We start from the raw sequence: 208,948 nt of genomic DNA on the forward strand, positions 1-208,948 counted from the left end.
GAAGCGGCTTTTCATGATGATACTGGGTATCGGCGGCTGTACAGCGCTTCTGGTCACGGGCTTCGGCTTAAAGGACTCCATCGCAGGCTTTGCCGAGACTCAGTACGGAGAGATAGAGGTTGCAGACGCCTCGGCTTCGCTGAAAAATATAGACGGGGAGCTGCCGGAGGCACTCAGCAGTCTCCTTGACGAGAATACCGCCGACTACAGGCTCATGTACACAGGCTCCTGGGATCTGCTCTACGGAAAAAAGGTCAAGAGCGTCACAGTGAACGCGGTTGACAGCTTTGACGGTCTGGACAAATATTATGTGCTCCGCGACATGGAGGGCAATGCCCTTGCTGCTCCCGCTGAGGGAGAAGCGGTGGTTAGCCACAGCATCGCCGAGAGATACAACGTGAAAAAAGGCGGCACCATAAGGCTCCGCGACGATAATATGCGTGAGCTTAACGTGAAGGTGTCGGGCATTTTTGAGAACCACGTCTACAACGTGGTGTTCATGGGCACCGGCACCATGGAGAAGCAGCTGGGCGAAAGGACGGACATAAACTTCGCACTCCTCAACTTCAATGATGGGGCAGATATATACAAGACATCTGCGGCACTTTCCAAAAACGGCAATATAACAGCGGTAGTGCTGTTCGGCGACCTGAAGGAGAGACTGAGCAAGATGATGAGCAGCCTGAATTATATCGTTCTCATCGTCATTATCTGCGCCGCAGGACTTGCATTCATAGTGCTCTACAATCTCACCAACATCAACATCACCGAGCGCGTCCGCGAGATTGCTACCATAAAGGTGCTGGGCTTCTTCCGACGGGAGACCTCCTCCTACGTGCTCAGGGAAAATCTGGCTCTCACCGCCTTCGGTACAGCTGTGGGACTTGGTCTGGGGATTCTGGTACACCGCTTTGTCATGGCTCAGATAAGAGTGGATCTGGTGGATTTCAGCGTGAAGGTGCTGCCAAAGAGCTTCCTGTACAGCATTCTCCTCACATTCCTTTTCAACTTTATTGTTGACCTGTTCATGGAGCTTAAACTTGAAAAAATTAATATGGCTGATTCCCTTAAATCAATTGAATGACAGACTTAAATTATGGTAAAATTTACTCCCTCTGCAAATCAGAGGGAGTATTTTTGTATAAATCTGATGAATATGCCTCGGAATATGCTCCTCAAGTTGACATTTTGTTGTTTTTGTGCTATGATATAAGTGAACCAAAGGGTTCAGGGGATATGGATCGATGTTTGTTTCGATAAGGAGAAAATTTAATGAATTACAAGATCAAAAGAGGTGTACTCAAAAGGTACAAGGACGAGAAAGGCGTTACCGAGATCTTTATTCCCGATAACGTCGGCATCATCGACGAGGGCGCTTTCTGCGACTGCACCAATCTTGTAAGGATACTCATGCCCGATACCGTTCAGGTGATCTCCGATACGGCGTTCAGCGGCTGTGAGAACCTTAAATGTATCGCACTCCCCGAAGGCACTTTAAGAGTGGGCTGGTATGCCTTCCGCGGCTGCCGCAGTCTCAGTGATCTGACTATTCCCTCAAGTCTTGAGGAGATAGGCAAGTTCGCATTTGCAGGCTGTGATCGTCTCTCATCCGTAAAGGTCACCTATAAGGATAAGGTGTATAAGTTCGGTCTCCGCGGAGAGCTGAACAACGAGAGATGGCAGAAGATAAGGACTACCCTCAGTACACTCGATAATAACATCGCTTCATAGCAGAGCTGTGTGCGGCATCTCCGCGCAGTTCAACAGAAAAAAGCCGAAGCAGCGCTTGCATTATTGCAGGCGCTGTTTTTTGCTTGCTTTTTTAGGCGCAGTGTGTTATAATATTCTCTATTCGACAGGAGGTATTTATGTCAGCACAGTTCAGAAAAAAATTCATCGGCACAAAGGGATTCTACAAGACCGTCATGGTCATGGTGGTACCAATGATACTGCAAATGATGGTCACCAATCTGGTGAGTCTCATTGATAATATAATGGTGGGCAGGCTGGGTACAGATCCCATGAGCGGAGTCTCAATAATCAACCAGTTCGTTTTCGTTTTCAACGTCACCGTATTCGGCGCAGTTGCGGGACCCAGTATCTTCGGCGCTCAGTTCTTCGGCAAGGGCGACAGCGAGGGACAGAAGCATACCTTCCGCTTCCGACTGCTGATATGTACGGGGATAATCGCCATAGCCGCCCTGATATGCAGCCTTTTCGGCTCGCCCCTCATATCGCTCTTCATCAGCAAGGACAGCTCTCCGGAGCAGAGGGACGCCATAATGAAGAGCGGCATGGACTATCTCAGGATAATCATGATAGGATTCGTGCCCTTCGGCATAGGTCAGGCGTACTCAAGCGTGGTAAGAGAGTGCGGCTACACCAAGGCTCCCATGGCAGCAGCCATGTCTGCGGTGGGGATAAACGTGCTGCTTGACTGGTGTCTCATATTCGGCAAGCTGGGAATGCCTGCCCTTGGAGTAAGAGGCGCTGCCTGGGCGACAGTCATCGCCAAGACCGTCGAAGCACTTGTGGTCATAGTCTGGGCGCATACTCACCCCGACAAGAACAAGTATATCAGGGGACTTTTCCGCGGCTTCCGCATACCCGGTTCGCTTATGGCAGACATCACAAAGAAGGGGATACCCATGCTGGCAAACGAGTTTCTCTGGTCCTTCGGAATGTCCGTGGTGATGCAGTGCTATTCCGTCAGGAGCACCGAAGTCGTTGCAGCGAGAAACATCTCCAGCACCATGACAAATCTTTTCAGCTCCGTATATCTCCAGATGGGAGCCTGTATCGCCATAATCGTCGGTGCAAGGCTGGGAGCCGGCAAGCTTGAAGAAGCCCGCGATACCGACAACAAGCTGCTTTTCTTCGCAGTTGCGGCAGCTGCGGCGGTTGGACTTGTTACCCTGCCATTCGCACCCATATTCCCACATATCTACAACACCGAGCCCTCGGTCAGGAGCCTTGCCGCCTACATGATAGTTATTCAGGCGCTGGCAATGCCGCTGTGGGGCTACACGAATGCCTGCTACTTCACACTGAGGAGCGGCGGCAAAACGGGTATCACCTTCCTGTTTGACTTCGGCTTCACATGGGTGATAATGATCCCCCTTGCCGCAGTCCTTGCCTACTTCACGAACCTTGATATACGCATCATCTTCGCAGTCGTCACCTTTTCCGAGATAATAAAGGTGGTCATCGGCTACTTCATGGTGAGGAGCGACATATGGGTAAACAACATCGTTGAGGATAAATAAAGCAAAATACCGCAGCTCCGCCGAAGGGGCTGCGGTATTTTGTTAAAGAGGAAAGAATGTGATGGTCATGCCTTGAATAATGTCCTTACGAAGTTGTAGAGGTGGGCGTGAATGGAATTGTCTCCGTGGTAGCCGCCGTTTACATAGTGCCAGATATGGGGCACGTTGTTTTTGGTGAAGCTGTCATTATATCCGCTGGGGATATTGTAGACTGTCTGATCGTTGCTGCCTGCGGTGATGAACAGGAGATGGGGCTCCTCGCCGCTCTTCCAGCTGAAGCTTCCTGTTACTCCCGGTGCAGGGCAGATAGCTCCTACATAGCCGAAGAGGTCGGGGCGCTGCATACCGATGAGGAGAGACTCACGTCCGCCCATTGAGAAGCCTGTGATAGCAGTGTTGTCCCTGCCTGTCTTTACGCTGTAATTCTTCTCGATATAGGGCATAAGGTCCTTGGTCAGGTCATTGATGAAGTTGTCATAGGCGGCGTTGTTGGCGTCGTCCATAGCTGAGCAGTCAGCCTGTGTGGCGCTGGAATAGATGTAGGGGAATACCACTATCATATCCTCAGCCTCGCCCTCAGCAATGGCATTTCCGATTATCTGACGGGTGTACATAGTGCCGTTGCCCTTGATTATCATTCTGTCCTGGTTCTCCCAGTAGCCGTGCATACAGTAGAGCACAGGGTACTTCTTGTTCTCATCGTAGTTTGCGGGGAGCAGGATATTAAAGGGCTTGTTGCGCTTACAGGTGGTGGAGTAGTAAGTGCCGCTCTTGACAGTGCCGTACTTTACTCCCGACTTCTCCTGGTGTGAGGAATCGGGCTCTCTGTTGACCACCTTTTCCTCCACCAGTTTTGTGTACTCAGCCATGGAGTAGTGGACTGAAGGTCCCTCGGTAACGATGTTCTCCTCAATGGGGAACTCGCTTATCCTGCCCAGCACGAACTGCTGAATGAGGAGCAGGTCCGCAACGTCGCATTTGCCGCTCCTGTTGACGTCGAAGGCCTTTTTCAGCCTTGCGTCATCGAACTTGTCTGCAAGGAGAGCCTTTCTTGCTGCTGTCATGTCGAAGCTGTCGATGACCAGATCGCCGTTTACATCACCGAGAATAACGGGAACTGCCTTTGGACCGTCAATGACAGTGCCTGCGGGAGCGCCGATGGCTTCGTCCACGCGGAAATCGTACTCGTCCTCAGCGGTCTCAACATAGAACTGGAGGTTTGAAGCCCCCTCGGGTATCTTGTAGCTGGTGTTGCTGAGCTGTATCCACTCGCCCTTGGGAACGTTGTCCACAATGGCTATCTTGTCATAGAAGGTATCATCGTCCTTGTCATACTGGAGAGTGAGATAGAAGGTCTGTGAATCGGGACCCTCGTCGTACTTCACAACAGTGCTGAAGCTGTATTCCTCGCCAGCCTTGAAGGTACCTGCTGCCAGCGAGCGCACAGCGCCGTTCCAGTTGGCTTCTCTGCCGCTGCAGAGGAGGGAAGCGCTGCCTGCGTAGCTGTCCTTGCTGTCGGAGGCAACGGAAGCGGAGCCTCTGCCGCTCCACTTTTCGGTGCTGCTCTCAAAGGTATTGTGGAAGAAGTAGCCGTCGGGATCGGGCTCCACGATATTGGGAGCATTCCACTCCTCCCGCTCATAGTCGAAGAAGTCGAAGTCTGCATAGCCGCCTGTGGTCTTGGTGGGGTAGCTGAAAATAGCGTTCCTGTAGCCTGTGAACAGCTTCAGGTCATAGGTCATGCCAATTTCCTTGCCTATCTTTGTCCAGCTGCTTCCGTCATATGAGTAATAGAAATTTACCTTGTCGATGTTGTTTGAGGAGCTTCCGTCGGAGGTGACATTGGCAAAGCGGTAGTCCGCTTTGAGGTATATCTCATTTCCGTTGAGCTTGGTCTCCTCCACTATATTGTTGCGGCTGTCGGTGACATTGGCATTATTGGAGTAGCCGCCGTTGTTAGCCATGTAAATGCGCTTCTCACCGTTGTCTGCAACGTAGACGCCCACGTTTCCGTAATTGAACTGGAAAGCGGAGAGACCTGCGTAGTCGCCCACCTTCATATTTGAGGCGTCAAGCTTGACAACTCCCGAGCAGGCAGGACCCTCGGTACGCATGGTGAGGGTATTTCTTGCCTTCAGGAGCTCAGAAGCGATGTTCTTGTTCTTGAGTCTCAGCCAGCCCTCACGCTCAGTGACCGACCATGCCGAGTTATCTGGATTGTGGTTCCACTGCCACTCAAGCTTCAGCTTGTTCTCGCTGTAGCTGAAATCATCGTCTTTGGCAAGCTGAGTCCCCGCAAAGCCGCCGTCTATCTCAAATGTTACGGGAGCCTTGCCGTTTACGCCCATCATAGGCCAGTCATTCTGCCATGTAACGGGGACAAGTACAGGTATTCTTCCAACTGCTCCGTGGTCCTGGAACAGCATTCCGTACCACTTGCCGTCGGGAGTATCAACGATACCGCCCTGTGCAGCGCCGCTTCCGTAGGAGCCTACGCCCGAGCTGAGCACAGCCTTGCTCTCATAAGTGCCGAGAAGGCTCTTTGAGCGGTAGCAGTACTCGGTACGGCCGCTGCCGCTGGGCCATGCAATGATGAATATGTAGTAATAATCGCCTATTTTCTGAATATGTGAGCCCTCGCCCGAAACATATCCCGATATATTGGTCTTGAACAGGGTCTTGTCCACGCCGCCCTGCTTGAAGCCTGTCATCTCGGAGTTGAGCTCCTTTATCTTTATCTCGCCGCCGCCGTAGACCAGGTAGTTCCTGCCGTCATCATCGAAGAGAATGGAGGCATCGTGGTACATACCGTTTATCTCGCTTCTTGTCCAGGTGCCGTTCTCGATGTCATTTGTCTTGAATATGTAGGATTTTCCCGTACCGTAGCTTCCGAAGAAGACATAGTACATACCGTCATGATAGCGGAGACTTGCCGCCCACTGTCCGTGGGAGTAGTCATGCTTGCCGTTTTTCAGGCTCTGAACGTCGCCGTCCGCAAGGGTGTCATAGACGTAGTTGCATATCTCCCAGGATACAAGGTCCTTGGACTTCATAATGGGAGCGCCGGGACTGAAGAACATGGTGGTGCTGACCATATAGTAGGTGTCGCCCACTCTGATGACGTCCTCATCGGGCACGTCCGCCCATATAACAGGGTTGGACACCGTGGACGTCTGTTCCGCGGCAGTGCTGTCAAAACGCAGGGAGGGCATTACCGCTCCCGCCGTCAGGGCAGCCGAAAGGAGCAGCGAAAGTGCTGCTCTTTTTGCATTTGTGTGTTTCATTTCCAATTCCTCCTTCTATAAATATCCCCTTTATTTCTATTTTATGTACCAAGGTTCGGAGCGTCAATTGTTTATCGTGCATGGTATATAACATTTCGACGAAATCTCTGCCCTTGTTGATTACTATTTTATCATAATGACGAACAAACTGCAACTGACATTTCGCAGATTTGGTGGACAAAATATATAAAAATACAGCTATTTGAACAAATTACTGCAATATTTTTCTATAAAATCGCTTATATTGACATCTCTATATAAATATGCTATAATAAATTATGAACATTTTGTGAAAGGAGCTTTGCTATGGCTCATTCCGAAAATATTATCCGCAGGGCAGCTGCTCTGCTCATATCCTTTATTATGATATTTACCTGCTGCTTTTTCCCCGACAGCGCACTCCGCGCAAAGGCGGCAGTTCTTAATAACCCCAACGGGGTATTTCTCAGCGAAGCATTCAATATTGCAGGAGGCAACCGCTACCATGAGCCCCGCTCTCAGTGGTTGAACTTCCTGGACAAATACTCAAAGACCGACTACTATCTGGGCACGCCTTTTGATTACTGGCTCTATTCCGCCTCTCCCAGGGGAGATGTGTGGCAGGCAGCCGAGGGCTACGGAAGCTACCTTGCCCAGGGCGGCGGCTCCTATGTGGACGGCGGTCTCAACAGCACCGGCTTCATCTGGCACGCTGCCGCAAAGAGCCTTGCAGAGGGCTCTGGACTTGATATGTCCGTAACGGGCAAATGGGTGCCCATGCTCAACGGCTTCAACACCAACGGCTTCTCCCGCCAGTGCTGGACAGGGGGCAACAACCGCTGGTATGACTTCATATCGAAGTACAGCGTCAAGTATTACGAATTCAGCACCAAGTCCGATATGCTCTCCAGCGGAGTACTCAACAAGGGCGATATAATCTGGTGCGTGGACGGCGCTGTGGGAACTCTCATGAACGGACTCAGTATCCCCGCCGACAATCATCACGTCGGCATATACATGGGGGACGGCTCCTCAGACCTCTGGTGGCAGACGGGTCCAACAACAGGGGACGGTGACTACTCCGCACAGTATAACAGCATAAATCCAATTTACGGCTGTGCAAGGAGCAATACCTACATCGTCCTGCCATGGGACGGCGTCAGCGGCTGGCAGCCTGCGGCGACTACAACCGTAACAACTACCACAACTGCTTCTGCACAGCCTGTGGCAACTACCTCAACATCTGCGGTATACCGCGAGCGAAGCACCAGGACAGTGACGGCGGGACTGAAAAATCCCGAGGGCGTCTACTTCAACGACGCCATAAAGGCAGCATCAGGCGGTCAGGCAAATATCTCACTCAGCCAGTGGCAGAGCTTCATAACCGAGTATGCCTCCAATGATTATTACATAGGCACTCCCTATTCCACATGGCTTTTCGCCACATCTCCCAGGGGAGACCTGTGGCAGTATTCCGAGGGCTGCCGTGACACCATAGTCAGCACGGGAGGCTCCGACACCGACGGCGGTCTTAACTGTATGGCATTCGTATGGCACGCTCTTGCCAAGGGCATCTCAGTTAAGACGGGCTGCACCATGAGCTACGCAGGAACACTGGTGCCCTTCAATGACACCTTCAATACCTTGTTTACAAGAAAGTCCTGGAACGGCGGAAGCGGCTGGCTCTCATACCTCAGCATTTACAATATAAGGTACTATGAGTTCTCCACAAAGGCGGAAATGCTGGGCAGCGGCGCACTCCGCAAGGGCGACATAATCTGGTGCGTGGACGGATACTACGGAACGGGTCTCAACGGACTCAGGCAGCTTTCCGACAACCACCACATAGGCATATACACAGGCAACGGCTACACCGACTGGTGGTGGCAGTCGGGTCCCACAAAGGGTGACGCAGTATTCACCGACCAGAAGAACAGCGTAAATCCCATTTACGGCTGCTCCGACAGGAATACCTATGTGGTAATTCCCTTCGGTGATGAGATAGTAAGGGATATTGTTGTGACAGCCCCGAAAACAACCACAACAACGACTACCACAACAACGACTACCACAACGACTACCACAACTACTACGACTACAACAACAACGACTACCACTACAACAACGACAACCACAACAACGACTACCACAACAACAACGACTACCACAACAACAACTACAACAACAACGACCACGACAACAACTACTTCCACAACCACCACAACAACGACCACTACGACAGCTCCTCAGAGCAGCACTACCATTGAGGAATGTCCCGTTGTGCTCAATTCCTCCGCTCATCAGGTTATAATGAGGAAGGGCATAGCACCCAGGGACATAGTCTCCTCCGCAGAGGTGGACGGAAAGGAGCTGGAGCCCGAGGAGCTCAGCTTCGGAAGTTCGGGAGAGCCCGAGCTGGAGTTCCGCAGAGTCGATGATACGCTGATATGCTTCGTCAGCCTCTATCTGGGCGACGAGCTTATAGCTTCGCCCACAGTGGCTTCCATTGTAAAGGGTGATGTGAATATGGACGGAGCTGTCAATGCGGTGGACGCAAGTATCGTTCTCAGCTGCTATGCACGGCAGTCCGTCGGTGAGAGCTTCACCTTCACAGGCGAGGAAAACAGCGACGGTGTAATGGAGCGCCTGGCGTTTATGTCTGCGGACATAGACACGGAATCGGTGAATATGTGCAGCGAGCCCGATTGCAGGATAGACAGCCTTGACGCTTCACGGATACTGGCATACTACGCCCAGAGATCCGTGGTCGGCGGAAAGCCGCAGTGGAACTGAGCTGCAAAACAAAAACAAAAGCCCCTGAGCAGTCATCTGACCGCTCAGGGGTTAGCTTTTTATGTATTCAGTCGCTCCAGAAGCCGTGGGAGTTTTTGCCGCCGCGGCTGCTTCCTTCAGGAGGCTCAGCAGGAGAGGTGCCGCCGAAATCGGGAACACCGTCATATTTCAGGACAGAGGGTGAGCTGTCAAAGCTCTGCACAGGAGCAGGTGAGGGAGAGCTTTGCTGCTGCGTACCTAAGAAAAGGTCGTCCATTCCTGTATTCCTGTTGCTGAAGTTGTAGTTGTTGCGCAGCTCCTGTTCTGTGCTGCTGCGCATAGCCTTTTCGTTTTCCATATCAGCGCGGAGCAGCTCCGCAAATTCAAGAGTCCTGTTTCCGCTGATGTCTCCGAGATAGGTATTGTTGCGCTGCATTTCGCCGCGCTTTTCACGTCTTTCATCGGCAATGTAGTCTGCGGCAGCCACAGCTCCCTCAAAGAGCAGATCCAGCAATCCATAACGTCTCATAGTTATACCCCTTTCGATATATTCCATATCATTAGGACCGTCCCCACGGTCTGTGCCCTTATTATAACATAAAAGCATTATAATTGCAAGGGGCGCGGAGAAAAACTGCCGTTTTATGATACTTTGCCGCGAAACAGCCTGCGGGGGCTCCCCGCTTATAACATAAAAGCATTATAATTGCAAGGGGCGCGGTGTAAAAGTTCATATGTGACAGTATTATAACGCGAAAAAGGGGGCGCAGGCTCTGCGCTTATAACATGAAAGTCTGAAAAAAGCAATAGGGAGAATAGTTATTAGTGAAGAGTGAATAGCGAAGGTATCGCCTTCGGCGATGGATAGAAGTAAAGCCGCCGCCATTGTAACCAAGCATTAAGCACTAACAGCTAACCACTCGATCCGACTGTTTTCGTCAGGGGACTGCATCTGCCACGGTTGACAATTTCTCCCGCATAGTGTATAATTTTATCCAGACAGGAGATGATATTATGCGCTCAAAAGGTACTAAAACTATTGCCGAGAACCGCAAGGCACGCCACGATTATTTCGTCCTCGAATCCTATGAAGCAGGCATAGAGCTTGTGGGTACCGAGGTAAAATCCATTCGTCAGGGCGGCGTAAATCTCAAGGACTCATGGTGCTCCATCGACAAGGGCGAGCTTTTCGTCCGCGGAATGCACATCTCCCCCTATGAAAAAGGCAATATCTTCAACCGCGATCCCATGAGGGTGAGAAAGCTCCTCATGCACAAGCGCGAGATAAATAAGCTCTACGGAACTCTCAAGCAGGAGGGACTTTCCCTCATACCCCTCAGCCTTTATTTCAAGGACTCAAGGGTGAAAATGCAGCTTGGGCTCTGCAAGGGCAAGAAGCTCTATGATAAGCGTGCGGACATCGCAAAGCGCGACGCAAACCGTGAAATAGACCGCAATCTCAAATCACGCAACAGATAAGGAAGATCTAAGGCATTATTTATATGAGAAAAATTTTCGCAGCTATATTTATCGCTGCCGCTGCATTATCGGTCGGATACGGACATGATATAAAGCCGTCCGGAAACAACAGCAGCAGTGATACAACATCTGAAATGATAGGGACAACTTCTGCGGAAAAACAGGATATTGTCTGCGAAATGCTTGATAATATCGTTCTTTACGGTGAGAAGATCCCGCTTTCATCTTCATTTGATGATCTGGATGATAATTATACCGCAGCTGATCCAATACCCTATGAAGGGCGTGATATATCAACATACACGCTGTACTATAAAGATAAGAATATCGGCTTTATTGATCTTTCAAAGGATAATGAGCTGCGCGGTCTGTTCATAGACGATGATGTTCCGGACAGCGATTTCAGTATCTGCGGTATTGGTTACGGATCAGGTAAAGATGACATTATTCAGGCTTTCGGTGAACCGAATGTTCAGACAGAAGGCTCATTTATTTACGGTGAAAGTGAAGATAAACAGGTCGTATTCGGATTTAACGGTGACAAAATTAGATCTATCAATATTTTCTGCTAATGGAGGTAATTCACTATGATCAGTCCTCAGCCGCTTCAAAAAGGCGACAAGGTCGCTGTGATATGTCTTTCCAGCGGCGTTATCGGCGAGCCGTACTGCGCTCACGAAAAGGAGCTGGGCGAGAAAAAGCTCCGTGAAATGGGACTTGAACCCGTTTTCACAAGACACGCTCTCAGGGGTGCTGACTTTATCCTCAGTCACCCCGAGGCACGTGCCGCTGACCTGAAGGAAGCCTTTCTCGATGACTCGGTAAAGGGGATAATCACTTCCATAGGCGGAATCGAGACCTTCCGCACCTTCCCGTATCTCATGGAGGACGAGGAGTTCATAAACGCTGTAAAGCAGCACCCAAAGCTCTTCCTGGGCTTTTCCGATACCACCAACAACCACCTCATGTTCCACAGACTGGGCTTGCAGACCTTCTACGGACAGGCTTTCATGTGCGACATTGCCGAGCTTTCGGGAGATATGCTCCCTTACTCAAAGGCACAGTTCGAGAGCTGCTTTGCCCCTTATCACGGCAGGAAGATAACTCCCTCTGATGTATGGTACGAGGAGAGAAAGGACTTCTCCGCCGCCGCTGTGGGAACTGCTCCCGTTTCGCACAAGGAGGAGCACGGCTATGAGCTGTTACAGGGCGCACCCGTGTTTGAGGGAGAGCTGCTGGGCGGCTGTATCGACAGTATGGGCGAAATGCTCATGGGAGGGAATGCAGAGAGGTACAGCGAGATCCTTGCTGACCTGTTCAGGGCTTGCCCACGGCTCAGAGAGGACTTCCTGAGACAGGCTGAGATAACAGAAAAGTATCACATTTTCCCAACTGCTGAGGAATGGAAGGAAAAGATACTCTTCGCCGAGACAAGCGAGGAAATGCCGTCTCCTCAGTTGTTGAGAGAATACCTGGAAGCCCTGAAGGCACAGGGAGTTTTCGCCAATATAAACGGTATCATCATAGGAAAGCCCATGAACGAGGTGAACTATGAGGAATACAAGAAAGTGTGGCTTGATGTGGTGAACGATCCGCAGCTGCCCATACTCTACAATGTGAATTTCGGCCATGCTGCTCCGAGAGCTGTACTTCCATACGGTGCGAAGGTGCGTGTGGACGCAGAGGGGCAGGAAATCATCCTTCTATGACAATTACCGACACTGTTTACAGCTGAAAAACGGCTGATAACAGGCGCCTGCGGGCTCGCTTTCCCAATATTCTCGTAACCGCTTTGGGGTTTATAACAATTTATGATCTCCGCAGAGTGTATCGCTGTGCGGAGATCTTTTACTATTGCTGCGGTATTTCAATAAACGTCAGATGTGCTGAACAACACTTGCAGTCTGAGCCGATATAGGGTATAATAAAAATGAGTATGAGGATCCGTATCCGGATCACTCACAAAAGCAGATAAATAAAATGTGTTACAGGCTGTATGAGGTATGATAATATGAAAGCATTGATCCTGAATTCAGGTCTCGGCTCCCGCATGGGTGTGCTCACCGATGAGCGCCCGAAGTGCATGACCGCCATAACATCAAAGGACACTATCCTCAGCAGACAGCTCAGGCTGCTTGCCGATGGGGGTATCAAAGAAGTCGTAATGACTACAGGTGCATTCAGCGGCTTACTTGTCAGCTATTGCAGGAGCCTTGATCTTCCCTTAAACATCACATTCGTGAAGAACCCTGTTTTCGACAAGACAAATTATATCTATTCGATCTACTGTGCAAGAGAGTATCTGAGAGATGAGGATATTATCCTGATGCACGGCGATCTTGTATTTGAAAATACAGTATTCGACGATGTCGCTGCTTCCGAGGCAAGCTGTATGACTGTCAGCTCTGCACTTGATCTGCCTGAAAAGGATTTCAAAGCGGTTGTTGCTGATGGCAGGGTGCAGAAGGTCGGTATTGAGTTTTTTAACGATGCAATGGCTGCACAGCCTCTCTACAAGCTGCTGAAGGACGACTGGAACAAGTGGCTTGATGCGATCATCGCTTACTGCGAGAGCGGCGATGAAGCAAAGAAAAAGTGCTATGCCGAGAACGCACTCAACGAGATAGCTGATAAGAATATCACTGTTCTTGATTTTGAAAAAAGACTGTGTGCGGAGATAGACACCCCTGAGGATCTGGCTGTTGTTTCCGCAAAGCTGAAGGAGATCGGGAACCGCACGGTCTATATGTGCTTCTCGACCGATATGATACACAGCGGTCATATTGCTATCATCAAAAAGGCAAAAAGGCTGGGCAGGCTCATCATCGGTGTACTGTCCGATGAAGCTGTTTGCAGCTATAAGCGCTTTCCGCTGCTTCCGTTTTCAGAGCGCAAGGCGATATTCGAGAATATTTCCGGTGTATGGAAGGTAGTTGAGCAGAAAGAGCTTTCCTATAAGGCAAATCTTGAGCAGTTCCGTCCGGATTATGTGGTCCATGGTGACGACTGGCGGGAAGGCTTCCAGAAGCCTATCCGTGATGAAGTATCATCTGTCCTTGCCTCTTACGGGGGACAGCTTGTTGAGTTCCCATATTCAAATGATGAGAAATACAGGGAGCTTGAAAACAGAGCCCGTTCGGATATGTCCATGCCTGATATGCGACGCGGAAGGCTCAGGAAGGCTATCGCCATGAAGGGTATCATTACTGCTATCGAAGCTCACAGCGGTCTTACGGGACTTATTGCCGAAAACACTGTTGTTTATCAGGACGGCGGTGCAAGACAGTTCGATGCCATGTGGGTGAGCTCACTCTGTGACTCAACTGCAAAGGGCAAGCCTGATATTGAGCTTGTTGATATGACGTCACGTTTCCGTACCATTGACGATATTATGGAAGTAACCACAAAGCCTGTCATCTTTGACGGTGACACAGGCGGACTTACTGAGCATTTCGTATACACTGTACGTACACTTGAGCGTATGGGCGTATCTATGGTGATCATCGAGGACAAGACAGGTCTGAAGAAGAATTCCCTCTTCGGTACAGAAGTTAAGCAGACACAGGCTTCGATCCCTGATTTCTGCGAGAAGATCAGGGCAGGCAAGAGGGCTCAGAAGACAGCTGACTTTATGATCTGTGCACGTATCGAGAGCCTTATCCTTGAGAAGGGCATGGACGATGCGCTTGAGAGAGCTTTTGCCTTTACTGACGCAGGCGCAGACGCTGTCATGATACACTCACGAAAGACGGATCCTGCTGAGATATTTGAATTCGTTGAAAAGTTCCGTGAAAAGGACAATGAAACACCTGTCGTTGTTGTTCCGTCCTCATTCAATACGGTCAGAGAGGAAGAGTTCAAAGAGCGAGGCGTGAACGTAGTTATCTATGCAAATCAGCTCACAAGAACAGGTTTCCCCGCAATGCAGAATGCTGCAAAGCTCATTCTTGAAAATCACAGGGCAAAAGAGTGTGATGATATATGTATGCCCTTCAGGGATATTATCCGTCTTATCCCCGAGGAGTAAGCCCTTCAGACTATTCTCGGCGCATGAGATGATCGCAGGAATATCTGTATGATCGATCGTCAATAGTAAAAGCATTGTTTCCGTATCCAAAGGGTCGAAGAGAGGATGAACCTATGAAAGTTGAAAGTTTAGTAAATATGATCGGTGCCGACTTCTATACCGGTGTCCCGGATAGTCAGCTCAAAGCCCTTTGTGATCATCTTATGGATACTTACGGGATAGACCGGAAGCATCATATAATTGCGGCAAACGAGGGCAACTGCACTGCCATTGCAGCAGGTTATCATCTTGCAACGGGAAAAGTTCCTGTAGTATATATGCAGAACAGCGGTGAGGGCAATATAATAAACCCTGCTGCATCGCTGCTTAACGACAAGGTATATGCGATACCGATGATCTTTATTGTGGGCTGGCGCGGTGAGCCCGGTGTTCACGATGAACCTCAGCATATCTTTCAGGGCGAAGTCACATTAAAGCTGCTGGAGGATATGGACATAAAAAACTTCATTCTCGGCAGGGAGACCACCGAGGAAGAGCTGGCTGCTGCTATGACTGATTTTCGCAGCGTTCTTGCAGAAGGAAAGCAGGTAGCGATCGTTGTCCGCAAGGGCGCACTGACCAATGCCCCCGAGGTGGGATACTGGAATGATAACAAAATGAGCCGTGAGGAGGTCATTCAGCATATAGTCAGGGCAGCAGGAGAGGATCCGATAGTTTCAACAACTGGTAAGGCAAGCCGTGAGCTTTTTGAGACGCGGACCGCAAACGGTCAGAGCCATAAGTATGACTTCCTTACCGTGGGTTCCATGGGACATACCTCCTCAATTGCACTCGGCATAGCGATCAATAAGCCGGAACGGAGGATCTGGTGCGTGGACGGTGACGGGGCGGTCCTCATGCATATGGGAAGTATGGCTGTTCTTGGCGCCAATAAACCGAAGAATGTTGTTCATGTAGTGATCAATAACGGTGCACACGAGACTGTGGGAGGTATGCCGACAGTTGCCGCACAGATGGATCTTGTGGGCATCGCAAGGGCTTGCGGTTATCCTAATGCAGTATGTGTTGACAGCTTTGATGAACTTGACAGGGAACTTGAAGCGGCAAAGGGCAGAAATGAGCTTTCGCTGATCGAAGTGAAATGCTCTGTCGGTTCAAGAGCTGATCTTGGAAGACCAACTGCTTCTGCTCTTGAAAACAAACAAAACTTCATGGACTATCTATCATCGCTGTAGTTATCCATTCGGTTTATAGCGATACATTCCCGACCTGACAAAGAGAGCAGAAAAAATCGGGACGGAAATGACTTGATGTGATAAAATATTTTTAGCGGAATGAGGTGACTGTTATTAAAGACTGGATCGAAGGATTTCAGGCTTCCGTCAACTATATCGAACAGAATTTGTCGGAGGAGCTCAATATCGGGGACATCGCTGAAAAGGCTGCATTATCCCCATTTTACTATCAGCGTATCTTCGGTGCTCTTTGCGGTATGACAGTGGGGGAGTATATCCGTGCCCGGCGTATGACCCTGGCGGCTCAGGAGATCAGCTGCTCCGATAACAGGGTGATCGACGTTGCTATGAAGTACGGCTATGATTCTCCCGACAGCTTTGCAAAGGCATTTCAGCGCTTTCACGGCATCACTCCGACACAGGCGAGGGAAGCAGGAGCAAACCTGCGGTCATTCGCTCCGCTGCATATCAAGGTAACATTGGAGGGCGGTAATATGCTGGATTACAAAATCGTGGAAAAGGCTCCGTTTACGGTGGTAGGTGTCAAAAAGAGGTTCAGTGCCGAAACGAGCTACAAGGAGATCCCGAAATTCTGGGAAGAGTGGATGTCAGACATGAAGGGCTTAAAAGGAATGTTCGGTGTATGTTCGGACATGGACGGAAAGAACTTTGACTACCGGATCGCTGATCTGTATCAGCCGTGGGAGGATATTCCTTCCGGCTGTGAGACCTATCAGATCCCGGGCGGACTGTGGGCACTGTTCCGCTGCAAAGGCACACTGCCTGACAGTATGCAGAAGGTCAATACACAGATATGGTCGGAATGGCTTCCGGCATTGCATGGCTATACTTTAGCAGGTAATTATTCGCTTGAGTTCTATCTGCCGCCTGCGGAGGAGCCTGCCGATACGGTGAGCTATATCTGTATTCCCTTAAAGAAACTGTAAGAGGTGATAAAATGAAGAAAGACCCGGGGTTCAGTCTGATGCAGCCTATGGGGACAGATGCCGAATATCACAGGCTGCCCGATAATGTGCTGCACGATCTTGGACTTGACGCTTTTTTCGGAGAAATATCAACAGATGCCAAGGAACGCCGTTTTATCACGAATGTGATCTCACAGGTAACGGACGATCCGAAAGTTGCCGCATACCGACAGCAGATCTTCGGGGATATACTTCGGCTGCCTGAGCTGCGGAATACCATGATGGAGCTTTTTGACAAGATACAGTTTATGCAGGATTTCTCCACCATGCACAAGACCTCCGATGAGGAGCTTGGATTGTGGCATCTCTTTCACCGTCTTGACGAGTTGAACGACTATATAAAAACCGTTGAGACTATGCGTGAATGCCTCTCCGATGACAGGATCAGGTCAGAGGGACTGACAGCGCTGCGGGATTACATTACCGAGCTTTACGAGGATGCTTGCTTTGCCGATATGAAGAAGGACATCGCTGCGCTGAAACTGAAGGCATCCGACGTGCAGAGCGTCACTCTCGGTATCAATGTAAACGAGCGCTTTGAAGCTGTCAGTATAGGACTGGTCTCGGTCAATAAAAAGCAGTTCAGGAAGTCGGGCATAGTCAGCAACTTCGCCGATGCCATTGCTTCTAAGGACAAGCTCCGCGACACAGCAGATTGGGACGGCGATATGCACTATCAGCTCATCGACAGGGAGGAAAAGCGCGGCGTCCTGGACTATATGAAGAATGAGGCAGGTGCCCTTGCGGTTCAGACTTCTTTTGCGACCAATGCCAGAGTCAAGTCCACCATCGCCAATGCAATAGCTGACGGTGCAGCTGCAAGCGCAACTTCCTATCTTGATACTGTGGTGAATAAAATGCTCAGCTCTCTTGTGAAGAAGCTGAGGGACACGCTTACCGTATACGCAAATGTGGCGATCGTGAATGTTTCTGCATTGGTATCAGAGTTTATATATTACATCAGATGTGCGGAGTTTATCGGCGGTCTGATGGAAAAGGGATGCGTGTTCAGCGAGGCTCAGCCGATAACTGAGGGCGGGACTTCTATGGAAGCAAAGGGCTTCTATAATCTGAAGCTGGCAATGAACATGGAGAATATCGGTGATATAGTAGTCAACGATCTTGCCTTCGATGAAAAGCATACCGTCTATATCCTCACAGGCGCCAACCGCGGAGGAAAGACCACGATCACACAGGCTTTGGGACAGCTTTTCGTTCTGGCGCAGGGAGGACTTTTCGTCCCTGCGGAGAGTTTCCGCTATATCCCATGCGACTGTATTTATACCCACTTCCCCGCAGATGAGGACAAGACAATGGATCTGGGAAGGCTGGGAGAGGAATGCGTCCGTTTCAAGGAGCTGTTCACTCAGTCCACAAGCAAAAGCCTTCTTCTGCTGAACGAGACATTCTCCACTACCTCCTTTGAGGAGGGCTACTACATCGCAAGAGACTCCGTAAAGGCTCTACTGGCAAAAGGAGTGCGGACTATCTACAATACCCATATGCACAAGCTGGGTGAGGACGCTGAGGAGCTTTCCCGTGACGGTGCGGGAGCTGCTTCCCTTATCATGCGGACAGAGGAGGGGAAGCGTTCCTTCAAGGTGGCTCTGTCACAGCCCGAGGGCTCGTCCTACGCAAAGGATATTGCCGAAAAGTACGGCGTGACCTTTGATATGCTTATCGGCGGCAGCGTATGATGAAATTGATCGGAGAATAATATCTTTCATTGCAGCGGGGTGCCGTTCAGATACGGCAGCTCGCTGTTATTATGTTCTCTTACAAGCAGACCGATAGCTTTCAGAATATGCAATGATCCCGCAAACTGTCTGACATAAACAGTTTGCGGGATTTTTCCTTATCATATCAGCAATGCGCCGCTAATAAAGCTCCGTCTTTGCCTCTTATAAGTATTCTGCATCTTCCACAGCTCTTTCCTCAGTATACACGGATATTGCAACATTTTTATAAGCAAAAAGACATAATAGGCAGGTTTGTGCAAAAGACTTGATACTCGGAGGATTTTTTGTGCTTATTGCCGAATATAGACTAAACCTATTGACAAACAAGGGAACAGGTGCTATAATACATACAGTTCCGATAGGAATACAAGGATTAATGAAAGGAGAGCTGAACATGAGACATTTTTCAATGTGTTGCTGCTGTTGCATGAATAGCAATTATATGTTCCGTATAGTGCGCACTTATGCTCAGCGATGTTGCTCTTTCTGAAACATTTAAGGCATATGTCGGACCCATGGGTCTGTAAATGCGCGGAATGCGGAATGCGTTCCGCGCTTTATTTTTGTTTGGAGGTCAATATGGTCGATGAAAGAGAGAGCGTGACCGCTAAGCTCTGTGCCTTTGCAAGAGCCTGGCACTCAAACAGGTCGCGCGAGAAGATATACGACGATTATCTTGCCTATGATCTTATGGGCAAGGAGGAGTACGACGCAGTCTATGACATGATAAGCCGCGGCTTTGGCGGAAACATACCGCAGCTTTCAAGGGAGGATACGGAGCAGGTCATCAATGAGTATATAGCTCCCATACCGCTTTCGAGGATACACTTTTCCGAGAGCAGGCTTGAGCGTTTCGCAGAGGAGAACGGCGAGATACAGTACGTTATCTGCGGTGCGGGCTCGGACACCTTTTCCTTCCGCAACGCCAATGAGAACATCACGGTTTTTGAGGTGGATCACCCCGATACTCAGCGCTACAAGCTTGAGAAGATAGGTGGGCTCCAGTGGAATATCCCACGGAATGTAAGGTTTGTCTCCGTTGACTTCGAGAAGGAGCGAATGTGCGACAAGCTTTTAGAAGCAGGCTTTGATCCTGAAAAAAAGGCATTTTTCAGCATACTTGGCGTGTCCTACTATCTGACACTGGACGTCTTCGCGGACACACTTTCCCAGATAGCCGAGCTCTCGGCACTGGGGAGCGCAGTTGCCTTTGATTACCCTATAAAAACAGGTACATTCCCGAGAAGAGTGCAGAGACTTGAACAGATAACCGAGTCCCTCGGCGAGGTCATGCGGGGCGGTTTTGATTACAATGAGGTCTCCCGTGCGCTGTACGCCCTGGGCTTCCAGATCGACACGTATATGCCTCCCGAGAAGGTACAGAAGGAGTACTTCGGCGGCAGACAGGACAATATGAGAGCCTTTGAAAACGTCAGCCTTATATCGGCTACATATACCTCGGGCTATAATTTTGAATAGGAGTGTTTACAATGAGCAGATTCAATAATACAGAAACAGCAGTTATACACGGAGGTATCTCCATTGACGAGCGCACAGGCGCTGTGAATATCCCCATATACCAGACCTCAACATACAAGCAGGACGGTCTGGGAAAAATGCGCGGATACGAGTATTCACGCACTGGAAATCCCACCAGAGAAGCTCTTGAAGCTCTCATCGCCGAGCTGGAGGGCGGCTATGCAGGCTTTGCCTTCGGCTCGGGAATGGCAGCTCTGACAGCGGTTCTCAGCCTGCTTCACAGCGGAGACAGAGTTCTTATCTCCAGCAACGTTTACGGCGGAACCTTCAGGCTCCTCAGCAAGGTATTCGACCACTTCGACATCACATACACCATTTCCGACACCACCGATCTTGCAAGCTTTGAGAGTGACATTGCCGAAGACGTAAAGGCAGTCATCATCGAGAGCCCTGCAAATCCTCTCATGACAGTCACCGATATAAGGGCAGTGGCAGAGGTCTCCCACAGACACGGTCTTCTCGTCATCGTGGACAATACCTTTATGACACCCTATCTCCAGAAGCCCCTTGAGCTTGGTGCGGACATAGTGGTTCACAGCGCGACCAAGTATCTTGGCGGTCACAGCGATGTGGTATCGGGACTTGCCGTAGTCAATTCCGCGGAGCTTGCCGAGAAGATAGCCTTCATACAGAATTCAACAGGCGGAGTTCTCGGACCTTTTGATTCCTTCCTGCTTATCAGGGGTATCAAGACCCTTGCAGTCCGCATGGACAGACACGTTTACAACGCGGAAAAGGTAGCGGAGTTCCTCTCGGAGCATGACGCCGTGAAGAATGTCTACTATCCCGGACTTCCCGGCAGTCAGGGCTATGAGGTGAACCGTCGTCAGGCAAAGAACGGCGGCGCAATGATCTCCTTTGAGCTCAAGGAAAACTACGATATAAACGTATTCTTCGAGAGCCTTCAGCTGGTGTCCCTGGCGGAGAGCCTGGGCGGAGTTGAGTCCCTTGTATGCCATCCCTCATCAATGACCCATGCCTCAATTCCTGCGGATATACGCAAAAAAGTGGGCATAACCGACGGACTTATCCGACTCTCTGTAGGTATTGAGCAGATCGACGATATTCTCGGAGATGTTGCTCAGGCTATTGCAAAATCTGAAAGAAAGTGAGATAATATATGAAGTACTATGATTCAATGCAGTCTCTCATCGGAAACACTCCTCTGGTGAGACTTGGAAATATCGTACAGGCAGAGGGCGTGAACGTCTTCGCAAAGCTGGAGCTCTATAATCCCTCGGGAAGCGTCAAGGACCGCACAGGTCTGTACATGATAAACGACGCCGAGAAGAAGGGACTCCTGGGTGAAGGCGGGACCATCGTTGAAGCTACCGCAGGCAATACGGGCCTTGGCATAGCCTTTGCCGCTCTGAACCGCGGTTACCGTATCATCTTTGTAGTTCCCACCAAGTTCTCGGCGGAGAAGCAGTCGCTGCTCCGCGCACTTGGAGCTGAGGTCATCAACACTCCCCGTGAGGAGGGAATGCTGGGAGCTGTAAAAAAGGCAGAGGAGATAAAGGCACAGATAAAGGGCTCTATCTCGCTGGAGCAGTTCAAGAATCAGAGCAACCCCCTCGCTCACTATGAGACCACGGGCAGGGAGATCTTCGAGGACCTTGACGGTAAGATCGACTATGTTGTGGCAGGCGCAGGAAGCGGCGGCACCTACACGGGCATACTCAGGTATATTAAGGAGAGAGTTCCCTCCGCACAGGGCGTTCTGGCGGACCCCGTAGGCTCCACCATGGGCGGCGGAGAGCACAGTGACTACAACATCGAGGGCATAGGCAATGACTTTATTGCCGACACCATGGATATGACACTGGTGGATAAGGTGATAAAGGTCAATGACAGCGAAGCCTTTGAGACAGCAAGACTTCTTGCTGCTAAGGAGGGCGTTATCGCAGGCTCCTCCTCGGGAGCGGCTATGGCGGCGGTGCTGAAGCTCATAGCCGGCGGCGCAAAGGGCAATATAGTCACGGTATTCCCAGACCGTGGAGACAGATACTTCAGTACGGGGTTATTTGACTAAAACCGAAGCATTTCAGCGATGACAATATAATTATACCGTCGGTCGAGCCGAGGGGGGAAAATGCGTTACAGCCGTGTGACATTGCTTCGCTTGTCACACTACTTCTCAGGAAGGGCTCTGCCCTTCCTCGCACACCTTCCCGCTCAAGGGAGAGCCTCCCTTGAGAATCCCGATGCTGCGGCTTCGCCGCCTTTATTATTATTTTTTAAGAGGTGTTATAATGACTTTACAGCAGCTTAAATACATTCTTGCCATATCCGAAACAGGCTCCATGAACAAGGCTTCCGAGCAGCTCTATGTGTCCCAGCCTTCACTGACATCATCGGTGCAGGAGCTTGAAAAGGAGATCGGCATAAAGATCTTCCACAGAAGCGGCAGGGGAGTTACTCTCACCAATGACGGCGCAGAGTTCATCCAGTACGCAAGACAGGTGGTTGGACAGTTCGATATTCTGGCGGAGAAGTATATCAGCAAGGGCAATGTCAAGAAGAAGTTCGGCGTGTCCACCCAGCACTATTCCTTTGCGGTAAAGGCGTTCGTGGAGATGGTAAAGCGCTTCGACACCTCTGAATACGAATTTGCTGTCCGCGAGACCAAGACCGCGGAGATAATCAGCGATGTGGCAACTCTCCGCAGCGAGATAGGCATAATATACCTCAATGACTTCAACCGCAAGTCCATGACAAAGCTGCTCAGCTCCAACGGTCTGGAGTTTCACTCTCTTACAAGGTGCAGCCCCTTCGTCTACCTCTGGAAGGGACACCCGCTGGCAGGAGAGAAGTCCATAACCTTTGAACAGCTTGCGGACTATCCGTGTCTCTCCTTTGAGCAGGGCGACAACAGTTCCTTCTATCTTGCTGAGGAGATACTGAGCACCAATGAGTATCAGCGCATAATCAAGGCAAATGACCGTGCCACCATGCTCAATCTCATGATAGGACTTGACGGCTATACTCTCTGTTCGGGCATTATCTGCGAGGAGCTCAACGGCAGCGACTATATCGCTGTCCCCTTCGACAGCGGCTCTGCGGACGAGGTAATGGAGATAGGCTATATCACGCTGAAAAACGTGATACTCAGCGAAATGGCTGAGATCTACATCAGCGAGATGCGGGACTACCTGAAGCTATAAATTTATCCTATAACACATCATAGCGTTTCGGTATTGGACAGGGAGGTGCTATGGGTGTATAATTAAAGCATACCAAAACGATAGGAGATTTTCCATGAAAGAGATAATCTGGCTGGGCAGAGGCGGACAGGGCGCATTCACCGCCGCAAAGCTCCTCGGAGCTGCATATACTGCCGAAAACAGCGATAAATATGCACTGGCATTTCCCTCCTTCGGTCCCGAAAGACGAGGAGCTCCCGTGAGAGCCTTCACCAAGCTTGATACCAAGCCCGTTACCGACAGGAGCCAGACCGAAAAGGCAGACTACATCGTTATACTTGACGATACCCTGTACAGTCCTCAGCTGAAACAGCTCCTCAAGGACGACGGCAGGATAATAGTCAACTCAAAGAATGTTATCGGCGGAGCCCTCACCTTTGACGGTGAGAAGATCTCCGCGGAGTTCAGACTTCCCACGGTGAATACGGTCATGTACGGGCTGCTGGTGGGACTTTCGGGAGTAGTCTCCGTGGAGGAGGCTGTAAGCTCCATAAAGGGCTATATGCCTGAAAAGATACAGGAGCGCAACATCGCTGCACTCCGCAGAGCTGTTGAGGAGGTGCTTGCATGAGACCGTATATCAGGGAAAAGACCGCCTTTGCCTTTGACGAGGTGCCTGTGAATACTTCATTTGAAGCAGGCTATCTTGTCACAGTCAACAGCGGCTGGAGAAGTATCCGCCCAGTGGTGGAAAGCGCAAAATGCGTGGGCTGCGAGCAGTGCTATCTGTACTGTCCCGACGGCGTTATCTCAATAAAGGACGGCAAGGCACAGATAGACTACGACTTCTGCAAGGGCTGCGGCATATGCGCAAAGATATGCAGGATAGGTGCCATAGGAATGGAGGCGGAGCGCTGATGAGCAGAAAATTTCTTTCGGGCAACGAGGCATTTGCCGAGGGTATAAGGCTTGCCCGCCCAGAGGTCATATCGGCATACCCCATAACTCCCCAGACCATAGTGGTGGAGCGCCTTTCCGAGATGGTTGAGGACGGCAGTCTCAAGGCTGAGTACGTCCATGTAGAGTCGGAGCATTCCGCTCTCTCATGTGCCATAGGAGCAAGCGCTGCAGGAGCAAGAGCCTTCACAGCCACATCATCACAGGGACTTCTCTACATGGCGGAATGTCTTTACTACGCCGCAGGAGGCAGGTTCCCCATCGTTATGATGAATGCGGACAGGTCAACGGCTCTCCCCTGGAACATTTACGGTGACCAGCGCGACAGCCTTTCACAGCTGGACAGCGGCTGGATACAGGCTTATGCCGAAAACGCACAGGAGGCTCTGGACCTTGCACTAATGAGCTACAAAATAGCTGAGAACAAGGCGGTCTCCACGCCATTCATGGCAAATCTTGACGGCTTCGTACTTACCCATACCTACGAGACTGTGGAGATCCCCGACAGGGAGCAGGCAGACAGGTTCCTGCCGCCTTATGAGACCGATAACCGCATCGACTTCGATGACCCGAAGAACATGGCGTTCTCCGCAGGTCCCGATACCAACTACATCTTCAAATACAGGGAGCATGAGGGCGTTCTGGCAGCCAAAGCCGTCATCGCCGAGACCGAGAAGGAGTTTGCGGAGATCTTCGGCAGACATTATACGGGACTCACAGAGAGCTACCTCACCGAGGACGCCGACTACATACTCATCACCCTCGGAAGTATCGCAGGACTCTGCCGCGAGACCGCAGATAAGCTCCGCAGCAGGGGAGTGAAGGCAGGAGTTCTCAGGATACGTTATATGCGTCCCTTCCCCAATGAGGAGATAGCCCGTGAGCTGAAAAACGCAAAGGGCTACGGAGTTCTTGAAAAGGACATCAGCTTCGGAAACGAGGGCGCGGTTTATACCAATGTTAATTCGGCTCTGAAAAAAGCAGGGCTCACTATAAAGGGCGGAAACTTCATCGGCGGTCTGGGCGGACGCAATATCTCTGCCGCAGACATCGAGGGTATCTTTGCACACATCGCCGACGGTAATGACGGCGTTCATTTCCTTGGCATAGGAGGTTCGGACAATGGCTAATAAAACGGCGGAAAGCATTTCCCGCGAGGAGTTTTTCTACGGGCATAAGGCGTGTGCAGGCTGCGGCGGAAGCCTTGCAGTCAGAGCTGCACTGAAGGTACTGGGCAAAAATGCAGTATCAGTGCTGCCTGCGGGCTGTATGTCAGCGGTAGGCTTTAATTTCCCACAGCTTTGCTTCTCCAACAACTCCATAATCTCCACCTTTGCAGGCACAGCCTCCATGCTCACAGGCGTTGAGGCGGGTCTCAGAGCCAAGGGCTGCAAGGACTTCACCGCAGTTGGCTTCGCAGGTGACGGCGGCACCGCAGACATCGGCATACAGGCTCTTTCCGGAGCTATCGACCGCAACGACAATATCATCTACATCTGCTATGACAACGAAGCCTACATGAATACGGGCATACAGAAAAGCGGTCTCACGCCCTTCGGAGCAAAAACCACAACCACTCCCGCAGGCAGGAATATCCACGGCAATATCCGTCCCAAGAAGAATATGTTCGAGATAGCAGCCGCCCACGATATTCCCTATGCAGCTACGGCAAGCGTAGGCTATCTGCCCGACTTCATCGCAAAGGTGAAGAAGGCATCGCAGATACAGGGCACCAAGTATATCCACGTTATTGCGCCATGTCCCACGGGCTGGGGAGTCGCTCCCGACGAGACCGTTGAGATAGCAAAAGAAGTGGTGGACAGCGGTCTGTGGTATCTTGCAGAGTATGAAAACGGCAGGTTCACTCTCAATCACAAGCCCAGGGAGTTCACCAGCGTTGAGGCTTATCTGAAAAAGCAGGGACGCTTCAGGCACCTTGACGATGAGGATATAAGAGTTATAACCGAGTCCCGCGACAAGAAGTGGGAGCACATAAACAGCAGCTTTGAATATTCGGGAAAATAGTTTCCGATGAAGGTATATATCAGTTATAGGCATCACCTATAACTGATGATAAGCCTTTGGTATTGGACAAAAACGTTTATAGGGTGTATAATAAAAGCATAGAAAACCGATAGGATATATCGAAATTGTAATAATAATTGAAATCGGAGGATAAAGACATGAGCAGAGATGTAAACAACAAATTCTGGGACGAGGAGCTGGAAACCCTCCCCCGCGAGGAACTGGAAAAGAGACAGCTTGAAGACCTGAAGGAGATCGTTAAGTTCGCATACGACAACGCTCCCTACTACAAGCGTTCATTCGATGAGGCAGGCGTAAAGCCCGAGGACATCAAGACCCTCAAGGACATCGAAAAGTTCCCCTTCATAAACAAGAAAACTCAGCGTGACACTCAGGGTGTCGGCTCATTCCTTGGTGAGCTGTGTGCAGTCCCCGAGGAGGACGTTGTATTCATATCCACATCGTCGGGCTCTACGGGAGTTCCCACAATGAGCCCCTTCACAAAGAAGGACTTCGACGAGTTCCAGGAGACAGAGAGCCGCTGGTTCTGGCAGGTTGGAATGAGACCCAATGACCGCTACGTTCACGCTCTCAACTTCTCACTTTACGTTGGCGGACCTGATGTTATCGGTGCCCAGAACTTAGGCGCACTGTGCATCTGGGGCGGTACACTGCCCAGCGAGAGACTTCTTTTTATACTCAAGACCTATCAGCCCACTGTAATATGGACCTCCCCTTCATACGCATGGCAGCTTGGTGAAAAGGCTCTCAAGGCAGGTATCGATCCCAAGAAGGATCTCAATATCAAGAAGATCATCGTAGCAGGCGAGCTTGGCGGATCCATCGATGCCACAAGAAAGGCTATCGAGGACCTCTGGGGCGCTGAGGTATATGACTTCTACGGACTGTCCGACATTTTCGGTGCCTGCGCCGCACAGTGCGAGTACCACGACGGACTTCATATCGCCGAGAACCACATTCTTGTGGAGACAGTTGACATCCACACAGGCGAGGTCCTCAAGCCGGGTGAGGTAGGCGAGCTTGTATTCACAACTCTCCGCAAGCACGCCCGTCCTCTCATCCGTTTCAAGACAGGCGACATCGGACGCATCGACACTACAAAGTGCAAGTGCGGACGTACACACGGAAGGATCAGTATCCTCGGCAGAAAGGACGATATGTTCATCGTTTCCGCAGTAAATGTATTCCCCAGCGACATCGAGGCGGTTATCCGTGAGCAGAGCGGTATCACAGGCGAGTACCTTATCCGTATCTTTGAGAAGGACTTCACAGCCAAGTATGCTGTTGAGATCGAGAAGAACGCAGACAATCCCAAGGACGATGATACAGTTGCAGCAGAGATAAGTGCAGCACTGAAGGCTCGTATCGGAGTTAAGCCTGCAAAGGTGGTAGTTCACCCCGACGGCGGACTTGATACACGTTCCGAGCACAAATCAAGAAGAGTTATCGACGAGAGAAATATTGACTACAACATCTGATAGTAGTATAATATAAAAGATGTATGCAGGGGCGGTGTGAGCATCGCCCCATGCGAATTGTTCTTGTAGGGGACGGCGTCCCCGACGTCCCATCGGTTGACTGAGTGGGCTGTCGAGGACGCCAGCCCCTACATTTTATATGATTCAGGAGGAAAAATATGCCAAAGCTTTCAAGCAGAACAGAGACATTTACAGATTCCGTCATAAGGCGTATGACGAGGATCTCAAATAAATACGGCGCAGTGAACCTGTCCCAGGGCTTCCCCGATTTTGAGCCTCCCCGCGAGATACTTGACCGCCTTGCACAGGTCACAAACGAGGATTTCCACCAGTACTCAATAACCTGGGGTGCTCAGAATTTCCGCGAAGCTCTTGCGGATAAGCAGTCTGCTCTCATGGGCAGGAAAATAGACCCCAACGGTGAGATAGTAGTTACCTGCGGAAGCACCGAGGCTATGATGGCGGCAATGATGACCGTCACAGACCCCGGGGACAAGGTCATAGTGTTCTCGCCCTTCTATGAGAATTACGGCGCAGATACCATTCTTTCGGGAGCCGAGCCCATTTACGTTCCCCTTATACCGCCTGAGTTCAGCTTTGACGCCGACGTTCTGGAGGCGGCTTTCAAGCAGTGTCCCAAGGCTATAATCCTCTGCAATCCCTCAAATCCCTGCGGAAAGGTATTCACCCTGGAGGAGCTTCAGATCATTGCCGACCTCGCAAAGAAGTACGACACCTTCGTCATCACCGACGAGGTCTATGAGCATATAGTTTATGCTCCCCACAAGCACATTTACTTTGCTTCTCTGCCCGGTATGTGGGAGAGGACTATCTCGTGCTCATCGCTGTCCAAGACCTATTCTATCACAGGTTGGAGACTGGGCTATGTTATAGCACCTCCCGAGATAATCGACACCGTCAAGAAGGTACACGACTTCCTCACCGTGGGAGCCGCAGCGCCACTCCAGGAGGCAGCAGTTACGGGACTTCGCTTCGGAGCTGACTATTATCAGTGGTTACAGGACAAGTACACCGAAAAGAGACAGCTCTTCCTTGACGGACTTGACCGCATAGGACTCAGCCATACAGTGCCTCAGGGCGCCTATTACATACTGCTGGACATCTCTGAATTCGGCTATGAGAGCGACCTTGATTTCTGCGAAAAGCTGGCTGAATATGTGGGAGTCGGTGCCGTTCCGGGCTCAAGCTTCTTCAAGGAGCCCGAAAACAGATATATCAGGTTCCATTTTGCAAAGAAGAATGAAACTCTGAACAGCGCACTTGAGCGCCTTTCAGACATCAGAAAGAAAATGCCGAAGGCATAAAAAACAAGCCATAGTACCACTGACATCAGGGTACTATGGCTTTTCTGTTTGAGCTTATCTGCCCACAACGATGTTCATTATCTCTCTGTAGAGTCCCGAGGACTGTGAAGCGAACTCGAAGCCGTGATCTGCGGGGTTCATGACCTGCATTACAATCACATAGGAGCCGTGTTCGCCGTAGCTGTCATAGTTTTCGTATACCGTGGAGCCGTCATCGGCATCATTCTTGGCGCAGCCCGTGATGTAGAGACAGTCGCCCTTCCAGCCCTCAGCGGTGCCTGTCTTGGCGTAGAAGCTGTAGCCTGCGGGGAGCTGCACTCCCAGACCCGAGCCAACGCCCGTCATTCCGTTAAGGAGGTTCTGGCGGTAATCCGCAGGTATTGATGCGATAACGTCAAGAGCCTTTGAGCCCTCGCCGATCTTCTGAGTACCGTCGGAGCTTACAATATCCTTGACCACGAAGGGAGTTACCATGTCGCCGAAAATAGCTTCTCTGCCGAGAGCGGCAAGGAAAATGGGACAGGTCAGCACATAGGACTGTCCGAAGGCGCTCCTGCGCAGATCGTCAAGGCAGTATATCTCGATATTGTTGCTGAGTGAGCCGAAATCGCACTTTATATCGTCATCTGCGCCGAAGTGGAAAATTGAGCTGAGGTCGGCGAGAACATCATCTGCGCCTACCTCCTCGAAAGCCTTAGCGAAGAAGATGTTGCTGGAGTTTATGAATGCCGAACTGAGTGAGCGGTCGGGGATAGGGTAGCCGCCCTTGTTGGTCTCGTGGTCCCAGTTGACGATCGGAACGCCGCCCACCTCCCAGGTGCCGTCATCGTAGAGGGAGTATACCCCGTGCTTGTCGGCGATGATCTCAGACATTATCTTGAAGCAGGAGCCGGGCTCATAGTTGCTGAAAGCCTTGTTGCCCACATCTCCCCAGGCAAGGTCCTCGTCGTACTTCTGGTCGGCAACGGCATTGGGGTCGTATGAGGGATAGTTCACCTGCGCCATGATAGAGCCGTCTGTGCGGAGACAAACCACGGAGCCCACGATATTGTTCTGCTCCATGTAGCTGTATATCTCGTTCTGCACATCTCCGTCAAGGGTAAGGCGTATGGACTGTCCTGCGCCCTCGCTGTCGGGAGTTGTGAGTATATCGTTGAAGGCGGTGTCATAGCCGTCGGACATGGTGGTGATTATGTTTGCAAAGGAAACAGCATAGGGCTCTGCGGAGACGCGGCGCTTGCCGTCCTCGCCTGTGGACAGGAGGAGTCTGCCCTTTGCGTCATAGAAGCTTCCCTTTTCAGCCGCAGCAGCGGTGGCAGGCTGTGTGGTGGGCTGCTCTGTGGTGACAGCCTCGGTGGAAGCCTCAGTTTCGGGAGCCGCAGTTGTATCGGTCTGAGCAGTGCCGCTGACGTCAGCCTGTCCCACAGATGATGAGGAGCAGGAGACAAATGAAGCTGACATTGCGATAGAAGCGGCAAGAGCCGCAAGTCTTCTTGTATACATTATAGTTACCTCTGAGTAAGATTTAGTTAGCATAATTATTATAGCGTAAACCGCTGGGTTAGTCAACCTTTAATGAAAAAACTTTGGAAAACACTTGACTATTTCCGAAGAATATGAGATAATAAAGTGTATGTGATTATAAATGAAAGCGAGTTTTGTTATGTTAAAGTATATTCTTACATTTCTTATATCAATGGTTCCCATCGTAGAGCTGAGAGGCGGTATCCCCATCGGCGTTGGCATGGGCGTAAAGTGGTATTACGCAGTACCGATCTGCATGATAGGAAACATGATACCCGTTCCCTTTATCTTCTTCTTTGCAAGAAAGATACTGGAGTGGGGCTCGGACAAGAAGTATATCGGCAAGTTCTTTTCGTGGTGCCTTAAAAAGGGACACAGCGGCGGCGAAAAGCTCCAGGCAAAGGCAGGAAAGGGAATGTTCTGGGCACTTCTTCTCTTCGTAGGAATACCCCTTCCGGGAACAGGCGCATGGACAGGCACACTGGCAGCAAGTCTGCTTGACCTTGACTTCAAGAAGAGCATTATCGCAGTATCTCTCGGAGTAGTTCTTGCAGCAGTCATCATAACGGTGCTCACACTTCTGGGCTTCAGCGCATTCACAGCTGTCAAGTAAATACAATTACAAGGGACTTCCTCGGAGGTCCCTTTTTATACCCTGATATAATTCACCAAAAGCTCTCCCGCAGCATATCATAAAACGTGCGGAGAGCTTTTTCGCACATGGTTCTCCGCGCAGGAAAGGAGGACTAAGGTATGAATCTTGATCTCTTTGACGATATGGAGGGCATCATTCTCCATGAGCGTGAAGCCTCTCTGGTACCGGAAATGAAGAATAATAACGGAAACGGCAGTATGACGAGGTTTCCGAAAAATACTCCCCTTGCAATGGCATATGTGCCGTTCCAGCAGTGGGGAGAGACCTACGGTGACGATGAGGCGCTCAGCAGGGGAACGCTCTTCCCCGAACTCGACCTGCCCTTCTCGAAGGGAGGCGCTGACAAATGAATGAAAAAAATATGCTTCTCAGCATGATAAAGAAGTATGACTTCACACTGAAGGAGCTGAACCTCTATCTTGATACTCATCCCAACTGTCGCCGCGCACTGTCAATGTTCAGAAAATACAGGGAGCTCCGCAGGGACGCAGTACAGGAGTATAACAAGCGCTTCGGACCTCTTACTCCCGAGCAGGTGACCGACACGCAGAGCTGGACCTGGGTAGAAGACCCCTGGCCCTGGGAAAGGAGATAAGCTATGTGGCAGTATGAGAAGAAATTACAGTATCCCGTAAAGATAAAGACTCCCAACGCAAAGCTTGCAAAGATCATCATATCACAGCTTGGCGGTCCCGACGGTGAGCTTGCTGCGTCACTGAGGTATCTCAACCAGCGCTATGCCATGCCCTACGGGGAGGTCAAGGGACTTCTTACGGACATCGGCACCGAGGAACTGGCACACTTTGAGATGATCTCGGCAATACTCTACCAGCTCACCAAGGACCTGTCAATGGAGGAGATAAAGGCAAGCGGCTTCGACACCTATTTCGTTGACCATACAACGGGCATATATCCCGTGGCAGCCTCTGGTACACCCTTTACCGCAGCATATTTCCAGTCCAAGGGAGATATACTCACGGATCTTCAGGAGGACCTTGCTGCGGAACAGAAGGCGCGTACCACCTATGACAATATCCTGAGACTTGCCGACGATCCCGATGTGCGGGACCCCATCCGCTTCCTGCGTGAGCGCGAGATAGTACACTACCAGCGTTTTGGTGAAGCGCTGCGGATAGCACAGGATAAGCTTGATTCAAGGAACTTCTATGCCTGCAATCCGTCATTTGACAAGAACTGCGGTAGAAAGTGAGCCTGAGGATACGCAGATATATTGACAATCGGCAGAGAATGATGTATAATATCTGATAACAAGGTTACCATGGCTGTATCAGGGTGCAGCCATGGTACCTGTTTATATCGCAGGCACAGGCGGCGGACAGGCTTTCGGGACTACTCAGGGGTAGGATATGATATTGTCCGAAGCGGTTTCCGCGGAGAAGTCCGGGTATAGCTGACGCCTGCAAAGCACGGCGGCAGCACCGCCGAATAATGATACAGGGGGAATGAATATGCCACATTCATCAGGAGGAGGCTCTCACGGAGGAGGCTCACACGGAGGTTCACACGGCGGCTCACATGGTGGAAGCAGAGGACCTGCTATAAGCAGAACACCGTTTGCAGGCTCAAGACGATATTCCTATTACAGGCATGGACGACAGCGCTTTTTCTATGCTTCCAAAGACTACAAGCCCGGATTTCATCCGGCGAGACTGCTGATAGGTATTATCTATCTGCCATTCATTTTTATAGGTATCATGATGTTGAAAGATGCTCTGCCTTTTGTTCCGAAGAATTATAACCACAACATAGTCCTGAAGGACGAAGCAGGAGTGATCGACAATGAGGACGAGCTTTACAAGGAGCTTGAGCGCTTCATGGACAAGACGGGCGTTACTCCGTCGGTAGTCACGATACATAACGAAGAGTGGGAAAACTACTATACTCTTGAGAATTATGCCTATGACAGGTATCTTCAGGAGTTTGATGACGAGATGCACTGGCTCATCGTGTATTCAGAGCCCACAGAGCCTGATCCGAGATTCAATGACTGGTACTGGGAGGGAATGCAGGGCGATGATACCGACCCTGTCATCACAGTTGACAAGGCAAACGAGTTCAACAGAAGGCTTCACGGGGAACTTGAGCACGGAACTGAATTCGGAACAGCTGTGAAGACATCTTTCTCGGAGTTTACCGATAATTATTCGCGCTCCTTCGATTTCGAGCAGCTGTTCCCGGGGCTTTTCATACTTGGTTTTGTTGCGTTCCACGCATACTTCGTGCTTGGCTTCAGTGAACTGAAGTACAGAAACGCAGTACCTGCTGACGGTTCCGATCCCGGAGGCAGAGCCGTCTATGATCCCACAGCGCAGTTTCAGAGCTATCAGGACTACAAGCGCAGCGCAGCCTATAAAAGTAATAAGCAGGCTCCGGCACAGTCCTACGACGATTACACGCCTCAGTCTGATATGGATGATCTTTACGGGGCACGCAACAGTGGAGCAGGAAGCGGAAAAAACACCGTATGCCAGTACTGCGGAAACACATTTGCGGCAAAGTACAAGAGATGCCCGAGCTGCAACGCAGAAAATCCCGACCATCTGAGATAAACATCATGCCGCACTCAAATTTTGTGGGTGCGGCACTTTTATTGCGCAGGCATAAATGATAAATTAAACTGCCGAAGATATAAATAACTGTTTACTCTTGACAAGTTTTTTTGATTATAGTATAATTAAACTATATTTTTTTCAGAGAGGGCAGCCCGTAAGCGGAATGTCTTCACGCTGCTGACAGAGTCATATTACAGACACGGCGCGGAAATCATTATAAAAGGAGAAATAGTATGAAGATCGGATGCGTAAAAGAGATCAAGAACAATGAATTCAGAGTGGGACTTACTCCCGACAATGTCAAGGCTTATATAGCCGCAGGACACCATGTGTACATCGAAAAGAGCGCAGGTACAGGCTCGGGCTTTGCAGATTCCGAGTATGTTGAGGCAGGCGCTTCAGTGCTTGACAACGCAGCGGACATCTGGAACATGGTGGACATGATGGTAAAGGTAAAGGAGCCTCTGGAATCGGAATATCCTCTTTTCCATGACGGTCTCATTCTCTATACATACCTCCACCTTGCAGCAGACAAGGAGCAGATGGACGCTCTTCTGGACGGCAAGGTAAAGGCAGTAGCCTATGAGACACTTCAGGAGACAGACCGTTCACTTCCTCTCCTTGCTCCCATGAGCCAGATAGCAGGACGTCTTTCCATTCAGGAGGGCGCAAAGTACCTGGAGAAGAAGTTCGGCGGCGCAGGCATACTCCTTGCAGGTGTTCCCGGTACACCCAAGGCTAACGTAGTTATCCTGGGCGGCGGTACAGTCGGAACCAATGCCTGCAAGATCGCAGTGGGCATGGGTGCAAACGTAACCATCCTTGACGTGAACCTCAAGAGACTTGAGCAGCTTGACAATATGTTCGGCGCTCATGTACAGACACTCTACTCCACAGACAGCAACGTGGAGAGAGCCGTAAAGGACGCAGATCTTGTCATCGGCTCGGTGCTCATACCCGGCGGTTCCACACCCAAGCTCTTCAAGGCGAAGTATCTCCCCGAGATGAAAGACGGAGCAGTATTCGTTGACGTTGCTATCGACCAGGGCGGCTGCGGAGAGACCTCTCACGTTACAACTCACGATGATCCCGTATATATCCTGGATGGCGTAGTACACTACTGTGTAGGCAATATGCCCGGAGCAGTTCCCCGTACAAGCACCATCGCTCTCACAAATGCAACTCTCAGATACGGACTCCAGATCGCAGAGAACGGACTTGAGGAAGCCTGCAAAAAGAGCGAGGTCATCGCCAGCGGCGTAAATACCTACGCAGGAAAGCTGACAAACAAGAACGTTGCCGCTGCACACGGCTATGACTACACAGAGCTTTCAAGCCTTATCGGCTGAGCCTGAACAGAATACGAAAGAATAAAGCCCGAGGACTGCTTTTGTGCAGCCTTCGGGCTTTTGTATTATTTCTTTTCGGAGTTCTCGCCTTTAAGAGGTATCTGATAGACCGTCTCATCGTTGAAGTGCCTGTGTCCGCCCAGCCTTCCCGATATGAACCAGTATATCAGCAGGAGTATCAGCACCGCAGAGATTATCACTGCATATACCGTCATTTCGTCAGCCATAACGGCGTCCGAGGGAACCTTTACATTATGCGGATAGACCGTATCTATCCTGTGCGCGCGGACCAGCATCCTGTGAGTATTTATTCCGTAGGGAGTACATGTCATAAGGGTGACATAGTCCTCATCGGGAACCGCATAGAGCTCGTTCCTCTCATAGGGGAGCACTGTAACGATCTGATCTACCTCATAAGTCAGTACCTCGTCGAGGATAGTTATGGTGAAGGTATCTTCTTCGATCAGCTGATCTATATCCGTAAAGAGACGTGCCGAGGGGAGACCCCTGTGTGCTGATATTACCGAATGGCAGCCCGTTCCGCCAACGGGGAGAGATGATCCCTGAAGGTGTCCCACAGCGACATTGAGCACCTCGGGACTTGTTCCGTGGTAGATAGGCAGGTAAACATCTATCTTCGGGATAGTGATATACCCCATGATACCTGTACCCGTGATGTCCAGAATATCCTCATAGCCGCTTATCTGCTCATAGTCCTCAAAGGGGGCGCCGAGACTGCCCAGCTCCTTGTTGTACTGCTCTGCCTTCTGGAGTATCCTCTCTTTTTCGTTGTTGCTGAGGTCTGCAACAGCCCGGTCGTATCTTGCGATGGCGCGGGACTGCATACGGGAGTTCCACCAGTTGCTGAAAGAGGGATACAGTGTCAGACAGATACCTGTGATGAACATGATAACAAAGATCATCGTAGTGATGACGCTGCTTTTCTTTTTCATCGTATCGCCTCCGCCGTCATTCGAGCCTGCCTGCGTCGCTGAGGGGGAGTATCCTGAAAGTCACCTTGCCGATGATGTTTTCCTCAGCCACACAGCCCACCGCCGTAGACCTGCTGTCCACAGAGACTGCCCTGTCATCGCCCATAACGAAGTATCTTCCCGAGGGAACGGTGAATGGGAAGGATATATCGCATTCGCCCTCAGCAGATACAGCGGCGTAGGGCTCGTCGAGACGGGAGCCGCTTACCGTGACATTGCCGTTCTCGTCAATGGATATAATATCCCCCGAAAGTCCGATGACACGCTTGACCAGTATCTTCTTATTATGATAGAAGGCGATGATGTCGCCGCGCTGTATGTGAGCGGGACGGCTGCAAAGTATGACCTGATCCTCCTTGAGTGCAGGCTCCATACTTGAACCCGTTACGCGCATGACAGGGAAGACCAGTACCGACAGCAGTACCGCAGCTGCGGCAGCAGCCAGAAGCGCACCGAAGGTCCCCGTGAGTGTTCTTATGTAGCTGCGCTTGTAACGGCGCCTGTCCATTTCTTTTTTCAGCTGCTCCGCCGTAGGGAGCTCAAGTTCCTTCTGTTTTTTCATGTCAGGACTCCGTTCCGCCGTCGGAAGGCGACTCATGGAGAGCCTCGCCCACCAGCCTGTCCAGTCTTTCCTTCAGCTGATCGTTTTCCTGCTGAAGCCTGTCGATCTCTTTTCTTGCGTAATAAAGCAGCTCTAAAAGCTCAGAGCGCTTGAGTTTTTTCACTTGCTTGTCAGTCATGGTGTTCCTCCAATATATACAATTAGTATTATTTGAACGATATATAAATAATTAATAGTCTTTGCCGAAAAACAGGTAATAGTGTCATCACCTTATTATATTATACTTCATACTTTCAGTTCAGTCAATGAAAATCAGTCATTTTTTATTGGTAAAAAATATATATTTTATGTATATCGCAATAGTTAGCTGACTTGTGCAAAGTACACATCAAAAAATGGGGAGAATGTTGAAATCGGCATAAAACAGACTTTTTTATTATGTTTTGTAGTATTCAAATTTAAATAAACATTTTGTACAAAGTGGAACTTTGTGGAACTATTTGCTGGTTGTAGCTGATATTTACAGCAAATGAGCAGGAGGTTTGTAAAAAGCGACGAAGTATTGAATAAAATGTTAAAAGTTGACAAATTTGATTGACAGTGCACTCAACAGATGGTATAATTAGTTTGTGAAAAAGATATGACGCTATTTGAAAAATAATATGGAGCATTAATATGACTGATAAAGAATTCAGAAAGCTTAAACGCGGCGATCTTATCGCAATAATATATGAATATCAGAAGAAACAGGAAGAACTCGTGAAAGAGATCAGCGAGCTTCGGGAACAACTCGAATCGAAAAATCTTAAAATTAATAAAGCGGGTTCGATCGCAGAGGCTGTTGTCGGACTCGATCTTCTTTTTGAGACCGCACAGAAGACTGCCGATGATTACATCGAGCAGGTAAGGCTTGCGAACGAGGAGGCAGAAAAGAAAGCTGCCGAGATCATAAAGCAGGCTGAGGATGAGGCTGCGGAAATTGTTTTAAAGGCAAAGATAAAAGCAGCAAACAGGAAAAAGTGAATCGCAGGTTCACTATTTAATATAAAGAAAGAAGCAGTTCAATGGCAGCTGATAAAAAGAAATCGGTCACGATGCCTTCAAAGGAACAGGTCGAGACCGAACTCGGCAAGATAAAATACAAGAAAAAATTCCTTAGCACTCTGCTGAGCACCGTTTCTGTATTGATAGTAGTAGCGGCGCTGGCAGTGCTGGCTTCAACTTTATTTTTCCCCGTTGTTCAGGTTTCGGGCACCAGCATGGAGCCCACACTGAAAAACGGAGATGTACTCGTGCTTGTCAAGTCCGATAAGGTGGGATACGGAGACCTCTGCTGTGTATCATGGCAGAACAAGACTCTCCTGAAACGCGTTATCGGCTTACCCGGGGACAAAATAGATATTGACGATCAGGGCAACGTCAGCGTTAATAACGAACCGTTGGAGGAACCCTACGTTACCGAGAAAAGCCTCGGTATATGTGAGATCGAATTTCCGTATCTGGTCCCTGACAATAAGATCTTTCTCCTGGGCGACAGACGTGAGTCTTCTGTGGACAGCAGAAGCGCGGCTATCGGCTGTGTGGGCAAGGATCAGATCATCGGAAAGGTCTTTTTCAAGGTCTGGCCGATAAAATGACTTAGAAAGGGGGACGGTGATATAGATGAAAAACTATATCGACGGTTTTTATGAACTTATCCATAAAAACAGTCTCAAGCGACGGCGCATGATCTCGCTTTTGCTTGTTCTTTCAATGTTTGTATCATCAGGCGTCCTCTGGGGGCTGCACGATACAGGCATTACAATGGTGAATGAGGAGCTCTGCGGCATCGCTGAGCATACCCACACGGATGAGTGCTATGAAGATGTCCTCATATGCGGACTCGAGGAAAATGAGGAGCATACCCATACAGCGGAATGCTACGAAAAACGCCTGGTCTGCGGCATGGAAGAGCATATACACAGTTTAGTATGCTCAGGTGCTGAGGAGGACATTGCCGCTGAAATGGAAGAAGCGGATTTTGCTGTAAGCAATGTACCGGAGGAATTCGACACAGAGTCGGAGGAGGAATTCTTCGTTACTGATATGCCGGAGCTTACGCTCGATAACGAGATAGAGCTGATGGCAGACGGCGATTTACCTCCGACGATCAGTACTATCGACAATATTGCCGAAGGTATCAAGTTTACGCTGTTTGATTACGGTGATTCTAATCTGGAGTCGCCGAATAACAATTATGGTTATCGCTGGGATGGTGATAATAATGTATGGACTCACCCTAATGCAAATACAACGGACGGAATAAATGCAGGCAAAAATGCTGAGCAGGATATCCTGTTCCTTGCTTATGGTACACCTGTAGACAGGTATTGTGGTGATCCAAATGTGCATAATACAAATGTACCTGTTTATGAGCTTGACGAAAATGGTAATCAAAAATTAGATAACGATGGTAATCCAATAGTGATCGGATACAGAGTTACTGATTATTTACCCGATAAAAACAGCTATTCGGGCGATTATAATTCAAATCCAATGTATTCAGGTAACAGACCTGTTTCGGGTATTGTAGACAATACGCTTTACAATAATACTGAAAATAAAAATGATCCGCTTAATGGCTATCCAACAGTCAATGCGTCGGAGCATCATAGCCTTGCATATCTGTTTGATGAGAGCGAATCTGATTATAAGACTGTTTATACAGATGTAAATCATCTGTTACAGAGAAGCGGGTCGCATCTCATATACAACAGTAATGATAATTACGCTTACTTCAATACGGATACAAAGGAATTTGATGTTTATAACAAAACCTACGAGATTATCAATGACGCTCATCATAGGGGAGGTCAAACAAATCCGAATAAATTCAATGATGACGGTACTCCTTATGTATATGCTGCTGATGATACCGTTGATCCAGGATTTATGATAGGTTTCTTCCCTTTTGATCAGTATGATGAAAGCAGAAAGGATCCTAACTACAACGGAAACGGATTCAATCATCACTTCGGTATGAAGATGGAAGCTAAGTTCGTTAATCCTTCTCCCGAGAATCTGGAGAGCGGAGAGCCTGTAGCTTTCAAGTACAGCGGTGATGATGATATGTGGGTCTTCGTTGACGGAAAACTGGTTCTCGATATTGGCGGTATCCATGAGCCTTGCGGCGGTATGATTGACTTTACAAACGGTCTTGTATGGATACAGGATAACGAGCTCGGTAAAACCATGAGCGAAGTTGAGCAGGATCTTATAAATCAGAACAATGGTATTAATACAAGTGCTGATTTTAATGCGCTTCCGATGCCTATCGGTACTGATACATCAAGTACAAGTCAGGGTTCAGGAAATAAGTGGATCGTAACACCGCTGACTCAGTATCTGGGCGTTGACTGGGACGCTCTTGTAGATGGCAAAAAACAGACTCACGAGATTAAGATGTTCTATCTTGAACGAGGCGGCTGTTATTCAAATCTGGCAATGGAAATGAACCTTCCTACACTCAAACCCCTTACAGTCAAGAAGGAAGTCAATTATCAGGATCATCTGGTAAAAGACACTCTGATAGACGATAAGGAATATGAGTTTCAGGTATGGGAGTGGAAGGACAATGAATGGGTTAAGCCGAATCTTCCCGGAACGAATCAGGGATATTTCAAGATCAAAGACGGAGATAGAATGACATTTGAAGATCTTGAGCAGCACAGAAAGTTCAAGATCACAGAAGTAAATGTTGATCCTAATATTTATGATGAGGTATCTGTAAATGGCGGACCCGCTACAAAGCTCAACCGCGGCGGAGGCCTGACTGAGGTAAGTTCAAGTAATGAAGCCGTAGATCTGGGCACTACTAATTCATACATATTCAACAATAAGGTTATCCAGGAAAAGACTTCTATCAGAGTCAAAAAGAACTGGATAGATCCCGATAACAAGAAACCTGCCGACTTCACTATGAAGTACAAGATAATGCGTACTGACTCCTTTGACGGAGAGGTTAAGCAGGTAGCACTGAAGTATGAGGTAGAAGATCCTGAAACTCATGTTATGAAGGTGAAGAAGAGAAGAACATTCCTGCTTCCACCCGGTAAACAGCTTGAAGGAGAACAGATCAACGATCTTCTTTCACGCTATGGCAATCATATCTACAGCTACAGGGTTGAAGAGCTGAATGTTCCTATGGGCTTCAAGGCTTCATACAGCGAAAGTACAGAAACTGTTGCTGGCAAAGAAGTTAAAGTGCTTCAGGTGACCAACACAGACACAACACAGACTGATATTTACGTCAAGAAAGAATGGGAGAACCAGCCGGATGTATTGCCGGACGTTAAACTCGTTCTCAGACGTGAAAAGGTAGGTTACCACCCGAGCGAAAAAACAAATCTCAAGGTCAAGCTCATTGATGAGGGCGGAAGCCTTATCAGAGAGACGACTTTCAACGATGTTTACGCTAACGGAAGTGCAGAGATAATTTGCAATCTTCCCGAAGGAGTAACATTGCACAAAGCAGATGAAGACTTCATACCTGCTATACAGAAGACTCCTGCTCAGCTCGGTGCAAAATACGAGTATGACGAAAACATTCTCGTTGTATCAAATCTTGCACCAAAGGGCAATGATCCTAATGCAATAGCCAATGAGGTCACATTGAAGATAGCAACGTATAAGGCAGAGGATGAACTGCTGCTGATACATCATTCATTCACACGAAGCGACGATGGCTGGGGCATTCAGAATGACATGAGCAAACAGACCGAAGCTGCTCGTATTTCGCCGAGTAATACGTACTCCTATGCTAAGAATGATTCATTGGTAGTATTAAACAGATCCAAGTCCTTCAACGGAGCGACTCTGACTCTTGATCCTGCAAAATTCAAGGCTAACAAGACATACACTTTCAGTACCTATGTTTATCACGAGGGCTCTGAAAATGTCCGGTTCAACTTCACGTTCAATGACGGATTGAACAAGGCTAATTATCAGAGCTTTCATACAATATCCAGTAAGAGTGTTCCGCCTAATGAGTGGACTCCGCTTACAGGAACAGTAACACTTCCTGATGATATTGACCCTTACAATATGTTTATCATTGTAGAAACAGCAAATCCTACTAATGACAGCACTGCTTCCAATTACGAAGCTCCATTGGTTTCTAGATTCTATATGGATGAGTTTACAGCCATTGAAGGAGATAGAAACGTATCTGTATCAAGACAAACTGACACCGATCCTGGAGGAATTGTAACTATTGAAGGTGACAAGACAAGCAGTACTACTACTGGTAACACCGTAGTATATACTTATAGTTTTGAAAATCCTGATTCAAATGGTTTAGGCGGTGGCTGGACTGCAAATGACAATGGTAACAACCACAATTTAAAAACAGCAGAACCTTATGACTGGGATTTAAGGGACGGTGATCATTACGTCAGGGTTTATGAGCGAGATCATACCGATGACGGCATTAAACGAGGAGTTTCGGATATTCTTCAAAAGGGACATTCTTATAAGTTCAAGCTTGTTGTTCAGCGCGAAGGAGTAGATTCTGCACCAGCTGAGGATATTCATTTGACGTTAAACGTTAATGGTTCAGGAATTAATTGGGATGGAAACGAGCATAATCATTACCCTTGGGTATGTAAAGCAAATGTATCTGGTAGTGATTATAAGGTTACAACTGTTACAAGCGATACTGTTACGATCCCGTCAGATGTTAATTTGAATCAAATGTCAATGTATATTGGAACAAGTGGAACAAATCCAAATGGTCCGTTCAGAGTTAGAGAGATAACGGTATATGATGTTACATCTGTTACAACACAGCAGACGGAATATATTGAGAATATCCCGGCTAACCGTAAGGACGGATACAAGATCGAGGACGGCAAGTACGTTTCCGATTACAGCAATTACACCGTAGAACTGGACGAAAACTCCGTTACTTCGCCGCTTAGGCTTGATAATAACGGCGAATACAGTGTTGATACTGATTTCTCAAGAGAGATCCTGATCCCTCAGGGTAACCTGTATGAAGATGAAGACGGAAAAAAATGGGGCTACCACTGGACCAAACAGGATCTTAATGAACAAAACGAGGTAATGTACAGATACTGGATAGAAGAGGTAAAGATCGGAGACGATGATATCTCGACTCAGGTAAAGGTAGCAGGAGACGATAAGATCGTTGAAAGCACCCATGAGGATTACCTCATATCCTATGACAGACAGTTCGTTGCGACGAACACAGAAAATGCACCGATACTTGTCAAGAACAAGTACATCTGGTACAAGCTGCCTGCAACAGGCGGCAGAGGAACCACAGGCATCTACGTGCTTGGCGGCTTTCTTACAGCAATGGGTATATTAAGCGGATGCGCTGCATACAAGCGCAAAAGGAGGCGTGACTGAAATGGCTTCCTGAAAGTTGCATACGCACATCCGCAAAAAACAAAAATATATTAAAATGGAGGAAAATATATGAAAACTAATAAACGCGCATTAGCGATAATGACAGCAGCCTTTATGGCAATGACACCTGTAGCGGCAACCGGTCTTACTTCTTTTGCAGAAGGAGAGACTACAAACTCAATATCAATTAATCCTGCAAAGGAAGGAACGCATGACTATAAAGCATATCAGATCTTCAAGGGAACACTGAGCGGAACAGGCGCAAAAGATAATCCTGCTACAACAGATGTTGATGAGTCGGATCCTTATGTGCTTTCTGACATACAGTGGGGCGATAATGCAGCTGATGATTTCCTTACAAAGCTGAAGGAAGACACAGCATTTAACCTCGTTGCTCCTGCTGAAGAAGGCGGGGCTAAAACAAGCATATTTGCTAATTCAAACAAAGCAGAAGATGTTGCAGAGGTACTTAAGACATATGCAGACAACAGTGATGTAGCGATCGCATTTGCTAAGTTTGCAGGCAAACATCTTAAAGGTGATGCTAAGGGTGGAGATAATACATCTCCTTATAAGATAGAGTCTCTTGAAGCAGGCTATTATCTTGTTGAGGATACAGCTCCCATAACAGATGGCGAGAACGCTAATCCTCGTACTCTCAATATGCTCAGAGTAGCTGGTGCTGTAACAATGGATACCAAGGAAGATCTTCCTACTCTCGAGAAGGAGATCGACGAGAAGGGCGGAGTTGCAGCTAACACAGCAAGTGTCGGCGATATAGTTCCTTACATCATCAAGACAAAAGTACCTGACATGACAGGCTACACCAAGTACTTCTTCGTACTTAACGATACTCTTTCCAAGGGTCTTACATATCAGAATGACCTTTCGATCACAGTTAACGGAGCTACTATCCCCGCAACTGACTTCACAGTAGAGACATCCGGAACTGACACTACCGCAATAAAGGTTGTTTTCAAGGATTTCTATAATAAGTATAAAGGCTTAAATGATGATAATCCTAATAACGATGACATTATCGTTAAGTATTCTGCAAAAGTAAATGAAAAAGCAGATATGACACAGACAGGTAATATCAATACCGCTCAGCTCACATATTCAAACAATCCTAATGAGGAAGCTACACCATTAAGTGAGGATAAGCCCGACGAGCCCGGTCCCGAAGCACCAACAGGTAATACACCTCAGGTCAAGACAGTAACATACGTTACACAGATCGAGCTGTTAAAGACAGACGGAACAAATCCTCTTGCAAACGCAACCTTCACTCTTGAAGGCTATATGAAGACAGTCGGCGCTGTAGAAGGTACATATTACATGGAAGATGCAAGCGGTACATACTATCGACTTGCTGACGGTACATACACAACTATAAAGCCTGACGCTGCAAATGCTTATGAGAGCACAAACAAGACGTATAAGCAGGTTACAGCTTCAGCTATTCCTGCAAATTCTAAGATCTCCAAGGAATTTACAACAAGTACTGACGGTAAGATCAGCTTTGCAGGACTTGGCGAAGGTACATACACCATCACTGAGACAGCTGCTCCCAGCGGCTTCAACAAGCTCGCTCAGCCTATAAAAGTTACTATCACAGCTTCAGGCGTTTCTATCACAGGCTGCACATGGGGCAAGACATTAGAGGATCATAATAATGCAACAACAGCAGGTGAATTCGTTCAGGGCAGTTCAACAGATCAGTCCAAGCTTCCTCTGACAGTTGTCAATAAGGAAGGTTCAACACTTCCTTCAACCGGTGGTATCGGTACAAAGCTGTTCTACCTCTTCGGCGGTATCCTGGTAGCAGGTTCAGGCATTCTCCTTATCACAAAGAAGAGAATGGCTAAGGAAAACTAATCATTACAACGATCTATCACAAAAAATCTGAATAACTGAGTGCAGTGGAGGGGCTCTCCCTCCGCTGCATGATCATAAATATTTCTCAAGGAGCTTTTGATGAAGCGCTTTATTCTGAAGTCGCTGCCATTTTTGGCACTGTTTATAGGTCTGGCGCTGCTGCTGTACCCCACGGTCAGCGAGCATATCAATACCATGCACCAGTCCCGCGCTATACAGAAGTATAACGATTTAGCAGAGTCAATGAGCAATGAGCAGCAGGAACAGCTTATCAGAGCTGCGAACGAATATAACAGGAAGATAGCTTCCACCCAGGGAGTACTTTTTCACCCCGAGCGCGTGGCGGGCTACGACGAAACACTTGACATTACAGGAACAGGAATTATGGGATATGTCACCATTGAGAAGATCAAGGTGGAGCTCCCTATCTACCACAGCGTTGACGAGAACGTTCTTCAGATAGCGGCAGGACATCTGCCGGGAACGAGCCTTCCCGTCGGCGGCAAAGGTACACACGCTGTATTGTCGGGACACAGAGGACTTCCCAGTGCGAGGCTTTTCACTGACCTTGACAAGATGGAGATAGGAGACGTATTCTACATAACGATCCTGTCCGATGTCCTCACATATCAGGTGGATCAGATAAAGACCGTCAAGCCCTATGAGGTAGAGGATCTTGCAATAGACCCGAATGAGGACTACTGCACACTGTTCACCTGCACTCCGTACGGTATCAATTCCCACAGGCTTCTCGTAAGGGGCAAAAGGATAGAGACCAGGGAGGAGATGAAGGTCTATGTTGCCAACGACGGCTTCATAGTATCACCTATCATCGTCGCACCTGTTATAGCAGCACCGATACTGCTGATACTGTTCATCATACTGATGTTCGGCGGCAGGAAAAAGAAAAAGAGTTCTTATGAAAGCAGCCGCAGGGCTGTAGAGGAATATTTCAGGGGACAGGGGGTCCCCGTAAATGAGACAAAAAATGAAAGGAGTGATGAGAATGCAGAAGGTCCGTAAAAGTGCTTTATGCTTGTTGATGAGTATGCTTTGTATGCTGTTTACATTCTATTGGGCAGTTCCCGTGGATCTTTCAGCTGCCTCTGACAAGAGCATCACTCTTGAATGTAAAAAAGATGACGTAATACTGAAGGGTATGCGGTGGAAGATCTACCGCGCAGGCGAAAGAGGCGGCGAAGGATTTGTGCTGACAGGCGATTTTGCGGATTGTCAGGCAGATCTGGGAGATATGTCCGTGGAGAACATAAGCCACGCGGCACAGACCCTCGAAAGCTTTGCGATAATGAAGCAGCTTGGGGCGCTGGCTGAAGGCTCCACAGCGAATAACGGAGCCGTTACATTCAGCGGACTTGATGACGGACTTTACCTTGCAGTGGGCTATCCCGTTGAGGACGGAGCTTACTACTATGAGCCCTCACCGCTGCTGATGGAAGTCAGAAGCGATGGCAGCAGCTTCTCATTTGACGCATATCCCAAGATAGTCAGAGTAACTCTCAGTGACAATGTTACAGCCTACACCGTAAAAAAAGTGTGGGTGGACGATGACAATGCTGCTCAGGCACGTCCCACATATGTAACTGTTGACATTTTCAAGGACGAGGCACTCTATGACACAGTCACTCTAAACGAGAGCAACGACTGGGAGTATCGCTGGATAGTAAATGACAATTCTTCACAGTGGAGAGTTGCCGAGCGCGTGGTACCCGTGGATTATGAGGTAAGGATCGAGCATAACGATACCCAGTACCTTATAAGGAACAGCTACAAGAACGTAACTACCACAACTACCACGACCACAACGACTACTACCACTACGACCACAACAACGACCAGCGGAAGCACTGAAAAGACTACTGCTCCGAAAACAACATCGGCTACTCCCGCAAGCACAACTACCACCGTGCCAAAGGAGAAGATCCCACAGACGGGACAGCTCTGGTGGCCTGTACTTCCCATGGGAGTAGGCGGAATAATGTTCATCATGCTCGGTGTAACGATGAAGCCGAGAAAGAAGAACGACTAATTGAATAGTTCAGCGGCAACGCTGAGATACCTCGGAAGGAAATGGAAGGGGTAAAGGCTGTCGGTACGAAAGTGCCGGCAGCTTTTTTATTGTGCGGAGCACACAGCCGTCGGGAAATATTTCGTCAGTTTCTGATAAAAGGCGTCAGGATTTTCTGTTTCAGCCTGTCGCAGTCTCAGTGAGAATGTGTTGTTTTCGCGGGAAAGCGCAGATCATGGCGAGAAAAATCCCTTTTCCCGAAAATCCTCGGGTGCTATACTTTCTTCATAGGAGGATCTTGCTATGAAGAAACTGATTTTACTCGCGGCAGCAGCTGTACTGACGGGCGGTACTGATACAGACTCCGCAGAGACCCTGCCGAGCAGCTACGATTACACCATAATCGACGGTGAGGCGACCATCGTGGGCTACACAGGGAAGCCCGTATACATAGACATTCCCGGATTTATTGAGGGCTGCCCCGTTACTGAGGTAAGGGACAACGCATTCTATAACTGCAACAGCCTGAAGTGGATAAAGCTTCCCGACACTGTCGAAAAGATAGGTCACCACAGCTTCTACGCCTGCTATGAGCTTGAGACCGCAGAGCTTCCCGAGGGACTTGAGGAGATAGGCATGGGCTGCTTCTGCGGCTGTGCGTCCCTGTCCGTTGTGGACTTGCCCGATTCATTGCGTGTGCTGCCTGATTCCTGCTTCCGCGCCTGCACCTCGCTGACCGATGCTGAGCTCCCCGCGGGACTTGAGACCGTGGACAAGTACTGCTTTTCGGGCTGCACGGCACTGAAAAACGTGAAAACGGGAGACTGCCTTGTGAGCATTGGAGAACGGGCGTTTTATCAGTGCCACAATATGGATACCGTGTATCTGCCGCCTACCGTAGAGACCATAGGCGATGAGGCACTGGGCTATGACTGCGACGGGAACCTTCTGATAAAGCAGACCGACCTTGTCATCACAGGGGAGCCGGGCAGCGCTGCTGAGCAATACGCCCATGAAAACGGTCTGACCTTCTGTGTCGGGGAGCCCTCTGCGGCAGCTTTTGCGGAGCTCCGCCCTCTTGAGGACGAGGTGCCATTTGCCGCCTGGCTGGGACTTTTTGTATTCGGCACTATCGCCGCATTGGTGCTGTGGCTGGTGTTCAGACGGGAAGATCACGACAGCTTAAATAAAGATGAAAATGACTGACCATTAATTGCGTTTTCCCGAAAACATACCATTTTTAGGAATGTTTCATAAAATCTCTTGCATTTTCACGGAAAATGTGCTATTATAGATTTGGAAGTATGCGTTAAGCTTATAGTTTAACTTAGGCACTTAAATTTTAAGCTTAACATTGAAAATTTAATAAACCGATCTGGAGGGATCAAATTGAAGAAAGATATTATAAAGCGGTCTGCCTGCACTGTGGCGGCTGCTTTCATCGCTGCGGCAGCGATGAGTTTTCCCTCTGCCATGAAAGACGGGAAGGGTGCAGCTGCTGCGGACACCGTGCTCAAGTACGAGTTTGAGGACGGCAAGACATCCGGCGGCAAGTTCTACACCGAGGGGATCAAAAGCAAGCCCGATGAGGAAGTGAAGTGGGAAATATCCGAATTCTCGGGCAGCGGCTTTGCGTACCTCGACCAGAAGGGCACAACCATAAGCGTTGATGTGGACGTACCTGCGGATGGGCTTTATGAGCTGACTATCTGTTACTGTGAGCCCAGCGACCCCAACAAGAAGGTGCAGTACCTCAACGTAAACGGCGTAAATCAGGGTGAGGTAAGCTTTCCATTCAACACAAAGTTCGAGGAGACCTCGGGCGGCGTAGTGAACCTGAAAAAGGGCAAAAACACCATCGAGCTCAAGGCTTACTGGGGCTATGCGTACTATGACTACCTCACATTGAAGCCTGCCCCTGAGAAGCTCACCAACCTGAGCCCTGACAGGAAGCTTTCAAACCCGAAGGCGTCCGACTCGGCAAAAAGGCTCTACAGCTACCTCTGTGACACCTACGGGAACCATATCATCGCAGGTCAGCAGGAGTACTGCGGCGAGCATAACTACAACATCAATGCCGACCCAACCACTAAGAACTATATAGTGGACAACGAGGCGGAATTCCAGTATATTGAAAAGACCACAGGCAAGCAGCCTGCTATTAGAGGCATCGACCTGCTGGCGTATAACTCCACCTCCGCATGGCGTGACCACGCTCCCGAGCGAGCTATACAGTGGGTCAACGAGTACAAGGGCATAGCCACTCTCACCTGGCACTGGAACGTGCCGCTGGAGAAGGGCAGCGAGGAAACTGCCTTCTATGTAAAGTCTGCGGCGGCTACATACACCACCTTCAGTATATCAAAAGCCCTTGAGGAGGGCACCTGGGAGCACGAGGTGCTTCTGGCGGACATAGATGTTCTGGCAACGGAGCTGAAAAAGCTGAAGGAAGCCGATGTTCCCGTGCTGTGGAGACCTCTCCACGAAGCCGAGGGCGGCTGGTTCTGGTGGGGAGCCGAGGGCCCCGAGCCCTGCAAGGAGCTTTACAGGTTACTCTATGACAAGCTCACCAACGAGTACGGTCTGGACAACCTTATCTGGGTCTGGACAGGCTATACCTTCCCCACATCTCCCGCCTGGTATCCGGGCGATGACGTGGTTGATATAGTGGGTTACGACAAGTACAACGCAGCAGACGGAATGCCAAATCTCAGCTCTATATCGTCCACCTTCTACAGCCTGGTGCAGAGCACTGACTGCCACAAGATGGTGACCATGTCTGAGAATGACACTATACCTTCACTTGAAAACCTGGTGAACGACAAGGCAGCATGGCTGTATTTCTGCCCGTGGTACATGAATTTTCTCACCAGCGAGCAGAACAACCCCGTGGACAACCTCAAGGAGATATACAACAGCGATTACTGTATCACCCTTGATGAGCTGCCCGACCTGAAGAAGTACCCCATAAATGAGGGGGATGCTCCTTCAAAGACAACAACGGCGACTACTACAGCGCCCGTAAAGACCACCACCACAACAACATCGCAGAAGCCCGCAGCAGGTGACTACCTCAATGGCGATGCGAACTGTGACGGCAAGGTGGAGCTGGCGGACGCCATAATGATAATGCAGTCTCTTGCAAATCCCGACAAATACGGCATAAAGGGCAGCGACAAGCAGCATCTTACCGAGCAGGGAAGAGTAAACGGAGACGTTGACAAGTCCACCGAGGGACTTACCTCAAATGACGCTCTGGAGATACAGAGGTATCTTCTCAGACTTACAAAATGGGATTAAAATTGCTTCAGCATTATAAAAGGGAGGAATAATACTATGAAGCTTTCAAAAAAGATAATCGCCGCAGCACTGAGTGCTGCTACGGCGGCAGCCAGCATGGCATCATCAATGCCCATACAGGCTGCGGACACTGAAGAGGAGCAGCAGTTCTGCGCCCCTATCAGTGAGGTAGTCACAGACTCCGGTCTGGATATAGACTACGCAAGAGCACTCCAGTATTCGCTCTATTTCTACGATGCGAATATGTGCGGAGACCAGGTAAGTGAGCACACACGCCTTTCATGGCGCGGCGACTGCCATACCTATGACGCACACGTTCCCATGATAGAGTGGGACAGGATCACCACCCAGACCAGCAAGGGCGGTACCAACCTTTCATCTGAATTCATGACCAAGTATAAGGACGTTCTCGACCCCGACGGTGACGGCACTATCGACGTAGCGGGCGGATTCCACGATGCAGGTGACCACGTTGAGTTCGGTATGCCGGAAAACTATACGGCAGCTACCCTCGGCTGGGATTATTATGAATTCCGCGATGTTTTCAAGAAGTTAGAGCAGGATGACCATATGGAGACTATTCTCCGTTACTTCAATGACTACCTCATGAAGTGTACATTCCTTGATGATAACGGCACAGTTATCGCACACTGCTATCAGGTAGGCGACGGTAATATCGACCACGCTATCTGGAACAGCCCCGAGGTAGACACAATGCCTCGTCCCGCATTCTTCCTCACAGCCGAGAAGCCGCAGATTGACTATGTAGTATCTGCCGCAGCATCTCTGGCGATCAACTATCTCAACTTCAAGGATACCGACGAGGAGTATGCAGAAAAGTCACTGAAATACGCAAAGGCTCTCTGGGCATTTGCAAACAATGCTATAGATACATTCCCCGCAGCCGATGATAAGGATCCTCTGCTTTCCGATAACGGTGACGGTCCCGGACGTTTCTACGGCTCATCCAAGTGGCAGGACGACTACTGCTGGGCAGCAGCCTGGATGTACCTTGCAACAGGCGAGGCTTCCAGCTTCGATTATGCAGTAAAGATATTTGACTACTATGCTCCTTCGGGCTGGTGCTACTGCTGGAACGATATGTGGAGCGGTGCAGGCGTAATGTGGGGAGTAGTAAACCAGAAGTACCCCGAGCTTGACCTGGTCCAGAAGATCAGAGACGCACAGGGAAAGAACCAGTATGTATTCAAAGATTTCTGGGACGATGACTGTGTAGGAAAGTGCCTCAAGGCATTCAAGCAGAAGGAAACTCCCGGCGGCTTTGCACACCTTGATACATGGGGAAGCTGCCGTTATAACACAGCTATGCAGCTCATCTGCCTTCTTTACGATAAGTATGCCAATAACGGCGAGCCCAGCGAGTGGAGCGAGTGGGCAAGGAAGGAAATGGACTACGTTCTCGGTAAGAACGATATAACCTATAAGGAAAAACCTGATATGTCAGTTCTTGCAGGCAGAAACGGTACACACGGTCCCAGAGCCTTCATCGTAGGATACAATGATTCAGCAGTAAAGAATCCTCATCACCGTGCAGCATCAGGACTCCTCATGGCTGAGGATCCCCGTGAGCAGAGACACATTCTCTGGGGCGCACTTGCAGGCGGACCCGATGACAACGACGCTCACAGCGACAGCACAAATGACTGGACCGAGAATGAGGTGACCATCGACTATAACGCTTGTCTCCCCGGAGCAGCAGCAGGTCTCTACGCAATATACGGCACACCCGAAATGGCTATCACTCCCAACTTCCCTCCTGAGGACGAGAAGAGAGTATACGGCGGCGGTGGCGGCGAAGGCGGAAGCGGCTACTGGATAGAGGCAGTCGGAATCGACAGCCGTAACGATGACGGAACAGGCGCGGTAGAGGTATCACTGAAGGTCCTCTCCGGCGAATCAAAGCCCGCAAACAATATCACAGTAAGATACTTCATCGACGCATCTGAAGTAAAGGATCCTTCCGTTATCGAAACAAAGAAGCTTTACGATCAGGCAGAGATGGAGATACAGGGCGTTAAGTGTACTGTAAGCCCCTTACAGAAGTACAAGGATTCAGACAGCATCTACTATGCAGAGCTTTCATGGGAAGGCTGCAATATCGCCAACTCAGGCAAGAAGAGCCAGTTCTCTGTAGGATTCTACGGAAAGGGATACACTGAAAACAACAAGTATATCGTTTATGACTGGGATCCCACAAACGATTACAGCTATAAGTCACTCAAGCTTGGCAAGAAGACAGACTTCTTTGCAGTTGACGATCCGCCCGAGGTACGCTGCGACGCTATCTGCGTATACGCTGACGGTGTTCTGGTAGGTGGTATCGAGCCTGACGGATCGACTCCCGCACCCAAGGAAGAAGATGTCACCACAACAGCACCCCGGAAGACAACCACTACCACCACAAAGCCCGTAGTTACCACAACTACAACAACAGGTCCCAATAGCACAGTTGTACGCGGTGATTCAAACTGCGACGGCAAGGTAGAGCTGGCAGACGCACTGCTCATCATGCAGGCACTTGCAAATCCCGACAAGTACAATATCGGCGGCACTTATGAAAAGGCTCTTACAGAGCGTGGCAAGAAGAACGGCGATGTTGACGACACCGAAGGACTTTCCTCCAACGACGCGCTGGAGATACAGCTCTTCCTCCTTCACAAGAAGGCAACACTCTGATATAATTTACCCGAAACGGCTGCACTTGAAAAGGTGCAGCTGTTTCGCATTTTCACGAAACTTTCATTTCTCTCACAATTTACCTGTTGTATTTTCACATCAACTATGTTATAATTTTGTCATACTTGATATAGGAGATGAATTCACATGAATGAAGAAAAAAATCCGCGTAAGCAGTATGCGGTATACATAGTGATATGCCTGGTGCTGCTGATGGTATTCAACGCCATAGTTATGCCGAAGCTGACACAGGCAGCTGTCAGGGACACCGATTACAGCTTTTTTCTGGACAGCCTTGAAGAGGGGAACGTGAAGAAGGTACAGATAGAAGACAGCGAGATAACCTTTACCGTTGAGGAGGACGGCAAGGAGCAGGCATACTCCACGGTGCGCATAGACGATCCCGATCTGGTAACGCGGCTCCATGAGAGCGGCGATGTGGAGTTCACGGGAAGGCTCCGTGAGCAGAGCCCTCTGCGTGACTTCCTGCTGGGCTGGATAATCCCCATTGTAGGTATGTTCATGCTCTGGAACCTGCTGTTCAAGGGGCTTGGCAAGAGAATGGGGGGACTTGGCAATGCCATGTCCTTCGGCAAGAGCAATGCGAAGATTTACGTCAAGGCGCAGACAGGCAAGACCTTTGCCGACGTGGCAGGACAGGACGAAGCCAAGGAAGCGCTTGCCGAGATAGTGGACTTCCTTCACAATCCTGATAAATATGCCGAGATAGGTGCCGACCTTCCCAAGGGAGCCCTTCTTGTGGGACCTCCCGGCACAGGAAAAACGCTTCTTGCCCAGGCAGTAGCAGGCGAGGCGGAGGTGCCCTTCTTCTCCATTTCGGGCTCAGAGTTCGTGGAGATGTTTGTAGGAATGGGTGCTGCGAAGGTCCGCGACCTGTTCAGCCAGGCGACCCAGAAGGCTCCCTGTATAGTATTTATCGATGAGATAGACACCATAGGCAAGAAGCGTGACGGACAAGTCGGCGGCAATGACGAGCGTGAGCAGACCCTGAACCAGCTTCTCACGGAGATGGACGGCTTTGACGGCAAAAAGGGAGTAGTTATCCTTGCAGCCACCAACCGTCCCGAGTCCCTTGACCCTGCGCTGCTCCGCCCTGGACGCTTTGACAGGCGTATCCCCGTTGAGCTTCCCGACCTTGCAGGCAGAGAGGCAGTGCTGAAGGTACACGCGAAAAAGGTGAAGCTCACCGACAATATAGACTTCAACGCCATAGCCAGAGCCACGGCAGGAGCCTCCGGCGCGGAGCTTGCCAATATCGTCAACGAGGCGGCACTGAGAGCCGTAAGGAGCGGCAGGAGTGCTGTGAACCAGTCCGACCTTGAGGAGAGCGTAGAGGTAGTCATCGCAGGCTACCAGCGCAAGAACGCAGTCATCTCCCAGAAGGAAAAGGAGATAATAGCCTATCACGAGGTGGGACACGCCCTTGTTGCGGCAATGCAGAAGGACTCCGCTCCCGTCCACAAGATAACCATAATCCCCAGAACATCGGGAGCTCTCGGCTACACCATGCAGGTGGACGAGGACGAAAAGTTCCTCATGTCCAGGGAGGAGGCATTAGGCAAGATAGCCACTCTCACAGGCGGACGCTCGGCGGAGGAGCTGGTTTTCAATACCTGTACCACAGGAGCCTCCAATGATATTGAGAAGGCGACAAAGCTTGCCCGCGCCATGGTGACGCGCTACGGAATGAGCAGCAAATTCGACATGGTAGCTCTTGAGACTGTGAATAACCAGTATCTCGGCGGCGATACCTCGCTGGCGTGCTCTCCCGAGACAGCGGCAAAGATAGACGAGGAGGTGAGCAGTATCGTGAGAAATGCCCATGCCAAGGCGGTTCAGATACTCACCGACAATCTGGGTAAGCTCCACGAGATAGCCCGCTTCCTCCTTGAGAGGGAGACCATCACAGGCGAGGAGTTCATGGCGATACTCCGCAGAGAGCCTGCGCTTACCATATAAAATAAAGCCCCGAAGGATCATTCGGGGCTTTTGTGTGATTCAGTGTTTATTTTAAGTAGTTGTCTTTGTAAGTATCATATTCTTTTTGAGACAGCTCGGATTTGAGTTTGTATAGTACTTTGTCGTCAGGAAAATTAATGTATATTATATCATCTTGAGCAATTAAACTAAGATTTTGTTCGTCTTCGGCGGAAATATCACGTTGGTTTTTAACTTTGTATATCTTTGAAGTGATCCTTGTCTCTTTTGAAAAGATCATGAAGAGAGCCGCCGCACCACAGAACAAGCACGAAGTAGTTATACAGAATGTCATTTTGTTTGCAATAAATTCAGAGTGGTTGACCTTTTGCAAAAATGAAGTTAGACTATTATAAGAAATAACGGGAAGTATAACAAGACTAAAAGCTATTATACGAATATAAGCCATTAGGAAATCATAGGTCCTGTTGAACAGAAACTCATCGACTTCGTATTTACTTTCAATATTCTTATTTATATCTTTTATTTCTCTTTTCAGATTTCTGAGATGGCGTTCAGATTTTGGAATAATGCTTCGTTTGAATACCAGCTGATCAAGAATGAATGTACAAACTACCAGGTTAAGACTGGGAGGGTCTATAAGTCCAAAACTGAACAAGATGAAGCAGGTTATCACAACTAAAGCAATGAGCAGGATAATGGGGTTTCTCTTCACTTCTTGTATGCAGATGATAATGCTGATTATGAGGAGTGAAAGCAGCAGTATTCCGCCAATAATATCAAGGCCAACGCACGGATGATTTTTTCGGATGAAGAGAATGGGGATCAATGCAACAATAATCATTAAGATTGATAGAATGACAGACAATCCTTTTAGCTTATTGATGAACTCTTGTCGCTTTTGCTTTGATTCGGTGCGTTTATTATGCTGGTTTTTCAGTTCTTCCTTTTTTAGCTTTTTTTCTCTGGAGCTTTTTTCGGACACTTTTATCCCTCTTTCTATAAGTTAATAATTATATTATATAATTGCGTTCGAGAAAAGTCAATGATAAAATAATGAAATCTTGATATTTTGAATATTACACCTTATAAATTACCATAATATTACCGAGGTGATAACAATGAGAAAAACCACATCGGCAGTCCTGGCGGCAGGGCTCATACTGACAATACTTATATCAAATATGGGCGTTATAATACGGGACGGGCGCAGACTTGACAAGTTACGGGGACGGGTGCTGAGGCTCCACATACTTGCAAACTCCGACAGCGTGGAGGACCAGCGGCTGAAACTGCTGGTCCGCGATGAGCTGCTGAAAAGGGACTATTTCGGCGAAGCGTCAGACCTCACCGAGGCTGAAGCCATAGCGCGTGAGCAAATTGATGATATAACAGCGGCAGCGGAGAAGGTGCTCCGCGAAAACGGCTCTGCGGACAAAGTAACAGCAGAGCTTGAGACTACGGACTTCACCGACCGCATTTACGACGGCATCACTATGCCCGCGGGAGAGTACAGAGCCCTCCGTATTAAAATAGGAAAGGCAGAGGGACACAACTGGTGGTGCGTAATGTATCCGCCCCTGTGCATTCCCGCAGCCTGCGGCGAAGCCGAGGAGGAGACGGAAGCCGCAGAGGACAATACTGTCGAAGAGGAGTATTTCGCCGATGAGGAGCTCGATATACTGAAAAAGCCGAAGAAATATAAGATAAGATTTGCAATATGGGATAAAATCAAGGCGCTTATAGAGACCTGAACTGTGCATTGTGACAAATTTCACCCAGCCGCTTGACTTATTTCCCACAGTGATGTATAATATTTAAGTAAACAAAGCAGAACTATGCGTTCTCACCGTCGGGCTAAGCTGAAACGGTCAATATGTATCGGATATCCTGCTGTTCTTGCGGCAGGGGATATATTCAGTGTGTATTGGTGAGTGCGGATAACTTCTGCACTCATTTTTGTTTTTAAATTATATTGCTTGGAGGTGCTTGACTATTAGCAAACAGGAACTGCAGATCAACGAAGAGATAAGAGACAAGGAAGTACTCGTAATCGACGCTGACGGTAAAAAGCTTGGCGTTTTATCCGCCAAAGAGGCCCAGCAGATAGCCTTCGACAAGGATCTGGATCTCGTTAAGATCGCTCCGCAGGCAACACCGCCCGTGTGCCGTATCATGGACTACGGAAAGTATTGCTTTGAGCAGGCTAAGCGTGAGAAGGAAGCAAGAAAAAATCAGAAAGTCGTTGCTATCAAGGAGATCAGAATGTTCTCCACAATAGACACACATGACTTCGAGACGAAGGTAAATCAGGCTGTCAAATTTTTACAGGGCGGCGATAAGCTCAAGGTTTCGGTGAGATTCCGTAAGAGAGCTATTGCACATCCGGAACTTGGAAGCGAGCTGCTTGATCGCTTCAAGGAAGCAGTTTCTGCGGCAGGCACTGTGGATAAGCCGGCTAAGATGGAGGGACGCAGCATAGTAATGTTCGTTTCCCCAAAGGCCGCTAAGTAAGGAGGATCATATAATGGCAAAGGTAAAGGTTAAAACTCACTCGGGCGCTAAGAAGCGTTTTAAGATTACAGGAAGCGGTAAGGTAAAGTACCAGCACACCAACAAGAGACACAGACTTACTCAGAAGGACACTAAGCGCAAGAGAATCGCTCGTAACGCAGGTGTAGCAGACTGCACAAACGCACCTACAATCAAGAAGCTCGTTCCTTATATGTAATCGGAAGCGGATAATTTGTTCCGCATGGTACTGAGCGCAATTCCCGTAATTTTAATTTTGGAGGTAAAAGACTATGGCACGTATTAAAGGTGCAATGATGACTCGTAAGAGAAGAAACAAGACTTTAAAGCTTGCTAAGGGCTACTGGGGCGCAAAGAGCAAGCACTTCAAGATGGCTAAGCAGGCCGTAATGAAGTCAGGCAACTACGCATATATCGGAAGAAAGCAGAAGAAGAGACAGTTCAGACAGCTCTGGATCACAAGAATTTCCGCAGCTGCAAAGCTCAACGGCATGAACTACTCAACATTCATGAACGGCTGCAAGAAGGCTGGTATCTCTCTCAACAGAAAGATGCTCAGCGAGATCGCTATCAACGATGCAGCAGGCTTCACAGCTATCGCTGACAAGGCAAAGGCTGCTCTTTAATTGCAATTAAAAACACGCTCCTTTTATAAAGAGCGTGTTTTCTTGTAGGAGGCGGGGGAAGACTCCGCCTGCTGCAAGAAGTCTCACCAAGTTATAACGGAGGTGCGTGTAGTATTGGATAATATTATAACCTCTAAAGATAATCCCACCATCAAGCTGTATCAGAAGCTTTCCTCGTCGAAAAAAGAAAGGCTTCAGTACGGCTTATTCGTGTTGGAGGGGCTCAGAATAGTTGAGGACGCTCTTAAAGAGGACAGCGGCATAACTCAGCTCATACTGACCGAGAAGGCGTGGGAGCGCTGGGGCGAGGAGCTTTTACAGGCTGATTTGAGAGATACAAGGACAATTGTCATTTCAAATGAGCTTGGAAACAGGATAGCCTCGACGGAGAGCACACAGGGAGCCTTTGCCATATGCAGGATACCCATTCAGCGTACTGCTGAGAGCATAGTCCGCGAGGGCGGGAAATACCTTGTGCTGTTCGGTCTCCAGGACCCTGGCAATGTTGGCATGATGATAAGGACCGCGGATGCCCTTGGTATCGACGGAGTTATAATGTCGGGCAGCTGCGACCTTTACAGCCCAAAGGTGATACGCTCCACCATGGGCTCGGTGTTCAGAATGGCGATCGCCGTTGAAAACGATGCCGACGCTCTTTTTGAGCAGCTTAACGGAAAGGGTGCGGTCACATCTGCGGCAGTCATCGACAAGGACGCGATACCCGTGACGGAATGTGAGTTCACGGGCACACAGGCGGTGTTTATCGGCAACGAGGGCAACGGACTGCCTGCGGACATCGCACAGCGCTGCACACGAAGGGTCATTATACCCATGCACGGAAACATCAACTCCCTCAACGCGGCGATGGCTGCTGGGATACTTATGTGGGAGCTGAAACGATAAGTCCGAAAAGGAGGGCTGACTATGGAGGAAACAAAATACTGGCTCTGGCTGAATATGGTCTTCGGAACGGGAAACCACCGTATCTGGGAGGTCATGAGCTTCTTCCGCACGGCGGAAAAGGCGTACATCTCCCTCACCACCGATAACGGCATAGTCAGTCTTAACGAGGCGGAGCGGAAGAACGTCAATTCTATCCCTCTGCGGAATGCGGAGATATATCTTGCCAACTGCGCCAAGAGGGGCATCGGAGCCGTAGCCTTTACGGAGCCCGATTATCCCGAGCAGCTGAAACATATCTACAATCCGCCGTCCCTGCTCTATTATAAAGGAAACATCTCCTGCCTTAAAACGGAGCTGACAGTCACCTCCGTGGGCACGAGAAAAGCCACTCCCTACAGCCTTAAAGCAGCTAAGGAGATATGCTCCGAGCTTTCGGCAAGGGGAGCTGTTATAATCAGCGGCTTTGCGGTAGGCATCGACCTTGCCTCACACATGGCAGCGGCAGACATAGGCAGACCCACAGTCTGCGTAATGGGCTGCGGCGTTGATGTGGACTATCCCAAGCCCAATTTCCGGTACAGAGATATCATACTTGCGGCAGGCGGCGTGTTTATATCGGAATTTCCTCCGGGAACACCGCCCAATTCGCCCAACTTTCCCAAGCGGAACAGAGTGCTTGCGGCGCTGGGAGCAGCTGCGGTGGTATTCCAGGCAGGAGCCAAGAGCGGCTCGCTGATAACAGCCAATCTTGCAGCGGGACAGGGGCGCGAGGTGCTGTGTCTGCCGCCTGCGGACATATTCAGCGGAGAATTTGCAGGCAATGTGAAGCTTCTCCGTGACGGAGCGCTGCCCATGTACGACGCCTCCGACGTTATGGACTGCATAACGGGAAAGAAGAAAAAGTCAGCGGATACTTCTGCCGTCAGAAGGGGAGCAGAAGTGTTCGGTGAGACCAGTGAGCCCTCAGCCGATGAGATGAACGACCTTATGAGGGCACTGAACGGTATAGACGATGAAAAAAAGGAACCTGCCGAAAGACCTGAGCCCGCGCTGTCCGACGAGCTGTCGGAGACTCAGCGCCGCATTGCGGAGGAGCTTATGAACGGTGCTCTCCACGCAGATGAGCTTGCTCAGAGACTTGAGCTTGATCCCTCCGTGCTTATGACAGAGCTTACGGAGCTTGAAATATTCGGGACAGTGCGTTCACTTCCCGGAAAAATGTTTGAACTTATCAGATAAGGGGATAAATCAATGTCAGATTTAGTCATAGTAGAGTCGCCTGCAAAGGCAAAAACTATCCAGAAGTATCTCGGACCCGGATATGAGGTAATAGCCTCCATGGGACACGTCCGCGACCTTCCCAAGTCGAAGATGGGCGTGGACAAGGACAACGACTTCAAGCCTCAGTACACCGATATGAAGGGCAAGGAGGACGTTATCAGAGAGCTGAAAAAGCGCGCCAAGAAGTGCGACAAAGTATACCTCGCCACCGACCCCGATCGTGAGGGAGAGGCAATATCATGGCATATTGCCCAGATGCTGAAGCTGGATATGAACGATAACAACCGAGTGGCTTTCAACGAGATCACCAAGACAGGCGTAAAGAACGGAATGAGCAATCCGCACAAGATAGATGTGGACCTGGTCAATGCCCAGCAGGCAAGGCGTATCCTTGACCGACTGGTGGGCTACGAGCTGAGCCCCTTCCTGTGGAAAAAGGTCAAGAGAGGACTTTCCGCAGGCAGAGTGCAGTCCGTTGCGGTACGTCTTGTAGTTGACCGCGAGAACGAGATAAGGGCATTTGTCCCCAAGGAGTACTGGTCCATCGACGCCAAGTTCACCGCCCCCTCATCGAGGAAGGTGTTCGACGCAGCACTGGTAGCAGTAGACGGCGAAAAGCTTGAGATCCCCAACCAGGCAGAGGCAGACGGACTCCTTGCAAGGCTCGAGAATGCCGAGTATGTAGTAAAGTCGGTAAAGAAAAGGGTAACAAAGAAACAGCCCGCACCTCCCTTCATCACCTCCACCCTCCAGCAGGAGGCTTCCCGAAAGCTCAGCTTCAGTGCAAAGCGCACCATGAAGGCAGCACAGGAGCTCTACGAAGGTGTTGACGTACAGGGAGTAGGTGCAGTAGGTCTTATCACATACATGAGAACGGACAGTCTCCGAATCTCCGACGAGGCAAAGAAGGCAGCCGCCGAATATATCGGAACGGTATACGGCAAGGACTACCTGCCCCCGGAGCCCAGAAACTTCAAGACCAAGAGCAACGCACAGGACGCCCATGAAGCTATACGTCCCTCGACCCCCGAGCTTACCCCCGAGAGAGTAAAGTCCAGCCTCAGCTCCGACCAGTACAAGCTCTACAAGCTCATATGGGAGCGCTTTATCGCAAGCCAGATGGCAAACGCCCTGCTGGACACCGTATCTGCGGATATAGAGGCAAATGGCTGCACATTCAGGGCATCGGGCTATTCCGTTAAGTTTGACGGATTTATGGCACTTTACGTTGAGTCAAGCGACTCCGAGGACGGCTCAAAGAAGATGCTTCCTGAGCTTAAAGCAGAGGATAAGCTGAAGCTGAAGTCCATCGCGGGCAATCAGCACTTCACACAGCCCCCTCCGCGATATACCGAGGCTTCTCTCATCAAGGCACTTGAGGAGAACGGCATCGGCAGACCGAGTACCTACGCTCCTACCATAACCACCATAACCTCACGCCGCTATGTCGAGCATGAGGGCAAGGCGCTGAAGCCCACAAACCTTGGTGAGGTCATCACGGAGCTTATGAAGGATCACTTCAAGAAGATAGTAGACGCCAAGTTCACCGCCGAGATGGAGAACAATCTGGACGAGGTAGAGCACGGCGAAAAGAACTGGGTAAGCACACTTCACGAGTTCTACGACGACTTCTCAAAGACCCTGAAAAAGGCAGAGGAGGCAATGGACGGCAAGCGCGTGAAGGTACCCGACGAGGAGACCGACGTAGTATGCGAGCTGTGCGGCAGGAACATGGTAATAAAGTACAGCAAGTTCGGCAAGTTCCTTGCCTGCCCGGGCTTCCCCGAGTGCAAGAACACAAAGAAGATAGTAACAGAGGCGGACGGAAACTGTCCCCGCTGCGGAAAGAAAATGCTGCTTAAAAAGTCCAAGAAGGGCAGAAGCTTCTACGGCTGTGAGGGCTTCCCCGACTGCAGCTTCATGACCTGGAACGTGCCTACCAAGGAGGTATGCCCTCAGTGCGGCAAGAGCCTGTTCATGAAGGGCGGAAAATCGGGCAAGCTTGTATGCGAGAACGAGGGCTGCGGCTATGAAAGAGAGCTGAAGAAATGAGCGTGACCGTCAATGTCATAGGCGCAGGACTTGCAGGCTGCGAAGCTGCATGGGCAGTTGCCGAGTCGGGCATAAACGTAAGGCTTTACGAAATGAAGCCGCAGAAATATTCTCCCGCCCACAAGTACAGCGGCTTTGCGGAGCTGGTATGCTCCAATTCCCTGAAGGCGGCGAGACTTGAGTCGGCAGCAGGCTTGCTCAAGTACGAGATGGAGCTGCTGGGCTCACTGACTGTGCCCTGTGCAAAGGCAAATTCCGTTGAAGCAGGCGGAGCCCTTGCGGTGGACCGCGAGAAATTCTCGGACGCAGTAACGGAGAAGATAAAATCCCACCCCCTCATAGAGCTTATAGAGGGCGAGGTGACGGAGCTTCCCGAGGGCGAGACCATAATCGCCACAGGTCCCCTTACACAGGGAGCTATGGCGGATATAATAAGGGAGCTCTGCGGCGAGGGACTCAGCTTTTATGACGCCGCCGCACCTATTGTGACTGCGGAGAGCATAGATATGGAAAGAGCCTTCTATGCCTCACGCTATGACAGAGGTGACGCGGATTACGTCAACTGTCCCATGAACAAGGAGGAGTACCTTGCGTTCCACGAAGCTCTTACAGGAGCCGAAAAGGTGCAGCTCAAGGACTTCGAGACCCATCCCTTCAGCGTCTACGAGGGTTGTATGCCCATCGAGGAGCTGGCATCGAGAGGAGTGGACACCATGCGCTTCGGACCCATGAAGCCCGTGGGCATAGACGACCCAAGAACGGGCAGACGTCCCTACGCAGTAGTGCAGCTCCGCAAGGAGAACCGCGAGGGCACACTTTTCAACCTTGTGGGATTTCAGACCAATCTTAAATTCGGCGAGCAGAAGCGTGTATTCTCAATGATACCGGGACTTGAAAATGCCGAATTCATGCGCTACGGCGTAATGCACAGAAACACCTTTATAAACAGCCCCGAGCTGCTGAATGCGGACTTCTCCATGAGGAGCCGCCCCGAGATCTCCTTTGCGGGACAGATAACGGGAGTAGAGGGCTATATGGAAAGCGCTGCAAGCGGACTCATAGCAGGTATCGCGGTATCCCGCAGGATAAAGGGACTTGAGCCCGTAAAGCTCCCCCTTGACACCATGACGGGAGCCCTTTCCCATTACATCAGTGACCTCTTCAACAGCGGCAGTTTTCAGCCCATGGGTGCGAATATGGGGATACTTCCCGACATCGGCGTAAGGATAAAGGACAAAAAGGAGCGCTACGGAGCATATGCAGAGCGTGCCGTTAATTCGCTGAGAGGAGAGCTTGAGAGAATTGGCTTCTAAGATAATAGTTGACGCCTTCGGAGGAGATAACGCTCCTCTGGAGGTAATAAAGGGCTGCGAGAGAGCGGTCCGCGAGCTTGGCGTGAGCATCATACTCACGGGCAGCGAGGAAAAGATAAAGAAATGTGCGTCGGAAAACGGTCTCAGCCTCAACGGCATAGAGATAGTCCATACCGATGATGTTTTTGATATACATGAGGAACCGAAGGAGATAATCAAGTCGGGCAAGAATAGCTCTATGGCAGTGGGACTCACCCTTCTTGCAGAGGGCAGGGGCGACGCCTTTGTTTCGGCAGGAAGCACGGGAGCACTTGTCATGGGAGCCACCTTCATCGTCAAGCGTATCAAAGGCATCAAAAGGATAGCACCGTCACCCGTGCTCCCCGGTGATAAGGGAAGCTTCATACTTCTCGACGCAGGAGCAAATACAGAATGCAGACCCGAAATGCTGGTGCAGTTCGCTGTTATGGGCAGCGCCTACATGGAGAAGGTCATGGGCGTGAAGTCACCGAAGGTGGGACTTCTCAACATAGGCTCCGAGGAGACCAAAGGCAGAGAGCTTGAAATAGAGGCTTACAAGCTGCTGGAGCAGTCGGGGCTGAACTTCGCAGGAAATATCGAAGCAAGAGACCTGCCTAAGGGCGAGGTGCAGGTAGTTGTCACCGACGGCTTTACAGGCAACATCGTCCTGAAGCTCTACGAGGGAATGGGAAGCTTCTTCGCCAAGAGGGTGAAGTGGATATTCTCGGGAGCAGGCAAGCTGGGAGCGATATTCTCCCTGGGCAAGATAAAGGCATTCAGAAAGCAGATGGACTACAAGGAGGTAGGCGGCTCAGCCCTTCTCGGCGTAAGAAAGCCCGTCATAAAGGCACACGGAAGCTCTGACGGAACTGCCTTCTTCAACGCCGTAAGGCAGGCAAAGAAGTGCGTGGAGGGCAATGTCGCAGGCGTGACCGAGAGCTATGTAGCTCGTATGGCAGCCGCAGACAAGGAGTGATAATATGGAAGACATTTCGAGATTTGAAGATATAATCGGATATAAGTTCAAGGACATACAGCTGCTGAAGCAGGCTCTTTCCCATTCGTCCTATGCAAACGAGAGAAAGCACCCCAACGGCAGCAACGAGCGTCTGGAGTTCCTGGGCGACAGCGTGCTGTCCATCGTGGTATCGGACTTCCTCTACAAGAACCTGAACGTAGCAGAGGGCGAGCTGACAAAGATGAGAGCGTCCCTGGTATGCGAGAAGTCCCTTCACGTTTTTGCAAAGCAGATAAACCTGGGAGATTTCCTGCTTTTGGGCAAGGGCGAGGAGAACACAGGCGGAAGGGAGCGCCCTTCCATACTTGCCGACGCCTTTGAGGCAGTCATCGCCGCCATATACCTTGACGGCGGAATGGAGCCCGTTTCGAAGCATATCCTGCGCTTCATGCCCAAGGATATCCGCCACGCAAAGAAGCCTGTATTCAACGACTTCAAGACGGTGCTCCAGGAGGTAGTCCAGAAAAATCCCGAGGAGAAGGTGGAATACGTTCTCATCGGCGAAGAGGGACCCGACCACAACAAGCGCTTCGTAGTTGAGGTGTGCCTGAATGACCAGGTCATCGGCAAGGGAAGCGGAAAGAGCAAGAAGGAAGCCGAGCAGCTTGCTGCAAAGGAAGCGCTGGAGCTCATGGGTTATGAAGCACAGTAACATATCCGTATTCGTGCCTCATGTGGGCTGTCCACACAAGTGCAGCTTCTGCGACCAGCGGACCATAAGCGGCGCGCAGAGCCTTCCCCGCGGAAATTATGTCAGGCAGGTCTGCGAGCAGGCACTGAGGGAGGTAAGGTCTCCCGAGGATACGGAGATAGCGTTTTTCGGCGGAAGCTTTACGGCAGTTCCCCGTGATTATATGCTGGAGCTCCTTGAGGCAGCCCGGGAATATGTAGGCGAGGGGAAGTTCAGGGGCATACGCTGCTCCACCCGTCCCGACTGCATAAGCACTGAGGTGCTTGACCTGCTGAAAGGCTTCGGAGTCACCGCCATAGAGCTGGGAGCCCAGTCCATGAAGGACGAGGTGCTTGCCGCCAACGAGCGCGGACACACCGCACAGGACGTTGTGAACGCAAGCCGCCTTATAAAGGACTACGGTTTCGAGCTGGGCTTGCAGATGATGACAGGGCTCTACAAGAGCAGCCTTGCGGACGACATGGAAACAGCAAGGAGAATAGCAGACCTTGCTCCCGATACTGTCAGGATATACCCTGTGGTAGTGCTGAGGGGCACCCGTCTGGGACAGCTTTATCTGTCCGGCGAGTACGCTCCCGCACCCTTTGATGAAATGGTGGAGGTCTGTGCGGATATAATGAAGCTTTTCACTGAGCGCGGCATCAGGGTCATAAAATGCGGACTTCACGCCAGCGAATTTGTGGAGCAGGACATGGTGGCAGGCTACTATCACCCTGCATTCCGCGAGCTGTGTGAGGCAGCCATCTACCGCAGCAATATCCTTCGCGCCATAGAGAAGGAGCTGCCGGACTGCCGCGGCAGTGTCACGGCAGAGGTCAGCAGCAGGTGTATCAGCAAGGCTGTGGGACAGAAAAGAGCGAATATAGAATTTTTCAGGGAGCGCGGTCTGGACTTGACCATCGTGGGCAGTGAGACCGTCCCTATATATGAATGTAAGCTGAGGAGGTGAGCGGGTGTATCTTAAATCACTGGAAATACAGGGATTCAAGTCATTTCCCGACAAGATAAGCCTTACCTTTGACAAGGGACTTACCGCAGTCGTTGGACCTAACGGAAGCGGCAAGAGCAATATCGGCGACTCCGTGCGCTGGGTACTGGGCGAGCAGTCCACAAAGACCCTGCGAGGAAACAAGATGGAGGACGTAATCTTCTCGGGTACCGTGGCAAGGAAGCCCATGGGCTTTGCGCAGGTAACGCTGAATATAGACAACTCCGACAAGACCCTTCCCGACATGGGGGACGAGGTCGGCATAACCCGTAAGCTGTACAGGAGCGGCGAGAGCGAGTACCTCATAAACGGCAAGCCCTGCCGACTGAAGGACATCAACGAGCTGTTCATGGACACAGGTCTGGGACGTGACGGCTACTCCATAATCGGACAGGGACGTATTGCCGAGATAGTAGGCGCCAAGAGCTCCGAGCGCCGTGACATCTTCGAGGAGGCGGCAGGAATATCCAAGTTCCGCTACAAGAAGCTGGAAGCGGAGCGAAAGCTCACCGCCGCACAGGAGAATCTGCTCAGGCTCACGGACATACTCACCGAGCTGGAGGGCAGAGTAGAGCCTCTGAGGATACAGTCCCAGAAGGCAGAGAAGTTCATCAAGCTGGCGGAGGAGCGCAAGCGCCTGGAAATAAGCGTCTGGGTCAGCCGTCTTGACGAGATGAAGATAAAGCTTGACGAGCTTGAGAGCAAGATACTCGTCAGCAAGAACGAATACGAGAACATCGAGAACGACATACAGCGCGAGGAGCAGAAGATAGCCGACGGCATAAGGAAGATGCAGGAGAGCACCATGCGCGCTGACGAGCTCCGCCGCAAGATGCTGGAGGAGGAGCAGACCGCTTCCGGGATGAAGTCGGGCATAGCCGTTCTTGAGAACGATATAAAGCACTGCAATGAGGCTGTTGAGGCAGCCCAGAAGAATATCGACAGCTCCGAGGAGGCAAAGAAGGCTCTTGAGCAGGAGCGCAAGGCAGCTCTTGAGGGACTTGAAAAGCTGGAGGAGCAGAAGAAGGCTCTGGAAGCCGAGATAAAGGCAGCGGAGGAGAGCTTCGAGAAGGCTGAGAGCGAGAGCACCAAACTGGGAGACTCTGTAGACAAGGCAGGCAGTGAGATAAACGGCTTGTACATCAGACAGAGCGAGCATCGCTTCAACATCGAGTCCTCAAAGTCCATGATAGAGGAGCAGACCGCAAGGCTTGCCGAGCTCCGTGAAAACAGCGGCACACTGGTGAAGCGCATCGAGGAGTACGAGGGCCACAGAGCTGACCTTACCGCCCAGAGCGAGAAGAACGCCGCCAGGGCAGAGGAGCTCCGCAACAAGCTCAGCGGACTTGAAAGACTGTATAAGTCACGCCGCGAGGGCTTTGAGCAGGCGAAAAACGACTTTGAACGCGCACTGTATGACCTGAAGGACAAGCAGCAGCGCAGGAAGATATTAACCGACCTTGAGAACAACATGGAGGGCTTCGCAGGCAGCGTAAAGCAGGTGCTGAAGGCTTCCAAGCAGGGACGCATAGGAGGAGTATTCGGCACCATCGCCCAGAATATAGGCGTTGAGCCGCAGTACGCCGTAGCCATAGAGACCGCACTGGGCGGCGCAATGCAGAACATAATCGTTGAAAACGAGGACATCGCAAAGCGCTGTATCCGCTTCCTGAAGGAGCAGAAGGGCGGACGCGCCACGTTCCTGCCCATCACCTCCGTAAAGGGCTACGAGCTCAGGGAGCAGGGGCTGGAAAACTGCGAGGGCTTTGTGGCGAATGCCAACAAGATAGTTACCTATGACCCCAAGTTCAGCGGCATAATCGCATCGCTGCTGGGACGTATAGTCATAGCCGAGGACATCGACACCGCCACCCTTATCGCCAAGAAGTACGGCTACAAGTTCAGGATAGTCACTCTTGACGGACAGGTCATCAACGCGGGAGGTTCCTTCACGGGAGGCTCCGCACAGCGTTCAGGCGGTATCATCACCCGAAAGAACGAGATAGACACACTTGACGCCGAGATAGAGAAGCTTGCTGCCGAGAGGGACACCCTCCGCGAGAAGGCAGAGAAGCTCCGTGCAGAGTCGGAGAAGCTCCGCTATGACACCGAGGCAGCCAAGGAGGAGCAGGCACAGTGCGAGGCTGAGAGAGTCCGCATAGGAGCCGAGCTCACCAGCGTCATCTCACTGGCAGACCAGCTCCGCGCACAGTCTGCTGACTCCGACAGAGTCACCGCAGAGACAGAGCAGCGCATAGAGGCTGCAAAGCAGAACATAGCCGACTCCGAGAAGGCTCTTGCCGACACGGAAGCGGAGATAAAGGCGGCGGAGGAGAAGCTTGCCCAGGGACAGGACATCCGCGAGAAGCTGAGAGTTCAGCGTGAGGAGCTGTCCGACAGGCTGTCCGAGCTGAAAATAAAGGGCATGGAGCTTGCCAAGGACTTACAGGCGCAGGAGCTTGAGCTCTCACGCATAGACAGGCGTGAGGAGGAGCTGAAATACGGCGCCCACCAGTTCGAGGAAGAGATCTTCCGCCAGAGGGAGATAATAGCGCAGAAGGAGTCCGGGATAGCGGAGCTGAAGCAGAAGCTTGCCGACTTCAAGGACAACACTGCCTCCTACAACGAGGAGATACAGCGCTGTCACACCACCCACACCGAGCAGAACCGCCTTGTCAACGAGATGCAGAACGGTCTCAAGGCGATAAACGACTCCAAGGAGAAGCTCTCCGCAGAGATAACCCGTCTTGAGGAGCGCAGGGAGACAGTCTGCCGTGACACCGACAACATCATCAGACAGCTCATGGAGGTCTACGAGCTGACACGCTCAGAGGCTGTACAGATAGCCGAGAAGATAGACGACATGATGGCTGCACAGGCAGAGCTGACCACCATCAAGAACAAGATACGCGCACTGGGAAGCGTAAACGTGGACGCTATCGAGGAGTACAAGGAGGTATCGGAGAGATACCGCTTCATGTCCGAGCAGATAGCCGACATACAGAAGTCAAAGGCAGAGCTTGAGAAGATAATCACGGACCTGACCGCAGAGATGTGCAGGATATTCTCGGAGAGCTTTGCCATAATCAACTCAAACTTCAAGAGCATTTTCGTGGAGCTCTTCGGCGGCGGAAAGGCGGAGCTCATACTCAGCGACCCCGAGAACGTACTGGAATCGGGCATTGAGATAAGCGTAGCCCCTCCCGGAAAGGTCATCAAGAACCTTATATCGCTGTCGGGAGGCGAGCAGTCCTTCGTAGCCATAGCGATTTATTTTGCCATACTGAAGCTTAGACCCGCGCCCTTCTGTATACTTGACGAGATAGACGCGGCTCTTGACGAGGTAAACGTAAGGAAGTACGCACAGTACCTCAAAAAATTCACGGACACGACCCAGTTCGTACTGGTAACACACAGACGAAGCGCCATGGAGGAGGCAAATGTGCTCTACGGCGTCACCATGCAGGAGGACGGAATATCCAAGCTCCTGAAGATGGAGCAGGTGGACTTCCAGGAGGACGTAGCAGATATTCAATAATTTTTTTGTCACAGATGAACATATCGCTGCGATATGATTAATAGACCATGTTTGGAGGATATAATGGGACTTTTTTCTAAAATTGCCAGCGGTCTTAGAAAGACCAAGGATTTCCTTTTCGGCGGTATCCAGAGAGTGCTCAACTCTTTTACCGTTATCGACGAGGAGCTCTTCGACCAGCTTGAGGAGCAGATGATAATGAGCGATATCGGAGTTGAGACCTCCGAGGAGATATGCGACAGGCTCCGCAAGAAGATAAAGGAGCGCGGCATAACCGACCCCAAGGAGATAATGGGACTTATCCATGAAGTTATCGCGGAGATAATGGGCGACGATACAGGTCTGGACCTTTCCGTATCCCCCGCAGTAATAATGGTCATCGGCGTAAACGGCGCAGGCAAGACCACAACCATAGGCAAGCTCTGCCACCAGTTCAAGCAGGAGGGCAAGAAGGTCCTTGTAGCGGCAGCGGATACGTTCCGTGCGGCAGCAATCGACCAGCTTGAGGTGTGGACACAGCGCGCAGGCGTTGACATTGTAAAGCACGCCGAAGGCTCCGACCCTGGCGCAGTAGTATACGATGCCCTTGAAGCCGCAAAGGCAAGAGAGTGCGACGTAGTTGTAATAGATACGGCAGGACGTCTTCACAATAAGAAGAACCTTATGGAGGAGCTGAAGAAGATAAACCGTATCATCGACAACAAGGCAGGGGACTGCTCAAGAGAGATACTTCTCGTGCTTGACGCCACCACAGGACAGAACGCCGTAAACCAGGCGAAACTGTTCAGCGAGACCGCTCCCATCACGGGAATAGTTCTCACAAAGCTTGACGGTACAGCCAAGGGCGGTATCGTTATCTCCATAAAGAACGAGCTTGGCATACCCGTAAAGCTCATAGGCGTAGGCGAGAAGATAGACGACCTCCAGCCCTTTGACAGCAATATGTTCGTTGACGCCCTCTTTGCTTCACCCGAGCAGCTTGAAGCTCTTGAGGATGAGGACGAGGAGACCGAGGACTACGATAACGAGGAGTACGCTGAGGACGAGGAGGACACCGACATCGTGGAGGTGGACGGCGTTCAGGGCTACTACAACGAGTATGGCGCCTTTGTTGCCTATGAGGAGTCCGATGACGAGGACGAGGACTACGAAGAAGAAGCCGACGACGAAGACGAGGCAGAGGACGAGTCCTATGACGCTGACGATGAAGGCGATGAGGACGAGGAGTCTGACGATGATGACGACCTGACCGATGACGAGGACGCAGACGAAGAAGAGGAAGAAGACGAGGACGAGGAAGACGAGGAGGAAGAAGAAGCTCCCGCACCCGAGCCCGAGAAGAAGAAAAAGCGCGGCTTCTTCAGCAGACTTTTCGGAGGTAAGGACGATGATTAAGCAGCTGGTAATGGCTACAAACAACGCAAACAAGCTCCGCGAGGCGAGGGAGATACTCTCACCTCTGGGCATAGAGGTGCTGTCACAGCGCGAGGCAGGAGCAAACTGCGACCCCGAGGAAAACGGCGCCACATTTGCGGAAAATGCCCTTATCAAGGCAAGAGCGGTCTATGAAGCGGTAAAGCTGCCCACAGTAGCCGACGACAGCGGTCTCTGCGTAGCTGCACTGGACGGACGTCCTGGAGTATACTCCGCCAGGTACGCTCCCGAGGGACAGCACTGTGCAAAGCTCCTTGATGAAATGAAGGACGTCCCCACAGACAAAAGGGGAGCAGCTTTCGTGTGCTCCATCGCATTTATTGATGAAAACGGTGAGAATTACGGTGTAAGCGGCAGGTGCAGCGGCAGTATAGGCTATGAGCAGCGCGGCACCAACGGCTTCGGCTACGACCCTGTGTTCATGGTAGGAGAGAAAAGCATGGCGGAGCTGACCGCAGATGAAAAGAACGCAATAAGTCACAGAGGTGCGGCTCTCAGGGAGCTGTACAAGTACCTGAAAGAAAGATACGGTGAATAATATGCTTACAAGCAAGCAGAGAGCGTACCTGCGCGGTATCGCTTCCACATACGAGACCATATACCAGATAGGCAAGGGCGGCGTTACCGAGGCAATGTGCAATGACATATCCGCAGCACTGAAAAAGCGGGAGCTCATAAAGCTGAGGGTCCTTGACAATTCAGGCTGGACAGCAAGGGAAGCCGCAGACGCCATCGCCGAGCAGACAGGCGCAGACGTAGTGCAGGTCATCGGCAACAAATTCGTGCTTTTCAAGCGCAACGAAAAGGACCCCGTTATCGAGAACATCCCCAAGGCTAAGTAAGTCATGAGGGTACTGATAATATGCGGCACCTCCCACAAGGGCTCCGGCTACAGTATCGGACGCCTGACAGCCGAGAAGCTTGCAAAGCCCGAGGAAATAGACGAGGTGTTCCTGCCGCGGGACTTTGACGAGTTCTGCTGCGGCTGCACAAATTGCTTCACCAAGGGCGAGGAAACCTGTCCCCACTACGGAAAGCTTAGACCTATAACGGAGCTTATAGATGCCGCCGATGTGCTGATACTCACATCGCCCGTGTACGTTTATCACTGCACGGGACAGATGAAGGCGCTGCTGGACCATTACGGCTGGCGCTGGATGGCACACCGTCCCGAGGAGAAGATGTTCCGCAAGCAGGCGGTGGTAGTATCCACAGCTTCGGGAGCAGGGGTGAAGTCCGCCATGAAGGATATGGCAGACAGCTGTTTCTTCTGGGGCATACCCAAGACCTACAAGCTGGGCAGACCTGTTGCGGCGACGGACTGGGAAAGCGTAAAGCCCGAGGTGAAGGAAAGTATCAGCAAAAAGGCGGACAGTATCGCCAAAAAGATACTCAAGCGGCAGGGAAATGTACCCGTATCGCTTAAAACAAGAGGATTTTTCAAGATAATGAGCCTTATGCAGCGAAACGGCTGGAACAAGGCAGACATGGACTACTGGAAGGCAAAGGGCTGGACAGAGAGCAAACGTCCGTGGAAATAACAGGAGGTGCATAATGAAGACAGGCATATATGGCGGAAGCTTCAATCCCGTCCACAACGGACATATTCATCTTGCGGAAACTGCCGTTAAAGAGTTCGGACTTGACAGGCTGTTTCTCCTGCCTTCAAAAATATCTCCCCATCGCTCCAGTGCTGAGTACGCACCTGACGAGGACAGACTTGAGATGCTGAGACTTGCCTGCGAGGGCAATGATCATCTTTTCGTCAGCGATTACGAAATAAAAAGCGACCGTGTGAGCTATACTATATACACGGTGGAGCATTTCCGCGAGACCTATCCCGATGACGAGCTTTTCCTCCTTGTGGGAAGCGATATGCTCATGAGCTTTGACACATGGTTCCGCTACGAGGATATACTCTCCAATGTTACCCTGTGTGTAGTTTCCCGTGAAAAGGGAGATCTGCCAGCTCTGAAGAGAAAAGCTGAGGAGCTCGGAAAATTCGGCAGGATACTGGTATCCGAGGCTTCACCCACGGTCATTTCAAGCACTGAGGTAAGAAAAAAAATTGCAAAAAATAAGGATTTCACTTGCTATCTTGACGAAAATGTAGTACAATATATTAGATTGAAGGGATTATATTCAGTAAGAGGTGAAGGCAGTTTGCAGTATAACCCTGACGATAAGAAGAAATACCTGAAAGCGCATCTTTCGGCGAAGCGCTACACCCATTCACTGAATGTGGCAGCGGAGTGCAGAAAGCTTGCGGAAAAATACGGCGAGGACCCCGATAAGGCATATTTTGCGGGACTTCTCCACGATATATGCAAGGAGATGCCCGACGATGAGCAGAAGGCTCTGGTACTCGAAAGCGGATACACCGTCTGCCGCGAGGAGCTGGACACCCGTTCCCTCTGGCACGGTATCGCAGGCGCATATTTCATCAAAAAAGAGTTCGGAGTAGAGGATATAGACATTCTCAACTCTATTAGATTTCATACAGTGGGCAGGGCAGGAATGTCCCGACTTGAAGAGATAGTCTACATGGGCGATCTCATTTCCGCAGAGAGAGACTACAAAGACGTAGATAAAATGCGAAAGCTTGCTTATGCAGATCTCAACGCAGCGATGCGTGAGGCATTTGCATTTTCCATGAAGTCCGTGATAAAAAAAGGCGGAGTTATACCGATATGCACCGCCGAGGGGTATAATTTTTATACACGGCTTTCCAGATAAGATAAAAAAATGATGGAAATTTGAAAAGAGGACTCTAATGAACCGAGAAGAACTTAACGAGGAGTTAAAAACAAATGCAGACAACGCTCCGAAGCCTATGAAACCGCTGAGGAAGCTTAAACGTATAGATAACAGCCGCAAGCCCGCCGAGCCCGAATACCACGGGCTCCATGAGGCACCCCAGATAGATATAGCCATAGAAGGCGAGGAGAGACCTCAGGAGAGCGCTCCCCGTCAGGTATATCACGGAGCCCATGAAAAGGGCAGGAAGGAAGACTTCGTCGAGTCTGCGGACTATGAAGATTATGAGGACGAGGAAAAGCCGAAAGGCAAAAAGAAAAAGAGTAAGAAGGACGCCCTTATAAAGCTTGCCGCCATACTGGTGAGCATAGTGTCCATAATCACTCTTTTCCTGAATATGCCCATACTCTGGTACAAGAAGGCGGGGCAGCCCGACGAGAGAGTGTCCATAATCAACTATTTCAAGCGCTGGCAGCCCACAGGTGACATTGAGGGCGACCTTGAGAAACCCCAGATGGACCTCAGCGTGGATACAGACATCGTAAACGACGATTTTACCGACGGACTTGACCTTCCCCAGCTCATTGAGGGACAGTACACCGTGCTCTTCCTTGGATTTGACGAGGATCAGGAGCTCACCGATGTTATCTGGATATGCCAGTTTGACATCGCAGCAGCAAAGCTCCATATCCTTCAGATCCCCCGAGACAGCGCTGTGCCCAACTATACCAGCAATCCCACCACGAAGATAAACAGCGTTTACTACTATGCCTGGGATCAGGATTCCAGCAAGATACAGCGTGTGGTAAACTGTGTACAGGAAAACTTCGGAATACCCATAGACGCCTATATCACCACAACCTGCTTCGACATCGTTGACATCGTTGACCTTGTGGGCGGAATACCCATGAACATCGACAACGAGATCGTATATGAGGCGGACAAGATCATCCCCGCAGGCGAGAACGTGATACTCACAGGTGAGCAGGCAGAGTGGTTCGTGCGCTTCCGTCACGACTGGCTCCAGGGCGACATCGGACGAGTACAGAACCAGCGCCGCTTCATGGCAGCGGCCATGCAGAAGATACTCAGCATAGTAAAGGACGAGGGAAGGCTGAAGCTTTACAGCTACCTCAACACCATATACAGGAAGAAGTGGATAGCTACTAACATGAGCGTTGACGACCTGAGCAAGCTTGCGGACTTCGGCTCCACCCTCACCACGGATAACGTATCGGTCAACATGGTGCCCGGCGAGGACGCAGCCTACATCGGCTCTGACGGCGTACAGTACAGTATCTACTCTATCCACAAGAGGGCAACAGTGGATATGCTCAACGAGTATTTCCGTCCCTACCAGCGCCCCATGCTCCTTTCCGAGAGCAATATAATGGAATTTGTAAGCGAATATGAATATCAGTACGAGCTCTATGACGATACGGGAATAACCTTCAAGGACCTTGAAAAGGCAACGGAACCGCCGAGAGCTTCGGATTACAACTAATGAAAGAAAGGTGAAGCAGATGACAGAGCAGGAAAAGCTCGAGCTTATAGTAAAGACACTTGACAGCAAGAGAGGCGAGGACATACAGGCGATAAAGATCTCCGACCTGACTATCCTTGCGGACTACTTCGTAATAGTAAACGGTACCAGCAACACCCATGCAAGAACACTGGCGGACGAGGTGGAGTTCGTACTTTCACAGAAGGGCATCGAGCCCCAGCGCCGCGAGGCAGACACGGGCAACACCTGGATAATCCTTGACTACGCCGATATAATCGTCCATGTATTCTACAAGGACACCAGAAACTTCTACAAGCTTGAGGGACTCTGGGCAGACGGCGAGCAGGTAGACATCAGCAGCCTTCTTGTAAAGGAGAATGAAGGTTGACGTTCAAAAACAAAACAGGCGGTACGCTGATCGTAGTTATGGCGGTGTATGTAGTGGCGAAGTGCCTGTTGAACATGGCACTCAGCGGACATCTTTCCGTTACCACCCTTGTCATAGCCATACTTGAGGCAGCAGCCTTTTTCCTGTGGTTCAGGTATGTGAACTATGCTCTGGCAGGGCTTCTTGCCTTCATAGCTATAATATACTTTCCGCAGAACATAGCCAATATCGGCTCCAACTGGATATACCTCCTTGAGGGAGCCGCAGACGTATGCTGTGCCGCACTTTTATGCTTCCACAAAGATGTTGCGGAGCATTACACGAGACCATGGAACAATAATAATTAAAATAAAGGAATGATATTACAATGAGCAGATATGATTTCTCATCTGTTGAAGCCAAATGGCAGAAATACTGGGACGAGCATGACACCTTCAAGGCGTCAGATGACCACAGCAAGAAGAAGTTCTATGCGCTGGTAGAGTTCCCCTATCCTTCGGGACACGGAATGCACGTAGGCCACATCAAGGCATATTCGGGACTTGAGGTAGTAAGCCGCAAGCGCCGTCTTGAGGGCTACAACGTACTTTTCCCCATAGGCTTTGACGCCTACGGCCTCCCCACGGAGAATACTGCTATCAAGGAGAATATCCACCCTAGAATAGTTACTGACAGAAACATTGAGAAGTTCACAAATCAGCTCCGTACAGTAGGATTTTCCTTTGACTGGTCCAGAGTAATAGACACCACAGATGAGAGCTACTACAAGTGGACACAGTGGATATTCCTGAAGATGTTCGAGAATGGCCTTGTATTCCGCGACAAGACCTCAGTAAACTACTGCCCCAGCTGTAAGGTAGTTCTCTCCAACGAGGACTCACAGGGCGGCAAGTGCGACGTATGCCACAGCGACATCATTCAGAAGACCAAGGAGGTATGGTACCTCCGTATCACAGAGTACGCAGACAAGCTCCTTGAGGGACTTGAGACCGTAGACTACCTGCCTAACGTAAAGCTCCAGCAGCAGAACTGGATAGGCAAGTCCACAGGCGCATTCGTTGATTTCAAGATAAAGGAGCAGGACGAGAAGCTCCGCATCTACACCACCCGTCCCGACACACTCTATGGCGTTACCTTCATGGTTATCGCCCCCGAGCACCCCATTATCCAGAAGTACCGCGACAGCATCGCTAATATCGCCGCACTGGACGATTACAAGGCAGAGTGCGCAAAGAAGAGCGAGTTTGAGAGAACACAGCTCGTCAAGGACAAGACAGGCGTGAAGATAGAGGGACTTACAGCCATCAACCCCATCACAGGCAAGGAGATACCGATCTACATATCCGACTATGTAATGATGGGCTACGGCACAGGTGCTATCATGGCAGTTCCCGCACATGATACAAGAGACTATGACTTCGCAAAGAAGTTCGGCATAGACATCATCGAGGTCATCAAGGGCGGCGACATCACCAAGGAAGCCTACACAGGCGAGGGCGAGCTTGTGAACTCAGGCGAGCTCAACGGACTTTCCAACAAGAAGGATGCCATCAACAAGGCTCTTGAGATACTTGAAAAGCTTGGCTGCGGCGAAAAGGGCGTACAGTACAAGATGAAGGACTGGGCATTCAACCGCCAGAGATACTGGGGCGAGCCTATCCCGATAGTACATTGCGACACCTGCGGAATGGTAGCCGTACCCTATGAGGAGCTTCCTCTGAGACTGCCCGAGGTGGAGAACTTCGAGCCCGGTACAGACGGCGAGAGCCCTCTTGCAAAGATAGACAGCTTCGTAAAGTGCAAGTGCCCCAAGTGCGGCAGGGACGCACGCCGCGAGACCGATACGATGCCTCAGTGGGCAGGTTCATCATGGTACTTCCTCCGCTACTGCGACCCCAAGAACGACAATGAGTTCGCATCACAGGAGGCACTGAAGTACTGGATGCCCGTTGACTGGTACAACGGCGGTATGGAGCACGTTACAAGACATATGATCTACAGCCGTTTCTGGCACAAGTTCCTCTACGATCTGGGACTGGTACCCACCTCAGAGCCCTATGCAAAGCGTACCGCACAGGGACTTATCCTCGGACCCGACGGCGAGAAGATGTCCAAGTCAAGAGGCAACGTCATCGACCCCAACGACGTAGTAGCCGAGTACGGCGCAGACGTACTGAGACTGTATGTACTCTTCATGGGCGACTACGAGAAGGCAGCTCCCTGGAGCGAATCCAGCATCAAGGGCTGCAAGAGATTTGTGGACAGAGTATGGTCACTTACCGATATGCTCACAGAGGGCACAGAGTACACAGAGGGACTCCGCTCCAACTTCCACAAGACCATCAAGAAGGTAACAGAGGACATTGAGGCTATGAAGTTCAACACAGCTATCGCAGCCCTCATGACCCTCATAAACGATATATATAACGCAGGCTCCATAAACAAGGCAGAGCTGGGCGCATTCTGCACACTGCTCTATCCCTTCGCACCTCACATCTCCGAGGAGATCTACAACAGCGTATTCGGCACAGTTCTCAGCGAGCAGGGCTGGGTAAGCTATGACGAGGCGCTCTGTAAGGACGACACTATCGAGATAGTTGTACAGGTAAACGGAAAGCTGAAGGCAAAGCTGAATATCGCAGTTGACGCCGATAAGGACTCCGTTATCGCTCTGGCACTTGCAGACGAGAAGGTAAAGGAAGCAACAGACGGTAAGAATATCCTGAAACAGATATATGTACCAAATAAACTTGTTAATATTGTTGCAAAATAACGAATTTTTTTCGGACGAAAAAAATGCTTGACAATCGTCCGAAAATATGGTAAACTTATAGTATATTCTTTATAACTAATTATAGTATATCTGCTATTTATTGGGGTATATGCTGACTGACACCCGCAAGGGTGATTAGTATAGAGCATCGGAGCCGAGCTCCGAGCAACCTCTGAACAAGGGAGGGAAATTTAGTGGCAGAAGTTCGTGTTGGCAAAAACGAGTCTTTAGACACAGCTCTTAAGAGATTTAAGAGATCATGTGCAAAGGACGGCGTAATTGCTGAGGTTCGTAAGAGAGAGCACTACGAGAAGCCTTCGGTAAAGCGTAAGAAGAAGTCTGAGGCAGCTCGTAAGCGTAAGTATTGATCTTACGGAAATGATTAATGTTGATAAAAGCGGGCTTAGGCTCGCTTTTTCATTTGTATGAACGGAGTTGACAAATAACTTGGGCCTTATACATAAAATTACAGGGACCGACGTGGATTTCGCCTTCAGAAGAACGGTGGAGATCAGTCCCGCCTTTCTTAAAAAGCACGGAATAAAGGGACTTATCCTTGACGTGGACAATACCCTTACCACCCATGACAATCCCGTCCCTGCCGAGGGTATAAGGGAGTGGCTTGACACCATGAGAGCCGCAGGCATAAAGCTGATGATCGTCTCAAACAATCACCCCGAGCGCGTGAGACCCTTTGCGGACCCCCTGGGGCTTGATTTCGTCAGCGACAGCGGCAAGCCCCTGAGAAGGGGCTACAAGGCGGCTATGAAGAAAATGGGGCTGAAAGCCTCAGAGACCGCCGCAGTAGGGGATCAGCTGTTTACGGACGTATGGGGAGCCAACATATCGGGCGTGACCATGCTCTACGTCGAGCCCATGGAGCTTGAACCGAAGAGCAAGCGCTTCATAAGATTCAAAAGGGTACTTGAAAAGCCCTTCCTGCCGAAAAAATTTGTCAAACTTGCAAAGGAGTAAATATGGTTAAGAAGATACTTGTTATACACGGTCCCAACCTCAATCTGCTGGGAGAGCGTGAGCCCGGTGTTTACGGAGACCAGAGCATCGACGCCCTCAACAGCAATATAATCGACCGTGCAAAGGAACAGGGGCTGGAGTGCGAGATATTCCAGTCCAATCACGAGGGAGCCATCATAGACAAGCTCCACGCCGCAAGGAAGAGCTTTGACGGAGTTATCCTCAATGCAGGCGCCTATACACACTACAGCTACGCTATCCGCGACGCTATCGCAGCCATAAAGATCCCCGTCATCGAGGTACACATCAGCAACGTGTTCGCAAGAGACGGCTTTCGCTCAAATTCTGTCATTGCGCCTGTTTGCAAGGGCAGCATAAGCGGCTTCGGCTTCGGAAGCTATTACCTTGCAGTGCAGGCTCTTTCAGAGCTTTAAGAGGTGCTGCATGACCAGATTTGACAGACTTTTTGATATATTCGAGGGCGCAGACTGCGTACTCATAACCTCAGACATAAACAGGCGGTATTTTACAGGCATGAAGTCCTCTGCGGGAGTGATACTTGCATTTCCAGGGAAGGCATATCTGCTCATAGATTTCCGCTACATAGAGAAGGCGAGAGCCACAGTAAAGGACGCTGAGGTAATAGAGCTGAAGAAGCTCTACCCCCAGCTCATGGAGCTGCTGAAAAAGCACGGCGCAGAGTCCGTTGCCATAGAGTCCGAGACCATGACGGTGAAGGAGCTCAACGCCTATGAGCACTTCTTCACAAACCTTAACTTTGTCAGCAACGACTCTCTCAGCAACGCCATAGCCACTCTGAGAGCCTCTAAGGACAGCGATGAGATAGCCTGCATAAGGATGGCTCAGGAGATAGCTGAGAGGGCTCTGGAGGAGCTTCTGGGCTTCATAAAGGTGGGTGTGACCGAGCGCGAGATAGCTCTTGAGCTGAACCGCCTGATGTTTGCCTTCGGAGCTGAGGATCTTTCCTTCGATACCATAGTCCTTTCGGGAGCCAATACCTCCATGCCTCACGGAGTTCCCTCCGACAAGAAGGTGGAGAGCGGCGATTTCGTCCTCATGGACTTCGGCGCAGTCTACAACGGCTACCACAGCGACATGACCAGAACAGTCTGCGTAGGGGAGCCCACCGATGAGATGCGCAGGGTATACGATACAGTCCTTGAGGCGCAGCTTGCAGGCTTAGAAGCCGCAAAGGCAGGCATAACAGGCAGCGACCTTGACAAGGTGTCCAGAGACATCATCGAAAAGGCAGGCTACGGCGCCTGCTTCGGACACTCTCTGGGTCACGGCGTAGGCATGGAGATACACGAAAAGCCCAATGCTTCACCCAATTACAAGCTTCCCCTGAATGAGGGCGCAGTAGTAACGGTAGAGCCGGGTATCTATATCGCAGGAAAATTCGGCGTCAGAATAGAGGATTTTGTCATTTTGACCGAAAACGGCTGCGAAAACTTGACAAAAAGTGCAAAAAATCTCATAACTTTATAAGAATATCGCTTTAGGTATTGCAAAAATTCCTGAAATGTGGTAAAATAAAGTATCATATTAATTTGAAAAATACGGAGGTATTTATAATGATTTCAGCAGGAGATTTCAGAAACGGCGTTACCTTTGAGCTTGACGGACAGGTTGTTCAGGTCGTTGAATTCCAGCACGTTAAGCCCGGTAAGGGAGCTGCTTTTGTAAGAACTAAATACAAGAACGTGATCACAGGTTCAGTTGTAGAAACTTCTTTCAACCCCACAGCTAAGTTCCCTACAGCTTTCGTTGAGAGAAAGGATATGCAGTACAGCTACAACGACGGTGATCTTTACTACTTCATGGATCTCGAGACCTATGAGCAGGTACCGATCAGCGCATCTATCCTTGGCGACAACTTCAAGTTCGTAAAGGAAGAGATGATCTGCAAGATCCTCTCATACAAGGGCAACGTATTCGGCGTAGAGCCCCCCAACTTCGTTGAGCTGAAGGTCACACAGACAGACCCCGGCTTCAAGGGCGATACAGCTACAAACGCTACAAAGCCTGCAACACTTGAGACAGGCGCAGAGATCAAGGTTCCGCTCTTCATCGACGAAGGCGAGATCATTCAGGTAGACACAAGAACAGGCGAGTATATGTCAAGAGCATAAGCTCCTGTTAACCGCGATACTATTTTGAGAGGAGGAGCTTGTTATGAAGCTTACCGAGAAAATGTCATATTTACAGGGACTTATCGACGGTCTTGAGATCGACGCATCTACAAAGGAGGGCAAGGCTCTCATCCAGATGTCAGAGGTAATGTCCGAGCTGGTGCTCTATGTTGAGGACCTCCAGTCACAGGTAGACGAGCTCACAGAGCTCTGCGACATCCTTGACGAGGATCTTGGCGCAGTTGAGGATGATTTCTATGAGGATCTTGACTGTGACGAGTGCGACGGCGACTGTGACAGTTGCGACGACGATGACGACTGGGACGATGACGATTTTGACTTCGATGACGAGGACGATGACGATGAGCTTTATGAGATCACCTGTCCCACCTGCGGAGACACCATTCTCCTTGACGAGGGCATGATCGAAGAGGGATCAATAAACTGTCCTAACTGCGATGAGCTCCTTGAGTTCGATTATGATGATCTTACTATCGAGGACTTTGAGGACAAGGACGAAGAGCCCGAGAAGAAGTGATCGCAAAGGATCGTAAAACAGGCTGCGGATAGCGATTATCCGCAGCCTTTATTATTGAGATGAAAAGCCCCGCTTTTGATCGCGGGGCTTTTTTATTTTTTTACATTTGTCAGACGAAGAAAGACGACATAGGCTTCCTGGTCTGCATTAAGGTTAAAACTGCATATCTCATAGTCATCATTTAAATGCATGAGATTATATGTATCAAAGGAGCGGCTGCTGCCGTTACCGCGGCAGATACCGAGTTCCTGATGGTTCTTGATATAATTGGGATCCAGGGGTTCAATAGCAGACTTAGGAAAGAAGATATTCACTTCGCAGTCATGGTCGCATCTGAAGGAGTAGGCTTTTGAAGCTGTCTCTGCGGTGAAGAATTCATTGTCCCATTCAGAGCCGTTATCGGGGACGACCTCCCTGACAGTAACAGTGCTGCTGTCCTCGTCCTTGATATAATAGGACATATCTCCCACCTGCCCAAGGGAGAAGTCCTCATGGACAGTTTCAATGCGGTTGATTATCGTTCTGCTCTCTGCATAGAATGGCAGCATAGAGCTCCGGTCGTACAGACCAACATAATCCTTATCCCGATATGATACCAGAGTGATGTCGTTCTTATTATTGTTTTTGAAAAAGTACAAGGGAAGGTCCCTGCCCGAAATGGAGGAAATATCCGTATTCACATATTCCGCCAGGACAGAGCAGCGGCTGTTGCTGAAAAACTCCCCGGGAGCGGAAGGATCGAAGCTCTCAGAGTACATATTGATACATTCATTTTCTATGGGGTCAAAGCTTGTCTGGACCATTCCGCCTTTCAGCGTAAGCTGCACAGGCTTGCCTGTTATCTCAGAGATAGCAGAACAGAAGCAGTCCGCAATATCCCTGCTCTGATAATTATCGGATCCGTCGGTATTTTCCGAAGCGCCGTCGATATACACACCGAAGTCACGGTCACCGTGGTTCATACGGACGTATACCGTAGTCAGAGGAGTGGAGTTTATCCAGCCATATTTTCTTTCCTGTTCTGCACTTATGACCTCAGGAGTAAAGCCGTACTTATCCTCAATATATTTAACGGCATTGGACTTGGCTGTACTGATATACTGCCTGTTCAGCTTTTTTTGTTCCCTGTTGTCACAGCCTGTAAGCGCAAGTACAGCCATGACGGCAAATAATACAGTTTTCTTCATAATGACCGCTTTATTGTAAGCTGTTTATTTTTGTTTTGAAGGAATGTGTGTAAGAATGAAAAAAGCCGCAGCAAAAACGCCAATACCAATTCGTACTGCTATGTACTTTGTCTTTACGAACCACACAAACAGCAGCACCACAACAGCGATAAAGATAAACAGGCATACCAGCATAAATATACTGTTTGAGCCGACGATCTTATCAACATTGGTGCCGATTATCTGCCCGTTTTCAACGGTTATTTCGATGGTACTGCCCACATCGACAATCATGTGGGTACCGTCTTTGTATGTGGCGGTCTGCTTCACGCCGTCCTTTTCGTACTCACAGGTAAATATCGAAAGCATAGACTCGCTGTCATTTTGTCTGTCGGTAATGACCGCAATGAATTTTTCGCTCATATCATTCATACTGTGCAAGGATACGGACAGCCACCTCCAGACGGGTCTGGCGGTTGTTCATAGCCTGCTTTTCGATGTACTTATGAGCCTGAGGCTCGGTGAACTTCAGGTACTTCATAAGTGTAGTCTTGGCGCGGTTGATAGTGCGCATCTCCTCGATACGGCTGAGAATATCGGAGCTTTCCCTCACACCTGCCATACGCACTCTTGCGGCGATAACGAGCCTTATAGTGCGCTGGAGAAGCTCCCTTGTGACAGGTCTCGCAAGGACGTTTATACCGCTGTCGGATAGCCTGTCCGCGATCTCGTCGGAGACATCGCCGCTGCAAATTAGGATAATGCCTGCGGAGGTAATATCGGCGATCATCTCCGCAAGCTCCTGCCCGAACTCATCGGACAGGGGAGTATTTATAATGACCAGCTCAGGCTCGGCGTCATTCTTGACCAGCCTTCTGGCTTCACTTCCGCTTACAGCTACAGCTATCCTGCCGCAGCCCTCTATCCTCAGGAGCTGTTCTGCAAGCTCCGAGACCTCGGTGTTAGCGGAAACAATAAGTGCTCTTTCCATTTAACTCCTCACACAAACTTGAAGTAGGACATTTCCTCGAACCTGTCCTTATCGTCAGCCTTTTCGTAGTCGCTTATCTGCTGTTTCAGCTGAGCGAAAACGCTGCTTCTTATATCAGCGGACAGAGTGCGCTTTACGAATTCGCTGCTTTCGGCGATAGCGGCAGCCTCCTCCAGAGTGGAGGGCAGGGGCTGGAACAGGTCGCAGTTTTCTCCGCTGTGCATAGCGCTTTCAAAGAGCGAGCAGTCATTGGACTGTATACCCTCTATACCTGCGGCAAGAATGAGCTTGAATGTGATATAGGGGTTGCAGCAGGCGTCAGCGGAGCGTATCTCGATACGGGGAGTAATTCCCACAGGCTTGGGTACTCTTATGAGCTGAGCGCAGTTCTCCGAGGACCAGTTTACGTATTTAGGCGCATAGCCGATGCCGAAGCGCTTATATGAGTTGGTGGTTGAGTTGAGGAAAGCGGTTATCTCTCTCATTCTGCTGAGAACGCCGGAGATAAAGCATTTACCCTCATCGGGCATAGCGTTTATATCGTCCCCGAAGATGTTCTCGCCGCCCTTTTTAAGGCTTATGGAGATACTGAGAGCGCTTCCGTGCTCATCGGGGAGGGGCTTAGGCATAAATGAAGCGAAGAGACCATTCTGAGCGGCAATGGACTTAACTACGGTCTTGTAGTGTACCATATTGTCCGCAGCGGTAATGGGCTCGCTTTCGCGGAACTCTATCTCATTCTGAGCGGGACCGTGCTTATGACATGAGCTTTTGGGGCTCATGCCCATTTCCTCAAGGGAGAGGCATATCTCACGCCTTGCGTTCTCGCACTTATCCAGAGGAGCAACGTCCAGGTAGCCGCCCTTGTCGTGAGGTATCTTAGTAGGTTCGCCGTGTTCGTCCAGTTCAAAGAGGTAGAACTCGCACTTAGTGCCCATTTCACAGGAATATCCGTCCAGACGGAGCTGATTGATATAGTTGGTGAGCTCGGTACGCATATCGCCCACATAGTCGCTTCCGTCGGGATTTTTGAGGGAGCAGAAAAAGCGGACAACTCTGCCTGACTTCGGTCTCCAGGGGAGAACAGAGAGAGTAGAAATATCGGGAACGAGAAGCAGGTCGGAGCAGCCCTCCGCAATACATGAGGCGTCAAAGGGTATGCCGTATTCAAAGGCTCTCGGCAGTTCGTTCGGCATGATAGCCACGTTTTTGAGATTTCCGAACATATCGCAGAAAGTAAGTCTGATAAATTTTACGTCATTCTCTTCAACGAATTTCAGTATCTCTTTAGGAGAAAAGCTCATTGAAAGACCTCCAGTTAATTTATTTCAGGCAGCAGCGTCATTGATGCTGCCTATACAACAAGCTATTACAGTGATAACACACAAATTCTGTTCCTGGTATTTGTGCAATACGCGGAACAGATGTTAATTTTTTATGATATACAACGGTTTTACGTTGTTTTGACCCCGTTTTCTGCCTACTTACAGAAAGGGGTGATAAAAGGTGCTCCGCATCTGAAAAAGGAGACCGCCCGTACAGTACTGTATAAAAGAAACTGACAGTCAGTGCTCACATAGAGAGCATAGCGCACACAAGATTAAAAACGGAAATAAAAATATGGAGCTTGCATTTGGAAGCAGCTTCTTTCAGGCTCATCTGTTTTGCAAAGAGCCTGTAGCCCATTCCCGCAAAGACGGGAAGCAGCACAGCTATGAGGGAGAAAACGGGATTTTCCGAATTCATAGCAATAAAGAACAGTAAAAGCGAGATGAACTCCATTATGACCACCTCGGTGGCAAGAACAGTGCCCGCATTCTTTTTCTCCATGGAGCTTCGCATTCTTGCGTCCGCAAAGATGGCGTCGAACTTGTCATCGGACAGCTTAGGAGGATCCTGCTTTTCATCAGCCTTGCCCGCGAACAGCTCACGGCTCAGCGCAGATGGTTTTTTGCTCTGAGATCTGGCATTTGCCAGCATAGCCTCAACTTTTGCCTCAGCCTCGGACAGGCTGTCTGCCGGTTCGGCAGTCTCCTTGTCTGGTTCGGCAGGGAGAATGTCCTCAGCAAGTCCGGACAAATGCTCCTCAGCAATATCCGCCGATGTATCGGGCTTTGCTCTTTCCTGTTTAACGGGAGGAACAAAGGGCAGAACAGGAGCTGAGTCCTCATGGAAGGTCCTGCGCTTTTTATCGGAGCGCTTATTCTGAGACCTGGCGCTTTCAAACATAGCTGCCACCTTAGCCTCGGCTTCCCTTATCCTTTCAGCCTGCTGCCGGTCGGGGACATTATTCTCTGGCTTATCCTGCATTTTATCCCTCCTGTTGCGGTTTTACTGCTTTAATTACACATTGAAACGGAAGAGAACTATATCTCCGTCCTGCATAACGTACTCCTTGCCCTCGAGGCGCACAAGACCCTTCTCCTTGGCGGCAGCCATGCTTCCGCAGGCTATAAGGTCATCGTAGGAGATTACCTCTGCACGGATAAAGCCCTTCTCAAAGTCGGTATGTATCTTGCCTGCTGCCTGAGGAGCCTTGGTGCCCTTTGTGATAGTCCAGGCGCGGACCTCCTGCTTGCCTGCTGTGAGGTATGAGATAAGACCCAGGAGCGCATAGCCCTCCTTGATGATACGGTTGAGACCCGAGACCTCCAGACCCAGCTCGCTGAGGAACATAGCCTTGTCCTCGTCGCCCATGTCCGAGATCTCAGCCTCTATCTGCGCACAGATGGGCAGAACAGCGGAGTGCTCCTCCTCTGCCAGCTTGCAGACAGCCTTGTAGTTCTCGTTGGTGTCGATATTGTTTGTGAAGTCCTCCTCGCTGAGGTTAGCCGCATATATAACAGGCTTAGCGGAAAGCAGGGGAGTTGACTTTATAAGCTCTCTCTCCTCGTCTGTGAAGTCAAAGCCTCTTGCGGACTTGCCGTTTTCCAGGTGGGACTTGAGTCTCTCAAGGAAGTCTATCTCCGCAAGGTACTTTTTATCGCCCTTGGCAGCCTTCTTTGCGCGGTCGATACGTCTGTCCACCATTTCAATATCGGAGAAGATAAGCTCCAGATTGATGGTCTCGATGTCGCGGAGGGGATTGATGCTTCCGTCAACGTGAATGATATTGGGGTCCTCGAAGCATCTTACAACGTGAACGATGGCGTCCACCTCGCGGATATCCGCAAGGAACTTATTTCCCAGACCTTCGCCCTTTGAAGCTCCCTTTACCAGACCTGCGATGTCAACGAATTCCAGGGTCGCGGGAGTGAACTTATCTGGCTCATACATTTCAGCCAGCTTGTCCAGTCTCTCGTCGGGAACTGAAACTATACCCACATTCTTCTCGATAGTGCAGAAGGGATAGTTTGCTGACTCCGCACCAGCATTGGTGAGAGCGTTGAAAAGAGTGCTTTTGCCCACGTTGGGCAGACCTACCATACCAAGTTTCATATTTATTCTTACCTTTCATATCATATGTTTCCCCGCCGGTAAAGGCGGGGAGAAATAGCTTTTAGTTGCTTGCGTAGGTTGTACGCTTGTTGTTTACCAGCGAGCTTACGTTGGAATTCTGTATCTGGACGTCGCCGTTTTCGGTGCCGATGTCCTTGGGATTGCCTGCATTGACCACCAGTGAAACCTGAGAGTCGATGATGGTGACATTTCCTGTTCCCGCGGAGTCGCCGATACCTGTGACGTCGTCGCCCTCGGAGTCTATGGAGATAACAGCGTCTCTTATCTTGGTGTTGACGCTGCCCTTCATTGCGCCGATAGCTGAGTGCTTGGCGGAGCGCATCTTCATCTCTATCTTGCCCTGCTTGATATAGATACTGCCCTCGCCGTCCTCAAGGACGCCTATTCCCACAGCCTGAGCGCCTGTGCAGGTCATGACTATATCAGCACCTGAGCTGATGGTCGAAATGCCCTTACAGCTTCCGATACCGGTTACACGGTTGCCCGAGATGGTGATGTCCATTGAGCAGTCCTCGCCGATATCGATATTGGCGTCGCCGTTGAAGCTTCCGACAGCGAGACCGTTGTGGGAGTACATATATATCTTTATCTTGCCCGAGCGGAGGTTTATCTCCGAATCGTCATCGTTATAGCCGCCGCCGATACACATGGACTCGACGCTGTTGGAGATTATCTCCAGAGTGCCGCTGAAGTCCACGGTGATGTCGCCGTAGCCGTGGTCGTAGTCATTGCCTATGCCGATACCCTCTGAGGCGTAGCAGTCAATGGTAAGGCTGCCCTTGCCGTTCAGCTCAAACTGTGAGCCCATGGGGACGTAAATTCCCGAGTAGCCCAGCTTGTTTGCCTTTACCACGGTGAGCACCAGTCTTGCGTACTCGCCCACGGAGATAGTGGGCTTGCTGTTACCGCTGGTTATATTGCAGTTTTTCAGCGTCAGCTCACAGCTGTGATTGTCCATGACGGAGATATTCATCTTCACGGGCTTGTCGGGATCGCCGACGATAGTGAGCTTGCTCTGATAAACGTGTATATCGGTATATTTTTCGAGTGCCAGCTTGACAAGATCCAGCTCTGTATCGTTCTGAGCGGCGTATATCTTCTTTACGCCCTCTGGACGGGTCTCAAGGTTGGTCCTGATTATCTCGTCCTTGATGTCAGCGGAAATGCTGTTGAGGAACAGTGGCTTGGGCTTTGAAGTGTAGTAGCCCTGCACCAGGTCAACGCCGAGACGGATAACAGTCTTCAGCTCCTGGAGGGTCTCAACTCCCTCAGCCAGGGATTTCAGCTGATTATCGTGGCAGAACTCTATTACAGATGTTACCAGCTGCTGTTTTTTCAGATCGTTGTGTATATCGCTGATGAGCGAGCGGTCTATCTTGATGTAATCGGGGGAGTAGTGCAGCAGATTTGAGCTGTTGGAATAGCCCGTGCCGTAATCGTCGATAGCCAGCATAGCCCTTGCGAAGCCGCAGCGCTTTTTCAGCGTCTCTATGCCCTTTGCAGAGGAAGCGGACTCCTCCACGATCTCGATGACGGTCTTTTCAAGGAGCTCGCCGTAGGTAAGGTAGAGCTCGTTGAAGTCCTCGTCGGTGAGAAGGTGATTGGGGAGGCAGTTTATGAACAGCTTCCTGTTTTCGAAGATCTGCTGATTGTCGCTGAGGAGCTTCAGTGTGTTGAAGAATGTGAGCTTCTCGATAGCATAGAGGTCGTTCTGAGCCTCACCGATCTTGAGTATCTGCTTGGGAGCCATTTTTATATCGCCTATTGTTCTCATGAGAGCCTCGTAGGCGACTATCTCACCGGTCTGGGTCTCCACTATAGGCTGGAGGTAGTAGGTGAGCAGATTTTCCTGTACTATGCGGGAGAAGGTCTGTGCGTTGCGGTAGGAGTCCTTCTCGCGGACGTAGTTCTCCTCTGAGAACCAGTTGATGACAGAGCGCTTGTCTGTTCTGGCTTCAAAGAGGGCGAACTCGGAATAGTTCACCAGCATATTGAAGTCGGAAGCCTCCTCCGGGAAGGAAGCGCAGCCTATGGAAAGGCTTATGCGGCTCTTGTCGGAAATATCTATTATCTCGCCGAAATCGTCGGTGAGTATGCAGTTCTGTACAGCCTCGTCCATGCTGTTGAGAATGTTGTAAATGCTCATCTTGTCGCAGTCGCAGAAGAACACGCATATCTCATAGTTGGACTTTGAGCCGATTATCAGCGTATCGCTGGCAAAGCTCTTCAGCGCCTCCGCCACAGATGTGATACAGCTGTTGGTGTTGTCAACAGTGAGGTACGAGCCCAGCTTGTCTATGCCGTTAATGTAGATAGTGGCGAGGCAGGCGTGCTGTATCTCGGGAAGTATCTTCTTTATCTTCTGGGAGAAGGAGGGGTAGGAGGGAAGCCTTGTGATGGGATCGTACTCCACGAAGGACTGACGCTCGTTGATGTCGGTTATCTGGCGTGTGAAGTCCTGTACGAAGCCCAGCCACTCATCGCTGCTCTCATAGATGTTCATCTTGATGTAGCGTGAGGTGCTTCCGTCGGTGAATTTATATATATGCTTCTGCCCCTCAACAGGGCTTTTCGAGATCCGCTCAAGAAGGTTGAAGAACTCGAATTCATTGATCTTTTCACTCGGGCATCCGAGCATATGACAGGCTGCGGCGTCGAGATAGGCTGCCTTTTCCTTTGCGATGTAGGTAAACGCACCTATATTCCCTACAAACTGCTGGAATACCTGCCAGTCATGGCTCAGCGCGGGAGGAGTTTTGCTAAAATCGAATATACTCATGCTCGCTCCTTATACCTTGGGTGCCGCAGCGCTCTGCCGCAGCGTATTTCCCCTTGTGTACCTGCTTTTTGAAGGGTCAGCAGGTGACCGTGATAACGTACTTGTTTATACAATTTAATTATACTACATAAGTGCCCGAATGTCAATAAAAAAGCCGCCATTAAAGGCGGCTTGCGATAGTTTTGTTATCAGTCGAGGAAGTCCTTGACTTTCTTGCTTCTGCTGGGGTGACGGAGCTTTCTCAGTGCCTTTGCTTCGATCTGGCGGATACGCTCACGGGTAACGTCAAAGCGCTGACCTACCTCCTCAAGTGTGCGGGATTTGCCGTCCTCAAGACCGAAACGGAGCTTGAGCACCTTTGCCTCACGGTCTGTGAGAGTGGAGAGCACTTCGTTGAGCTGCTCCTTGAGAAGAGTGTGTGAAGCTGCTTCAGCAGGTGCGGGAGCATCATCGTCGGGAATGAAGTCACCGAGATGGCTGTCCTCCTCTTCACCGATAGGAGTCTCAAGGGATACGGGATCCTGTGCAACACGCATGATCTCGCGTACCTTGTCCACAGGCATATTGAGCTTGTCCGCGATCTCCTCGGGGCTGGGGTCATGGCCGTTCTCGTGGAGAAGCTGGCTGGACACCTTCTTTACCTTGGTGATGGTCTCTACCATGTGTACGGGGATACGGATAGTTCTTGCCTGGTCGGCGATAGCACGGGTGATAGCCTGACGTATCCACCATGTTGCATATGTGGAGAACTTGAAGCCCTTGGTGTAGTCGAACTTTTCAACAGCCTTGATAAGTCCCAGATTTCCCTCCTGGATAAGATCGAGGAACTGCATTCCTCTGCCAACATACTTCTTGGCGATGGATACTACCAGTCGGAGGTTTGCTTCCGAAAGGCGCTTCTTTGCGTAGGGATCGCCCTTTGCCATTCTCTGTGCCAGCTCGATCTCCTCCTCGGTGGTGAGCAGGGGAACTCGTCCAATCTCCTTGAGGTAGATCTTTACAGGGTCATCAATGGCGATACCCTCGGTGGAAAGTGCCATTTCGAGGTCGTCTGTCATATTTGAGTCGAGACCGATCTTCAGGTCAGCGTCAAGGTTCATATCCTCGACGATCTCAATGTTGAGATTTTCACAGTTGTCATAGAAGGTATTGATCTGATCAACGTCAAAATCAAGCTCCTCCAGTGCATCGGTTATCTCTTTTGTGGTGAGCTTGCCGTTGGTCTTGCCCTGTTCCATCAGGGCTTCGATGGTGTTCTTCTTTTCCATAATCTTATATCCTCCTATTTGTTTTTGGAACGGAACAGCTCAAGCAGCTCGTCGTTGCTAAGCTCTCCGTCAGCCGCGGGTCTGTTTTCTTTCAGCACCTTTGCGCAGTCTGCCACAACGTCCAGCGTTACGGCTACTTCGCGCTTTTTTGCTGCTATTCCGCTTATTCTTCCCATTTCCTCCGTGGAAAATTCGTCCGAGAGAAGGGAAATGGAAAATCTGTCGGAATTCTTCATTCGCTCCAGAAGTGCTCTGTATACCTTCTTGTTGAAGGCGGTCACGAAGCAATCTGCGGGAGCCAGCTTCTCAACGTCCTCGTATTCCTGGGGACGCATGAGCAGATAGCTTATTATAGTCTCCTCGGCGCGCGCCTGCTTCTTGTTGCTGACAGCGTCGGGGTTTATATCGTCGCGTATGTATGAGGTCTTTGCCTTGATATTGCGCCATTCGTTCTTCTTGGCGCTGCTGCTGTTCTTTTTCAGCATGGCGTCGATGTGGGTCTTCAGCACCTGCACGGGTATGTCGCACTTCTTGGACGTCCGGGAGATGTAGACCTCTCGCTCCAGAGGCGATTCTATGCCTGCAAGCACCTTTGAGGTGCGCTTCAGCAGCTCTACTCTGCCTATGTCTGTGGTGAGGTCGAGACCCTCCTCACACTTGTCCAGCATGAAGTCATTTGCGTCGTTGGAGCCGTCAAGGAGCATACGGAAGCGGTCTCTGCCGAACTTCTTTATGAACTCGTCGGGGTCCTTGGCGCCCTCCATGTGGATTATCTTTGTGCGCAGTCCTACGTCGGCGAAGTGGTTTATGGCTTTCTGGGTCGCCTTCTGTCCTGCGCCGTCGCTGTCGTAGGCGACTATGACCTCCTCGGCGTAATGGCTTATGAGCCGCGCCTGATCTGGAGTTATAGCGGTTCCCAGGGTGGCCACCACATTATCGAAGCCTGCCTGGTTTACGGCGATGACGTCCATGTAGCCCTCGCATAGTATCAGACGCTTGGCGTTTGAATTCTTGGCAAAGTTCATGGAGAAAAGGTTGGAGCCTTTGTCGAATACGGGAGTTTTTCCCGTGTTCAGGTACTTTGGCTGGGAGTCGTCAAGGACTCGTCCGCCGAAGCCTATTATATTGCCGCGAAGGTCGATGATAGGGAACATGACCCTCTTGCGGAACATATCAAATATCCTGCTATTCTTGCTGCCTGCCAGCCATGCGTCCACGATCTCATCATCGGTGTAGCCCTTGGAGCGGAGATGATCGGTGAGTGCATTCCAGGAGTCCGAGGCATAGCCGAGACCGTACTTCTTTATGGTCTGGGGAGTCAGCTTTCGGTTTGCGAAATACTGCAATCCCGTCTTGTCGGGACCCTTGAACAGGTTGGTGTAGAAGAAGTTGGCGGCAAGGCGGTTCATCTCGTAGATACGGGTCTTGCGCTTTGCGTAGCCGCTGTCCTTCTGTCCGTATTCCGGGACTTCCATGCCCGACCTTTGTGCCAGGAGCTTTACGGCTTCGGAAAAGTCCAGGTTCTCGATCTTCATGGTGAAGGTGATAACGTCACCGCCTGCGCCGCAGCCGAAGCAGTAGAAGCTCTGGGTGTCGGTGAATATGGTGCAGGAGGGGGTCTTTTCCGAGTGGAAGGGGCAGGAGCAGACGTAGTTCCGCCCTCGCCTTATGAGGTTCACATAGCCGCCCATGACAGTTTCTATGGGGTTGGCATTTCGCAGGTTGTAGAGAAATTCATCGTTACGGGGCATAGTTCCCTCACTTCCAGAATTTCGGGACGAACAGCTCGGTGTACAGATCGACTGCGTATTCGTCGCTCATGCCCGAGATATAGTCGCAGACCGCTCTGTCTGCATCGGAATTTTTCATTATATTGCGGTACTCATCGGGAAGCTTGTCGCTGTGTTCGATGAAGTAGGCGTAAAGCTTTCTCACCAGCTGCTCAGCCTTGCCCTCCTCCTGCTTTGCGGCAGGATTGGTGTAGACTCTCTCAAACATGAAACGCTTGAGGTCGTCGTGCGCCTTGCGTATATTGGGAGCGAAGTCTATATCAACAGCTCCGTGCTCTATGACAGATGCGATGAGGGTGGTGATACGCTGTGTTTTTGTTCTGCCCAGTGTCCTTACGCAGTCTCTCGGCAGATCGTCATTGCTGAGTATGCCTGCGCGTATAGAGTCCTCGATGTCGTGGTTTATGTAGGCGATAGTGTCGGCAAGTCGGACTATATTGCCCTCCTTGGTATCCGCTGTCATGTTGGTGTGGCAGAGTATGCCGTTGCGGACTGCATGGGTGAGATTCAGTCCCTTGCCCTTTTTTTCCACTACCTCAACTACGCGGAGACTCTGCTCGTAATGCTTGAAGCCGTGGGGGCAGATGTCATTCAGGGTCTTTTCTCCGCAGTGACCGAAGGGGGAGTGCCCCAGATCGTGACCTAAGGCTATCGCCTCGGTGAGATCCTCGTTGAGCCGCATTCCGCGGGAAATAGTCCTCGCTATCTGCGCTACTTCGAGAGTATGGGTGAGGCGGGTCCTGTAGTGGTCGCCCACGGGGGAAAGGAATACCTGGGTCTTACGCTTGAGCCGGCGGAAGGAGTTGCAGTGCAGTATGCGGTCGCGGTCACGCTGGAATTCCGTGCGGTAGGGGCACTTTTCCTCATATCGGTCACGCTTTGTGCCTTCCTCGTCAACGCTGGAACAGGCGTACTTGCTGAGAATACCTGCTTCGCTGATCTCTATCTGTTCGCGGACTGTCATACTATCTCTCCTCCCTGACTGTTTATTGGCAAAAATGCAGTGAAAAACCGTGTACAGCGAAATTCTCCACTGTACACACGGACAGCCTTAAAACTGCCTCTATATACTTATACTAAAACGGGACAAAAAACCCTTTATTTTTCTTTGGAAATTTTTTTCACCGAGGAAAAATCCTCGTAAAGCTCTCCGCAGTCCTCTATGAAAGCGGTGCAGTTGGTGGCTTCCGTAAGCTCCTTTTTCAGGGCGTCAAGCTTCTCGGAGAGGACAAGTATCTCCAGTGTGACATCGCTGCCGAAATCTGAGTTAACCGTGATGGTGTCAAAATTGGGCAGGAGATAGGAGATCTTGCCGTACATACCGTAGTCTGCGGATATTTTCAGACGGTGGCAGAGACACATATCCATGATGTGGGCTGCGTCGCAGGCAAGGGAAGCTGCGTGGGAATAGGCTCTCACCAGTCCGCCGCCCCCCAGGAGTATGCCGCCGAAGTAGCGGGTGACTACCACGCATACATCGGTGAGCCCTCGCTTTTTCAGCACGTCAAGCACGGGGACTCCCGCAGTGCCCTGAGGCTCGCCGTCGTCGGAATATCGGGAAATATTGTCCTCGCGGAGTATGTAGGCGTAGACGTTGTGTCTTGCCTTGCGGTGCTCCGCCTTTATGGAGTTTATGAAGGCTACTGCCTCGTCATTGGTCTTTACGGGGGCAATATAGCCGATGAACTCCGAGCGCTTCTCAATGAACGAAGCCTTGGCATTTTCAGAAATTGTCAGATAGTTCATAAATACTTACCTATGTACGAAAAGCCCCGTCATTGACGGGGCCTTGTGACTTATTTGTCCATATTGAAACGCTTCTTGAATCTGTCAACACGTCCGCCTGTATCAACAAGCTTCTGCTTACCAGTATAGAAAGGATGGCACTTTGAGCAGATTTCAACCTTGATGTTTTCCTTTGTAGACATAGTCTCGATCACGTTACCGCAGTGGCAGGTAATTGTGGTCTTCTTGAACTCAGGATGGATTCCCTCTTTCACGATTTTCACCTCTTTACAATAATTTGTAGATCGTGCAGCCCATCATTTCCTTTAGACAGTAGTGCCGAATATACATTACAGTAATTAATTATATCACACTGTCCCGTGTGTGTCAAGGGGACATGAATATATTTTTATGATTTAACTTTAGGCTATCAGCCGTGGGTCTTTGAGTAGCCGTTCTCGAACTCTGCGTCCTTATCGTAGGCTGACAGCTCCTCGGCAGTGATGTCGGCTTTGCCGTCGAAACGGTAGTACCTGCCGCTTTCGGCTGTAAAGACTATGACACAGTAGTCCTCATCGTCTATGCCATTGGGGTAGTACTTTTCGTCGCCTTCGTTCCAGAGAAGCTCCTTGTGGGCTCTTTCACGGCTCACCTCGGCTTTTCCGTAAAGGCAGACTCCTTCAAAGGTCTCGTCATCGGAGAAGTAAAGGCAGGCTGTGCCGTTTTTCAGCAGCTCCCGTACGTGGGAGGAGCTTGTGTTGGTGGATATAAGGTGCTGTCCCAGCCCCTTGTGCCAGACGCAGAACACCCGGCGGATATTCTGCCTTCCCTCTGAGTCGGTGTAGCCCAGGGAGGCAAACAGGGAACGGTCTATAAGTGACTTTATCTCGCGGAGTTCCATTGACTTCTCCTTTCTCGCATTGAGCAGGGGATTCTTACTTCAGCAGTGCTTCGATCTTCTTCAGTGCTTCGTCCTTGTTCTTGCTGTCCTTGATGATCTGAATTATTGCCTTTATCATCACCATTGTTGTTTCCTGCATATCGCTCATACTTCCTCCTTCATAGATGTTTGAATTTATTTTTAACAATAAAAGGGGACAGACTTTCGTCCATCCCCCTAATTTTTCTGTATTGAATTGAAGATCACTTCATGCTCTGTGTAAAATCGGCATAGATCTGCTGCTCAATGACCTCGGCTTCTGCTCTTGTGGGTGCCTTGGCTGTTATATATGTCTTTATCTTGGGCTCTGTACCAGAGGGACGAACTATTGCCTTGCAGCCGCCCTCAAGATAGAATGCAAGTACGTTGGACTTGGGAAGTGTCAGCTCCTTGACCTCGCCTGTTGCGATGTTCTTGGAGGTGCTTGCCTTGTAGTCCTCGAAGCGCTCAACCTTCAGTCCGCCGATAGCAGTGGGGTGGTTCTCGCGGAGACCTGTCATGATCTCCTCCATGTGCTTCATGCCGCTCTCGCCCTCAAACTGGAAGCTGTAGAGGGTCTGGAGGAACATTCCGTACTTCTTGTACATATTTTCTCTTGCCTGCATGAGGGTGATGCCCTGTGTGCGGTAGTAAGCTGCCATTTCGCAGATGAGCATTGATGCGTCAACGGCGTCCTTGTCTCTTACATAGCTGCCGGAGAGGTAGCCGTAGCTCTCCTCAAAGCCGAATACATAGCGGTCCTCCTCGCCCTTTGCCTCAAGGAAGCCGATCTGCTCGCCTATGAACTTGAAGCCTGTGAGAACGTCGATTATCTCTACACCATACTCCTTGCCGATGAGGTTTACGATGTCTGTTGTTACAATGGTCTTTACGGCAATGGGGTTCTTTGGCATTGTGCCCTTCTTTATGCGCTGCTCGCAGATGTACTCCAGAAGCATCGCGCCTACCTCGTTTCCTGAGAACAGTGCGTAGCCGCCCTTTCCGTCGGGAACTGCGATACCTACACGGTCACAGTCGGGGTCTGTTGCAAGAAGAAGATCGGGCTTTACCTTGTCGCAGTAGCTCAGTCCAACCTGGAGTGCCTCGCGGATCTCGGGATTCGGATAGGGGCAGGTGGTGAAGTTGCCGTCGGGGTTCTCCTGTTCCTTTACTACTGTAACGTCGGTGATGCCGATGCGCTTCAGTATCTCGCGGACAGGCTTGTTTCCTGTGCCGTTGAGGGGAGTGTATACCACCTTGAGTCCGCTTGTGGGACAGAGGTCTGTGTTGATGCCCTCTGCAAGAACGCGCTTGTAGAAGTCCTCGATGATGTCCTCGCCGATGTATTTGATGTTGCCCTTGGCTAACTCTTCGTTGAAGTCGGAAGTCTTTACGCCTGTGAATACGTCCAGTGAATTGATCTTGTCAAGGATTATCTCTGCACCCCTGAGTGTGATCTGGCAGCCGTCCTCGCCGTATACCTTGTAGCCGTTATACTTTGCGGGGTTATGGCTGGCTGTTACCATGATACCGCCCTGGCACTTCAGTGCGCGTACTGCCCATGAGAGGCAGGGTGTAGGCATCAGCTCTCTATATATATGTACCTTTATTCCGTTTGCTGCAAGTACCTCTGCGGCAGCCTTTGAGAACACGTCGCTCTTGATGCGGCTGTCGTAGGAGATCGCTACGCTGGGGTTGTCATACTCCTGGTTGAGGTAGTCTGCAAAGCCCTGTGTTGCGCGTCTTACGGTGTATATGTTCATGCGGTTGGTTCCTGCGCCGATAACGCCTCTCAGTCCGCCTGTACCGAATTCAAGATCGCGGTAGAATCTATCGTTTATAGCTTCGCTGTCGCCCCTGATCTCTTCGAGCTCAGCTTTAAGGTCGGGATCCTCCTTGGCGTTCTTGCACCAAAGGTCATAAAGTTCCATTTCTGACATTAATAATACCTCCTGAACAGATATATAGTTATTATAGCACATTTGGGAGGTTTTGGGAATAGCTTTTTTTAAAATGATAAAAAAATTATGATTTAACAAGTTCACAATTAGAGATTGTGGTCTATAAACCGCCGTTTTACAACTGACATATCATTTTTTTATGATTGTATTATAAAATGTATATATTACTTTGGGTATACGGCACATGGCGGTTTTTCCGTTACTCAGGGGACGCCTTCTCTTACAAGGCGTCCCCTCTTCAAAAACAGTCCACTGGACTGTTTTTGAATTCACCCTTTGCGAGGCGCCTGACGTAATAAGGGGCGCTGCCCCTTGGACCCTGCCAGAGGCGCTGCCTCTGGACTCTGCCAAAGGAACACAGTCCCTTTGGAATCCCGTTAATAGCGGGGGAGTACTAAGCACTAAACAAAAATGCCCCGAAGCACTGGGCTTCGGGGCGGTGTATCAGTCGCCGAAGGATACTCCGATGTCGCGGGCTGCGATAACCAGGTGGTTCTCGGTGTCCACGAATTTGGTCTTTCCTGCTATGTCCTCAAGCTTGTTTGAGGTTATCTTGTTGCCGATCTTGGCTACTGTTCTGCCATAGCGCTCCTTGGCTATGAGGTATGCGGCATGAACTCCGAACTGGGTGGAGAGCACACGGTCGTAAGCACTGGGAGCTCCGCCTCTCAGCATATGTCCCGGAACGCAGACCCTTGCTTCAAGTCCTGTGTTGGACTGTATCTGGGCGGCAATGCGGCTCGTGGCGGTGAGTATTCCTGCCTCGGCACGCTTCTTTGCACGCTCCTTTTTCTTCATCTTCGCTTCGTTGATGTCGAAAGCTCCCTCTGCTACGGCAACTATTGAGAAGGTCTTGCCGCTGGCACTTCTTGCCATTACTGCGTCGCAGATCTTGTCGATGTCGTAGGGAATCTCGGGAATGATGATAACATCAGCTCCGCCTGCGATACCTGCGTTGAGGGTCAGCCAGCCTGCCTTGTTGCCCATTATCTCGCAGAGGAGAACTCGGGAGTGGCTTGCAGCTGTGGTGTGGAGTCGGTCAAGGACATCGGTCGCTATGTCCACTGCGGTGTGGAAACCGAAGGTAACGTCTGTACCGTAAATGTCATTGTCGATGGTCTTGGGGAGCCCTATTACGTTGAGTCCCTCATCAGACAGCAGCTTGGAGGTCTTGTGGGTGCCGTTTCCGCCAAGGGTCAGCAGGCAGTCCAGCTTCTGCTTCCTGTAGGTCTCCTTCATGTTCTTGACCTTGTCGATGTTGTCCTCGCCGATGACCTGCATCATCTTGAAGGGCTGGCGCTTGGTGCCGAAGATAGTTCCGCCCTGGGTCAGGATACCCGAGAAGGAGGAGGGGGACATATCCTTGCAGAGATTGTTGATAAGTCCGTAGTAGCCGTTGGAAATACCTACTATCTCTACATTGTCCTCGCCGAAACGCTCGTAGCAAGCCTTTGCCACGCCTCTTATGGTTGCGTTGAGTCCCGGGCAGTCGCCGCCGCTTGTGAGGATTCCTATTCTTCTTTTCATGTTTATGACCTCCGTTTGCTTTATGTTGTGAAGTTCACACTGAACTTATCTTTTTTTGGGAGAGAGAGCCTTCTTTTCGTCCATATCGAAGTACTCCTGTATCTTCTCCGGCGGCATGGGCTTTCCGTAGAGATAGCCCTGTGCGTAGTCACAGCCTGCCATTCGGAGTATGGACTCCTGGACGTTGTTCTCTATACCCTCTGCGATAGTCTCTATCTTCTTGGACTTGGCTATGCGTATTACCGCAGAAACTATCTCATAGGCAATGTTGTCGTGCTCAATGTCGGTTATGAATGAGCGGTCCAGCTTCAGCAGGGTGATGGGGAGTATCTGGAGATAGCTCAGTGAGGAGTATCCCGTTCCGAAGTCGTCCATCGCCAGCTTTACGCCAAGGTCGCGGAGCTTGTTCATCTGGTCCACCGCAAAGTCTATGTCACTGAGAGCAAGGGTCTCGGTGAGCTCTACCTCGAGCCACTGAGGATCCAGTCCCGATCTTGCCAGTGCCTCGAATACCTTGTCCTTCAGGTCTGTCTGATAGAAGTCGGAGGAGGCGAAGTTTATTGACATAACTATGCTGGGATAGCCCATTTTCTGCCAGAGCTTGTTCTGGCGGCAGCCCTCGTTGAGTACGAATTCACTGATGCGTCCGATGAGGTGTGAGCTCTCGGCGATAGGCACGAAGGCATCCGGCTTTACTATGGTGCCGTCGGGCTTTATCCAGCGGATAAGCGCCTCTACGCCCATAAGTCTGCCTGTTGCCAGGTCTATCTTGGGCTGGTAGAACAGCTGGAGCTCGTTGTTGTCGATGGCAAGTGCCAGGGACTTCTCAAGCTCGGTGTTGCCGATGATGGAGTCGTGCATACTGGGCTCATAGCCGCATATGCTGCCTGTGCCGTCGCTGGATTTCAGCGCGAACTCTGCGTGCTCCATTACGTCAAGGAAGGAATTGCCGTCCTCGGGCATTTTGGAGTAGCCCGCAGAGCAGGTGAGGCTGATGCTGGCAAGCTCTTCAACTGCAAGCTTGGAGAACTCCTCCTGTATGGACTTTACTGTTCTCGTAGGCATTTCGTCGTCGCCGTAGTCTCTCAGCAGAAGGGCGAAGTTATCGCCGCTTATTCTTGCTGCAAGTCCGCCGGGAGTTACGAATTTATACAGGATATGTGCAAAGTTTTTCAGCACATAGTTTCCGTTGCTGTAGCCTATGGTGTCGTTGATGATGTGGAAGCGGTCGATGTCCAGGACTATCATCCAGAAGGAGTAGCCCAGCACCTTGCATGAGTCGTATATCTCCTGACCTGTGCCCACCAGCTTGTTGCGGTTGGCGATGTCGGTGACTTCGTCAATGTAAGCCAGACGCTCGATGAGAACGTCCTTCTCGTGCTCCTGTGTAACGTCGATGACCGCTCCTCCGAACAGGGGCAGGGTATTGCCTGTGCCTGCGATGGACTTGAAGCGGTAGGAGTACCAGCGGTATGAGCCGTCGGCGCTGCGGAGCCTTATCTCGATGTTCTTTATCTCGGAAAGATCTTCACTGCGGACTGCTCCGTCAAACTGTATCCTGTCATTTGGGTGCACCAGCGAGCGGAACTCGTTGATGTTGATAGTGCCTGTTCTGAGCCCCAGCATTCGCATGAGCTCCGGTGAGGCGCGGAATATCTTCCTGTCGGTGCTCATGATGAGTCCGATCTCGGCAAGCTCCATTGAGGAGTGGAAGAAGTCGTTGGCGCTGGCAAGGTTCACCCTCATCTTCTTCAGCTCTGTGAGGTTGAAGCCTGTGCTCAGGTACACCGACTGCTTGCGGTACTTCTTGACGGGGGAGGTGCTCCAGGCTATGGAGACCAGTGTGCCCTTGGGATTGCGGAAGCTGGACTCATATGAGTTGCTGCCCGCTATCTTCATCAGTGCCGATGCGTCTGGAGAGTTTATGCCGAATGCAGTCCAGACTGCCTCCTTCTTGTCGGAGCGGTCTGCGGTTATGCCCAGCAGGTCGCGGAGCTTCTTGTTTATGAATACATAGGAGAAGTTGTCAGACCAGATTATCATCTCGGTGTTCAGGTCCTCGATTATCTTGGTAATGTCCTTCTCGTCTATGGACGTTCTCTTGCTCTTATATATATAGGTAGAGAGGGCGAGTATCAGCGTGGCGCATACAATGGTGCATAAATATATGATAAGCGTTTCCGTTGCATACTGCGGTCTCATGATGCAGTATCCTATGACAAGCGAGCTTGCGGCTACTATGATAAGTGCTGCTGCAAGCGGATTGAAGTGCCTTTTCAAACCGGACTTCTTTTTCATAGAAACCGCCTCCCTTCATACACAAATATTCAAATATATTATAGCAAAAATAGCCTAAAATGTCAATCGAAAATTCAGGACAGCTAACAAATTTGATAAAATTGACGGAAAATTACAAGAAAATTTCACGTAATATACACTTTTGCCTGATATAATGTTATAATATAAACGGAGTAAGGGTGACAGACTGCTCTTTTTATTGTATGTTTATAATGCCCAAACAAACGGAGGTAAATATTATGGCACACATCCTGGTCGTTGATGACGAAATAAATATAAGAAAGGTCGTTCGTGAATACGCTGAATTTGAGGGTTATGAGGTAACAGAAGCCGAAAACGGCATGGAGGCTGTCAACCTCTGTCATGAAAATGATTACGACCTTATCATCATGGACATCATGATGCCCAGACTTGACGGTTATTCCGCTTGCAAGGAGATACATAAGACAAAGAATATCCCCGTTATCATGCTCTCTGCAAGAGGCGAGGAGTACGATAAGCTCTTCGGCTTCGAGATAGGTGTTGATGATTATGTGGTCAAGCCCTTTTCTCCAAAGGAGCTCATGGCAAGAGCAAAGGTGGTAATGAAGCGCAATGCAGCTCCTGCTGCTCCCGCTGTTCAGGAAAAATTCTCCTTCGAGGGACTTGAGGTGGACATCGCCGGACGTGAGGTATATGTCAACGGTGAGAAGGCTTCCATGACTCCCAAGGAGTATGACCTGCTCTTCTATCTTGTTAAGAATAAAAATATCGCCCTCTCAAGGGACAAGCTCCTTGAAGAGGTATGGGGCTATGACTTCTTCGGCGATGACAGAACTGTTGACACGCATATAAAAATGCTCAGAAACAGCCTCGGAGAATACCGCAAGTTCATCGTTACGCTGAGAGGAATGGGGTATAAGTTTGAAGCGAATTAAGCCTTTCAGGCATCTTCCCAGCAGAGTACCGCTGAGAGCTACGGTGTGTATATACTTCATGCTGTTCACTATCATCGTTTTCGCTCTGCTGTGGATATTCCAGATCTTTTCCCTCGAAAAGCTGTATGAGAGCATGAGGATACGCTCGGCGGCGAAAAGTATGGACGTTATCGCCGCTTCTTACTCCAACGACAGCAAGGCGGATTTCTATGATACTGTCAATGAGACCGCCCTCAATAACGATATTTGTGTACTGGTGCTGGATAAATACTGCCGCCCTGTCAAGAAAAAGCACGTCATCGGCGACTGTATCATCCACGACAGGGGAAATGAGAATATTGCCCTGTGTCAGATGATAGACTCTTCCGAAAATGGTGTGGTCAGGTTCAAGGACAGAAATCCCCGAAGCGGCTATGATATGCTCATTTATGGGTGCAGGCTGGAGTCGGACGGAGAGACCGACGGCTATCTGCTCATTAATTCGGTCCTCGTTCCTGTGGGGGCTACGGTGGACATCATCAAGCATCAGCTCATGATAATCACACTCATTCTCATTCTCTTCTCGTTTATACTGTCCCTTTACCTGGCAAGGCGTATCGCTATGCCTATCGACAGGATAACCAAGTCGGCGGAACAGCTGGCTAAGGGCGACTTCAAGACAAAGTTCGACGGAAGGGGATACCTTGAGGCGAAACAGCTGGCAGACGCCCTTATCTACGCGGAGAATGAGCTCTCTAAGGTGGATACCATGCAGAGAGACCTTATCGCAAATGTGTCCCATGACCTGAGGACTCCGCTGACCATGCTGAAAGCCTATGCGGAAATGATACGCGATCTCTCCGGCGATAACCCCGTGAAGCGCAATGAACACCTCGAAATCATAATCAGTGAGACAGACCGTCTGGCGCTCCTGGTAAACGATATGTTGGACCTCTCGAAGCTGGAGAGCGGCAAGCAGAAGCTCAATCCTACGGAATTCGACATCAGTGCAAAGCTGAGCGAGATAATGGACCGCTTCAAGGGGCTTTCCGAGAAAAACGGCTATCAGATTCACTTCACTCCCGATGAGGAGAGAACGGTTTGCTGCGATGTGGTGAAGATAGAACAGGTCATCTATAACCTTATCAATAACGCCATAAACTACACGGGCGAGGACAAGCAGGTCTTTGTGCGCCAGATAAATCAGCCCGATGGCGTTCTCGTCGAGGTGGAGGACACCGGCGACGGTATCGAGGAGGACAAGATAAAGCTTATCTTCGATAAGTACTACCGTTCCGAGAACCATAAGAGAGAGGTCGTGGGTACAGGTCTGGGTCTGTCTATCGTTAAGGCTGTGCTGAAAATGCACAACTATGACTACGGTGTACGCAGTACACTGGGAAAAGGCTCCACATTCTGGTTCAAGATAAGTGATGTGAAAGAAAAATGATAAAAGCGGTTTTTACCGATTTTTACGGCACTCTTGCTCATGAGGACGGAGAGATCGTAAAGAGGATATCCGAGGAAATATTCGATACGGGTAAGGCAGATGACATTTCGGATATTGGTGCGTACTGGTGGGAAAGCTTTCAAAGCCTGTTCAGCAGCTCTTACGGTGAGGATTTCCGCACTCAGCGTGAACTGGAATATACTTCCCTTGAGGATACGATAAAGCATTTCTGTTCAAAAGCAGATGCAGGAAAGCTCAGCGAGCTTATGTTCAGTCACTGGCAGAAGCCGCCTGTGTTCGCTGATACCTTGCCTTTCTTTGAGAAATGTCCAGTTCCTGTCTGTATAGTATCAAATATCGACAGATGTGATGTTATGTCGGCACTCGATCACATCGGTGTAAAGCCTCGGGGGATATTCACAAGCGAGGACGCACGTTCATATAAGCCGCGAAAGGAGCTTTTCCTTTATGCACTGAATAAAACGGGTTTAGCTCCCGATGAAGTTATTCACGTCGGCGACTCGCTGAGCAGCGATGTTAAAGGAGCGGAGTCGGCAGGCATAAAAGCTGTCTGGCTCAACCGCGGCGGCAGGGAGGTTCCCGAGGGTGTGAACTCTGTCGGAGTTCTGACGGAACTGTTTCCGTTCCTGTGAACTTGTAAAGAGTTATGTAATGGCACGAAGTGTGATAACAGGCGATAATTCGTAGAGGCGAAATTACAGTTGGTATAAAACAGGTGGACAAACCTATGGTTTGTTGTAAGTATTGCACAAAAGTGCAAAATAAGTGTTTAAAATATTGTGTGCTGCTCGTTTCGTTTTTTCACAAAAAATACATAATCCTATGCTATAATATAATTGCTGAGGGAGAAGATCCCAAAGCTGATTTTCATGGTAGTTTAATGTTTACCCCAACATTAAATTATTAAATCCCCAATAATCCCTATATCATGGCAGATGAGCTTCCTGAAAAGGAGGCTCATTTGTTTTGTACTAAAAATTTTGTTGCATTAGTGCAATCCCTATTGACAAATGTCGAAGCATGGTGTATAATACATTCATGACCTTATCAAGAGCGGCGGAGGTAACAGGACCTGTGAAGCCCGGCAACCCGACCATGAGTCGAAGGTGCTAATTCCTGCGGTTTTATCCGAAAGATGAGGAACTTATCGTTATCAAGGCTTCTCGGAATGAGGAGCCCTTTTTATTTCTCAGGAGGTTTTTTTAATGAGTAAATGCTTTTTCACATCCGAGTCCGTTACAGAAGGACATCCCGATAAGATCTGCGACCAGATCTCAGATGCAGTCCTGGACGCTATCCTCGAACAGGACAAGCTGGGCAGAGTCGCCTGCGAGACCTGCGTTACCACAGGTATGGTAATGTGTATGGGCGAGATCACTACTTCGGCTGATATAGACATTCCAAAGATCGCTCGTCAGGTAATAATCGACATCGGCTATGACAGAGCCAAGTACGGTTTCGACGGTCACACCTGCTCTGTGCTCACTTCCATTGATGAGCAGTCTCCCGACATCGCTATGGGCGTTAACGAGGCTTTCGAGTACAGAGAGGAAAAAAGCGAGTCTGACGGACTTTCCAACGGCGCCGGCGACCAGGGTATCATGTTCGGCTATGCCTGCAATGAGACTCCCGAGCTCATGCCCCTTCCTATCTCTCTGGCTCACAAGCTTGCTCTCAAGCTGACAGAGGTCCGCAAGGACGGCACTCTCCGTTATCTCCGTCCCGACGGAAAGTCACAGGTCACTATTGAGTACGATAACGGCAAGCCCGTAAGAGTAGACGCTGTTGTTGTTTCTTCTCAGCATTCCGCTGATGTTTCCCTGGAGCAGCTCCGCAAGGACATTGAGGAGTTCGTTATCAAGGCTGTTATCCCTGCCGAGCTCATGGACGAGAACACAAAGTTCTTCATCAACCCCACAGGACGTTTCGTTGTGGGCGGTCCTCAGGGCGACAGCGGTCTTACAGGCCGTAAGATCATCGTTGATACATACGGCGGTTACTCACGTCACGGCGGCGGAGCTTTCAGCGGCAAGGACCCGACGAAGGTGGACAGAAGTGCTGCTTATGCTGCAAGATATATCGCTAAGAACATCGTTGCAGCAGGTCTCGCTGACAAGTGCGAGGTCCAGCTCTCTTACGCTATCGGCGTTGCCAAGCCTATCTCTATCCTTGTTGATACATTCGGTACAGGCAAGGTGGACGAGGAGAAGCTCTCTGAGGCTGTTGGCAAGGTATTTGACCTCCGTCCTACTGCTATCATCGAGATGCTCGACCTGAGAAAGCCCCAGTACAGACAGCTGGCTGCATACGGTCACATGGGCCGTGAGGAGCTGGGCGTTGCCTGGGAGAAGACTGACAGAGTCGAGGCTCTCAAGGCTGCGCTTGCATAAGGAGTGACGTTTATGGCTGAGCAGGAGAACAGGATAAGGATACGTTTCACTAATCCCGTATTTATAGATATTTTCGGCAGATATGCTTCAAATCATGAGCTTGCCGGGATAGTCGCCGAGGACGGCTCCGCCGACCTTGATTTTGCCTTGCAGGAGGGGGCTCCACAGCCGCCTAAGTCCTGCGAGCAGGTGCTCAGTCTTTTGTATGCGCTTCTTGAAACGGATACGCAGTCGGCTGTAGGCAGGATATACAGGGATAATCAGCTCAATATCCTTCGGGAGACCATGTACAGGCTCTCTGAGATGCTGGAAGGGTTCAGCGACGTCAGACTGACTATGGATATTACTGCTCCCGATAAGAACGATCCAGATAAAAAGGTGACCTCACATACGGAGTTCACTCTCACCAGGACTAAGACTTCTCATACCGACCGCGGCTGAGCGGTGACATAAAAACAAAGCCATAGTGTTTCCGTATTCCGGAAGTGCTATGGCTTTTTTGCTGTATCTATTGGTTGTGTATGTGATACTTGTTTTATCCCACAGAAGGGGGGCTTGTACGGTAGCCGCTGAGGGGAGACACATTCAGCTCGGGGACAAGCCCGCTCTCGCGGAGCGAAATCGACTCATCGTCGCCTACTATGATGTGATCCGCAAGTACGGCACCGAGTTTTGACAGTGCCCGTGCTGCGTTGCGGGTGAAGAGTATATCGCTGTCAGAGGGCTGCGCACTGCCCTGCGGATGATTATGGGCGATGAAGAATATGCCGCAGTCGCTTTTTATGGCGAAGTCCGCTATGTCCCTGTATGTAGCCATTGCCCGCGATGCCGTTCCGTAGGCAAGTACCTTCGTGCTGACTGCGCGGAACCGCTTGTTCACCGAGGTCATTATCAGCTGCTCGCCCACAGCTCCGATAAAATGACTGGCAAAGAAGGTCATGGCGGCTTCTGCGCTGTTGAGGGTGCGCACAGCAAAGCGCTCCATGTAAAGGGCACGGCTAACACTGGGTATAAGCCGCAGCAGTACTGCGGTCTGCTCGTTTATGCGGGGATCCTTCATGAGCAGCGTGGAGTCTGCACGGGTAAGGGCATTGACGCTGCCGTAGTCTCTCAGCAGGTCAGATGCTAACTGCCCGACATCTCCGCGGCAGCTGTAGGACAGCAGAAGCTCAAGGCGCTCCTGCTCGGTAAGTGCTTCAAAGCCTTCTGTTTCGTATTTTTCTATGAGCTGCTCCCTGCGCAGCTTCTTCTTGTCTGCCATGGCTCAGAAGGCGAAGGCGCCGCTTCCGCGCATTGAGAAGCTGCTTCCGCCGCCGCAGATGATACAGTCCGTGAAGCCTGTGCCGATGGCGGACAGGAGCTCGCCAACCATGCGGGCAAGAGCTAAGTCCTCGGGACGGGGCAGGGGAAGGTCAGCGCCGTGGTTTATGCCGAGACAGACCGATGCCGCTCCGCTTTTAAGTATGGCTGCTGCCAGCTCACGGGGCGTCATTCCGCCGCCGAGAAGCTTCTCCGCAGGCAGTGTCAATGTGGAGAGAAGCTCGGAACGTGAACTGAGACAGAGCAGGTTGCAGACCTTTGCCTCTGAGCTGCCGAACTGCTCCGTCAGACAGCTGCAAAGCTGAGCGCGCTTGGAAAGGGTCTCATTGCTGTGGGAAATGCGCATATTGCTTATGCCGAGATCGTGCATGAGCTTCAGGAAAAGGGCTCCGCTTCGTCCCACGCCGCTTACCTTGCTGAGACTTTCTTCGTCGGCGGACACCGTCTTGCCCAGTGTGCCGAATTCATCAAGAAGACTGTGGGCTATGTCGTTAGTATTCACTACTGGACGGGCATAAAAAAGAAGGAGCTCCAGAAGCTCGTGCTCGTAGAGTCCCTCATGGCCAGAGGTAAGAAATCGCTTGCGCAGTCTGCCGCGATGGCCTGCGTGTGGATGCTTGTTTTCCATTAAAACCCCCCTTTTTTGAATGGAAAATGCCTGTATATGGTTCAGGGACTGCGGCGTTTGTTCAGCTCCCTGACGTTGGTGCGCCCCAGGATATAGTCCACGGAGACGCCGTAAAAATCTGCGAGTATCATCAGATGCTCCACGGGAATAGTCCTGCTGCCTCTTTCGTACCGTGAGTATACGGTCTGGCTGGTGTGCAGAATCTCCGCCACCTGTGACTGGTTCATGTCCTTGTCCTCGCGAAGGTCTCTCAGTCGCTGAAAGTACATATTATAAGCTCCGATCATGTCTGAAATCCGACAGTTTTAGAACCTATCGGTACTATTGACTTTACCATATCAGAACTGTGAAATGTTGGTTTTAGTGCCTTACGGTACTAAAATTTGTTCTCTTTGTGACCGTGAACTTGGCTTTTATGTAAAATAGTCTTGTTGTAAGGAGATTATTTGCGGCAGACAGTGTGGAAAATGCAGGAAAAGTTCATAATTATGCTTCAAAACTGCATATTAGACATATTGACTTAATGTTGGCGGCGTGTTATAATTAAAATACACAAATTGTACATATTTTGTACGGAATTGGAGGAGTTTTATGAAGATCAGAAAACTGCTTGGCGGACTGACCTCCCTCGCTCTCTCGCTTTCGGCTGTAGCAGGTCTGGGCGCGGCAGAGCAGATACGTCCCGTATCGGCGAGTGCGGCTCAGTCTGACTGGAACTTTGACTTCGGCGGAAGCGGAGCTGCTAACGGATTCACCGCTGTATCAGCTGCAGACGGCTATAATTCGGGAAGGGGATACGGCTTCGCTCAGACATGGAATGTTGAAAATGTAAGTGCCGGCGGAAGCGGCGTTCTGGCTGATGCCGTCAAATTCAACGACGGAAGTGCGTCCAACACCTTTAACGTCGACCTACCAAAGGGTTTATATCAGGTAAAGGTAACTATCGGCAATGCGCCAAGAACTACTATCAAAATGGAAGGTATGCTCCAGATGATAAATCTGACGGGCAGGGGGGCTTCCGAGACCATCAAGATACCCGTTACCGACGGTCAGCTCAATATCCAGGCTGTTGAGGGTATGTCCAAGAGAGAGCAGTCCATCTCCGCGGTGGAGATAAAGAAGCTCAATGACACAGGCGAAATGCCGCCTACTGTATGGATATGCGGCGATTCTACCGTTGCCAACTACTATAATACTGCCGATACTGCTCAGCACGGCTGGGGTCAGTTCTTCGACGGCGGAAAGTATGATGTCCGCAATCTGGCTGCAAGCGGTCAGTACGCAAAGGGCTTCGTGGACGCCGGTCAGTTCGCTCCCATTGAGTATTACGGCAAGTCGGGAGACGTTTACGTGATCTCTATCGGTATCAACGATATCAATTACTCCAACGAGACGGAGTACTACAACACTGTCACCGATATGGTAAAAAAAGCCAAGGCCAAGGGCATGGACGTTGTACTCGTGAAGCAGCAGGGCAGACGCGGCGATCTTACCCGTAATCCTAAGCTGCCCGGACGCTGGTTCGGCGGTGCCCTTGACAAGATCGGCTCTGAGCAGAGCGTCAGAGTCATAGACCTGTTTACAAAATGGCAGGATTTCGGCTTCTCAGTGGGCTATGACGGTATGCTTTCCTACTACGCTACAAAGGCTGACGGTACGGCAGATGACCTCCACCAGAGCAAGAAGGGCGCTCAGAAGATAGCTGAGATGATGCAGGAGGAACTGGCACTGGGAAGTGCTTTCATCCACCCCAATGAGTCTGTGACCTATATGTTCAAAAACGTCAACAGCGGTCTCTATATGGAAGTCGCCGACGGAAGCACTGCAAGCGGTGCAAATGTTCAGCAGTGGGGAGCAGACGGCTCTCAGCCCCATAATACCTGGAAATTCGTTCAGGCTACCGGTGATTATTTCTACATAAAGCCCCAGAATGCCGACCTGTACCTCTATGTGGAGAACGGAAGCAAGGAAAACGGCGGCAATATCGTTGTTGCCGAGAAAAACGGCTACAGCGACCAGTTCTTCAGGATAAGGGACAACGGCGACGGCACTGTTACCTTCCTCACAAGAGCTTCACGCGATGCGGCGGCTGTTGAGGTGGGAAGCGCTGCTACCAACAACGGCGCCAATATCCAGCAGTGGGAGGTAAACGGTCATAACTGCCAGAAGTGGCAGATGATAGAGGTGGACGACATTGTCATTACTGTTCCCACAACTACCACTACAACTACAACACAGCCTGTCATCACTACCACGACCACTACGGCTCCGCCTGCCGAGCCTGTGCTGAAGGTGTTCCCCGGTGACGCAAACTGCGACGGTAAGGTAGAGCTGGCTGACGCTATACTCATCATGCAGTCCATTGCAAATCCCGATAAGTATGGTCTGAGCGGCTATGATACCAAGCACCTCACTCATCAGGGCTCTCTCAACGGCGACGTGGACAAGAACATCGTGGGTCTTACCTCCAACGACGCTCTGTTCATTCAGAGATGCCTCCTCAATCTGGAGACTCTGCCTCCAAAGGAGTATGAGATACCCGTTACCACAACTACTGCCACAGAGGAGACAACTACCACCACTACCACCACTGTGATGCTCAGGTATTTCGCTGTTGACCAGCAGTGGCAGAACGGTATGACCGAGACCACAAACAGCGGCTATACCAAGGCTGAGGGTTACGTGAACCTGGATAATTCCACAGACAGCAATATCACCTTCACTGTGGACGTTCCTGCGGCAGGAAACTATATGACACATATCCGCTTCGCAAACGGCTCCACCAGCGACAGAAAGATGAAGCTCTTTGTAAACGGCAATGTTGACCGCTGCTGGATGCAGTCCTTCCCCGGAAGCGGTGACTGGACCGACTGGAAGGAGTTCGGTATTGTCCTTCCTCTCAGTGCGGGCAGGAACACTATCCTCATGCAGTCAGCTATGTCAGAGGGCGGTCCCAATCTGGACTTCATCGAGCTCTTTATTACCGATGAGCCCTTTGCCGATTACTATGACCCTTCACAGGAACAGCAGACAGTAAGCGGAAGCCATGCGCTTTATATCGCAGGCGACTCCACTGTGCAGTCCTACCGTGCAGATAAAGCTCCTCAGCAGGGCTGGGGCTACTACTTACAGGATTACTTCAACAGTGACCTCACTGTTGTAAATCACTCCATCGCAGGAAGAAGCTCCAAGAAGTTCTACGATGAGGGCAGATTTGATGCCATTGCCAATAACCTCAAAGAGGGCGACTTCGTTATGATACAGTTCGCTATCAATGATGCAGGCGCTGCAAATGCGGACAGATATGCTCCTACCTGCGGAAATGTCAATAATCCCTCAAGCGGTTCATACGAGTGGTACATGACTCAGTTCATCAACGCCACAAAGGCTAAGGGAGCTACTCCCGTACTGGTGACTACTACGCTCGGTATGAAGGCTTACTCAGGCGGCAAGTTCGTAAACAGCTATACCAACTATAATCAGGCTTGCTTCGACCTTGCCAAGAAGTACAGCATTCCCTGCATCGACCTGAATACCCTTATGGTGAACCATTATAACTCCGTTGGCTATGACACAGCCAAGAGCTACCACCTTATGGGTGCTGTTGCAGGCTCTACCGACGGTACTCACTTCTGCGAGAAGGGCGCCAACATCGTGGCAGGTCTTGTGGCAGGAGAGGTAAGAAAGCAGAACATAAGCGGACTTGCTCCGTACCTCAAGTGAGCTGCCAAACAGTTAAGGACAGTATGATAAAAGCCCGGAAGCGTGAAAAATGCTTCCGGGCTTGTTTTTGTGCTTTTATAACTATTATTCGATAGTGACTTTCTTCATTACCTGAGGTGTTGTGGGCTTGTCGCTGTAGTCTGTTTCGCACTCTGCGATCTCGTCAACTACATCCATGCCCTCTACTACCTTGCCGAATGCAGCATAGTTGCCGTCAAGGTGGGGAGCGTCATCGTGCATGATGAAGAACTGTGAGCCTGCTGAATCGGGCATCATTGAACGAGCCATGGAGAGAACTCCTCTGGTGTGCTTCAGGTCGTTCTTTACGCCGTTTGATGAAAACTCGCCCTTTATTGTCCAGCCGGGACCGCCTGTGCCTGTGCCGTTGGGGCAGCCGCCCTGGATCATAAAGCCCGGGATAACTCTGTGGAATGTGAGTCCGTCATAGAAGCCCTGCTTTACCAGCTTCTCGAAGTTCTCGCATGAGATGGGAGCTATTTCGGGGTAAAGCTCGATCTTTATCTTCTTGCCGTTTTCCATTTCGATGATAACCATGTTTTTTTCCTCCGTTAATTAACGATGATAGTAATGTCTGTTTTGGGCTCGACGTACTCATGTGTGGTCGTCGGCTGTGTCTCAGAAGGTATCTCTTCCTTTTTAGAGTTCTTCTTGTACTCATCCAGTATGGACAGTGTGGTGGTAGGCATATTTGCCTCCTCGGGACTGGTGATGGGGATAGTCTCAACTACGTTGCCCAGAATGTTGGTGACTACTTCATACTCCCTTTCCGTGGTTACAGTCTCTCCTTCAATGAGCTGGGGATCCTCACCGTCTGTGGGGGGAGTATAAGGCTCTGTAATGAGATGAACGTCATTTGTGGGCTGTGTAGCATTGATCTTCGCCTCACGCCTTGCTTCCGTTGCGCTGTCGATACAGGACTTGGTGGCGATCATGATGAGTATGCACACTGCAAAGGCTATGAGCAAGCCTATTATCCTGCCTTTATCCTCCATATTGACCTCCTTCCTCAGCTGTGCTGAAGATAAGTTTACAATATATTATAATCCAATACGGGAAAAAAGTCAAGGGCACTCAGGCGGTCTTTACCAGGTGGAGCTCATAAAGAGTTACGGAGGAGTAGTCCTTTGCGCCGAACATTATGGCGAACTCTGCTGACGGATCGTCGGAATCAACGGTGAATTCGGCTTCAAACGGAGTTTTTTCGCCCTTGGAGGTGAAGGTCTCATCGCAGTAGAGAGTCTTTCCGTCCTTGCTTCTTATCTGTACGGGGAGCTTGCTTCCATCGGGAGCCGTTGCCTTGAAGGTCAGCTTGTAGGTGCCGCCCTTTTTCAGTCCGATGGGGGATACTACCGACTGAACGTCGCTCTGCTCCTTGCCGCCTGTGACTACGTTTACCCAGAAGGACTTGTCAAAGTCGGAGAAGTAGGTGGCTGCATCGGCGCCTGCATCCTTGTTCAGTGACACTTCATACTTTGCGTCGGCTGCCACATCTATGCCTACCTGGTCGGACTCAAGTCCCAGCATGGTGCATATTTTGTCGGAGAGGACTGCTGCTGCCTTCTGATGAGTGATGTAGGACGGGTGCCAGTCTGAGCCCAGACCGTCATTGTTCATGTCCTGCTGTGCAGAGAGATAGCAGCTTATCCTGTCGCCCATGCCCGAGGACTCCCTGAACTGCTTGACTGCCTCCTCGATATAGGGGTACATCTCTGCGCAGCCCATGGTGCCTACGGTGCAGAGGATAGCGGCGTCGGGGTGAGCCTTGTGTATCTTGCCCAGGAGCTCTACATAAGCCTCGGTGAACTCGGGACCGCGGGTCTCGTAGTCCTTGCTGCAATAGGTGTTGTCGTTGGTGCCCAGGTTCACTACCGTAATGTCAACGGGAGTTGTGCTGTGGTCCCAGGGGATATTGTAGGGGGACTTGGCGGCGGCGTTGTCATAATGCTCGCTCATTATTCCGTCGGTGCGCCTTACTCCGTCGGAGGAGTAGGAGGAGACAACTCCGTAGCCGCTGTAGCAGGCTGTGCTGTAGTCTGCGTCCAGCTTCTGCGCGGTCAGATATGCGTAGGACTTCATGAAGTTCTCGGTGGTGGTCTTGAAGCCCTCATACTGGTCCTTGCCCTCTACGCCGTATGCACAGGTTATTGAGTCGCCTACGAACTCGATGTGCAGGGGCTTTTTGCTTGTGGGTGCAATGGGAAGTACTGAGTCCGAGCCCACGGTTATGGTGCTTACTCCCACGGGACCGTTGTTTGCCTCGGAAAGATGTATCACCTTTATGGTGGCGTTGGTGGGAGTATCGGACTCCAGAACCTTTATGACCTTTTCCCTCTCGTCAAGACACTCTATCTTTACGGGCTCGTCATTTACAAGTATGGCATACCTGGGACGGTGGTCCTCGTCATTCTTCTGTGCGCCGTTGCCGTTGAGGGTGACTGATACGGTCTTTGCCCTTGAGACGCTGAACTCTACGGCTGCTCCGCTCTGTACCAGCCATGTGACGTCGTTCAATACTACGTTGCGGTTGATAAATCTCACGTTTTCCTCCGTTGCTTTGACTGTGGTCTCTTTGTAGTCTCCCACAGCGGCGGTGAGACTTTTTCTCATGGCTATCAGGTCGAATACGTCGCAGACATCGTCCTCGTTAAGGTCTGCGCTGCCTGTTTCGGTGGTTCCCAGGAGAAAGCTGCTCAGTGCTTTCAGGTCATCGGGAGCCCATGCCTTTGCTGCGTAAGCCGTTGTGCCTGCGGCTGTAACAGCAAGAGCTGCCATGAGTGATGCTATTCTTTTTTTCATGTTCTCAGCTCCTTAAAAAGAAGTATTATACTACTATTATACACCGTGTTTCGGGGCAAATCAATAACTTTTTGTAAAATAACGAGAAGCAGCTGTACTCAGAGTTGAGCGGTTACAATAGTGAGTTGAGAAGATACAACCTATGGTTGAGATGACAGTGAAGAGATAAAAAAACAGGACGCCCGATGGACGTCCCTACACTGTTATTTCTAAGCGCTATGCACTAACCACTAAGCACTTAAAGCCGTTTATTCAAGGAGTCCCTTTATGCCTTTTTCCTTGAATGCCTGCTTGTAGTACACAAGCTCGTCCTGTATGATGTCGTCGATGACCTTCATGCCCAGAAGCTCTACGGGAGCCTTGTCATCGGTGAGGATATGGTCTCCTGCCTTATAGGGCTCAAGTCCTGTCTTTACTATCCTCATCATGTTCCGCAGGTCCTCCTGTGGGAGAGCGTCGGTGTTGGCGGAGAGCCTGTCAAGGAAGCTGTCGCTGTCAGAGGCGAAAAGCTCCCTGTTGGTGGAGTTCGCCACATCTATGGTGACTACGTTGCCGAATACGGAGGAGATAGTGTCTGCGAGACAGTTGTTTATGCCGTCTGAGCTCTCGGAGCGCATATTCATGTTCACTACCATGACGCCGCCTTCATTGAGGTGCTCCTTCACAAGGGTGAAGAACTCCACGGAGGACATCTGGAAGGGAATGGTTATATCCTGATAGGCATCTACCATGATGACATCGTACTTTTTTTCACAGGCTGCCAGAAAGGCACGTCCGTCATAGGTGGTGACCTTTATTTCCTGCGGAAGCTCGAAATACTCCCTGGCAAGGTCTGTTATCTTATCGTCTATCTCAACGCCCTCGGCTTCAGCTCCGCTGAAATACTTCAGGCACTGCTTGGCGTAGGTGCCTGTGCCCATGCCCAGCACCAGTATATCCGCGGTGTCGGGAGACTCGGTCATAAGGGGAGCTGCCATGGCGTAGTCATAGTACATATCCGAAAGCTCACCTGACTTTACGTAAACGGACTGAACTCCGAAAAGCACGTTTGTGGACAGGTAAGTATTGTCATCATCGTCTTTCACCTGGAGGTAGTTGTATACGGATTCGCCCTCATAGGTGAGTCCCTTTTCCCAGAAGGCAAAGCCCATGGAGGGAGAGGCAAAGCAGCAGACGATGAACAGCACAGATGCTATGGCGGTCTTTGCTGCGCCCCGTTTTGAGCTTATGAAGTAGACCAGTCCTATTATCAGCATTATGCCTGCGAAGATGAGGAAGGTCACGGCTGTTCCCACCGCAGGTATGGAGATGAAGGTGGGGACGAAGGTTCCGATTATGGAGCCGATAGTGTTTGCGGCTCCCAGAGTACCCACTGTTCTTCCGCTGTCGTCAAGGGAGTCCACGGTGTACTTTACAAGTGAGGGAGTTACAGTTCCCAGCAGGAAAAGGGGATAGACGAACACCACCATGCAGGTGATGAAGGCTGCCCATATAAGGAAATTGGTGTTTACGGTGACTACAAGCAGTCCTGCTATGGCGGCGATAGCCAGCTTTCCGATGAAGGGCACCGCTGCTATCCATACTGCCGCAATGAGTATCCTGCCGTAGAGCTTGTCGGGATCGGGGTTCTTGTCGGCGCTCCTGCCGCCGTAGATGTTGCCCAGCGCCATGGCTATCATGATAGTGCCGATGATGATGGTCCAGACTATCTGGGAGGAGCTGAAATAGGGGGCGAGCAGCCTGCTGGCGCCAAGCTCCACTGCCATGACGGACATTCCTGCGAAGAACTCCGTCATGTAGAGGTACCATTTGTTTTTCAGTATTCGGGGAAGGGGCTTCTTTTCAGCCGCCTTTGAGTTTTTGTTTTTCATATTATCTCCTGATGATTTGATTTGTGATACCTGATCGCTGCAGAAAAGATGTACTGCGCCTTTTAAATCAGAGGCATAAGGAAGGACAGCAGAAATGACAGAATGAATATGCCTGCCGCCGAGATAAAGAATGTGTACACGGGGAGCTTCCCCGTATAGATGTTGTGGGGATAACGCGGTGAGATGCCTATTATGCGCCGTTCATTGTAGACAGGACTCTTGTAGCTTGTCATATCCCTGTGGATATAGGTGGTGCCGTTGTACTCGTACTTCCATATGGCGCGGTATCTGGGGCGGTAGTTCTTTCGTCCGAAAATGGTCTGTATGTCCACACATTCCGCATCGACTTTCTCTTTGCAGACCATCTTCTTCAGGATGGTGAACCAGAGGGGATACAGCAGCAGGACAAGGGCACTGATGATCGCAAAGGCGGCGGTCACAGCTACATGACCTTCAAATAGCTCGACGTTTGCCGCTGTTGCAGAGATGAACACTGCGCTGACTGCAAATGTGCCCCACATGATGACTCCGTTGAAGCTGTTGGCGACTGCTCTTGACAATGTCATGACTGCACAGCCTGCCACAGCAAGTACAAGTGAAGTTATGATAGTCTGGTCATTGGCGGTTTTGTCGTATAAATATGCCGATACTGCCAGCAGTACGATACCGATGATAGTGGTAACGACCACCCTTGCATTGGGCACCTGCCACGGGAAGTTCATATCTGCTTCACCGTCTGTGTACCTTATCGCCATTTCCTTACGGGTGTCGTGTTCCGTGTCGGTCTGCTTTTTCTCCCTGAATGCGTAGACCGCAGGGATGGCGGCTGCCATAATAAGTCCGATGACAATCAAGGCGGTCTGGGCATCTCCGCTTAAAAAGAATGCAGTTATTATCAGTACGAAGCCCAGTATCATTGATATCACAGGCAGCTTTGGTACGTCGGGCTGTGCGGGAGTATGCTTCATGCTGTTATTCTCCATGCGCCACAGCGACATATTGTACCACGCCTTCTGGTTGGCGGTAATGTCCGCCTCCTGTATGTATTTTCTTGCTTCTTCAAATCTGCCCTGTGAGGCAAGGTCCATTACTTTTTCAAAGTGTTCGTCCATTGTTATATTACCCCGTTTTTTGCAATGTATAGTGTTATGTTGGTCATAAAGCTGTTTCCCTTATAATTGGTATTCCCCACAGCTCATGCCACAAAGAGAATTATAACACATGGGCGGCTTTTTGTAAAGAGGTATAACCCGGCGTAAGTCCGCATAGGATTTATCGGGAGGAGATATTATGCCAAACGGAAATCTTGATACAGAAAAATACAAGCAGGAGCTCATGAAGCTCTACAGCAGAAGCACCTCCGCTGAGGAAAAACAGGTAACGGAGCCTGTTCCCGGGGAGATAAATGAGACAGATAAAACAGCCGACGATGATACTGTCTATGCCGAGCATACTGAGGAGGACTCAAACGGTGCAGTGGAGGACTACAACAGCCGCTTTCCCGAGCCTGACCTTTCTGAGCTGGACACGGACTTCGGCACCCACTCCAATGAGGACGATGTGCCACCCGAATACGAAAGCGGCGACCTTCTGGGCAGTGAGAGGGGCTATATTCTCGTGAATGTGCGGACGGGAGACGATTCCTCAGCAATTGAGGGCGCGTTCATCGCGGTGACGGCTATTGTGGACGGGAAAAGACTGGTGCTTGCCTCGGGGGTGACAGATAAGAGCGGTGTTTCGCCTAAATTCGCCCTGCCCGTCCCCGACCTTGAGCACTCACAGGAGCCCTCTCCCGAGGAGCGCCCCTATAATCTCTTTGACGTAAGCGTGTCCGCAGAGGGGTTCTTCCGCGCAAGGAGCGTTGATGTGCCTGTGTTCTCGGGAATAACCTCGGTGCAGAACTTCAATCTCATACCCCTGCCGCTCATGATGGACAGCTCCGACGAGACCGTGACCTACTACAACGCGGAGCCAAGCTTCGGCGGCGGAAAGGAGTGACCTATGCTTACAGGTACGCCCTTTATCCCCGAGACTATCACTGTACACCTGGGATTTCCCGACTCTGAGGCTCCCGATGTGACCGTGGGCTTTGCTTCTTATGTCAAGAACGTTGCCTCCAGCGAGATATACCCCACCTGGCCCGAGAGCGCTCTCCGCGCCAATATCTACGCCATTGTTTCCTTTGCGCTGAACCGTATCTATACCGAGTGGTACCGCTCACGGGGGTACAGCTTCGACATCACCGCCACTACTCAGTTCGACCAGAAGTTCATAAACGGGCGGGAGTATTTCGAGAACATAAGCTACCTCGCAGACGAGCTCTTCAATGACTATGTGCGGCGGCAGGGCAGGGTGGAGCCCCTGTTCACCGCCTTCTGCAACGGTACCACTACCACCTGTGCGGGGCTTTCTCAGTGGGGCACCGTGACCCTTGCCAACCGCGGGTATACTCCCTATGAGATATTGCAGTACTACTACGGCGAGGACATCGACATCGTGAAGAACGCTCCCGTTCAGACTGCCATGCCCTCATTCCCGGATACGGAGCTGAAAAACGGCTCCTTCGGCAATGATGTGAAGTACATACAGGTATGGCTCAACCGTATATCGGGAAATTTTCCTGCCATACCAAAGATACCTGCCGCCGACGGCATTTTTGACAGCGCTACCGAGGCGGCGGTCACTAAGTTTCAGCAGGTCTTCGGACTGGAAGTAACGGGTACAGTCAATGCCGCCACCTGGTACAGGATAACCTACATCTACACCAGCGTCAAGCGGCTTGCGGAGCTGGACTCCGAGGGAGTTCGCTTCGAGGAGATCTCACCGCAGTTCGCGGAGGAGCTGCGGATCGGTATGCAGTCCATAGAGGTTAGTATGCTGCAATACTACCTTGCGGTCATCGGCGCCTACTATGAGGCGGTGATACCCGTGGAGATAACGGGTTATTTCGGAGAGCAGACCGAGCGCTCCGTAAAGTCCTTCCAGAGGGTCTTCGGGCTTCCACAGACGGGAGTGGTGGACAGAGCCACAAGGAACGACCTCTACCGCGCCTATGAGGGCATTGCGGAGTCTGTGCCTTCCCGGTATACCGCTGTTGCCCTCTACCCCGGGACTGTTCTCCGCGAGGGGGCAAGAGGGGACTCGGTGAGAACTATCCAGCAGTACCTCACCTATATAAACAGAAGCTATCCCGATATTCCTGCGGTAAGCGACACGGGCTATTTCGGTCCCCTTACAAGGCAGTCCGTCACTGCCTTCCAGCGGCAGTTCGGCATTGACCCATCGGGTATCGTGGGGGCGGTGACCTGGGACAGGATAGCGGGAGTTTACTCCGACCTGCGCTTCGGTTTTGACAAGCGTCCCTATCAGAACCCCGGTTACACAATTAAGTAGGGGACGCCGCCCTCGGCGTCCCGAGCTTGCAGGAAGGAATGAAACCATAATAATTACGCTTTTCGCATTGATAAATGGAGGAATATATGCCATATACAGATGAACAGAGAAAGGGACATATCCGCGAGCTTCAGAAGATGCTCTGCGGTATAGCTATGCTGGGAGGGAAGATACCGCAGGTGCTGCCCGACGGTGTCTACGGAAACGACACCAGGCAGGCGGTGGAGGCTTTTCAGCGTGAGTACGGGCTTCCCGTTACGGGAGACACGGATTCCGACACATGGGACATGATAGCTGAGGTCTACAGAGAGCTCACTGAGGGGGATCCTGCGGCGTATCACGCCTTTCCCTCCAAAGGCTTCACCCTGGACATCGGTGACAGCGGCGAGCTGGTGTACATTATACAGGCAATGCTGTGGAAGGCTGCCGCCTGGTATGACAATATGCCGAAAATAGCTGTAAGCGGAGAATTCGGTGAGGAAACTGCCGCGGCGGTAAGGGTGTTCAGGGGCTGCTGCGGACTTCCCGAAAGTGGCTGCGTGGACTGCACAACATGGAATATGCTGGTGAGGTTCCTGGAATCAAAGACATCTTAGGCAGCTGTTATCCGCCTTATTGATCAGACACAGACTGTTTTTGCGCATAAAAACTATTGACATTATTGAACTATTGTGCTATATTCTGCACATAAGGTCCGTTGACCTTAAATATATTGTAAAGGATGTAGCAAACTATGAAAAACACACTCAAAAAAATCACAGCAGCTGCACTTGCCTTCGTTCTTCTCGGAGCAGGTTCGGTATTCACCAGGACAGTAGCACCAAAGTCTGACAACACACTCGTTGCTTCTGCTGCAAGCTGTAACAACTGCCACGGCGGAAGCTATCATGTTACCTCAAAGTGGGATGTATACCCTATCTGGACAGGCGATTATGTATATTATATATGCGTAGAGACAGTCTACTGCGGTCTATGCGGTAAGACTCTGGAAACTCATGTTTATTGAGCTACAGCTCTGAACAAACTAAAAGGCTCCCCTCATGGCGAGGGGAGCCTTTTGTGTAATGCCGTCATAAAACGGTGATCTGTATGCCCCATGATGAAGTGCGTTTTTGCGGTTTACTCCGCTTTTGGTGCTGTTCACTCCGGTTTTATTGCGGAAAAGGTGAGAGATATGTAGAATAATGACTGTAAGATAAATGCGGCTGATAAGCCGGCAGAAAGCCGCATAAACCATATCTTAATTTTCTATGAAAGGAACACCTTATATGAAAAATATCCTCAAGAGAACAGCAGTTTTCGCAATGGCATTTGCCCTTCTTGGAACAGGTACAGCTGTAACAAAGACTGTACTTCCCAAGTCTGACAACACTCTCTCAGCAAGTGCTGAGCTCAATCATCAGTATAAGTTCTGGAAGTACACAACCTCAATAGAGGGCAACTATGTAGTTGTATGGGCTTGGTACAAGTGCATCAACAATGACGGCGCTGTATACAAGGTTCGTCATGCTTGCTACCACATCTGACAGACCACATATCTGAAAATAAACATTAATAAATGCACATATGAAAAGCTCCCCTTGAAAAAGAGGAGCTTTTTTATTCTTCGTACCTGTCATGATATTTGTCATTATCTTCATCGCTGAAGTGCTCATCGCTGCTGCTGTCTGTGAAAATACTGCTGAGAAGATCATAGAGCCATACTGCAACTACTACGGCGCCGATGATGAAAACAATAGTTCCTACGGTCTCGCCGCCGAATATCAGAATGGCTATTAATATGGGTATTATGATCGGGGAATGTTTCCCTCTTAGAAATTTATAATTCATGATCTTCCTTTTTTTGAATATAAGAGAGTGTATCGTATATCCGTATTATACCGTACCTTCTGCGGTCTGTCAAGCGGTTTTTCACTGCGGTTTTTAGTCATTGACTTTGGCGGAGCTATGTGGTATAATTAAATAAATATTGCCTGTGCATTTACAGGCTCAGAATTTACAAAAGGATTGATATTATGGACTTTAAGGCACTTGCAGAACTTCTTTTCCCCGATGTTAAGGAAACTCCCGAGGATATTGACGCTCGTTTCCCCGAAAGACAGCTCCCCGAGGGCGCCTGCGTTACACGTATAGGACCCAGCCCCACGGGCTTCGTTCACCTCGGCAACCTCTACAACGCTATCATCGGCGAGCGTATTGCTCACCAGTCAGACGGTGTTTTTTACCTCAGAATAGAGGATACCGACAATAAGCGTGAGGTTGAGGGCGCTGTTGAGACCGTCATCAACGCTATGGACTATTTCGGCGTTCACTTCGACGAGGGTGCTACCGCAGAGGGCGACAACGGAAACTACGGTCCCTACAGACAGCGTCAGCGTAAGGAGATATACCACGTTTTCGCAAAGCTCCTCACAGAAAGGGGACTGGCTTATCCCTGCTTCATGACTGCCGAGGAGATAGAAGCTGTCCGCGAGCAGCAGACCGCCAACAAGGAAAACCCCGGAGTTTACGGTAAGTATGCAAAGTGCCGTGACCTTACCATAGATGAAGTAAAGGCTAATATCGCCGCCGGCAAGGAGTGGGTCCTCCGCTTCAGAGGTCAGGAGACAGGCGAGACCATAGCTGTTGAGGACGCTATCCGCGGAAAGCTGGAAATGCCCAGAAACAACATGGACTTCGTTCTCCTCAAGAGCGACGGTATCCCCACATACCACTTCGCCCACGTTATCGACGACCATTTCATGCGCTCAACTCATGTTATCCGCGGCGAGGAGTGGATCTCCTCTCTGCCTATGCACGTTGAGCTGTTCAATACTCTCGGCTGGAAGCAGCCTAAATACTGCCACACTGCAACTCTCATGAAGATAGACGGAGAGACAGGCGGCAAGCGCAAGCTCTCAAAGCGTAAGGACCCCGAGCTGGCACTGGCTTACTATCAGCAGGAGGGCATCAGCAGAGACGCTATCTGGGAGTTCCTGCTCACTCTCCTCAACTCCAATTACGAGGAATGGCGTATAGCCAATCCCGAGGCTGACTACCATGACTTCCCCTATGCGCTGGACAAGATGTCCGTTTCGGGCGCTCTGGTGGACCTGGACAAGCTCCGCGATATCTCCAAGAACGTTATCTGCCGTATGCCTGCACAGCAGGTCTTTGACGGCTGGCTGGAATGGTGCAGTGAGTACAATGACGAGTTTGCCGCCCTCATAAAGAAGTATCCCGAGAGAACTCTTGCTGCTCTCAATGTGGGCAGAGGCGGTGCAAAGCCCAGACGTGACATCGAGACCTGGAAGCAGGCCTGCGACTTCATGAGCTTCTACTATGATGAGACCTTTAAGGTCACCGATGATATGCCCGAGGAGTGCGACGAGGCTACCGTTAAGGAGTTCTTCGGCAAGTATCTTGCAACTTATGATCACAGCGATGATTCCGCTGCATGGTTCGACAAGGTAAAGGCTATCACCGAGGAAATGGGCTTCGCTGTAAAGCCCAAGGACTACAAGAAGAACCCAGACCAGTTCAGGGGAAGCATAGTCCATATCACAAATATGCTCCGTATCGCTCTCACAGGACACGCAAATGCTCCCGATATATGGGAAGTGAGCCATGTTCTCGGCGAGGAGATAACACGCAAGCGCCTTCAGGCTTTTTCATAATGCATAATTCATAATGCATAATGCGTAATTAATGGTCGCCTGAAATTATTCAAATCCGTCCGCGGTAGCGGACACCACAATTATGAATTATGAATTCTTAATTATGAATTATATAAAGAGGTAATAAAAATGTCAGATAAAAAGGAAAAGAAGAATTTTGAGATACCCCGTCCTGTGTTCCCGAAAAGATGTATCGTCACAGGCGGTATGCCCTACGGCAATAAGGAGCTCCACTTCGGCCATGTGGGCGGTATGTTCGTTTTTGCGGACACCTTCGCACGATTCATGCGCGACCGTATAGGCAAGGACAATGTTATATTCGTGGGCGGTACAGACTGCTACGGCTCTCCTATTGCCGAGGGCTGGCGCGTAAAGGTCAAGAACGGCGAGTTCGAGGGCTCACTTGAGGACTTCGTTCAGAGAAACCACGACAAGCAGCAGGAGACTCTCGATGCTTACGGTATCTCTCCCAATCTGTTTGCAGCTTCCGGTCTGGGACGCTCCAAGGAGATACACGCCTCAGTTACCGACCGCTTCATCAGCTCACTCTACAAGAAGGGACAGCTTGACCGCATAACCACCATGCAGTTCTTTGACGAGAAGGCAGGTGTGTTCCTCAACGGCAGACAGGTAATCGGAAAGTGCCCCGTTGACGGCTGTACCTCCGAAAAGGGCTACGCAGATGAGTGCGATATGGGTCATCAGTATATGCCCGAGAACCTCATCAACCCCGTCAGCACCCTGACAGGTGAGACTCCCACAATGAAGCCCGTTACCAATTGGTACTTCAGGCTCCGTGACTACGAGCAGCTCATGAAGGACTGGGTGGAGGAGCTGAAAAAGCGCAAGGACATCCGTCCCGTTGTGTGGAAGACCATTGACGAGTTCCTCAAGAACCCCGTTATCTACATAAAGCGCGAGTTTGAGGAAAAGTACATGGAGCTGAAGGATTCCATGCCTGCACATGAGTACCTTGAGGAGCCTAAAAAGCCCTCATTTACAATAGAATTCACAAAGCTTTCCGACTGCGATGAAGCCTGCCGCATTCTCACCGAGAACGGTATACGCTACCGTACAGGAAAGACACTCGTTCCCTTCCGCCTTACAGGAAATATCGAGTGGGGTGTACCTGCGCCTGTTATGGACGGCGTTGACGGTCTTACCGTATGGGTATGGCCTGAGTCCCTTTGGGCTCCTATCTCGTTCACAGAGACCTATCTGGAGTCCATCGGCCATGACACTAACGAGTGGAAGGACTACTGGTGCAGCAAGGACTCGACTGTATATCAGTTCATCGGTCAGGATAACATCTACTTCTACGGCATTGCCGAGCCTGCTATGTGGATGGCTCAGCAGGAGAGCGATACCAAGACTGCCGACCCTGCCGAGGGAGAGCTTCAGATGCCTGTTATCGTAGCTAATCACCATATCCTCTTCCTGGACAAGAAGGCTTCCAGCTCCGGCGCTGTAAAGCCGCCTATGGCTGACGATCTGCTCAAGCACTATACTCCCGAGCAGCTCCGTATGCACTGGCTGGGACTTGGTCTGGGTCAGCGCTCCGTAAGCTTCATGCCCAAGCCCTACAATCCCGACGCCAAGCCCGAGGACGCGGATCCAGTTGTAAAGGACGGTCTGCTCCTCTCAAATGTATACAACCGTATGATAAGAACTGCTTTCTATACCGCTCAGAAGGAGCTGGACGGCATCATGCCCGACAACGCTCCCGAGGAGAAGTTCCGCGAGGAGGCAAAGAAGGCTGTGCTTGACTACGAGAGGCATATGTCCAAGTTCGCTTTCCACCAGTGTACCTACGTTCTGGACAGCTATATCCGCAACGGAAGCAAGTACATGGCTAAGGCGCTCACAGGCGACTATCCCGACAAGGAAGTGCTGAAGCAGTCTCTTGCCAACCTGTTCTACATGATAAGGATAGCAGGTGTGCTCCTGCACCCCATGGCTCCCTTCGGCACAGAGAAGCTCCGCGAGTATCTGGAAGTCGACGAGCGTATCTGGTCATGGGATACTATCCTTGAGCCTGTGAACTACTTCACAGGCGAGAACCACAAGCTGAAGTTCCTGCCTCCCAGAACGGATTTCTTCACCCGTCACGAGAGCCAGTTCGCTGCGGATGAGGAATAATAAGTATCATGAGGAACGCCTTTTTCGGCGTTCCTTACTTTTAAATGAGGGGGTGGGGTGACGAGATGAGCAGAAAGAGATCGGCTGCGGCAAGAAGAAAGGCTTTTGAGCGCGAAGAAATGTTATGGAAACGGGACAAGCTCTCCTTTATTGCTGCGGTGGCAGCATTCATTGTCTCTATCCTGCACAGAGTTCTGTTCAAGCCCGACGTTATGACCGGGGAGAAAGGACTAAAGGCAGTGTTCCTGTTCTCACTGCTGCGTATAATCCTGGGACTGGCGGCGGAGGTGTCTTTCGCTGTGGCTCTGGGAAGGATAATGCTCATAAAGCGCAGTGAGCCCCTTGTGACTGCGGCAGATACTATGGAGAAGAAGTACGGCTCCCGCAAAAATAAGAAAAAGCAGAACAAGGCAGGCAGGATCGCCGGCTTTGTTCTGCTTTACGGTTTTCTGTTCCTGATGTATATGTCCTTCGGCGTAAGGGAGACGGCTCTGTATTCACAGCGGAATATCAAAGATTTTTCACGGTTTGACAATCTGTCATACGTATCTTTTATGGGCAGCACATTTATGGATATGACCGAGGGTGAGACCGTTGCTGTGGAGGTAAGCGGCGCTCATATCGGCACCGACTCCATCTCCTACGCTATAACGAGCAGACGCTATAACAGCAGAAGACACAGCAGTCTGACCTACAGGTTCAGTGTGCTGGAGGACGGCGGTTATGAAAATATTGTTCAGGTCTCGAAAAAAGAGGGAGAGGAGCTGGAGGCGGCTCTTGACAGCGAAAAGACCTACACAGTCAGGCTCTATAAGCACTCGGGACTTATGGCTTCCATTGAGGAAAAACAGTAAATTGTAAGCGTCGGTTAACATGGGTCCGACTCTGTTTTGAGGAGTGCAAAAAAAAATCCTTGCGTTTTAGTCGGATTTATTGTATAATAGTAATGTTATGTGACAATAAAGCTGTTTAAGGAGAACTGACAATGATATACAATAATATTCTGGAAGCAATGGGGCATACTCCCATGATAAAGCTCAACCGTATGAACAAAAAGGGCAATGCCGACGTACTCGTTAAGTTCGAGGGACTCAATGTGGGCGGTTCCATTAAGACCCGTACCGCTTACAATATGATACGTCATGCCGAAATGGAGGGAAAGATCAACGAGAATACCATAATCGTTGAGCCTACCAGCGGCAATCAGGGCATAGGTCTCGCTCTTGTGGGGGCTGTTAAGGGATACAGGACAATTATCATCATGCCCGATTCCGTCAGCGAGGAGCGCCGCAAGCTGGTCAACCATTACGGTGCGGAGGTAAAGCTCATCCACGATGACGGCGATATAGGCAAGTGCATTCAGGAATGTCTCGATACTGCCCTGAGAATGGCTGAGGAGGACGAGAATGTGTTCGTGCCCCAGCAGTTCGCCAATGTGAACAATATCGGCGCACACAAGTATCACACAGCCCTTGAGATTCTGGAGCAGTCTGCGGTGAAGATAGACGGCTTCTGCTCGGGAATAGGTACAGGCGGTACTATAACAGGTATCGGAGAGGCTCTCAAGGCTCAGTACCCCGATATGGTCATATGGGCTGTTGAGCCCGAGAATGCTGCTATACTTGCGGGCGGCAACATCGGCACCCACCTCCAGATGGGCATTGGCGACGGTATAATCCCCGATATACTCAATCAGAACATCTATGATGACATCTATATAGTTACCGACGAGGAGGCTATACAGACCGCAAAGGACTTAGCTTCCAAGGAGGGAATAATGTGCGGTATCTCCAGCGGCACAAATGTTGCGGCAGCTCTGAAGCTTGCCGAGAAGCTGGGCGAGGGAAAGACTGTCGTTACTATCCTTCCCGATACTGCCGAGAGATACTTCTCAACACCTTTATTTGAGGACTAATAAGCACGGAATGTGCATAAGGAGGTATATTTTATGAGCAAACTCAACGATTTTCTCACCGAAGCAGGAGTTTTCTTCCTGGCTACAAAGGACGGCGACCAGCCTAAGCTGAGACCACTCGGTCTTCACATGGAAATGGACGGAAAGGTGCTTTTCGGCGTGGGAGACTTCAAGGACGTATACAAGCAGCTCGTTGCTTCGCCCCTTTGTGAGATAGCTGCCTGCAAGCCTGACGGAAAGTGGCTTCGCTACACAGGCAAGGCTGTTTTCGAGACTGATCCCAAGTACGCTGAGGCTGCTCTGGACGGCGCTCCTCACCTCAGAGACATCTACAACGACAAGACAGGAAACAAGATGATGATATTCCATCTTGAGGACGCAAAGGCTGTTATCATCCCCGTTATGGGCGAGGGCGAGAGCATACTGTAATAAGCGTATGATAAACAGAGAATAGTGATTAGTGAATGTATTCGCTGCGCTTACGTTAACTTTCAACTCTAAACTCTCAACTTGATCAAATAAAATGCCCCGAGGCGTAATGCTTCGGGGCTGTTTTTATCTTGTGGGAAGGGGACTCAGAGTCTCCGTCCATTTTTTTCTTGCGCTTACTGTGAAAATGGTTATGCCCACTATGGCTGTTATGGCTTCCGCTGCGGGAACTGTTGCCCATACCCATGTCATGCTGCGGAGTATGTATGCAATAATTGCTATGGGTATCACAAGCACTGTTCCGCGGAGCAGGGAGATCATCTGCGCCCGTCCGGGCTTTTCCATAGAGGTGAAGTATACGGAGAATACGGAATTGACTCCCATGAACGGCATGAACAGGAAGTATTCGCGCAGTCCCTTTTCGGCTATGCTCCTGAAGCCCGCATGGCTCTCGCTGTTGAAGGCTCCCACGATGCGGGAGGTGCCCAGAAAGACAGCGGCATATGCCAGAACCGAGAATATAAGCGCTGTAGTCATGGCGAGACGCAGCACATAACCTATCGCCTGACTGTCATTGCGTCCGTGGTAGCGGCACATCAGCGGCTGGATACCGCCGGCTATGCCCGCGAATATGGCTGTGAAAACAATTGCCGTGTTGGCGATGACTCCGTATGCGGCTATTCCCGTATTGCCTGAGATACGATATATGACGAAGTTGAATATCATGATGACAACTCCGCCCGATACCTCAGACAGGAAGGAGTGAAGTCCAAGTGAGACTATCTCCTTTATAGTGCCAATGGACGGAAGCATCGCTCTGAGACTGAATGCGTTCCAGCCCGTTATGATGTGTATGCTCATAACCGCCATGCTGACAAAGGGCGCGATGCAGGTCGCAAGAGCCGCACCGCCCATTCCCATATCAAGACGGAAAATAAACACGTAATCAAGTATTACATTGACAAGGCTACCGCTCAGAAGTCCGAACATAGCAAGCCTCGGTGCGCTGTCATTGCGCATGAAGCAAGCCATGAGGTTATTCATAAGAAAAGCAGGTGAAAAGAGAAGGACCTTCTTTATGTAGCTGTGAGACATTGCGAAGATACTTTCGTCCGCTCCCAGCAGTCGTGTGACCTGTCCGGAGAAGAATATGCCCAGTATCTCAAAAACAGCCGCAATGGCAAGCATGGCAAAGAAGGCGTTTGTAAAGACTGCATCGGTCTCTTTTCGTTCCGTGCGACAGTAAAGCATGGAGAACTTGCTTCCGCCGCCCATTCCCAGCATCAGTCCGAAACCGTTCAGAAAGTTGAAAACAGGCAGTGACAGGTTAAGTGCGGCAAGTCCTTCAGACCCCATCCCCTTAGAAATAAAAAGTGTATCGATAAGAATATATACCGATACACCTAAAGAGCTGATAACATTCGCCAATATGTACTTGAAAAACACAAGCCGTATTGGTTTTTTATCCATTAAATTTTATGCCCCCCAATAATATCGGCGCTCTTCGTAACCAAGAAGCGTCAACACAGATGTCAGTGCGGAGCGAACTCAGAAAACGTTCCATACTGTCATCCATCTCATATCCATGAATATATTATATCACAGAAAAAGCCGGGAAGGCAAGATTTTTTCGGAAAAATCGTATAAATGCCGAAAATGGCGCAGATTTTTCCTCGGTTTATTAAAGCTTTGTACAAATAGCGGTAAAATTGGTGTGACTAATTATTGAATATGCTCGTTTTTTAAGCGGTTTTCTTTTAGTTTAAGCTGGATCAGCTGTTGAAGCGCTTCAGGAACTGCTGTACACGGTCAGAGGCGTTTTCGCCGAAGAGCTGCTCCGGAGCGCCCATTTCAACGATGTAGCCGTTTTCCATGAAGATGACCTTGTCGGCAACGTCCCTTGCGAATGCCATTTCGTGGGTGACTATGACCATAGTCATGCCCTCTGCGGCAAGCTCCTTGATGACCTTGAGTATCTCTCCCGTAAGCTCGGGGTCAAGGGCTGAGGTGGGCTCGTCGAAGAAGAGTATATCGGGATTGAGGGCGAGAGCTCTCGCTATGGAGACACGCTGCTGCTGTCCGCCCGAAAGCTCGCAGGGATAGGATTTGTCCTTGGTCTCAAGTCCCATTTTTTTCAGCAGAGCCATTGCCTTTTCCTTTGCCTTGGCTTTGTCCTCCCTGAGTACGCACACGGGCGCCTCAGTGATGTTGCGGAGAACTGTCATGTGGGGGAACAAGTTGAAGTTCTGGAAAACAAGTCCTGTTTTCAGCCTTATGTCGCGGAGAGTCTTTGCATCGGCATAGACCGTCTTGCCTCTGGAGTTTTTGATGAGCATATCGGTGCCGCAGACGTTTATAACTCCGCCGTCTGCACGTTCAAGCTGGTTTATGCAGCGGAGAAGGGTTGATTTGCCGCTTCCCGACGGACCTATGACTGCCACGACCTCTCCCTTTTCCACATTGAAGGAGATGTCCTTGAGCACCTCAAGGCTGCCGAAGCTCTTTGACAGGTTCTTTACATCAAGCATTGCCATAACTGCTGCACCTCCTTACTTGTAGTAGCTGAGCTTTTTCTCAATATAGCCGAATAAAAGCGTCAGCACAGTTGCGAATACGAAATAGAATACGCCTGCCATGAAAAGGGGCAGGAGAGAAGCATAGGTGGGGACCTGCTTCTTTGCGATGTACATTATCTCCATGTATGGGATGGCGGAAGCGAGTGAGGTGTCCTTTACCAGTGTGATTATCTCATTGGAGCTGGCGGGGACTACTCTCTTTATTACCTGCGGCAGGATTATGCGGAAGAAGGTCTGTCCGCGGCTGAAGCCAAGTGCTCCTGCGGCTTCATACTGTCCCTTGGGGATAGCCTCGATACCGCCGCGGAATATCTCCGCGAAGTAGGCGGCGTAGTTGAGCACAAAGGCAATGAGCAGCATATTGAAGGTGTAGCTGGCGCTTCGTATATCAACACCGTCGAGGAGGCTGTGGATAAATGAGGGGCAGCCCTCCCATTTCAGCAGATAGGGCACCGAATACTGGGCGACTATGAGCTGGAGCAGCAGGGGAGTTCCTCGCATTATGAGTATGTATATGTTTGTGAGCCAGCTGATGGGTTTGAATTTGCACATTTTCAGAAGTGCCACTATCATGCCAAGTGGTATGGACCACAGCAGGGTAAATCCGAATATCTTCAGCGTCGGCGGGATATATTCAAGCATTAGCTTAAACAGTGTCCCGATCTGTTCTTTTGTCATAATGATACCGCCTTTTTTATTATTGTGTGAGCCGCTCAGGAGAGGTCAAGCGTTCTTATCCCAGCCTCATTAAGTCTTGAATGGAATTCTGCGAAATCCTGATGCTGCTTTTTCTTTGCAAACAGGCCTTTGCCTTCAAGGTTGACCCTAAGCTCTGTCATATCAGAGCGGAAGATGAAAACAGGCGGCTTTGCGGTAATATCCCTTTCAAAGTCGGTGAAACTGTTCCAGAAGAAGGTGGAAAGGTCGTTGAATACTATCTTTTTGTCATCTATGGACTTTATGTCGGCATAGCTTTTTACAAAGGGCTTCCAGTGCTTGAAGTTGTATCCGTCCTCGGGCTCGCCTATCTCATAGCCAAGAGCTTCCGTCAGCTTTGCCTTGAACTCAGGATACCAGCTGTCCCATATCTCGTCGGGCATTTCTCCCGAGATCTGGAGCCCGCCGGGTTCGGAGGAAGCTGTCAGGCATATATTCTCGCCTGTCCACGCAGGGCAGCCCTCTACTGTTTTGCTCTCCCAGAAATCCATGGAGCGGTATACCTTGGCTATCTTCTCCCATACATCGTCCGGAGCAGAAGCGTCTATATTCAGACAAACATCATGACTTGACATATTTATCAACTCCTATAACAAACACATGACTAATTATATCATATATTTCCGAGAATAGCAAGGGACGCGGAGAAAAAGTTCCCTTGCGGACGGCTCTGCCGCGAAACAGCCAGCGGGGGCTCCCCGCTTATAGCATATATTTCCGAGAATAGCAAGGGACGCGGAGAAAAAGTTCTGCTGCGGAACAGGCATAAAAAAAGAGCGCTCCATTCGGAACGCTCCGTTTTTATCATGCAAAGATGATCAAGCTCTCTCAACCTTGCCTGAACGCAGGCATCTTGAGCAAGCGTAGATATGACAAGGAGTACCCTTGACGATAGCCTTTACACGCTTTACGTTAGGCTTCCATGTTCTGTTGGAACGTCTGTGTGAGTGGGAAACCTTGATTCCAAAGGTCACGCCCTTTCCGCAGATATCACATTTTGCCATTAGGTTGCACCTCCTTAACTAACCTGTAAAAATACAACATGATTATTTTAACACATAATCAGAAAAAAAGCAAGTGTTTTTTAAAAAAAATCAAAAAAATTTTTTTCGGCAGCCGAAAATGTGCTTTTTTACTTGAAATATATGCCGCTTTATAGTATAATATATGTTGTATAACTATTGTCGGAGCTTTGCTCTCCGACGGGGAAAGGATAATTATGCGGGACTCAGGAATAGATATGGTCTTTATCATGCTCATCGTTGCGAGAGCTATAACCTTTATGCTTGTTATACCTATACATGAATCTGCTCACGGCGTTGTTGCAGGCTGGCTGGGTGACGATACCGCAAGGAAAGAGGGACGCATTACCCTTAATCCATTTGCACATATCGACCCCATCGGTCTTATCACTATGATGATTCTGGGTATCGGCTGGGCAAAGCCTGTGCCTGTGGACCCCTCAAAGTTCAAACACCGCCGTCTCGGCTACGCTCTGGTAGCTCTGGCAGGACCTGTTTCAAACCTGCTGGCTGCACTTACGGGCTGCTTTATAATGGTGCTGTCGGGCTGTATCATTACTCACAGCGACCAGTGGTTCACGGCAGAAAGCGCGGCTTCTCCTGCGGGAAAGGCAGCTTTTGAACTGCTGTCCAACTTCATAACCATCAATGTAATGCTGGCTGTATTCAATATGATACCCCTGCCGCCTATGGACGGTTTCAATTTCCTCAGGGCATTCACACCCGCAAAGTTTGATAACTGGGTGTTCCACAATCAGCGCATACTCAGCGGCATATTCTTTGCTTTGATAATTCTGGGAAGCAGACTGCTCTATGTCCGCGTGGCATTCTATTTTATTATAGCGGCGGTTGCTCAGCTTCTGTACCTTATGGTATCCTGGATACCGTTATTCTTCAAGTGACATCATAACATCACCCGAAAGGTCTTATTACTATATGAGCGTATTTTACCGGTTATTACTCATACTCATAGGCAGAGCCATTGTAATGGTGGGGCTCATGCCACTGGCGGCTTTCGTCAAGGCAGGTACGGCTCACCTCCTGGGGGACGATACTCCCAAAAACAGCGGCAGGCTCAGTCTGGATTTCAGAAAGCACATGGACCGTCAGGGAATGCTGACTATAATGATACTGGGCTTCGGCTGGAGCAGGGAGATGAACTATGACGTCTCAAACCTGAAACACATGAAGCGTGACATCACCCTCATCTCACTGGCAGCTCCGCTGGCATACTTTGTCTCATACATTATTTTATATAATCTCTCGGGCGCCCTCTACGGACTGGCTCCCGATTCCATACTTCTGGCAAGTCTTTACAGGGTGCTCAGGGAAGCGGCTTACACGGGACTCTGCTTCGGTGTCATCGCGCTTCTGCCTCTGCCTCCGCTGGACGGCTTCCAGATATTCTACCAGTTCTCATGGCCAAAGTTCAGAAGATGGTACTTCAGCCGCTACAAGCAGATAATGAAGTGGTCACAGTACATTCTTTACGGCATTTTTCTCCTTGCCATAATCACCGAGGGCGAGATATCTGTCATAGGCTGGCTGGCTGACCTGTGGCGCCGGGCTGTACTTGACCGACTGGTATTCTTCCATGTCAATTTCCTGGAGATACCCTACAAGATCATTAAGATCGTCTTCGGTAATAACTTTTTCTATCTGGAGTGATATATGGAGACCATTTCTTTCAAGCTTGAGGTGTTTGAGGGACCTCTGGACCTCCTCCTCAGCCTTATTGCAAAGCACAAGCTGAATATCTGCGATATTGAGATCTCAAAGCTGCTGGAGCAGTATCTGCTCTACATAGATCAGGCTCATGAGCAGAATCTGGAGCTTGCAGGGGAATTCCTCGAAATGGCTGCAAGACTCATATATATAAAGACTGCTTCACTTCTGCCCCAGCCCGAGGAGGCTGAACAGATGAAGCGCGAACTGGAGGGCGCTCTCATTGAGTACTCTCTCTGCAAGATAGCGGCAAAAACTCTGGCGGACGCCTTTGTGGGCGGCAATATCTTCGTGAGAAGCCCCATGAAGATCAAGGCGGATATGACATATACACTGGTACATGAGCCCGAGAGACTGGCTATCGCTTACAGCGCTATATCAATGAAAAATATAAAGTCGGAACACGCCAAGCTCCACGTTGAGAACAAGATAAACTCAGTGGTCAAGCGGCGCATAGTTTCCGTTATGACCAAGGTGGTGCATATCCTCCGCCAGCTCTATGACTCGGGAGAGGTCTATATGGACAAGCTATATGAGGGAGTCACCGACCGCTCCGCAAGAGTTGCCACATTCCTGGCAGTCCTGGAGCTCACCAGACACGGACGTATCACCATTAGTGACGATAATACCATGATATTCTTCAAGGGAAGAAAGAACGGAGTGGATAGATCTTGGAGATCAAAGACAAGCTCGGAGCAATAGAGGCTATCCTCTTTGCAAGCGGCGAGCCTATTGAGATATACCGCCTCTCGGAGGCAAGCGGAGTTGACGCTGGCACACTGCCTTCTATGATAAGGCTGCTCAATGAGCGCTATGAGGACTGCGGCAGCGGTATCTGCATAAAAAAGCTGGACAGCAGCTTCCAGATGTGTACCCGTGAGGAGTTCGCTCCTCAGGTGAGGGCAGCTCTCGAGACCAAGAGAACGGCTCCTCTCTCAAATGCGGCTATGGAGGCTCTTACAATAATCGCCTATAATCAGCCTGTTTCAAAGGGCTTCGTGGAAAATGTCCGCGGTATCGACAGCTCCTCTGTCATCAATAACCTGGTGGAAAAGGGACTCGTCGAGGAGGCTGGACGCCTTGACGTTCCCGGAAAGCCCATAGTGTACAGGACCACGGCGGTGTTCCTGAGAAGCTTCGGACTCAGCTCCGTGGCGGATCTTCCCCCTCTCCCGGGACAGAGCGATCTCGTCCTTGAGACCGAGGAGGAGTTCGTGGACAGAGAGCTGGCTGAGGCTAAGCAGACCGAATAATCAAGGAAAGGAGCGGCAGGATTGATCGTACTAAAAATACTGCTGTATATACTTCTTGCCGTTTTAGGCATCATACTGCTGGTGCTCATTACTCCTGCGGGAGGAGAGTTCAGCTATATCGACGGCAAATTAAGCTATAAAGTCAAGCTTTGGATAATCAACCTTATGGACTCCGACGGCGGCGGCCTTTACAACTGGTGGAAAAAGCGGAAGGCAAACAAAAAGGACAAGCCCTCAAAGTCTGAGAAACCCAAAAAAGACAAGCCCGTAAAGGAAAAAAAGGCAAAAAAGAAAAAACAGAGAGAACAGTATGAGTGGGAGAAGGAGCTGGAGGACATTCCCGTAAATGATCCTGAGGCTGATATGCTCCCCGCGGAAACGGCTCAGCAGGAAAGCGCTCAGTCCGCAGCGGAGGAGGCTCCCCGCACCGACAGCTTCACAGAGGAGATGACCGGGGAGGAAGCTCCCGAAAAGAAGAAAAAGGACAAAAAGAAGAAAAAGAAGAAGGACGAGGACTTTGACGAGGACCTCTTCGATGAAGATGATGACAGCGCTGACAAGTCTCAGTACGAGGACAAAAAGTCCGTCAGCGACAAGATAGAGTTCATAGTCGGAATATGGGAGAGCGCTCAGCGCCCCCTGCTGAAGATATTCAAGGGCTTCAAGCTGAAGGATCTGTATATCGACTTCATAATCGCCGACGAGGACGCCTATGACTGCGCCATGAAGTACGGAAGGTACTCGGCTCTGGTCTACAACGGCATAGCATTTTTCAGCCAGCTCTTTACCGTAAGGCTGAAAACCATCGACGTACACCCGCAGTTCGGCGTATCCAAAGGACGCTGGGACGCAGCAGGAAAGCTCTCCTTCCGTCTCGGTACAGTGGTCATCGCAGGAGCATGGTTCCTGATGACATATATTTTCAGATCTTTCATTCCCGGAAAGCTGAGAAAACGCAAATTGAAAAAATCCGCCGCAAGGCAGAAGTGAGGTATAAATCATGAGTGCAAACAATACACCAGTAAGTGATCTCTTAGGAATTTCCATCGAAAAGATCAAGGAGATGGCTGACGTAAACGCCATTATCGGTGAGCCCATAAAGCTTCCCGACGGTACTACCATTATCCCCGTATCAAAGGTGAGCTACGGCTTCGCTTCGGGCGGCTCCGACCTGCCTTCAAAGTATGACAAGGACCTCTTCGGAGGCGGAGCAGGTGCAGGCGTTTCCATAAAGCCCGAGGGCTTCCTCGTTATCTCTCCCGACGGTTCCGCAAAGATGGTAACTATGGAGGGCTCAAGCGACCCCATCAGCGCTGCTATCGAGAAGATGCCCGGCATCATCGACAAGGTAAGCGGCTTCATCAACAAGAGAAAGGGCGGCTCCGACAATACTGCCGCAGGCGGTATCACAGACGAGTCTGTGCCCCTTAACTGAGAATAAATAAGCAGCCCCGGGCATAACCTTTAGTATATGATCATACGGAGGTGTGCCCATGAAATGGCTCGTTTCTATATCTGCGGCGGCAGTATTGGCTGCTGCTGCGGTCTGTCCCTGCAATACAGCCGGAGCTGAGTACCCACAGGTACAGGCTAAGGCTGCGGCGGTAATATCCGCCGATACAGGCGAGGTGGTCTATGCTCTCAACGCATCTATGAAGCTTCCCATGGCAAGCACCACCAAGATAATGACCACTCTGCTCTGCCTTGAAAGCGGAGGGCTCTATGATGAGTTCACCGTGGACAGCGGCGCCATCAAGGTTGAGGGCTCGTCTATGGGCTTGCAGGAGGGGGACACTGTCACAAAGTACGCGCTGTGCTGCGGTATGCTGCTTCCCTCTGGGAATGACGCTGCCAATGCTGCTGCCGTAAGGATAGCAGGCAGCATAGATGCCTTTGCGGAGATGATGAACGACCGCGCCCGTGAAATGGGACTTTCAAGGACCTATTTCGTCACGCCCTCGGGTCTTGAGGGTGAGGGACACGGCTCATCGGCAGCTGATATGGCTCTCCTTGCCCGTGAGGCGCTGAGGAACGACATCTTCCGCAGTATCTGCTCTCAGAGCAGCATGAAGGTGGAGTTCGGCTCGCCGCCATATGACAGGTGGCTGAGGAACACCAATAAGCTTCTGGGTATGTATGAGGGAGTTTACGGCGTTAAGACCGGCTTTACCGACGAGGCGGGACGGTGCCTGGTGTCTGCCTGCGAAAGAGGAGGCAAGGACCTCATCTGCGTCACCCTCAATGACAGAAATGACTGGAACGACCATATGGCGCTGTATGACAGCTGCTTTGAAAATGTGAGACTGGCGGAGATAGGTCTGCCGCGGGATATGACTGCGGATATAGTCGGCGGAAATGCTGACAGGCTGCGTATAGTCCCCGAAAGGGAAACTGTCACGGTCACCACCCTCGCAGGAAATGAGGAGGACTTCACCTTTACGGTGATGAGGAGTCCTTTCCTGTACGCTCCCGTAAGGGAGGGGGAGAAGGTGGGAAGCCTCTCTGTCAGATACCTGGGACGGGAAGTGGAAAGTGTTGACCTTCTCGCCGCGGAGACTGTGGACGTCCATTCCGAAGACAGGGGCAGCAAAAGTCTTTTTCAGAAAATAATGGATAAGATCGGGAGCTTTTTCTCCCATTAAGGATAGGATTACTTTGGAAAAAATAAGAATTCAGAAAATGATCGCCGACTGCGGCGTATGCTCCCGCAGAAAAGCTGAGGAGCTTATTACAAAGGGCAGGGTTAAGGTCAACGGTCACCCTGTCAAGCTGGGCGACAAGTGCGGCTTCAAGGACATCATCACCGTTGACGGTGAGAGGATTTATATGCCTAAGAAGCGCAGCTTCGTCTACCTGATGATGAACAAGCCCAGAGGCTATGTCACTACCGTTTCCGATGAGCTGGACAGGCGCTGTGTCATGGACCTCCTTACAGATGTGGAGGAGAGAGTCTACCCCGTGGGACGCCTTGACAGGAACTCGGAGGGACTTCTTCTCTTTACCAATGACGGTGAGTTCGCCAACAGCATAATGCACCCCAGCCGCCATATCTCCAAGACCTACCGCGTTACGGTCCGTCCCGACATTACCGACGAGCAGCTTGTAAGGCTCTCAGAGGGCGTTGAGATAGACGGCAGGAAAACTCTCCCCGCTACCGTTGTGGTAAAGGACAAGGCAGAGGGCAGGGTGGTCCTCCTCATGACCATCAAGGAGGGCAGGAACCGCCAGATAAGAAAGATGTGCGAGGCTGTGGGACTGGAAGTGGCAAGGCTCCGCCGTATAAGCATAGGTCCCCTGAAGCTGGGTATGCTGAAGCCCGGTGCTTACCGCGACCTGACCGCCGAGGAGCTCCGCGCCATCAGAAATGCCATAGGCAAGGAGAAGTGATATGCTGGAGATACAGGAAAGGTTCGATACCAACGGGTATGAGAGACTTGTCGAGGCTGCGGGGAGCAGTCAGCTCCATATCACGGAAGCCCTTGACAGGGGCGAGGCTATCGGCTTTATCGCCTATTCCTACGGCAGCGAGAGGACTGTGGTCTATGACTATGAGGACTGCGGCGATATGATGCTCTGTGACGGGCTTGTTCGCTCAGTCATGCTCAAGAGCGTGCTGAAGGGCATAAACCATATGCTCTTTCAGCTGGAGGACGATAAAAAGTTCGATACCCTGAAAAAACTCAGGTTTTTAAGCGGCGACAGCAGACAGTGCGGCGACCTTGAAAGCTTCATGAACGGCTGTCAGAGCTGCAAGAGCAAGAAAGATGAAAAGAAAGGATAGATTTGAGTGCCCATCAGGATTTCTTCAGAGCTCCCTGCATTCAAGACCCTCGGCGAGGAGAATATCTTCGTCATGTCAAAGGAGAGAGCGGAGCATCAGGACATCCGTCCGCTGAAGGTGATTATTCTCAATATAATGCCTAAAAAAATAGAGACCGAGAGCCAGCTCATGAGGCTCCTCAGTAACACGCCATTACAGGTGGATGTGGAGCTGCTCCAGATGGCTTCCCATGTGTCAAAGAATACCTCATCCAGTCACCTTGCCTCGTTCTACAAGACCTTCGACGAGATAGCCGATTACCGCTATGACGGCATGATAATAACAGGCGCTCCCGTTGAGCTCCTTGACTTCGAGCAGGTGGACTACTGGCAGGAGATATGCAGTATCATGGAGTGGTCAAAGACCCACGTCTTTTCCACTATCTATATCTGCTGGGCTGCACAGGCAGGTCTCTACTATCACTACGGTATACCAAAGTATACTCTCGACCATAAGATGTTCGGCATCTTCCCCCACAGGGCTGAGGTTAGCAACTGTCAGCTCCTCAGGGGCTTCGACGATGTTTTCTATGTGCCCCATTCAAGAAATACCGAGGTCCGCAGAGAGGATATTGAGCGTATCCCTCAGCTGGAGATTCTTACCTCATCGGATATTTCGGGAGTACACATCGTCGCCAATAAAAACGGTAGGCAGTACTTCATCACAGGACATTCCGAGTACGACAGGGACACCATCGCCAACGAGTACAGGAGAGACCTGGAAAAGGGTATCGACATACAGATGCCATACAATTATTTCCCGGGTGACAATCCCGACAATATGCCTGTTTTCTCATGGAGATGCACGGCCAACCTTATGTTCTCAAACTGGCTGAATTACTGCGTATATCAGAAGACACCATATAATCTGGACGAGCTGGAGGTCCGTAACTGGAACTGGCAGACAAGTCTGTAAGAAAAGGAGCTGAAAAGCAATGGATGATTTCTACGGAAACAACAACGGCGGTTACAACAACAATGGCTACAACAGCGGTTATAACAACGGAGGCTATAATAACGGTTATAACAACAACGGCTACAACAACGGCGGCTACAACAATAACGGCTACGGCGGTTATAACAACGGCTACAACAATGGCTACAACAATGGATACAACGGACAGAATTTCGGCTATAACAACGGTTATCAGCCCGAGGAAAAGGGCGGAGCAGGTCTTGCCATAACTTCATTTGTAGTATCTCTGGTGAACCTGATACTCTGCTGTACTCTTCTGAGCTTCATAACTGCACCTCTCTGTATCATCTTATCTATCGTCTCTCTTGTGAAAAAGAGAAAGGGTACCGTGCTTGCTATATTCGGTATCATATTCTCGGTTCTCGCAGGTCTGGCACTTTTCGTTTACGGCAAGACATTTTACGATGTGTCAAAGGATCTGGTTTACTTCGCAGAGCATGAGGATCAGATCATCGAGGACTACGACAGAGACGGCACTATCCCTAAAAGATTTGACAAGTACAGGGACAGCAAGTATGACGATGTATGGGGCGAGGGCAATACCTTCGACGACTTCTTCGATGAGTTCGTAAAGCGCCGCAAGGAGGAGAACCGCGGCGGTACATACTCATATACCTACACCTATGACGAGGATTCCTCAGACCTTGCACTTGGCTTTCAGCCTGCACTTTTAGTATAACCGAACAACACAAGCCCCTGAGCGCACCTGCGCCGGGGGCTTTGTTTATTGTGTGAGATCTGCCATGTACTCCCCCGTGGAGAGAAGTCCGCTGCGGTTATATCGGAATATGCCGTAGAGACAGTCAGGGTCACGGGTGATGAGGTTCATGCCCTCGCGGCAGGTCAGGGTCATGAGTATGCCGCTGTCACGGAGCACCGGCAGGCTCTCGGGACAGAGCGAGCCGAAGGGATAGGCAAAGACAACGGGGGAGACTCCGCAGTTAAGATGCAGCTCTGTGCTGAGAAGTCCCACATCAGCGGCAAGCATGGCGGAGTAGTCCTCCACAGTCTCATCGGGGAGCCTTGCACAGCCCTTGCGGACAGTGTCGGAGTGGAGGTCATAGGTGTGGCTGCCTATCTCAATTCGTCCCGAGGCGAGAAGGTCGGAAATGTCCTCCCAGGTCAGGTAGGAGTAGCTGTCCGCATGAGGGTCGGCGGCTGCATAATCATCGGTGTACCTGCCAACAATAGACACAAGGGCGGTCATATCGTATCTCTCCAGCAGGGGCAGTGCAAGGGACAGGTTATTGTAAAAGCCGTCATCAAAGGTAATGAGCACGGGCTTTTCGGGAAGCTGTCCAACGCCCCTTGTGTAGCCGATGAGCTGCTCTGCGGTGACGGTGCGGTAGCCATGGCCGCTCAGCCAGGCAAGGTCACTTTCAAGCTGTTCGGGAGTCACTGTGTAAGCGGAGGGCTCCTTCTCGCAGACGCTGTGGTACATTATGACGGGCAGAGACACGGGAGGCTCGGGAGAGTTCTCCGCAAAGACCGGGATAAGTGCAAAGCCTGCACCTATAAGCACAAGGAGGGCGGAGACTGCCGCAAGAAGCCTTTTCAGGCGGAAACAACTGTACATGGTATCACCTCACAGTATCATATGCGGAAAAATGCGGAAGAATGACGATAAAATTGGGACATAGTTCCGTCAGACGGCGAATATACTTATCTCAAAGGAATTATTTGTGAGGTGAGTGCTTATGAAATGCCGCAGACGCAGAAAGCTGAGAGGAATATTGAAATGCACCGCAGCGGTGATACTGCCCCTGACTGTGGCGGCAGGTGCAAGGGGAGCAAAATACGTGGACAGGGCTGTGAATGGTGAAGCCCTCCTTATGGACAGCACGGGCAGTGCAGAGGCTCCACCTAAGGCGGACAGGCAGGAGGTGAGCCGCGTTACATTTTCGGAGCTTCCCGACGAGAGCATTATGCTTTCACAGGGCTACGGCATAGAAGACGAGAGCGACGGTAACAGGGAGCTGCTGCGGCTTCCCTCGCCCCTGGACATGAAGGCTGATAATGCAGGGGAGAAGCCCTATCCTGCCCACTGGGAAACGGGGGACGGGGAGATAATACGCACTACCTACGGGCTGTACAGCGGCAATGCCTTCTTCGGTCTTGAGGGCGGGGGACAGGTGAACAACAAGACCGGTATTCCCAACGAGGAGCTTATCCGTGAGAGCGGATTTCTGCCCAATTTTACCGTGGAGGACACCGATGAACCTCTGGTGCTCCTCTACCATACCCACACCACCGAGAGCTTCGAGCCCTTTGTCAGGGAGCATTATGACAGCAGCTTCAACTACCGCACCACCGACCCCACAAAGAACGTGGTCATGGTGGGAGACGCCATTCAGGCGGAGCTTGAGGCTCAGGGCATAGGCGTTATACACGCCGTGGAGGTACACGATTATCCCAGCTATAACGGCTCCTACGGGCGCAGCCGCGAGACTATAACGCCCATTCTGGAGAAGTACCCAAGCATAAAGGTGGTGCTTGACATTCACAGGGACGCCATTTCGGGTGAGGGCTATGCCTATCAGCCCTTCGTTGAGGTGGATGGCAGAGAAGCAGCTCAGATAATGATAATATCGGGCTGCGATGACGGTACCCTCGGTATGCCGGATTGTATGCAGAATTTCCACTTTGCCTGTGCCCTTCAGCAGAAGCTGGAGAGGGACCATGAGGGCTTTACTCGTCCCATTTTATTCGATTACCGCCACTATAATCAGGACCTTACCAACGGAAGCCTTCTCATAGAGGTAGGCTCCCACGGCAATACCCTTGAGCAGGTACAGTACGCAGGCCAGCTTTTCGGCAGGTCCCTGGGAGAGCTGCTCAATTCCATGAAAAGGAGATAATATGCGCAGAAAAAGAAAAAAAGCCGTACTCAGAGCAGCTTTCATGTATCTGCTCCTGAGCGGCGGCTCATGGATGTTTATTTATTCCTATGCCAATTCCAGCAGCCGACTGAGCGGCGAATATATCGTTCCTGCTCAGATGGTGGTGGAGGAAGAGACTGCGACTGTGGACATTCTCGGTCACAGTGCCCGTTTCAGCATATCTGGTATAGCTGCCCACAGCAAGCTCTACTGCGGAGCCTATCTGCTTTCGCCTGATGAACTGAGGCTGGCAGCTTATGTGGTGTCATTATGTATATAGCTTGGACTGTCTTGTGTAGTAGAAGGTGTTCAGCTCGCCTGTGTAGATAAGGTCTGCACCGGGGAAGCTGCGGAAATCGTCGGGCTTATAGAGCGAAAAAGCCTTGTCAAGGGGTATGCCTATCTTGTCCATAGTGTATGCCACGAACTGTGAACAGACGAAGCTCCTTTCCCGCTTCCACTCGATATTGAAGTACACCGCCAGAAGTCCCAGAAGGTTGTAGGAATATACCTTCCTGTGCTGTGAGAAGTGGTTGATTATCTTGTTGTAGGCTTCCTTCTGCTCGTGAGTCACGCTTATGCGGTATATCTCGCAGGGGATATTGTGGTACTGTCCCAGTGTGCCCTGTCCCACTATCTCCTTGTTGAAGGTAGCAGGAAGCGGAAACGGACGGTATGTACGGCAGAAGCTGTACATCTCCGAAAGCTGTATATCTCCTGAAAGAGAAACATGATTATATGGCTTTTTTGTTAGAAATTTGAAGAATCGTGCGGGTCTTGTACCTGTCTGTGCGACTATCAGATAAATGTAGTCCCCCAAAACGTTCCCTCCTAATTTATTTTTTATAATTATATCACAAACACTTGCAAATTTCAAGACTTTTTGATATAATTATATAGTCGCATGATTTTTTATATGAATATGCGCCTGTAGCTCAGAGGATAGAGCATCGGCCTCCGACGCCGTGTGCGCTGGTTCGATTCCAGTCAGGCGTACCAGCACAGAGCCTGTGCCCGCGACCACGTTGTCGCTCGCAAAGCTCGCTTACCGTTATCGGGAATGATAGTTGTACATCGCTTACGGCACTGTCATCTAATTAGTACAGATAACACAGCACAGAGCCTGTGCCCGCGACCACGTTGTCGCTCGCAAAGCTCGCTTACCGTTATCGGGAATGATAGTTGTACATCGCTTACGGCACTGTCATCTATTTAGTACAGATAACACAGCGGGGAGTCCCCCGCGGGATAATCGCGTTTCACTTCTTGTGGAGCGCGATTTTTTTGTATTTGTTTGCCTCGGGTACTGCTGATGTACGAAATGGTCTAATCAAATTGACATTTTATCAGATAAATGGTATAATATTTCAAAATACGAACGGAGGAACTACGGAATGGATAATTTTATCAAACCGCCTGTTGAAGTACGTTATGCTGATGAACTTGCAGCCCTTGCAGCTTCCGATAAGGGAAGGCGTCCCGAAAACTGGAAGCTTTCTCCCCGTGCTGTCAGGACCTTCATACTCGGTGGCAAAGTTGATACTCCATCGGGCAAAGCTGAAATATCAAAGAAATTCTACGGCAATGATTCTCTTGTTGAACGTGCGATCATTACCCTCGCAGGCAGCCGCGGACTTATGCTGGTGGGCGAACCGGGTACGGCAAAAACTATGCTTTCCGAACTCCTTTCCGCCGCCTGCTGCGGTGTTTCCACCAATACGGTCCAGGGTACGGCAGGAACTACCGAGGATATGATAAAATACAGCTGGAATTATGCGCTCCTTCTCTCAAAGGGACCATGCCGTGAAGCACTGGTGCCCTCACCGCTTCTTATAGGTATGGAGCAGGGCATATTTGCCCGCTTCGAGGAGATAACCCGTACTCCTGCGGAAATACAGGATAGTCTCATCTCAGTTATGAGTGACCAGATACTCAATATCCCCGAGCTCGGTGACGATGGACTTGTACTTGCCCGTCAGGGCTTCAATATAATAGGAACAGCCAATACCCGCGACAAGGGCGTAAACGAAATGTCCGGTGCGCTCAAGCGCCGTTTTAATTTTGAGACAGTGGAGCCTGTGCGCGATGTAAAGCAGGAAAAGGAGATAATCATACGTGAGGCTGAGGATATGGCTAAGGCAGGCCATATAGATATGCCTGTTGATACCGATGTTGCCGAGCTCCTTGCGGTTACTTATCATGAGCTGCGTGAGGGGAGGACAGCCGACGGTACTGTGGTCGAGAGACCCTCTGCGATAATGAGCACTGCCGAGGCGGTATCGGTGTACTTCCAGGCCCTCAGTCACGCCTGGTATTACGATGATTCACGGTTTGACCTCGGAATTCTCACAGAGATACTTGTGGGTGCTGTATGCAAGGAGAACAGGGAGGATCTTGCGAAGCTCCGCGCTTATTTCAGAACAGCCTCAAAGGATAAGACTAAGGAAGGTGGGCTATGGAAAACGTATCTCAGTTCGTCGAAGCTGCTGAAATGACGCTTATTGCAGAGGATAATCCTCTGCTGCTCTTTCCTGTGCGTCATCACAGCCCTGTCTGCTCATATCAGCTTATACGGACTATGGAGCTTTACCGCCCCGACATCGTACTTATTGAAGGTCCCTCCGATGCCTGCGGGCTGATACCCGTCCTTACCCATGAGGAAACGAGGCTTCCTGTTGCCATATACTATTTCTACAAGGACAGGAAAAAGCTTGTCAATGAGGACGGGGAGGACTATAAATGCTACTATCCTTTTCTGTATTCCTCCCCAGAATACAATGCACTTGCAGAGGCGAAAAAACTCGGTATAAAAGCAATGTTCATTGATCTGCCCTACAGCGAGATCATGATAAATACCGCGGAACAGAGCGGTCTGAGACGAAGCGACAGGCAGAATTATGCAGACGATACCAGGCTCACACAGGGCGAGATGTACCGTGCTCTCTGTGATAAGACCTCCGTGCGAAGCTTTGACGAGTTCTGGGAGAAGTATTTCGAGATCGGGGGACTTACTCTCACGCCCGAGGAGTTTCTGCGTCAGATGCACACATACTGCTGTCTTACAAGAGAGAATTCCGATCCTGCCGGATCCGAAACGGACGGTACCCTTATCCGTGAGCGATTTATGGCTTCACGTATCATCGAGGAGATGAAGACAAATAAAAGGGTACTTGTGGTAACAGGCGGCTTTCACAGCTCCGGGCTGCTGAAGCTTATCAGAAACGGCAATGCAGCTCCGCCAAAGCTGCACAGCATACCTGCCGACCTGAGAGGTGCATATCCTGCTGCTTACAGCTATGAATCGGCAGATGCACTACATGGCTATGCGTCGGGTATGGAGCATCCTTACTTCTATGACAGCGTGTTCCGACGAATAATAGCACACGGCTCGCCTGAGGGCGCTTACGATGAGGTGACACTTGATTTCCTCATGCAGACCGCAAGGGAATGTGCAGATAAAGACCTCCCTGCGGCAATGCCCGATGTTACCGCGGCACTCTCGCTCATGAAAGGACTTGCGGCACTTCGCGGTGTAAGGGAATGCGGTATGTATGAGCTTTCCGACGGTATCACTTCAACATTCATCAAGGGCGAAAAAACTGTATCATCGTCAATGCCCCTTGACATTCTTTCAAGGATAGCTGTCGGAAATAAAATTGGACATATCGGCGATAAGAGCCATGTTCCGCCGCTTATCGCTGATTTTGAGAAGCAGTGTGCGGCATTCAGGCTGAAAACAGACAATACCTTTGCGCAGACCGTAGAATGCGGACTTTTTACCTCGGCAAGAGGTCTGGCGCTCAGCCGCTTTCTCCATCGCTGCCGATACCTGGGAACAGGGTTCTGTCATGTCATCAGAGGGGCAGCTCTCCGGGAAAACAGGGACAGGAGCCGTGTCCGCGAGGAGTGGTCATATCAGCGCAGACCCTCAGTGGACGCGGTACTTACCGATCATACCGCCGACGGTTATACTATCGAAGAAGCCTGTCTGACTGTTGTACGCAGGACCCTTGACAACGAAAAATACTGCTCACGGGCAGCGCAAACGGCTGTTGACTGCTTCGTCATGGGTATCGGTATCGACAACGAACAGCAGATAATGTCGGATATTATCGCAGCAGACGGTGACCTGTTCTCGGTGGGCGACGGAATGAGATTTTTTGAGATGCTTTACCGTCTTTGCGAGGTCTACGGCTATGAGGGAAGAAGTGCGGGGACACTTATTGAGCTATGCTTTTCAAAGCTGATCTCCTCTCTGCCGCTGATGGCGGGGCTCCCGTCAGACCGCGCCGATGCCTGCATACGCATAATGAAGCATATGCTGGAGCTTACCGATACACTGCTGAGAGAGCGTGCAGGGGAGCTTGAATCCGCTCTTCGTCTCATCATCTCCGCACCGCAGAAACAGCCTGCAGTGTACGGTGCGGCAATAGGTCTGCTGTGCAGCTTTGACAGCAGTATGCGCATAACGGCGGAGCAGGTCCTCCGAGGATTTCTGTGCGGTTCGCCTGAGGTGATGAAGCAGGGCGCGGAATACCTGAAGGGACTGTTTTCCGCTGCCCGTGATATAATGTTCGGTGATAACGACTTCCTGAGAATGACCGACGAGCTCATCACAGGCATGGGATACGATGATTTCATCGAGGTATTGCCTCAGCTCCGCCTTGCATTCGGTTATTTCACGCCACAGGAGACCGCCGGGACCGCAAAGGCTGTGGCAAAGCTCCACAGTGCGGAGCCGGCAGAGATACGTTACGGCAGCGCCGTTGATGAAAGACTCTATGCTTTCGGAAACAGGCTTGACAGTGAGATAATGTCTCAGATAGCTGAGAGGTGAAGGAATGAGCGGAAAATACGATAACATACTGGCTGTAAACCGCTGGAGGCTCGTGCTCGGAAGCGGCTCTGAAAGAAGCCTTGACTTTGTCGGGAGCTCAGATGAGGTCGGAAGGTTCATGGATATGGAACAGCTTCTTGACTACCTTTACGGCAATGCACAGGGAGACGATGTCCGCCGTGATGAGTGCAGACAGGGTGGGGCAGAGGATTCGCGGCTCACAGCTGCAAAGTGGATAACCCGTGTGCGGCAGCTTTTCCCTAAGTCTGCTGCGGAGGTCATGCAGCGCCATGCACTTGAGGAATTCGGCATGACCGAATTGCTGACAGACAAGAAGATACTTGATAGCATGAAGCCCGATATGCAGCTGCTGAAAACCGTTATCCAGCTGAAGCATCTTATGCACGGTGAGGTCCTTGAAACGGCAAAGCGCATCGCCAGACAGGTAGCAGACGAGCTGCGGGAGAAGCTGGAAAACACCACACGCAGAGGAATAACAGGCAGGCTTGACCGTTCACAGCGAAGTCCTGTCCGTTCATACAGAAACATAGACATGAAGAAAACTATCAGGCGCAACCTGAAAAATTATGACACCGACCGTGAACAGCTTGTCCTTCAGGAGGTCTATTTCGGCAGCAGGATCAAGAAGTACAACAAGAAAACCGTTATCATCGCTGTTGACGAGAGCGGTTCAATGCTGGGCTCGGTGATTTACTCCGCTGTTATGGCGCAGATAATGGCAGGAATGAGCTTTGCAGACGTCAGGCTCGTGATTTTTGATACCAATGTGGTGGATCTTTCTTCTGAGGCAGAGGACCCTGCACAGGTGATAATGAGCATTCAGCTCGGCGGAGGAACTGACATAGGAAAAGCCCTCGGCTACTGCGAGACACTTATAACTGCTCCCCATGAGACCTGTGTGATATGTGTCACCGACCTCTTTGAGGGCGGCAGCAGGAGCCGTCTGCTCAATACTGCACGGAGCATTATCGGCAGCAGCGCTAAGCTGAGCTTCCTCACCGCTCTTGACGAGGAGGCTGAGCCTGTGTTTGATAGGGATCTGGGTCAGAAACTTGCCGATATGGGCGCATTTGTGGGGGCACTGACCCCCGACAGGCTGGGAGAGTACATAGGCAGTCTGTTTGCATGATCTTGAGTGAAAGGAGCAAAGGGTATCGTGAACGATCAGCTTGCCGCCGCTATCCGTAAAGCGGACGAGGAAAGCCTTACTGCCATTGCAAACAAGGGCATATATAAACGTGCTGTCAAGGATGCCGAAGGTGCAGAAGGGGACATAACGTACTCAGGAGCTGCTGCGGAAGTATCGGTGGGCGGAGAAAAATGTGTCATAACCCTGCCTTTGGGAGAGAGCAGCTGCACCTGCCCTTCACGCACTGTCTGCCGCCATATCATCACAGCGATCCTTCTGCTGAAAAAACAGCTTCCCGAGCAGCCGCAGGAGGCTGAGGAAGATGCTCCCTGTGAGGAGGAAGAGAACGCGGAAGCGGCTGAGGCTGCGGAGATAAAGCCTGCCGCCGAAGACAGCGATGATACTCTCAGTGAAGGCGGGCTGAAAGCGGTACGCAGCTGTGCGGAGATGTGCATGGGACTTCTGGGTGGTGTTCTCACCCATGGACTTGTCCGTATCCCCGAGACTGCCGCCGAGGACTTTGAACTTGCTGCGGTACGCTGCCATGGAGCTAAAATGGCGGAATGTGAACGGCTGATGCGTGGGCTCGGCGGACGTATAGCTGACTGCGCCGCAAGAAGAGCGTCGTTTGACAGCAGGGCGTTTACCCGCCGCCTTCTGGAGACTGCGGAGCACCTTGAGCATTTACTGAATGATGAAATATCTCCCGATGATCTGGGCAGCTTCCGCAGTGTGTATACGGATATAAAGGGAGATCTGGAGCTCCTTCCCGTCGGACAGAGAACTGTTTCGGGCGGCGAATATACAGGCGAGATATTCTATTTTGTCAACTGCGATACGGAGCATGAATACCGTTTTCTGACGTTTTCCGATATACGTCCTGTGTTCTATGAAACTCTGAAAAAACGTCATACGGCAGCTTGTCCCTGGGGTATGGAGACACCCCTCCGCTCCGTGATGAAGCGCCGCCTCACTCTGGTGGGAGCTAAGGTGTGTGAGGGCAGACTGTCTGCTTCAAAGGATACGGTCGTTGCGGCTTCCGTTCCTGCTGTCCTTGACTGCTCACTGATACACAGCCTCATGGTGACTGATTTCCGTGAGATAGCCCTGAGCCTTGCGGAGAGTTCTTCCCGAAGGGAAACGGACAGGCTGTTTTTCATTTATCCGAAGCGTATGGTTCGGTATGGCTTTGACAGGAACGATCAGCAGCTTGTCATTACATTTGAGGATCACTGCGGCTGTACTGCCGACTGTATTGTGAAGTACCGCAGTGAGTCAAAAGAATTTATAGGACAGCTTGAGCGCATATGCAGAAGGATGTCGGAACCTTCGGAAAAGATCTATACTCTGCTGGTGACTGCATATATCGAGGAGGGGGAGCTGCGGTTCTTCCCCATAGAGATATATGACTTCATCAAGCCCGCGGAGCTGCACACATTCAGCTTAGCGGACAAAGCCCTGAAGCTTGCGGAGGAGGGAAGCTTTGCCGCGGAGACAGGCAGACATATCGCCGCTGTTGGTGATATGCTTGAAAGGATAGTCCTGACAGGCTTGCAGTCGGAGCATGACTGGGGACAGCTCATTGCAGAAAGCAGAAATATGGGTATGCATGGACTTGCGGGACTTACAGAGGAAACGGCAGAGGCTGCCGAAAGCTGCCGCCATTCGGTAACGGACGGTTCACGCAGGGTGCTTGACTGCATGATAAAGCTCAACAGGTATATCATTGCCGCAGAAGAACGGACAGGAAGCGTTTCTGCACTGAGTAAACTATATAAAGGAGAATAAGTATGCTTTACGGAGAAAAAGATCAGGAATTTGCAAAACTTGCTGAGGTGCTGAAAAGCACAGGATTCAGTGAAAACACCATAGACATCGGAATACGCTATATGAGCGGTGAGACTGCCGATGAAACGCTGCTTGACGGGATACAGCCCATCAGGGCAAAAAATGTGGTCAGCTGGGAACATCAGCGGATACTTGAGCGTATGAACGAAAAGGTCTTTGCCAAAAATGAAGAAGCATTCCTGAGATATGTCAGCTTTATTTTTACGGCATCGCACATGAGCGGAGCATCGTTCATTTTTCAGGGGCAGTACTACGGCTCAAAGCATAACAATGAGAAGACCCGCACAAAGGCTCTCAGGCGCCGTTTCGGAGATGAAGCCGAGGCTATAGAGCTTGCCCTCCGTGCATACTTTCACCATGAGATAATATGCAGACCCATGTACCTGGAAACAAACGATCCCGCTCTTTGCATGAAGGCTATCGGTATGCTTGACAAATACGGCAGCGGTCAGGATCATTTTGCAAAAGCCGAGCTCGCCGTATTCGCCCTTAACAATTCACCCCTTCCCGAAAAGGACAGGGACGCCGCAGACGATCCCATCGTAAAAAAGGCTGTTGATACGCTGATAGAAGTATATGACAGTGCCGGCAAGGTAAACGCTCATCAGTACAATTTCCTTACCGTAGCAATGGCAGAGGCTGCTCCCTTTTCCGAAAAAGCAAAGCAGATCTTTAAAGTCATGGCTGTAAATAACCTGGTGGAAGCTGCAAAGCTTGAAGGGGATTTTATCCGTTCCCACAGGAGGGTGTCACGGGTAATTGAGAGTATGCCCGAGATCATAAATGAGGATTATATACGCTATATCGCTTCGGGACACTTCACAAACCTGAAGGAGCGCCTTGGAAAGATGGCGGAATTCGACCCGAAAAAGGTCCGTACGGTGCTTGATTCCGAGAAGGATCTTAAAGTTGCGGTCATTTTGCAGGACGTGCTCACCGAGAAGGATCCGGGATTTGACCCGAAGGAATACGATCTGAAACGCAGAGTACAGCGCCGCGCCGAAAGAGTTCTGGAAGCATACAGCCGCGATGATCCCGCGCTAATAAGGAACTATCTTAAAGGCAAGGGCAGCTACGATGATATAAAAAGGATATTCAGCGGATACAAGAAGCTGAACAATCTCTCGGACGGCGGCAGGAAATTCGATTATTACGGCGTTTTCGGCGCAGATGACTTTTTCAGGCGTATTTTTACCATCGTCATGACAGCAAGCGACGACAGCTATTGCAGCCATATGAACGTTGAAGACAATACAGGCTACAAGCCATTCAATGAGGATATTGTACGTGAAAAGGAGTCCATGCAGTATATGCTGGATGCAGGTGCGCCCCTTACTGACGCTATATCGTGCATGGGCGACCTGGCTGAGGGAGAATACGGCACAACGGTGGAAGCCTACACAAATGCTGCTGCAAAAGCCGCAGAGCAGTTCAGTGACCTCCTCGGCGGCTGTGAGCCTAAGGATATGGGCGTGAGAGGCAGGATAATTTATACAAGAGCCATCGGCAGTGACCCCGTAAAATTCAGAAAAAATCTTGCAGCCCTTGCCGATGACGGAAGCAAGGCTGTACGCACCGAGGTGATAAACGTTTTCAAGGCTCATAAGGAGCTTGCTGATGAGGTCAGGACCCTCCTTGCTGCAAAGAAGCTGGCTAAGCGTGACATTGCTGTCACTGTGCTGGAAGCCTGGGGGACTGACGGATTTTCCGATGAACTTCAAAAGGCATTTGAAAGCGAAAAGAATGACAAGCTGAAAATACGTATCGCTGCACTTATTGGCTCGGAAAAAATAACTGCGTCTGTGCAGATAAGTGACGATGAAATGATCAAGAAGCTCATGCGCGGAGCTTCAAAAGTGGCGTGGCTGTACAGCAAGCCCTTTGAGCCTGTTCACAGGACCGACGGTACCATTGCCGATGAGGACTATCTCAAGGTCATGATGCTGTGTTATGCAAGCATGGAGAAGCTTGGAAGAAGCAGTCTTGCCTGCAGGCTGGCAGAGGAGCTTGACAGTAAGGAGCTGGAAGCATTTGCACAGGAGGTCTTTGCCCGCTGGTACGAAAAGGGCGCTGAGGCAAAGACAAAATGGGTGCTGTATTTCAGTGCGGTCCACGGCGGAAGCCCTATGTGCCGTGAGCTTGTTGTCCATATCAATGAATGGGGCAATTATTCCGTATATATGCAGAAAGCCATGGCTCTATATCAGCAGAACAGCAATACCATGATTGGTATGCGTACATCAATTGCAGGCGATGCTGTAATGGCTCTGGCAATGAACGGCAGCAGCGAGGCGCTTATGACCGTTGACAATATGGCGCGCAAGTTCAAGGGCAAGTCGGTGCGCAACGCTGCGGTCAACGCTATGGCAGCCGCCGCGGACGGTCTCGGTATAACTGCCGAGGAACTGGCGGACAGGATAGTTCCCGACCTTGGCTTTGATGAGAAGCTCTGCCGTGTATTTGATTACGGCAAGAGACAGTTCAGCGTATATATCCGCCCCTCACTTGAGCTGGAGATATTCTGCGGAGACAAGCTGCTGAAGTCCATGCCCAAGCCCGGAGCATCTGATGATGCCGAAAAGGCAAATGCCGCATATGAGCAGTTCAAGGAGATGAAGAAGGTGATGAAGTCCGCTGTGACTTTACAGAAACAGCGCCTTGAATACGTGCTTATGTGTGACAGAAAATGGAGCACCGAGGGATGGAGAGCTCTCTTTGTAAAGAATGCCATAATGCACTGCTTTGCCATTGACCTTATCTGGGGAATTTACGAGGACGGAAAGCTCATCACCACATTCCGCTATATGGACGACGGCAGCTTTACTACCTCTGACGGCGACGAATTTGAGCTTCCGGAGAACGTGGTGATAGGTCTTGTTCACCCTATAGAGCTTTCGGATGAGCTCAGGGCTCAGTGGACAGAACAGCTCAGCGACTATGAGATAGTTCAGCCCTTCCCGCAGCTCTCACGCACTGTATTCCGTCCCGAACCCTCAGAGCTGGAAACAAGGCGTCTCACCCGTTTCAAGGGGAAGGAAGCAGGCTGCCTTTCGCTGACAGGCAAGATGACAAGGCTCGGCTGGTACAAGGGGCAGGCTGAGGACGCAGGATTCTTCTACTATTTTATCCGCGAGGACGTTTCAAGCCGAAGCGTTGCCCCCGACGGCAGTGCGCTGGTGAAGGGCTATGGTACCATGCTGATACATTCGGGAATGTCCATTGCTGCCTATGACATGGAGGATGAGTCGGTCACTGCGGAGGATATAGTATTCTTCAGGGCGGGGAAGGCTCCGAATTACTGGGACAAAGAGGATACGGAATTCGTAAAGTGCAGTGAAGTGCCGCAGCGTTATTTCAGCGAGATAATGCTCCAGCTCACTTCCGCATTGGGCAGTAAAGAGGAGAACTGAGACTGACAGAACATCTGTACAGCGAATGGAGGGGCATATGATAGATATTGACAACATTGAGAAATACAAGGAAAACAACCGCATAGAGGCAAAAAAGGCTACAGGGGGACTTCCCGTGAGCCTGTGGGAGACCTATTCAGCCTTTGCAAATACCCTGGGCGGTATCATACTTCTGGGGGTGGAGGAGTACCCCGACAAGTCCCTGCACCCCGTTGACCTGCCCGACCCTCAGTGGCTCATCAGCGACTTCTGGGACATTATCCGTGACAAAAAGCGGGTCAGCAGGAATATCCTCACGGAAAAGGACGTCAGGATAGTTGAGACTGAGGGCAAGCACATCATCGTAATAAACGTACCAAGAATTGCCAGAGGCGAGGAGCCCGTCTACATCGGCGGGAGCCTCTATACAGGCACCTACAGGCGCAGCGGCGACGGCGATTACCGTTGCAGCGTGGAGGAGGTCGCTGCCATGCTCAGAGAGATGAAAGATTAGGTGTTTAGTTATGGGAGCGGCAGCATTTCTTCGCTCCATTGCCGAAGGCGGCTCAACAAGAGGACGTCCCTACAAGCTAACGGCTCGGAACTATGCACTAAGCACTATTAACTAATCACTAAAGAGATTGACTTTAAGGCGGGACTGTGATATAATAGTAAGGTAAAATTTAAATCCAATGGAGGTATCTCAAAATGGGAATGTTTGACAAGCTTATTACAAACCTTAAATCCAGCAAGAAAACCATCGTCTTCACCGAGGGAAGCGATCCCCGTATCCTCTCCGCTGCTGACAGACTTATCAAGGAAGACCTTATGGGCGTTATCCTCTGCGGCAACGTTGACGAGGTTAAGGCTGCTGCTAAGAACGGCGGCTTCAATATCGACAGCGCAGAGATCCTTGACCCTGCTACATATCCCGAGATGGACGCTCTCGTTGCTCAGATGGTAGAGCTCAGAAAGGGCAAGATGACTGAGGAAGAGTGCCGTGCTGCTCTGGCTAAGTCCAACTACTTCGGAACTATGCTCGTAAAGGCAGGCAAGGCAGACGCTCTCCTCGGCGGTGCTACATACTCAACAGCCGATACAGTAAGACCTGCTCTCCAGATAATCAAGACCAAGAAGGGCTCAAATCTGGTAAGCTCCTCATTCATTCTCTTCAGAGAGAAGGACGGCAAGGAAGAGAAGATAGCTATGGGCGACTGCGCTATCAACCTCAGCTATGAGGATACAGTTGACAAGGAGGGCAATGTTGTTCTCTCAGGCGCAAGAAAGCTTGCAGAGGTCGCTGTTGAAACTGCAAAGACAGCTGATTTCTTCGGCATTGATCCTAAGGTAGCTGTTCTCAGCTTCTCTACATACGGCTCGGGCAAGGGCGGCACAGTTCAGCTCAGCCACGACGCTGTTATCGAGGCAAGAAACATCGACCCCAACCTTGTAATCGACGGTGAGTTCCAGTTCGACGCTGCTGTTTCAGCAGAAGTTGCAAAGACAAAGTGCCCCGACTCAAAGGTTGCAGGACAGGCTAACACATTCATCTTCCCCCTCATCGAGGCTGGAAACATCGGCTACAAGATAGCTCAGAGACTTGGCGGCTACGAGGCTTACGGTCCTATTCTCCAGGGCCTTAACGCTCCTATCAACGACCTTTCAAGAGGCTGCAACGCTGACGAAGTTTACAAGATGGCTATCATCACAGCTGGCATGGCTTAAGCAATGCTTTGCATTGCTTAATTCGGAATTCGGAATTATTGTCGAAGCCAGATAACTGTGTAAACTAAATCTTAATGATACAAAAACAGGGACTGCGTTTTTTGCAGTCCCGTTTTGTTTTTATTCATTTTCTTCGACAGGCTTTTCCGTGACATCGCTTATGCGCCAGCCATTCTCTGTATTTGTAATAGTAAAGACTGTCTCAACGGTATATTTATATCCAGCACCATCAAAGCCTGATCTATGGAGAACTGTAATAATATTACCATTCTCGTCCGTCTCGGCATTAACAATGTCCTCGTCCCAATCATGGGGTCCCATGCTATCATCATGAACAGATTTTTCGATATAATATCCGTTATCTGTAGTATACATAAATGTATCGTAGTTAATGTCATCTTCTTTATCGCACATACAGTTGTCAAGCACTACCTTTCCGAACTTCTCATCGAATATCTCAAAGCATCTCTTTTCTATATCCGCCCATGTGGGATACCTCAGGTCTGTGACAAGGTAGAACTCTCTCTGATGTTCAACACCGTCGGATGATATTATAGTTTTTGTAACGACATTATTCTTGTCTACTTCAAGATTTCCTCCATGAAGGTCATTCGAAAAATCTCTGTATGCTCCTGTAAGCTCCTTGGCTATAGCGTCTGCGTCGGTGCTGTTGTCGTTTTCTTCATCAAGGGGCTTTTCCGTAACATCGCTTATGCGCCAGCCGTTTGGAGTTTCCACGATAGTGAATGTGGTCTCGGGGATTGGATAATCATGGACTTCGCGGAGCTCTGTCTCTGCAATTGTTGCGATTATATTGCCGCTGTCATCGGTATGGACATTCATGTCATATTCGCTGGTCGATAACGGGTCTATGCCATTATCATGCAGACCTGTTTCGACGTAGTATCCGTCCTCTGTGACACAGAAAAACGGATTGCCCATAATATCTTCTGTATTCTCGGTACTAATTTCGAGTATTCTATGTGCAAGCTCGGTATCGAGTATCTCATAACAGCGCTTTTCTATATCTGCCCATGTGGGAAATCTCGTGTCGGTAACGCGATAGAACTCTCTGTCAAAGGTAACGTCGTTGTCGGGAATTGTTATTGCCCTTGTGATAATATCAGACTTGTCAACTTCAAGGTCTCCTCCATAAAGGACGCACATAAACTCTCTGTAATCGTCAATGAGTCCCTTTGCAATTGCGTCTGCGTCGATTTCTGCTTCGGTCTGCTCCTCTGTAAGGGCTTCTGTTGTGACCTCGGTGGTCTCTGAAATGCTCTCCTCCACCTCAGCTGCGGGAGCCTTACCGTTACGGCTGATATAGTACATACTGCCGCCTATGCCTGCCACAAGGAGCAAAGCCGCTGCTGCAACACTTACGCCCTTATACCACTTTGGTCTGCGGTATTTCTCAACTCCCGATACGTCAATACTGCTGTTGTCTATTTTTATATCAAACTTTCTTTTACTCATGGCGTACAGCCTCTCTTTCTGCTCGTCTCTGAGGACGGGATACTCTTTTGCGAGTCTGTCTGCTGTTTTGCTGTCGATGTCATTGAATACATCGTCTGTTCTCATTGTGATCCCTCCTCTGTGATACCTGCCGCGCTGAGAAGTTCCCTGAGCTTTTTCCTTGACCTGCTGAGCCTTTTCTGCACAGCAATGTCGCTCAGTCTCACAAGAGCGGCTATCTGTTTGGTTTTCAGTCCGTAGTAATAGAAGTAAACGATGATGGAAGAATCGGGCTCCCCAAGGCTTTTTATGCAGTCAAGAACTGTCTCGCGCAGAGCCGAGAGCTCCGCGGACTCATCGACTCTGATGTCGGAAGAAAGCTCGCCCAGGGTCTCCGACTCCATAGATACGGTAGTATCCTTTTTTGCAGAAAGCCGCCTGAAATAGCTTACCGCAGTACGCTTTGCAATGGTGCCTATCAAGCCTTTCAGGTCTCCGTCGGCAGCTTTGTGGCTTTCGAGATAGCGGAATACCGCCGCAAATGTATCGCTGAGACACTCGTCCGTGTCCTCGGGACTTCCGCAGCCTTTAAGCTTGTTGGCGCAGATAGCATAGACGTAGCCGCAGTATTCATCGAACAGAGCCCGTCTGCCTTCCTCGGCTGACTGCTCCATCATGCGGCTCAGCTCTTTGTCTGTCATCGTTTCACTCCTTTGAATGCATTCATATATTACACTCGCCTTGCCATGAGAATTTCTGACAGGTTTCTTTTAAGTGCATAGTGATTAGTGCTTAGTGCATAGTTCCGGGCCGTCAGCCTTGCAGGGACGCCTTTGGTGACGGAACGGATTATGTCGCCGCCCACATAACTAAGCACTAAGCACTAACCACTAACAACTCAACAGTATCACCTTCGGCGATGGATCAAAGTATGCAACCGTCGGATCAGCCCGTCCTTACCCGAAAGGCTTGCCGACACTTGTACTCACACCCCGTACTTGGTCTTGATACGGGAGAGCTTCTCGCCGAAGGGTTTAGCAAGGAGATACAGGAACAGAACGTTTGACACCGCATAGCTGACCGTATAGGGCACAGCGGACACAAGTGCTGCCAGATAGAGCTTTATGTCAAAGCCGCGGTTGTACCAGAGTACCGTCCAGACGTCCATGATGAATGAGTAGGCGATGCCCGTTGCGGCTCCGTAAATGAGGAGCAGGACACGGCTTTTCAGCAGCTTATCCGAGAGTATGCCCGCAAAGAGTCCGATGAGTCCCCAGGCAAGCATCTGAAAGGCTGTCCAGGGACCCTGTCCGAAGTAAAAATTGGACAGCAGAGCAGACATGGCTCCCACCAGAAAGCCTGCTTCTCCGCCCAGATAGAGGGCAGTGATTATGGTGAGGGCTGCAACGGGCTTGAGTATGGGTATGAACCTTCCCGCGAAGCACAGGGCTGTCATAACGGCTGCAATGACCATGCGGCGCGTTCCGGTGGACTTTTTCTCGAAGCCTGCCGCAAAGACCAGCAGTGCCGACACAGCAACTGCAAGGGCGATGATTATGTGCTTTTTCTCGTCGAAGGCGAGGGCTCCCAGAACTGTAATGAGGGGGACCGCTATGAATGGCACCACCACGCGGATAGTGTCGCGGAGCCTTTTGCTTTTTATCAGCAGCATATCAGCTCTCCTTCCTGCCGTTTAAGCGGCAAAGCTCTGCGGCGTCGGAAAGGGTGACGGCTCCGTCGAAATAGCCCCTTGTCATGCGGCTGACTGCGGTGGTGTAGAAGCTGTTTTCCGAGAAGAACTCACGGGGAGCTCCCTCCGAGACTATCTTTCCTCCGAAGAACATAGCGCACCTGTCGGCGCATAGGGCTGCGAACTCCACATCGTGGGTGACGGTGACAACGGTGAGACCGTCGGCTTTGAGCCTTTTCAGCAGCTCTATGAAGCTCTCCTTAGCCGCCGCGTCAAGTCCCTTTGTGGGCTCGTCCAGCAGCAGGAGACGTGGGTGTGCAGCCAGTACCTTTGCAAGGGCGACAAGCTGCTGCTGACCTCCCGACAGGTCATAGGGGTGCTGCTCCAGCAGGGGAGAGAGGTCGTAGGGAAGCTCTTTCAGCTCCGCACTGCACTCCTCCAGCTCCTCCCTGACGGTGTTCCTGAGAAATACGGTCTGAACGTCCTGGGGCAGCATTGCAAGGCACTCACGGTACAGTGAGCGGTTCTTGTAGTCTTTGAGCTTTTTGCCGAAAACCCGTATTTTGCCGCTGTAGGGCTTCAGCAGTCCTGCCGCTGCCGAGAGAGCCGTGGTCTTGCCCGAGCCGTTGCCCCCGAGGATACAGAAAAGCTCTCCCGTGTTCACCCTGAGACTGAGACTGTCCAGAACGTCCGCACCGTTTTTCTCGTAGCGGAAGCAGACTCCCTCATATTCCAGCGCAGCTTCTCCATCGTGAGGAGCTGTTTCGCTTTCAAGGGCTCTTACGGAGTTGCCGTAGGTGGACTCTATGAAGTTCCTGCCCTCACGGACCGTAAGGGGAGCCTTGCCCTGTTCTCCCAGAGCCGCGAAAAGCTTAGATGCCGCAGGCATACCGCACATTATGTCCTTCCTGTCACCCAGCCCTGCCAGTACCTCCGAGGGAGAGCCCTCACCGATGAGCTTGCCTCCGTCCATTACAAGGAGCCTGTCGCACAGGGGGACTACCTCCTCCAGACGGTGCTCCGCCATGAGAATGGTTATGGAGAAATCGTTGGCGATACGCCGCAGAGTTGCAATGAAATCCGAGGCAGCAATGGGGTCAAGCTGAGCCGTGGGCTCGTCCAGAATGAGGAGCTTGGGCTGCATGACAAGAACGGAAGCCAGGTTTAGGAGCTGCTTCTGACCGCCCGAAAGCTCCGCAGTGTCCCTGCCGAACCAGTCCCCGATACCGAAATAGCTTGCCATTTCCGCTATCCTCCGTGATATATGAGCAGGGGGAGTACCCAGATTTTCCAGTCCGAAGGCAAGCTCGTGCCAGACCTTGTCGGTGACTATCTGCTGTTCGGGCTTCTGCATGACGAAACCTATCTCCGAGGCGGACTCCCTGTCGGACAGCTCCCCGAGAGCCTTTCCGCAGAAAATGACGCTGCCCGAGACCTGTCCCATGGGAGACAGCTCCCGTTTCAGCATACGCAGGAGAGTGGACTTGCCGCTTCCCGTAGCCCCGCAGAGCACAGCCAGCTCCCCACGTTCAAGGGTGAGGGAGATATTCTCAATGGCAGGCTTTTTACAATTGGGGTAAGTGAAGGTCATATCCCTGACCGCAAGTATTTCCATCTCAGTTCCGCCTCCGTTTCTATGAATATGGGCAGCATGACCAGTGCTGCGTAGGAAATTATCCCCGAAATACCGAGGAATGTGAGCTCTTTCATCTCCATTGACGGATAGAACTCAAAGCTGAGGGCTCCCGTACCGATGGCGGCAGCTGTCACCCCAAGAAGAGCCAGTGACGCCGCCAGCAGGAGAATATCTCCCCGACGGAAGCCGAAGCGCCGCAGCTGAGTACGTCTGCCTGTGCCGAAGCCCCTTGCCTCCATGCTGTCAGCGGTGATAATGCCGTTCTCCAGCGCCCATGTAACCATGATGGAGAAGATACGGGACTTCCCCCTTATGTCGTCCACGATATTGTCCTCTTTGTATAGTCCCATGGCGGTCTGTGCAGCGCTTATCTTTGCGGACTGCCTGCTGAAAAGGGGGACGAATCTCAGTGCCATGGACAGCACCAGTGACAGCTTGGGGGAGAGAGCTCCCGTGATGTAGAGGAGCTTCTCCGAGGTCATTATCTGTGTGAAGGAGCGGAACCAGTACAGGACGCCGATTATCATAACTGCTGAATTTACGCCGTACAGCGCCGCTTCCAGAGTTACGGGATTGTGGTTCATGACAAAGAGCACCGTCTTGCCGTTGTGTGAGACAAGGGGATTTGCCAGTGCCAGGACTGCGAAAAGCAGCCAGAAAAACAGGTGAGTTTTCCTGTGGGTGAAGCCGTTGCGCTTTAGGAAGAACAGCACTCCTCCCGCCAGTGATATTACCATGAGTGCAGGGTAACTGCAAAACATTGCCACCCCCGTGACGCTGAAAAACCACACCGCCACTGCTATGGGATTGTATTCGGAAAAGCTTCTCATTCCTCGTATACCTCGTTAAGGTCGTGCCCCACCTCGCAGGTGTAGAGCCATTCTATGCGGTCTCCGTCGCTGAGGACATACTCTCCGCAGTTACGCGAGGGAGTGATGCCGTTGACATGATAGACCCAGCCCGAAAGGTCGCCGAAATCGAATTCGTAGATGTAGTTTATGCCCGAGATGTAGACCATGCCGTGGGAGCTGCCTGCGCTGCCCTTGTTCTCCACCTGTATGCCGTAGGTCTGTGCAGCCTCGGTGAGTATGTCGAAGACCGTGTCGCCGCTCTCGATGCCGAAGGCTGTGGGTGCCAGTATCACGCCGTCCGCAGGGATATGCTCCGAGTCGGACCTGCCTGCGATAGTGTCGCAGCGTATCTCCATGGTGACAGAGCCGATGACATTGTCCTTCTCCTTCTTCTCGCCGCTGTAATACTCCTCGGGTGAGCGAATGTCCGTCAGGAGAATGACCGCTATCGCCGCAGCTGCCGCTGCTCCCAGGAAGATGAAGTTTTTGTAGCTGCGCTTGCCCATGATGAAGATGATAAGGGCGATGACCGCAGCCGCTGCCAGTACAATGAGTATGGCGAAGGGCTTGTAGCTTCTCCGTGACTGCTTCTCGGTAAGCTCCTGTGCTGCTGTTACGGCAGTCTCTGTCTGTGGAGCCCCCGATGTTACGGAAATCACCGTTGCAGTCTGCTTTGCAGTGGTAGTCCCTGTGCCCGTTGTGGTAGTCTCCGTGGACTTGCCTGCATTTGCGGTTGTGGAGCTTTTTCCAGTTGTGGGAGCCGTTGTGCCTGCGCTTACCTCCTCATTAACTGAGGTACCGCCCTCCTGAGAGCCGACCTTACTGCCGCTGCCCTCATTACTGCCCCCCTGTGAGGGCTGAGCCGTCTGCTTATTGTCCAGAATGAGCAGGGGAGACTTCCCCTCGGTCATGCGCCTGAACGCCACAAAGGAGTAATATGCCTGCACCGTGGCGGTCTCGTTGAAGCCTCCGTCTTTAGTGTGGCAGAAGCTTCCGTCGGGCAGGCGGTACTGGGCTATGCCGTCGATAAGGTCGTTGCCCTCCTTGATGAAGCGCTCATCGTAGCGGCAGTCTATCCCCAGTGCCGATACCGCTGTAAGCACCTGCGCCGTGCTCTCCGCATTGGGATTGCCGAAGCTCTCATAGCCGCCGTCCTCCTTCTGACGCTCCGATAGGAAGTCCACAGCCCTGTACACCGCCTCTGATACAGCACCGTTGCTGTCATACTGAGGAGCAAGAGCCTGAAGGGTCATGGCGGTAACGTCAATGTCGCCGTAGTCTCCCCACAGTGCCCAGCCCCCGTCATCAAGCTGCAGTGACAGGATATAGTCCGCCACGGACTCAGCCGTGTAGGAGGGGCAGGTGTAGCCGTTATTGAGGATATGGAGCCCGTAGATCCAGCTCATAATGCCCTGCCTGCCTATGGAGCTTTCAAGGGTGTCGGTGATGTAGCTGCTTGTGCTTCCAGAGGCGCAGAGCCCCAGTGCGTATTTTTCCCGTGATGTGGCAGAGGAGACACTGTTGCTGCTGAGATAGCTCTCAAGGGAGCTCCTGTATGCGGAGAGGTCGCTGTAGCCGCTCTGACTGAGGGTGAGTGCATACCAGTCCGTGGAGGTGCCCGCACCTGCGGCAATATCCCCCGAGAGCCAGTCTTCAACGCTTCCCGAGCCCGTCTGATTAAGCTTATAATCAACGATACCGCCGATAAGGTCATCGACCTCACCGACGGTATGCTCACAGTATGCCGACTGTATGGGAACAACAGTCGGCAATACTGCAAATATCAGTGCGGTACTCAGGCAAGCCGTGAGTATCTTACTTTTCATTTCTGCGTCTGAGAGTAAATGCTGCGGCAGCTGCTGCGCCCAGTGCGACTACAGCCATAGCTGCGCCGGAGTCTCCTGTCTTGGGAGAGTTGCTCTTTGACTTTGTAGTAGTTACGGGAGCCTTTGTGGTCTTTGCGGTAGTAGTTGTTGTTGTTGTTGTGGAAGTAGTGGTCGTGGTTGTAGTTGTGGTTGTAGTCTCGGCAGCCTCGCCGTTTACAGTCATGATGTATGAGGGAGGAGCTATCTTGAAGTTGCCGCCCTTAGCGCTGACAACATTCTTGCCTGCCTCTGTGAACTTTACTGTGACCTTGCCCTCTGCATCGGTAACGAAGTCTGTCTCATTGCCGTTGATAGTTATCTTTGCGCCCTCTACGGGGTTCTCAACGGGAGCCCATGAAGCGTCGAAGGAGAGAGCCTTGAGCTGGAGAGTAACTTCCTTGTCGGCTTCACCCTCGCCCTCTCTTGCGTCGAACCAGCTGTAGTGATAGTCAAGGTCGGAAGGGTCGGGGAAGGTGAGAGCGTCAATGTAGTCGCCGTCCTTGACCTCGTCGGTAAGACCATTAGCCATCTTTGTGTTTACGTAGTAGCCGAATGACTGCTGATTTTCTTTGCCCCAGAGTACGTCAAGACCCAGACCGTACTGTCCCACAGAAGTCTTGTAGCCTGCTGCTGCGCCGCCTTCGTAATTGTCCTCATGAGCGATGTAGAGAGCATCGTTGACAGTGAGCTTGCCGTCACCGTCAATATCGGTAACATTTACGGGCTCCTGTGTCAGTACCAGTGCACTGTTGCTGTCAGAGATAGTGACATAGACCTTGGTCTCACCCTCTGCTGAGGCGTTCATTGCAGCAGCTGAGAATGACATTACCAGAGCTGCTGCCATAGCGAATGATTTTTTCATAATACCTACTCCTTAAAATTTACTTACAGGCAACAAAAAAAGCCTTTCCGCGGTGCAGAAAAGCGCAGCAAAACAGCTCCGCAGGGCAACTGCGAAGTTTTTGGCATACGTTCTCCCTTGCCCGAAAACGTTTATTACCTGCTCTGAGCCTGACGAGCGATCCGACTGTACGGCAGTGACTGCTGCGACGGACTTTCACCGTGCTTCCCTCAGTTTCAGACTCCATATTACAGGTTCATTATATCACAGCGTATATACGCTGTCAAGTTAAAAAAGGGTTACAGCGCATGAAAAAGGGCGGAATCACCGCCCTCTGTGCTTATGATTTCTTCTCGTAAGCGTAGCCGAAGTTTATGGGAGGAGCTGTCACGGAGACATAGATGAATTCCTCATCGCCGTCATTGAGGAGTCCGTGGACGTCCCTGTCCGCAAAACGCACCACATCGCCTGCCCTGAAGGGCTTAGTTTTATCGTCCGCAAGAAGGAGAGTGCCGCTGCCTTTGGTGGCGTACCATATTTGCTCGGAAGCCTCATGGGTATGCCTGGGCTGGCTTACTCCCACCTCAAGATGGACCTCTGTGATGGTCACTCTTGTGCTGGCGGAGTTCTCGGGATTGAGAAGCTGACGGGAGACAACTCCCGGGTTTGAGAGCTCCTTTATTTCGTGAGCGCTTATGAATTCCATATAATATCCTCCTGTCTTTAATATAATAATACAATTATATCGTAGAAAGGGGAGGGTTTCAAGACGTAAAATGTCCCATAAAAGGCTGTTGAGAACCTCTCAGGCATTATGTAAAATGATAAAATTATATCTCAGGGCTTGCAATGGGGAGAAATATGTGGTAAAATATAACTTGTAATGTGTCCCAATAGCTCAGTAGGATAGAGCGACTGCCTCCTAAGCAGTAGGCCGGAGGTTCGACTCCTCTTTGGGACGCCAGCGCCGATCGGGCGCGCAGTATCGCGTTTCACTTCTTGTGGAGCGCGATTTTTTTATGCACATGAAGTCTATCCGATATGAAAAATATACACATACAGGGGAACCCCGAAGGCTGACGCTTCACATGATGTGAGGCGGCATTTTTTTGTGCCTGTTTATTGCGGTGACGAAAGGCTGAAAGCCCGTAAAATAGCAATCTTTGGCTTGACATTGCTGTATTATATTGGTATAATATCTTTAAGGGGAGATGTACTCTTCTGATACGCGTTAAAAAGGAGGGGCTTTTATGAATTTTACTCGCAAAAAAATAGGGGCAGCGCTGCTTTCGCTTTTTATTATGGGAGGAGCAGTTTCCGTGCCGGGAGTGCCGGGGCTCTTCAAGCCTGCTGTGGCTTCTGCCGCCGAAAATGACACTATCACCTATGACGAGACAACTCATGTACTGACCCTCAGGGGGGAATTTGACCGCAGCAGCATTGTCCAGTACTATAATAAGTACTATTATAGCGGAGGCGGCGTAAAGACCATCGTTGCAGAGAAAGGCGCTGTAATGCGGGAAAATGCAAATGCTCTGTTCTCAGGCTTTAAAGAAGTTGAGACGATAGACCTTTCAAATGTGGACGGTTCCAGAGTAAAAGATGCCTCACAGATGTTTTCGCTCTGTTTTAAATTGAAAGAGGTAAAGCTCTGTGAGTTCACCAATCCCGAGCTCAAAAGTGTTAGCAGTATGTTCTACGCCTGCAATTCTCTTAAGACTGTTGATCTCAGTAAGATCAAAACATCGTCTGTCGAAGACTGCGGCGGAATGTTCGCATCCTGTATATCACTTAAAAATATTAATTTTACAGGCTTTGATACCTCTAATGTAACTTCTTTCAGGGAGATGTTCTACCACTGCAGGGCTTTTGAGAATATTGATCTCAGTCAGCTGGATACATCATCTGCAACAGACTTCTCCTGGATGTTCCAAGGATGTTCATTGCTTAAAACTCTCGATCTGTCCGGCTTTGATCCTTCTAAGGTAACAAGAACCAGGTTTATGTTTGAAGGCTGCAGTGCGCTGACTGATATTAACTTATCAGGCTGGGATACTAAAAGTTTAACGGACGTTGAAGAAATGTTCAGTAATTGCAGCTCTCTCAGATCTCTTGACCTTTCAAGTTTTGATACATCACACATTGGTTCTTTTGGCAAAATGTTCCTTAACTGTTCAAATCTTGAAAGTATCGACCTGAGCAGCTTTGATACCTCAAATTCGTACAATCTTTATTATACGTTTTCAGGCTGTTCAAAGCTTAAAAAGCTTGACCTCAGCAGCTTTGATAATTCAAAAATGAATAGTGTTGAAGGTGCGTTTAACGGCTGTACAAGTCTTGAAGAACTTGACATAAGCAGTTTCGGTAAATCAAATATAGCAAATGCTTCAGATATGTTTAACGGCTGCGCAAATCTTAAATATCTTGACATAGGCAACTTCGATACATCGGCTATAACAGATGCTACAAATATGTTTAACGGCTGTACACACCTGAAATACATTGATCTGACCAAGAACTCTTTCGACAGCCTTAAAAACTTCGATGATATGTTCACGGGGTGTGACGACCTTGCTCCCTATTCCTGCACTGTCAACGGCGTAAGTGTCTACCTTGACGGCAGCATCGGCATGAACTTCTACGTTACAGTTGGAAGCGCTGCTGTAAAGGCTGTTTTCAGCGGTCCCATGGGCGAGATCGTCATAGATGACCTTGCTCCCTACAAGCTTGAAGACGGCACATATAAGTTCGGCTGTCCCGTGAATGCTTTACATTTAGGCGATATGTTCGACCTGAGCTTCTACGACAAGGACGGTAAGCAGCTCATAGTCTTCAAAAGCAATAACACACCTTTCTCTTATTCAACGGCAAGCTTCTCCATAAGGAGTTACATTTTGAATTCCCATAAACACGGATTTGTCAACCCGAACGGGGTTGGTGACGTGTTGTATGCTCTTGAGCGTTATGGCAGTGTTGCCGAAAACCACTTCCTTGGCACCACAAATGATGAGAGATTGGGCGAGATTGTGAAGAAGGAGACCGTTGCAAATTTCAAGCCCACATTCGGCACTGACATCTCTATTTCACTGGTGCTTGGCTCAGAGACCTCTATGAGACTGTACACGGACAAGAAGAACGTTACCATAAACGGCGTCAGGGCGACTGCAAAGACAAGCCAGTACGGCAGATATTACGAAATAAAGAATATTCCCGCACATAAGCTTATGGATAATTATACTGTAGTTGCAGACGGCACTAAGTTCACGGTAAACCCGATGAATTACGTATACAGGGTCCTTGACAGGGAAGATGCTCCACACACTCTCTCAGTCGTGGTAAAGGCATTATATTTATATGCAAGGAATGCCCGAAATTACGTGATATACTTTAATTAGGAGGTAAATGAAAATGGAAAAGTACACCGCTCCCGAAATGGAGCTTATCGAGTTTGAGAACGAGGACGTTATCACTACCAGCGACCCCGAGCTTGAGCCCCAGTAAACCGAATAAACAGACAAAGCCCCGCGGTTATCCCCGGGGCTTGTTTTCGTCTGTATACTTTTATATCGTTATTATTCAATAAATTCTCATTCCTTCCCAAATATTGCCCTGTACATAAAAAGTACTTGACTTTTTCGCGCTGTGGGTATATAATGTATAGCGCTGTGATGTGAAAATTACAGCATTTTTATGGGTAAAATGAGAGTTATGGAGTGTATTATGGAAGACGTTGAGATCTATCTTAGCAGACTTTCGGCAGAGGATAAGCTCTATGCCGAGGCTGCGAAAAAGCTTGGAAAATCAGAAATAACCGACAGGTTCACACTGGCAGGAGCTGTTGCCGAGATCGGCGCACCTGCTTCATATAAGCTGTATGTTTCCGACGAGGACATTGAAAACAGCACCATCGACGAGATAAAGGCGGTCTTTACCGAGGCTGCTGAGGAGGAGCCCGATATCAAGGTGGAGTTCATATCTGACGAGTTCCTCAACCTCATCGACGACAATGCAAGGATAACTGCCGAGAGCAAGCCCAGGACCGCTGTTCACAGGGACGGCGACCTTCATCCCACTGTCCATATATGGATGATAAAGCGGAGGGATATGGGTGTTTTCGTGCTTCTCCAGAAGCGCGCCCATGAGAAGGACATCAACCCCGACTGCTATGACGTTTCCGCAGCAGGTCACGTTACTCAGGGCGAGGAGTTCCGCCACACCGCCCTCAAGGAGGTACGCGAGGAGCTGGGACTGAATATCGACCGCAGTCAGCTTGAATTCATCGGTCTCAGGAGAGCCTGCTACTCCAAGGGCGATATAAAGGACAACGAGCTGGCAGCTGTTTATATCTGCCGCGAGAAGATTAACATCGAGGATCTCACTCTACAGTCCTCCGAGGTATCAGAGGTCTGCTGGGCGGAGATAGACGAGCTTCTCTCCATAATGAAATACGAGGATATACCGAACTGCATCTCCCTTGAGGAGCTTGACATGATAAAGAAAGCGGTATTCTGATAAAAAAAGGGCTTCCGATAATTTCGGAAGCCTTTATTTTATTCCGTTCAGTCCGCAGCGCTCAGTCCGCCTGAGGAGCTGCTGCGCCGCCGTCTGCGGGAGCAGGTGTTCCGCCGCCCTCTACGGGAGCGGGTGTGCCGCCGCCGGCAGGTTCTTCACCTGTGCCGCCGCCGGGATTTTCTGTACCTGTACCGCCGCCGGGTATCTCGGAGCCCGTACCGCCGCCGGGTATCTCCGTACCTGTGCCGCCGCCGGGTATCTCTGTACCTGTGCCGCCCTGGAGACCGCCCTGACCGCCTTCGCCCTGGAAGCCGCCTTCACCTGCGTAGCCGCCCTCGGCTGCTGTAGTGGTGGTGGGGACGTAGTACTCGTTGGGATAAACACCTGTGGGGATACGCTGATCCATATAGAAGCCCGAGCCCGATGTGAGCTTGTGGGTGGTATATTTCTTTGCTGTTGTTCTTGATGCAGTAGTGGTCTTTGTTCCCTTAGCAACAACGATGTCATCGTTCATAGTGGTGGTGACAGCTGTTGTTACAGCCATACCGGTAGTGTCCTGCTTGTAGATGCTCTCGCGTCCGAAGCTGGAGATCACCTTTTCAGAGGGGGTGATGGGGAACATTACAAAGAAGAGAAGTATTAAAGCCGTAAGTGCAATGAAACAGCCGCACGAGACGAGGGTTATCTTTGTGGATCTTTTCAGGTTGCTGAAAAAGCCGTTTCCTTTACTCATTAAAAAAACACACTCCTATAAGAATAGATATAAGATATTATACTACTATCTGTTCAAAAAGTCAAGTCAAAAGACAGTATTTCTCTGTGATAGAAGAATGAAAATTACATTTAGTACAAAAAAGAACAGGATACCGCTCCGAAATGGGAGGGTATCCTGCTTTTGTTTATTTATTGCCCTTTTTCAGCTTTGCCATTTTGTAGATGAAAAGCTCAAGAGAGATAAGACCGATGACTGCGGCGCCTGATATGAGACCTATCTTCCACAGTCCGCTGTTGTCCTTCTCCTTGGTGTCTGTGTCCTTGTCGGACTTTTCTTCCTTAGTGGTAGTTTTTTCCGTTTTGTCCTTCTTTGACTTCGTGGTGGCGGGCTTCTCCTCGTCCTCCTCTTCGTCGGACTTCTTTCCGTTGGTGTGAGGAGTTACGATTATTCCCTCGTCACTTGCCTCCTGTGCGATGAAGCCTGTGAGCCATGCCAGCGAGCCATTCCAGTTGATGGTACACTCGTTTACCGACCATGCCTCGATATTGTCAAGGTAGCACTTCTGGGGAGCTATCTCGCCCTTCTTCCAGCCCGAGCCTCTTACCCAGGGGTCCTGCATACCCGAATTGGGTCCGCCTGACATTACTCCGCTGGGAGCCTTGGGGAAGGTCTCGTCTATCTGGTATGCCCAGAAGCGGTGGTGGGGGTACTCGATAGCGTGAGTGCCGTAGCCTGTAACGTAGGAGTAGTCCATGGGGTTCCTGCCCAGTATGTAGTCCATACCGCCGATAGCACCGTCAAGGTACTGTTCGTCCTCGGTGAGGAGATATGCGTAAGCCATGATGATGGAGTTGTCTGTTACAAAGGAGTTTGAGCCCCAGAGATAGCCCTCGTCATCGTCATTGTAGCTGAGGGTGCTGGGACCGTAGGGGAGTCCGTAGCCCTGATTTTCCTCAAGGGAGATATAGCTGTCGGAGGCGGAGACTATCGCCTCGTTGATTATCTCAACATCGCCCTTGTCGAACTTATCGGGATTGAGGGCTGCACTGAGAGTTCCGAGAGCTCCCGTGTTGCCCCAGTCGAAGCTTCCCACGGTGTCAACGCTCTCGCCGCCGCTAAGGCTCTTTGGTACGTCAAGGAAGAACTTGTTTTCAGTGGCTTCGTCGTAGTAGTCCTCGTTGCCTGTGGTGATGAACAGCTCAAGGGCTGCCCAGCAGAATTCGTCCTCAACATCGGTATCGCCGTAGGCTCCGCCGCCTATGGACTCGTCAAGGGGAGCGAACATATCGGGGTGCTCCTTTGCGGCTGCAAACGCCTTCTCGGCAGCTTCAAGACACTCATCGGCGAAATCGCTGTCATAGTCCTTCCAGAGACGGGCTGCCTGAGCGCCGCAGGCTGCAAGGTTAAGGGTAGCAGCTGTTGTGGGCGGCTTTACGATACGCTTCATATCATCGTCCGCAGGAGCTATACCCAGAGCCGTCCATTTCTCGTCATGTGCCTTGTGGTAGACCATGCCCTCGTACTTGCCGCTGTCCACCATCATTTTCAGCATCCACTCCATCTCCCAGCGAGCCTCGTCCAGGAGGTCGGGAGCGTCGTTGACGTTTTCGGGAAGGAGCATGGTGCCGTCGGCATAGGCGTCCTCAAAGCCGTATTTCAGGGCAGTCTCATACTGGTTCTGCATGAGCCAGAGGGAGAGTCCGCCGTTTACAACGTATTTTCCGTGGTCACCTGCGTCATACCAGCCGCCTGTGACATCTATGGTGCCGCTGCTGCCGCTGTAGCCCCAGGTCTGCTCTATCTCTGCGGAGTCCTTGGTGTGACCTGCCGCACGGGCAAGTGATTTTGCGTCGCCCGAGGAGATGAAGTCCTCCTCGATCTCGATACCGCTGCGGTTCTGGTAGAAGTAGTTCAGTGAGTCATAGAGCAGGGAGGAGTATTTCTCAGAGCCGTCAATATCGAATTCGCGGCTCACGTTGCCGTCCTCATCCTCAAGATAGTAGGTGCCTGCCTCGGTGAAGCTGCTGAAGTCAAGGATATGGACATTGTCGCCCGAGTCCTTGTCCTCGCCGAAGGGAATGCTCTCGCCCTCGTATACCACCTTGCCGTCCTCGTCCTTCAGTGAGAAGTCCACAGCCTTCTTTGAGTCGGAGAGGAGGGTAGCTCTCTTTGCTCTGTCTGTGAAGTAGCCCACCTGATTGGTGAGTATATCCGCGCGCTGGTAAGGCTCGACCTCGGGGTAGTCGTTTTCGTCGCTGGTAAGGTCGATGAGGGACATATTGTCAAAGGTGATGACTGTTCCCTCGGGGAAGCACTTGTCGGGTGTGAACTCTCCGTCGCCGCCCAGGTGGAATGCCCATTCTGCCACCTCTACGGTCTGATTGGCGGTGAAGATGTGCTCCTCCTTCTTGGTCTCGCCCTTGTTTATCTGTAGACGCTCCCAGGTGGAGTCAAGGTTAGCGCCGTTGTCATCCATGTTGTTGTGCCACACCTCTATCTTGCCATCAAGATTGCCTATCTTGGTGTAGTACTTACCGCTTTCGGAAGCTGTTATCTCGTAGGAGACCTTGTACTGGTGTCCCGAGACTATTGTCAGTCCTCTGTGGCGGAACTGGCAGTCCCAGCGGTCCTCGCCGCCCTCAGAGGCGCCGCCTGTGTTGATTATCTTGATGGAGTAAACACCGTCGTCGATGTCGAATTCCATCTTTCCGGGGTCGGATTCGACGATGTGCCAGGGGAGACCCACTCCCTCGTCGAAATCGGTCTGACCCAGCTGCTGACCGGCATATGCGGTAATAGATGAAAGCTGTGCTCCCGCGGGTATGAGAGCTCCGAAAGTCACAGCGGCTGCTGCCAGTGCCGACAGCGTCCTGCGTATGAGTTTGTCTTTCCTTCTCATTAAAAGGACCTCCGTTTGGTAAAATGTTGTTTTATCCCCATATTACTTTAATACTTTTTTTGAAAGATGTAAAGTGAAGCAAAAGAAAGTTTACAAATTACGCCGACAAAACGGCATTTTGTTCATAAAAGTCGGTATTCGGGCTGATATTTCGGTGATTTGGACTATTTGTGCCCGAAATGGGCGGAAATGCGTAAAATCTGGTCTGTTACACTTGATTTATTTGATTCGATGTGTTATAATGGTCTTAAAGTGGAGTAATCTGCTTTAATAAAGATTTTTATCTGCGGAGCTTTGATATGGACCATATCTTTTACTTAATGGGAAAAAGCTCGTCGGGAAAGGACACCATTTACAGGCGTATCCTGGCTGAGACAGAGCTCACCCCCGTTATCCTCTATACTACGCGCCCTGTCAGGGAGGGCGAGCAGGACGGCAGAGAATACCATTTCGTCGATGAAGACCGCTTCCGCGAAATGCTCGGCAGCGGCAGCATAATCGAATACCGCGTCTATGATACCGTATACGGTGACTGGATATACTTCACCGCCGCCGACAGCGTCTCCCTCGGGAAGGGAAGCTGCATAGGCATCGGGACCCTGGAATCCTACCTGAAACTGAGGGATTATTTCGGGGAGGACGTTGTTGTGCCCGTCTACATCGAGGTCGATGACGATATAAGGTTCCTCCGCGCCGTGGAGCGTGAGAAGTCCCAGAAAAAACCGAAATACCTTGAGCTTTGCAGGCGCTTTGTTTCGGACAGCGCCGATTTTTCTGAGGAAAAGCTGGCTGAGGCAGGCATTTCGGTAAGATTCGCGAACAACGGTGCTCCCGAGGAGTGCACGGAGCGTATCAAGAGATACATATCAGAGATCAAATAAGGTTTATTTATATTTTTTCCGCCTATGGAAGCGGAGTTGGGAGGTTTATTGTGGAATCGGAGGTAAAATACTGCATCAACGCCAAAAGGACCATGATAATCGGAGGTGGAAGTGCCTGCAGGATGCTCCTCACCGAGATCTTCAACGCGCAGAAGTCGCCCTATAAGGACGATAAGTATTCTGCCCAGTTCGATCCTGTCTGCATTATCGATAATGATCCAGCCAAGCTCGGCAAGGAAGTGCTGGGTGTAAAGGTGGTAGGAAGATCGGAAGAGATCGTGAAATTTGCTAAGGAATTCGAGATCGAGCAGCTCATTCTTGCTATCCCGTCCATCACGCCCGAGGAGCGCAAGGAGATCATAGATACCTGCAATGAGACAAAGCTTCCTCTGAAGATAGTTCCCTTTATCGGTACGCTGATCCTGGACAACGATGCAACTCTCCTCGGACAGGTACGCGACATCAAGGTGGAGGAGCTTCTGGGACGTGATCCCATAAAGTTTGATAATAAGGACATCAGAGACTTCATCAGCGGCAAGGTCTGCATGGTTACAGGCGGCGGCGGAAGCATCGGCTCAGAGCTGGTGCGCCAGATCGCAAAGTATAATCCCGAGAGGATCATAATCGTTGATATATACGAGAATAACGCCTATGAGATACAGCAGGAGCTGATAATGGATTACGGCGAAAAGCTTGACCTTGTCACCCTTATCGCCTCTGTCCGCGACTATTACCGTATGAACCAGATCTTTGAGAAGTACAAGCCCCAGATCGTGTTCCATGCGGCTGCCCACAAGCACGTTCCCCTCATGGAGGATTCCCCCATGGAGGCTATCAAGAACAACGTTGTGGGTACCTTCAATGTGGCTACGCTGGCTCAGTTCCATGACGCTGAGAAGTTCGTTATGATCTCTACCGACAAGGCTGTAAACCCCACAAATGCTATGGGAGCTTCAAAGCGCTGCTGCGAAATGATCGTGCAGTACCTCTCTCAGCAGCATGAGGGAAGGACTGAGTTCGTCACCACAAGATTCGGCAACGTTCTCGGGTCAAACGGCTCTGTTATCCCGCTCTTCAAGAAGCAGATAGAGCAGGGCAAGCCTGTTACCGTTACCCATGAGGACATCATCAGATACTTCATGACTATCCCCGAGGCTGTAAGCCTTGTTATGGAGGCTGCTGCCATCGCTCACGGCGGCGAGATCTTCGTCCTTGATATGGGACAGCCCGTCAAGATAGTCACCCTTGCCGAGAACCTTATCCGTATGTACGGAAAGGTGCCCTATAAAGACGTTCCCATAGTGTTCACGGGTCTCCGTCCCGGCGAGAAGATCAAGGAGGAGCTCCTTATGAACGAGGAGGGGCTGAAGAAGACCTCAAACAAGCTCATCTTCATCGGTAAGCAGATCGAGATAGAGGAGGAGGTCTTTGCGGAAAGACTGAGAGCTCTCCGTGATGCGGCTCTGGAAAACGACGAGGAAGTGGCTATAAGCGCTCTCCATGAGATGGTGCCCACATTCATAAACCCCAATGACTTTAACAAGAAGCAGCTTCAGACTATCTGCGGAGCTCATGAAAATAAATGATCACCACTGCACTGCGGCTTTTGCTGCGGTGCAGATTTTTTTGTTTATTTGGTTTACATATTGACCTTTCTGCTCAAATCTGATATAATAAATTATAAGTATACTTTTTTATTAGCGGTAACAGCTGTGTACTGCAAGAATTTACCATATGCGGAGATGATCTCATTGTTCCATATATTACTGCCCGCCGTGGAGACCGTGACCGAGGACAGACAGATACTGGGAAATATACAGGATTCCGTGGAAAAGACCTCGGGACTGTTTTCCGACGCCCTGGGCTACCTGCAAAAGGGGCTGCCGCTACTCATAATCGCACTTATCATTCTGGTGGTGGGCGTTCTCATTTCAAAGCTGATCGCCAAGATAGTGGGGAAGGCTGTCTCAAAGTCAAATGTGAACGGAGCGGCAAAGAGCTTTCTGGTGTCCCTTATAAAGATAATACTCTATATCGCTGTGGTGATAATGGCGCTGTCGGTGCTGAACGTGCCCATGTCCTCAATAATCACCATTCTGGGTGCAGCAGGACTTGCCATAAGCCTTGCCCTCCAGAGCTGCCTGTCCAATCTCAGCGGCGGCTTCATAATCCTGTTCACCAAGCCCTTCACTACGGGTGACATCATCGAGGTGGACGGATCCGTGGGAACTGTCAAGGAGATCGGTATCTTCTACACCAAGATAGCCACCTTCGACGGCAAGACGGTGCTCCTTCCAAACGGCAAGGTCACTGACGCGAAGATAGTCAACTATACCGAGACACCTCTGCGCCGCGTAGACCTAAGCTTCGATATAAGCTACGGTTCTGACTTTGAGCAGGCACAGTCCGCTGTGCTGGAAGTCATCAACGAGGAAAAGCAGATACTTGGCGACCCTGCACCTATCGTGCGCATGAGCTCACACAATAACAGCTCGGTATCCATAGATGTTCTGGTATGGGTGAAGAATGAGGACTTTCTCACCGTAAAATACGATATGACAGAGAAGGTAAAGGCTGCTTTTGAGCAGAACGGTATCGAGATACCCTTCGACCAGCTTGACATTCATGTAAAGGACAAAATATAATGGCAGAGACAAAACAGAAGAAAGAGGCTCCTGAGAAGAAGCCCGACAGTAAAACAAAGAAAAAGTCGCATTTCTGGCTGTGGGTCATAGTTATCCTGCTGGTGTGGTGGTTCAATAACTACACTCTCAGGATCAATGACACGGAAATAGTCAGCAGCAGTGTTCACAGCACTGTGAAGCTTGCGGTCATCAGCGACCTCCACGCCACAAAGCACGGCATCAAAAACAAGACCATATTTGAAGCCGTTGACAAAGAGCACCCCGATGTGGTGTTCTTCCTGGGAGATATGTATACAAGACAGAGCGAGTGGGAGCTGATACAGAAGCCCGTTGACCTTGCGGAGATGCTGGTCTCGGCAGGCTATCCGCTGTACTGCGTAACAGGTGAGCATGACTACGATGACAGGTACGTGGAGGAGCTGAAAAAAGCGGGAGCAAGGGTGCTCTCCTATGAGGAGTACACTATCGAGGTCAGGGGCAGCAGGCTCCATATCATGGGTATAGACAATGTTTACTACAGTCCCACATTTGACCTTAACAATGCCTTCTCCCTTGACGAAAACAGCTTTGATATACTGCTGGCGCACATTCCGAATTATGAGAAATTCGCTGATTTCGGCGCTGAGCTTACTCTCTGCGGCGATACCCACGGAGAAATGGCAAGGCTGCCCTTCGGTCTCGGACCCGTTTACTGCTCCGAGAAAAAAGTATGGTTTCCAAAGCTCCTGCACAATGAGCTTGAGATATATGACAAAGGCTGCTTCAGCTATGACGGTGGAAGGATGTTCATAACCTCGGGTATAGGAGTTTATCCCGCACCTGTGAGAATGTGCAACCGTCCCGAGATAGCCGTTATCGAAGTCAAGCCAAAGGGGTGAAAATATGAGTAAGGATAATATCACTGACATTGCCGTTATCGGAGGAGGTGCTTCCGGCTTTGCAGCTGCTATAGAGGCAAAGACCGCTCTGCCAAAGGCTAAGGTGGTCATTCTGGAAAAGCTTGACCGCGTGGGCAGGAAGATACTTGCCACAGGCAACGGCAGATGCAATCTCAGCAACATCAATCTCAGCGCCGACCACTACCACGGAAGCGTGAAGAACGTCATGCGCATAATCGGTGCGACTCCCTCAGCAAAGGAATTTTTCGGAAGCATCGGAGTGATATGCACGGCAGATACGAAGGGGCGTATCTACCCAAAGAGCAACAGCGCGGCTACTGTTCTGTCCGCACTGAGGCTTCGCGCAGAGGAGCTGTGTATCAGCGAGCGCTGCAACTTTGAAGCCACATTTATCGAAAGCACCAATGACGGTTTCAGGATACACTCCGCATCGGGTGAGAAGTACCCGTGCAGGAGAGTCATCGTTGCCGCAGGAGGCTATGCAGCCCCACAGTTCGGCACCGACGGAAGCGTCATAAGACTTCTCCGCAGCAAGGGCTGCCACACTACAAAGATATGCCCCGCAGTTGCGCCCCTGAGAGTTCGTCCCGAGCTTCTCAAGGGACTCAAGGGAGTCCGCGCAAAGGGCAGGGTAATGGCTTATTCAGCAGGCAGGCTCCTCAAGGAGGAGGTGGGCGAGATACAGTTCACGGACAATGCTCTGTCGGGTATCTGCGTTTTCAACATGGCTCACCTGTTCTCGCAGTACGAGGGCAAGCTGAAGCTGAGACTTGACCTGGCTGCTGATATGGACGCGGAACAGCTTGAGGGCTACCTCCGCGTTATACAGTATCAGCGCAGCAGACAGACCACTGAGGAACTCCTGACGGGTATCTTCCCCAGGAACCTCTCATCATACATAACCAAAAGGGCTCTCGGGAAGCCCCTGACAGTGCTTATCTCGGAGCTCCGCGACTCAGACCTGAGACAGGTAGTGCAGCTCATAAAGTGCCTTGAATTTGACGTTACCGGAACTGCTCCCTGGAAGGACGCTCAGGTCACATCGGGCGGCATAAGCGGCGAATGCGTTGACGAAAGGCTGCAGCTGAGAAGCGAGAAGGGCATCTTCCTCTGCGGAGAGATACTTGACGTGGACGGCGACTGCGGCGGATATAATCTCCAGTGGGCATGGTCCTCGGGCATTCTTGCAGGCAGGAGCTGCGCCGACTCACTGAGAGGAGGGCTCTCATGATAAGAGTCGGCGGCATAAGAATACCGCTGGACACCGACCTTTCCGACCTTGTTTCCCTCTGCGAGAAAAAGCTGAAGCTGAGCCGTGAAAGGATAATCAGCGTGAAGCTGGGAAAGAAGTCCGTGGACGCAAGAAAAAAGTCCGATGTTCACTTCCTAATCTCCCTTGACATTGAGGCAAAGGGGGAGGAGAAGCTGCTCCGCACGCTGAAAAATGCGGCAAAGCATGAGCCTGTGCACTATGATGTGCCCACAGTCGGCAATGGGGACTACCGCCCTGTTATCGTGGGATTTGGTCCCGCGGGAATGTTTGCGGCACTGGTGCTGGCTATGGCAGGCGCAATGCCCATAGTCCTCGAAAGAGGCGGCGACGTTGACAGCAGAGTAAAGGCTGTTGAGGAGTTTCAGAGCGGCGGCAGACTGGACACCGAATGCAATGTGCAGTTCGGTGAGGGCGGCGCAGGCACCTTTTCCGACGGCAAGCTGACCACGGGCATAAAGGACAGGCGCATAGGCTGGGTATTTGAGCGGCTGGTGGAGTTCGGCGCTCCCGGGGAGATATTATATCTTGCCAAGCCACACATTGGCACGGATAAGCTCCGCGGCGCAGTAAAAGCCCTGAGGGAGAGAGTCATCGCTCTCGGCGGTGAGGTGCGTTTCAACAGCCGTTTCTGCGGATTTGAAGCGGAAAACGGCAGGCTTGCGGCAGTTTCATACAGCTGCGGCGGTGAAGTGCAGCGCATAGAGACAAAAAGTCTCATTCTGGCAACAGGCCACAGCGCGAGGGACGTCTTTGAGCTGCTTTATAATGAAAAAATCGACCTCTCACAGAAGAATTTTTCCGTGGGAGTGAGAGCGGAGCATCTCCGCACGGATATAGACAGGGCGATGTACGGCGGTTTCGCAGGACATCCTGCCCTTAAAGCTGCCGACTACAAGCTGGCAGTACATCTGCCCAACGGACGCACGCTCTACACCTTCTGTATGTGTCCCGGGGGATATGTTGTTGCGGCTTCCTCAGAGGAGGGCAGGCTGGCGGTCAACGGTATGAGCTGTTTTGCCCGCGACGCCGAGAACTCCAACAGTGCTCTCCTTGTGAACGTGGGGCCCGGGGACTACGGCAGTGATCACCCTCTGGCAGGTATGTGGTTCCAGCGTGACCTTGAGGAGAAGGCTTTCAGGGCAGGCGGCAGCGATTACCGCGCTCCTGCGGCTGTTCTCGGGGACTTCCTGGAAGGACGGGTCAGCACGGAACACGGCAGGGTAAAGCCCTCGTACCGTCCCGGCGTACGCTTTGCAGCGCCCGGGGACTATCTTCCCGATTTCGTCTGTGAGTCCCTGAAACTGGGCATAAAGGAAATGGGAAAGAAGATAAAGGGCTTTGACGATAGGGACACACTGCTGACAGGTATAGAGAGCAGGAGCAGCTCTCCCGTAAGGATAAACAGGGGAGAGGATATGCAGTCGGTTTCCCTCAGGGGACTTTTTCCCTGCGGCGAGGGAGCGGGCTATGCAGGCGGCATAGTCTCCGCAGCAGTTGACGGTATGAAGTGCGCGGAGGCAGTTTGCAGAGAAATGAAGGGAGCGGAGAGACAATGAAGATAGTTTACGTTTCACGAAACAAGATGTATGTCTGCAATAACGGCAAGGTCTCGGAGCTTCCCTGTGAAAGGGCGGAGAAGTACACCACCGCCGTAAATGAGATAAACAAGAACAAGGAGTGGAAGCATCAGGGCGCAGGAGCTTTCTTCCGCGAGGATATCCAGCCCGGCGAGGCAGACCCAGGAAAGATGATAAGCATAAACGGTATCTGCGCTGCGGACGAGGGCTTCATCTACTCTGCAAAACTGGGCGAGATGGGCGCTGTGTACCGAAAGAGCGCCGATTCGCCAAAGGCTCCCGAGGGGCATATCTACACGGGTATGGACAGGAGCATCGGTGATATTTCCTACAAGGAGGGCAGGATAGCTGCTGTTCTTGACGGTCACCTTGCCATATTCGACGAGCGGGGCGACTACAACGAGCTCACAGACGGGCAGTCCGTGGAGGAAAGTCCTTCATGGTCAGCCACCGACGGCAGGATATTCTGCACCACCAAGGGACGCTCCGTGGAGGACCCCGGAGTCTTTTCCGCAGGCTCTGTCCTTGCAGTGGACGAGGAGGCAGGTACTATCGACACTCTCTATGAGGACGAGGCAAACGACCTGCTGAAGCCTAAAAATGACGCTGATGGGAATTTCTGGTTCATACGCCAGCCCTATAAGCAGCCAAAAGTGGAAAAGGAGCCTATCTGGAAATCGGTGCTGCTTTTCCCTGTGAGACTGGTAAAAGCCATATTCGGCTTCATCAACGCTTTCAGCGTCATATTCGGCGGCGAGCCACTGAGGAAGTCTCAGAAAAAGGGCGATGTCAAGACCAGAAACAAGTCCCCCAGGGAGATATACTTCGAGCAGAGACTTCTTGAGGCTGAGAAGAATGAGAAGGAAAACGCTGCGGCAGGGGACGCAAATCCCGGTATCTTCCCGAGGAGCCGCGTGCTGGTAAGGATAAGTCCCGACGGTACCGAGACCGTGGTGCGCAAGGGTGTCATGGACTATACCCTGTGCAGTGAGGGCGTTATCTGCTCCAACGGCAAGGAGATACTTCTCATCGGCAGCGACGGCAGCGAACAGGTCATCGCAAAGGCTGAGCTGGCAGAAAAGCTCAGTGTCATAAACGAAAACACAGACACCGACGACAAGAAGTCGGAGTGATATTTTTATACATGAACAGGAGGCTTGGAAATGAAAATTAATGTTATCGGCGGAGAAATGGACAGAGCTGAGATAGACGAGTACATAAAGTATGCGGGACAGAAGTACAGAGGTCGCCAGATAGGTCAGCTGGACATAGTTATTGACGGCGAATTCGTAGACCTGAAGGTCCACTTCAAGGACATGGATTTTCAGAGAGCCTACCGTTCGGCAGACTATCTTGTAAACACTATGGAAAAGCTCAATGACGCAAAGCAGAAGGAGTTTTCCGAAAAAGAAAGGCATAAGGTCTAAGGAGTACTGAATGAATCTTACTAACATCGGCACCGTTAAGGATATACTTTCCCGACACGGTTTCAGCTTTTCAAAGGGACTGGGACAGAACTTCATCATCAATCCCGATATATGCCCGAAAATTGCCGAAAACGGCAATGCCTGCAAGGGCTTCGGAGTGCTGGAGATAGGCACGGGCATTGGCGTTCTTACGGCGGAGCTGGCAAAGCGGGCGGACAAGGTCACGGCGGTGGAGATAGACACCCGTCTGCTCCCCATTCTTGAGGAGACACTGGCGGACTTTGACAACGTGAAGATAATCAATGAGGACGTTATGAAATGCGACCTCCACAAGCTCATAGAGGAGGAGTTTGGCGGACTGAAAGTGGCTGTATGCGCAAATCTGCCCTACTACATAACCTCTCCCATCATAATGATGCTTCTTGAGAGCAGGCTCCCCATTGAGTCCATCACCGTAATGGTGCAGAAGGAAGCCGCACAGCGCCTCTGCGCAAAGGTGGGCACAAGAGAGTCGGGAGCTATCACTGTGGGAGTGAACTACTACGGCACCGTGAAGAATCTTTTCGGCGTCTCACGGGGAAGCTTCATGCCTGCGCCAAATGTGGATTCCGCTGTCATAAGGATAGACCTCAACGGCGAACACCGTCTCGACGAGGAAAGCGAGAGGTTCTTCTTCCGCGTGGTAAAGGCAGGCTTCTCACAGCGCCGCAAGACTCTTGCAAACTCACTTGCCTCCGTCATGGGTATACCCAAGGACAGAGTTTACTCTGCACTTACGGGGCTGGGACTTCCCGAGGCTGCAAGGATCGAGCAGCTGGATATGGAGCAGCTTATTGCTCTTGCCGCTGAACTGATGAAGGGCTGATGGGAACTTTATACGGTGTAAGCGTAGGTGCAGGTGACCCCGGGCTCATGACGGTGAAGACTGTGCGTATACTGGAGAGCTGCGGTGTTATCGCAGTTCCCCGTACTCACGGTGAGAACAGTCTGGCTCTGTCCATTGCGGAGCGGGCTGCGGACCTGGCTGGCAAGCGTAAGGTGTATCTGGATCTGCCTATGTGCAGGCACAGGAAGGCACTGGACAGAAACTATGACGAAACAGCGGAAATGCTCTGCGGACTGCTGGAAACCGAGGACGTTGCAGTCCCCACACTGGGGGATATTTCCGTGTATTCCACATTCAGCCGCATTGCGAAGCGTGTTGAGGAACGGGGCTTCAAAGCAGAGATATGCCCGGGAGTCACAAGCTTCAGCGCTGCTGCTGCCTCTCTCGGAAAGCCCCTGTGTCTGGGAAGCGAGCCATTGCATATACTGCCCTGTGGCTGTGAGGACTTTGAGAAGCTCCTCGACCTCAGGGGCACAAAGGTCATCATGAAAACAGGCAGCAAATGCGGTGAACTTATTGCGTTACTGCGAAAAAAGGGACTTGCCCTGCGTACTTCTGTAATAGAGAACTGCGGACTTGATAACGAGAGGATATTCGGCAGCCTTGACCAGGTACCCGATGACCTTGGCTATTTTACGGTGTTCATTGTCGGGGAGTGCAGAGATGAGACTTGAGGAATATGTTTACAGGGGCGCGGAGAAACTGCGCTGCGGATATACCACGGGATCCTGCGCGGCAGCTGCCGCAAAGGCTGCGGCTGAGATGATATTCACGGGGCATGAGGTCACTGGCGTGAAGCTCATGACTCCCAAGGGCATATTGCTTGACCTTGATGTGGTGGACGCTGAGCTGAATGAGGGAAGCGCTTCCTGCGCTATAGTAAAGGACAGCGGCGACGACCCCGACATCACCAATGGTATCAGGGTATATTCCCATGTGAGACTTATCCCCGAAGGAACTGTTATCCTCGGCGGCGATGGTGTGGGAGTTGTTACAAAGGCAGGGCTGGACCGTCCCGTGGGGGACGCTGCAATAAATACGGTGCCGCGGCGTATGATAGGCGATGCTGTTGCTGAAATTGCCGAGAAATACGGCTACTCTGGAGGTTTTGAGGTGACGGTCTCCATTCCTCAGGGAGTGGAGCTGGCGAAGAAGACCTTCAACCCTCGCATGGGCATAGAGGGCGGTATCTCCGTTATCGGTACCAGCGGTATCGTGGAGCCCATGAGCAATACTGCCGTCATAGAGACTATACGCGCGGAGGCTAATATCCGCCGTGCCGCAGGTCAGCGGAATATGCTGCTTACTATCGGCAATTACAGCGAGGACTTCGTCCGGAGGGAACTGCCCTTTTCATTGGAGAGGAGCGTCACTTGCAGCAACTTCATCGGCGACGCCATCGACATAGGCATGGAGCTGGGCTTTGAGTCTATACTTATAGTCGGTCATATCGGAAAGCTTGTAAAGCTGGGTGCAGGCATTATGAACACCCACTCCTCGTGGGCGGACGGCAGAATGGACGTCCTTGTCACCTGCGGATTGCTTGCGGGAGCTGATACGGATACCCTGAAAAGGCTGCCCGACTGCGCAACTGCGGACGCTGCAATGGATATACTCGATGAAGGCGGCTATCTGGAAAAAACTGCGGAGATACTCTCTCAGCGCATGGACAGCTATCTCCGCGCAAGAGTGAAGGATTCGATACCCATTGGGGCTCTGGCGTTTTCATATAAGCGTCAGCTGCAAGTGAGGACCGCTCTTGCGGAGGAGCTAATAAAGGCGATCACGGAGGAAGAAAATGGTTGATTTTGTGGGAGCAGGCTGCGGCGCTGCGGACCTTATAACTCTCAGGGGCAAGCGGCTGCTTGAGCAGGCTGACGTCATAATCTACGCAGGCTCGCTGGTGAACCCTCAGCTCCTTGACTACGCAAAGCAGGGGTGCAGGATATACAACAGCGCTCTTATGCACCTTGATGAGGTAATAGATGTCATGGAAAAGGCTGAGGCGGAGGGACTTCACACCGTAAGGCTCCACACGGGAGACCCTTCGGTTTACGGTGCCATAAGGGAGCAGATGGACAGGCTGGACGCTCTGGGAATAGCCTACAATGTCACTCCCGGTGTCAGCTCCTTCTGCGGAGCTGCTGCGGCTCTGAAGGCGGAATACACCCTGCCCGATGTGTCACAGACGGTGATACTCACCCGAATGGCAGGACGGACTCCCGTCCCCGAAAGGGAGAGCATTGAGTGCCTTGCTGCTCACCATGCGACTATGGTCATTTTCCTCAGCGCCTCAATGACGGAGGAGCTGTCAGCAAAGCTTATTGAGGGCGGATACAGCGCCGATACTCCTGCGGCGATAGTCTACAAAGCCACATGGCAGGACGAGAAGGTAGTGCGCTGCACTGTGGGAACTCTTGCACAGGCAGCCCGTGAAAACGGCATAAGCAAGACTGCTCTCATTACCGTGGGAGACTTCCTGGGAGACGACTATGAGCTTTCAAAGCTCTATGACAAGAATTTTGAAACTGAGTTCAGAAAGGCAGAAGCCAAATGAATATAGCGATTTTTTCCGTTACTGAAAAAGGCAGACAGCTCTCAGAAAGGGCTGCGGAGGTACTCGGCGGTGAGCATAAGGTCAGCCGCTACTGTTTTCACAAGCACACCGATGACAATTCGGCAGTGTTCTGGAATATGGGAAGCATGGTTGGGAGACTTTTCAAGCGCTCCGACGCCTTTATTTTCGTCTGTGCCTGCGGTATTGCGGTGAGGGCAGTGGCTCCTCTCCTGGGTACAAAGGCGGACGACCCTGCGGTCATAGTCATGGACGACAGCGGACGCTTCGTTATCCCTGTGCTTTCCGGTCATATCGGCGGTGCTAACCGACTTGCGGAGGTGCTGGCGGAGGCTCTGGGAAATACTCCCGTAATAACTACGGCTACGGACGTTGGCGGACAGTTCTCGCCTGACAGCTTCGCAGTGGCAAACGGGCTTATAATCACCGACCTTGCTGCTGCAAAAGAGATAGCGGCGGAGGTGCTGGACGATGAGAAGGTGGGCTTTTCAACGGAGTACAGACACGGCGGACTGCCCGACGAGCTTACGGAGTTCGGCGTGTGCAGGACGGGTATCTATGTGGGCACGGAGCCCGATGTGAAGCCCTTTGACGTTACCCTCAGGCTTGTTCCGAGAAATATCGTTCTGGGTATAGGCTGCAAAAAGGGTACCTCTGCCGAAGCTATAGAAACAGCTGTGAATTCCGCTCTCAGTCAGGCTGGCATTGACCCTGAGAGAGTAAGCGGTGTGGCTTCCATTGACCTGAAAGCCCGTGAGGAGGGGCTCCTCAGATTCTGTGAGCGCAGGGATATGGAGCTGCGGACCTATACCGCCGATGAGCTCATGGCGGTGAGCGGCGATTTTGACTCATCTGACTTCGTCCGCGAGACCACAGGTGCGGACAATGTCTGTGAGCGCAGTGCTGTGCTGTGCAGCGGCGGCAGGCTGGTCCTTCACAAGACTGCCTTTGACGGAGTTACCGTGGCAGCGGCTGAGGCTCCCGTATATCTTGATTTTGAGAGGAACGTGCTATGAAGCTTTACGTTGTGGGCATTGGCTGCGGCAGCCGTGAGGGTATGACCCTGGAAGCGCAGCAGGCTGTGATGAACAGCGATGTTGTGGTTGGCTACACCGTCTATGCGGAGCAGATAAAGAGCTTCTTCCCCGAAAAGGAGTGCCTTTCCACAGGCATGAGACAGGAGCGTGACCGCGTTGCCCTTGCACTTGACCTTGCACAGAGCGGAAAGACCGTGTCTCTGGTTTGCAGCGGCGACAGTCAGCTCTACGGTATGGCAGGTCTTGCCTATGAGCTCTCAGCGGACTATCCCGACGCGGATATTGAGGTGGTGGCTGGTGTTTCGGCAGCATTCAGCGGCGGAGCTGTCCTGGGCTCGCCTATGACCCACGACCTGGCTCTCATAAGCCTTTCCGACCTGCTGACGCCCATGGAGAAGATAGAGAAGCGGCTTCGCTGTGCGGCTGAGGGGGACTTCGTCATCGCTCTGTACAATCCCTCGTCGAAAAAGCGTGCGGACTACCTTATGCGCGCCTGCGATATTATCCTTCAGTACCGCGCTGAGGATACGGTCTGCGGATATGTGCGGAATATCGGCAGAGAGGGGCAGGAGAGCCGTGTGCTCACTCTCGGGGAGCTCCGCGGGACTGCCGTGGATATGTTCACAACTGTGTTCATAGGGAACTCCGAGGCCAAAGTGATAGGCGGAAAAATGGTGACGCCAAGGGGCTACAGAAATGTGTGAGCTGCTCATATTCGGCGGAACTACCGAGGGCAGAGAGCTGGCGCAGTATTGCTGCTCCTGCGGAGTTTCCGCGGCGGTTTCCGTGGCTACGGAGTACGGGGGAGAGCTTCTCCCTCGAGAAAAGGGACTGCGTATCCTTGTGGGAAGGCTTGACAGTGACGAAATGGCAGCCATCATGAGAGAGCTTGGATGCAGGGCGGTAATTGACGCCACTCACCCCTATGCCACCGAGGTAACAGCTAATATAACCACCGCCTGCAAAGCTGCCGAACTGCCATATCACAGGCTTCTGCGCAGCTCATCGGAGCTGGGGAACTGTGTCTCGGTCAGGGATATGGACGAGCTGGTGGAGCTCATAAACAGCAGCAGCGGAAGTGTGCTCAGCACTCTCGGCAGCAAGGAACTGCCGAAGCTTACGGAAGTTGAAAACTACGCCGAAAGGGTCTGGGTGAGAGCTCTCCCCACTGACAGCGTAAGGGCGCTGTGCATTGAACTGGGGTTCCCTGCGGAGCATCTTATCCTTGAAAAAGGTCCCTTTAGCCTTGAGCAGAATATGGCTCATATAAAACGGAGCGATTCGGCGCTTCTTGTGACCAAGGAGAGCGGTGCTGCGGGAGGTTTCCCCGAGAAGCTGGAGGCGGCGGAAAAATGCGGTATAAAGGCGATAGTGCTTGCTCGTCCCGAGGAAAAGGGCAGCACCATGGAGGAGATAAAGTCTCTGATTTACGCCATGAGGAGGTGAAAATGTGAAGGTATACATAGTAGGCACGGGCGCCGACGGCAGGAGGACGCTGACCGCCGAAGGGATAGCTGCAATTGAAAAAGCGGAGGTCATTATCGGCGCAAAACGAATGGTGGAGGACTACCGCTCCTGCGGAAAGCCTGTCCTTGAGGAGTACAGGGGCGCTGAGATAGGGCGCTATCTTGCTGAGAACAGCTTTTCCGCAGCGGCGGTGCTGATGTCGGGTGACTGCGGATTTTTCAGCGGTGCAGCGCGGCTTGCGGAGGCGCTTGCTGACCATGATGTGGAGTTCATCTGCGGTATAGCTTCACCTGTTTACCTCTTCTCAAAGCTTAAAATGGACTGGTCGGACTGCAATTTTGTCAGTCTTCACGGCAAAAGCGGCAATATTGTCAGAGCAGTCAGAGCCCATAGGCTGACATTTTTTCTCCTTGGCGGAGATATGACGGCAGCCGAGGTGTGCAGGCGGCTCTGTGACTACGGAATGGGCGGAGTTACGGTGCATATCGGCGAAAGACTGGGCTATGCAGACGAGAGGATAATGAGCGGAACAGCTTCAGAGCTTTCAGATATAACTACCGCGGAGCTGTGTGTGCTGCTGGCGGAAAATCCTGACTATGAGCGCAGTGTGCCGGGCTGTATCCCCGATGACTGCTTCGAGAGGGGAAAGGTACCCATGACGAAGGCTGAGGTCCGCGCAATTGCCGTTTCCGGACTTGACATCGGCAGGGATGACGTATGCTGGGACATCGGCGGCGGGACGGGCTCTGTGTCCGTGGAGATGGCTGTGCGCTGTGAGCGTGGAACCGTCCACTCCGTTGAGAAGTCGCCCGAGGCTGCGGAGCTCATTGACCGCAACAGGCGTAAATTCGGCTGCGATAACATTGTCATACAAACGGGAAGAGCGGCGGAGCTCGTCGGAGATCTGCCCTGTCCCGACTGTGTTTTCATCGGCGGTTCCGGGGGAGAGCTGAGGCAGATTGTTCAGGCAGCCTATGAAAAAAACAGCAATATCAGACTGACCGTTACTGCGGTCTCGTTGGAAACTCTCTCGGAGTGCACCGCTGTATTTGATGAGCTTGGATTTGTAGCCGAAATTACCCAGATAGCAGTCACAAGGACCAATAAAGTCGGTTCGCATACAATGATGTCTGCACTTAATCCCGTATTCATTATAAAAAGGAAGCTTGTATGAAAAGAATTCTTATCGGCGGAACTCACAGCGGCTGCGGAAAGACCACGGTCACCTGTGCAGTTCTTGCGGCGCTGAAGGCCCGCGGACTGGCGGTCTCCTCATTCAAATGCGGTCCCGACTATATCGACCCCATGTTCCACAGCAGTATCATCGGCACGGACGCTCATAATCTTGACAGCTTCTTCTGCGGCGATGACTGCATAAGACAACTCCTGTGGGAGAACGGTCAGAACGCCGATATATCGGTGATAGAGGGCGTCATGGGCTATTATGACGGTGCTGGCGGAAGGGGCTCGGCACACTCTGTGGCTGACATTACCGACACTCCTGCTGTTGTAGTCCTGGACTGCAAGGGCTCAGTGGAGTCTATCGGCGCGGTGATGAAAGGTTTCCTGACGTACAAGGCTCCAAATAATATTGCAGGCTTTGTTTTCAACAGGCTCCCTGTGCGGCTTGTCCCTATGGCGGAGCGGCTGTGCTGTGAACTCGGGACTGAGTATTTCGGCTGTATGCCGCCGAAAAGTCCGGGTATAGAGAGCCGCAGACTGGGACTTGTCACCGCTGCGGAGATAGCTGACCTCAGGGAGAAAACTGCGGAGCTTGGCAAGCTGGCGGAGCAGCATATCCGTCTTGACAGGCTCATTGAGGTGTCCGAAAGGAGCTTTCCTCGTTTTGCACCGCAAAAACTGCACAGTACCTGTACAGGCTTCTCACCAAAGATAGCTGTGGCGGTAGACAGAGCCTTCTGCTTTACCTACTCCGAGAATATCAGCCTGCTGAAGAAGCTTGGCTGTACCGTGGAATACTTTTCACCCATTGAGGACGAGAAGCTTCCCGAAAACTGCTGCGGTCTTATCCTCAGCGGCGGATATCCCGAGCTCCATGCTAAAAAGCTGGCAGCGAACAGTTCCATGAGGGAGTGCATAAAGACGGCGATCGAAAGCGGACTTCCGACTATTGCCGAGTGCGGCGGCTTCATGTATCTCCATGACAGCATAAGGACTGCCGACGGCGCGGAATACCCCATGGCAGGCGTTATAAATGGCACCGCCTTCGAGACCGACAGGCTTCAGCGGTTTGGCTATGTTACAATGACTGCCGAAAGAGACTGCCTTCTCTGTCGCAAGGGGGAAAGCTTTCCCGCTCATGAGTTCCACTACTGGGACAGCACGGACTGCGGAGCAGACTTCACTGCTGCCAAGTCCGACGGAAGAAGCTGGAAGTGTGTCCACGCAAATTCAGCTATGTACGCAGGATTTCCCCATCTGTACTTTTATTCGGATGTCAGGATCGCAGAGCGTTTTGCTGCTGCCTGCGCCGCCTACGGAGGTGTAAAATGGAAAGATTGAAGCTTATCCGACCTGCGGACAGATCCTTCGCCGCAAAGGCTCAGGAGCACTGGGACGGCGTGGCTAAGCCCCTTGGCAGCTTCGGCGCCCTGGAAGAGATGTGGGACAGGATTGCCGCTGTGCAGAAAACCGACAGCCCCGATATTTCGCGGCGTGCTGTGGTAGTCATGTGCGGCGACAACGGCGTGACCGCAGAGGGGGTCACCCAGACCGACAGCTCCGTGACACTTGCCTGCGCTGAGGCTATCGCCTGCGGAAGGTCTAACATAAACGTTCTTGCGGCTGTCTACGGAGCAGAGGTCCTGTCTGTTGACATCGGCATGGAGGGGGACTCCACCTGTGAGAATATCATCAACAGGAAGATCGCCCATGGTACGGGCAATATCGCCATGGGACCTGCCATGACGGAAAGTCAGGCTGAAACCGCTGTTGCTGTGGGTATGGACATGGTGAAGGAGCTTGCAGGCAAGGGCGTGAAGCTCATTGTTACGGGAGAAATGGGCATTGGCAACACAACTCCCACAGCTGCCCTTTCGTCGGTGATACTGGGGCTCCCTCCCGAGACCGTCACAGGCAGGGGAGCCGGACTCACCACCGAGGGGCTCCGCCGCAAGATAAACGCTGTCAGGCGCGCCATTGCTGTGAACTCTCCCTGTGACGGCGGTGCAGTTCAGCTCATGGCAAAGCTCGGAAGCTTCGAGATAGCTGGTATGACGGGGCTTTTCCTTGGGGGAGCCGTTTACGGCGTAACTGTAATCATAGACGGCGTTATATCCGCAGTTTCGGCGGTGCTTGCTTCAATGCTCGCCTCCGACTGCAAGGACTATATGCTTGCAGGCCATGTTTCTGCGGAGCCTGCGGGAAAAATGCTTCTCGAAAGGCTGGGGCTCAGAGCAGTTATCGACGGCAGTCTCAGGCTTGGCGAGGGCACAGGAGGAATACTGCTGCTGCCGCTTCTGGACGGAGCGTCAGCGCTTTACTATAATTCCCATCGCTTTGAGAGCGCAGGGATAGAAAGGTATGTGGAACTGAAATGATCACACTGGTAACAGGAGGAACTAAATGCGGTAAATCTAGTTACGCCGAGAGGGTGCTTGATCGCTTTGAGGGGCAGAAATACTACATCGCCACCATGAATCCCGTGGGCGACGATGCCGAGGAGATAATTGCCCGTCATGTGGAGATGCGCTGCGGCAAGAACTATGTTACCGTTGAAAGACTTCGTGATATAGGCGATACCGAGATACCCGAGGGCAGCGGCGTGCTGCTGGAATGCGTGGGAAATCTCTGTGCCAATGAGATGTTTGTGGGCTCTGAGGTCCTTGACCCTGCAAAGAAGATAGTAGAGGGCATAAAGCGTCTCTCGGAAAAGACGAAGGAGCTGGTCATCGTCACCAACGAGGTGGGGAGCGACGGCAACGATTACTCTCCCGATACTATGGCATACATAAAGCAGATGGCGATCATCAACCGCCGTATAGCTGAGCTTGCCGACAATGTGGTGGAGTGCGTTTACGGTATACCGATAGTCCGCAAGGGAAGTCTCATATGCTGAATTCAATGCTTTCGGCACTGCTGATGTACTCCCGTATCCCTGTTCCGAGACCCGAATGGAGCGAGAAGAACAGGCGGTTTGCCCTGTGCTTTTTTCCGCTTGTGGGAGCAGTCATCGGCGGACTGGTGCTGGGCTGGCGGTACTTATGCGGAGTGCTTCACATAGGCAGCATACTCTATGCCGCAGGTGCTTTGGGCATTACAGTCATGGTCACAGGCGGTATACACCTTGACGGCTTCTGCGATACCTGTGATGCACGGGCTTCATGGGGAGACAGGGAGAAAAAGCTGAAGATACTCAGCGACTCTCATATAGGAGCATTTGCGGCAATAAAGCTGGGAGTCTATCTCGTGCTTTACACTGCGGTATTCACGGAGCTGAGGGCTCTCTCCGCAGCGGCGGTGGTCTGCGTAGGATATGTGCTTTCACGGTCTCTCAGCGGACTGGCAGCTGTAACATTCCGCGCTGCAAAAAAGGAGGGGAGCCTGCAAAGCTTCACCGCTCCTGCACATAAACGGGTAACTGTGATAACACTTGTCATACTTTCCGCAGTTTCCGTGGATGCTATGGTGGTGATAAGTCCCGGGGCAGGTGCAGCAGCTTCGGCAGCGGCTTTGCTGACCCTTTTATATTACCGTCATATTGCGTACAGGGAGTTCGGCGGTATTACAGGAGACCTTGCAGGCTGGTTCCTGCAGGTGTGCGAACTTGTCATTGCAGCTTCTGCTGCGCTTACATACAGAATAATGGAGGTCATGTGATATGAAAATGATAATCGGTGGAGCTTTTCAGGGCAAGATAGGCTGTGCCACGGAGCTTTTCGGCATAAATGAAGCAGATATGGTAAACGGCAACACCTGCGATTTTGAGGAGGTCTTCTCCGCAGTCTGCATAAAGAGCTATCATAAGCTCATTGCAAAGCTGCTTGCGGAGGGTGTTGACCCCGTGCAGTTCACTAAGCGCCTCTGCGAGACCAACAAGGACGTTCTTATCATCATGGACGAGATAGGCTGCGGAATAGTGCCGCTGGTAAAGGCGGAGCGTGTACGCCGCGAAGCTACGGGCAGATGCGGCTGTATGATAGCAAGGGAGAGCGATACGGTGATACGTGTTATCTGCGGTATACCTACCTACATCAAGGGAGCCCCAAATGAGGGTTGACTTCATCCGCCACGGAAAGACCGAGGGCAACCTGGAAATGCGCTATGTGGGCAGGACTGACGAGCCACTCTCTTTCTCGGGTATCGCCGAGCTGATGAAGACGGACTACCCTCCCTGCGGAGTGCTCATAACCAGTCCAATGAAGCGGTGCGTACAGACGGCGGAGCTCATATATCCCGACAAGGCTCCCATCATCTGCGAGGAGCTGAGAGAGTGTGATTTCGGGGCATTCGAGGGAAGAAACTACATAGAGCTCTCAACGGACAGCAGGTATCAGAAATGGATAGACAGCGGCGGCGTGAGCGCCTTCCCCGAGGGTGAGGACCCTGCGGATTTCAAGGAGCGGTGTATAGCAGGCTTTCTTGCGTCCATAGCAAAGGTACCCGAGGGAAGCAGTGCCACATTTGTAGTCCACGGCGGCACTATAATGGCGATACTGGAGCGATTTTCACAGCCTCATCAGGATTACTACCACTGGCAGGTCACCAACGGACACGGCTTCATTACCGGGTTCGACGGCGAAAAGATAACAGTTACGGAGAAAATATGAATTACTTTGCAGCAGTCCTGCCACTCCTGATCGGAGCGGTGCTGGACAGCATTCTCGGGGACCCCTACAGCCTTCCGCACCCCGTCAGACTTGTGGGAAGGCTTATTTCGCGGCTGGAGACCTTCGTCCGCAGCCGCATGGGCGGTCATCTTCGGGCAGGTGGAGTCCTGCTTGCTGTCACTGTGCTCATTATCTCGGCGGCAGTCCCACTGGGGATACTTATCCTGTGCTATAGTGTGAATATATGGCTGGGAGCCGCGGTGGAGGGCATTATGTGCTATTATCTTATGGCGGCAAAGTGCCTCCGCGACGAGAGCATGAAGGTATACAGAGCTGCTTCCAAAGGTGATACAGAGGGCGCACGGAAGGCGGTGTCCATGATAGTGGGGCGTGATACGGCTGTCCTCGACAGCAAGGGCATAATAAAGGCGGCTGTGGAGACCGTGGCGGAGAATACCTCCGACGGGGTTACGGCTCCTATAATGTATATGTCGCTGGGAGGAGCGGTTCTCGGTTCATTCTACAAGGCAGCCAACACCATGGACTCCATGATAGGCTACAAAAACGAGAAATACGCTGATATAGGGCGGTTTGCGGCGAAGCTTGACGATGTGCTCAACTTCATACCCTCACGTCTTACAGCGCTTGCCATGATAGTCTGTGCTCCTCTTGTGGGACTGGACGGCAAGAGAGCCTACCGTATCTGGAAGCGTGACCGCCGTAAGCACGCAAGTCCCAATTCTGCACAGACCGAGTCCGCCTGCGCAGGAGCTCTCGGAGTTCAGCTTGCAGGTGACGCCTACTATTTCGGGGAGCTCCACAAAAAGGAGTTCATCGGCGATCCTGTCAGGGATATTGAAAATGAGGATATACCGCGGGCAAACAGGCTCATGTATGCGGCTTCGGCACTGGTGTTCATGGTGTCGGCGGCTGTCAGGGCGGTAATAGTCGGAGGAATTTTATGATAAACGCAGCACACGGCGGAAACGATCTCGGTCTTGATGTAAGGCTGGATCTTTCCGCCAATCTCAATCCAATGGGTATGCCCGAAAGTGTCAGGGCAGCCGCTCTTGCTTCGGCAGACTGCTGGGAGCGCTATCCCGATCCGCTGTGCAGGGAGCTTCGCAAAAAGCTTTCGGAGAAAACAGGAGCGGATATGGAAAACATCGTCTGCGGAAACGGTGCTGATGACCTTATCTACCGCGCAGCTTCTGCGCTGAAGCCGCATTCGGCTCTTATCTGCGCTCCAACCTTCGGGGAGTACGGCAAGGCTCTGCGCGAGAACGGCTGTAAGGTAAGGGAGCATATCCTCCGCGAGAGTGAAGACTTTGCTCTGACGGAACGGATCCTCGGGGAGCTTTCGGGTGCGGATATGGCGGTTATCTGTACTCCCAACAACCCTACGGGTATGACAGTTCCCCCTGAGCTTATGGCAGAAATAGCGGCGGAGTGTGAAAAAAACGGAACTTACCTCCTGGTGGATGAGAGCTTTATCGGCTTTACGGGGAGAGAGAAGGAGCTTACCGCCCTTAACTGCATGGGCAGTCATGTGATAGTGCTCCGCTCATTCACGAAGATTTTCGCAATGGCTGGGCTGCGGCTTGGATACGCGGTCTGCGGCAGCGCCGATACTTCCGGAAAATTAGCCGCCGCAGGGCAGTACTGGAGCGTTTCCGCACCTGCTCAGGCGGCAGGCATCGCTGCACTTGGCGAGGAGGACTACGTCAGGAAAACGGTTGAGTTCATCGCTGAGGAGCGGGACTGCCTCTCAAGGGAGCTAACTGCACTGGGCGTCAGGGTATATCCCTCGGAAACTGACTATATACTGTTCCGCAGTATCCCGCAGCTTGGTGAGAAGCTCCTTGGTGATGGCATACTTATACGGAGCTGCGGTGATTACAGCGGTCTTGACGGCAGCTTCTTCCGCACGGCTGTGGGACTGCATGAAGATAACGAAGCGCTTATCTGCGCGGTTAGGAGGTGCCTTGATGGCTAAGGCGATAATGATACAGGGCACTATGTCCAACGCGGGAAAAAGCTTCATAGCGGCGGCGCTGTGCAGGATATTCCGTCAGGACGGCTATTCCTGCGCGCCCTTTAAGTCTCAGAACATGGCGCTGAATTCCTACATAACCGCCGACGGCTGCGAGATAGGCAGAGCCCAGGCCATGCAGGCAGAGGCGGCAGGCATTGAGCCGTCGGTGCTCATGAATCCTGTGCTGCTGAAGCCTACCACCGACGTGGGCTCTCAGGTCATAGTGGGCGGCAAAGCCGTTGGAAACATGAATGCCGCGGAGTACTTCCGCAGGAAGCGCGAGCTGATACCATGGATAATGGAGTGCTATGAAAAGCTGTCCGCACAGCATGACATTATCGTCATTGAGGGGGCGGGAAGTCCCGTTGAGCTGAACCTGAAAAGCGACGACATTGTGAACATGGGCATGGCAAAGCTGGCAAAGGCTCCTGTCCTCCTTGTGGGAGATATAGACAGGGGCGGCGTTTTTGCACAGCTTCTCGGTACTCTTGGTCTCCTTGAGCCCGATGAGCTATCAATGGTGAAGGGACTCATTGTCAACAGGTTCCGCGGTGATATAGGGCTTTTCGACAGCGGCAGACGTATACTTGAGGAGCGCGGCGGCAAGCCTGTTCTGGGAGTTGTACCGTACCTCCGCTGTGACATCGAAGATGAGGACAGCCTGTCCGATAAGCTTTCATCAAGAGAGAAGGGGCTTATCGACATTGCGGTCATAAGGCTGCCCCGTATCTCTAACTTCACCGACTTCGACGCCTTCGCTCAGTATGACGGGGTGAAGGTGCGTTACGTCAGCCGCTATGAGGAGCTTGAGACTCCCGACATGGTCATTATCCCGGGAACTAAAAGCACCATTTCCGACATGAAATGGCTCCGCGAGAGTGGCTTTGAGATAGCTGTCGGCAGGCTTGCTGCAAAGGGAGTCCCCGTATTCGGCATATGCGGCGGCTATCAGATGCTGGGCGAGACCATCTCTGACCCTCTCGGCAGCGAGGGCGGCGGCAGTATAAAGGGCATGGGGCTTCTAAAGTGCAGCACTGTTTTCGGCGCGGAGAAAAAGCAGGTGCAGACCCATGGAAGATTCACTGATACAGGCGGATTTTTCAGCTGCCTCAGCGGCGCGGAGTTCAGCGGATATGAGATACACATGGGCACTACGGACAGCAGCAGTCCGCAGCTTCTTGACTGCGGAGGCGCTTATGAGGGCAGCGTTTACGGCAGCTATATACACGGTATTTTTGATTCACCTCAGGTGTCGGAACGGATAGTGAAACAGCTTTTCAGCAGCAAGGGACTTGCCTTCGGCGGCGGTACTGCCGACAGACACGCCTACAAGGAGGCTCAGTTCGACCTGCTGGCTGAGGGTGTAAGGAGCAGTATCAACATCGAGCTGCTCTACAGAATTATCGAGGAGGGGATATGATGGAGCTTGAATACGTTCTGCCAAAGGACATAGAAAGGCGCAGCTTCGAGCTCATAGAAGCTGAGCTGGGGGACAGGAAGCTCCCCGATGACATTCGTCCCATAGTTATGAGAGCCATCCACACCACGGCGGATTTCGACTACTATGACAATATGTACTTCTCCGAGGGAGTGGTGGAAAAGGCGCTCACTGCCATAGAGAACGGCGCAGTCTTCGTCACAGATACAAACATGGCAAGGTCGGGGATAAACAAGGCTGCCCTTACCCGTCACGGCTGTTCGGTGGAGTGCTTTATGGCAGACCCCGATGTGGCTGAGAAGGCTGCGGCAGAGGGCACTACAAGGGCGGCTGCCTCAGTGGACAAGGCTGCGGAGCTGGGGCTTCCCGTGATATACGCAGTGGGCAATGCTCCCACCGCTCTTATAAAACTCTGCGACCACATAAAATCAGGCAGCTTCGTGCCTGAGCTGGTCATCGGCGTTCCTGTGGGCTTTGTGAACGTGGTTCAGTCAAAGGAGCTCATCATCGAAAGCGGTATACCATGTATCGTGGCAAGGGGACGCAAGGGCGGAAGCAATGTGGCGGCGGCGATATGCAATGCCCTGCTCTATATGGCTGACGGCAGAAAATGACAGGAAAGGCTGTGCTTTGCACGGCTTTTTTCTTTTGCTCTGCAAAGCTTCATACTCTGCGGAAAATCGACGGCGGATACCGACAGCAGCTGCGGCTTTTCCGTGGTATAATGTATCGTATATTCTTGTGAGGTGATGTACGATGCAGATAGTTAAGACCATAAGGGAATGGCGGTACGCGGGGACGGCTGCCGCCTTTGCAGCCTGCTTCGGAGCAGGCTTCCTTCTGACAGGGGCAAAGGTGGGGGGAGTTGCCTCCTTTGCGGATATATCTGCCGCAGGCGCAGCGGGACTGCCCTGGTCGGCGGCGGTATTCACAGGGAGCCTTGTCCGCAGTATAATAGGCGGCACGGTGGGGCATAATATCGTGAAGCTGTCCTCCCTGGCGCTGATAGTCATAATCAAGATGTTCCTGGAGCCCAGAAGCGACCCTAAACTCAGCGGTATCAATACTGCCGTAAGTGTTATTGTCTCGGGAGCAGCGGTATCGGCGGTGATAGGTGAGCTGACAAGAAAGCTGCTGTTTTACGGCTTCTACGGCAGTGTTGCGGGCTACACGGCGTACTCTGCCGCAAGGCTCATAAGCGGTCTTCGCAGGGAGCGCTCCGTTGACCTTTCGGGAGCAGGCGGGCTTTCCTGTTCGGTGGTATATATCATGGCAGCAGCTTCTCTCTGCTCGGTGGAGCTGCCAGCAGTAAACATAGGAGTGATATTCTGCGCTGCCGTTACTCTGACAGGCGCCTATTTCTTCAGACAGACAGGGGGAGTGCTCTGCGGTGCTCTCTCGGTCTGCGGAGCATTCCTCGCTTCACCCACGGCAGGGCTGAGCATAGTCCTGCTTCCTGCGGCAGGTCTCCTGACAGGCTATATGCACGACCGCAAGCCACAGACCGCGGCGTTGTTCTTCACAGGGGTCAGCTTCATACTGACGGTGCTGACGGGAGTTACCTTCGCAAGGGCTGAGAGCATGATAGATATTATATGCGGCGCTCTGATTTTTATTCCTGTATCGGGAAAATTTTCCGACAAGTGGATAAGGACGGGCAGCGAGGGTGAGAAAATGCTTCCCGATGTGATAAACGCCAGAATGGGCTTCCTCTCGGATACTGTTCTGGAGCTTCGCAGGGAGTCGGAGCGTATCTCAGATATGCTTTCTCAGCGCCGCAAGGAGAGCTTTGAGATAGAGGAAAATTCACAGGCGGTGTGCTCCGGCTGCTACCGCCGCCCCTTCTGCTGGAAGTCCGACAGGGGCAACACATACCGCGGTTTTCGCAGGCTTGCGGAGATGACTGAGTTCGCCGCCGAGAGCTTCCCCGATGAGCTGGCGGACTGTCTGAGAAAGAAGGAGCTCATTGACGCCTTTGCGGAGAGCTCCCGTGAGAAGGCGGCGGCAAAGCTTATGGATATGCGCTTCTCTGAGAGCCGCGACCTGCTTCATGAGCAGATGAGGATAACCGAGGAGCTTGTCCGTTCAGCAGGGGAGAGACTGGACGTGCGATATTCCGAGAGCGTCAGCAGGTGTATCCGGGTGAAGCTTGAAAAGTTCGGGCTTGCTCCCGCACAGGTCATTGCCTACTACAACAGCAGGAACAGGCTGCTGACGGAGCTGTATTTCCCTGCGGACTGTGCTCCCGAGGAGAGAAGAAGGGTCTGCGACCTCATAGCCGATGAACTGAGACTGAAAATGGGCTGCACCGAGCCTGTGCGCACGGGCAGGGAGGTGCGCATAAGAGTTTTCGAGAAGCCGCGGTGCACTATGGAGGTCTGTGCCTCCTCATCAACTGCTGACGGCTCAGACTCAAACGGTGACACCCATACGGTTTTCACCGACGGGGCAGAGGCAGGATATGTGGTGCTCTCCGACGGCATGGGTACGGGCAGCAGTGCCTCTGCGGAGTCCGCCATGGTAGTCAGCCTTTTCCGCAGACTTGTCAGCAGCGGTGTGGATTTCCGCTCAGCCATAAAGCTTATCAATTCCGTCATGGTCACCAGGTCGGGAGAGGAGAATTTCGCGACCCTGGACGCTCTGCGCATAGACCTTGACGACTGCGGTCTCACTGTGATAAAGTCGGGAGCTGCGGCGACCCTCATCCGTCACAGAGGCAGCGTACTGAAGATAACTGCGCCCACCTTTCCCATAGGCATATATGAGCAGTCCGAGGTGTTTACAAGGGACTGCGGCTTCGAGGAGGGGGACATAGTAATCATGTTTTCCGACGGCATCTCCGAAGGTGCCTATCCCTTCATCAAGGAGCTTCTTCTGGGCGGTGATGACCTGCGGTATATGGTCAGCGAGATATGCCGGAAAGCTCCCGTGTTCAATCCCACCATACACGCCGATGACGTCACGGTCATAGGCGTTAGGGTAACCGCCTGAAAGTCACATTTTGTTCACAAAATATTAACTTAAATGACATACAGTTCGCGCTAAATACATTCAATTGCTGTGCATTTTAACAAAGGCTAACGAGGAATTGCCAGAATAAATATGTCAAAATGCACTAATTAGAAGTGGTAATATTAGCATAACATCTGAAATTTTCTCACGATTTGCAAAAATGCTTGAATAATTATGCTGATTCTGATAAAATGTATTATAGCAAAGGAGGCTGAATTATGTCTGTTAATAAAAATAACAATCCAAATGATTTTCCGCTGTACCTTTTTTACCAGGGTAAAAACTACGAAGCATACAAGTTTTTTGGCGTTCATTCCAAGAAAAAGGGAAGAGGCAAGGTTTTCACTTTCAGAGTTTGGGCTCCTAATGCTGTAAGCGTATCTGTTGTCGGCGATTTCAACGGCTGGGACAGAGCTGCAAATCCCATGTACCTCATCGCGGACGGTATCTGGGAGGCTGAGATCTCTAAGCTTAAGCAGTTCGACGCTTATAAATTCAGTATCGAGGCGCAGGACGGAAGGATACTGATGAAGGCTGACCCCTATGCGGCGCATTATGAGACAAGACCCGGAACTGCTTCCAAGATCTATGAGAGCAGCTTCCAGTGGAGCGATGACAAGTGGTTCGATGAAAAGAAAAACAAGAGCATATACAAAAGCCCTGTGAACGTGTATGAGGTGCACCTCAGCTCGTGGAAGAACTACGGCGGGGAAGTTTTCCTTGATTATGTCACGTTCGCCAAGGAGATAATACCGTATCTCAAGAAGATGTCCTATACTCATGTGGAGTTCATGCCCCTGACGGAGTACCCCTTCGACGGCTCCTGGGGCTATCAGGTGACGGGCTATTTCGCCCCGACCTCACGCTACGGAACTCCCGACGACATGAGAAAGATGATAGATATGTTCCACGCCGCGGGGATAGGTGTCATCCTTGACTGGGTGCCTGCACACTTCCCCAAGGACGAGGCAGGTCTCTATGAGTTCGACGGCAGCTGCTGCTACGAATACACCGACGACCGCAAAAAGGAGCATAAGGCATGGGGCACCAGAGTTTTCGATTACGGTAAGGCTGAGGTATGCTCTTTCCTTATTTCCAGCGCTAATTACTGGTTCGACCAGTTCCATGTGGACGGTCTCAGAGTTGACGCTGTAGCGTCCATGCTCTATCTGGACTATGACAGGCAGGAGGGCGAATGGGCTGCAAATATCTACGGCGGCAACGAGAACCTGGAAGCCGTTGAGTTCCTCAAGCACCTCAACGAGGCTGTTTTCCTCAAACACCCCGACGCTCTTATGATCGCCGAGGAGTCCACGGCATGGCCTCTGGTAACAAAGCCCACCGATATAGGCGGACTGGGCTTCAACTTCAAGTGGAACATGGGCTGGATGAACGATATGCTCAGCTATATGTCCCTTGATCCCATTTACAGAGCTTTCAACCATGACAAGCTCACATTCTCATTCTTCTACGCATTCTCGGAGAACTATATCCTTCCTATCTCCCATGACGAGGTAGTTCACGGAAAGTGCTCCATGATAAATAAAATGCCCGGTGAGTATGAGCAGAAGTTCGCTTCATACCGCGCTTTCCTGGCATACATGATGGCTCACCCCGGCAAGAAGCTGCTCTTTATGGGACAGGAGTTCGGACAGATGAAGGAGTGGGACTACAAGTCACAGCTGGACTGGAACCTCATGGACTTCGACTCTCACAGAAACCTGCTGAAGTTCTCGGAAAAGCTGAACAAGTTCTATGTTGATAATCCGCCCCTCTGGCAGAATGACGACTCATGGAACGGATTCAGCTGGATCTCCAACGATGACTATAAGCAGAGCATAATCTCCTTCAGACGTATCGATGATAACGGCGAGGAGATAATCGCGGTCTGCAACTTCGTTCCCGTTGAGCGCCGTGATTACAGGATAGGCGTTCCTCAGAAGGGCAGATATAAGCTCATCTTCAACACCGACGCTGCTGAATTCGGCGGATCGGGCATTACGGAGAGCTCATTCAAGTCTGACAGTGTACCTATGCACGGTCACGACAACAGTATCTCAATGACACTGGCTCCTCTGTCTGTCATCTATCTCAAGTTCGCTCCCGTAAAGAGAAGAACTGCTGCTGACAAGGACGAGACCAAGAGTGCAAAGAAGCCTGCGGCTAAGAAGACAGCTGCAAAGACTGAAGCAGCTTCCAAGGCTAAAACTACAGCTAAGAAGACAGCTCCAAAGGCTGATGAAACTCCAAAGGCTAAGACTACAGCTAAGAAGACAGCAGCTAAAAAGCCTGCGGCAAAGACCTCAGCCGCTGCTAAAAAGACAAAGACCTCGGCAAAGAAAACACCCTCTGCCAAGGATAAATAAATTCCATAACGCATAAGCGATCCAGGAGGAAAAATATGTATACTAAGAAAAGAGTCGTTGCAATGCTCCTTGCAGGCGGTCAGGGCAGCAGACTATATGCACTGACCAAAAACGTGGCAAAGCCCGCAGTACCTTACGGCGGAAAGTATCGTCTCATCGATTTCCCTCTCTCAAACTGCACCAACTCAGGTATTGACACAGTGGGCGTTCTCACTCAGTACCAGCCCCTTGTGCTCAACGAGTACATCGGAAACGGTCAGCCCTGGGACCTTGATAAAATGAACGGAGGAGTCCATGTGCTCCCTCCCTATGAGACTCAGGCAGGCGCTTCGTGGTACGAGGGCACTGCAAACGCTATCTATCAGAATATGCGCTTCATCGAGCGCTATGACCCCGAGTATGTGGTAGTTCTGGGCGGCGACCACATCTACAAGATGGACTACTCAAAGATGGTGGATTTCCACGTTGCCAACAACGCGGACTGCACTATCTCCGTTATAGACGTTCCCAAGGCTGAGGCTTCACGCTTCGGTATCATGATCTGCGATGACCAGAATCAGGTAACGGACTTCGTGGAGAAGCCCAAGGAGCCCAAGTCTACACTGGCTTCCATGGGTATCTATGTATTCACCTGGGAGAAGCTCCGTAAGTACCTCATCGAGAACGAGAACGAGGCAAATGCAAAGCGCGATAAGGGCGAGCCCTGGTCCAAGGACTTCGGCAAGGACATCATCACCTCAATGCTCCGCGACAAGCAGAGACTCTTCGCTTATGAGTTCGAGGGCTACTGGAAGGACGTAGGAACTCTGGATTCACTCTGGGAGGCAAATATGGACCTTCTCAGCCCCAGTGTGCCCCTGGATCTCTATGATCCCAGCTGGAAGATTTATTCACGCAACAGCAATATGCCTCCTCAGTATGTGGGCGACAACGCCAACATCGAGAACTCCATGATCTCCGAGGGAAGCACTATCGACGGTACCGTTGACTTCTCCATACTGTTCTCCGGAGTTACCATTGAGGCAGGCGCTACCGTAAACTACAGCATCATCATGCCCGGCACCGTTATCAAGTCCGGGGCTGTGGTGGAGTATGCCATAGTGGGCAGCGACAGCGTTATCGAGTCACGCGCCCGTGTGGGATCAAGTCCCGAAAAGATCGAAAACAGAGACGACTGGGGCATTGCCGTTGTCGGACATAACGTTACTGTATCTGCTGAAAAGGTCGTAGAGCCCAAGCAGATCATCGGTGAAAATATCTGACGGAGGAATGTTGCTATGAGTGTTAATTATAATGTTTTGGGACTTGTCTTCGCAAGTATGCACGACGCTTATGTCAGTGAGCTGACCAAGCAGAGAACTATGGGTTCCATACCCTTCGGCGGACGTTACCGCCTTATAGATTTCCCCCTTTCAAACTTCGTTCATTCGGGAGTTTCTGAGGTGGGTGTCATCACAAAGTCCAACTACGGCTCACTTCTGGATCACCTGGGTTCGGGACGTGACTGGGATCTTGCCCGTAAAAAGGGCGGACTCCACCTTCTTCCCCCTTACAGCCAGACAGGCGGTATCTATAAGGGAAGACTGGACGCTCTCAACAATATCTGGGGATTTGTTGAGCATTCAAACGCAAAGTATGTCATCATGTCCAACTGCGACGTGGTAACTACAATAAACTTCAATCCCGTGCTGAAGCAGCACATGGAGAATGAGGCTGACATCACCCTTGTTTACAGCAGAGGCGTTTACGACTATGAGAAGAACAAGTGTACAACAGTGCTTGAGTTCGACGGGGACAACAGACTGAAGGACGTTCTGGTGGATCCTCAGTTCTCAGGCGAGTGCAATATCTGGCTGGAGATGTGTATCATCACCAAGGACTTCCTGAAGAAGATAGTCTCCGATGCTGCAAGCAGAAATCAGTTCAGCTTCACCCGTGAGATCCTTCAGGGCAGGAGAGACGATTTCAAGATAATGGGCTATAAGCATGACGGCTTCTTCACAAAGATCGACAGCATACAGGACTACTATCTGGCAAACAGGATGCTGCTTGATCCCGAGAAGAAGAATGCCCTCTTCCGCAAGGATATGCCTGTTCTGACAAAGATCGGCGACAATGGTCCTGTTAAGTACGGACTGGAATCAAACATAAAGGATTCCCTTATTGCTGACGGCTGTATCATTGAAGGAACTGTCATAAATTCAATACTTTTCAGAGGCGTAAAGGTAGGAAAGGATTCGGTGGTCAAGGACTGCGTTCTCCTTCAGGGCACTAAGGTGGGCGAGAATTGCAGTATCTCATCGGTAATTGCCGATAAGAACGTGGAGATAAGCAATGAAAAGGTGCTTACGGGCTCCGAGACATATCCGCTGTATATTGGAAAAGGCGGTAAGATCTGACGGCGGTGATCAAATATGAAAATACTATTTGCTGCCAGCGAGGCTGTGCCATTTGCAGCTTCAGGCGGTCTTGCAGATGTTATAGGTTCCCTTCCGAAGGCTATAAAAAACAAGAGGCATGATTGCAGGGTGGTAATACCCCTTTACAAGTCGGTAAGCCCCGAGCTTAGGGAGAAAATGGTCTTTCTGACCAATATAACCGTAGATGTCTCATGGCGCAAGCAGTACTGTGGGATATTTATGGCTGTCAGGGACGGCATAACCTATTACTTCATCGATAATGAGTATTATTTTGCAAGGGACGGTCTCTACGGCTTCTATGATGACTGTGAGAGATTTGTATTCTTCGACAGGGCTGTGCTTGAAATGCTCAGGTATATCAAGTTCACGCCCGACATCATCAACTGCAACGACTGGCAGACGGCTCTGATACCTGTTTACTATAATGTCTATTATAAGTATCAGCAGGGCTATGACGGTATCAAGACGGTCTACACCATCCACAATATCGAATATCAGGGCAAATACGGAAAGGAAGTCCTCAGTGAACTCATGGGCATTCCCATGTACAATGCGGGACTCCTTGATTATGACGGCTATGTCAATATGATGAAGGGAGCTATCGAGACCTGTGACATGATAACTACGGTCAGCCCCAGCTATGCCTGGGAGATACTTGACCCGTGGTACGCTCACGGTCTTGACAGGATACTTGTCACCAAGCAGTATAAGTTACGCGGGATCATGAACGGCATAGATACCAAGCTTTACGATCCTTCCAAGGATAAGGCTATCGAGGCGAACTATTCTTCAAAGAAGCTCGAGGGGAAGGCGAAGTGCAAGGCGGCTCTCATATCAGAGCTCAGACTGGCTGAGGGCGATGAGCCCATAATCGGCATAGTCACTCGTTTTGTCCGCCACAAGGGCATAGACCTGATACGCTGTGTCTTTGAGGAAATGGTCCACGACGGCATAAAGTTTGCTGTGCTGGGAAGCGGTGAGAAGATCTACGAGGATTTCTTCCTTGAGATGGCTGCAAGATACCCCGAGAGGGTGTCTGTCACTATCGGATTTATCCCCGAGCTCTCCAGAAGGATATACGCGGGTGCTGATATGTTCCTCATGCCTTCGCAGAGCGAGCCCTGTGGACTTGCACAGATGATAGCCATGAGATACGGAACAGCTCCTATCGTCCGCGAGACGGGCGGTCTCAGGGACTCTGTCCGCGACAACGGCGGCGAAAACGGCAACGGTTTCACCTTCAAGACCTATAATGCCAACGATATGCTTGATGCGGTCAAGCGCGCGTGGAACGATTATAACGATAAGGAAAGGTGGAACGAGCTGATCGTTCGCATGATGGAGTGCGACCACAGCTGGTCGGCGTCTGCCGATCTCTACATCGAGACCTATAAGAAGGTGCTGGCGGCTGACTGAGCTGCACACATAAAAAATACAGAGTCACAGTTTCAGTGCTGTGGCTCTGTTTTTGTTTTTTCAATATTATCGGGAATGTCGCCAATGTCAAAATCCACCTTTTCGGGCTTGCAGGCGAGTACCTTGTTTTTAGGTATATTGCAGAATATCTCCACAAGGTCGCTGTCCAGCTGAGTGCCTGCAACGCTTTGCATTATCTCAAGGGCTTCCTCATAGGTGCGGGGCTCCTTGTATGAGCGCTTCATGGTAATTGCTGAATATGTATCGGCGACGGCGATTATACGGGAGGCGTACGGGATACGCCAGCCCTTCATACCGTGATAGCCTGTTCCGTCCATATGCTCGTGGTGGTAGAGTATCCATGGGAAAACGTGACGGAATGACTTCAGGGGCTCAAGTATCTTCACGCCGATGTCGGGGTGCTTTTTCATTACCTGCCACTCCTCGTCGGTGAGCTTTTCAGGCTTGTTGAGTATTACCTCGGGAACTCCAAGCTTTCCCACATCGTGCATAAGTGCTGCGTACTCAAGGCTGACGGGATTGATAAGCCTTTTCTTTGGCGAGGGGATATACTCATAAAGGAGCATGGTCAGATTCTGGACATGGCGGCTGTGACCGTTGAGGTTGGGGTCTCTTGCATCTATGACACCGATAAGGACCTCGGCTATGTCGATGCTTCGTTCTTTTGTCCTGTTCATGAGCATAAATGTTATGGTCAGCATTATAGCAACAAATATACTGCCGCCGAAAAGTATGCCTGCAATGACGATGTCAGGCTTGCCCTTGAATGTAACAAGGAGATAGCCCAGCAGGAAGAATATGAGCAGTACAAGTGCGACGTATTTCCATATTCTTACTCTGCCCCTGCCCGCCGAAAGTACATCGCGGAGTGAACGCAGGAACTGAGTATATTTCCATATATTTACCACCATCTGGATTATTCCGACGGCGAGCATAGAGTATATCAGAAATTTCAAACCGCAGCCTCCCCTCTGACACGTCCGAATTGGAATTACTATAATATGATTATAGCACACTGTATTTTAAAATTCAAGGTATAGCGTGAAAAATCAGGAAGAAAAAGTGCTGTGGAACGGGTCGGAGGCTTCCTGACGTTTTTTCATTTTAAGCCAGCTGACAAAGCCGTAGATGTCACTGACAAGGAACATCACAAAGCATATAAGCACGGAGATGTAAGAACTGTCTGTAATTGAGGCAAGAGCCCAGAGAACTATTAACACAACATCGTTTGCGGCGTAAAGCAGGGAAAAGAAAGCGCTTCTTCGGAAGGTCAGGTAGACTGCGGCAAAGCTTGTGGTGACGGAAACTATGCTGGGGATAAGGTTAGCAGTATTGAAATGACGGAGAATGAAGTAAAAAATGACAGTGACTATCATGGTAAGCAATGACATAAAGGCAATTTCAAGCCGGCTGAGATGATTTACCCTAACCTCCGCATTACCCTCTTTAAAAGGATTGCGAAGCCATGAAATAAGGGCAAAAAGTGCCATAGGAGCAGTCATTCCGAGGTATGTTATCATCTCGCCGTAATAGCGGAATGAAAAGGAGAAATAGCCGTAAACAGCGGCGAAGAAAAGCATGAGCAGCTGCCCGAGAGGGTGTCCCTTTGCATTTATGATAATAGAGGTCACTCCGATAACCGAAGCGGCAAGAGTAAGGAGATTCGTCCTGTCAAAGATAAGAAAGGAAACTGTTATGAAAAGCATTGCCGCGCTCCATATAGAATAGTCAATAATGGTGAGGGAGCTGAAAAGCTGTTTTAGCTTCATGATAAACCTCCAAAAAAAATAGCACTTGCTCAGTACATCTTCAAAGACCTAACGATGTACTTAACAAATGCTCTGCATTTCTACCCGGTGGCAGTAACAATATTATATCACATGGAGTGGGAAAGTGCAAGTGAAAAAAGGAAACAAGTACCGAAATAAAATGAGGAGGAGACGGAAAAACCCTGTTTATAGGGGAATGAAAGGGTTTTTCAAAGCTAATCGGTTATTTCGTACAAAAAAATGGTGAAAATGCTTTCAATCTTTGGTTTGACAAATCGTGAAACAGGTGGTATAATATAATCACTGTCCGACAGGGAAGCGAAAGCGGACGAGCGAAAAAAATTCAAAGAAATTTGAAAAAAGAGCTTGACAAACCTGAAGGAAAGTGATATAATAGTTAAGCTGTCTCGAAGAGAGATAGCGAAGACAGCATCTTGA

183 protein-coding genes, 2 tRNA genes, 1 pseudogene and 2 riboswitches (1 of these 188 only partly in view) are annotated in these 208,948 nt (G+C 50.8%); of the genes and pseudogenes, 135 read left to right on the forward strand and 51 right to left on the reverse strand.

Translation table 11 applies throughout. From position 1 onward, the window contains the following. From T488_RS0113910 to T488_RS0113920, 3 genes are all read left to right on the forward strand, one after another. On the forward strand, nt 1–1,084 hold the final stretch of the coding sequence (locus T488_RS0113910; RefSeq protein ID WP_028521324.1) for an ABC transporter permease. The gene continues 1,652 nt to the left of window position 1, outside the view; the window shows 1,084 of its 2,736 coding nt (coding positions 1,653–2,736); the start codon falls outside the window, past its left edge; its stop codon occupies nt 1,082–1,084. A gap of 188 nt (nt 1,085–1,272) precedes the next feature. After that, nucleotides 1,273–1,731, forward strand: coding sequence for a leucine-rich repeat domain-containing protein (locus T488_RS0113915; protein ID WP_028521325.1), 459 nt, complete (start codon nt 1,273–1,275; stop codon nt 1,729–1,731). 137 nt (nt 1,732–1,868) lie between these two features. Then, a complete protein-coding gene (locus tag T488_RS0113920) occupies nt 1,869–3,266 on the forward strand; it encodes an MATE family efflux transporter (RefSeq protein WP_028521326.1) in 1,398 nt (465 codons plus the stop codon). Nucleotides 3,267–3,331: 65 nt separating this feature from the next. On the opposite strand, the gene T488_RS0113925 is transcribed toward T488_RS0113920, so the two are convergent. Beyond that, complete coding sequence (locus tag T488_RS0113925) at nt 3,332–6,550, reverse strand: family 43 glycosylhydrolase (protein ID WP_028521327.1); 3,219 nt, start codon at nt 6,548–6,550, stop codon at nt 3,332–3,334. Between the two features lie 306 nt (nt 6,551–6,856). Between T488_RS0113925 and T488_RS19925 the strand changes: the two genes are divergently transcribed. After that, nucleotides 6,857–9,322, forward strand: a complete 2,466-nt coding sequence (locus tag T488_RS19925; protein WP_196243328.1) for a hypothetical protein — start codon at nt 6,857–6,859, stop codon at nt 9,320–9,322. 67 nt (nt 9,323–9,389) lie between these two features. Here T488_RS19925 and T488_RS0113935 read toward each other — a convergent pair whose 3' ends face one another. Further along, nucleotides 9,390–9,908: a hypothetical protein gene (locus tag T488_RS0113935; protein WP_196243329.1), complete on the reverse strand. Its 519-nt coding sequence runs from the start codon at nt 9,906–9,908 to the stop codon at nt 9,390–9,392. A 407-nt stretch (nt 9,909–10,315) separates the two neighbouring features. Here T488_RS0113935 and smpB point away from each other — a divergent pair, with 407 nt between their 5' ends. From smpB to T488_RS0114020, 17 genes are all read left to right on the forward strand, one after another. Further along, nucleotides 10,316–10,780, forward strand: a complete 465-nt coding sequence (smpB, locus tag T488_RS0113940) for an SsrA-binding protein SmpB (protein WP_028521329.1) — start codon at nt 10,316–10,318, stop codon at nt 10,778–10,780. Between the two features lie 23 nt (nt 10,781–10,803). Then, entirely contained in the window at nt 10,804–11,352 is a 549-nt protein-coding gene (locus T488_RS0113945) for a hypothetical protein (protein ID WP_028521330.1), read from the forward strand. A gap of 15 nt (nt 11,353–11,367) precedes the next feature. After that, the gene (locus tag T488_RS0113950) at nt 11,368–12,489 is read left to right on the forward strand and encodes a S66 family peptidase (protein ID WP_028521331.1); all 1,122 of its coding nucleotides are present in this window, start codon (nt 11,368–11,370) and stop codon (nt 12,487–12,489) included. A 302-nt stretch (nt 12,490–12,791) separates the two neighbouring features. Then, a complete protein-coding gene (gene aepX / locus T488_RS0113955) occupies nt 12,792–14,807 on the forward strand; it encodes a phosphoenolpyruvate mutase (protein ID WP_028521332.1) in 2,016 nt (671 codons plus the stop codon). 113 nt (nt 14,808–14,920) lie between these two features. Beyond that, nucleotides 14,921–16,042, forward strand: coding sequence for a phosphonopyruvate decarboxylase (aepY, locus tag T488_RS0113960; protein WP_028521333.1), 1,122 nt, complete (start codon nt 14,921–14,923; stop codon nt 16,040–16,042). 113 nt (nt 16,043–16,155) lie between these two features. After that, nucleotides 16,156–16,989, forward strand: coding sequence for an AraC family transcriptional regulator (locus T488_RS0113965; RefSeq protein ID WP_028521334.1), 834 nt, complete (start codon nt 16,156–16,158; stop codon nt 16,987–16,989). An 11-nt stretch (nt 16,990–17,000) separates the two neighbouring features. Continuing rightward, on the forward strand, nt 17,001–18,725 hold the full coding sequence (locus T488_RS0113970; protein WP_028521335.1) for a MutS-related protein: 1,725 nt from the start codon (nt 17,001–17,003) through the stop codon (nt 18,723–18,725). A gap of 621 nt (nt 18,726–19,346) precedes the next feature. Next, nucleotides 19,347–20,246, forward strand: a complete 900-nt coding sequence (locus tag T488_RS0113975; protein ID WP_028521336.1) for a class I SAM-dependent methyltransferase — start codon at nt 19,347–19,349, stop codon at nt 20,244–20,246. Nucleotides 20,247–20,257: 11 nt separating this feature from the next. After that, nucleotides 20,258–21,418, forward strand: coding sequence for a trans-sulfuration enzyme family protein (locus T488_RS0113980; protein ID WP_028521337.1), 1,161 nt, complete (start codon nt 20,258–20,260; stop codon nt 21,416–21,418). 8 nt (nt 21,419–21,426) lie between these two features. After that, the gene (locus T488_RS0113985; RefSeq protein WP_028521338.1) at nt 21,427–22,338 is read left to right on the forward strand and encodes a PLP-dependent cysteine synthase family protein; all 912 of its coding nucleotides are present in this window, start codon (nt 21,427–21,429) and stop codon (nt 22,336–22,338) included. 220 nt (nt 22,339–22,558) lie between these two features. After that, nucleotides 22,559–23,470: a LysR family transcriptional regulator gene (locus T488_RS0113990; RefSeq protein ID WP_028521339.1), complete on the forward strand. Its 912-nt coding sequence runs from the start codon at nt 22,559–22,561 to the stop codon at nt 23,468–23,470. Between the two features lie 94 nt (nt 23,471–23,564). Next, on the forward strand, nt 23,565–24,080 hold the full coding sequence (locus tag T488_RS0113995; RefSeq protein ID WP_028521340.1) for a 2-oxoacid:acceptor oxidoreductase family protein: 516 nt from the start codon (nt 23,565–23,567) through the stop codon (nt 24,078–24,080). Further along, nucleotides 24,077–24,367, forward strand: coding sequence for a 4Fe-4S binding protein (locus T488_RS0114000; protein ID WP_037298322.1), 291 nt, complete (start codon nt 24,077–24,079; stop codon nt 24,365–24,367). Before T488_RS0113995 ends, T488_RS0114000 begins: the two co-directional genes overlap by 4 nt. Further along, a complete protein-coding gene (locus tag T488_RS0114005) occupies nt 24,364–25,536 on the forward strand; it encodes a transketolase C-terminal domain-containing protein (protein ID WP_028521342.1) in 1,173 nt (390 codons plus the stop codon). The genes T488_RS0114000 and T488_RS0114005 overlap by 4 nt, the downstream gene beginning before the upstream one ends. Beyond that, nucleotides 25,529–26,431 carry a thiamine pyrophosphate-dependent enzyme gene (locus tag T488_RS0114010; protein WP_028521343.1) on the forward strand — a complete coding sequence of 301 codons (903 nt, stop codon included), beginning with the start codon at nt 25,529–25,531 and terminating at the stop codon, nt 26,429–26,431. The genes T488_RS0114005 and T488_RS0114010 overlap by 8 nt, the downstream gene beginning before the upstream one ends. A gap of 158 nt (nt 26,432–26,589) precedes the next feature. Next, nucleotides 26,590–27,930 (forward strand): phenylacetate--CoA ligase family protein, encoded by a 1,341-nt coding sequence (locus tag T488_RS0114015; protein ID WP_028521344.1) that lies wholly within the window; start codon nt 26,590–26,592, stop codon nt 27,928–27,930. Nucleotides 27,931–28,088: 158 nt separating this feature from the next. Beyond that, nucleotides 28,089–29,255: a pyridoxal phosphate-dependent aminotransferase gene (locus tag T488_RS0114020; protein WP_028521345.1), complete on the forward strand. Its 1,167-nt coding sequence runs from the start codon at nt 28,089–28,091 to the stop codon at nt 29,253–29,255. A gap of 54 nt (nt 29,256–29,309) precedes the next feature. Here the strand turns inward: T488_RS0114020 and T488_RS0114025 are convergent, their stop codons facing one another. Further along, a complete protein-coding gene (locus T488_RS0114025; RefSeq protein WP_028521346.1) occupies nt 29,310–30,758 on the reverse strand; it encodes a penicillin-binding transpeptidase domain-containing protein in 1,449 nt (482 codons plus the stop codon). Between the two features lie 160 nt (nt 30,759–30,918). Between T488_RS0114025 and T488_RS0114030 the strand changes: the two genes are divergently transcribed. The 6 genes from T488_RS0114030 to ald all read left to right on the forward strand — a co-directional run bounded on the left by T488_RS0114030 (nt 30,919) and on the right by ald (nt 35,356). Next, on the forward strand, nt 30,919–31,392 hold the full coding sequence (locus T488_RS0114030) for a COG2426 family protein (protein WP_028521347.1): 474 nt from the start codon (nt 30,919–30,921) through the stop codon (nt 31,390–31,392). A 140-nt stretch (nt 31,393–31,532) separates the two neighbouring features. Further along, nucleotides 31,533–31,784, forward strand: a complete 252-nt coding sequence (locus T488_RS18150) for a spore coat associated protein CotJA (protein WP_037298329.1) — start codon at nt 31,533–31,535, stop codon at nt 31,782–31,784. After that, the gene (locus T488_RS0114040) at nt 31,781–32,029 is read left to right on the forward strand and encodes a spore coat protein CotJB (RefSeq protein ID WP_028521348.1); all 249 of its coding nucleotides are present in this window, start codon (nt 31,781–31,783) and stop codon (nt 32,027–32,029) included. Before T488_RS18150 ends, T488_RS0114040 begins: the two co-directional genes overlap by 4 nt. Before the next feature lie 3 nt (nt 32,030–32,032). Beyond that, a complete protein-coding gene (locus T488_RS0114045) occupies nt 32,033–32,644 on the forward strand; it encodes a manganese catalase family protein (RefSeq protein WP_028521349.1) in 612 nt (203 codons plus the stop codon). A gap of 259 nt (nt 32,645–32,903) precedes the next feature. Further along, nucleotides 32,904–34,004 carry a hypothetical protein gene (locus T488_RS18155; protein WP_051536492.1) on the forward strand — a complete coding sequence of 367 codons (1,101 nt, stop codon included), beginning with the start codon at nt 32,904–32,906 and terminating at the stop codon, nt 34,002–34,004. Between the two features lie 236 nt (nt 34,005–34,240). Next, nucleotides 34,241–35,356, forward strand: a complete 1,116-nt coding sequence (gene ald, locus T488_RS0114055) for an alanine dehydrogenase (RefSeq protein ID WP_028521350.1) — start codon at nt 34,241–34,243, stop codon at nt 35,354–35,356. Nucleotides 35,357–35,421: 65 nt separating this feature from the next. On the opposite strand, the gene T488_RS0114060 is transcribed toward ald, so the two are convergent. The 3 genes from T488_RS0114060 to T488_RS19930 are packed head-to-tail and all read right to left on the reverse strand — an operon-like array spanning nt 35,422 to nt 37,088. Further along, nucleotides 35,422–36,309, reverse strand: coding sequence for a class C sortase (locus T488_RS0114060; protein ID WP_028521351.1), 888 nt, complete (start codon nt 36,307–36,309; stop codon nt 35,422–35,424). A gap of 16 nt (nt 36,310–36,325) precedes the next feature. Continuing rightward, nucleotides 36,326–36,910, reverse strand: coding sequence for a signal peptidase I (gene lepB, locus T488_RS0114065; protein WP_028521352.1), 585 nt, complete (start codon nt 36,908–36,910; stop codon nt 36,326–36,328). 1 nt (nt 36,911) lies between these two features. Further along, nucleotides 36,912–37,088: a hypothetical protein gene (locus T488_RS19930; RefSeq protein ID WP_196243330.1), complete on the reverse strand. Its 177-nt coding sequence runs from the start codon at nt 37,086–37,088 to the stop codon at nt 36,912–36,914. A gap of 497 nt (nt 37,089–37,585) precedes the next feature. Here T488_RS19930 and T488_RS18160 point away from each other — a divergent pair, with 497 nt between their 5' ends. From T488_RS18160 to ftsH, 10 genes are all read left to right on the forward strand, one after another. Continuing rightward, on the forward strand, nt 37,586–37,933 hold the full coding sequence (locus T488_RS18160) for a hypothetical protein (RefSeq protein ID WP_037298333.1): 348 nt from the start codon (nt 37,586–37,588) through the stop codon (nt 37,931–37,933). 41 nt (nt 37,934–37,974) lie between these two features. Next, entirely contained in the window at nt 37,975–38,547 is a 573-nt protein-coding gene (gene lepB, locus T488_RS0114080; protein WP_028521353.1) for a signal peptidase I, read from the forward strand. 25 nt (nt 38,548–38,572) lie between these two features. Then, nucleotides 38,573–43,321 (forward strand): carbohydrate binding domain-containing protein, encoded by a 4,749-nt coding sequence (locus T488_RS0114085; protein WP_028521354.1) that lies wholly within the window; start codon nt 38,573–38,575, stop codon nt 43,319–43,321. Between the two features lie 69 nt (nt 43,322–43,390). Continuing rightward, complete coding sequence (locus tag T488_RS0114090; RefSeq protein ID WP_028521355.1) at nt 43,391–45,199, forward strand: isopeptide-forming domain-containing fimbrial protein; 1,809 nt, start codon at nt 43,391–43,393, stop codon at nt 45,197–45,199. 99 nt (nt 45,200–45,298) lie between these two features. Continuing rightward, nucleotides 45,299–46,222, forward strand: a complete 924-nt coding sequence (locus tag T488_RS18165; RefSeq protein WP_051536493.1) for a class C sortase — start codon at nt 45,299–45,301, stop codon at nt 46,220–46,222. A gap of 19 nt (nt 46,223–46,241) precedes the next feature. Next, complete coding sequence (locus tag T488_RS0114100; RefSeq protein ID WP_196243331.1) at nt 46,242–47,246, forward strand: Cna B-type domain-containing protein; 1,005 nt, start codon at nt 46,242–46,244, stop codon at nt 47,244–47,246. Between the two features lie 282 nt (nt 47,247–47,528). Beyond that, nucleotides 47,529–48,431, forward strand: a complete 903-nt coding sequence (locus T488_RS0114105; RefSeq protein ID WP_028521357.1) for a leucine-rich repeat domain-containing protein — start codon at nt 47,529–47,531, stop codon at nt 48,429–48,431. 183 nt (nt 48,432–48,614) lie between these two features. Continuing rightward, on the forward strand, nt 48,615–50,525 hold the full coding sequence (locus T488_RS0114110; RefSeq protein ID WP_028521358.1) for a glycosyl hydrolase: 1,911 nt from the start codon (nt 48,615–48,617) through the stop codon (nt 50,523–50,525). Nucleotides 50,526–50,561: 36 nt separating this feature from the next. After that, nucleotides 50,562–53,222 carry a glycoside hydrolase family 9 protein gene (locus T488_RS18170; protein ID WP_037298337.1) on the forward strand — a complete coding sequence of 887 codons (2,661 nt, stop codon included), beginning with the start codon at nt 50,562–50,564 and terminating at the stop codon, nt 53,220–53,222. Nucleotides 53,223–53,369: 147 nt separating this feature from the next. Beyond that, a complete protein-coding gene (ftsH, locus tag T488_RS0114120; protein ID WP_028521359.1) occupies nt 53,370–55,202 on the forward strand; it encodes an ATP-dependent zinc metalloprotease FtsH in 1,833 nt (610 codons plus the stop codon). A 46-nt stretch (nt 55,203–55,248) separates the two neighbouring features. Here the strand turns inward: ftsH and T488_RS0114125 are convergent, their stop codons facing one another. Continuing rightward, the gene (locus T488_RS0114125; RefSeq protein WP_028521360.1) at nt 55,249–56,166 is read right to left on the reverse strand and encodes a hypothetical protein; all 918 of its coding nucleotides are present in this window, start codon (nt 56,164–56,166) and stop codon (nt 55,249–55,251) included. 136 nt (nt 56,167–56,302) lie between these two features. On the opposite strand from T488_RS0114125, the gene T488_RS18175 reads away from it, so the two are divergent. From T488_RS18175 to T488_RS0114260, 27 genes and pseudogenes are all read left to right on the forward strand, one after another. Continuing rightward, nucleotides 56,303–56,935, forward strand: coding sequence for a stage II sporulation protein R (locus T488_RS18175; protein ID WP_051536494.1), 633 nt, complete (start codon nt 56,303–56,305; stop codon nt 56,933–56,935). A 235-nt stretch (nt 56,936–57,170) separates the two neighbouring features. Then, entirely contained in the window at nt 57,171–57,695 is a 525-nt protein-coding gene (gene infC, locus T488_RS0114135; protein WP_028521361.1) for a translation initiation factor IF-3, read from the forward strand. A gap of 13 nt (nt 57,696–57,708) precedes the next feature. After that, nucleotides 57,709–57,912: a 50S ribosomal protein L35 gene (gene rpmI / locus T488_RS0114140; RefSeq protein WP_019678115.1), complete on the forward strand. Its 204-nt coding sequence runs from the start codon at nt 57,709–57,711 to the stop codon at nt 57,910–57,912. 73 nt (nt 57,913–57,985) lie between these two features. Further along, entirely contained in the window at nt 57,986–58,339 is a 354-nt protein-coding gene (rplT, locus tag T488_RS0114145) for a 50S ribosomal protein L20 (protein ID WP_028521362.1), read from the forward strand. A 114-nt stretch (nt 58,340–58,453) separates the two neighbouring features. Next, on the forward strand, nt 58,454–59,242 hold the full coding sequence (locus T488_RS0114150) for a TrmH family RNA methyltransferase (protein ID WP_155267229.1): 789 nt from the start codon (nt 58,454–58,456) through the stop codon (nt 59,240–59,242). A gap of 21 nt (nt 59,243–59,263) precedes the next feature. Beyond that, nucleotides 59,264–60,481, forward strand: coding sequence for a DNA-processing protein DprA (gene dprA, locus T488_RS0114155; RefSeq protein WP_028521364.1), 1,218 nt, complete (start codon nt 59,264–59,266; stop codon nt 60,479–60,481). A 12-nt stretch (nt 60,482–60,493) separates the two neighbouring features. After that, nucleotides 60,494–62,575, forward strand: a complete 2,082-nt coding sequence (topA, locus tag T488_RS0114160) for a type I DNA topoisomerase (protein WP_028521365.1) — start codon at nt 60,494–60,496, stop codon at nt 62,573–62,575. Continuing rightward, nucleotides 62,572–63,888 (forward strand): methylenetetrahydrofolate--tRNA-(uracil(54)-C(5))-methyltransferase (FADH(2)-oxidizing) TrmFO, encoded by a 1,317-nt coding sequence (gene trmFO / locus T488_RS0114165; RefSeq protein WP_028521366.1) that lies wholly within the window; start codon nt 62,572–62,574, stop codon nt 63,886–63,888. The genes topA and trmFO overlap by 4 nt, the downstream gene beginning before the upstream one ends. After that, complete coding sequence (gene plsX, locus T488_RS0114170; RefSeq protein ID WP_028521367.1) at nt 63,878–64,885, forward strand: phosphate acyltransferase PlsX; 1,008 nt, start codon at nt 63,878–63,880, stop codon at nt 64,883–64,885. Before trmFO ends, plsX begins: the two co-directional genes overlap by 11 nt. Nucleotides 64,886–64,889: 4 nt before the next feature. Next, complete coding sequence (gene rnc, locus T488_RS0114175) at nt 64,890–65,579, forward strand: ribonuclease III (protein WP_196243332.1); 690 nt, start codon at nt 64,890–64,892, stop codon at nt 65,577–65,579. Next, nucleotides 65,566–66,567 carry an elongator complex protein 3 gene (locus T488_RS0114180; RefSeq protein ID WP_028521369.1) on the forward strand — a complete coding sequence of 334 codons (1,002 nt, stop codon included), beginning with the start codon at nt 65,566–65,568 and terminating at the stop codon, nt 66,565–66,567. Before rnc ends, T488_RS0114180 begins: the two co-directional genes overlap by 14 nt. 4 nt (nt 66,568–66,571) lie before the next feature. After that, entirely contained in the window at nt 66,572–70,144 is a 3,573-nt protein-coding gene (smc, locus tag T488_RS0114185) for a chromosome segregation protein SMC (protein WP_028521370.1), read from the forward strand. 63 nt (nt 70,145–70,207) lie between these two features. Beyond that, nucleotides 70,208–71,107 (forward strand): annotated as a pseudogene (gene ftsY, locus T488_RS18180) (signal recognition particle-docking protein FtsY); the annotation flags it as partial. Between the two features lie 424 nt (nt 71,108–71,531). Then, nucleotides 71,532–72,116, forward strand: coding sequence for an RdgB/HAM1 family non-canonical purine NTP pyrophosphatase (gene rdgB / locus T488_RS0114195; protein WP_028521371.1), 585 nt, complete (start codon nt 71,532–71,534; stop codon nt 72,114–72,116). Nucleotide 72,117: 1 nt separating this feature from the next. Then, complete coding sequence (locus T488_RS0114200; protein WP_019678103.1) at nt 72,118–72,420, forward strand: YhbY family RNA-binding protein; 303 nt, start codon at nt 72,118–72,120, stop codon at nt 72,418–72,420. A 3-nt stretch (nt 72,421–72,423) separates the two neighbouring features. Continuing rightward, on the forward strand, nt 72,424–73,119 hold the full coding sequence (locus T488_RS0114205) for an NAD(P)H-dependent oxidoreductase (protein WP_028521372.1): 696 nt from the start codon (nt 72,424–72,426) through the stop codon (nt 73,117–73,119). Between the two features lie 13 nt (nt 73,120–73,132). Then, nucleotides 73,133–74,314, forward strand: coding sequence for a nicotinate-nucleotide adenylyltransferase (locus tag T488_RS19410; RefSeq protein ID WP_028521373.1), 1,182 nt, complete (start codon nt 73,133–73,135; stop codon nt 74,312–74,314). Between the two features lie 37 nt (nt 74,315–74,351). Further along, entirely contained in the window at nt 74,352–75,839 is a 1,488-nt protein-coding gene (locus T488_RS0114215; protein WP_028521374.1) for an LCP family protein, read from the forward strand. A 19-nt stretch (nt 75,840–75,858) separates the two neighbouring features. After that, on the forward strand, nt 75,859–76,227 hold the full coding sequence (rsfS, locus tag T488_RS0114220; RefSeq protein ID WP_028521375.1) for a ribosome silencing factor: 369 nt from the start codon (nt 75,859–75,861) through the stop codon (nt 76,225–76,227). Continuing rightward, nucleotides 76,224–76,574 (forward strand): hypothetical protein, encoded by a 351-nt coding sequence (locus T488_RS0114225; protein WP_028521376.1) that lies wholly within the window; start codon nt 76,224–76,226, stop codon nt 76,572–76,574. Before rsfS ends, T488_RS0114225 begins: the two co-directional genes overlap by 4 nt. Before the next feature lie 20 nt (nt 76,575–76,594). Further along, nucleotides 76,595–79,000 (forward strand): leucine--tRNA ligase, encoded by a 2,406-nt coding sequence (gene leuS, locus T488_RS0114230; RefSeq protein WP_028521377.1) that lies wholly within the window; start codon nt 76,595–76,597, stop codon nt 78,998–79,000. A 194-nt stretch (nt 79,001–79,194) separates the two neighbouring features. Beyond that, nucleotides 79,195–79,368: a 30S ribosomal protein S21 gene (rpsU, locus tag T488_RS0114235; protein WP_009984057.1), complete on the forward strand. Its 174-nt coding sequence runs from the start codon at nt 79,195–79,197 to the stop codon at nt 79,366–79,368. A gap of 112 nt (nt 79,369–79,480) precedes the next feature. Next, the gene (locus T488_RS0114240; protein ID WP_037298475.1) at nt 79,481–79,975 is read left to right on the forward strand and encodes a YqeG family HAD IIIA-type phosphatase; all 495 of its coding nucleotides are present in this window, start codon (nt 79,481–79,483) and stop codon (nt 79,973–79,975) included. A gap of 2 nt (nt 79,976–79,977) precedes the next feature. Continuing rightward, a complete protein-coding gene (gene aroQ, locus T488_RS0114245; RefSeq protein WP_028521379.1) occupies nt 79,978–80,409 on the forward strand; it encodes a type II 3-dehydroquinate dehydratase in 432 nt (143 codons plus the stop codon). A gap of 10 nt (nt 80,410–80,419) precedes the next feature. Continuing rightward, nucleotides 80,420–81,484, forward strand: coding sequence for an aminopeptidase P family protein (locus T488_RS0114250; protein WP_028521380.1), 1,065 nt, complete (start codon nt 80,420–80,422; stop codon nt 81,482–81,484). An 86-nt stretch (nt 81,485–81,570) separates the two neighbouring features. Next, entirely contained in the window at nt 81,571–82,128 is a 558-nt protein-coding gene (gene efp / locus T488_RS0114255; protein WP_028521381.1) for an elongation factor P, read from the forward strand. A 43-nt stretch (nt 82,129–82,171) separates the two neighbouring features. After that, complete coding sequence (locus T488_RS0114260) at nt 82,172–82,666, forward strand: CD1247 N-terminal domain-containing protein (protein ID WP_028521382.1); 495 nt, start codon at nt 82,172–82,174, stop codon at nt 82,664–82,666. Between the two features lie 92 nt (nt 82,667–82,758). Here T488_RS0114260 and T488_RS0114265 read toward each other — a convergent pair whose 3' ends face one another. The 16 genes from T488_RS0114265 to T488_RS0114350 all read right to left on the reverse strand — a co-directional run bounded on the left by T488_RS0114265 (nt 82,759) and on the right by T488_RS0114350 (nt 102,549). Further along, the gene (locus T488_RS0114265) at nt 82,759–83,853 is read right to left on the reverse strand and encodes a hypothetical protein (protein ID WP_028521383.1); all 1,095 of its coding nucleotides are present in this window, start codon (nt 83,851–83,853) and stop codon (nt 82,759–82,761) included. 24 nt (nt 83,854–83,877) lie between these two features. Beyond that, nucleotides 83,878–84,255, reverse strand: a complete 378-nt coding sequence (locus tag T488_RS0114270) for a hypothetical protein (RefSeq protein ID WP_155267230.1) — start codon at nt 84,253–84,255, stop codon at nt 83,878–83,880. A 1-nt stretch (nt 84,256) separates the two neighbouring features. Continuing rightward, a complete protein-coding gene (locus T488_RS0114275) occupies nt 84,257–84,823 on the reverse strand; it encodes an ANTAR domain-containing response regulator (RefSeq protein WP_028521385.1) in 567 nt (188 codons plus the stop codon). A gap of 8 nt (nt 84,824–84,831) precedes the next feature. Beyond that, nucleotides 84,832–86,127 carry a glutamine synthetase family protein gene (locus T488_RS0114280; RefSeq protein ID WP_028521386.1) on the reverse strand — a complete coding sequence of 432 codons (1,296 nt, stop codon included), beginning with the start codon at nt 86,125–86,127 and terminating at the stop codon, nt 84,832–84,834. A gap of 268 nt (nt 86,128–86,395) precedes the next feature. Continuing rightward, the gene (locus tag T488_RS0114285; RefSeq protein ID WP_028521387.1) at nt 86,396–87,133 is read right to left on the reverse strand and encodes a hypothetical protein; all 738 of its coding nucleotides are present in this window, start codon (nt 87,131–87,133) and stop codon (nt 86,396–86,398) included. 33 nt (nt 87,134–87,166) lie between these two features. Then, complete coding sequence (gene ychF / locus T488_RS0114290) at nt 87,167–88,261, reverse strand: redox-regulated ATPase YchF (protein WP_028521388.1); 1,095 nt, start codon at nt 88,259–88,261, stop codon at nt 87,167–87,169. Between the two features lie 61 nt (nt 88,262–88,322). Further along, on the reverse strand, nt 88,323–91,061 hold the full coding sequence (locus T488_RS0114295; RefSeq protein ID WP_028521389.1) for a GGDEF domain-containing phosphodiesterase: 2,739 nt from the start codon (nt 91,059–91,061) through the stop codon (nt 88,323–88,325). Nucleotides 91,062–91,249: 188 nt separating this feature from the next. Continuing rightward, nucleotides 91,250–92,329 (reverse strand): RNA polymerase sigma factor RpoD, encoded by a 1,080-nt coding sequence (rpoD, locus tag T488_RS0114305; protein ID WP_037298352.1) that lies wholly within the window; start codon nt 92,327–92,329, stop codon nt 91,250–91,252. 14 nt (nt 92,330–92,343) lie between these two features. Then, nucleotides 92,344–94,080, reverse strand: coding sequence for a DNA primase (dnaG, locus tag T488_RS0114310; RefSeq protein WP_028521391.1), 1,737 nt, complete (start codon nt 94,078–94,080; stop codon nt 92,344–92,346). Nucleotides 94,081–94,087: 7 nt separating this feature from the next. Continuing rightward, nucleotides 94,088–95,083 carry a deoxyguanosinetriphosphate triphosphohydrolase gene (locus tag T488_RS0114315; protein ID WP_028521392.1) on the reverse strand — a complete coding sequence of 332 codons (996 nt, stop codon included), beginning with the start codon at nt 95,081–95,083 and terminating at the stop codon, nt 94,088–94,090. A 134-nt stretch (nt 95,084–95,217) separates the two neighbouring features. Further along, a complete protein-coding gene (locus tag T488_RS0114320) occupies nt 95,218–95,865 on the reverse strand; it encodes a YigZ family protein (RefSeq protein ID WP_028521393.1) in 648 nt (215 codons plus the stop codon). A gap of 50 nt (nt 95,866–95,915) precedes the next feature. After that, the gene (gene rpmE, locus T488_RS0114325; RefSeq protein WP_019678077.1) at nt 95,916–96,119 is read right to left on the reverse strand and encodes a 50S ribosomal protein L31; all 204 of its coding nucleotides are present in this window, start codon (nt 96,117–96,119) and stop codon (nt 95,916–95,918) included. Nucleotides 96,120–96,274: 155 nt separating this feature from the next. Then, the gene (locus tag T488_RS18195; RefSeq protein ID WP_051536495.1) at nt 96,275–96,745 is read right to left on the reverse strand and encodes a pyridoxamine 5'-phosphate oxidase family protein; all 471 of its coding nucleotides are present in this window, start codon (nt 96,743–96,745) and stop codon (nt 96,275–96,277) included. Between the two features lie 242 nt (nt 96,746–96,987). Further along, nucleotides 96,988–98,703: a phospho-sugar mutase gene (locus T488_RS0114340; RefSeq protein WP_028521394.1), complete on the reverse strand. Its 1,716-nt coding sequence runs from the start codon at nt 98,701–98,703 to the stop codon at nt 96,988–96,990. Nucleotides 98,704–99,168: 465 nt separating this feature from the next. Further along, nucleotides 99,169–100,251, reverse strand: coding sequence for a 6-phosphofructokinase (locus T488_RS0114345; protein ID WP_028521395.1), 1,083 nt, complete (start codon nt 100,249–100,251; stop codon nt 99,169–99,171). A 45-nt stretch (nt 100,252–100,296) separates the two neighbouring features. Continuing rightward, complete coding sequence (locus T488_RS0114350; RefSeq protein ID WP_028521396.1) at nt 100,297–102,549, reverse strand: putative bifunctional diguanylate cyclase/phosphodiesterase; 2,253 nt, start codon at nt 102,547–102,549, stop codon at nt 100,297–100,299. A gap of 239 nt (nt 102,550–102,788) precedes the next feature. Between T488_RS0114350 and T488_RS0114355 the strand changes: the two genes are divergently transcribed. From T488_RS0114355 to T488_RS0114375, 5 genes are all read left to right on the forward strand, one after another. Then, entirely contained in the window at nt 102,789–103,466 is a 678-nt protein-coding gene (locus tag T488_RS0114355; RefSeq protein WP_028521397.1) for a response regulator transcription factor, read from the forward strand. Then, nucleotides 103,453–104,895, forward strand: coding sequence for a sensor histidine kinase (locus tag T488_RS0114360; RefSeq protein ID WP_242838357.1), 1,443 nt, complete (start codon nt 103,453–103,455; stop codon nt 104,893–104,895). The genes T488_RS0114355 and T488_RS0114360 overlap by 14 nt, the downstream gene beginning before the upstream one ends. Next, entirely contained in the window at nt 104,892–105,548 is a 657-nt protein-coding gene (locus T488_RS0114365; RefSeq protein ID WP_028521399.1) for an HAD family hydrolase, read from the forward strand. Before T488_RS0114360 ends, T488_RS0114365 begins: the two co-directional genes overlap by 4 nt. A 409-nt stretch (nt 105,549–105,957) precedes the next feature. Then, nucleotides 105,958–106,058, forward strand: a riboswitch (SAM riboswitch). Between the two features lie 63 nt (nt 106,059–106,121). After that, the gene (gene metK / locus T488_RS0114370) at nt 106,122–107,306 is read left to right on the forward strand and encodes a methionine adenosyltransferase (RefSeq protein ID WP_028521400.1); all 1,185 of its coding nucleotides are present in this window, start codon (nt 106,122–106,124) and stop codon (nt 107,304–107,306) included. A 12-nt stretch (nt 107,307–107,318) separates the two neighbouring features. Further along, nucleotides 107,319–107,747 carry a hypothetical protein gene (locus T488_RS0114375; RefSeq protein ID WP_028521401.1) on the forward strand — a complete coding sequence of 143 codons (429 nt, stop codon included), beginning with the start codon at nt 107,319–107,321 and terminating at the stop codon, nt 107,745–107,747. A 94-nt stretch (nt 107,748–107,841) separates the two neighbouring features. On the opposite strand, the gene T488_RS0114380 is transcribed toward T488_RS0114375, so the two are convergent. The 3 genes from T488_RS0114380 to T488_RS0114390 are packed head-to-tail and all read right to left on the reverse strand — an operon-like array spanning nt 107,842 to nt 109,523. Then, nucleotides 107,842–108,567 (reverse strand): JAB domain-containing protein, encoded by a 726-nt coding sequence (locus tag T488_RS0114380; protein WP_028521402.1) that lies wholly within the window; start codon nt 108,565–108,567, stop codon nt 107,842–107,844. Nucleotides 108,568–108,570: 3 nt separating this feature from the next. Further along, nucleotides 108,571–109,254 (reverse strand): JAB domain-containing protein, encoded by a 684-nt coding sequence (locus tag T488_RS19020; RefSeq protein WP_028521403.1) that lies wholly within the window; start codon nt 109,252–109,254, stop codon nt 108,571–108,573. 41 nt (nt 109,255–109,295) lie between these two features. Continuing rightward, nucleotides 109,296–109,523 (reverse strand): helix-turn-helix domain-containing protein, encoded by a 228-nt coding sequence (locus tag T488_RS0114390; RefSeq protein WP_028521404.1) that lies wholly within the window; start codon nt 109,521–109,523, stop codon nt 109,296–109,298. 322 nt (nt 109,524–109,845) lie between these two features. Here T488_RS0114390 and T488_RS0114395 point away from each other — a divergent pair, with 322 nt between their 5' ends. After that, complete coding sequence (locus T488_RS0114395) at nt 109,846–112,977, forward strand: GDSL-type esterase/lipase family protein (RefSeq protein ID WP_028521405.1); 3,132 nt, start codon at nt 109,846–109,848, stop codon at nt 112,975–112,977. A gap of 84 nt (nt 112,978–113,061) precedes the next feature. Here T488_RS0114395 and T488_RS0114400 read toward each other — a convergent pair whose 3' ends face one another. From T488_RS0114400 to T488_RS0114420, 5 genes are all read right to left on the reverse strand, one after another. Continuing rightward, on the reverse strand, nt 113,062–113,532 hold the full coding sequence (locus tag T488_RS0114400) for a peptidylprolyl isomerase (RefSeq protein WP_028521406.1): 471 nt from the start codon (nt 113,530–113,532) through the stop codon (nt 113,062–113,064). Between the two features lie 14 nt (nt 113,533–113,546). Continuing rightward, nucleotides 113,547–113,990, reverse strand: coding sequence for a hypothetical protein (locus T488_RS0114405; RefSeq protein ID WP_028521407.1), 444 nt, complete (start codon nt 113,988–113,990; stop codon nt 113,547–113,549). Nucleotides 113,991–114,069: 79 nt separating this feature from the next. Beyond that, nucleotides 114,070–115,794: a GDSL-type esterase/lipase family protein gene (locus tag T488_RS0114410; RefSeq protein WP_028521408.1), complete on the reverse strand. Its 1,725-nt coding sequence runs from the start codon at nt 115,792–115,794 to the stop codon at nt 114,070–114,072. 248 nt (nt 115,795–116,042) lie between these two features. Beyond that, nucleotides 116,043–117,665 (reverse strand): spermidine synthase, encoded by a 1,623-nt coding sequence (locus T488_RS0114415; protein WP_051536496.1) that lies wholly within the window; start codon nt 117,663–117,665, stop codon nt 116,043–116,045. 62 nt (nt 117,666–117,727) lie between these two features. Further along, nucleotides 117,728–118,777: a hypothetical protein gene (locus T488_RS0114420; protein ID WP_028521410.1), complete on the reverse strand. Its 1,050-nt coding sequence runs from the start codon at nt 118,775–118,777 to the stop codon at nt 117,728–117,730. A gap of 178 nt (nt 118,778–118,955) precedes the next feature. On the opposite strand from T488_RS0114420, the gene T488_RS18205 reads away from it, so the two are divergent. From T488_RS18205 to T488_RS0114445, 5 genes are all read left to right on the forward strand, one after another. Continuing rightward, nucleotides 118,956–119,663, forward strand: a complete 708-nt coding sequence (locus T488_RS18205; RefSeq protein ID WP_051536497.1) for a hypothetical protein — start codon at nt 118,956–118,958, stop codon at nt 119,661–119,663. A 3-nt stretch (nt 119,664–119,666) separates the two neighbouring features. Next, a complete protein-coding gene (locus tag T488_RS0114430) occupies nt 119,667–121,058 on the forward strand; it encodes a peptidoglycan-binding protein (protein WP_028521411.1) in 1,392 nt (463 codons plus the stop codon). An 86-nt stretch (nt 121,059–121,144) separates the two neighbouring features. Then, nucleotides 121,145–121,654: a peptidoglycan-binding domain-containing protein gene (locus T488_RS0114435; RefSeq protein ID WP_028521412.1), complete on the forward strand. Its 510-nt coding sequence runs from the start codon at nt 121,145–121,147 to the stop codon at nt 121,652–121,654. A gap of 137 nt (nt 121,655–121,791) precedes the next feature. Then, a complete protein-coding gene (locus tag T488_RS0114440) occupies nt 121,792–122,064 on the forward strand; it encodes a hypothetical protein (protein ID WP_028521413.1) in 273 nt (90 codons plus the stop codon). Between the two features lie 244 nt (nt 122,065–122,308). Next, nucleotides 122,309–122,584 (forward strand): hypothetical protein, encoded by a 276-nt coding sequence (locus T488_RS0114445; protein WP_196243333.1) that lies wholly within the window; start codon nt 122,309–122,311, stop codon nt 122,582–122,584. Nucleotides 122,585–122,657: 73 nt separating this feature from the next. On the opposite strand, the gene T488_RS19710 is transcribed toward T488_RS0114445, so the two are convergent. Then, nucleotides 122,658–122,888, reverse strand: coding sequence for a hypothetical protein (locus T488_RS19710; protein ID WP_155267231.1), 231 nt, complete (start codon nt 122,886–122,888; stop codon nt 122,658–122,660). Nucleotides 122,889–123,073: 185 nt separating this feature from the next. On the opposite strand from T488_RS19710, the gene T488_RS0114455 reads away from it, so the two are divergent. The 5 genes from T488_RS0114455 (at nt 123,074) to T488_RS0114475 (ending at nt 129,197) form a co-directional block, all read left to right on the forward strand. Next, nucleotides 123,074–124,714: a glutamate--tRNA ligase gene (locus T488_RS0114455; RefSeq protein ID WP_028521415.1), complete on the forward strand. Its 1,641-nt coding sequence runs from the start codon at nt 123,074–123,076 to the stop codon at nt 124,712–124,714. Between the two features lie 129 nt (nt 124,715–124,843). After that, entirely contained in the window at nt 124,844–126,853 is a 2,010-nt protein-coding gene (locus tag T488_RS0114460) for a class I tRNA ligase family protein (RefSeq protein WP_028521416.1), read from the forward strand. A gap of 65 nt (nt 126,854–126,918) precedes the next feature. Further along, complete coding sequence (locus T488_RS0114465; RefSeq protein ID WP_028521417.1) at nt 126,919–127,707, forward strand: hypothetical protein; 789 nt, start codon at nt 126,919–126,921, stop codon at nt 127,705–127,707. Nucleotides 127,708–127,838: 131 nt separating this feature from the next. Then, the gene (gene cysK, locus T488_RS0114470; RefSeq protein ID WP_028521418.1) at nt 127,839–128,768 is read left to right on the forward strand and encodes a cysteine synthase A; all 930 of its coding nucleotides are present in this window, start codon (nt 127,839–127,841) and stop codon (nt 128,766–128,768) included. Between the two features lie 33 nt (nt 128,769–128,801). Beyond that, the gene (locus T488_RS0114475; RefSeq protein ID WP_028521419.1) at nt 128,802–129,197 is read left to right on the forward strand and encodes a pyridoxamine 5'-phosphate oxidase family protein; all 396 of its coding nucleotides are present in this window, start codon (nt 128,802–128,804) and stop codon (nt 129,195–129,197) included. Between the two features lie 126 nt (nt 129,198–129,323). On the opposite strand, the gene T488_RS18210 is transcribed toward T488_RS0114475, so the two are convergent. From T488_RS18210 to rpmB, 5 genes are all read right to left on the reverse strand, one after another. After that, the gene (locus tag T488_RS18210; RefSeq protein ID WP_051536498.1) at nt 129,324–130,667 is read right to left on the reverse strand and encodes an MATE family efflux transporter; all 1,344 of its coding nucleotides are present in this window, start codon (nt 130,665–130,667) and stop codon (nt 129,324–129,326) included. Nucleotides 130,668–130,969: 302 nt separating this feature from the next. Beyond that, entirely contained in the window at nt 130,970–131,731 is a 762-nt protein-coding gene (locus T488_RS0114485) for an amino acid ABC transporter ATP-binding protein (protein WP_028521420.1), read from the reverse strand. Nucleotides 131,732–131,746: 15 nt separating this feature from the next. Continuing rightward, nucleotides 131,747–132,451 (reverse strand): amino acid ABC transporter permease, encoded by a 705-nt coding sequence (locus tag T488_RS0114490; protein WP_051536499.1) that lies wholly within the window; start codon nt 132,449–132,451, stop codon nt 131,747–131,749. Between the two features lie 35 nt (nt 132,452–132,486). Next, the gene (locus tag T488_RS0114495; protein ID WP_028521422.1) at nt 132,487–133,065 is read right to left on the reverse strand and encodes a hypothetical protein; all 579 of its coding nucleotides are present in this window, start codon (nt 133,063–133,065) and stop codon (nt 132,487–132,489) included. A 243-nt stretch (nt 133,066–133,308) separates the two neighbouring features. Then, entirely contained in the window at nt 133,309–133,494 is a 186-nt protein-coding gene (gene rpmB, locus T488_RS0114500) for a 50S ribosomal protein L28 (protein WP_019678047.1), read from the reverse strand. 215 nt (nt 133,495–133,709) lie between these two features. Between rpmB and T488_RS18215 the strand changes: the two genes are divergently transcribed. From T488_RS18215 to T488_RS19935, 11 genes are read left to right on the forward strand one after another with little or no spacing between them, the layout of a single operon-like run. Then, nucleotides 133,710–134,414: a site-2 protease family protein gene (locus T488_RS18215; RefSeq protein ID WP_155267232.1), complete on the forward strand. Its 705-nt coding sequence runs from the start codon at nt 133,710–133,712 to the stop codon at nt 134,412–134,414. A gap of 34 nt (nt 134,415–134,448) precedes the next feature. Further along, nucleotides 134,449–135,180, forward strand: a complete 732-nt coding sequence (locus tag T488_RS0114510) for a site-2 protease family protein (protein ID WP_242838359.1) — start codon at nt 134,449–134,451, stop codon at nt 135,178–135,180. 3 nt (nt 135,181–135,183) lie between these two features. Continuing rightward, nucleotides 135,184–135,939 carry a segregation and condensation protein A gene (locus T488_RS0114515; protein WP_028521424.1) on the forward strand — a complete coding sequence of 252 codons (756 nt, stop codon included), beginning with the start codon at nt 135,184–135,186 and terminating at the stop codon, nt 135,937–135,939. Next, nucleotides 135,909–136,490 (forward strand): SMC-Scp complex subunit ScpB, encoded by a 582-nt coding sequence (gene scpB / locus T488_RS0114520; RefSeq protein WP_028521425.1) that lies wholly within the window; start codon nt 135,909–135,911, stop codon nt 136,488–136,490. Before T488_RS0114515 ends, scpB begins: the two co-directional genes overlap by 31 nt. Nucleotides 136,491–136,511: 21 nt before the next feature. Continuing rightward, nucleotides 136,512–137,480 carry a hypothetical protein gene (locus T488_RS0114525; protein ID WP_028521426.1) on the forward strand — a complete coding sequence of 323 codons (969 nt, stop codon included), beginning with the start codon at nt 136,512–136,514 and terminating at the stop codon, nt 137,478–137,480. Between the two features lie 10 nt (nt 137,481–137,490). Further along, the gene (locus T488_RS0114530) at nt 137,491–137,925 is read left to right on the forward strand and encodes a GerW family sporulation protein (protein WP_028521427.1); all 435 of its coding nucleotides are present in this window, start codon (nt 137,491–137,493) and stop codon (nt 137,923–137,925) included. Nucleotides 137,926–137,983: 58 nt separating this feature from the next. Continuing rightward, entirely contained in the window at nt 137,984–139,132 is a 1,149-nt protein-coding gene (locus T488_RS0114535; RefSeq protein WP_028521428.1) for a D-alanyl-D-alanine carboxypeptidase family protein, read from the forward strand. A gap of 13 nt (nt 139,133–139,145) precedes the next feature. Next, on the forward strand, nt 139,146–139,877 hold the full coding sequence (locus tag T488_RS0114540) for a pseudouridine synthase (RefSeq protein ID WP_028521429.1): 732 nt from the start codon (nt 139,146–139,148) through the stop codon (nt 139,875–139,877). 1 nt (nt 139,878) lies between these two features. Continuing rightward, a complete protein-coding gene (locus T488_RS0114545) occupies nt 139,879–140,271 on the forward strand; it encodes a hypothetical protein (RefSeq protein ID WP_028521430.1) in 393 nt (130 codons plus the stop codon). Nucleotides 140,272–140,277: 6 nt separating this feature from the next. Further along, nucleotides 140,278–141,225 carry a homoserine O-acetyltransferase MetA gene (gene metA, locus T488_RS0114550; RefSeq protein ID WP_028521431.1) on the forward strand — a complete coding sequence of 316 codons (948 nt, stop codon included), beginning with the start codon at nt 140,278–140,280 and terminating at the stop codon, nt 141,223–141,225. Nucleotides 141,226–141,244: 19 nt separating this feature from the next. Next, nucleotides 141,245–141,964, forward strand: coding sequence for a DUF4190 domain-containing protein (locus tag T488_RS19935; protein ID WP_082320552.1), 720 nt, complete (start codon nt 141,245–141,247; stop codon nt 141,962–141,964). 45 nt (nt 141,965–142,009) lie between these two features. Here the strand turns inward: T488_RS19935 and T488_RS0114560 are convergent, their stop codons facing one another. Further along, nucleotides 142,010–142,861, reverse strand: coding sequence for a polysaccharide deacetylase family protein (locus tag T488_RS0114560; RefSeq protein ID WP_028521432.1), 852 nt, complete (start codon nt 142,859–142,861; stop codon nt 142,010–142,012). A 121-nt stretch (nt 142,862–142,982) separates the two neighbouring features. Here T488_RS0114560 and spoIIP point away from each other — a divergent pair, with 121 nt between their 5' ends. Together spoIIP and T488_RS0114570 are read left to right on the forward strand one after the other, a co-directional pair. After that, complete coding sequence (spoIIP, locus tag T488_RS0114565) at nt 142,983–144,143, forward strand: stage II sporulation protein P (protein ID WP_051536501.1); 1,161 nt, start codon at nt 142,983–142,985, stop codon at nt 144,141–144,143. Between the two features lies 1 nt (nt 144,144). Continuing rightward, nucleotides 144,145–144,444 (forward strand): hypothetical protein, encoded by a 300-nt coding sequence (locus T488_RS0114570; RefSeq protein ID WP_028521434.1) that lies wholly within the window; start codon nt 144,145–144,147, stop codon nt 144,442–144,444. Here the strand turns inward: T488_RS0114570 and T488_RS0114575 are convergent. Then, on the reverse strand, nt 144,433–144,984 hold the full coding sequence (locus T488_RS0114575; protein WP_028521435.1) for a hypothetical protein: 552 nt from the start codon (nt 144,982–144,984) through the stop codon (nt 144,433–144,435). The two genes, T488_RS0114570 and T488_RS0114575, sit on opposite strands and share 12 nt — an antisense overlap. A 104-nt stretch (nt 144,985–145,088) precedes the next feature. Between T488_RS0114575 and T488_RS0114580 the strand changes: the two genes are divergently transcribed. The 8 genes from T488_RS0114580 to pta all read left to right on the forward strand — a co-directional run bounded on the left by T488_RS0114580 (nt 145,089) and on the right by pta (nt 157,113). Beyond that, a tRNA-Arg gene (locus T488_RS0114580) sits at nt 145,089–145,163 on the forward strand. Nucleotides 145,164–145,558: 395 nt separating this feature from the next. Beyond that, on the forward strand, nt 145,559–146,659 hold the full coding sequence (locus tag T488_RS0114585) for an ATP-binding protein (protein ID WP_028521436.1): 1,101 nt from the start codon (nt 145,559–145,561) through the stop codon (nt 146,657–146,659). Next, on the forward strand, nt 146,620–149,001 hold the full coding sequence (locus tag T488_RS18225; protein WP_155267233.1) for a DUF5682 family protein: 2,382 nt from the start codon (nt 146,620–146,622) through the stop codon (nt 148,999–149,001). The genes T488_RS0114585 and T488_RS18225 overlap by 40 nt, the downstream gene beginning before the upstream one ends. A 4-nt stretch (nt 149,002–149,005) precedes the next feature. After that, nucleotides 149,006–150,151 carry a VWA domain-containing protein gene (locus T488_RS0114595; protein WP_028521437.1) on the forward strand — a complete coding sequence of 382 codons (1,146 nt, stop codon included), beginning with the start codon at nt 149,006–149,008 and terminating at the stop codon, nt 150,149–150,151. A 6-nt stretch (nt 150,152–150,157) separates the two neighbouring features. Beyond that, nucleotides 150,158–151,939: an SWIM zinc finger family protein gene (locus tag T488_RS0114600; RefSeq protein WP_155267234.1), complete on the forward strand. Its 1,782-nt coding sequence runs from the start codon at nt 150,158–150,160 to the stop codon at nt 151,937–151,939. 2 nt (nt 151,940–151,941) lie between these two features. Then, nucleotides 151,942–155,409, forward strand: coding sequence for a DUF4132 domain-containing protein (locus tag T488_RS19025; RefSeq protein WP_051536503.1), 3,468 nt, complete (start codon nt 151,942–151,944; stop codon nt 155,407–155,409). 37 nt (nt 155,410–155,446) lie between these two features. Beyond that, nucleotides 155,447–155,902, forward strand: a complete 456-nt coding sequence (locus T488_RS0114610; protein WP_028521439.1) for an AlbA family DNA-binding domain-containing protein — start codon at nt 155,447–155,449, stop codon at nt 155,900–155,902. 194 nt (nt 155,903–156,096) lie between these two features. Continuing rightward, a complete protein-coding gene (gene pta / locus T488_RS0114615; protein ID WP_028521440.1) occupies nt 156,097–157,113 on the forward strand; it encodes a phosphate acetyltransferase in 1,017 nt (338 codons plus the stop codon). A gap of 120 nt (nt 157,114–157,233) precedes the next feature. Here the strand turns inward: pta and T488_RS0114620 are convergent, their stop codons facing one another. The 8 genes from T488_RS0114620 to T488_RS0114655 form a co-directional block, all read right to left on the reverse strand. Continuing rightward, on the reverse strand, nt 157,234–158,694 hold the full coding sequence (locus tag T488_RS0114620; protein WP_028521441.1) for a hypothetical protein: 1,461 nt from the start codon (nt 158,692–158,694) through the stop codon (nt 157,234–157,236). Continuing rightward, nucleotides 158,691–159,269, reverse strand: a complete 579-nt coding sequence (locus T488_RS0114625) for an RNA polymerase sigma factor (protein WP_028521442.1) — start codon at nt 159,267–159,269, stop codon at nt 158,691–158,693. Before T488_RS0114625 ends, T488_RS0114620 begins: the two co-directional genes overlap by 4 nt. Before the next feature lie 284 nt (nt 159,270–159,553). Continuing rightward, complete coding sequence (locus T488_RS0114630; RefSeq protein ID WP_028521443.1) at nt 159,554–160,240, reverse strand: ECF transporter S component; 687 nt, start codon at nt 160,238–160,240, stop codon at nt 159,554–159,556. A 1-nt stretch (nt 160,241) separates the two neighbouring features. Beyond that, the gene (locus T488_RS0114635; protein WP_028521444.1) at nt 160,242–161,873 is read right to left on the reverse strand and encodes an ABC transporter ATP-binding protein; all 1,632 of its coding nucleotides are present in this window, start codon (nt 161,871–161,873) and stop codon (nt 160,242–160,244) included. Next, nucleotides 161,846–162,724: an energy-coupling factor transporter transmembrane component T gene (locus T488_RS0114640; protein ID WP_028521445.1), complete on the reverse strand. Its 879-nt coding sequence runs from the start codon at nt 162,722–162,724 to the stop codon at nt 161,846–161,848. The genes T488_RS0114635 and T488_RS0114640 overlap by 28 nt, the downstream gene beginning before the upstream one ends. Further along, on the reverse strand, nt 162,721–164,571 hold the full coding sequence (locus T488_RS18235; RefSeq protein WP_037298368.1) for a DUF4430 domain-containing protein: 1,851 nt from the start codon (nt 164,569–164,571) through the stop codon (nt 162,721–162,723). Before T488_RS18235 ends, T488_RS0114640 begins: the two co-directional genes overlap by 4 nt. Beyond that, the gene (locus T488_RS0114650; RefSeq protein WP_028521446.1) at nt 164,561–165,472 is read right to left on the reverse strand and encodes an NPXTG-anchored protein; all 912 of its coding nucleotides are present in this window, start codon (nt 165,470–165,472) and stop codon (nt 164,561–164,563) included. Before T488_RS0114650 ends, T488_RS18235 begins: the two co-directional genes overlap by 11 nt. 146 nt (nt 165,473–165,618) lie before the next feature. After that, nucleotides 165,619–165,694: riboswitch (adenosylcobalamin-variant (AdoCbl-variant) riboswitch) on the reverse strand. Between the two features lie 97 nt (nt 165,695–165,791). Beyond that, nucleotides 165,792–166,157, reverse strand: coding sequence for a cupin domain-containing protein (locus T488_RS0114655; RefSeq protein WP_028521447.1), 366 nt, complete (start codon nt 166,155–166,157; stop codon nt 165,792–165,794). 181 nt (nt 166,158–166,338) lie between these two features. On the opposite strand from T488_RS0114655, the gene T488_RS0114660 reads away from it, so the two are divergent. The 3 genes from T488_RS0114660 to T488_RS0114675 all read left to right on the forward strand — a co-directional run bounded on the left by T488_RS0114660 (nt 166,339) and on the right by T488_RS0114675 (nt 169,963). Continuing rightward, nucleotides 166,339–166,415: transfer RNA gene (locus tag T488_RS0114660), tRNA-Arg, on the forward strand. A gap of 286 nt (nt 166,416–166,701) precedes the next feature. Continuing rightward, complete coding sequence (locus T488_RS19030; protein WP_051536504.1) at nt 166,702–168,846, forward strand: BspA family leucine-rich repeat surface protein; 2,145 nt, start codon at nt 166,702–166,704, stop codon at nt 168,844–168,846. Between the two features lie 295 nt (nt 168,847–169,141). Further along, on the forward strand, nt 169,142–169,963 hold the full coding sequence (locus tag T488_RS0114675; protein WP_082320553.1) for an NUDIX hydrolase: 822 nt from the start codon (nt 169,142–169,144) through the stop codon (nt 169,961–169,963). Between the two features lie 61 nt (nt 169,964–170,024). Here T488_RS0114675 and T488_RS19720 read toward each other — a convergent pair whose 3' ends face one another. Together T488_RS19720 and T488_RS0114685 are read right to left on the reverse strand one after the other, a co-directional pair. Continuing rightward, on the reverse strand, nt 170,025–170,696 hold the full coding sequence (locus tag T488_RS19720; protein WP_037298372.1) for a hypothetical protein: 672 nt from the start codon (nt 170,694–170,696) through the stop codon (nt 170,025–170,027). A 166-nt stretch (nt 170,697–170,862) separates the two neighbouring features. After that, complete coding sequence (locus tag T488_RS0114685; RefSeq protein WP_028521449.1) at nt 170,863–173,577, reverse strand: glycoside hydrolase family 9 protein; 2,715 nt, start codon at nt 173,575–173,577, stop codon at nt 170,863–170,865. Nucleotides 173,578–173,897: 320 nt separating this feature from the next. Between T488_RS0114685 and T488_RS0114690 the strand changes: the two genes are divergently transcribed. The 31 genes from T488_RS0114690 (at nt 173,898) to glgA (ending at nt 206,720) form a co-directional block, all read left to right on the forward strand. Continuing rightward, the gene (locus T488_RS0114690) at nt 173,898–174,458 is read left to right on the forward strand and encodes a guanylate kinase (RefSeq protein WP_347496323.1); all 561 of its coding nucleotides are present in this window, start codon (nt 173,898–173,900) and stop codon (nt 174,456–174,458) included. Nucleotides 174,459–174,508: 50 nt separating this feature from the next. Beyond that, the gene (locus T488_RS18250) at nt 174,509–176,044 is read left to right on the forward strand and encodes a polysaccharide biosynthesis protein (RefSeq protein WP_037298375.1); all 1,536 of its coding nucleotides are present in this window, start codon (nt 174,509–174,511) and stop codon (nt 176,042–176,044) included. Between the two features lie 165 nt (nt 176,045–176,209). After that, entirely contained in the window at nt 176,210–177,103 is an 894-nt protein-coding gene (locus T488_RS0114700) for a mechanosensitive ion channel family protein (RefSeq protein WP_242838360.1), read from the forward strand. Next, nucleotides 177,103–177,981: a metallophosphoesterase gene (locus T488_RS0114705; RefSeq protein WP_028521452.1), complete on the forward strand. Its 879-nt coding sequence runs from the start codon at nt 177,103–177,105 to the stop codon at nt 177,979–177,981. Before T488_RS0114700 ends, T488_RS0114705 begins: the two co-directional genes overlap by 1 nt. Before the next feature lie 4 nt (nt 177,982–177,985). Continuing rightward, nucleotides 177,986–179,233 carry an aminoacetone oxidase family FAD-binding enzyme gene (locus T488_RS0114710; protein ID WP_028521453.1) on the forward strand — a complete coding sequence of 416 codons (1,248 nt, stop codon included), beginning with the start codon at nt 177,986–177,988 and terminating at the stop codon, nt 179,231–179,233. Beyond that, entirely contained in the window at nt 179,230–180,831 is a 1,602-nt protein-coding gene (locus T488_RS0114715; protein ID WP_028521454.1) for an NAD(P)/FAD-dependent oxidoreductase, read from the forward strand. The genes T488_RS0114710 and T488_RS0114715 overlap by 4 nt, the downstream gene beginning before the upstream one ends. Beyond that, a complete protein-coding gene (locus T488_RS0114720; protein ID WP_155267235.1) occupies nt 180,798–181,985 on the forward strand; it encodes a hypothetical protein in 1,188 nt (395 codons plus the stop codon). Before T488_RS0114715 ends, T488_RS0114720 begins: the two co-directional genes overlap by 34 nt. A 30-nt stretch (nt 181,986–182,015) precedes the next feature. Beyond that, the gene (locus tag T488_RS0114725; protein ID WP_028521456.1) at nt 182,016–182,279 is read left to right on the forward strand and encodes a hypothetical protein; all 264 of its coding nucleotides are present in this window, start codon (nt 182,016–182,018) and stop codon (nt 182,277–182,279) included. Between the two features lie 10 nt (nt 182,280–182,289). Beyond that, nucleotides 182,290–183,144 (forward strand): 16S rRNA (adenine(1518)-N(6)/adenine(1519)-N(6))-dimethyltransferase RsmA, encoded by an 855-nt coding sequence (gene rsmA / locus T488_RS0114730; RefSeq protein WP_028521457.1) that lies wholly within the window; start codon nt 182,290–182,292, stop codon nt 183,142–183,144. Continuing rightward, a complete protein-coding gene (gene cobI / locus T488_RS0114735) occupies nt 183,144–183,839 on the forward strand; it encodes a precorrin-2 C(20)-methyltransferase (RefSeq protein WP_051536506.1) in 696 nt (231 codons plus the stop codon). Before rsmA ends, cobI begins: the two co-directional genes overlap by 1 nt. Next, nucleotides 183,829–184,971, forward strand: a complete 1,143-nt coding sequence (cbiD, locus tag T488_RS0114740) for a cobalt-precorrin-5B (C(1))-methyltransferase CbiD (protein WP_028521459.1) — start codon at nt 183,829–183,831, stop codon at nt 184,969–184,971. Before cobI ends, cbiD begins: the two co-directional genes overlap by 11 nt. Continuing rightward, the gene (cobM, locus tag T488_RS0114745) at nt 184,964–185,722 is read left to right on the forward strand and encodes a precorrin-4 C(11)-methyltransferase (protein ID WP_028521460.1); all 759 of its coding nucleotides are present in this window, start codon (nt 184,964–184,966) and stop codon (nt 185,720–185,722) included. The genes cbiD and cobM overlap by 8 nt, the downstream gene beginning before the upstream one ends. Then, nucleotides 185,719–186,756 carry a cobalt-precorrin 5A hydrolase gene (locus T488_RS0114750; protein WP_028521461.1) on the forward strand — a complete coding sequence of 346 codons (1,038 nt, stop codon included), beginning with the start codon at nt 185,719–185,721 and terminating at the stop codon, nt 186,754–186,756. The genes cobM and T488_RS0114750 overlap by 4 nt, the downstream gene beginning before the upstream one ends. Beyond that, entirely contained in the window at nt 186,753–187,481 is a 729-nt protein-coding gene (gene cobJ, locus T488_RS0114755; protein WP_028521462.1) for a precorrin-3B C(17)-methyltransferase, read from the forward strand. The genes T488_RS0114750 and cobJ overlap by 4 nt, the downstream gene beginning before the upstream one ends. After that, complete coding sequence (gene cobK, locus T488_RS0114760; RefSeq protein WP_028521463.1) at nt 187,474–188,223, forward strand: precorrin-6A reductase; 750 nt, start codon at nt 187,474–187,476, stop codon at nt 188,221–188,223. Before cobJ ends, cobK begins: the two co-directional genes overlap by 8 nt. 4 nt (nt 188,224–188,227) lie before the next feature. Continuing rightward, entirely contained in the window at nt 188,228–189,418 is a 1,191-nt protein-coding gene (gene cbiE / locus T488_RS0114765) for a precorrin-6y C5,15-methyltransferase (decarboxylating) subunit CbiE (protein WP_028521464.1), read from the forward strand. Further along, the gene (locus T488_RS0114770) at nt 189,415–190,767 is read left to right on the forward strand and encodes a cobyrinate a,c-diamide synthase (protein ID WP_028521465.1); all 1,353 of its coding nucleotides are present in this window, start codon (nt 189,415–189,417) and stop codon (nt 190,765–190,767) included. The genes cbiE and T488_RS0114770 overlap by 4 nt, the downstream gene beginning before the upstream one ends. Next, the gene (gene cobT, locus T488_RS0114775) at nt 190,755–191,804 is read left to right on the forward strand and encodes a nicotinate-nucleotide--dimethylbenzimidazole phosphoribosyltransferase (RefSeq protein WP_028521466.1); all 1,050 of its coding nucleotides are present in this window, start codon (nt 190,755–190,757) and stop codon (nt 191,802–191,804) included. Before T488_RS0114770 ends, cobT begins: the two co-directional genes overlap by 13 nt. Next, nucleotides 191,801–192,322, forward strand: a complete 522-nt coding sequence (locus T488_RS0114780) for a bifunctional adenosylcobinamide kinase/adenosylcobinamide-phosphate guanylyltransferase (protein ID WP_028521467.1) — start codon at nt 191,801–191,803, stop codon at nt 192,320–192,322. Before cobT ends, T488_RS0114780 begins: the two co-directional genes overlap by 4 nt. Next, nucleotides 192,316–193,083: an adenosylcobinamide-GDP ribazoletransferase gene (gene cobS, locus T488_RS0114785; protein WP_028521468.1), complete on the forward strand. Its 768-nt coding sequence runs from the start codon at nt 192,316–192,318 to the stop codon at nt 193,081–193,083. The genes T488_RS0114780 and cobS overlap by 7 nt, the downstream gene beginning before the upstream one ends. A 1-nt stretch (nt 193,084) precedes the next feature. Continuing rightward, entirely contained in the window at nt 193,085–193,483 is a 399-nt protein-coding gene (locus T488_RS0114790; RefSeq protein WP_028521469.1) for a bifunctional adenosylcobinamide kinase/adenosylcobinamide-phosphate guanylyltransferase, read from the forward strand. Further along, nucleotides 193,473–194,033 carry a histidine phosphatase family protein gene (locus tag T488_RS0114795; RefSeq protein ID WP_028521470.1) on the forward strand — a complete coding sequence of 187 codons (561 nt, stop codon included), beginning with the start codon at nt 193,473–193,475 and terminating at the stop codon, nt 194,031–194,033. The genes T488_RS0114790 and T488_RS0114795 overlap by 11 nt, the downstream gene beginning before the upstream one ends. Then, nucleotides 194,030–194,998 (forward strand): adenosylcobinamide-phosphate synthase CbiB, encoded by a 969-nt coding sequence (gene cbiB, locus T488_RS0114800; RefSeq protein ID WP_028521471.1) that lies wholly within the window; start codon nt 194,030–194,032, stop codon nt 194,996–194,998. Before T488_RS0114795 ends, cbiB begins: the two co-directional genes overlap by 4 nt. Next, on the forward strand, nt 194,995–196,029 hold the full coding sequence (locus T488_RS0114805; RefSeq protein ID WP_028521472.1) for a pyridoxal phosphate-dependent aminotransferase: 1,035 nt from the start codon (nt 194,995–194,997) through the stop codon (nt 196,027–196,029). The genes cbiB and T488_RS0114805 overlap by 4 nt, the downstream gene beginning before the upstream one ends. Beyond that, complete coding sequence (locus T488_RS0114810; RefSeq protein WP_028521473.1) at nt 196,022–197,488, forward strand: cobyric acid synthase; 1,467 nt, start codon at nt 196,022–196,024, stop codon at nt 197,486–197,488. Before T488_RS0114805 ends, T488_RS0114810 begins: the two co-directional genes overlap by 8 nt. Further along, nucleotides 197,488–198,120, forward strand: a complete 633-nt coding sequence (locus T488_RS0114815) for a precorrin-8X methylmutase (RefSeq protein ID WP_028521474.1) — start codon at nt 197,488–197,490, stop codon at nt 198,118–198,120. Before T488_RS0114810 ends, T488_RS0114815 begins: the two co-directional genes overlap by 1 nt. 142 nt (nt 198,121–198,262) lie before the next feature. Further along, nucleotides 198,263–200,497 carry a SpoIIE family protein phosphatase gene (locus T488_RS0114820; protein WP_028521475.1) on the forward strand — a complete coding sequence of 745 codons (2,235 nt, stop codon included), beginning with the start codon at nt 198,263–198,265 and terminating at the stop codon, nt 200,495–200,497. Nucleotides 200,498–200,736: 239 nt separating this feature from the next. Next, nucleotides 200,737–202,884, forward strand: a complete 2,148-nt coding sequence (glgB, locus tag T488_RS0114825) for a 1,4-alpha-glucan branching protein GlgB (protein ID WP_028521476.1) — start codon at nt 200,737–200,739, stop codon at nt 202,882–202,884. Between the two features lie 35 nt (nt 202,885–202,919). Continuing rightward, a complete protein-coding gene (locus T488_RS0114830; protein ID WP_028521477.1) occupies nt 202,920–204,146 on the forward strand; it encodes a glucose-1-phosphate adenylyltransferase in 1,227 nt (408 codons plus the stop codon). A 15-nt stretch (nt 204,147–204,161) separates the two neighbouring features. Continuing rightward, complete coding sequence (gene glgD, locus T488_RS0114835; protein ID WP_028521478.1) at nt 204,162–205,283, forward strand: glucose-1-phosphate adenylyltransferase subunit GlgD; 1,122 nt, start codon at nt 204,162–204,164, stop codon at nt 205,281–205,283. 15 nt (nt 205,284–205,298) lie between these two features. After that, complete coding sequence (gene glgA / locus T488_RS0114840) at nt 205,299–206,720, forward strand: glycogen synthase GlgA (RefSeq protein ID WP_028521479.1); 1,422 nt, start codon at nt 205,299–205,301, stop codon at nt 206,718–206,720. 32 nt (nt 206,721–206,752) lie between these two features. Here glgA and T488_RS0114845 read toward each other — a convergent pair whose 3' ends face one another. Together T488_RS0114845 and pnuC are read right to left on the reverse strand one after the other, a co-directional pair. Beyond that, complete coding sequence (locus T488_RS0114845; RefSeq protein WP_242838361.1) at nt 206,753–207,697, reverse strand: HD-GYP domain-containing protein; 945 nt, start codon at nt 207,695–207,697, stop codon at nt 206,753–206,755. Nucleotides 207,698–207,790: 93 nt separating this feature from the next. Beyond that, nucleotides 207,791–208,510 carry a nicotinamide riboside transporter PnuC gene (pnuC, locus tag T488_RS0114850; protein WP_051536507.1) on the reverse strand — a complete coding sequence of 240 codons (720 nt, stop codon included), beginning with the start codon at nt 208,508–208,510 and terminating at the stop codon, nt 207,791–207,793. Between the last annotated feature and the right edge of the window lie 438 nt (nt 208,511–208,948).

This window comes from Ruminococcus flavefaciens ND2009, from assembly GCF_000621785.1.
Taxonomy (GTDB): domain Bacteria; phylum Bacillota; class Clostridia; order Oscillospirales; family Ruminococcaceae; genus Ruminococcus; species Ruminococcus flavefaciens_C.

Coding starts and splice junctions, on each gene's coding strand:
- T488_RS0114045 (WP_028521349.1), top strand. CDS start 32,033: ATGTGGCAGTATGAGAAGAAATTACAGTATCCCGTAAAGATAAAGACT.
- glgD (WP_028521478.1), top strand. CDS start 204,162: ATGAGTGTTAATTATAATGTTTTGGGACTTGTCTTCGCAAGTATGCAC.
- T488_RS0113980 (WP_028521337.1), top strand. CDS start 20,258: ATGAGCAGATTCAATAATACAGAAACAGCAGTTATACACGGAGGTATC.
- T488_RS0114640 (WP_028521445.1), bottom strand. CDS start 162,724: ATGAGAAGCTTTTCCGAATACAATCCCATAGCAGTGGCGGTGTGGTTT.
- T488_RS0114380 (WP_028521402.1), bottom strand. CDS start 108,567: ATGGCAGACAAGAAGAAGCTGCGCAGGGAGCAGCTCATAGAAAAATAC.
- T488_RS0114250 (WP_028521380.1), top strand. CDS start 80,420: ATGACCAGATTTGACAGACTTTTTGATATATTCGAGGGCGCAGACTGC.
- T488_RS0114545 (WP_028521430.1), top strand. CDS start 139,879: ATGCTGGAGATACAGGAAAGGTTCGATACCAACGGGTATGAGAGACTT.
- T488_RS0114060 (WP_028521351.1), bottom strand. CDS start 36,309: ATGAAAAAGAAAAGCAGCGTCATCACTACGATGATCTTTGTTATCATG.
- T488_RS19410 (WP_028521373.1), top strand. CDS start 73,133: ATGAAGACAGGCATATATGGCGGAAGCTTCAATCCCGTCCACAACGGA.
- T488_RS0114790 (WP_028521469.1), top strand. CDS start 193,085: ATGAAAATGATAATCGGTGGAGCTTTTCAGGGCAAGATAGGCTGTGCC.
- rsfS (WP_028521375.1), top strand. CDS start 75,859: ATGACAGAGCAGGAAAAGCTCGAGCTTATAGTAAAGACACTTGACAGC.
- T488_RS0114415 (WP_051536496.1), bottom strand. CDS start 117,665: ATGAAAAACAAAAACTCAAAGGCGGCTGAAAAGAAGCCCCTTCCCCGA.
- cobT (WP_028521466.1), top strand. CDS start 190,755: ATGGAAAGATTGAAGCTTATCCGACCTGCGGACAGATCCTTCGCCGCA.
- T488_RS0114015 (WP_028521344.1), top strand. CDS start 26,590: ATGAGCAGAGATGTAAACAACAAATTCTGGGACGAGGAGCTGGAAACC.
- T488_RS0114690 (WP_347496323.1), top strand. CDS start 173,898: ATGGGAAAAAGCTCGTCGGGAAAGGACACCATTTACAGGCGTATCCTG.
- T488_RS18225 (WP_155267233.1), top strand. CDS start 146,620: ATGGAAAACGTATCTCAGTTCGTCGAAGCTGCTGAAATGACGCTTATT.
- ald (WP_028521350.1), top strand. CDS start 34,241: ATGAAGATCGGATGCGTAAAAGAGATCAAGAACAATGAATTCAGAGTG.
- T488_RS0114810 (WP_028521473.1), top strand. CDS start 196,022: ATGGCTAAGGCGATAATGATACAGGGCACTATGTCCAACGCGGGAAAA.
- cobI (WP_051536506.1), top strand. CDS start 183,144: ATGGGAACTTTATACGGTGTAAGCGTAGGTGCAGGTGACCCCGGGCTC.
- rplT (WP_028521362.1), top strand. CDS start 57,986: ATGGCACGTATTAAAGGTGCAATGATGACTCGTAAGAGAAGAAACAAG.
- pta (WP_028521440.1), top strand. CDS start 156,097: ATGGGAATGTTTGACAAGCTTATTACAAACCTTAAATCCAGCAAGAAA.
- T488_RS0114820 (WP_028521475.1), top strand. CDS start 198,263: ATGCAGATAGTTAAGACCATAAGGGAATGGCGGTACGCGGGGACGGCT.
- T488_RS0114515 (WP_028521424.1), top strand. CDS start 135,184: ATGGAGACCATTTCTTTCAAGCTTGAGGTGTTTGAGGGACCTCTGGAC.
- T488_RS0114345 (WP_028521395.1), bottom strand. CDS start 100,251: ATGAAAAGAAGAATAGGAATCCTCACAAGCGGCGGCGACTGCCCGGGA.
- cbiB (WP_028521471.1), top strand. CDS start 194,030: ATGAATTACTTTGCAGCAGTCCTGCCACTCCTGATCGGAGCGGTGCTG.
- T488_RS0114200 (WP_019678103.1), top strand. CDS start 72,118: ATGCTTACAAGCAAGCAGAGAGCGTACCTGCGCGGTATCGCTTCCACA.
- T488_RS18205 (WP_051536497.1), top strand. CDS start 118,956: ATGCCAAACGGAAATCTTGATACAGAAAAATACAAGCAGGAGCTCATG.
- T488_RS0114585 (WP_028521436.1), top strand. CDS start 145,559: ATGGATAATTTTATCAAACCGCCTGTTGAAGTACGTTATGCTGATGAA.
- T488_RS0113990 (WP_028521339.1), top strand. CDS start 22,559: ATGACTTTACAGCAGCTTAAATACATTCTTGCCATATCCGAAACAGGC.
- T488_RS0114040 (WP_028521348.1), top strand. CDS start 31,781: ATGAATGAAAAAAATATGCTTCTCAGCATGATAAAGAAGTATGACTTC.
- T488_RS0114430 (WP_028521411.1), top strand. CDS start 119,667: ATGCTTACAGGTACGCCCTTTATCCCCGAGACTATCACTGTACACCTG.
- T488_RS0114180 (WP_028521369.1), top strand. CDS start 65,566: ATGAAGCACAGTAACATATCCGTATTCGTGCCTCATGTGGGCTGTCCA.
- T488_RS0113915 (WP_028521325.1), top strand. CDS start 1,273: ATGAATTACAAGATCAAAAGAGGTGTACTCAAAAGGTACAAGGACGAG.
- T488_RS0113995 (WP_028521340.1), top strand. CDS start 23,565: ATGAAAGAGATAATCTGGCTGGGCAGAGGCGGACAGGGCGCATTCACC.
- cobM (WP_028521460.1), top strand. CDS start 184,964: ATGGTTGATTTTGTGGGAGCAGGCTGCGGCGCTGCGGACCTTATAACT.
- T488_RS18165 (WP_051536493.1), top strand. CDS start 45,299: ATGAAGCGCTTTATTCTGAAGTCGCTGCCATTTTTGGCACTGTTTATA.
- rpmB (WP_019678047.1), bottom strand. CDS start 133,494: ATGGCAAAATGTGATATCTGCGGAAAGGGCGTGACCTTTGGAATCAAG.
- pnuC (WP_051536507.1), bottom strand. CDS start 208,510: ATGAAGCTAAAACAGCTTTTCAGCTCCCTCACCATTATTGACTATTCT.
- dnaG (WP_028521391.1), bottom strand. CDS start 94,080: ATGCCCCGTAACGATGAATTTCTCTACAACCTGCGAAATGCCAACCCC.
- T488_RS0114020 (WP_028521345.1), top strand. CDS start 28,089: ATGCCAAAGCTTTCAAGCAGAACAGAGACATTTACAGATTCCGTCATA.
- smpB (WP_028521329.1), top strand. CDS start 10,316: ATGCGCTCAAAAGGTACTAAAACTATTGCCGAGAACCGCAAGGCACGC.
- T488_RS0114595 (WP_028521437.1), top strand. CDS start 149,006: ATGAGCGGAAAATACGATAACATACTGGCTGTAAACCGCTGGAGGCTC.
- dprA (WP_028521364.1), top strand. CDS start 59,264: ATGGAGGAAACAAAATACTGGCTCTGGCTGAATATGGTCTTCGGAACG.
- T488_RS0113975 (WP_028521336.1), top strand. CDS start 19,347: ATGGTCGATGAAAGAGAGAGCGTGACCGCTAAGCTCTGTGCCTTTGCA.
- ftsH (WP_028521359.1), top strand. CDS start 53,370: ATGAATGAAGAAAAAAATCCGCGTAAGCAGTATGCGGTATACATAGTG.
- T488_RS0113935 (WP_196243329.1), bottom strand. CDS start 9,908: ATGCTTTTATGTTATAATAAGGGCACAGACCGTGGGGACGGTCCTAAT.
- T488_RS0114030 (WP_028521347.1), top strand. CDS start 30,919: ATGTTAAAGTATATTCTTACATTTCTTATATCAATGGTTCCCATCGTA.
- ychF (WP_028521388.1), bottom strand. CDS start 88,261: ATGAAACTTGGTATGGTAGGTCTGCCCAACGTGGGCAAAAGCACTCTT.
- cobK (WP_028521463.1), top strand. CDS start 187,474: ATGTGTGAGCTGCTCATATTCGGCGGAACTACCGAGGGCAGAGAGCTG.
- glgB (WP_028521476.1), top strand. CDS start 200,737: ATGTCTGTTAATAAAAATAACAATCCAAATGATTTTCCGCTGTACCTT.
- cbiD (WP_028521459.1), top strand. CDS start 183,829: ATGAGACTTGAGGAATATGTTTACAGGGGCGCGGAGAAACTGCGCTGC.
- T488_RS0114090 (WP_028521355.1), top strand. CDS start 43,391: ATGAAAACTAATAAACGCGCATTAGCGATAATGACAGCAGCCTTTATG.
- T488_RS0114655 (WP_028521447.1), bottom strand. CDS start 166,157: ATGGAATTCATAAGCGCTCACGAAATAAAGGAGCTCTCAAACCCGGGA.
- T488_RS0114025 (WP_028521346.1), bottom strand. CDS start 30,758: ATGTATACAAGAAGACTTGCGGCTCTTGCCGCTTCTATCGCAATGTCA.
- T488_RS0114365 (WP_028521399.1), top strand. CDS start 104,892: ATGATAAAAGCGGTTTTTACCGATTTTTACGGCACTCTTGCTCATGAG.
- T488_RS0114675 (WP_082320553.1), top strand. CDS start 169,142: ATGGGTAAAATGAGAGTTATGGAGTGTATTATGGAAGACGTTGAGATC.
- aepX (WP_028521332.1), top strand. CDS start 12,792: ATGAAAGCATTGATCCTGAATTCAGGTCTCGGCTCCCGCATGGGTGTG.
- topA (WP_028521365.1), top strand. CDS start 60,494: ATGTCAGATTTAGTCATAGTAGAGTCGCCTGCAAAGGCAAAAACTATC.
- T488_RS0114475 (WP_028521419.1), top strand. CDS start 128,802: ATGAGCAAACTCAACGATTTTCTCACCGAAGCAGGAGTTTTCTTCCTG.
- T488_RS0114650 (WP_028521446.1), bottom strand. CDS start 165,472: ATGAAAAAATCATTCGCTATGGCAGCAGCTCTGGTAATGTCATTCTCA.
- T488_RS0113970 (WP_028521335.1), top strand. CDS start 17,001: ATGAAGAAAGACCCGGGGTTCAGTCTGATGCAGCCTATGGGGACAGAT.
- T488_RS0114405 (WP_028521407.1), bottom strand. CDS start 113,990: ATGGAGGATAAAGGCAGGATAATAGGCTTGCTCATAGCCTTTGCAGTG.
- T488_RS0114460 (WP_028521416.1), top strand. CDS start 124,844: ATGTCAGATAAAAAGGAAAAGAAGAATTTTGAGATACCCCGTCCTGTG.
- aroQ (WP_028521379.1), top strand. CDS start 79,978: ATGGTTAAGAAGATACTTGTTATACACGGTCCCAACCTCAATCTGCTG.
- lepB (WP_028521352.1), bottom strand. CDS start 36,910: ATGAAAAAACAGAAGGAACTTGAGCTCCCTACGGCGGAGCAGCTGAAA.
- T488_RS0114340 (WP_028521394.1), bottom strand. CDS start 98,703: ATGTCAGAAATGGAACTTTATGACCTTTGGTGCAAGAACGCCAAGGAG.
- rpmI (WP_019678115.1), top strand. CDS start 57,709: ATGGCAAAGGTAAAGGTTAAAACTCACTCGGGCGCTAAGAAGCGTTTT.
- T488_RS19925 (WP_196243328.1), top strand. CDS start 6,857: ATGGCTCATTCCGAAAATATTATCCGCAGGGCAGCTGCTCTGCTCATA.
- T488_RS0114465 (WP_028521417.1), top strand. CDS start 126,919: ATGAGCAGAAAGAGATCGGCTGCGGCAAGAAGAAAGGCTTTTGAGCGC.
- T488_RS0114215 (WP_028521374.1), top strand. CDS start 74,352: ATGAACCGAGAAGAACTTAACGAGGAGTTAAAAACAAATGCAGACAAC.
- trmFO (WP_028521366.1), top strand. CDS start 62,572: ATGAGCGTGACCGTCAATGTCATAGGCGCAGGACTTGCAGGCTGCGAA.
- spoIIP (WP_051536501.1), top strand. CDS start 142,983: ATGAAATGCCGCAGACGCAGAAAGCTGAGAGGAATATTGAAATGCACC.
- T488_RS0113945 (WP_028521330.1), top strand. CDS start 10,804: ATGAGAAAAATTTTCGCAGCTATATTTATCGCTGCCGCTGCATTATCG.
- rsmA (WP_028521457.1), top strand. CDS start 182,290: ATGAATCTTACTAACATCGGCACCGTTAAGGATATACTTTCCCGACAC.
- T488_RS18195 (WP_051536495.1), bottom strand. CDS start 96,745: ATGGAACTCCGCGAGATAAAGTCACTTATAGACCGTTCCCTGTTTGCC.
- T488_RS0114350 (WP_028521396.1), bottom strand. CDS start 102,549: ATGAAAAAGAAGTCCGGTTTGAAAAGGCACTTCAATCCGCTTGCAGCA.
- T488_RS0114435 (WP_028521412.1), top strand. CDS start 121,145: ATGCCATATACAGATGAACAGAGAAAGGGACATATCCGCGAGCTTCAG.
- T488_RS18210 (WP_051536498.1), bottom strand. CDS start 130,667: ATGGATAAAAAACCAATACGGCTTGTGTTTTTCAAGTACATATTGGCG.
- T488_RS19720 (WP_037298372.1), bottom strand. CDS start 170,696: ATGAGTAAAGGAAACGGCTTTTTCAGCAACCTGAAAAGATCCACAAAG.
- T488_RS18155 (WP_051536492.1), top strand. CDS start 32,904: ATGCCACATTCATCAGGAGGAGGCTCTCACGGAGGAGGCTCACACGGA.
- T488_RS0114390 (WP_028521404.1), bottom strand. CDS start 109,523: ATGTACTTTCAGCGACTGAGAGACCTTCGCGAGGACAAGGACATGAAC.
- T488_RS19025 (WP_051536503.1), top strand. CDS start 151,942: ATGCTTTACGGAGAAAAAGATCAGGAATTTGCAAAACTTGCTGAGGTG.
- T488_RS0114490 (WP_051536499.1), bottom strand. CDS start 132,451: ATGACAAAAGAACAGATCGGGACACTGTTTAAGCTAATGCTTGAATAT.
- rdgB (WP_028521371.1), top strand. CDS start 71,532: ATGATTAAGCAGCTGGTAATGGCTACAAACAACGCAAACAAGCTCCGC.
- T488_RS0114485 (WP_028521420.1), bottom strand. CDS start 131,731: ATGGCAATGCTTGATGTAAAGAACCTGTCAAAGAGCTTCGGCAGCCTT.
- T488_RS0114445 (WP_196243333.1), top strand. CDS start 122,309: ATGAAAGGAACACCTTATATGAAAAATATCCTCAAGAGAACAGCAGTT.
- T488_RS0114495 (WP_028521422.1), bottom strand. CDS start 133,065: ATGTCAAGTCATGATGTTTGTCTGAATATAGACGCTTCTGCTCCGGAC.
- T488_RS0114750 (WP_028521461.1), top strand. CDS start 185,719: ATGAATATAGCGATTTTTTCCGTTACTGAAAAAGGCAGACAGCTCTCA.
- T488_RS0114355 (WP_028521397.1), top strand. CDS start 102,789: ATGGCACACATCCTGGTCGTTGATGACGAAATAAATATAAGAAAGGTC.
- T488_RS0114635 (WP_028521444.1), bottom strand. CDS start 161,873: ATGGAAATACTTGCGGTCAGGGATATGACCTTCACTTACCCCAATTGT.
- T488_RS0114295 (WP_028521389.1), bottom strand. CDS start 91,061: ATGAGTATATTCGATTTTAGCAAAACTCCTCCCGCGCTGAGCCATGAC.
- cobS (WP_028521468.1), top strand. CDS start 192,316: ATGCTGAATTCAATGCTTTCGGCACTGCTGATGTACTCCCGTATCCCT.
- T488_RS0114375 (WP_028521401.1), top strand. CDS start 107,319: ATGGCTGAGCAGGAGAACAGGATAAGGATACGTTTCACTAATCCCGTA.
- T488_RS18215 (WP_155267232.1), top strand. CDS start 133,710: ATGCGGGACTCAGGAATAGATATGGTCTTTATCATGCTCATCGTTGCG.
- T488_RS0114620 (WP_028521441.1), bottom strand. CDS start 158,694: ATGAGAACAGACGATGTATTCAATGACATCGACAGCAAAACAGCAGAC.
- T488_RS0114805 (WP_028521472.1), top strand. CDS start 194,995: ATGATAAACGCAGCACACGGCGGAAACGATCTCGGTCTTGATGTAAGG.
- T488_RS0114270 (WP_155267230.1), bottom strand. CDS start 84,255: ATGAGCGAAAAATTCATTGCGGTCATTACCGACAGACAAAATGACAGC.
- T488_RS0114440 (WP_028521413.1), top strand. CDS start 121,792: ATGAAAAACACACTCAAAAAAATCACAGCAGCTGCACTTGCCTTCGTT.
- T488_RS0114105 (WP_028521357.1), top strand. CDS start 47,529: ATGAAGAAACTGATTTTACTCGCGGCAGCAGCTGTACTGACGGGCGGT.
- T488_RS0114770 (WP_028521465.1), top strand. CDS start 189,415: ATGAAAAGAATTCTTATCGGCGGAACTCACAGCGGCTGCGGAAAGACC.
- T488_RS0114795 (WP_028521470.1), top strand. CDS start 193,473: ATGAGGGTTGACTTCATCCGCCACGGAAAGACCGAGGGCAACCTGGAA.
- T488_RS0114705 (WP_028521452.1), top strand. CDS start 177,103: ATGGCAGAGACAAAACAGAAGAAAGAGGCTCCTGAGAAGAAGCCCGAC.
- T488_RS0114560 (WP_028521432.1), bottom strand. CDS start 142,861: ATGTACAGTTGTTTCCGCCTGAAAAGGCTTCTTGCGGCAGTCTCCGCC.
- T488_RS0114315 (WP_028521392.1), bottom strand. CDS start 95,083: ATGACAGTCCGCGAACAGATAGAGATCAGCGAAGCAGGTATTCTCAGC.
- cysK (WP_028521418.1), top strand. CDS start 127,839: ATGATATACAATAATATTCTGGAAGCAATGGGGCATACTCCCATGATA.
- T488_RS0113925 (WP_028521327.1), bottom strand. CDS start 6,550: ATGAAACACACAAATGCAAAAAGAGCAGCACTTTCGCTGCTCCTTTCG.
- T488_RS19030 (WP_051536504.1), top strand. CDS start 166,702: ATGAATTTTACTCGCAAAAAAATAGGGGCAGCGCTGCTTTCGCTTTTT.
- T488_RS0114320 (WP_028521393.1), bottom strand. CDS start 95,865: ATGAACTATCTGACAATTTCTGAAAATGCCAAGGCTTCGTTCATTGAG.
- T488_RS0114275 (WP_028521385.1), bottom strand. CDS start 84,823: ATGGAAAGAGCACTTATTGTTTCCGCTAACACCGAGGTCTCGGAGCTT.
- T488_RS19710 (WP_155267231.1), bottom strand. CDS start 122,888: ATGAATTATAAATTTCTAAGAGGGAAACATTCCCCGATCATAATACCC.
- leuS (WP_028521377.1), top strand. CDS start 76,595: ATGAGCAGATATGATTTCTCATCTGTTGAAGCCAAATGGCAGAAATAC.
- T488_RS0114085 (WP_028521354.1), top strand. CDS start 38,573: ATGAAAAACTATATCGACGGTTTTTATGAACTTATCCATAAAAACAGT.
- T488_RS0114280 (WP_028521386.1), bottom strand. CDS start 86,127: ATGAGCTTTTCTCCTAAAGAGATACTGAAATTCGTTGAAGAGAATGAC.
- T488_RS0113920 (WP_028521326.1), top strand. CDS start 1,869: ATGTCAGCACAGTTCAGAAAAAAATTCATCGGCACAAAGGGATTCTAC.
- T488_RS0114630 (WP_028521443.1), bottom strand. CDS start 160,240: ATGCTGCTGATAAAAAGCAAAAGGCTCCGCGACACTATCCGCGTGGTG.
- T488_RS18150 (WP_037298329.1), top strand. CDS start 31,533: ATGAATCTTGATCTCTTTGACGATATGGAGGGCATCATTCTCCATGAG.
- T488_RS0114410 (WP_028521408.1), bottom strand. CDS start 115,794: ATGAAAAAAAGAATAGCATCACTCATGGCAGCTCTTGCTGTTACAGCC.
- T488_RS0113950 (WP_028521331.1), top strand. CDS start 11,368: ATGATCAGTCCTCAGCCGCTTCAAAAAGGCGACAAGGTCGCTGTGATA.
- T488_RS0114815 (WP_028521474.1), top strand. CDS start 197,488: ATGGAGCTTGAATACGTTCTGCCAAAGGACATAGAAAGGCGCAGCTTC.
- cobJ (WP_028521462.1), top strand. CDS start 186,753: ATGAAGCTTTACGTTGTGGGCATTGGCTGCGGCAGCCGTGAGGGTATG.
- T488_RS0114265 (WP_028521383.1), bottom strand. CDS start 83,853: ATGAAGAAAACTGTATTATTTGCCGTCATGGCTGTACTTGCGCTTACA.
- glgA (WP_028521479.1), top strand. CDS start 205,299: ATGAAAATACTATTTGCTGCCAGCGAGGCTGTGCCATTTGCAGCTTCA.
- T488_RS0114830 (WP_028521477.1), top strand. CDS start 202,920: ATGTATACTAAGAAAAGAGTCGTTGCAATGCTCCTTGCAGGCGGTCAG.
- T488_RS0114725 (WP_028521456.1), top strand. CDS start 182,016: ATGAAAATTAATGTTATCGGCGGAGAAATGGACAGAGCTGAGATAGAC.
- T488_RS18175 (WP_051536494.1), top strand. CDS start 56,303: ATGAGAAAAACCACATCGGCAGTCCTGGCGGCAGGGCTCATACTGACA.
- T488_RS0113985 (WP_028521338.1), top strand. CDS start 21,427: ATGAAGTACTATGATTCAATGCAGTCTCTCATCGGAAACACTCCTCTG.
- T488_RS0114625 (WP_028521442.1), bottom strand. CDS start 159,269: ATGACAGACAAAGAGCTGAGCCGCATGATGGAGCAGTCAGCCGAGGAA.
- T488_RS18160 (WP_037298333.1), top strand. CDS start 37,586: ATGACTGATAAAGAATTCAGAAAGCTTAAACGCGGCGATCTTATCGCA.
- T488_RS0114455 (WP_028521415.1), top strand. CDS start 123,074: ATGGACTTTAAGGCACTTGCAGAACTTCTTTTCCCCGATGTTAAGGAA.
- T488_RS0114685 (WP_028521449.1), bottom strand. CDS start 173,577: ATGAGAAGGAAAGACAAACTCATACGCAGGACGCTGTCGGCACTGGCA.
- T488_RS18235 (WP_037298368.1), bottom strand. CDS start 164,571: ATGAAAAGTAAGATACTCACGGCTTGCCTGAGTACCGCACTGATATTT.
- aepY (WP_028521333.1), top strand. CDS start 14,921: ATGAAAGTTGAAAGTTTAGTAAATATGATCGGTGCCGACTTCTATACC.
- T488_RS0114610 (WP_028521439.1), top strand. CDS start 155,447: ATGATAGATATTGACAACATTGAGAAATACAAGGAAAACAACCGCATA.
- metK (WP_028521400.1), top strand. CDS start 106,122: ATGAGTAAATGCTTTTTCACATCCGAGTCCGTTACAGAAGGACATCCC.
- T488_RS0114205 (WP_028521372.1), top strand. CDS start 72,424: ATGAGGGTACTGATAATATGCGGCACCTCCCACAAGGGCTCCGGCTAC.
- T488_RS0114400 (WP_028521406.1), bottom strand. CDS start 113,532: ATGGTTATCATCGAAATGGAAAACGGCAAGAAGATAAAGATCGAGCTT.
- T488_RS0114570 (WP_028521434.1), top strand. CDS start 144,145: ATGCGCAGAAAAAGAAAAAAAGCCGTACTCAGAGCAGCTTTCATGTAT.
- T488_RS19930 (WP_196243330.1), bottom strand. CDS start 37,088: ATGACTGACAAGCAAGTGAAAAAACTCAAGCGCTCTGAGCTTTTAGAG.
- T488_RS0114510 (WP_242838359.1), top strand. CDS start 134,449: ATGAGCGTATTTTACCGGTTATTACTCATACTCATAGGCAGAGCCATT.
- T488_RS0114530 (WP_028521427.1), top strand. CDS start 137,491: ATGAGTGCAAACAATACACCAGTAAGTGATCTCTTAGGAATTTCCATC.
- rnc (WP_196243332.1), top strand. CDS start 64,890: ATGGAAGACATTTCGAGATTTGAAGATATAATCGGATATAAGTTCAAG.
- T488_RS19020 (WP_028521403.1), bottom strand. CDS start 109,254: ATGGAAAACAAGCATCCACACGCAGGCCATCGCGGCAGACTGCGCAAG.
- rpoD (WP_037298352.1), bottom strand. CDS start 92,329: ATGGAAAAGAAGAACACCATCGAAGCCCTGATGGAACAGGGCAAGACC.
- T488_RS0114100 (WP_196243331.1), top strand. CDS start 46,242: ATGAGTATGCTTTGTATGCTGTTTACATTCTATTGGGCAGTTCCCGTG.
- lepB (WP_028521353.1), top strand. CDS start 37,975: ATGGCAGCTGATAAAAAGAAATCGGTCACGATGCCTTCAAAGGAACAG.
- T488_RS0114420 (WP_028521410.1), bottom strand. CDS start 118,777: ATGGACGAACACTTTGAAAAAGTAATGGACCTTGCCTCACAGGGCAGA.
- T488_RS0114535 (WP_028521428.1), top strand. CDS start 137,984: ATGAAATGGCTCGTTTCTATATCTGCGGCGGCAGTATTGGCTGCTGCT.
- T488_RS0114000 (WP_037298322.1), top strand. CDS start 24,077: ATGAGACCGTATATCAGGGAAAAGACCGCCTTTGCCTTTGACGAGGTG.
- efp (WP_028521381.1), top strand. CDS start 81,571: ATGATTTCAGCAGGAGATTTCAGAAACGGCGTTACCTTTGAGCTTGAC.
- T488_RS19935 (WP_082320552.1), top strand. CDS start 141,245: ATGGATGATTTCTACGGAAACAACAACGGCGGTTACAACAACAATGGC.
- T488_RS0114260 (WP_028521382.1), top strand. CDS start 82,172: ATGAAGCTTACCGAGAAAATGTCATATTTACAGGGACTTATCGACGGT.
- T488_RS0114285 (WP_028521387.1), bottom strand. CDS start 87,133: ATGCAGGATAAGCCAGAGAATAATGTCCCCGACCGGCAGCAGGCTGAA.
- T488_RS0114715 (WP_028521454.1), top strand. CDS start 179,230: ATGATAAGAGTCGGCGGCATAAGAATACCGCTGGACACCGACCTTTCC.
- T488_RS0114010 (WP_028521343.1), top strand. CDS start 25,529: ATGGCTAATAAAACGGCGGAAAGCATTTCCCGCGAGGAGTTTTTCTAC.
- T488_RS0114395 (WP_028521405.1), top strand. CDS start 109,846: ATGAAGATCAGAAAACTGCTTGGCGGACTGACCTCCCTCGCTCTCTCG.
- T488_RS18170 (WP_037298337.1), top strand. CDS start 50,562: ATGAAGCTTTCAAAAAAGATAATCGCCGCAGCACTGAGTGCTGCTACG.
- T488_RS0114710 (WP_028521453.1), top strand. CDS start 177,986: ATGAGTAAGGATAATATCACTGACATTGCCGTTATCGGAGGAGGTGCT.
- T488_RS0114780 (WP_028521467.1), top strand. CDS start 191,801: ATGATCACACTGGTAACAGGAGGAACTAAATGCGGTAAATCTAGTTAC.